At 42.8% G+C, this 230,686-nt stretch carries 185 protein-coding genes and 3 tRNA genes (2 of these 188 only partly in view); 107 read left to right on the top strand and 81 right to left on the bottom strand.

The window, feature by feature from the left end; genetic code table 11:
* The 6 genes from dinB to ACNURT_RS10235 form a co-directional block, all read left to right on the top strand.
* Window positions 1-1,171: the 3' portion of a DNA polymerase IV gene (gene dinB / locus ACNURT_RS10210; RefSeq protein ID WP_419701657.1), read on the top strand. 20 nt of this gene lie to the left of the window's left edge; 1,171 of the gene's 1,191 nt are visible here — the last part of the coding sequence; the start codon falls outside the window, past its left edge; its stop codon occupies window positions 1,169-1,171.
* Window positions 1,161-4,106 carry a DNA polymerase III subunit alpha gene (locus ACNURT_RS10215; RefSeq protein WP_419701658.1) on the top strand — a complete coding sequence of 982 codons (2,946 nt, stop codon included), beginning with the start codon at window positions 1,161-1,163 and terminating at the stop codon, window positions 4,104-4,106. Before dinB ends, ACNURT_RS10215 begins: the two co-directional genes overlap by 11 nt.
* 967 nt (window positions 4,107-5,073) lie before the next feature.
* On the top strand, window positions 5,074-6,909 hold the full coding sequence (locus ACNURT_RS10220) for a family 16 glycoside hydrolase (protein ID WP_419701659.1): 1,836 nt from the start codon (window positions 5,074-5,076) through the stop codon (window positions 6,907-6,909).
* A gap of 12 nt (window positions 6,910-6,921) precedes the next feature.
* Window positions 6,922-8,886 carry a c-type cytochrome gene (locus tag ACNURT_RS10225; protein ID WP_419701660.1) on the top strand — a complete coding sequence of 655 codons (1,965 nt, stop codon included), beginning with the start codon at window positions 6,922-6,924 and terminating at the stop codon, window positions 8,884-8,886.
* 483 nt (window positions 8,887-9,369) lie between these two features.
* Window positions 9,370-10,221, top strand: a complete 852-nt coding sequence (locus tag ACNURT_RS10230; protein ID WP_419701661.1) for a ThuA domain-containing protein — start codon at window positions 9,370-9,372, stop codon at window positions 10,219-10,221.
* 103 nt (window positions 10,222-10,324) lie between these two features.
* On the top strand, window positions 10,325-11,185 hold the full coding sequence (locus ACNURT_RS10235) for an alpha/beta fold hydrolase (protein WP_419701662.1): 861 nt from the start codon (window positions 10,325-10,327) through the stop codon (window positions 11,183-11,185).
* Window positions 11,186-11,328: 143 nt separating this feature from the next.
* Here ACNURT_RS10235 and ACNURT_RS10240 read toward each other — a convergent pair whose 3' ends face one another.
* The 4 genes from ACNURT_RS10240 to rhaT form a co-directional block, all read right to left on the bottom strand.
* On the bottom strand, window positions 11,329-12,714 hold the full coding sequence (locus ACNURT_RS10240; protein WP_419701663.1) for an FGGY-family carbohydrate kinase: 1,386 nt from the start codon (window positions 12,712-12,714) through the stop codon (window positions 11,329-11,331).
* 1 nt (window position 12,715) lies between these two features.
* Window positions 12,716-13,990 (bottom strand): TIM barrel protein, encoded by a 1,275-nt coding sequence (locus ACNURT_RS10245; RefSeq protein ID WP_419701664.1) that lies wholly within the window; start codon window positions 13,988-13,990, stop codon window positions 12,716-12,718.
* Window positions 13,991-14,165: 175 nt separating this feature from the next.
* Window positions 14,166-16,286, bottom strand: coding sequence for a bifunctional aldolase/short-chain dehydrogenase (locus tag ACNURT_RS10250; protein WP_419701665.1), 2,121 nt, complete (start codon window positions 16,284-16,286; stop codon window positions 14,166-14,168).
* Window positions 16,287-16,379: 93 nt separating this feature from the next.
* Window positions 16,380-17,459, bottom strand: coding sequence for an L-rhamnose/proton symporter RhaT (gene rhaT, locus ACNURT_RS10255; RefSeq protein ID WP_419701666.1), 1,080 nt, complete (start codon window positions 17,457-17,459; stop codon window positions 16,380-16,382).
* A 623-nt stretch (window positions 17,460-18,082) separates the two neighbouring features.
* Between rhaT and ACNURT_RS10260 the strand changes: the two genes are divergently transcribed.
* Window positions 18,083-19,579 (top strand): gluconokinase, encoded by a 1,497-nt coding sequence (locus tag ACNURT_RS10260; RefSeq protein ID WP_419701667.1) that lies wholly within the window; start codon window positions 18,083-18,085, stop codon window positions 19,577-19,579.
* A 9-nt stretch (window positions 19,580-19,588) separates the two neighbouring features.
* On the opposite strand, the gene ACNURT_RS10265 is transcribed toward ACNURT_RS10260, so the two are convergent.
* Both ACNURT_RS10265 and ACNURT_RS10270 read right to left on the bottom strand, forming a co-directional pair.
* Entirely contained in the window at window positions 19,589-20,782 is a 1,194-nt protein-coding gene (locus ACNURT_RS10265; protein ID WP_419701668.1) for a GTP-binding protein, read from the bottom strand.
* A gap of 105 nt (window positions 20,783-20,887) precedes the next feature.
* Complete coding sequence (locus tag ACNURT_RS10270; RefSeq protein WP_419701669.1) at window positions 20,888-21,520, bottom strand: phosphatase PAP2-related protein; 633 nt, start codon at window positions 21,518-21,520, stop codon at window positions 20,888-20,890.
* 141 nt (window positions 21,521-21,661) lie between these two features.
* On the opposite strand from ACNURT_RS10270, the gene ACNURT_RS10275 reads away from it, so the two are divergent.
* The 11 genes from ACNURT_RS10275 (at window position 21,662) to ACNURT_RS10325 (ending at window position 37,577) form a co-directional block, all read left to right on the top strand.
* A complete protein-coding gene (locus tag ACNURT_RS10275; RefSeq protein WP_419701670.1) occupies window positions 21,662-22,078 on the top strand; it encodes a MerC domain-containing protein in 417 nt (138 codons plus the stop codon).
* Window positions 22,079-22,180: 102 nt separating this feature from the next.
* A complete protein-coding gene (locus ACNURT_RS10280; protein WP_370998598.1) occupies window positions 22,181-22,627 on the top strand; it encodes a Fur family transcriptional regulator in 447 nt (148 codons plus the stop codon).
* The gene (locus ACNURT_RS10285; RefSeq protein ID WP_419701671.1) at window positions 22,624-23,457 is read left to right on the top strand and encodes an N-acetylmuramoyl-L-alanine amidase family protein; all 834 of its coding nucleotides are present in this window, start codon (window positions 22,624-22,626) and stop codon (window positions 23,455-23,457) included. Before ACNURT_RS10280 ends, ACNURT_RS10285 begins: the two co-directional genes overlap by 4 nt.
* 461 nt (window positions 23,458-23,918) lie before the next feature.
* Entirely contained in the window at window positions 23,919-26,213 is a 2,295-nt protein-coding gene (locus tag ACNURT_RS10290) for a family 20 glycosylhydrolase (RefSeq protein ID WP_419701672.1), read from the top strand.
* Between the two features lie 241 nt (window positions 26,214-26,454).
* Window positions 26,455-27,894: a serine/threonine protein kinase gene (locus tag ACNURT_RS10295; protein WP_419701673.1), complete on the top strand. Its 1,440-nt coding sequence runs from the start codon at window positions 26,455-26,457 to the stop codon at window positions 27,892-27,894.
* A gap of 113 nt (window positions 27,895-28,007) precedes the next feature.
* Entirely contained in the window at window positions 28,008-28,970 is a 963-nt protein-coding gene (locus tag ACNURT_RS10300; protein WP_419701674.1) for a hypothetical protein, read from the top strand.
* 90 nt (window positions 28,971-29,060) lie between these two features.
* Window positions 29,061-30,503, top strand: coding sequence for a PP2C family protein-serine/threonine phosphatase (locus tag ACNURT_RS10305; RefSeq protein WP_419701675.1), 1,443 nt, complete (start codon window positions 29,061-29,063; stop codon window positions 30,501-30,503).
* A 136-nt stretch (window positions 30,504-30,639) separates the two neighbouring features.
* The gene (locus ACNURT_RS10310; protein ID WP_419701676.1) at window positions 30,640-34,755 is read left to right on the top strand and encodes an FtsW/RodA/SpoVE family cell cycle protein; all 4,116 of its coding nucleotides are present in this window, start codon (window positions 30,640-30,642) and stop codon (window positions 34,753-34,755) included.
* A 174-nt stretch (window positions 34,756-34,929) separates the two neighbouring features.
* The gene (locus tag ACNURT_RS10315) at window positions 34,930-35,724 is read left to right on the top strand and encodes an FHA domain-containing protein (RefSeq protein WP_419701677.1); all 795 of its coding nucleotides are present in this window, start codon (window positions 34,930-34,932) and stop codon (window positions 35,722-35,724) included.
* 292 nt (window positions 35,725-36,016) lie between these two features.
* On the top strand, window positions 36,017-36,952 hold the full coding sequence (locus tag ACNURT_RS10320; protein ID WP_419701678.1) for a ring-cleaving dioxygenase: 936 nt from the start codon (window positions 36,017-36,019) through the stop codon (window positions 36,950-36,952).
* 4 nt (window positions 36,953-36,956) lie between these two features.
* Entirely contained in the window at window positions 36,957-37,577 is a 621-nt protein-coding gene (locus ACNURT_RS10325; RefSeq protein WP_419701679.1) for an alpha/beta hydrolase, read from the top strand.
* Between the two features lie 188 nt (window positions 37,578-37,765).
* Here the strand turns inward: ACNURT_RS10325 and ACNURT_RS10330 are convergent, their stop codons facing one another.
* Entirely contained in the window at window positions 37,766-38,278 is a 513-nt protein-coding gene (locus ACNURT_RS10330) for a hypothetical protein (protein ID WP_419701680.1), read from the bottom strand.
* Window positions 38,279-38,719: 441 nt separating this feature from the next.
* Here ACNURT_RS10330 and ACNURT_RS10335 point away from each other — a divergent pair, with 441 nt between their 5' ends.
* The 7 genes from ACNURT_RS10335 to ACNURT_RS10365 all read left to right on the top strand — a co-directional run bounded on the left by ACNURT_RS10335 (window position 38,720) and on the right by ACNURT_RS10365 (window position 54,982).
* Window positions 38,720-41,980, top strand: a complete 3,261-nt coding sequence (locus ACNURT_RS10335; RefSeq protein ID WP_419701681.1) for a SusC/RagA family TonB-linked outer membrane protein — start codon at window positions 38,720-38,722, stop codon at window positions 41,978-41,980.
* Between the two features lie 94 nt (window positions 41,981-42,074).
* Window positions 42,075-43,571, top strand: coding sequence for a RagB/SusD family nutrient uptake outer membrane protein (locus ACNURT_RS10340; protein WP_419701682.1), 1,497 nt, complete (start codon window positions 42,075-42,077; stop codon window positions 43,569-43,571).
* 217 nt (window positions 43,572-43,788) lie between these two features.
* A complete protein-coding gene (locus ACNURT_RS10345; RefSeq protein WP_419701683.1) occupies window positions 43,789-46,578 on the top strand; it encodes a family 78 glycoside hydrolase catalytic domain in 2,790 nt (929 codons plus the stop codon).
* A gap of 464 nt (window positions 46,579-47,042) precedes the next feature.
* Window positions 47,043-48,194 carry an acyltransferase family protein gene (locus ACNURT_RS10350; protein ID WP_419701684.1) on the top strand — a complete coding sequence of 384 codons (1,152 nt, stop codon included), beginning with the start codon at window positions 47,043-47,045 and terminating at the stop codon, window positions 48,192-48,194.
* A gap of 15 nt (window positions 48,195-48,209) precedes the next feature.
* Window positions 48,210-50,489: a beta-N-acetylhexosaminidase gene (locus ACNURT_RS10355; RefSeq protein WP_419701685.1), complete on the top strand. Its 2,280-nt coding sequence runs from the start codon at window positions 48,210-48,212 to the stop codon at window positions 50,487-50,489.
* A gap of 11 nt (window positions 50,490-50,500) precedes the next feature.
* A complete protein-coding gene (locus ACNURT_RS10360; RefSeq protein ID WP_419701686.1) occupies window positions 50,501-52,810 on the top strand; it encodes a glycoside hydrolase family 3 N-terminal domain-containing protein in 2,310 nt (769 codons plus the stop codon).
* Between the two features lie 3 nt (window positions 52,811-52,813).
* Window positions 52,814-54,982 (top strand): GH92 family glycosyl hydrolase, encoded by a 2,169-nt coding sequence (locus ACNURT_RS10365; protein WP_419701687.1) that lies wholly within the window; start codon window positions 52,814-52,816, stop codon window positions 54,980-54,982.
* Window positions 54,983-55,156: 174 nt separating this feature from the next.
* Here ACNURT_RS10365 and ACNURT_RS10370 read toward each other — a convergent pair whose 3' ends face one another.
* The gene (locus tag ACNURT_RS10370) at window positions 55,157-55,948 is read right to left on the bottom strand and encodes an SDR family oxidoreductase (protein ID WP_419701688.1); all 792 of its coding nucleotides are present in this window, start codon (window positions 55,946-55,948) and stop codon (window positions 55,157-55,159) included.
* A 135-nt stretch (window positions 55,949-56,083) separates the two neighbouring features.
* Here ACNURT_RS10370 and ACNURT_RS10375 point away from each other — a divergent pair, with 135 nt between their 5' ends.
* Complete coding sequence (locus ACNURT_RS10375) at window positions 56,084-56,614, top strand: lipocalin family protein (protein ID WP_419701689.1); 531 nt, start codon at window positions 56,084-56,086, stop codon at window positions 56,612-56,614.
* A 765-nt stretch (window positions 56,615-57,379) separates the two neighbouring features.
* Here the strand turns inward: ACNURT_RS10375 and ACNURT_RS10380 are convergent.
* Together ACNURT_RS10380 and ACNURT_RS10385 are read right to left on the bottom strand one after the other, a co-directional pair.
* Window positions 57,380-58,870, bottom strand: a complete 1,491-nt coding sequence (locus ACNURT_RS10380) for an OmpP1/FadL family transporter (RefSeq protein WP_419701690.1) — start codon at window positions 58,868-58,870, stop codon at window positions 57,380-57,382.
* A gap of 22 nt (window positions 58,871-58,892) precedes the next feature.
* A complete protein-coding gene (locus ACNURT_RS10385) occupies window positions 58,893-59,789 on the bottom strand; it encodes a hypothetical protein (protein WP_419701691.1) in 897 nt (298 codons plus the stop codon).
* Window positions 59,790-59,890: 101 nt separating this feature from the next.
* Between ACNURT_RS10385 and proS the strand changes: the two genes are divergently transcribed.
* The 4 genes from proS to ACNURT_RS10405 all read left to right on the top strand — a co-directional run bounded on the left by proS (window position 59,891) and on the right by ACNURT_RS10405 (window position 66,065).
* Entirely contained in the window at window positions 59,891-61,363 is a 1,473-nt protein-coding gene (gene proS / locus ACNURT_RS10390; protein ID WP_419701692.1) for a proline--tRNA ligase, read from the top strand.
* An 85-nt stretch (window positions 61,364-61,448) separates the two neighbouring features.
* The gene (locus ACNURT_RS10395; RefSeq protein ID WP_419701693.1) at window positions 61,449-62,588 is read left to right on the top strand and encodes a cystathionine gamma-synthase; all 1,140 of its coding nucleotides are present in this window, start codon (window positions 61,449-61,451) and stop codon (window positions 62,586-62,588) included.
* 115 nt (window positions 62,589-62,703) lie between these two features.
* Window positions 62,704-63,555: a TIGR02757 family protein gene (locus ACNURT_RS10400; protein ID WP_419701694.1), complete on the top strand. Its 852-nt coding sequence runs from the start codon at window positions 62,704-62,706 to the stop codon at window positions 63,553-63,555.
* Window positions 63,556-64,067: 512 nt separating this feature from the next.
* Entirely contained in the window at window positions 64,068-66,065 is a 1,998-nt protein-coding gene (locus tag ACNURT_RS10405; protein WP_419701695.1) for a KUP/HAK/KT family potassium transporter, read from the top strand.
* 883 nt (window positions 66,066-66,948) lie between these two features.
* Here the strand turns inward: ACNURT_RS10405 and ACNURT_RS10410 are convergent.
* The gene (locus ACNURT_RS10410) at window positions 66,949-68,007 is read right to left on the bottom strand and encodes a nucleoid-associated protein (protein WP_370998641.1); all 1,059 of its coding nucleotides are present in this window, start codon (window positions 68,005-68,007) and stop codon (window positions 66,949-66,951) included.
* Between the two features lie 541 nt (window positions 68,008-68,548).
* On the opposite strand from ACNURT_RS10410, the gene mnmE reads away from it, so the two are divergent.
* The 8 genes from mnmE (at window position 68,549) to ACNURT_RS10450 (ending at window position 84,114) form a co-directional block, all read left to right on the top strand.
* Window positions 68,549-69,967: a tRNA uridine-5-carboxymethylaminomethyl(34) synthesis GTPase MnmE gene (gene mnmE, locus ACNURT_RS10415; protein ID WP_419701696.1), complete on the top strand. Its 1,419-nt coding sequence runs from the start codon at window positions 68,549-68,551 to the stop codon at window positions 69,965-69,967.
* Between the two features lie 128 nt (window positions 69,968-70,095).
* Complete coding sequence (locus ACNURT_RS10420; protein ID WP_419701697.1) at window positions 70,096-74,280, top strand: hybrid sensor histidine kinase/response regulator transcription factor; 4,185 nt, start codon at window positions 70,096-70,098, stop codon at window positions 74,278-74,280.
* Between the two features lie 642 nt (window positions 74,281-74,922).
* Entirely contained in the window at window positions 74,923-78,144 is a 3,222-nt protein-coding gene (locus ACNURT_RS10425) for a SusC/RagA family TonB-linked outer membrane protein (RefSeq protein WP_419701698.1), read from the top strand.
* A gap of 11 nt (window positions 78,145-78,155) precedes the next feature.
* Window positions 78,156-79,835 (top strand): RagB/SusD family nutrient uptake outer membrane protein, encoded by a 1,680-nt coding sequence (locus tag ACNURT_RS10430; protein WP_419701699.1) that lies wholly within the window; start codon window positions 78,156-78,158, stop codon window positions 79,833-79,835.
* A gap of 149 nt (window positions 79,836-79,984) precedes the next feature.
* Window positions 79,985-80,305, top strand: a complete 321-nt coding sequence (locus ACNURT_RS10435; RefSeq protein ID WP_419701700.1) for a hypothetical protein — start codon at window positions 79,985-79,987, stop codon at window positions 80,303-80,305.
* A 123-nt stretch (window positions 80,306-80,428) separates the two neighbouring features.
* Window positions 80,429-81,925 carry an RICIN domain-containing protein gene (locus tag ACNURT_RS10440; RefSeq protein WP_419701701.1) on the top strand — a complete coding sequence of 499 codons (1,497 nt, stop codon included), beginning with the start codon at window positions 80,429-80,431 and terminating at the stop codon, window positions 81,923-81,925.
* 53 nt (window positions 81,926-81,978) lie between these two features.
* Window positions 81,979-83,511: a glycoside hydrolase gene (locus ACNURT_RS10445; RefSeq protein ID WP_419701702.1), complete on the top strand. Its 1,533-nt coding sequence runs from the start codon at window positions 81,979-81,981 to the stop codon at window positions 83,509-83,511.
* A 198-nt stretch (window positions 83,512-83,709) separates the two neighbouring features.
* Window positions 83,710-84,114: a DoxX family protein gene (locus ACNURT_RS10450; RefSeq protein WP_419701703.1), complete on the top strand. Its 405-nt coding sequence runs from the start codon at window positions 83,710-83,712 to the stop codon at window positions 84,112-84,114.
* 81 nt (window positions 84,115-84,195) lie between these two features.
* On the opposite strand, the gene ACNURT_RS10455 is transcribed toward ACNURT_RS10450, so the two are convergent.
* Window positions 84,196-85,182, bottom strand: coding sequence for a 3-keto-disaccharide hydrolase (locus ACNURT_RS10455; RefSeq protein WP_419701704.1), 987 nt, complete (start codon window positions 85,180-85,182; stop codon window positions 84,196-84,198).
* A gap of 186 nt (window positions 85,183-85,368) precedes the next feature.
* Between ACNURT_RS10455 and ACNURT_RS10460 the strand changes: the two genes are divergently transcribed.
* Window positions 85,369-87,795, top strand: a complete 2,427-nt coding sequence (locus ACNURT_RS10460) for a TonB-dependent receptor domain-containing protein (RefSeq protein WP_419701705.1) — start codon at window positions 85,369-85,371, stop codon at window positions 87,793-87,795.
* Between the two features lie 69 nt (window positions 87,796-87,864).
* Here the strand turns inward: ACNURT_RS10460 and ACNURT_RS10465 are convergent, their stop codons facing one another.
* The 3 genes from ACNURT_RS10465 to ACNURT_RS10475 all read right to left on the bottom strand — a co-directional run bounded on the left by ACNURT_RS10465 (window position 87,865) and on the right by ACNURT_RS10475 (window position 94,089).
* The gene (locus ACNURT_RS10465; protein WP_419701706.1) at window positions 87,865-89,535 is read right to left on the bottom strand and encodes a RagB/SusD family nutrient uptake outer membrane protein; all 1,671 of its coding nucleotides are present in this window, start codon (window positions 89,533-89,535) and stop codon (window positions 87,865-87,867) included.
* A 10-nt stretch (window positions 89,536-89,545) separates the two neighbouring features.
* Window positions 89,546-92,794 (bottom strand): SusC/RagA family TonB-linked outer membrane protein, encoded by a 3,249-nt coding sequence (locus tag ACNURT_RS10470; protein WP_419701707.1) that lies wholly within the window; start codon window positions 92,792-92,794, stop codon window positions 89,546-89,548.
* Window positions 92,795-93,084: 290 nt separating this feature from the next.
* On the bottom strand, window positions 93,085-94,089 hold the full coding sequence (locus ACNURT_RS10475; protein WP_419701708.1) for a FecR family protein: 1,005 nt from the start codon (window positions 94,087-94,089) through the stop codon (window positions 93,085-93,087).
* Between the two features lie 227 nt (window positions 94,090-94,316).
* On the opposite strand from ACNURT_RS10475, the gene ACNURT_RS10480 reads away from it, so the two are divergent.
* Entirely contained in the window at window positions 94,317-94,913 is a 597-nt protein-coding gene (locus ACNURT_RS10480) for an RNA polymerase sigma factor (protein ID WP_370996614.1), read from the top strand.
* A gap of 188 nt (window positions 94,914-95,101) precedes the next feature.
* On the opposite strand, the gene ACNURT_RS10485 is transcribed toward ACNURT_RS10480, so the two are convergent.
* The 17 genes from ACNURT_RS10485 to ACNURT_RS10565 all read right to left on the bottom strand — a co-directional run bounded on the left by ACNURT_RS10485 (window position 95,102) and on the right by ACNURT_RS10565 (window position 110,557).
* Entirely contained in the window at window positions 95,102-95,875 is a 774-nt protein-coding gene (locus ACNURT_RS10485) for an isocitrate lyase/PEP mutase family protein (RefSeq protein ID WP_419701709.1), read from the bottom strand.
* A 131-nt stretch (window positions 95,876-96,006) separates the two neighbouring features.
* Window positions 96,007-96,387, bottom strand: a complete 381-nt coding sequence (locus ACNURT_RS10490; RefSeq protein ID WP_419701710.1) for a YybH family protein — start codon at window positions 96,385-96,387, stop codon at window positions 96,007-96,009.
* A gap of 269 nt (window positions 96,388-96,656) precedes the next feature.
* On the bottom strand, window positions 96,657-97,475 hold the full coding sequence (locus tag ACNURT_RS10495) for a DUF6597 domain-containing transcriptional factor (RefSeq protein WP_419701711.1): 819 nt from the start codon (window positions 97,473-97,475) through the stop codon (window positions 96,657-96,659).
* A 193-nt stretch (window positions 97,476-97,668) separates the two neighbouring features.
* The gene (locus ACNURT_RS10500; RefSeq protein ID WP_370996618.1) at window positions 97,669-97,923 is read right to left on the bottom strand and encodes a hypothetical protein; all 255 of its coding nucleotides are present in this window, start codon (window positions 97,921-97,923) and stop codon (window positions 97,669-97,671) included.
* Between the two features lie 142 nt (window positions 97,924-98,065).
* Window positions 98,066-98,914 carry a lipase family protein gene (locus tag ACNURT_RS10505; RefSeq protein ID WP_419701712.1) on the bottom strand — a complete coding sequence of 283 codons (849 nt, stop codon included), beginning with the start codon at window positions 98,912-98,914 and terminating at the stop codon, window positions 98,066-98,068.
* A gap of 38 nt (window positions 98,915-98,952) precedes the next feature.
* A complete protein-coding gene (locus tag ACNURT_RS10510; RefSeq protein WP_419701713.1) occupies window positions 98,953-99,372 on the bottom strand; it encodes a thiol-disulfide oxidoreductase DCC family protein in 420 nt (139 codons plus the stop codon).
* On the bottom strand, window positions 99,357-100,178 hold the full coding sequence (locus ACNURT_RS10515; RefSeq protein WP_370996621.1) for a hypothetical protein: 822 nt from the start codon (window positions 100,176-100,178) through the stop codon (window positions 99,357-99,359). The genes ACNURT_RS10510 and ACNURT_RS10515 overlap by 16 nt, the downstream gene beginning before the upstream one ends.
* A 6-nt stretch (window positions 100,179-100,184) precedes the next feature.
* Window positions 100,185-100,736 carry a hypothetical protein gene (locus ACNURT_RS10520; RefSeq protein WP_370996622.1) on the bottom strand — a complete coding sequence of 184 codons (552 nt, stop codon included), beginning with the start codon at window positions 100,734-100,736 and terminating at the stop codon, window positions 100,185-100,187.
* Between the two features lie 67 nt (window positions 100,737-100,803).
* Entirely contained in the window at window positions 100,804-101,118 is a 315-nt protein-coding gene (locus ACNURT_RS10525) for a hypothetical protein (RefSeq protein WP_370996623.1), read from the bottom strand.
* A gap of 359 nt (window positions 101,119-101,477) precedes the next feature.
* Window positions 101,478-102,125 (bottom strand): response regulator, encoded by a 648-nt coding sequence (locus ACNURT_RS10530; protein WP_370996624.1) that lies wholly within the window; start codon window positions 102,123-102,125, stop codon window positions 101,478-101,480.
* Window positions 102,126-102,310: 185 nt separating this feature from the next.
* Window positions 102,311-103,108: a sensor histidine kinase gene (locus ACNURT_RS10535; protein ID WP_419701714.1), complete on the bottom strand. Its 798-nt coding sequence runs from the start codon at window positions 103,106-103,108 to the stop codon at window positions 102,311-102,313.
* Window positions 103,089-103,754 (bottom strand): hypothetical protein, encoded by a 666-nt coding sequence (locus ACNURT_RS10540; protein ID WP_419701715.1) that lies wholly within the window; start codon window positions 103,752-103,754, stop codon window positions 103,089-103,091. Before ACNURT_RS10540 ends, ACNURT_RS10535 begins: the two co-directional genes overlap by 20 nt.
* Before the next feature lie 21 nt (window positions 103,755-103,775).
* Window positions 103,776-104,255 carry a hypothetical protein gene (locus tag ACNURT_RS10545; RefSeq protein WP_419701716.1) on the bottom strand — a complete coding sequence of 160 codons (480 nt, stop codon included), beginning with the start codon at window positions 104,253-104,255 and terminating at the stop codon, window positions 103,776-103,778.
* Between the two features lie 146 nt (window positions 104,256-104,401).
* Window positions 104,402-105,004: a phosphatase PAP2 family protein gene (locus tag ACNURT_RS10550; RefSeq protein WP_419701717.1), complete on the bottom strand. Its 603-nt coding sequence runs from the start codon at window positions 105,002-105,004 to the stop codon at window positions 104,402-104,404.
* A 359-nt stretch (window positions 105,005-105,363) separates the two neighbouring features.
* Complete coding sequence (locus ACNURT_RS10555) at window positions 105,364-107,766, bottom strand: ABC transporter permease (RefSeq protein ID WP_419701718.1); 2,403 nt, start codon at window positions 107,764-107,766, stop codon at window positions 105,364-105,366.
* A gap of 167 nt (window positions 107,767-107,933) precedes the next feature.
* Window positions 107,934-109,265 carry a hypothetical protein gene (locus ACNURT_RS10560; protein ID WP_419701719.1) on the bottom strand — a complete coding sequence of 444 codons (1,332 nt, stop codon included), beginning with the start codon at window positions 109,263-109,265 and terminating at the stop codon, window positions 107,934-107,936.
* Window positions 109,266-109,378: 113 nt separating this feature from the next.
* Entirely contained in the window at window positions 109,379-110,557 is a 1,179-nt protein-coding gene (locus ACNURT_RS10565; RefSeq protein ID WP_419701720.1) for an alpha/beta hydrolase-fold protein, read from the bottom strand.
* A 152-nt stretch (window positions 110,558-110,709) separates the two neighbouring features.
* Between ACNURT_RS10565 and ACNURT_RS10570 the strand changes: the two genes are divergently transcribed.
* From ACNURT_RS10570 to ACNURT_RS10590, 5 genes are all read left to right on the top strand, one after another.
* Complete coding sequence (locus ACNURT_RS10570) at window positions 110,710-111,300, top strand: TetR/AcrR family transcriptional regulator (protein ID WP_419701721.1); 591 nt, start codon at window positions 110,710-110,712, stop codon at window positions 111,298-111,300.
* A 170-nt stretch (window positions 111,301-111,470) separates the two neighbouring features.
* Window positions 111,471-112,283, top strand: a complete 813-nt coding sequence (locus ACNURT_RS10575) for an SDR family NAD(P)-dependent oxidoreductase (RefSeq protein ID WP_419701722.1) — start codon at window positions 111,471-111,473, stop codon at window positions 112,281-112,283.
* A gap of 23 nt (window positions 112,284-112,306) precedes the next feature.
* Window positions 112,307-113,074, top strand: coding sequence for an SDR family oxidoreductase (locus ACNURT_RS10580; protein ID WP_419701723.1), 768 nt, complete (start codon window positions 112,307-112,309; stop codon window positions 113,072-113,074).
* Window positions 113,075-113,095: 21 nt separating this feature from the next.
* A complete protein-coding gene (locus ACNURT_RS10585; RefSeq protein WP_419701724.1) occupies window positions 113,096-114,097 on the top strand; it encodes an NADP-dependent oxidoreductase in 1,002 nt (333 codons plus the stop codon).
* A 473-nt stretch (window positions 114,098-114,570) separates the two neighbouring features.
* Window positions 114,571-115,452: a hypothetical protein gene (locus tag ACNURT_RS10590; RefSeq protein ID WP_419701725.1), complete on the top strand. Its 882-nt coding sequence runs from the start codon at window positions 114,571-114,573 to the stop codon at window positions 115,450-115,452.
* Window positions 115,453-115,932: 480 nt separating this feature from the next.
* Here the strand turns inward: ACNURT_RS10590 and topB are convergent, their stop codons facing one another.
* The 5 genes from topB to ACNURT_RS10615 form a co-directional block, all read right to left on the bottom strand.
* Window positions 115,933-117,801 carry a DNA topoisomerase III gene (gene topB / locus ACNURT_RS10595; protein ID WP_419701726.1) on the bottom strand — a complete coding sequence of 623 codons (1,869 nt, stop codon included), beginning with the start codon at window positions 117,799-117,801 and terminating at the stop codon, window positions 115,933-115,935.
* A 1,026-nt stretch (window positions 117,802-118,827) separates the two neighbouring features.
* A complete protein-coding gene (locus ACNURT_RS10600; RefSeq protein ID WP_370996637.1) occupies window positions 118,828-119,052 on the bottom strand; it encodes a DUF4287 domain-containing protein in 225 nt (74 codons plus the stop codon).
* A 27-nt stretch (window positions 119,053-119,079) separates the two neighbouring features.
* Window positions 119,080-119,952: an alpha/beta fold hydrolase gene (locus ACNURT_RS10605; protein WP_419701727.1), complete on the bottom strand. Its 873-nt coding sequence runs from the start codon at window positions 119,950-119,952 to the stop codon at window positions 119,080-119,082.
* Window positions 119,953-120,115: 163 nt separating this feature from the next.
* Entirely contained in the window at window positions 120,116-120,910 is a 795-nt protein-coding gene (locus ACNURT_RS10610; protein WP_419701728.1) for a DUF5995 family protein, read from the bottom strand.
* 82 nt (window positions 120,911-120,992) lie between these two features.
* A complete protein-coding gene (locus ACNURT_RS10615) occupies window positions 120,993-121,619 on the bottom strand; it encodes a MarR family winged helix-turn-helix transcriptional regulator (protein WP_419701729.1) in 627 nt (208 codons plus the stop codon).
* 181 nt (window positions 121,620-121,800) lie between these two features.
* Here ACNURT_RS10615 and ACNURT_RS10620 point away from each other — a divergent pair, with 181 nt between their 5' ends.
* Window positions 121,801-122,277 (top strand): hypothetical protein, encoded by a 477-nt coding sequence (locus ACNURT_RS10620; RefSeq protein WP_419701730.1) that lies wholly within the window; start codon window positions 121,801-121,803, stop codon window positions 122,275-122,277.
* A 27-nt stretch (window positions 122,278-122,304) separates the two neighbouring features.
* Window positions 122,305-122,964, top strand: coding sequence for an NAD(P)-dependent oxidoreductase (locus ACNURT_RS10625; protein WP_419701731.1), 660 nt, complete (start codon window positions 122,305-122,307; stop codon window positions 122,962-122,964).
* Between the two features lie 10 nt (window positions 122,965-122,974).
* Here ACNURT_RS10625 and ACNURT_RS10630 read toward each other — a convergent pair whose 3' ends face one another.
* Window positions 122,975-123,883 (bottom strand): ribose-phosphate diphosphokinase, encoded by a 909-nt coding sequence (locus ACNURT_RS10630; RefSeq protein ID WP_419701732.1) that lies wholly within the window; start codon window positions 123,881-123,883, stop codon window positions 122,975-122,977.
* A gap of 7 nt (window positions 123,884-123,890) precedes the next feature.
* Window positions 123,891-125,303, bottom strand: a complete 1,413-nt coding sequence (locus ACNURT_RS10635; RefSeq protein WP_419701733.1) for a nicotinate phosphoribosyltransferase — start codon at window positions 125,301-125,303, stop codon at window positions 123,891-123,893.
* 403 nt (window positions 125,304-125,706) lie between these two features.
* Here ACNURT_RS10635 and ACNURT_RS10640 point away from each other — a divergent pair, with 403 nt between their 5' ends.
* The 9 genes from ACNURT_RS10640 (at window position 125,707) to ACNURT_RS10680 (ending at window position 139,372) form a co-directional block, all read left to right on the top strand.
* Window positions 125,707-126,354, top strand: a complete 648-nt coding sequence (locus ACNURT_RS10640) for a hypothetical protein (protein WP_419701734.1) — start codon at window positions 125,707-125,709, stop codon at window positions 126,352-126,354.
* Window positions 126,354-127,070 carry a DUF3307 domain-containing protein gene (locus ACNURT_RS10645; RefSeq protein ID WP_419701735.1) on the top strand — a complete coding sequence of 239 codons (717 nt, stop codon included), beginning with the start codon at window positions 126,354-126,356 and terminating at the stop codon, window positions 127,068-127,070. Before ACNURT_RS10640 ends, ACNURT_RS10645 begins: the two co-directional genes overlap by 1 nt.
* A 191-nt stretch (window positions 127,071-127,261) precedes the next feature.
* Complete coding sequence (locus tag ACNURT_RS10650) at window positions 127,262-127,861, top strand: RNA polymerase sigma factor (RefSeq protein ID WP_370996647.1); 600 nt, start codon at window positions 127,262-127,264, stop codon at window positions 127,859-127,861.
* A gap of 69 nt (window positions 127,862-127,930) precedes the next feature.
* On the top strand, window positions 127,931-129,124 hold the full coding sequence (locus tag ACNURT_RS10655; protein ID WP_419701736.1) for a FecR family protein: 1,194 nt from the start codon (window positions 127,931-127,933) through the stop codon (window positions 129,122-129,124).
* Window positions 129,125-129,321: 197 nt separating this feature from the next.
* Window positions 129,322-132,660 carry a TonB-dependent receptor gene (locus ACNURT_RS10660; RefSeq protein WP_419701737.1) on the top strand — a complete coding sequence of 1,113 codons (3,339 nt, stop codon included), beginning with the start codon at window positions 129,322-129,324 and terminating at the stop codon, window positions 132,658-132,660.
* Window positions 132,661-132,688: 28 nt separating this feature from the next.
* A complete protein-coding gene (locus tag ACNURT_RS10665) occupies window positions 132,689-134,278 on the top strand; it encodes a RagB/SusD family nutrient uptake outer membrane protein (RefSeq protein WP_419701738.1) in 1,590 nt (529 codons plus the stop codon).
* Window positions 134,279-134,415: 137 nt separating this feature from the next.
* Window positions 134,416-135,948 carry a glycoside hydrolase family 28 protein gene (locus tag ACNURT_RS10670; RefSeq protein ID WP_419701739.1) on the top strand — a complete coding sequence of 511 codons (1,533 nt, stop codon included), beginning with the start codon at window positions 134,416-134,418 and terminating at the stop codon, window positions 135,946-135,948.
* 42 nt (window positions 135,949-135,990) lie between these two features.
* Window positions 135,991-138,207 (top strand): alpha-N-acetylglucosaminidase, encoded by a 2,217-nt coding sequence (locus ACNURT_RS10675; protein WP_419701740.1) that lies wholly within the window; start codon window positions 135,991-135,993, stop codon window positions 138,205-138,207.
* Between the two features lies 1 nt (window position 138,208).
* On the top strand, window positions 138,209-139,372 hold the full coding sequence (locus tag ACNURT_RS10680) for an acyltransferase family protein (protein ID WP_419701741.1): 1,164 nt from the start codon (window positions 138,209-138,211) through the stop codon (window positions 139,370-139,372).
* Window positions 139,373-139,495: 123 nt separating this feature from the next.
* On the opposite strand, the gene ACNURT_RS10685 is transcribed toward ACNURT_RS10680, so the two are convergent.
* The 9 genes from ACNURT_RS10685 to ACNURT_RS10725 form a co-directional block, all read right to left on the bottom strand.
* On the bottom strand, window positions 139,496-140,509 hold the full coding sequence (locus tag ACNURT_RS10685; RefSeq protein ID WP_419701742.1) for a zinc-binding alcohol dehydrogenase family protein: 1,014 nt from the start codon (window positions 140,507-140,509) through the stop codon (window positions 139,496-139,498).
* An 11-nt stretch (window positions 140,510-140,520) separates the two neighbouring features.
* Complete coding sequence (locus tag ACNURT_RS10690) at window positions 140,521-140,856, bottom strand: L-rhamnose mutarotase (RefSeq protein WP_419701743.1); 336 nt, start codon at window positions 140,854-140,856, stop codon at window positions 140,521-140,523.
* A 13-nt stretch (window positions 140,857-140,869) separates the two neighbouring features.
* Window positions 140,870-141,886, bottom strand: a complete 1,017-nt coding sequence (locus tag ACNURT_RS10695) for an aldo/keto reductase (RefSeq protein WP_419701744.1) — start codon at window positions 141,884-141,886, stop codon at window positions 140,870-140,872.
* A 15-nt stretch (window positions 141,887-141,901) separates the two neighbouring features.
* Complete coding sequence (gene fucP, locus ACNURT_RS10700; RefSeq protein ID WP_370996657.1) at window positions 141,902-143,170, bottom strand: L-fucose:H+ symporter permease; 1,269 nt, start codon at window positions 143,168-143,170, stop codon at window positions 141,902-141,904.
* Between the two features lie 39 nt (window positions 143,171-143,209).
* Window positions 143,210-145,162, bottom strand: coding sequence for a glycoside hydrolase family 97 protein (locus tag ACNURT_RS10705; protein WP_419701745.1), 1,953 nt, complete (start codon window positions 145,160-145,162; stop codon window positions 143,210-143,212).
* An 8-nt stretch (window positions 145,163-145,170) separates the two neighbouring features.
* On the bottom strand, window positions 145,171-146,817 hold the full coding sequence (locus ACNURT_RS10710; RefSeq protein ID WP_419701746.1) for an alpha-L-fucosidase: 1,647 nt from the start codon (window positions 146,815-146,817) through the stop codon (window positions 145,171-145,173).
* A 495-nt stretch (window positions 146,818-147,312) separates the two neighbouring features.
* Complete coding sequence (locus ACNURT_RS10715; RefSeq protein WP_419701747.1) at window positions 147,313-149,280, bottom strand: alpha-L-arabinofuranosidase C-terminal domain-containing protein; 1,968 nt, start codon at window positions 149,278-149,280, stop codon at window positions 147,313-147,315.
* A 7-nt stretch (window positions 149,281-149,287) separates the two neighbouring features.
* A complete protein-coding gene (locus ACNURT_RS10720) occupies window positions 149,288-150,460 on the bottom strand; it encodes an aldose epimerase family protein (RefSeq protein ID WP_419701748.1) in 1,173 nt (390 codons plus the stop codon).
* 211 nt (window positions 150,461-150,671) lie between these two features.
* Window positions 150,672-152,372 carry a sodium:solute symporter family transporter gene (locus tag ACNURT_RS10725; protein WP_370996662.1) on the bottom strand — a complete coding sequence of 567 codons (1,701 nt, stop codon included), beginning with the start codon at window positions 152,370-152,372 and terminating at the stop codon, window positions 150,672-150,674.
* A 417-nt stretch (window positions 152,373-152,789) separates the two neighbouring features.
* On the opposite strand from ACNURT_RS10725, the gene ACNURT_RS10730 reads away from it, so the two are divergent.
* Window positions 152,790-154,229, top strand: a complete 1,440-nt coding sequence (locus ACNURT_RS10730) for a PAS domain-containing sensor histidine kinase (RefSeq protein WP_419701749.1) — start codon at window positions 152,790-152,792, stop codon at window positions 154,227-154,229.
* Window positions 154,230-154,338: 109 nt separating this feature from the next.
* Here the strand turns inward: ACNURT_RS10730 and ACNURT_RS10735 are convergent, their stop codons facing one another.
* From ACNURT_RS10735 to ACNURT_RS10750, 4 genes are all read right to left on the bottom strand, one after another.
* Window positions 154,339-154,707 carry a response regulator gene (locus ACNURT_RS10735; RefSeq protein ID WP_419701750.1) on the bottom strand — a complete coding sequence of 123 codons (369 nt, stop codon included), beginning with the start codon at window positions 154,705-154,707 and terminating at the stop codon, window positions 154,339-154,341.
* Between the two features lie 40 nt (window positions 154,708-154,747).
* Window positions 154,748-156,718 carry a PAS domain S-box protein gene (locus ACNURT_RS10740; protein ID WP_419701751.1) on the bottom strand — a complete coding sequence of 657 codons (1,971 nt, stop codon included), beginning with the start codon at window positions 156,716-156,718 and terminating at the stop codon, window positions 154,748-154,750.
* 423 nt (window positions 156,719-157,141) lie between these two features.
* A tRNA-Lys gene (locus ACNURT_RS10745) sits at window positions 157,142-157,214 on the bottom strand.
* A gap of 133 nt (window positions 157,215-157,347) precedes the next feature.
* Window positions 157,348-158,364 carry a WD40/YVTN/BNR-like repeat-containing protein gene (locus ACNURT_RS10750; RefSeq protein WP_419701752.1) on the bottom strand — a complete coding sequence of 339 codons (1,017 nt, stop codon included), beginning with the start codon at window positions 158,362-158,364 and terminating at the stop codon, window positions 157,348-157,350.
* 180 nt (window positions 158,365-158,544) lie between these two features.
* On the opposite strand from ACNURT_RS10750, the gene ACNURT_RS10755 reads away from it, so the two are divergent.
* Both ACNURT_RS10755 and ACNURT_RS10760 read left to right on the top strand, forming a co-directional pair.
* A tRNA-Leu gene (locus ACNURT_RS10755) sits at window positions 158,545-158,628 on the top strand.
* A 60-nt stretch (window positions 158,629-158,688) separates the two neighbouring features.
* Window positions 158,689-158,772: transfer RNA gene (locus ACNURT_RS10760), tRNA-Leu, on the top strand.
* 24 nt (window positions 158,773-158,796) lie between these two features.
* Here ACNURT_RS10760 and ACNURT_RS10765 read toward each other — a convergent pair.
* From ACNURT_RS10765 to ACNURT_RS10780, 4 genes are all read right to left on the bottom strand, one after another.
* The gene (locus ACNURT_RS10765) at window positions 158,797-159,252 is read right to left on the bottom strand and encodes a hypothetical protein (RefSeq protein WP_419701753.1); all 456 of its coding nucleotides are present in this window, start codon (window positions 159,250-159,252) and stop codon (window positions 158,797-158,799) included.
* Window positions 159,249-159,884 (bottom strand): hypothetical protein, encoded by a 636-nt coding sequence (locus ACNURT_RS10770; RefSeq protein WP_419701754.1) that lies wholly within the window; start codon window positions 159,882-159,884, stop codon window positions 159,249-159,251. Before ACNURT_RS10770 ends, ACNURT_RS10765 begins: the two co-directional genes overlap by 4 nt.
* A gap of 111 nt (window positions 159,885-159,995) precedes the next feature.
* Window positions 159,996-161,252, bottom strand: a complete 1,257-nt coding sequence (locus ACNURT_RS10775) for a PBSX family phage terminase large subunit (protein WP_419701755.1) — start codon at window positions 161,250-161,252, stop codon at window positions 159,996-159,998.
* Window positions 161,253-161,560: 308 nt separating this feature from the next.
* Window positions 161,561-162,025 carry a terminase small subunit gene (locus tag ACNURT_RS10780; RefSeq protein ID WP_419701756.1) on the bottom strand — a complete coding sequence of 155 codons (465 nt, stop codon included), beginning with the start codon at window positions 162,023-162,025 and terminating at the stop codon, window positions 161,561-161,563.
* 440 nt (window positions 162,026-162,465) lie between these two features.
* On the opposite strand from ACNURT_RS10780, the gene ACNURT_RS10785 reads away from it, so the two are divergent.
* The 3 genes from ACNURT_RS10785 to ACNURT_RS10795 all read left to right on the top strand — a co-directional run bounded on the left by ACNURT_RS10785 (window position 162,466) and on the right by ACNURT_RS10795 (window position 164,943).
* Complete coding sequence (locus ACNURT_RS10785; RefSeq protein ID WP_419701757.1) at window positions 162,466-163,719, top strand: hypothetical protein; 1,254 nt, start codon at window positions 162,466-162,468, stop codon at window positions 163,717-163,719.
* Between the two features lie 166 nt (window positions 163,720-163,885).
* Window positions 163,886-164,482: a hypothetical protein gene (locus ACNURT_RS10790; protein ID WP_419701758.1), complete on the top strand. Its 597-nt coding sequence runs from the start codon at window positions 163,886-163,888 to the stop codon at window positions 164,480-164,482.
* 161 nt (window positions 164,483-164,643) lie between these two features.
* The gene (locus ACNURT_RS10795; RefSeq protein WP_370998219.1) at window positions 164,644-164,943 is read left to right on the top strand and encodes an RNA recognition motif domain-containing protein; all 300 of its coding nucleotides are present in this window, start codon (window positions 164,644-164,646) and stop codon (window positions 164,941-164,943) included.
* Between the two features lie 89 nt (window positions 164,944-165,032).
* Here ACNURT_RS10795 and ACNURT_RS10800 read toward each other — a convergent pair whose 3' ends face one another.
* Window positions 165,033-165,386, bottom strand: a complete 354-nt coding sequence (locus ACNURT_RS10800) for a hypothetical protein (protein WP_419701759.1) — start codon at window positions 165,384-165,386, stop codon at window positions 165,033-165,035.
* Between the two features lie 739 nt (window positions 165,387-166,125).
* Between ACNURT_RS10800 and ACNURT_RS10805 the strand changes: the two genes are divergently transcribed.
* Window positions 166,126-166,431: a hypothetical protein gene (locus ACNURT_RS10805; RefSeq protein ID WP_419701760.1), complete on the top strand. Its 306-nt coding sequence runs from the start codon at window positions 166,126-166,128 to the stop codon at window positions 166,429-166,431.
* A 55-nt stretch (window positions 166,432-166,486) separates the two neighbouring features.
* On the opposite strand, the gene ACNURT_RS10810 is transcribed toward ACNURT_RS10805, so the two are convergent.
* Window positions 166,487-167,188, bottom strand: coding sequence for a S24 family peptidase (locus ACNURT_RS10810; protein WP_419701761.1), 702 nt, complete (start codon window positions 167,186-167,188; stop codon window positions 166,487-166,489).
* Window positions 167,189-167,387: 199 nt separating this feature from the next.
* Here ACNURT_RS10810 and ACNURT_RS10815 point away from each other — a divergent pair, with 199 nt between their 5' ends.
* Both ACNURT_RS10815 and ACNURT_RS10820 read left to right on the top strand, forming a co-directional pair.
* Window positions 167,388-167,570, top strand: coding sequence for a hypothetical protein (locus ACNURT_RS10815; protein WP_419701762.1), 183 nt, complete (start codon window positions 167,388-167,390; stop codon window positions 167,568-167,570).
* 51 nt (window positions 167,571-167,621) lie between these two features.
* Entirely contained in the window at window positions 167,622-168,035 is a 414-nt protein-coding gene (locus tag ACNURT_RS10820) for a hypothetical protein (protein ID WP_419701763.1), read from the top strand.
* A 146-nt stretch (window positions 168,036-168,181) separates the two neighbouring features.
* Here the strand turns inward: ACNURT_RS10820 and ACNURT_RS10825 are convergent, their stop codons facing one another.
* Window positions 168,182-168,520, bottom strand: coding sequence for a hypothetical protein (locus tag ACNURT_RS10825; protein ID WP_419701764.1), 339 nt, complete (start codon window positions 168,518-168,520; stop codon window positions 168,182-168,184).
* 172 nt (window positions 168,521-168,692) lie between these two features.
* Here ACNURT_RS10825 and ACNURT_RS10830 point away from each other — a divergent pair, with 172 nt between their 5' ends.
* Together ACNURT_RS10830 and ACNURT_RS10835 are read left to right on the top strand one after the other, a co-directional pair.
* The gene (locus tag ACNURT_RS10830) at window positions 168,693-169,001 is read left to right on the top strand and encodes a hypothetical protein (RefSeq protein WP_419701765.1); all 309 of its coding nucleotides are present in this window, start codon (window positions 168,693-168,695) and stop codon (window positions 168,999-169,001) included.
* Window positions 169,002-169,097: 96 nt separating this feature from the next.
* Window positions 169,098-169,457, top strand: a complete 360-nt coding sequence (locus ACNURT_RS10835; protein ID WP_370998212.1) for a hypothetical protein — start codon at window positions 169,098-169,100, stop codon at window positions 169,455-169,457.
* 74 nt (window positions 169,458-169,531) lie between these two features.
* Here ACNURT_RS10835 and ACNURT_RS10840 read toward each other — a convergent pair whose 3' ends face one another.
* Entirely contained in the window at window positions 169,532-171,763 is a 2,232-nt protein-coding gene (locus tag ACNURT_RS10840; protein WP_419701766.1) for a tetratricopeptide repeat protein, read from the bottom strand.
* A gap of 635 nt (window positions 171,764-172,398) precedes the next feature.
* Between ACNURT_RS10840 and ACNURT_RS10845 the strand changes: the two genes are divergently transcribed.
* Both ACNURT_RS10845 and ACNURT_RS10850 read left to right on the top strand, forming a co-directional pair.
* Entirely contained in the window at window positions 172,399-172,593 is a 195-nt protein-coding gene (locus tag ACNURT_RS10845; RefSeq protein WP_419702126.1) for a YciI family protein, read from the top strand.
* A gap of 765 nt (window positions 172,594-173,358) precedes the next feature.
* Window positions 173,359-174,048, top strand: coding sequence for a hypothetical protein (locus ACNURT_RS10850; protein ID WP_370998206.1), 690 nt, complete (start codon window positions 173,359-173,361; stop codon window positions 174,046-174,048).
* A gap of 8 nt (window positions 174,049-174,056) precedes the next feature.
* On the opposite strand, the gene ACNURT_RS10855 is transcribed toward ACNURT_RS10850, so the two are convergent.
* The gene (locus tag ACNURT_RS10855; RefSeq protein WP_370998205.1) at window positions 174,057-174,884 is read right to left on the bottom strand and encodes an alpha/beta fold hydrolase; all 828 of its coding nucleotides are present in this window, start codon (window positions 174,882-174,884) and stop codon (window positions 174,057-174,059) included.
* 229 nt (window positions 174,885-175,113) lie between these two features.
* Between ACNURT_RS10855 and ACNURT_RS10860 the strand changes: the two genes are divergently transcribed.
* Window positions 175,114-175,932 (top strand): N-acetylmuramoyl-L-alanine amidase family protein, encoded by an 819-nt coding sequence (locus tag ACNURT_RS10860; RefSeq protein ID WP_419701767.1) that lies wholly within the window; start codon window positions 175,114-175,116, stop codon window positions 175,930-175,932.
* Between the two features lie 78 nt (window positions 175,933-176,010).
* On the opposite strand, the gene ACNURT_RS10865 is transcribed toward ACNURT_RS10860, so the two are convergent.
* Window positions 176,011-176,463: a hypothetical protein gene (locus ACNURT_RS10865; RefSeq protein ID WP_419701768.1), complete on the bottom strand. Its 453-nt coding sequence runs from the start codon at window positions 176,461-176,463 to the stop codon at window positions 176,011-176,013.
* 250 nt (window positions 176,464-176,713) lie between these two features.
* On the opposite strand from ACNURT_RS10865, the gene ACNURT_RS10870 reads away from it, so the two are divergent.
* Complete coding sequence (locus tag ACNURT_RS10870) at window positions 176,714-176,935, top strand: hypothetical protein (RefSeq protein ID WP_419701769.1); 222 nt, start codon at window positions 176,714-176,716, stop codon at window positions 176,933-176,935.
* 174 nt (window positions 176,936-177,109) lie between these two features.
* On the top strand, window positions 177,110-177,685 hold the full coding sequence (locus ACNURT_RS10875; RefSeq protein WP_370998201.1) for a YceI family protein: 576 nt from the start codon (window positions 177,110-177,112) through the stop codon (window positions 177,683-177,685).
* 257 nt (window positions 177,686-177,942) lie between these two features.
* Here ACNURT_RS10875 and ACNURT_RS10880 read toward each other — a convergent pair whose 3' ends face one another.
* The gene (locus ACNURT_RS10880) at window positions 177,943-178,344 is read right to left on the bottom strand and encodes a hypothetical protein (RefSeq protein ID WP_370998200.1); all 402 of its coding nucleotides are present in this window, start codon (window positions 178,342-178,344) and stop codon (window positions 177,943-177,945) included.
* Between the two features lie 405 nt (window positions 178,345-178,749).
* On the opposite strand from ACNURT_RS10880, the gene ACNURT_RS10885 reads away from it, so the two are divergent.
* On the top strand, window positions 178,750-180,000 hold the full coding sequence (locus tag ACNURT_RS10885) for a DUF2130 domain-containing protein (protein WP_419701770.1): 1,251 nt from the start codon (window positions 178,750-178,752) through the stop codon (window positions 179,998-180,000).
* Window positions 180,001-180,014: 14 nt separating this feature from the next.
* Here the strand turns inward: ACNURT_RS10885 and ACNURT_RS10890 are convergent, their stop codons facing one another.
* Window positions 180,015-180,224, bottom strand: a complete 210-nt coding sequence (locus ACNURT_RS10890) for a hypothetical protein (RefSeq protein WP_419701771.1) — start codon at window positions 180,222-180,224, stop codon at window positions 180,015-180,017.
* A gap of 182 nt (window positions 180,225-180,406) precedes the next feature.
* Between ACNURT_RS10890 and ACNURT_RS10895 the strand changes: the two genes are divergently transcribed.
* A complete protein-coding gene (locus ACNURT_RS10895) occupies window positions 180,407-181,414 on the top strand; it encodes an ABC transporter ATP-binding protein (protein ID WP_419701772.1) in 1,008 nt (335 codons plus the stop codon).
* 90 nt (window positions 181,415-181,504) lie between these two features.
* Here the strand turns inward: ACNURT_RS10895 and ACNURT_RS10900 are convergent, their stop codons facing one another.
* The 4 genes from ACNURT_RS10900 to ACNURT_RS10915 form a co-directional block, all read right to left on the bottom strand.
* Window positions 181,505-182,458, bottom strand: coding sequence for an EamA family transporter (locus tag ACNURT_RS10900; RefSeq protein WP_419701773.1), 954 nt, complete (start codon window positions 182,456-182,458; stop codon window positions 181,505-181,507).
* Between the two features lie 8 nt (window positions 182,459-182,466).
* Window positions 182,467-182,946: an Lrp/AsnC family transcriptional regulator gene (locus ACNURT_RS10905; protein ID WP_370998194.1), complete on the bottom strand. Its 480-nt coding sequence runs from the start codon at window positions 182,944-182,946 to the stop codon at window positions 182,467-182,469.
* A 428-nt stretch (window positions 182,947-183,374) separates the two neighbouring features.
* On the bottom strand, window positions 183,375-183,665 hold the full coding sequence (locus ACNURT_RS10910; protein ID WP_370998193.1) for a hypothetical protein: 291 nt from the start codon (window positions 183,663-183,665) through the stop codon (window positions 183,375-183,377).
* A 271-nt stretch (window positions 183,666-183,936) separates the two neighbouring features.
* Entirely contained in the window at window positions 183,937-185,166 is a 1,230-nt protein-coding gene (locus ACNURT_RS10915; RefSeq protein ID WP_419701774.1) for a metallophosphoesterase, read from the bottom strand.
* A gap of 252 nt (window positions 185,167-185,418) precedes the next feature.
* Here ACNURT_RS10915 and ACNURT_RS10920 point away from each other — a divergent pair, with 252 nt between their 5' ends.
* Window positions 185,419-186,276 (top strand): glycoside hydrolase family 16 protein, encoded by an 858-nt coding sequence (locus tag ACNURT_RS10920; RefSeq protein WP_419701775.1) that lies wholly within the window; start codon window positions 185,419-185,421, stop codon window positions 186,274-186,276.
* Window positions 186,277-186,479: 203 nt separating this feature from the next.
* Window positions 186,480-186,677 carry a hypothetical protein gene (locus tag ACNURT_RS10925; RefSeq protein ID WP_090466280.1) on the top strand — a complete coding sequence of 66 codons (198 nt, stop codon included), beginning with the start codon at window positions 186,480-186,482 and terminating at the stop codon, window positions 186,675-186,677.
* Window positions 186,678-186,757: 80 nt separating this feature from the next.
* Here the strand turns inward: ACNURT_RS10925 and ACNURT_RS10930 are convergent, their stop codons facing one another.
* Entirely contained in the window at window positions 186,758-187,432 is a 675-nt protein-coding gene (locus ACNURT_RS10930; protein ID WP_419701776.1) for a Pr6Pr family membrane protein, read from the bottom strand.
* Between the two features lie 14 nt (window positions 187,433-187,446).
* A complete protein-coding gene (locus tag ACNURT_RS10935) occupies window positions 187,447-187,920 on the bottom strand; it encodes a hypothetical protein (protein WP_419701777.1) in 474 nt (157 codons plus the stop codon).
* Between the two features lie 315 nt (window positions 187,921-188,235).
* Between ACNURT_RS10935 and ACNURT_RS10940 the strand changes: the two genes are divergently transcribed.
* Both ACNURT_RS10940 and ACNURT_RS10945 read left to right on the top strand, forming a co-directional pair.
* Window positions 188,236-188,466: a hypothetical protein gene (locus tag ACNURT_RS10940; protein WP_419701778.1), complete on the top strand. Its 231-nt coding sequence runs from the start codon at window positions 188,236-188,238 to the stop codon at window positions 188,464-188,466.
* 72 nt (window positions 188,467-188,538) lie between these two features.
* Complete coding sequence (locus tag ACNURT_RS10945; protein WP_370998187.1) at window positions 188,539-189,036, top strand: VOC family protein; 498 nt, start codon at window positions 188,539-188,541, stop codon at window positions 189,034-189,036.
* Window positions 189,037-189,140: 104 nt separating this feature from the next.
* Here ACNURT_RS10945 and ACNURT_RS10950 read toward each other — a convergent pair whose 3' ends face one another.
* From ACNURT_RS10950 to ACNURT_RS10960, 3 genes are all read right to left on the bottom strand, one after another.
* Complete coding sequence (locus ACNURT_RS10950) at window positions 189,141-189,356, bottom strand: hypothetical protein (protein WP_419701779.1); 216 nt, start codon at window positions 189,354-189,356, stop codon at window positions 189,141-189,143.
* Window positions 189,357-189,487: 131 nt separating this feature from the next.
* Window positions 189,488-189,898 (bottom strand): hypothetical protein, encoded by a 411-nt coding sequence (locus ACNURT_RS10955; protein WP_419701780.1) that lies wholly within the window; start codon window positions 189,896-189,898, stop codon window positions 189,488-189,490.
* Between the two features lie 49 nt (window positions 189,899-189,947).
* Window positions 189,948-190,520: an RNA polymerase sigma factor gene (locus ACNURT_RS10960; RefSeq protein ID WP_419701781.1), complete on the bottom strand. Its 573-nt coding sequence runs from the start codon at window positions 190,518-190,520 to the stop codon at window positions 189,948-189,950.
* Window positions 190,521-191,015: 495 nt separating this feature from the next.
* Between ACNURT_RS10960 and ACNURT_RS10965 the strand changes: the two genes are divergently transcribed.
* Window positions 191,016-192,188 (top strand): aminotransferase class V-fold PLP-dependent enzyme, encoded by a 1,173-nt coding sequence (locus ACNURT_RS10965; RefSeq protein WP_419701782.1) that lies wholly within the window; start codon window positions 191,016-191,018, stop codon window positions 192,186-192,188.
* A 582-nt stretch (window positions 192,189-192,770) separates the two neighbouring features.
* On the opposite strand, the gene ACNURT_RS10970 is transcribed toward ACNURT_RS10965, so the two are convergent.
* A complete protein-coding gene (locus tag ACNURT_RS10970; protein WP_419701783.1) occupies window positions 192,771-193,088 on the bottom strand; it encodes a hypothetical protein in 318 nt (105 codons plus the stop codon).
* 267 nt (window positions 193,089-193,355) lie between these two features.
* Here ACNURT_RS10970 and ACNURT_RS10975 point away from each other — a divergent pair, with 267 nt between their 5' ends.
* The gene (locus ACNURT_RS10975) at window positions 193,356-196,193 is read left to right on the top strand and encodes a TolB family protein (protein WP_419701784.1); all 2,838 of its coding nucleotides are present in this window, start codon (window positions 193,356-193,358) and stop codon (window positions 196,191-196,193) included.
* Between the two features lie 233 nt (window positions 196,194-196,426).
* Here ACNURT_RS10975 and ACNURT_RS10980 read toward each other — a convergent pair whose 3' ends face one another.
* The 4 genes from ACNURT_RS10980 to ACNURT_RS10995 form a co-directional block, all read right to left on the bottom strand.
* Window positions 196,427-197,197, bottom strand: a complete 771-nt coding sequence (locus tag ACNURT_RS10980; RefSeq protein WP_419701785.1) for a hypothetical protein — start codon at window positions 197,195-197,197, stop codon at window positions 196,427-196,429.
* 328 nt (window positions 197,198-197,525) lie between these two features.
* Window positions 197,526-198,278 carry a copper homeostasis protein CutC gene (locus tag ACNURT_RS10985; protein ID WP_419701786.1) on the bottom strand — a complete coding sequence of 251 codons (753 nt, stop codon included), beginning with the start codon at window positions 198,276-198,278 and terminating at the stop codon, window positions 197,526-197,528.
* A gap of 182 nt (window positions 198,279-198,460) precedes the next feature.
* Window positions 198,461-199,468, bottom strand: coding sequence for a N(4)-(beta-N-acetylglucosaminyl)-L-asparaginase (locus ACNURT_RS10990; protein WP_370998176.1), 1,008 nt, complete (start codon window positions 199,466-199,468; stop codon window positions 198,461-198,463).
* A gap of 136 nt (window positions 199,469-199,604) precedes the next feature.
* Window positions 199,605-200,021, bottom strand: a complete 417-nt coding sequence (locus tag ACNURT_RS10995) for a DUF2007 domain-containing protein (RefSeq protein ID WP_419701787.1) — start codon at window positions 200,019-200,021, stop codon at window positions 199,605-199,607.
* Window positions 200,022-200,176: 155 nt separating this feature from the next.
* On the opposite strand from ACNURT_RS10995, the gene ACNURT_RS11000 reads away from it, so the two are divergent.
* The 4 genes from ACNURT_RS11000 (at window position 200,177) to ACNURT_RS11015 (ending at window position 202,833) form a co-directional block, all read left to right on the top strand.
* Complete coding sequence (locus ACNURT_RS11000) at window positions 200,177-201,124, top strand: helix-turn-helix transcriptional regulator (RefSeq protein WP_370998174.1); 948 nt, start codon at window positions 200,177-200,179, stop codon at window positions 201,122-201,124.
* A 238-nt stretch (window positions 201,125-201,362) separates the two neighbouring features.
* On the top strand, window positions 201,363-201,824 hold the full coding sequence (locus ACNURT_RS11005) for an EVE domain-containing protein (RefSeq protein WP_419701788.1): 462 nt from the start codon (window positions 201,363-201,365) through the stop codon (window positions 201,822-201,824).
* Between the two features lie 36 nt (window positions 201,825-201,860).
* Window positions 201,861-202,283, top strand: a complete 423-nt coding sequence (locus tag ACNURT_RS11010; protein WP_419701789.1) for an SRPBCC family protein — start codon at window positions 201,861-201,863, stop codon at window positions 202,281-202,283.
* A gap of 79 nt (window positions 202,284-202,362) precedes the next feature.
* A complete protein-coding gene (locus ACNURT_RS11015) occupies window positions 202,363-202,833 on the top strand; it encodes a GyrI-like domain-containing protein (protein ID WP_419701790.1) in 471 nt (156 codons plus the stop codon).
* A 109-nt stretch (window positions 202,834-202,942) separates the two neighbouring features.
* On the opposite strand, the gene ACNURT_RS11020 is transcribed toward ACNURT_RS11015, so the two are convergent.
* A complete protein-coding gene (locus tag ACNURT_RS11020) occupies window positions 202,943-204,277 on the bottom strand; it encodes a dihydroorotase (protein ID WP_419701791.1) in 1,335 nt (444 codons plus the stop codon).
* 189 nt (window positions 204,278-204,466) lie between these two features.
* On the opposite strand from ACNURT_RS11020, the gene ACNURT_RS11025 reads away from it, so the two are divergent.
* The 9 genes from ACNURT_RS11025 to ACNURT_RS11065 all read left to right on the top strand — a co-directional run bounded on the left by ACNURT_RS11025 (window position 204,467) and on the right by ACNURT_RS11065 (window position 216,202).
* Entirely contained in the window at window positions 204,467-206,014 is a 1,548-nt protein-coding gene (locus ACNURT_RS11025; RefSeq protein WP_419701792.1) for a pentapeptide repeat-containing protein, read from the top strand.
* A 97-nt stretch (window positions 206,015-206,111) separates the two neighbouring features.
* Entirely contained in the window at window positions 206,112-207,458 is a 1,347-nt protein-coding gene (locus ACNURT_RS11030) for a DEAD/DEAH box helicase (protein ID WP_419701793.1), read from the top strand.
* A gap of 112 nt (window positions 207,459-207,570) precedes the next feature.
* The gene (locus ACNURT_RS11035) at window positions 207,571-207,837 is read left to right on the top strand and encodes a hypothetical protein (RefSeq protein ID WP_419701794.1); all 267 of its coding nucleotides are present in this window, start codon (window positions 207,571-207,573) and stop codon (window positions 207,835-207,837) included.
* Between the two features lie 342 nt (window positions 207,838-208,179).
* Window positions 208,180-208,509 carry a gliding motility protein GldC gene (gene gldC, locus ACNURT_RS11040; RefSeq protein ID WP_370998167.1) on the top strand — a complete coding sequence of 110 codons (330 nt, stop codon included), beginning with the start codon at window positions 208,180-208,182 and terminating at the stop codon, window positions 208,507-208,509.
* 159 nt (window positions 208,510-208,668) lie between these two features.
* Window positions 208,669-209,115: a hypothetical protein gene (locus ACNURT_RS11045; RefSeq protein ID WP_419701795.1), complete on the top strand. Its 447-nt coding sequence runs from the start codon at window positions 208,669-208,671 to the stop codon at window positions 209,113-209,115.
* Between the two features lie 282 nt (window positions 209,116-209,397).
* A complete protein-coding gene (locus tag ACNURT_RS11050) occupies window positions 209,398-212,847 on the top strand; it encodes a response regulator (protein ID WP_419701796.1) in 3,450 nt (1,149 codons plus the stop codon).
* 1 nt (window position 212,848) lies between these two features.
* Window positions 212,849-213,673: a CheR family methyltransferase gene (locus tag ACNURT_RS11055; RefSeq protein ID WP_419701797.1), complete on the top strand. Its 825-nt coding sequence runs from the start codon at window positions 212,849-212,851 to the stop codon at window positions 213,671-213,673.
* On the top strand, window positions 213,663-214,253 hold the full coding sequence (locus ACNURT_RS11060) for a chemotaxis protein CheB (protein ID WP_419701798.1): 591 nt from the start codon (window positions 213,663-213,665) through the stop codon (window positions 214,251-214,253). Before ACNURT_RS11055 ends, ACNURT_RS11060 begins: the two co-directional genes overlap by 11 nt.
* A 20-nt stretch (window positions 214,254-214,273) precedes the next feature.
* Window positions 214,274-216,202 (top strand): response regulator, encoded by a 1,929-nt coding sequence (locus ACNURT_RS11065; RefSeq protein WP_419701799.1) that lies wholly within the window; start codon window positions 214,274-214,276, stop codon window positions 216,200-216,202.
* Between the two features lie 3 nt (window positions 216,203-216,205).
* Here the strand turns inward: ACNURT_RS11065 and ACNURT_RS11070 are convergent, their stop codons facing one another.
* Window positions 216,206-216,691 carry a methylated-DNA--[protein]-cysteine S-methyltransferase gene (locus ACNURT_RS11070; RefSeq protein ID WP_370998161.1) on the bottom strand — a complete coding sequence of 162 codons (486 nt, stop codon included), beginning with the start codon at window positions 216,689-216,691 and terminating at the stop codon, window positions 216,206-216,208.
* Between the two features lie 364 nt (window positions 216,692-217,055).
* Here ACNURT_RS11070 and ACNURT_RS11075 point away from each other — a divergent pair, with 364 nt between their 5' ends.
* The 8 genes from ACNURT_RS11075 (at window position 217,056) to ACNURT_RS11110 (ending at window position 226,715) form a co-directional block, all read left to right on the top strand.
* Window positions 217,056-217,739 (top strand): heme exporter protein CcmB, encoded by a 684-nt coding sequence (locus ACNURT_RS11075; protein WP_172336915.1) that lies wholly within the window; start codon window positions 217,056-217,058, stop codon window positions 217,737-217,739.
* Window positions 217,740-218,097: 358 nt separating this feature from the next.
* On the top strand, window positions 218,098-219,288 hold the full coding sequence (locus tag ACNURT_RS11080; RefSeq protein WP_419701800.1) for a carboxypeptidase-like regulatory domain-containing protein: 1,191 nt from the start codon (window positions 218,098-218,100) through the stop codon (window positions 219,286-219,288).
* Between the two features lie 156 nt (window positions 219,289-219,444).
* Complete coding sequence (ccsA, locus tag ACNURT_RS11085; RefSeq protein WP_370998159.1) at window positions 219,445-220,116, top strand: cytochrome c biogenesis protein CcsA; 672 nt, start codon at window positions 219,445-219,447, stop codon at window positions 220,114-220,116.
* Window positions 220,117-220,118: 2 nt separating this feature from the next.
* Window positions 220,119-220,328: a CcmD family protein gene (locus ACNURT_RS11090; protein ID WP_370998158.1), complete on the top strand. Its 210-nt coding sequence runs from the start codon at window positions 220,119-220,121 to the stop codon at window positions 220,326-220,328.
* 152 nt (window positions 220,329-220,480) lie between these two features.
* A complete protein-coding gene (locus tag ACNURT_RS11095; protein WP_419701801.1) occupies window positions 220,481-221,917 on the top strand; it encodes a Glu/Leu/Phe/Val family dehydrogenase in 1,437 nt (478 codons plus the stop codon).
* 646 nt (window positions 221,918-222,563) lie between these two features.
* A complete protein-coding gene (locus tag ACNURT_RS11100; RefSeq protein ID WP_370998152.1) occupies window positions 222,564-222,974 on the top strand; it encodes a cytochrome c maturation protein CcmE in 411 nt (136 codons plus the stop codon).
* 85 nt (window positions 222,975-223,059) lie between these two features.
* Window positions 223,060-225,528, top strand: a complete 2,469-nt coding sequence (gene ccsA, locus ACNURT_RS11105) for a cytochrome c biogenesis protein CcsA (RefSeq protein ID WP_419701802.1) — start codon at window positions 223,060-223,062, stop codon at window positions 225,526-225,528.
* A 461-nt stretch (window positions 225,529-225,989) separates the two neighbouring features.
* Complete coding sequence (locus ACNURT_RS11110; RefSeq protein ID WP_419701803.1) at window positions 225,990-226,715, top strand: phytanoyl-CoA dioxygenase family protein; 726 nt, start codon at window positions 225,990-225,992, stop codon at window positions 226,713-226,715.
* Window positions 226,716-226,735: 20 nt separating this feature from the next.
* Here the strand turns inward: ACNURT_RS11110 and ACNURT_RS11115 are convergent, their stop codons facing one another.
* A complete protein-coding gene (locus ACNURT_RS11115; protein WP_419701804.1) occupies window positions 226,736-227,659 on the bottom strand; it encodes an alpha/beta fold hydrolase in 924 nt (307 codons plus the stop codon).
* A gap of 89 nt (window positions 227,660-227,748) precedes the next feature.
* Here ACNURT_RS11115 and ACNURT_RS11120 point away from each other — a divergent pair, with 89 nt between their 5' ends.
* The 6 genes from ACNURT_RS11120 to ACNURT_RS11145 form a co-directional block, all read left to right on the top strand.
* Window positions 227,749-228,531, top strand: a complete 783-nt coding sequence (locus ACNURT_RS11120) for a Rossmann-like and DUF2520 domain-containing protein (protein ID WP_419701805.1) — start codon at window positions 227,749-227,751, stop codon at window positions 228,529-228,531.
* 19 nt (window positions 228,532-228,550) lie between these two features.
* A complete protein-coding gene (locus ACNURT_RS11125; protein ID WP_370998142.1) occupies window positions 228,551-228,883 on the top strand; it encodes a 2Fe-2S iron-sulfur cluster-binding protein in 333 nt (110 codons plus the stop codon).
* Window positions 228,884-228,985: 102 nt separating this feature from the next.
* On the top strand, window positions 228,986-229,228 hold the full coding sequence (iscX, locus tag ACNURT_RS11130; RefSeq protein WP_090524422.1) for a Fe-S cluster assembly protein IscX: 243 nt from the start codon (window positions 228,986-228,988) through the stop codon (window positions 229,226-229,228).
* Window positions 229,229-229,347: 119 nt separating this feature from the next.
* Complete coding sequence (locus ACNURT_RS11135) at window positions 229,348-229,869, top strand: KdsC family phosphatase (protein ID WP_370998141.1); 522 nt, start codon at window positions 229,348-229,350, stop codon at window positions 229,867-229,869.
* Window positions 229,870-229,991: 122 nt separating this feature from the next.
* Window positions 229,992-230,570 (top strand): Maf family protein, encoded by a 579-nt coding sequence (locus tag ACNURT_RS11140; RefSeq protein WP_419701806.1) that lies wholly within the window; start codon window positions 229,992-229,994, stop codon window positions 230,568-230,570.
* A gap of 64 nt (window positions 230,571-230,634) precedes the next feature.
* Window positions 230,635-230,686: the 5' end (the start) of a DUF4136 domain-containing protein gene (locus ACNURT_RS11145; RefSeq protein WP_419701807.1), read on the top strand. Its footprint extends 593 nt past the window's final position; only the first 52 of its 645 coding nucleotides appear in the window; its start codon is at window positions 230,635-230,637; its stop codon lies off the right edge, out of view.

Consider the following 230,686-nt stretch of genomic DNA (forward strand, 5'->3'; position numbering starts at 1 on the left):
TCGTTTTATATCACATCTGGATCTGGATACTTTTTTTGTGAGCGTGGCCCGGCTGGATAACAGCAAGCTGATAGGCAGGCCCGTTATTGTTGGCGGTTTGAGCGACAGGGGCATTGTAGCTTCCTGCAGTTATGAAACCCGGGCCTTTGGCGTACATACCGCTATGCCCATGAAAATAGCCCGGCGTCTTTGCCCGGCTGCCGAAATTGTGAACGGCGATTTTGATCGTTATAGCCAGCTTTCCCGCGATGTTACCGAGATCATCCGCGAGCAGGTGCCTTTGTATGAGAAAACCGGTATTGATGAGTTTTATGCCGACCTTACCGGGATGGACCGCTACTTTGGCTGCAGCCTGTTCATGAGCGAGTTGAAACAGCGCATCGCCAAACAGACAGGCTTGCCTATATCCTATGCACTGGCTTCCAACAAACTGATCTCCAAAGTAGCCACTAACGAAAACAAGCCCAATGGTCACAAAGAAGTGCCTTTTGGTACCGAGCGGGCATACCTGGCCCCACTGGTGGTGCAAAAACTGCCGGGCGTGGGTGAAAAAACATCGTCGCTGCTGAGGCAAATGGGGGTAACTACCATTAAAATTTTGAGCGAGATACCACAACCCATGATGCAGAGCCGTTTCGGTAAGCAAGGTGTCGAAATGCATCGCCGATCGCATGGTATCGATGAAAGTCCGGTAATACCGTATTCCGAACAAAAAAGTATCGGCACCGAAGAGATCTTTGAGAATGATACCATCGATATCCAGTTTTTACACCGCGAACTGGTACGGATGACCGAGAAGGTAAGCTTTCAGCTCCGGCAGCAAAAAAAGCTCTGCGGCTGCGTCACCATTAAGCTGCGGTATTCTGATTTTAATACCGAAACCAAACAGGCCGTGATCAGCTATACCTCGTCTGATGACATGCTGCTGCAAACCGCTAAAGAGCTTTTTAAAAAAGTGTATGACCGCCGGCAATTGGTTCGCTTGCTGGGTGTGCGGTTAAGCCACCTGGTGCAGGGGCAATACCAGATCAACCTGTTTAATGATACGGTCGAGAACATCCGGCTTTACCAGGCTATGGATCATATCCGCAAACGTTTTGGCGAGGATGCTGTACACCGTTCCATAGCCCAGCAACTCAATGCCATAGAAAAGGAGCGTTATGTACGTTAATTGCAAAACATGGTTCAGCTACCGGTATGGTACGTATGAAACCAAAGCATTGATAGCGCAGGCAAAGGCAATGGGCATTGGCTCGCTGGCCCTCACCAATATTAACGGCAACCCCGATGCCTGGGACTTTGTACATTATTGCCGCGAAGCCGGTATTAAACCCATTTTAGGCTGCGAAATTCATAACGATAAACGCTTTTGTTACCTGCTGATAGCCCGTAACGATCAGGGATTAATGCAGATCAACCGTTTTGTGTCCCGCTATAAAATGGCCGATCAGCCCTTTCCGGCACGGCCTGTTTTTGATGAGGATGTTTTTATTATTTATGCCCTGGGTACATTACAGCCCCGGGAGTTACAGGATAATGAATTGATAGGCGTACGGCCAAGCGAGGTAAACAAGCTGTTTAGCGTACCCGTAAAAGGTCATCCCGAAAAATTCATCATTCGCCAGCCGGTAACTTTTCAGGATAAAAAAAAATTTAACCTGCACCGGCTTTTAAGGGCCATCGACGGGAATACGCTGCTATCAAAATTATCGCCTGAGGATGTCGCATCGCCAGATGAAATGTTCATGACCGAAGAGGAACTGATGGAGAAATTCAGCCAGTACCCGCCCATCATCAGCCGCACGCGGGAAGTAATAGATGCTTGCGGCACAGCAATGGTCATCGACCCAAAATCGGACAAAAACAAACAAACCTATACCGATTCGTTAGAGGAAGACCGCCTGTTGCTGGAGCATTTGGCTTTAACCGGGATGAAGGAACGCTATCCCGATGACCCGGTGATTGAAGCCAGGGTACAAAAAGAATTAAAAGTAGTTAACGACCTGCGGTTCAACTCTTACTTTTTGATTGTGTGGGATGTAGTGAACTTTGCCCGCGACAGAGGTTTTTACTATGTAGGTCGGGGCAGCGGCGCCAATTCCATCATCGCCTATAATTTAAAAATAACCGATGTCGACCCCATCAAACTGGACCTGTACTTTGAGCGTTTTCTCAATAAATTTCGCACTTCTCCGCCCGATTTTGATATGGATTTTAGCCATAAGGACAGGAACGAGATCATCCGGTATATTTTTAACAAGTATGGCGAAAATCATGTGGCCCTGCTGGGCATGCACGGTACTTTTCAGCGCAGGGCCGCCATCCGCGAATTGGGTAAGGTATTAGGACTACCCAAAGAAGAAATAGACATCCTGGTTAAAAACAAGAATGCCACTTTTAAGGAAGACAGCATACAAAAGGTTATCCTGAAATATGCCAGGCTGATGCAGGATTTCCCAAACCACCTAAGCATACATGCCGGCGGGATGTTGATATCCGAAGAACCTATTCACCAGTATACCGCGCTGGAAATGCCCCCGAAAGGCTTTGCCACCTCGCAGGTAGATATGTTCGGGGCCGAGCGGGTGGGATTGATTAAGCTGGATATCCTGAGTCAGCGGGGATTGGGGCATATTAAGGATACCATACAACTGGTTAAGCAAAACAAAGGCATCGATATAGATATTACCCGGGTTGATGATTTTATGAAAGACCCCCTGGTGGCCGACAGGATTCGCCGGGCCGATACCATCGGCTGCTTTTATATCGAAAGCCCCGCTATGCGCCAACTGCTCATGAAGCTGGAGTGCGATGATTACCTCACCCTGGTGGCGGCAAGTTCCGTCATCAGGCCGGGCGTGGCGCAATCGGGTATGATGAAGGCCTATATTTATAATTATCACAACCAGGACAAGGTACAATACCTGCACCCCAAAATGGAGGAGCTGCTGAAGGAAACCTTTGGGATTATGGTTTATCAGGAGGATGTAATCAAGATAGCGCATCACTTTGGCGGCCTGGATATGGCCGAGGCGGATATCCTGCGCAGGGCCATGTCGGGCAAGTACCGGGGTAACGAGGAAATGATCAGGATCGAGGGCAAATTCTTCAGTAATTGTAAACAAAAAGGTTATCCATCTCATATCAGCAGGGAGGTTTGGCGGCAGATAGCCAGTTTTAGCGGTTATTCGTTCAGCAAGGCACATTCGGCCAGTTTCGCGGTAGAAAGCTACCAGAGTCTTTACCTTAAAACCTATTACCCGATGGAGTTTATGGTAGGGGTGATCAATAATTTTGGCGGCTTTTATCGCACCCCCTTTTATTTTCACGAGCTAAAAAGGGCCGGCGCACGCCTGCATGCACCCTGCGTAAACCAAAGTGATACCTATACCAATATTAAAGGCATCGATGTATATGTGGGCCTGGTACATATTGAAAGACTCACCGCCGGCTTGCTGGAGGCTATTATTACCGAACGGCAGCGCAATGGCCCCTACCTTAGCATGGAAGATTTTATGGAACGCACCCAACCCGGTATGGAGCAGCTGAATATCCTGATCAGGATTGGGGCGCTGCGCTTTACCGGTACCAGCAAACAGGAGTTGCTGTGGCGGGCTAACTTTTTTCAGAAACAGCAGGAAGAACAGCCTGTTACCGCGGCTTTGTTTCATGAACCGGTTGCTGATTTTAAATTACCCGCGCTGAGCAGTCGCCCGCTGCAGGATGCTTTTGACGAGATCGAGATCCTGGGCTTTGCGCTTACAGATACCTTCCCGATGGTTGATGACGATCAGCAGGGGATCACTTATGTAAAAGAGCTGCCCGGTAAACTGGGGAAAACGGTGAAGATATTGGGCCAGCTGGTGGCCATCAAAGAATCAAACACCATTAAACACGAGATCATGAACTTCGGCACCTTCCTTGACCCCCACGGCGACTGGCTCGACACCGTACACTGGCCCGAATCATTAAAACGCTACACTTTCCAGGGCGACGGTTTTTACCGGATGACCGGCAAAGTGGTAGAAGAGTTTGGCGTGTACGCCGTTGAAGTATGGGAGATGCACAAAATAGGCTTCAAACTGGAAATGCTGCAATGGAGGTAGAGAGAGGCAAGAGGTTAGAGTCAAGAGGTAAGAGTCAGGAATCCAGAAAAAGGTAGCCGTCATGGGCTCCTAAATTCTTTCTGTGGGATTACCGTGTATACACAAGTTGCCATGCTCCGTTAGGAGCTACCTGTTTGTAGCAGATCAAATCAAAAAGCAAGATTGCTCCGTAGGTGCAACCCCCAATTAGCTGATAATCGCATTTGCTATTATGAGGTAGCCTCTACGAGGCAAAGGGTATAAATTTTAAGTGCTACAAACAGGTAGCTCCTAACGGAGCATATTATCCTGTCGGTTGTTTTCGAGATGTGTCCACACAGTAATCCCACGGGAGGGAATCGCACGACCCCAGGCTTCTCGCGCTGTTCGAAGTCAGAAAATCAAACAACGAAGGATTTCTCCTTGCAGTCGCTCAGATCCAGCCGAGTGACGTTATTATCCGGCCTCCGGCCGCTGTAGAAATCGATCATTTTGCTCGCGCTGTTCGAAGCCTCTGACTTCGAACTATTATGCCTGTAGTCTTCAGACTACAGGAAAACATTGAATCTGTCAACTGCTGTAGTTTTAAACTACAGACATAGTCGTCCGAAGTCAGAGGCTTCGAACAGCGAAGAATTTCTCTTTGCAGTCGCTCAGCTCCAGCCGGGTGGCGGGTATTACCCGGCCTACGGCCGCTGTACAGTAAGAAATTATCTGCCCATTCAATATTCAGCATTTTAGGGAGCTAAGGAAATTTAGCCTGTGGTCGTGTTATCACCGCACCACTAATACATTTGCTGCTTTTCAATTACCATATAAATTTTATGGTGCGGTGATAACACCGACCATAAGCTAATGTGAAATTAAATTCAGCTTATTTTTTAATTTTTCGCAATCGATTGTTAAAAATAATTACCTTGGCATCACCAGTGTAAGTCGGGTATTATTATTATCCGATAACCAATAAATCATATTATATTAAAAATCGATGGATTGCTTTAATCAATTTCCTAAACTATTTGGGCGGAAAAAGTTTTGGATAGTGTGTTTTTGCCTGTTGGGTTGCCAGCAACTCAGGGCGCAAAACGTGGTATCTCTTCATGACCTTTCTTTTTTCGATAACCCTTCAGCAAACTGGAAAATTGCAGCCGGTGCACAGGCTGACCTTATGCAGGATGAAATTTTAACCGTTAAAGATGGTACCGGAATTTTGGTAAACCTGCCCGGTAAAAAAGGCGCGAAAGACCTGTTTACCAAAACTGTTTATGGTGATGCCGATCTGGAGCTTGATTATATGATGGCCAGAGGATCAAATTCCGGCATCTATTTGCAGGGCCGTTATGAAATTCAGCTTTTGGATAGCTGGGGAACAGTAAACCCCAAATCGGGCGATAACGGTGGTATTTACGAGCGCTGGGATGACAGCAAACCAGATGGGCAGCAGGGTTATGATGGCCATGCGCCAAGGCAAAATGCCAGCCGCGCGCCAGGTTTGTGGCAGCATATAAAAATCTCGTTCCAGGCGCCGCGCTTTGATGGCAAGGGACAAAAGATCTCCAATGCCAAAGTGCTTTACGTTTGGTTAAATGGTGTTTTGATCCAGGACAATGTAGAGTTGAGCGGTCCAACCAGGGGGGCGTTTGATAAGGGAGAGACCGCAACCGGTCCGCTGCGTTTGCAGGGTGATCATGGCGCGGTAGCTTTCCGCAATATCAGCATAATTAGTTATGATAAGCCGCAGCCCACGCTTTCAAACCTGAAATATTGGGTTTACAAAGGTGGGGATATTACTGTGGATGGATATAAAAAGTTAAAGCCCGAGTCGGAAGGGACTTCGCCTGTGTTGTCATCAAATCAAAGTAAACTGAATAATGATTTTTTAATGCGGTATACCGGTAATATCCAGGTTAAGGAAACCGGCGAGTATGCTTTTAACCTAAGTGTGCCGGGTGGAAAAGGTATATTTCGTATCGATGGAACCGACGTTGTGGCATTGACCGGGAACGGGGGCAAGGGCAAAATACAACTGCAGGCCGGCGACCATCCGTTTGAATTATTCTATTCAAAAACCGTTGATTGGGCAAAGCCAGCCCTGGGGCTTACTGTAGCCGGTCCAGGAGTACGCGAGTACCTGCTAAGTGATGCCAACGTAAGTAACAATGACCCGGTTGATCCTATTTTGATCAATGCTGCTTCAAGTCCTATTGTTCGCAGTTTTTCTGATTTGCCGGGAGGTATCAGGGTTACCCATGGCGTAAATGTAGGCAGTACCGGGTTGTTGAATTATACTTATGATCTGGATAAAGGGATGATAGTGGCGATATGGCGTGGCAGCTTTTTGGATGCTACACCGATGTGGCATGACAGGGGCGATGGCTCATCCCGTCCGGCAGGTTCTGTTCAATATTTGGGTAAGCCGGTACCGGCTATCGAAAAGCTCCATGATGCCAATACCGCCTGGGTTTTGGATACCGCAGGCACCGGTTATAAACCTAAAGGCTATGTATTAAATGCCGACGATGTGCCTGCCTTTAAATATATTATTTATGGTGTGCCGGTAAACGATGCGAGTACTTTGATGGATAAAGGGCAGGGTATCCACCGTGAAATAACGCTTGCCAATGCTGTGGATGGCCTGTTTTATCACCTGGCTTCAGGTAATATCGAAACGCTTGGAAACGGATTATACGCTATTGACGACCAATCGTACTATATCCGTATTGATGACGCTGGTGGGGCCAAAGCCCTTGTCCGTGATGCGGGAGGGAAGCAAGAGCTCATCATCCCTATTCAAAAGAAATTAACCTATTCTATCATTCTTTAAGCTGCCTTGATCATGAATAATACTTTAAAACAAATGATAAAAAGGAGCGCGTTTTTATGTACGCTTGTCATTATCGCGCTGTTAAGCGATACCAAAAATACCTTGGCCCAGGCCGAATCGCCTAAAGAGGATGATTTTTTTAAGATCATGAAAGTACCCGCGCCTGAAGGTACCATATTGGAGGTTGGCGGTTTGTGTACCCTGCCTAATGGTACTTTGGCTGTAACTACCCGTCGGGGGGATATTTTTATGGTCGAAAACCCTACCGGCCAGCATCCTTTCTTCCGCAAGTTTGCTTTCGGTTTGCATGAGGTGCTGGGTGCCGCCTGGAAAGATGGCGCTTTATATGTTGTTCAGCGCGGTGAATTGACTAAACTGGTGGATACCAATATGGATGGCAAGGCCGATGTTTTTGAAACCATTTATGCCTGGCCCTTATCTGGCAACTATCATGAATACAGTTTCGGACCTAAAATTGCTCCTGATGGTTCATTTTTTGTAACCCTGAACCTGGGTTTCCCGCCCGATTGGTGGCACCCTAAAAGTTTTGTACCATGGCGTGGCTGGGCCTTAAATATTAAGGAGGATGGTACGGTTACACCTTGGGCGGCCGGATTCCGTTCGCCTTGTGGTATCAGTATGATTGATGGTGAACTTTGGTATGCCGATAACCAGGGCGATTGGGTTGGATCGGGTAGTATTATGCCCATCAAAAAAGGGGCTTTCATGGGGCATCCTTCCAGCCTGGTTTGGACAGGCTTGCCTAACTCACCACTAAAGTTGACGTCTGAGCAGTTCTTCGCTAAAAATAATCCACGAATTGAGTTTGATAAAAACGGACAACCTGTAAAACCGCAGGATATAGTAAATGAAAAGTTCAAAACCGAGTTTGAGGCTAAAAAGGAATTTCCGGAATTACAATTACCTGCGGTTTGGTTACCTCATGGCATCTTAGGGATTTCCAACTCCGAAATTGTGAAGATCCCCGAAGGTGCATTTGGACCATTTTCGGGACAACTGCTGATCTGCGATCAGGGGCAAAGTATGGTCGACCGGATATTTTTGGAAAAAGTTAACGGCGAATACCAGGGCGCGGCCTGGGCTTTCAGAAGCGGTTTTCAGTCGGGCATCGTGAGGCTGGCCTGGCTACCCGACGGTTCATTGGCTGCCGGCGAAACTAACCGTGGCTGGGGATCGGCGGGGGAGGCTACCATGGGCTTGCAGCGTTTGGTATGGAATAACAGAGTTCCGTTTGAAATGCGTGCCATCAGGGCCATGCCCGATGGTTTTGAAATAGAATTTACCAAACCGGTTGATAAAAAGGTAGCGGCCGATATTGCATCCTACTCCATAGAAAGCTTTATCTATAAATATCATGGCGTATATGGAAGTCCGCCGGTGAATACCGAAAAATGCCCGATAGCAGGCGTTAAGGTATCTGAGGATGGCTTAAAGGCAAGACTTATCGTTAATAATTTACGCAGGTACTATATCCATACCATTACGCTTGCTGCCATCCGCGATAAGGAGAGTTATTTTAACCTGGTGCATCCTACCGCATATTACACCTTGAACAATATCCCCGAAGGTCAAAAATTGTCCATGAATGAGGTAAGTACCGTAAACTCGTCTAAAGCAGCGGTTTCGGCAGGTGTGAAAAAAGAAGGGGGCGCTAAAAAAGGCGTGGCAGTAAAATCCGGAACGTTGGTAAACGCTGTTCCTACCTATGCCGAAGTGCAGCCTCTTTTGCTGAAAAATACTTGTCTTTCGTGCCATAATGCTACAAAAAGGCAGGTTGGCCCGGCATACACAGATGTGGCCAAACGGAAATACAGCGTAGCCGAACTGATACAGCTGATCCATAGCCCAAAGCCCGAGCACTGGCCGGATTATTCGACACCAATGCCGCCGATGCCGCAGGTGCCTAAAGAAGAAGCGCGTAAGATAGCCCTGTGGATCAAATCGCTGGCTAAATAAATTAAAGTTTGACTCTGCATTCCGCGTTTAAACTGCGGACTAAAATGCGTATATTTGTATATACCAACAGCCCGGTTTTTCTGATTAAAAAGGATAACCGGGCTGTTTGGTTAAGGGAGAAAATAGCCCGAAAATCGACTGATTTTTTATAGTTATTTGACAGTCAAAAAATTAATACTTTTTAAAGTTTTAAAAACACCCTAAAACCGCGTTGGAATTTGTTAAAAAGTGTTAAAATCGATGTTTTTAAAGTGTTTTTTAATCGTTTTTAGTCCCTTTTTGAGCAGAAAAGTGTTAAAATTTAAGGTTTAAAAAGTTTTTTTGGGAGGATAGTCCCGGCAATTGTTTAGATCTTATATCTTGACTCTAACTTCTTGATTCTCCCTCCCGCCCCTACATCACCTCTCATGCCAGGTTTTTGGGTGCGTGGTTTATAAAAATCGTTTAGTTTTATGGCTCTAACCCAAAACCATATTTTAAACTATGATCAGCCGTACAGGTCTCCGGAAAATTGCAGCACTGGCTATTGCCATTTGCACCCTGTGTTTTAGTTTGTATAGTGCTAAGGCACAAGGTACTAAACCAAAGTTTAAGGTAATAGCCTTTTATACAGGTCGTAACGATAAGGCGCATATCAGCTTTATGCATGAGGCTAACCGGTGGTTTCCGGCCATGGCCAAAAAGTACAATTTCGCCTACGACTCCACCAATAACTGGAGTAATATGAACCCGGAGTTTCTGGCCAAATACCAGGTAGTAATATTTTTAGATACCCGCGCCGATGACCCTGCACAACGGGCTGCTTTTGAGCAATATATGAAAAATGGTGGCGCCTGGATGGGTTTCCACTTCGCGGCCTTCGCGCTCACACCATCAGATTATCCACAAAACTGGGACTGGTACCATAACGAATTTCTGGGATCGGGACAGTATAAAAGTAATACCTGGCACCCTACCTCGGCTATTTTGCGGGTTGAGGATTGTAAACACCCGGTTATCAAAGGTTTGCCGGTTACTTTTAAAGCATCGCCTAATGAGTGGTACCGTTGGGAAAAGGATCTGCGTACCAACCCGGATATTAAAATATTGCTGTCTATTGATTCAACCAGTTTTCCGCTGGGCACGGGGCCAAAACCTTACGAAATATGGCATAGCGGCTACTACCCGGTAGTGTGGACAAACAAAAATTATCGCATGGTTTACTTTAACATGGGGCATAATGCTATTGATTATGATGGCGGTACCAACAAGGAGCAATCACAAACTTTTGATAACGATATTCAAAACAAGCTGATCCTCAATACACTTCTGTGGCTGGGGAATGGTGAAAAGTAAAGATCTTGATTCTTCGTAATGGTGTCATTTTTTTAGGAAGTCATCCTGTAAAGGGTGGCTTTTTGCAGCCGGTTTATACCTTTGGGGATACCAATCTCCATCTATGAAGAAAATAAAAGAGATTTTTACCCAGGTAAAAGAGCTGCAACATAGTGATAACGAGGATATAACCGACCTGCTTTGGCAGCTGATCTGCTATTCACCTAAATTCCCGCTGAGGCTACAGCAGCAACAGTTACTGGACGAAGCTACACCATTTACACTGGAGGTTGATGATCCGCATTTTAGTCATTCCATACTAAAATTTAATGGTTTTATATGGGGTAATGGGAGTCGTAAAGTGCTGATTACCCACGGCTGGAGTTCAAAAGGAGCTGATTTTATTGATCTGATCACCGCGCTCCGAACTATAGACGACTTACAGATCATCGCGTTTGACGCGCCGGGTAATGGCAGCTCGGAAGGGGAGCTCTCCAACCTGCTGTTGTTTGCGGAGGCAGTTAAGGCCGTCATCCGCACTTATGGTGCGCCTGATATTATGATCTGTCACTCATTGGGTGTAATGGCTAATACCGTGGCTATAAAAGAAACCGGTATTAAACCTTCGTTATTAATCAATATAACGCCTATGGTGAATTTAAAGGAAAACTTTATAGCAACCATGAACAGCGCAGACGTGCCAAAAGCTGCTCAGGATAAGTTTTTTGAGCGCTTTAATCAAATATTTGATGTGCCTACTTCTTATTTTAACCTTGCCGATATATACCAGGAAGACATCGCGGTAAAACACTGGCTTTCCTATGACCGGGATGATAAGATGACGCCTTTTTTCTATATGCAGGAGCTTTTAAACAGGCACCCGGTTATTACATCTAAAGAATATCCAAATGCCACGCATGAAAGGATCATTAAGGATCCGAGGTTGATAGAAGATGTTTTGGAGTTGGTGAGGCAGGCGTTATAATAAAACAATATAAAATCAAAGCGTCATTGCGAGGCACGAAGCAATCCCCAATAAGCAGAGCCGCTCTGTATAATATAGAGATTGCTTCGTACCTCGCAATGACGTGGTTTTTTGCTTAGAGGTCTGGTCTCCTGGTTCTCTCCTTAAACTACTTCACTTTGTCCCGAATAATACTTCAACTCAATAAGGTCATGAGGCAGTGGTTTAGTATTCCAGGCTTGATGGATGGCCAGCGCGGTGCCTACAGCGGTAGCCTGTGCCATGGATGCGGCGTATACTTCCAGATGGGGAAAGGCGAAAGCGAGCAGGTGCATAAATACGGCGTTCTTACTGAATCCACCATCTACAAAGATTCGTTGCACTTTACAACCCTCTAACACATACCCTGTTGAAACGGCTTGCTGTTGTACAATGTCTATCATCAATTGATGATAGGCTTCTGTATCTGTTTTAAAATCATGCAGATCGCGCAGTTCAAAAACTGATTTTTGCAGTTCCCGTTCTTTGGGTTTATCCTGTACTGCCTGTTGATTTTGTAACTGGGTTACGATAGCTGGTTCAAAAGTCATTGTCCGGTATTTGATCGCATCCTGGTTAAAATGGGCGGCTATGCGCTTTACCTGCTCCTCGTAATCGTAACCGGAAAATAATCGAGAGGCTTTAACGGGACTGCCTTTGTATTGCAAATAGTTAAGACAATCATGTTTCAGTTCATCTTCGGTAAGCGGTGTTTGGTTAAAAGGGTTAAGGCTGATAGACCAGGTGCCCGTTGATATCAATACAAAAGGCATATTAAAGCTCACCAGGTAGGGGATAAGCGCCGCCGAACTATCATGCAGCCCGATCCCCACACGGTAAGTACTCCCCGGAAATATAGCTGGAAGCACCGTGTCGGCAGGTTTAAGCGGGGCCATTTTGGGTAAAATGCTCTCCTGGTCAACCCAGTGGTGATAGTTGTTCTTGCCGAAATTCCAAAGGGCGGTATGACAGCCGATACTGGTTAAGTCGGTTACCATCTGACCGCTAAGCAGGTAGCTCATGTATTGCGGCAAATGCAGGGCATATTTTATTTTTTTAAATATCTCTGGTTGTTGGTATTTAAGCCTGTATAGCTGTAAGCCTGAGTTCAGGTTGCCTAAAACGGGCGAGGCAGTTTCACGGGCAAACTGGGCTTCATCACCATAGGTTTCATAAAACTGCCTGCCTAATTCGGGTGGATATGACTTAAGGTAATTATACAAAGGCGTAAGCGGGTTGCCACTGTCATCAACATACACAAAACTGGCTCCATAGGTTGAAAAATTGACTGCTTTAAGGTCAAACTCTTTGTGTTTGAATATCTCGCGCAGCGAATCAAATACCGATAACCGCAGGCTGTCCAGGTTTTCGCAGGCGTCGCCATCCTCGTCATGGGTTTCGGTAAAGCGGGCCGTTCTTTCAAAAACTATTTTATAGTTCTCGTCAAAAAGAAACAGCTTTTTATTGGTTTTACCCACATCAAAAACGGCTATAACGGGTATCGGCTCCATATTATAGACCTGTAGATACGGCTAATGCGCCGCGTTCGCTGATCAGTTGTTTGCGTACTGCCTGTTGTCGGTATACTTCCAATGGTTGTAACGCCCCACCTGCTCTTAAGCGCGATTCGGCAAGCAGCGGACGTACATCAGTGCGGTAGGCATGTTGTAGAATTTCCTGGGCAAGTACCACATCATTTTGCTGTTGCGCCTGCTTCAGTGCCTGCTGATCAACCAATAATGCCTGCGTATAGGCTATTTTGATGGCTTCTACCGACTGCAACAGATCTTCAACAGGGTCTTTGATATTGTGCGATGCGTCGATCATCCAGCCAATACCGGTAGCGTGGTTCATACCCCGGGCATCCATACCTTCAACCAGTTCATTAAATATCAGGAACAATTGGTATGGGTTTATGCTGCCCACAGTAAGGTCGTCATCACCATATTTAGAATCATTGAAATGGAAACCTGCCAGTTTGCCTTCCATCAATAAAAGTGATACAATTTGCTCAATATTGGCACCTTGTAAATGGTGACCGAGATCGACCAGTGTTTGCGCCTGATTGCCTAATTTGGATGCCAGGAGGTATGATTGCCCCCAATCTCCGATGGTGGTGGAGTAAAAATTAGGCTCGTAGGGCTTATATTCTATCCAGAGCTTCCAGTCGGCAGGCAGGGCAGCATAAATTTCCTGAAGGCTCTCGAGTGTACGTTCAAAGGCGCCGCGCATATTAAGTTGCCCCGGAAAGTTTGACCCGTCTGACAGCCAAAGTGATAGAGCTTTAGAATTTAGTTCGACACCATAATCGATTACCTCGATATTATGTTCGATAGCCTGCTTGCGCACTGCTTTATCTACATGGTGCAAGGAGCCGTATTTATAGCTATGCTGCTGTGATGGCTGATCCTGGAAGGTGTTGGAATTTACCGCATCAAAATGTAAGCCATGCTGACTGGCCAGTGCTTTAATCGAAGCTGCATTGTCTGGAATATCCCAGGGAATATGCAGGGAAATGGAGTTACTGCTTTTGTTCAGGGCGTGTATCAAGCCTACGTCTTCTACTTTTTCTTCCAGGCTGCGGGGTTCGCCACCACCCGAGAAACGACCAAAGCGTGTACCCCCGGTACCTAATGCCCAACTGGGTATAGCTACCTGGAAATCGCCCAGTTTTTTAAGAACGGTATCCAGCCCCTTTATATCAGCGGCCACAAAATCAAACTTACGCTGGTGCGTGGTTTGTTGTTTGTGGTTGGCTTCATCAATAATACTCTTCTCTAATTGCATGATTATTGGTTTATAATATGTATTACTAAAACCATGTCATTGCGAGGAGGAACGACGAAGCAATCGCGAATTGTGCAGATTTGCCCTGTATAGTTCGCGATTGCCGCGCTTCGCTCGCAATGACATGGCTGGTTTTATCTTTTGTCATTTATCTCCGAATCTTTGCTCGCAAAAATTACCTCACAAAAGCCATCGCCACACCGCCATCCACATTCAATACATTACCGGTTGATTTGCTGAGCAGGCCGCCGGTAAAGGCAAAGCAGGCATCGGCAATATCGGCAGGCAGAATGATCTGGTTGAGCAGGGTACGTTTGGCATAGTAGGCCGGCAGTTCTTCAACAGTAATACCATAAGCTTTAGCACGACCTTCGGCCCATCCGCCGGCCCAAATATTACTGTCGCTGATCACCGCATCCGGATTCACCACATTTACCCGGATCCCGTCTGCACCCAGTTCTGCAGCGTTCAGTCTGCTCAGGTGCAATTGTGCTGCCTTAGCCGAGCCGTAACCCGCGTTGTTAGGCCCGCTTACCAGTGCATTCTTACTTACTATATTGATAACATCGCCACCAATATCTTGTTTTTTCATCACCGCTACAGCGGCCTGGGTAATAAAGAACTGACCTTTTACCAGCACGTCATATAGCAGGTCCCAATCTTGCTCGGTATGATCCGCAATGGATTTGGATATAGATAGGCCCGCGTTGTTCACCACGATATCCACCCCGCCAAAAGCTAAGGCTGCGGTTTCCAAAGCGGCATCTATCTGCCTGGCATTGGTCACATCCAGCACTGCTGTACTGTAGGAGTCTTTGCCGTATTGTTTTCTGAATTCTTCGCCGGCGCTGTCCAGGCGTTCGGTGTTCATATCATTGAGGATCACTACCGCGCCCTCGTCCACAAATTTCCTGGCGATGGCCTTGCCTATACCACCGGCACTGCCCGTGATCAGGGCTATTTTGCCCGATAACGCTTTGGGTTTTGGCATCCGCTGTAGTTTGGCTTCTTCCAGTAACCAGTACTCGATATCAAAAGCTTCCTGACGGGGTAAGGAGGTGTATTCAGAAATAGCTTCGGCGCCTTTCATTACGTTGATGGCGTTGGTATAAAACTCAGCAGCAACACGTGCGGTTTGCTTGTCTTTGGAGAACGAAAACAGACCAACACCCGGATACAGGATGATCACCGGGTTGGTATCCCTGATAGCCGGACTGTTATCGTGCTTGCAGGTATTGTAATAGTCGGTATACATCTGGCGATAAGCTGCAAATGCCGGTGCCAGGCGTTCCTGTAATGCTTTTGCATTGCTTAGATCCTCATTGGGTTGGAGCTCCAATACCAGCGGACTAATTTTAGTACGCAAAAAATGATCGGGACAGCTGGTTCCCAAAGGCGCCAAACGACCAAGATCATTGGAATTAATAAATTCCAGCACCCGGGTATCATCCGTAAAATGACCGATCATATGCCTTTCGCTGGAGCAAAAACCACGCAGGATAGGGGCAATAGCGGCAGCCTGCTTTTTACGACCGGCTTCATCCAGACTTTGGATTTTTTGACCACCAAACACAGGACCATTTTTGCCATAGTTTTCTTCCAGGTATTCGGCACAGCGCTCTATCACCTCCAGCGTATTGATATAGCTTTCATAAGCGGTATCGCCCCAGGTAAACAACCCGTGTGAACCCAACATGATGCCCCGGATACCCGGATTTTCATCCAGGCATTGCTTGAGTTGCAGACCCAATTCAAAACCTGGTTTTTTCCACTCCACCCAGCCGATGGTACCGTTAAACAGCTCCTGGGTTATTTTTTTACCATCCTTAGCTGCTGCTATGGCAATGGCAGCGTCGGGATGCAGGTGGTCGATATGTTTAAATGGTAAAAAACCATGCAGGGGGGTATCAATTGATGGCGCTTTAGAGGCCAGATCGTATATGCAATGGTTAAAAAGCTCTACCATTTCATCCTCATAGGCTACACCCCGGTAAACGTTTTTAAGGCTGCGCAGGCGGTCAACGTACAATGCTGCCAGTCCACTTTTTTTGAGCGTGCCAATATCACCACCCGAGCCTTTGATCCACATAACCTCTACCTCGCTGCCGGTGAGCGGGTCTTTTGACAATACCTTGCACGAGGTATTGCCCCCGCCGTAATTAGTTAGTCGCAGATCGGCTCCTAACAGGTTCGAGCGGTATATTAACAGGGCAACTTCATCCCCTTCCAACCTGGCGGCTTCGGCATCATCCCATAGATAGCTTACGTGTTTGAATGGTGTTGTTCTGACAGACATATATTTTAATTATTGAATTATTGAGTTAGTGATTTAAAGAATTGCTCAGTTTTGAATTAATGATTTGGGTTACTGAATGTTTTAATTATCTGTTTACTTGATCGAATTGCCATAACCAACTACCAGTACCGATAAAATGATAACCGCTATGCCGGTTATTACGGTAGCAAAGGCTCTTTTACTCACGCCCTTCCATTCTTTTAATATCAATCCCCACATATTGGCTATCAGGATAATAAAGGCCATGTGCAGTATCCAGGAGCTGGCGCCATTACCCATTTTGCTTTCGCCCATGCCATAAAAAAAGAACTGCAAAAACCAGGTAGTCCCTGCCAGTGCCGCAAACAGGTAGTTTTTAAGCAATGGTGTTTTTTGATCGGTATAATTGCCAAAAGTTTTGTTGCGGGCATTTAAAACCATGCACCATATAAAGTTGGTGGTTAGGCCGCCCCATAGGATAATAATATAGGTAACGTTGTTCTGGAACAGGAAATTACCCTGTGCCGGATGAGCAGCCTGCCAAAGCTGATTTGCAGTATCGGCCATGCTTTTACCTGCCTCTATGCCAAAATTAAAACAAGCGCTTAATACCCCGGATACAATGGCCACCAGTATACCCAGGCCAAAGCGGTAATCCTTATTTTCCTGGGCTATAGTCCCATTGGCTGATAGTTCTTTTTCCTTCATCATACCGGCTTTGCCGCATATCACAATGCCAGCTACACAAAGCAGAATGCCCAGCAATACCATTTGCCCCCAGTTAGAGTGCAGCATCATGCTAAAAGTATCCTTACCCGCTTTTGGGAAGATATCATAATAAACCGATGGTATCAGGGCGCCAAAAACGGAGCAAAGGCCCAATATAATGGTGCTGCCTAATGATACGCCTAAGTATCGCACACCCAAGCCATAAGTGAGTCCCCCGATGCCCCAGAGCAAGCCCATGAGGTACGTCCATCCGATAACTGAGCCTTCGGTATGGCCGATAATATCTGCAAAACCCGGAATAGTTAACCATGCGGCCAGTGGAGGTACTATGAACCAGGAAAAAATACCGCCCACTATCCAGTAGCTTTCCCAGGCCCAGCCCTTAACTTTTTTATAAGGGATGTAAAAGCTCCCCGAGGCAAAGCCGCCGATAAAATGGAAGAAAACTCCAAAGATTATTTGCATATACGAACAGGTTTATATTGGTAAAGCTAATTTAGGGAATAATTAGGCTGAAACTGTCATGGACTGTCATGGGAACCTCACCCCGGCCTTCTCCAAAGAGTAATAGCCCATGAAAAGGCATAAAGCGGAAATTAAGCATATATCGACTCATCCCGACGTCGCTGCGCTTGTCACCCCTCTCTACGCTTCGCGCATAAAGGGGATTTTTTCTTTCTTTTTCTCAACCCTCTTTGCGGCGAAGCCGCAGAGAGGGTGGTCCAGCGAAGCGTAGACCGGGTGAGTAGGCTATGCCACTTGTTTTTAACCTTGTAAGTTTAAACGCTGCCTTTTCACGGGCTATTACTTTCCAAAGGAGAGAGATTTGTCTATTTGCGTTTGTTTGTAACCTCATGTATAGGGAAGACAAAAAGGAGCGAGAGATGGTGCGATTCCCTTCTCAAGAGTAATAGCCCATGATTAGACATAACAAACGAATAACATCCAAAAAGGGGCTGTCACCCTGAGCTCCGTCGAAGGGTCGAGCGCAGAGGCTTGCCCACCATGCTTCGACGGAGCTCAAATAGGAACGTGTTTGTTTTTTATCCTTTCGTCCATTGTCTTTTTATTCTAATTTAGGACTTGATATGCAATCATACATTTTAGGTATAGATATAGGCACGGGCAGCACCAAAGCGGTGGCTATAGCGTTAACCGGGAAGGCTTTGGGCGTGGTACAAAACCATTACCCTATTAATAGTCCTGAGCCGGGCTACAGTGAGCAGGATCCGCTATTGATATGGCAGGCTTTTGTAAAATGTATGCGGGATATAACCACTAAGATAGGTTATGCACCTATTGCCGTAAGTTTTAGCAGTGCTATGCATAGCATCATCCCGGTTGATGAAATAGGAACGCCGCTATCACCTATGATCACCTGGGCCGACTCGCGGAGTGAGCATATTGCACAGGAACTGAGGGCTTCGGCGCAAGGTCCTGAAATATACCGGATCACCGGTACACCTATACATGCCATGTCGCCGTTGTGTAAGCTGATCTGGTTGCGTACTAATAAACCGGAAGTGTTTATACCAACACGCAAATTTATATCGATCAAGGAGTTTATCTGGCTTAAGCTGTTTGGTAGTTTTGAAGTCGATTACTCCATTGCTTCGGCTACGGGTTTGTTTGATATACTAAAGCTGGATTGGAGTTCGGAAGCCTGTGCGCTTGCAGGTGTTTCAGCCAATAAATTGTCAACTCCCAGGAATACCACTTACCATCGTGATGATCTGAATCCGAACACAGCTGCTCTGTTGAATATAACCTCCAAAACCAGCTTTGTTATTGGTGCGAGCGATGGCTGTTGTGCCAATTTAGGTAGCCATACCACCGGACCGGGCATCGCCGCGCTAACCATCGGTACCAGCGGGGCTGTACGCATTACCAGCCCAAGTCCGGTATACAATTTTGAGGGGATGACCTTTAACTATCTGCTTAACCAGGATACTTTTGTATGCGGCGGTGCGGTAAATAATGGTGGCATAGCCATTAACTGGTTGCTGCAAAACTTTCTGCAAAAAGAAAAACTATCCCCGGCAGATTACGACGAGTTGTTCGCTACGATAGATATCATACCTGCAGCAAGCAATGGATTGATCTTTTTACCCTATTTATATGGCGAACGTGCCCCGCTTTGGGATACCCAGACCAGCGGCGCGTTTTTTAATATCAAACCAACTCATACCCGGGCTCATTTTTTAAGGGCAGCGCTGGAAGGCGTTTGCTTTGCCTTGTATGATGTGTTGAAAACGGTGGAGGATGCCTCGGTGAATATTACCCAGGTGAACATTAGCGGGGGCTTTGTCAGTTCGGCTACCTGGACGCAGGTCCTGGCCGATATTACCGGTAAAAAACTGGTGGTATTACAGCCCGAAGATGCATCGGCAGTGGGCGCTATTTACCTGGCTATGCAGGTGCTGCACCCTGAAAGTTATGATCAGCTTACACACATAGATAATCAAATAGTTATCGAACCGAATGCCCAAAACCACGAGTGGTACAGCAAATTATTTCCGACATTTAAGAAGCTGTACCGTGATCTCATGGATTCTATGCACCGACTGCATGAATTAGATATTTAAAAAGGGGATTTATTGGTTAAATGGATCGGGGAAGACTTTTCCGGCTAAAAGGTCCAGAAATTCAGCATCGGTGATCAGGCAGTTGTTTAGCTCTTGTGTTAGTTTTTCCTTATTTAAATGCTCGCCGATAAAAACCAGTTCATTGTGGCGGTCGCCAAATTCTTTCGACCAGTTTTTTTCAATCAGTTCCCGGTTCTCTACAAAGTCATGAAATTTGATGCGCTTTTGATAAGGCATGCTGGCCCACCAAACGCCGGCGTTCTCCAGGCGTGAAGAACCACCAGCCTGCGAAAAATTCAAGGCATCATCGGGTGCCGAAGCTATCCAGAACAAGCCTTTGGAGCGGATAATATTTTGAGGGAAATCATGATGCAGGTAATGATAAAATCTCTCAGGATGAAACGGTTTTTTTGACCGGAATACGGTGGAGCTGATGCCATACTCCTCGGTTTCGGGTGTATGTTCACTGTTCAATTCTTTGATCCATCCAGCCGACCGCGATGCTTTGTCAAAATCAAACAACCCGGTATTCAATATCTCGGCAGGATCGATTTTGCCAAATTGGGTATGCAATATTTTAGCGCCTGAGTTTAATTTGGAGATCACGGCTTCCAATACCTTTACCTCTTTGGGTGAAACCAGGTCGGTTTTGTTAAGCAGGATCACATCGGCAAATTCAATTTGGTCGGTAAGCAGGTTAACAATGGTACGGCGGTCATTGGGATCATCCACCAGATCGCGGTTTAATAATAACTCAGAGCTGCCAAAATCCTTATAAAAGTTAAAGCAATCTACCACGGTAACCATAGTGTCCAATCGTGAAAAACGACTCAGGTCGATACCTGCTTCTTCATCCGCGAAGTTAAACGTCTGGGCAATAGGGATAGGCTCAGAAATACCCGTACTCTCAATCAGCAAATAATCAAAACGGCCTTCTTTGGCCAGTTTTTCTACCTCAATCATCAGATCCTCGCGCAGGGTACAACAAATGCAGCCATTGCTCATTTCTACCAGTTTTTCTTCGGTACGTGATAACGTTTTTTGATTGGCTACCAATTGCGCATCAATGTTTACCTCGCTCATATCGTTAACTATAACGGCAACTTTCAGGTTCTGCTTGTTATGCAGTATATGATTAAGCAGGGTTGTTTTGCCACTGCCTAAAAAACCGCTGAGCACAGTTACCGGTAATTTCTTTTCCATCGCTTATTATTTGAGACAAATATAATCGATTTTAAATTAAATGCAATTATGTTGCATTTAAAAATTAAAACAAAGAAGGTCTAAAAGGCATATGATCTCTACTAATTACAGGTCAAAAGCCCGGGCAAAACGATAGCAGCAATAAACTATTACAGGAGCGGCTAACACGTCCATAGTGTAATGGATATGTTGTATAAGCAGTAATGCCATTACAATAAGGGCGGCAATAAGCGCGATAGCCTTATCGCGTTTTTTCTCCAGATGAAGGAAAATAAGCACCATGGTTGAAGTATGCCCCGAAAAGAAGAGATCTTTGGTGATGGCAGCATGTCCATAAAAATAACTGGTGAGCGGATCAACTAAAGGAACCAGACCCGGAGGAGGATCAAGCTTTACCAACGTGAGGGATATAAAGCGGGCGATACAAACAAATATCAGCGTCCAGATGTAGGTAGTGCAAATAGCAGGCTTATAAAAAGCCCTTACAGCCATCAGGATACCCATACCCCATATCAGTGCAAAAATAGGTATGGAAACATCGTAGGCTGGCAAATGAGTCAATACCCAGTCATTAAGTATCATGCCATTCCGGCTTTCGATTCCTCTGAAAAAGCCGGGCATAATGTTAATAATGGCTGTTATGAGGATACTGCCAATGAGTAGCTTAACGCGTTTTAAACTGGTATCATAAGCAGTTAGCCAGTTTTGTTTTAATCTATATAGAGCAGTATTGGGCACAGTTTATATCTGGATAATGTGTTCAAAAATAACGTATTGACGTCAATATTAATTAGTTGTTACCAAAAAGTTAAAATAAATATTGTAAAAATATGAAATTAAATTGATGCAATTATGTTGCGTTATGCTTTATATTTGCATATGAATATTCCAAAAAACACGTCCTGGCTTGATCATATCGGAATAACTGCATCAACTTTGTGCGCCATACATTGCGCTATAGTACCGGTGCTGTTTACCAGTTTGCCGCTGTTGGGGTTGGGCTTTTTGGCTAATGTTTGGATAGAATGGGGGATGATTGTGCTGGCATTGGCCATCGGAATATATTCTATAGGTTTGTCTTATATCCGGATACACAAACGCTTGCTGCCTCTATGTTTACTGCTGGCAGGTTTTGCAGTTATTTTGCTGGGACATGCGTTTGTAAGCGGCTGGCCCGAAGTAATCATCGTACCAACCGGCGGATTGCTGATTGCGGCCGCGCATTTTGTAAACTATAAATATACAGGCAGCTGCAGATATTTAATAAAAGAGAATGATCAAATGCCGGTATACTGAATGATAGGCGACAATCTTAAACTTTCACCAATCAGCCAAACCTTATTTTAAACCATTAGTTATTCTTGCTAAATTTGCAGGCTTATATTATAACCTAATTAAATGGCACAAACCCGCAATAATTTTCATTTTGAAGATTTGCTGAACAAGCATCATTTAAAAAAAACTGCGCCAAGGCTCAGGGTTTTATCCATGATGTCATCAAGGAGTGCAGCTACTTCCCAGCCCGATCTGGAGAGCGTAATGAGCGACATTGACCGGGTTACGCTTTATCGCATCCTGAATGCCTTTGAAGAAAAGGGCATTATCCATAAGGTATTTGATTTAAATGGTACAGCCAATTATGCGCTGTGCAGCTCCAATTGCGATGAAGGCCATCATCATGACGAGCATTTGCATTTTAATTGTACCAACTGTAAAAACGTTTATTGCCTTGATGATCTGCATTTGCCGGCAATAACCCTTCCCCCTGGATTTGAACCCACTGGTTTTACCTTGTATGCTACCGGCTTATGTCCAAAGTGCAGTAAAAAAGCGCCTAAAAAATGATCTTTACTAAAAAGCTTTTTTACTTGATTACCGTAAATTGCGGACTATTATTTTTATTCCTTAGTCTTTGTTCATTTACTCCGCAGAGAGATACTATTCCAACTACATCTACTTTTAAGTTTAAGACTATTATTATTGATGCCGGTCATGGTGGTAAAGACCCAGGAGCCCGCGGATCATACTCCAACGAAAAAACGGTGACATTAGCCATTGCTCAAAGGTTAAAGGCCGCTATTGATTCGCAGATCACCAGCGTTAAAACCATTATGACGCGTAATGATGATACCTTTATTCCGCTTAATCAACGATCGGTAATTGCCAATCAGAATCATGGTAACCTGTTTATCTCCATACATTGTAACTCATCACCGGAGGGTAACGCGGCTATCGCGCATAAACGTAAGGGTGTACTGCTGCTGGTTTATGGTTTCCACCGCTTAAAAGAACAGGAAGAAGCCGTGCGCGAAAACTCCTCTATATTTATTGAAAAAGATTACAAGCAAAATTATGAGAGCTATGACGAAAGTGATCCCTCCAACCTCATCATCCTCAATGCCTACATCCAAAAATACCGCAAGCAAAGCATCCTTTTTGGTGATCTGCTCAACACCGAGTTTGTAGATACCAATGGCCGCGAGAGTAACGGCGTAAAGGAACAGGGCGTATTGGTACTGGCCCACAGCGCCATGCCCGCCGTACTCATTGAAACAGGCTTTATCAATAATCCAGAAGAGGAAGATTATCTGAACTCACCCGAAGGACAAAACGAGATCGTTCAGTCAATCATCCGGGCTATCAATAATTATCGAAAAGCTATCGGAGCGCTGTAATTTGAAAATGCTTTAAGTGGAGGAAGCGCGATTCCCCTCTTGAGAGGGGTGGAGGGGTGTGTTCTTTTCTCGCATCATAACACACCCCTGCCATTACACAACCTATCTCACCCCCTCTCAAGAGCTACTGTGTGGACACATCTTTTCAATGCACTATAGTTAAAAAAAGTTGCTCCAGAGGAGCAAAATGTCGGTAGCAATAATAAAAAGTTAACCTCTTTTAGTGCCATAGGTACTACACTAACCGACTTAGGGTCTATTAACGCACTATTATTTGCCCCACGAAGTTAAAAAGTGACGTACCTACGGCACGTAAAAATTTCTTTTGATCCTTCTTCTACCGACATTCAGCCCCTACAGGGCACATTAAAAGATGTGTTCACACAGTAGCTCTCAAGAGGAATTTTAACAGCACATTTTCACCATAAACAGCTATATTCGGCTTTAACAACTCCATGCCGATGATCAATACCTGTACCGTCGTTTTAAAATATATCCGTTATACATTATGCTTTTGTTTATTGATGAATGTGGTACATGCCCAGGTCAAAGAGCAGGGTATTATACCACAGCCTTATAGCATTCAAAAAAACGGTGAGGTATTCCGGTTCTCGCCTGCTGTGGCTATAAATATCCGTGATGGTATCAGTACAGATAATCTGATTTTTTTTAACCAATATTTTCATCAACTGGCGGGATATAACTTATCAGTCAAAAAAACTATTGCTCCTTCCATTCAATTAAGTATAAATTCTAATAAGATTACAGAGCCCGAGGGCTATCAATTATCTATAGCATCTAAACAAATTAATATTATCGGGCATGATCAGGCCGGCGTGTTTTATGGCTTGCAGTCATTGGTTCAACTACTGCATAAATCAAACGGGAAAATAACTGTACAGGGATGTACTATCGAGGATCATCCGCGATTTGCTTACCGGGGGATGCATTTGGATGTAAGCCGTCATTTTTTCAAAGTGAATGCTATAAAAAAGTGGATCGATCTTCTGGCCCTCTACAAGATCAATACTTTTCACTGGCACCTCACTGATGATCAGGGCTGGCGCATCGAGATCAAAAAATATCCGCTGCTGCAAAGCATTTCCGCTTATCGCGATGAAACCATTATTGGTCATAAAAAGGATAGTCCCCACCGCTTTGATGGCAAACGTTATGGCGGTTATTATACGCAGGAGGAAGTAAAAGCTGTAGTGAAATATGCTATGGAAAGGCATATCAGCATTATCCCGGAAATTGAAATGCCGGGTCATGCGCTGGCAGCACTGGCGGCTTATCCAGAACTGGGATGTACCGGCGGTCCTTATAAAACAGCCACTTACTGGGGAATATTTGACGATGTGTATTGTGCCGGCAACGAGCAGACTTTTACCTTTTTGAAAAATGTACTGGATGAAGTGCTGCCGCTTTTCCCCTCCAAATATATCCATATCGGCGGTGACGAATGCCCGAAAACCAAATGGAAAACCTGTCCAAAATGCCAACGACGCATTAAAGATGAGCATTTGAAAGATGAGCACGAGTTGCAGAGTTATTTTATTGGCCGGATGGAAAAATACCTGAACAGCAAAGGGCGGCAGATCATTGGCTGGGACGAGATCCTCGAAGGCGGATTGGCGCCTGGCGCCACCGTTATGAGCTGGACAGGCGAGGAGGGTGGCATTGCCGCAGCCAAGCTGCATCACAACGCTATCATGACACCCGAAAAATACGTTTACCTGGATTATTATCAATCCCTGTATCCCAGCGAACCTTTAGCCGGCGGCGGGTATACACCTTTGAGTAAAGTTTATAATTACGAGCCGATAACCAAAGAATTAAGCGGTGATGAGGCTAAATATATAAAAGGTGTACAAGCCAATGCCTGGAGCGAATACCTGGCCAGCATGGCACAAGCTGAGCATCAGATATTTCCAAGGATTCTGGCTTTGGCCGAAATTGGGTGGACAGACAAGGAGAATAAAAGCTATCCCAACTTTTTGAAACGCCTGCGCTACGAACAGCCGCTGCTTAAACAGCTCAATATCAACCTTGCTGATACTTTTGATGAAATTACCGATAGTGTTATGGAATCGGCAGACCGTCAGATACAACTTGCCCTGAGCAGCACTTTGCCTGGCAGTCAGATCTATTATACCACCGATGGCACTACACCAGGATTAAAAAGTAAGAAGTATGACAAACCGTTCTTGATCAGCACATCGGGTAAAATAAAGGCAGCTGTATTTAGCGGAACAAAGCAATATGGGCGCGTATATGAAAAAGATTTTCATCTCCATAAAGCTATCGGTAAAACGGTAACCCTTACCAATCAGCCTCAAGGTGGATATAATCCCGGCAATACATTTGGCATGGTGAACGGAGTTTTTGGCAGTAAACTGTATAACGACGGGCAATGGTACGGTTTCAATGGTGATGATCTGGAAGCGGTGGTTGATTTGGGGAAAGCTCAGCCGGTATCACAACTGGGCATCAATATTTTAAAATACCATTGGCAAAAAATGTGGGAACCTACGCTGCTCACCTTTGAAATATCGACAGATGGAAAAAACTATACCGAGGTGTACCGTCAAACTACCTTTAACGATAATGGGATCAACGCGGTAAGAGCGAATATAAAAACCACGCAAGCCCGGTACATCCGCGTAAAAGGAACCAACAAAGGCATCATTCCACCCGGCGAATACATTGCCGGGGCAAAGGCATGGTTAATGGTGGATGAAATTGTAGTAAAGTAGGTTGTGCAGATGTGAAAGTAGATGTGCGGATGTGCAAATATGCAGATGTGCAAATGATTTTATTTGACAATCTATTTTTCATCTGCACATCTGCATATTTGCACATTTGCACATCAATAATGCCTTCCATATTTTTTTTCCTAATTTTATACCAAACACTAATGCGTGCGTTATGTTGAAATAATATAATTTTTATTATGAAGTTATTTTACACTGAAAGCACCGCGAGGACAATTACTCCATGAGCAAAGTATTTACAATAACCGAGGGTTTGGAGAATATGGGCGCTTTACGAACGGGCGGCCAGGGCTCAGTTTACAAAGGCAGACGCTACGGCCCCATCATTACCGCGGTAAAGCTGTTACCAACCCCCATCCATACCGAAAGCACCGACGATAAGAATTTTCGTAATTTTCAAAATGAAGTTGAAAAGTTAAAAAAGGTAAACGAAGAACCTAACCCCAACGTAGTTAAGATCCTGAATTCGGGCATTACGGAAAGCGGTTCATTCCCATTTATCGAAATGGAATTTATTGATGGCCCCGATCTGGAGGACCTGCTAAAGCCACCGCACGAACCCATCTTTACCATCAAAGAGATCATCAAACTGGCTGATCAGCTGGCTAATGCGCTTTCTCACTGCCATAAAGTTTCCGTAAAGCATGGCGATATCAAAAGCAATAACGTTAAGTTCAATATCCACACGGGCAATTATGTACTGTTGGATTTTGGTCTTTCGGCTATGTCTGATGATCAGCGCCGTACCAGTATCCGGCACGCGGGAGCTATTGAATTTATGGCGCCTGAGCAAAACGAAGGACTGATGTATTTTCAGACCGATGTGTACAGCTATGGCGTTATTTTGTATGAGCTGATAGCAGGCCAGGTACCATTCCCGCTGCGCGATAATGGTGAAACCGCGCGTAATGCCGTGATGCTGGCCCACATGGAATCTCCGGTGCCCGATGTGATGGAACTGCGCAAAAACAATCTGCCGGAAAGCTGGCCAGATAAGAAGAAAGAACACGAAATGCTGGTACCGGGCTGGCTGCTGCAGATAGTGGCCAAATGCCTTAAAAAAGATCCGGAGGATAGGTTTGCTAATGGTATTGAGCTGCAGGAAACCCTGATGCACAGCAGTATATCGGCAGTGAGTAATAATCAGGTAGATGACAGTTGGAACTCATCGGTATTGCTTAAAGAGAACGAGCGTTTGCAGGGCTTACTTTTATATTACCAGGAAGCCGAAAATAGTAAAATGGTTCAGCCTGTAATCACCGGAGAGGTTGAAAAACCTGTAGACGATGGAAAACAGGTGCGCATGTCGAAACCAATTTTTGTGTTTTTTATGATCATGCTTTGCGGTTTTACTGTGTTTTCGGCAGCGGTATTAAGCAAATATGGCGACAGGATATATCATGGTGTTTATAACCGGCTTTTTAAGTCGAAAAAGCCGGTGGATTCCGCTAAGAACGTTATACTTCCGCAACAAAAAAAGGAACCTGAGAAACAACAGCAGGACACTACCCCAACTAATGATGAGTCGGGTATACCGCCAGAAGTTGATTCGCAAACCGATTCTATACTCAAGGGTATGAAATATAAAAAAACAAATACACAGGAACCCCAGTTTTATCGCGACAGCGCCAAAACCAAGGATACCTCTAATTTGAATTTTTAGCTTTGAATGGATCAAGGATTAAGGGATTAAAGATCAAGGATTATAATTTGGGTTTTAGAGTTTAGTATTTAGAACTTAGAGTTTAGAACTTAGTATTTAGAATTTAATAAAGAATGGAATCAAAATCAACATTCTGGCAAAAAATAGGGCTGCAGGATTGGTTTTTGCCGAACGGGAAACCAGCCAATGCCGAGGCCGCTACTATAAAAGCGCTTACCCCCGATGATGTTTATTTATACATCATCGAAAAATTTAAGGAATCTATAGGTCAGCTTTCATTTGCCGATAGGGTGGTGTTTTACCACGAATTTATCATCAGCTTTAACGAAGAAGACTACCAGGAATTTATCAATAACCGCTCCGGCCTTTTTGGTATCATCGTTAATGAATCGGTAAAGAAGTTTTATGAGGTACTACGTGAATACCAGGAAGTTGGCAAAAAGGTAGAGCCTTCCAGTTCCAAATGGGTATTCCGATTGGTTTCGCACCCAGATTATGCCAAAGGTGATAAAGGTTTTATTGGCAAGCTGTTGCCTGGCAGTGATAAAAAGGAAGAGAACTTACGGGTAACTTTTATCCCCAGGCATACAGGTGTGGCCCAAACGCTGGATATCAGCAACGACATACTCAAAGGCTTTACCTATTACAGTGAGGGCTATTACGAACTGCCTTATGCCTATGATCTGAACCATAAAGAAAAAGAAATTGACCGGCCTGGCGATAAAGTATTAGCCCGCCTGGATACCATTATGCCCGACAAACAGTTTGTGGGACGAAAGGTGGAGTATCTGGTAATGGACGATGATATTGTAGTATCGGGTAATGAAGAAAGCCGTGAGGAACGTGCCATATTTAAAGTACCAAGCGATTGGGTGAATACCCCGCACCTGCGTATACGCCTAAATAAGGCCGATGGTAAATTTTACCTGGCCTCGTTTGGCGAGCTTACACTGATCAACGAACAGGAAGTACTCCGCAGCGATGTAAACGCGCCGCAATGGGTGGATCTGCCTTTCAACTCCAAAATATTACTGAATGGCATTATCGGCATCAACCTATTTAAACCCGAAGCATAATGTCACAAATATTATCATTCGGGCTGTTGGCAATAGGCGTTTTATTATTAATGGCCCATTTTATCGACATCAAAAATTCCAGTAAAAACCATGGCAAATAATTTTTTCGGAATAACAGATATTGGCCGGCAGCGGGATAATAATGAGGATACCTTTATTGCCCAGAGATCCGGTGATGGCAATTTTATTATTGCCTGCGTAATTGATGGCGTAGGGGGTTATGTAGGTGGTGAAGTGGCTGCTGATATAGCACGAGATTGTATCCTGGAGCAGCTCTCCTACATTGCGGGCGATGTGGTGCCGCTGCTGGTAAATACCATAGTTATAGCCAACCAAAAAATATACGACAAAAAGCGAACAGATAAGCAACTGGAAAGCATGGCTTGTGTACTTACGCTGGCCGTGATTGACATTCAGAATAACCAGTTTTATTATGCCCATGTGGGCGATACCCGTCTGTATCTGCTGCGCGATCACACGCTTATTAAGATCTCCAAAGATCATTCGTTCGTGGGCTTTCTGGAAGATTCCGGGCGGTTGACCGAAGAGGCAGCCATGGATCACCCTAAACGTAACGAGATCAACAAGGCACTTGGTTTTAACCCCGAAATATCAAAAGATCCGGATTTTGTGGAGACCGGGCATTCGCCTTTTCTACCCGGCGATACCTTGCTGGTTTGCAGCGATGGTTTAACCGATTTGGTTGATAAAAGCTTGATTACCGGTATCCTGACCAGTGATAGCACTATTGAAGAGAAAGGTAAAAAGCTCATAGATGCCGCCAATAGTAAAGGAGGAAAGGATAATGTTACCGTAGCGCTGGTTCAAAATGATAAAGCTCCGAGGCAGCACAGTGCTACCCGCCCGGCAGCGAAGGTCACAGATGAGATAGTTGACCCACTGGCGCAACCCAAACTGCCCGATGGCCCGGTAACCATACCGGTCAGGAAAAAAAGTAACCGGGGCAGTATGATCATGCTTTTTATATTGCTGGCGCTGGCAGTAGCGGGTTTTTTATGGCAATATTGGCTCAATTATCAACTCAAACAAAAGCCTGTTAAAGTACTTGTTGCACCTGTAAAAGTAAAGAATGCCCAAGAAATTAAACTGCAGGATACTATCAATAAATTAAAAGGAAAAACGCTGGTACTATCCGCTGCTGATTATCCCCAACCCATTATTTTAACTGACAGCCTGCATATTGATGGCGACAGTTTGTACATCAAAGCAAAAGGAAGCATCCTGTTTAAGCGCGACTCCTTATATAACGGCCCCGCGCTCACACTGGCCGCAACCTGTAAATTTATCGTACTGGACAGCGTAGCTTTTGAGGGGTTTAAAACAGCAATCACTACGCATAATGATGCCCTGGTATTAAAGCACGTGGTGTTTAATAATTGTGTTACGCCGGTGCAAACATCCTATAGTTTTCCAGCAAATAAACAGGTTTCGGGCAGGTTGTTTGGCGGAATGTTTCGCATAGACAGTTTGGGAGGAGTTAAGAGTCAAGAACCAGGAATCAAGAAAAAATAATGTGAGATGAAGAATTTTTTTAGTTGTAAAAATATAAACCAAAAATCAAGAAACGTCAGTCAGAAACCTGGATTAAGAATATCGAATAAACTCTTGATTCTTGATTCCTGGTTCTTGACTCTATCTTCTTCGCATAATGGATAAGTCGCCGGGCAGGGGAATGGAGCGGCTATTTTTATTGCTGACGGGCGTTATATTAGTAGCGCTTTTTGGCAAGCTTTATTTTGTACTGCAACAAAAGTTTGTTGATGTAGATAAGCGGCTTCAGGATGGTACCATCGTTAACCTCAATACGCCTAATACCGCCCGTAATGTGGCTGCCTTGCTACATAAAGGTTATTATTTTGATGACCCCAAAGATGTTGACTATATCAAGTCGACCATCGCTTCAAAAGTAAATATTGGTGAGGAGATTGATAATGCAGGCGAGTTGAACAAACGCCGTTACTATGTAAATGCCGATGATGCCTTTGCCAATGGCGGGGAATCATTCAAAAAAAGGGTGCTGGTATCCCGTTCGTTACTGGGTTATACCGGTGATGATTCCATCCGGTTTACACAGGAACGCGTTCATCCGCCGCAATTACCGGCACAAACCGATCTGGGTTTAGGCGAATACAGTATATCCGGAACCATCCATCATAAAGAACAACCCATAGCAGGAGTACTGGTTCGATTAAACATGATACTGCCGCAGGATAGTATCTATAGCGATGAAGAAACCACTTCAAGAGGAGCCACCACGCAAGCATCAGCTGCTTACAAAAAGGCTTATGTGGTCAATACGGATAAAAAGCGCCAGCTACAATCATTAACCGCCTTTGCCCGTACCGATGCTGAAGGGCATTACGCGTTTAAAAACTTGCCCACAGGCAAAGCTTTTGAGGTACTGCCACTGCAGCCGGGTTTTGAATTTGGCCGCTCGCAGGGTGTAGTAGAGTTGAATAAAGATAAAACACTCAATTTCATACAGGCACCGCATACGATAAAACTATTATCCACCCGCGATTTTAATATCCTGAAAAAAGAAGGTGCATTCATCGTTCGTACCCATGAGGAATTTAATGAATGGTACTGGATCATTGTAGGAAGTTTTCTTGCCGGGTTCCTGATCGTACATTTGTTACTCAGCAGTCGTTACCCGCAAGCCGATCAGTTGATATTGCCGCTGGTCATGCTGCTTACAGGTATTTCTATACTCACGCTTTTGAGTTTACAAGACCCTTTACGTGACCGCTTTTTAGCTAAAGATACTTTAATGTATTTAGGTATCGGTGTGGGTGGTATCTGCATTATGCAGTTCTTCAACCTGCGCCGTTTTAATGCCGATTCTACTTTATATAGATTACTGTTTTTTAAAGGCGCCCGCAGCGCGGCCAACGGCTGGCCCTGGGCTTTGGTGGCTATGGCCTTATTATTCGGTACTATTTTATTTGGTACCGGGCCCGAAGGCAGCGGGGTAAAAGTGAACTTATTGGGAGTACAACCCAGCGAGATCGTAAAATACCTGATCATGATATTCCTTGCAGGCTTTTTTGCTGCTAATGAGAAGTTTATCAGTCAGTACGCCAGTTGGGGTAAGCGCTGGTCGTTTTTCTCCTTCGCGCTCATCGCCACAGTGATTACCTTGCTGTTGTTTTTGGTGCTGGGCGATTTAGGTCCGGCAATGGTGATCTGTTTTACCTTTATTATCCTGTTCTCTTTTTCGCGCGGCGATTTTATGCACATGGCCGCTTATGTGATATTGTTTGTACTGGCCACCTGGTTTTTTGATAATGTTTGGATCAGCGCAGCCATTACCTTTGGCGTATGGGGTATTGTAGCATTCCTGAAGCCCCGTCTGCTCAGCGAATCGGCCTTTATGGCTTTGATCGTGATCACCGCGTTTTTAACTATCGATAAAATCCCTGGTTTGGATAAGATCATCCCCGGCCCGGTAGAACGTTTGGTTGAACGTAAAGCCATCTGGCAGGATCCCTGGAACAATGAAGTGTATGGCGGCGACCAGGTAGCTAACGGACTTTGGGCCATGGCCAGCGGTGGCTTAAGCGGTACAGGCGTGGGGCAGGGTTTTGCTAAAACCATCCCCGAGGCGCATACCGATATGATTTTGCCATCCATCGGCGAGGAATTTGGTTGGGCGGGCATGGCAGCCATATTCATCTTGTTTTTGCTTTATCTGCATCGCTCCATCATTATAGGCCGACAAACAGGTACGCCGCTGTTGTTTTATCTCAGCGCGGGTATCGGTGTTTGTAGCTTTGTGCAGTTTATACTCATTGCAGGTGGGTCCATCGGGGCGTTGCCCTTATCCGGCGTATCATTGCCGTTCGAAAGTTATGGTGGTTCGTCATTGGTGATCAATATGGTGGCGGCAGGTTTTCTGTTATCCGTATCTTCTGTAAAAGGGACGCAGGTACAAATGAGTTTTATTACCAAGCAGCAGGACAAAAACCTGGTGCCTGCATTGGCTGCCGCATTGGCCGCTGTAGTATTGCTTACTGTAAATGTATCGCGCTATAGCGCCGATAATAAACATTGGGTGGTAAAACCGGCACTGGTTGCCGATAAAAGTGGTTTGCGGATGTTTAGCTATAATCCGCGTATCGCTATATTGATGAATAAGCTGCAGGCAGGTTCATTGCTCGATCGTAACGGGCTGATCCTGGCTACCAGCAAACCGGAACTCATAGAGAAGCAAAAAGAAAAACTGGCTGCTACCGGCATCATGCATTATGACCTGGATTCGGCTATGCATAAGCGTTTGGAGCGGTATTATCCATTTGAAGAGAACATGTTTTTCTGGACGGGCGACGAAAATACCGGCGTATTTAACGGCAGCACCAACGGCTACTTTGCCGAGTATGAACACGCAGCCGAATTGCGTGGGTTTAAAATGCCGATAACCAGTTATAATGTAAAAGCATCCCGTTATCAGGAGGACCGCTTTTTACCCCGTGGCATGAAAGAGATGACGGTGAGCAAACGTGATTACAGCGCATTAGCGCCATTGCTGTTAGCCGACATTAACGGCCCGGAGATAGCCGCCTTTAAGAATAAAAACCGTGATGTACAATTGACGGTAGATGCCGAATTACAAACCGGTATACAACAAGCCATAGCGGCCGATACATCCTTACAAGACAATCGCGTATCCGTAGTAATTATGGAGGCCAATACTGGCGATGTGCTGACTTCTGCGGTGTATCCATTACCTCCCGTGCATAATTGGGATCAGCTCACCATGCCACAGGCCGATCAGAATAAACTGGCTACCTGGATGACCACTACCGACCTGGGCTTTACCTATGCTTCGCAGCCTGGATCAACAGCAAAGGTGCTCACGGCCATGTCTGCATTTAATAAGCTGGGTATTGGCGCTGCCGATGTGGTGTACCACGTGAGTACCGAAGAACGCATCCGTACCAAAGGCATCGAACCCGATGAAACCGGGATGATCACCATGGCAAGGGCCATTGCAAAATCAAACAACGTGTATTTTATCAAACTGGCCAATCAGCAGCATCTGGAAGAGTACATGGGTAACTTGTATTTAAAAACGGGTATGTTTTTGCATGGTGTAGGCGGCTACTATTATAACAAACCGCCAGAAAATGCCGATCAGGAAGAAAAATGGCGTAACCTGTGGCGTAAAACCGAGTTTAATACCAAACCACGGTACGATCCTAACAATATCCATAAAACCAGGGCAAAAGGTATCTCGGGTATGGCCTGGGGACAAGGTGAACTGATCGCGACCCCGGCTGCTGTAGCCAGACTTATATCCGGCGTAGCTAATGAGGGGATGCTGCATCCTAATCGCTTTGTACTCAAGATCAACGATACGGCAATTGCGGTAAAGCCAGCCTTTAAACTGGCTGAAAAACCGGAATATGCGGCTTTGCTGAAACAATACATGATAGCGCAAAGTGCACCAAAAGTACCTATATTGCATATAGCGGTGGCTGGTAAAAGCGGTACGCCCGAGCGGATTGTAAAAAACAAAAGTGTGAACGATGGCTGGTATGTATTTTTCGCCCCCGAAGCCAAAGGCACCGGGAACATGGTGGTTTGTATTCGCATCGAATCCACCCGTGGCTCGTCAGACGCGGTGCGGCTGGCCGGAAATCACATCATCCCGCTGTTATTGAAAAAGGGTTATATGAAAAGCTTCGATCCCGAAAAAGTGGTAGTTCATGAAAAAGCAGAAGCTCCCGAGGAAATAAATTTTCCTACGGATACCACGCAATAGAGATTTTTGGAACAAGGATTTATAGAGCAAGGATTTTTTTAGAACAAAGAACAAGGATTTTTGGAATAAGGATTTTAGAGTGAGGGAATAGAGATAATATCAAGTTAATTTTGAAATATTGTTTTTAATCCCCAAATCCTTGCTCCAAAAATCCTTGTTCCAAAAATAAAACACATGTCATTTAAATTATTCAGAAATAAGGGCGAGAAGCCAGACTGGGATGTAAAAAGCCTGCGCGATGCCCTTTTGCGCTTTATTAAAGAAGCATTACAAAAGATAGAAGGCGGTGAAGGTGGTCATATTAAGGAATTGCTGCTTTATATAGCTGCCAATCCCGAAGATAAACATCTGTATGAAGGTGCGGTTTATGTACACGATAAAGAAAAGTTTAGGAACGAGGTACAAAAAATAGCAGATGACTACGCGCTTGACTTACCATCCGACTGGACAATGGAGGTAGAATTTGTTGATGAGCTACCACCTGAAGCAAGCCCAATCCCTGACCTGGATGCAGCATTCCTGATGCACACCCGCAGACAAGTATTGCACAATGCCTCATCAGCTGTAGCCTATATCCGGATATTGAATGGGGAAGCCGAGCAGGAGGAGTATATCATAAAAGCTACCGACGATAAAATAAACATTGGCCGCGATAAAAAAGCGGTTACTGACAACGGATCGTTCCGTTTAAATAAATTGGTTTTTCCGGCTGATAGCAAAGATGAAAGTAATAAATTCATCAGCCGCCAACATGCGCATATTGAGTGGAATAAAGACGCAGAGTGCTTTATGATATTTGCTGATGAAGGTGGCGTACCACCACGCAACAAAACCAAGATCCATATTGCTGCCGATGGCAAGATGATCAAGCTGAACTCCACGCAGATCGGTCACCCCATGAGCGAAGGCGACCAGGTGATCCTGGGTGAATCGGCGGTATTTTTGTTTAGTACTAAGGCGGAAGGGTAAAATATGCCCAGGAACGCGGTGTAGACTCACCCGGTCATCACTTCGTTCGACCACCTCTCTTCGGCTTCACCGGAAAGAGGGTAAAGAAAAAAGAAAGAAACCCCCTCTATACGCGAAGCGCAGCGATGTCGGGGTGAGTCCTCTTTTATCTTTATTCCTTGTTCCCCAAAATCCTTACTCTCAAATCCTCCTCACATTTCTTATCCTACATCAAGTGTAAACCGTGTTTTGCGGGGTAACTTTGAATCATCAATTAAAACAATTACTAATATTTGATCACGAAAGGACAACAATGGAAAATACAATAAACGGCATCCACCACATTACTGCTATTGCAGGTAACGCCAAAAAGAACTACGATTTTTATACCCGTGTTTTGGGTTTAAGGCTGGTTAAAAAAACGGTGAATTTTGATGACCCGCAAACCTACCACCTCTATTATGGCGATAAATTGGGTACCCCCGGCACTATCCTTACCTTTTTTCCCTGGGAAGGTATTACCGCCGGCAGAAGAGGCGCACGCCAGGCTACCGAAGTTGGCTACAGCGTACCCGAAGGCAGTTTGGATTTTTGGTTAAAGAGGTTGGAGGCTAATAATGTACTGTATAACAAACCAGCCGAAAAATTTGGCGAGCAATACCTTACCTTATTGGATCCCGACGGCTTAAAGCTGGAACTGATTGTGCCTAAAACAGCTGATAACAGGCTACCCTGGGAAACGACAGAGGTGAAAGCCGAAAATGCTACCCGTGGTTTCCACAACATTACTATTACAACCAATAAAATGGATGCTACCGCTAAAATATTAACCGATGTTTTTGGTTACAAATTGTTGGAGCAGCATGTAAACCGCTTTAGGTTTGTGACCGATGCGGTAGATAACGCCGCCATAGTTGACCTGGTTGAAGTAGCCGGAGAGGTAGCAGGCCATGTAGCAGGTGGCTCCGTACACCACGTAGCGTTTCGGGTTAAAAACGAGGAGATATTGATGCAATACCGCGAAAAGATAGCGGCGCTGGGGTTACACATCACTGATAAGATTGACAGGAACTACTTTTACTCGCTGTATTTCCGCGAACCGGGTGGTGTATTGTTTGAACTGGCTACTGATAATCCAGGTTTTTCTGTCGATGAACCGGTTGATCAATTAGGCAGTGGTTTAAAACTACCTGCACAGTACGAGAATATACGCGAAGATCTGGAAAAATCCTTACCTTCATTAATATAAAATCATGTACACGCATCATAAACAGATAGTTATAGCGGGGACGCCTGCTGATCAGGCTAAAAAAGCCATGATTATGCTGCACGGGCGCGGGGCATCGGCAGTAAGTATCCTTACCTTGAAAGATCACCTGCAACTGGATGGTTATGCCATTGTTGCACCGCAGGCTACCGAGCACAGCTGGTACCCTTATAGCTTTATGGCGCCGGTGAGTAATAATCAACCAGCTTTGGATTCAGCGCTGGAAGTGATCGGTAGTTTGGTGGAGGATATCAAGCAGCAGGGTATAGCCCAGGAGAACATTTATTTCCTTGGTTTTTCGCAGGGGGCATGTTTAACGCTGGAGTATGTAACCCGCAATGCCGGTAGATATGGCGGTGTGATAGCTTTTACAGGAGGATTGATAGGTGAAAAGCTGATGAGTGAAAATTATAAAGGTGATTTTGACCAGACCCCTTTATTAATTACCACTGGCGATCCTGATCCGCATGTACCTGTAAGCCGGGTGAATGAAACCGTGAGCCTGCTCAAAAAGCTTAACGCTAATGTTACCCTGAAAATATATAAGGGCCGCCAGCATACAGTCACCACCGAAGAACTGGCTTTAGCTAATGGTATATTATCATAACTATATCTCCAATAAGTAACATAAAAAGGGCAGCTGAAAAGTGGCCCTTTTTATTTGGGATATTTATTTAACTAAATTTTAAATTTAGTTTTTAACACAATCTATCCGAATGAAATCATCTTACCAGAGCATTAAGGTATCTGCGCATTTACATTGCAAGCATTTTGCTGTTATATCTTTTAAAGTACTTAGCAGATCAGGTTTTCCGTAGTTTCAATTGGTTCATTTTTTTCCATTAAGCAGGCACCCTGCACGGTTGCTCCAATAACTACACCTGCCGATAACAGTACCAGGTTTTTGATGATGTACTGGCCTAACAAAGTAGGGACAAAGATATTGACGGTCCAGGTGTCATGCGGAAAAAAGAATAAAGGCAACATGGTTCCCGCCATTTGAAAATAAAGCAATAATAGCGTAAAGCTAAGCCATCGTTTACAAATGAGTCCTAAGCCTATAGTACACTCCCAACAAGCAAGTACAGGTAAAGCCACAATGGGCTTAACCAAACCAAAGGTTAATTTATAAATAGTTTTCCCCGCAATTACTTCGGCGGCACTTAATCCGTGGAAAAATTTGATGGCCCCAAACCAGATAAAAACAATCCCTAAAGAAACCCGCAATATGTTAAGTCCGTTTTTTACCTTCCATTTAACCATCGTACTCTCTGTGGTTATTGCAAAATTAATGAACCTGCGTATCATAAAAGGAAGTTTAGATAGATATGTATTCAGATGTATACCCCAGATACGGAAAAAACACCCACACAGGTTTTCGATTTCAGGAAATAACCTACACCTGTGTTGTTTATAGATATACGGTTTTAATTGAGTATATCTTTTAGTGAAATCAATCTACATGAGCCTGTTTATTTCGCTAATAAATTTGCTTCCTCTGCAATGTGAATTAAGTTAAACTTAAATTTATTTCAATTTAATACAACCAATTCCCTGATATTTTGTTGGACCTATAACTGTTTGTTATACAGGTTATTTAAAGACTGACCAGTCGAATCGATCTTATTATAAAGTATTTGCCGGTTATCATTTAATATGATAAGCTATCAGAACCGGCATTATATATCACCATAAACCAAACCGAAGTATAAACTATGAACAAACACTAACAAAACCTATAGCGCAGTAATGAAGCGCTTATCCTCAAAAAGCGGAGTAAGCAGCACTCCCGAACAGAAAATCAACCTGCTGAGTTCATTAACCGATACATTAACCAAACACAACCAAGGTATGCAATTAAACTTTACGAGTAGGGTATTACATGCGCCCCGGACATCAGCCTCAAAACTATTTTTAATTTTAAAATTAACAGGTTTATTACTCATGGCCGGCTGTTTACAGCTTAGGGCTAAAAATTTCCCAGAAACTCACGCTGAACCCATAACCATAACAGGCCAGGTAAAGGATGCTCAGGGACAGCCCTTGCCGGGTGTTAATGTAAAAATAAAGGGGACAAACATAGGAGCCACCACCGGCGTCGACGGTAAATTTAGTTTACAGGCCGATGATAACGCGGTACTGGTGTTTACGTTTGTGGGCTTTAAATCTAAAGAAGAGCCGGTAAATAAACGCACCACCATTAACATTGTACTGGACGATGATAAAACCCAGTTGAACGAAGTGGTGGTAGTAGGTTACGGTAACCAGGAGCGAAAAGATGTAACAGGTGCCGTAGGAACGGTTAAAATGTCCAACATCAAGGAGATCAAGGCGGCGAGTGTTGATCTGAAACTGGCCGGGCAATTGGCTGGTGTAACTGTAAACCAGGTAACGGGCACCCCGGGTGGTGGGGTTTCTGTTAACATCCGTGGCGCAGGCTCGGTAGGGGCCGGTGACGATCCGCTGTATGTGATCGACGGTTTTCCGATCTCTCCGGGGTTTGACCAGTATTCCAATCCGCTCAGTACCATTAACCCAGATGATATTGAGAACATAAGCGTTCTAAAAGACGCGGCTTCTACAGCCATATATGGTTCACGTGGTGCAAATGGTGTGATACTGATTACCACCAAAAGAGCTAAAAAGGGTGAATCGACGGTTACCGTGAATACATCTACCGGTATTCAAACCATATTGCCAAAAACCAAGCTTAAAATGATGACGGCTTCTCAATTCGCGCAATGGCGTACGGAGGCTATACAGGATGCCAATAAAGTTAATGGTACTGATAACCCTATACCCGATGAGTACAAGAACCCGGCATCACTGGGTAAAGGTACCGATTGGTTTGATGCTGTTACCCGTGTGGCTCCTATGCAAAATTATGATGTTACCGTTGCTAATGGCACAGATAAAGTAAGGTCATTATTTTCATTGGGTTATTTTGATCAGCAGGGTACGGTACTCAATACAGCTTTTAAGAGATATTCTTTAAAGGGTGTTATAGATGCCGAAGTGGCCAAAAACGTAACTGTTGGCCTGAGTATCGCACCCACTTATAGTCTTCGGAATTTACAGGAAACTGATGGTCATTTCCTTTCGGCCGTATTAAGTCAGGCTTACCTGGAAAGCCCTCTGGTACCCGTAAAACAACCCGACGGCTCTTATACCAATGTGGTAGGTTCGCCCGGTACCTTCCAAAATGCCAACCCGGTAAGCGAGTTAATGAACATCAACAATAACCGCAATGAGTTTCGTGCATTGGCTAATACTTATGCGGAATGGCGGATCATACCTGGTTTAACCTTAAGGTCGACATTTGGGGTTGATTATCAAACCAAATCACAGGATTATTTCCGGCCATCATTCCTCGGGGGATTTAATGCGCCAAACCGTGATGGCACGCAGGTAAAGGCAATAGGTTCTGCTACTTCGGTAAATTCGCTTAACTGGCTTAATGAAAACTCAATTAATTATAAAAAAACATGGGGTAACCATACTTTAACCGTACTGGGCGATTATTCCATTCAACAGGAAACAAGTCACAATCGTTTTACTTTCGGAACAGGTTATCCAGATGATGTTGTCCGATCAATTGGGGCTGCAACCATCGTAACCGCACCGGCAGATAACAATGGTGATGAGCAGTGGCGCCTACTTTCGTTAATAGGCAGGGTAAATTATGCTTATAAGGACAAGTACCTATTAAGCGCCTCCATTCGCCGGGATGGTTCATCGCGGTTTGCCGTGGGCCATCAATGGGGTACGTTCCCTTCGGTATCTGGCGGATGGCGCATCTCTGATGAATCATTTTTTCCAAAAACGTCCTTTATTGATCAGGTAAAATTTACGGCCAGTTATGGTCTTGCCGGGAATAATAATGTTGGTAATTACGAATCTATTCCTGCGGTTGACCAAACCAATTATTCATTTGGCGGTGCACTGGTACCTGGAAAGTCTTTAACCGTTTTGGGAAATCAGCTGCTTGGATGGGAAACCACCAAGCAAACAGATATTGGCTTGGATATTTCGCTCATCAAGGGTCGCATTTATTTAATTGCCGAATATTATAACCGCTATACACAACGCATGTTGCAGGGTATCTCTTTACCTATTGCTTCGGGATATGATTACTCCTTAACCAATGTAGGCAATGTACGTAACCGGGGATGGGAGTTTACTTTAACCACCAAAAATATTGTAGGCAGCGGGTTTAACTGGAGTACGGATATGAATATATCTTTTAACCGCAACAAGGTGCTCGATCTGGGTACAACCCAACAAATATATGATGCTCCTGCCAACGATAACCCAACCAATATTACCAAGGTTGGTTTGCCATTGGGGCAGTTTTATGGTTACATATTCCAGGGTATCTTTCAAAACCAGGCAGAGTTGGACAAATATCCACATTTTGATGGACAAGCTGTAGGCACGATCCGATATAAGGATGTAAATGGTGATGGCGTGATTGATGGTGGCGACCAGGTACCTATTGGTAACCCCTGGCCAAAGTTTACTTTCGGCTTTAACAATCATCTGTCATACAAAAATTTTGATATGAACATTATCTCAGCCGGTTCAGTGGGTGGTCATGTGTTTGACATGTACAAGCAATTTACTACTAATCTGGATGGCGTATTTAATGTAGAGCAATCCGTAATGCAGCGTTGGCGTTCTGCCAGCCAACCGGGAGCCGGGCTTTTGCCAACAACGGTATCCAATACCAATTTAGCTCGCGATTATTACCCATCTTACTGGGTTGAAAGCAACTCTTACCTTATGGTCAAGAACATAGATTTGGGATATAATTTCAAAACCAAGTTCAGCAAAAATTTCAGGGTTTATTTCAGCGCGCAGAATGCTATTCTCATTACCGGTTACAAAGGGGGAAACCCCGAAGTGGGCATCGATGGGCAGGATGGTAACAGGTCGCTTTCACCAAATGTGAATTTTACAGGTTACCCTGTTTCTGCTGTATATACAGTGGGTTGTAATGTAACCTTTTAGTTTTTTGGGAGCAAGCATCTTTAGATCTAAGAACACAAAGACCTTAGCCAACGAACTAATGAACCAATAAGCAAATAAACTAACAACCGAAGACATGAAAAAATACATATATCTTTTTTTGATCCTTACCATAGCCAGTGTAATTGGCTGTAAAAAGGATTATCTCGCCCTTCAGCCTACTGATACCGAGAATAAAGCAAATTTTTATAAAACGCCCGCTCAGTTTGCACAGGCTGTTAATGGCGCTTACGCCCCTTTGCTGGGACTATATACAGGTTCATTCTGGGCCATGGGCGAAATGCGGTCAGACAATACATCATATGAGTTTAACCCTAATGATCGTTCCGGTACCAATAAGGAGGAGATAGACGAATTCAGGGAGCTGAACAATAACGATATGGTTGGCTCCTTTTTTAAAGCCAGCTTTACTGCTATTGGCCGGTGCAATATTATTTTAGCACGCTTACCCGCAGCTAAATTACCCGCCGCCGTAGCCGATACCATTGGCGGCCAGGCCAGTTTTTTGCGAGCCTTTAATTATTTTAATTTGGTACGTATGTTTGGCGATGTACCATTGGTGTTAACCGAAGTGCAATCGGTAAATGAAGCATTTAAAGTAGCTACCAAGGCCCATGTTGCCGATATTTATACACAAATAATTGCCGATGCTAATGATGCCATTGCCAAATTACCGCTCAGTTATTCAGGAGATGGGGATAAAGGCAGGGTAACTAAAGGAACTGCCGAAACTTTGTTGGCCGAAGTATATATGACTCAGAAAAAGTTCGATCTGGCCGTACCTTTACTGCATAACATCATTTCCTCTAACGTTTACCAACTGAATGACAACTATGCTGATAACTTTAACCTTGCCAAAGAAAATGGCCCCGAATCGATATTTGAGATCCAGTACATTGAAGGGCCTAATGGCTTAGGCAGTGATTTTATAGATACGTTTGTGCCCTGGGATGTATATGATGATTCTGTAACCGGTTATGAAATAGCCAATGGCGCCCAAAACGGCTGGAATATACCAACCCAGGACCTGCTGGATGCTTATGAGTCTGGTGATAACAGAAAGGCCGCCTCAATTGATACAACTTTTACATCCGATCAGTATGGTATTACCATGCCTTTTATCAAAAAGTACCAGAGTAAAGGTGCAGTTCAGGGTATCACGGGTAATAATTTCCCAGTGTACCGCTATGCTGATGTTTACCTGATGCTGGCCGAATGCCTCAATGAACAAGGCTTTTCAGGAGGTGGTGATGCCTTTAGATATTTAAACCTGGTGAGGGAACGCGCGGGTTTGCCAGATAAAAGTGCAGGTAATACCAAACCCGAACTAAACGTAGCCAGCCAGGAAGATTTTCGCGCGGCGGTAGCCCATGAAAGGCAAATTGAACTGTGTTTTGAAAATCATCGCTGGTTTGATCTATTGCGCACCGGAAAAGCCGTAGCCGTAATGACAGCCCACGGTGCCAGGGAAAAAGAAATTAAAAAGCCGTATTGGAACGTGAATTCAGCTGCGTATACCAACATTCGCCTATTGTTCCAATATCCTTTGAATCAAGCACAATTGGAGCATTAAAAAAGAGTCAAGATATAGAGTCAAGAATCAGGAAGATAAATTGGAGTCAAAATATTTGATACAAGAATCAAGAAAGCACAAATAACAAGTAGGTTTTTGTCTTGATTCTTGTATCTTGATTCCTGACTCTCATACTTGTAACATCATATTTACTTTTGAGATTAAAAAATATGATATATATACAAACAAAAACCGTTCTTAAGCTATATTTAGTAGCATGAATTACATAGCCCAAACAGGTATGCTTAAAAAGGCATATCTGAGTATCGTAATATTATTTTTTATTTGCCGCCAGGGTTTTGCACAGGTTCAAAATGTGCCTGTTAATTTTAAGGTTGATAATTTGATATGTGAATATAAAGTTAACCCTATAGCAGTCGACGCGGCCAACCCGCGCCTGAGCTGGAAACTGATAACCCAGGATCGTAACATACAGCAAACTTATTATGAGATACGGGTAGGTACAAACGCGGTATCGCTAACCAAAGGTCAAAACCTGATCTGGACTTCGGGTAAGGTCCCGTCAGATGAGTCGGCGCATGTATATTATGGTGGGCCGATGCTTACCTCGCGCGAAAAGTGTTACTGGCAGGTACGGGTATGGAACAATAAAAACCAGGTAAGCCCCTGGAGCATGGTCAACTTTTGGAAGATGGGTTTGCTGAAACAGGAAGACTGGTCGGCCAAATGGATCCAGGATAATTACGTGTCTGATACCACCGGCGGTCCCAGCCCCATGTTCCGCAAAGCATTTAAACTTGATCATAAAATACGCGCGGCCCATTTATATATCACTGCCCATGGCGTATTTGAGGCCCAGATCAATGGCAAAAGGGTAGGGAACGATTACTTCGCACCCGGCTGGACAAGCTATAACAAACGCCTGCAATACCAGGTGTATGATGTTACTTCGCTGCTTAAAAGGGGCGATAACGCCACCGGCGTAACCATTGGCGATGGCTGGTACAGGGGCTATACTTATAATCGTAAAAAGAATGTCTACGGTAAAAAACTGGCCCTGCTATATCAGCTGGAGATAGTTTATACCAATGGCAAACGCGAGGTGATGACCTCAGACAAAAGCTGGAAGGTAGCCTATGGGCCCATCCGCTCGTCTTCATTTTTTGATGGTGAGGTGTATGATGCCCGTAAGGAAAAGAACGGATGGACGGATCCTCTGTATAAGGATGCCACCTGGGATACCGTAAAAACAGACGAAAGCATCAAAAGCAATTTGATCACTACTATTGGTCCAACGGTAAAAAAACATGAGAAGTTTTTACCGCTAAAAGTATTCACCACCCCGGCCGGCGAACGGGTGATCGACTTTGGACAAAACCTGGTAGGTTGGGTACAATTTAAGCTGAAAGCCAAAACAGGCGATACCATCCACCTTTTCCACGCTGAAGTGCTTGATCAGAAAGGTAATTTTTATACCAAAAATCTGCGTACCGCCAAACAAGAGATCACCTACATATTTAAAAGCGATAGCGCAGAAAGCTATGAGCCCCATTTTACCTTTCAGGGCTTCCGTTATATGAAAGTAGTGGGCTATGCCGGGCCGCTTGATTCAACCAACATTGCCGCATACGCGGTATATTCTGATATGGCGCAAACGGGTAAATTCTCTACCTCCAACCCCCTCATTAATCAGCTACAGCATAATATACAGTGGGGGCAAAAAGGTAATTTTGTTGATGTGCCTACCGATTGCCCGCAACGGGATGAGCGTATGGGCTGGACGGGCGATGCGCAGGCTTTTTGCCGTACCGCTACTTTTAATATGGATGTGGCCGGTTTTTTTACCAAGTGGTTAAAAGATCTTTCGGCCGATCAGCATAAAGATGGCGCGGTACCCTATGTGATCCCAAACGTGCTGGATAGTGTTTCATCAGCCGCCTCAGGCTGGAGCGATGTAGCCACCATTGCACCCTGGACTATTTACCTGGCCTATGGCGATAAACAGGTATTGCAACAGCAATATGAAAGCATGAAGGCATGGGTGGGATATATTCAACTCCACAGCCGTAATTATCTTTGGGATACTGGTAACCACTTTGGCGACTGGCTCTTTTATGCCGGAACCAATTACGAGGATGGCGCCGCCCTGACCGATAAAAATTTGATAGCACAGGCATTTTACGCTTACTCTACCCAGTTGCTCATCAATGCGGCCAAAATTTTGCACCGGGGCGATGATGTGCAGAAATACACCCAACTGTTGTACAATATCAAAAAAGCCTTCCAGAGCGAGTACGTGACGCCCAATGGCCGCATGATATCGGGTACGCAAACCTCCTATGTATTAGCCTTGAACTTTGACTTGCTGCCCGAAAATTTACGTGAATCAGCGGCAAAAAGGTTAGTGAACAATATCCAGGATTATGACGAGCATATCACCACCGGCTTTTTGGGTACACCCTATATTTGCCATGTACTGAGCCGTTTTGGGCATACCGATATTGCTTATGACCTGCTGATGAAAGAGTCGTACCCATCGTGGCTGTACCCGGTAAAGCATGGGGCTACCACCATTTGGGAACGTTGGGACGGCATCAAGCCCGATGGCAGTTTTGAAGACCCCGAAATGAACTCCTTCAACCATTACGCTTACGGCGCCATTGGCGATTGGATGTATCGCGTGATAACAGGTATAAATACCGACGAAAACTCGCCGGGCTTTCATAGGATAATTATTTCGCCGCATCCGGGTGGCAAACTGACCAGCGCCCAGGCCGAACTGGAAACTTTGTATGGTAAAGTAAAATCGGCATGGAGTATTGATAATGGTATATTTACATTGGATGTTATTGTGCCGCCCAACACAACCGCCGAGATCGTACTGCCATCAGTAACCGACCAGATTACCGAAAATGGCCTCGATATCAACACTGAAAAGGAAATAACCGGTATCCAGAAAATAAGTAATGATGAGCATTTGAATATTGGCTCGGGTACATACCATTTTGTGTATACGCTAAAAACGTTTGGCAAACACGTTAATTAAGAAGAAGTAAACTGGGTTTATATGGGTCCACTTGGAGTGTCATTAAATAAGGGTTTGTGGTTAAAAAAATGATGAAAAACAGAATTTAAGGCAAGGACTGTGCGATTCTCCTTTGGAGAGTAATAGCCCATGAAAAGGCGGAGTTTAAACTTACAAGGTTAAAAACAAGTCGCATAGCCGACTCACCGGTCGTTGCTTCGCTGGACCACCCTCTCTGCGGCTTTGCCGCAAAGAGGGTAAAGAAAAAAAGAATTAAAAATCCCCTCTATGCGCGAAGCGGAGAGAGGGGTGACAAGCGCAGCGATGTCGGGGTGAGTCGATAGGTGCCTAATTTTCGCCTTATGCCTCTTCATGGACTATTACTCTCTCAAGAGGGAAGTTGCATAACGATAACATTTCAAGAAGATAATAGTTGTCTGTTTTAAACAGATGTTAAGGTTTTTTGATCAACAGAGGATAAAACTATGGCAAACACCATCGTTGGCGATAAAGCCACCAGTATCAGTCGCCCGCGCTTGCTTTCGCTCGATTTTTTTCGGGGATTTACCGTGGCTGCTATGATACTGGTGAATGATCCCGGCGACTGGGGCCATATTTACTGGCCGCTGGAACATTCTAAATGGAACGGCTGCACACCGACCGACCTGGTTTTTCCCTTCTTTTTGTTTATGGTGGGCGTATCCATAGTTTACGCCATGCAGGCCAAAAAACTGGATGCCGCTGGTCATCCCAGGCTGATGTTATCCATCCTTCGCCGTACCCTTATTATTGTATTGCTGGGGATCTGTTTACCGCTTATCGGCGATTTTCAGTTCAGCCATTTGCGTTTCCCCGGTGTATTGCAGCGCATTGGTATTGTTTTTGGTATTACGGCTGTGCTGTACATTAAAACCAATACCCGCACACAGATATCCATTGCCCCGGCTTGCTTAATTGGCTATTACCTGCTCATGGCTTTGGTTCCTGTACCCGGCTTTGGTCATGCCAACCTCAATCCTGAAACTAACCTGGGCGCCTGGATCGACAGGTTGGTGTTTACGCCGAACCACCTCTGGGGTGCATCCAAAACCTGGGATCCGGAAGGTTTGCTGGGCACTATCCCCGCTATCGGCACCTGCCTCATCGGAGTACTTACCGGTACCTGGCTCAAAAGCGACAGGCTGAAAACCGGCAGCCAGATACTCCGACTAACGAATGTAGGAGCTTTGCTGGCTGTAGCCGGATTGATCTGGAATACGTTTTTTCCCATCAATAAATCCTTATGGACAAGCTCCTTTGTATTATTCACCGCCGGATTGGCTATCATCATACTGGCCATATCTTATTGGCTGATCGATGTAAAGGGTTATAAAAAATTGCTGCCACCCTTCCTGGCTTTTGGGCGTAATGCTATAGCGGCTTATGTACTGGCCGATGTTATCCCGGCTGTGATAGCCATTATCCCGGTTACGGATAACGGGCACAAGACCAATATCTGGTCGTACATGTATTTTCATTTGCTCACGCCAAACTTTTCGTCCGAGAATGCCTCGCTCATATCGGCTATCTTTACCGTCATTATCATCTTTATACCGGTTTGGATATTGTATAAGAAAAACATCACGGTAAAAATTTAAACCTCTATTCCTTTTATGATTCGTTTCAGCAAAATATACCTGCTTTTAATAATAACCTGTTTGGGCTTAGGTGTAAAAAAGTCGGTCGCGCAGATGCACATTATTCCGCAGCCACTTCACTTAACCACACAAAAAGGCAATTTTATATTGAACAGTAAAGCCGTTATCGGGGTTGATAAAGAAAGTGCCGCGGTGGGAAAATACTTGCAAGGCTACCTCGCTCAATATTATAAACTGCAATTAACCCTGAAAGTTTATACCCAGATTCCTCCCTCAACAGCAATCAGATTGATCAGCAGCAACCTAAAGGGTACGGATGGCGCTTATGCCCTGAGTATTACCACCGGCAAAATAACCATATCCGGTAAAGGGGCCGGCATATTTTACGGAGTGCAATCACTTATACAATTGTTGCCCGGAGTTGCTGCTAAGCCCCTGCAAATACCTGTTTGTGCCATTAGCGACGAACCCCGCTTTCAATGGCGTGGACTGAGCCTGGATGTATGCCGCCACTTTTTTATGGTGGATGAGGTAAAGAAATACATAGATGTAATGGCGCATTATAAGCTGAATGTATTGCACTGGCATTTAACCGACGATGAGGGCTGGCGCATCCAGATAGATAAATATCCAAAGCTGACCGAAGTTGGTTCGAAAATAGCTTACTACGCCAAAGAAGGGAAGTTCCGGAAGCTGGATAACCTGGTAGATGGAGGTAACGATGGCTTTTATACCAAAGCCGAGATTCGCGACGTGATCAAATATGCACAGGACCGGTTTGTGACCATTTTGCCCGAAATTGAAATGCCTGGCCACAGTGAAGCAGCCATATTCGCCTATCCCGAATTAGGCTGTAAGGATTCTACAGGTGCCAAACACCGGGTACGCATGCTCGACCCGAGCGAGTATACCTTTAAGTTTATGGAAGACGTGCTGACCGAGGTGATCGCCTTATTCCCTAATCAGTACGTACACATTGGTGGGGATGAAGCGGAAATGGCCGACTGGCTCAAAAGCCCAACAGCTGTTGCCCTGATGCGAAAAGAAGGCCTGAAGAACGAAAAGGAAGTACAAAGCTATTTTATTAAACGCATCGAGAAATTCCTGATCTCCAAAAATAAAAAGCTGGTGGGCTGGGATGAGATCTTACAGGGCGGCTTGGCAGAGTCGGCAACAGTGATGAGCTGGCGGGGCGAAGAAGGGGGAATCGAAGCCGCACGCATGCACCATCATGTAGTGATGACACCGTTGCCTTATATGTACTTTGATGCGCCGCAGGCCAATGAGCAATTGGAACCCATAGGCTGGAATCCGCCGGTTACCTGGCAGATGGTGTATAACTACGAACCGCAATCGGGTCAGTTAACACCTGCCGAGGCTGCCTATATTTTAGGTGCGCAAGGCAACATCTGGACAGAAAAAATACCCAATGCCCCGCATCTGGAGTATATGGTTTTTCCACGTGCGCTGGCGGTGGCAGAACTGGCCTGGAGCAGTAAAGAAAATAAGAACATCGACCGTTTTGAATACAAAATGAAACAACAGTATCCTTATTTTAAACGCTGGAACCTCAACGCTCGCCTGCCCGATATTGTAGGTATTGACCATATCACCACCAATGCAGAGCGGTTTAAGCAAACCTTACAATACCCTTTATTGGGTGCGCAGGTACGGTATTCGCTTAACGGCAAAATGCCCGATAGTACAGCCAAAGCAGTAGCGTTTCCCGTGAATATTGACGTTCCACTAAAGGATAGTCTGGAGCTGAAAACCTATACCACCTGGAACCTGAACGCGCAGCACATATTGCAAAGTGCTACCATAAAACATGTAAAAATTAAACCACGGGTAGTTTATACAGCCGAACTGAAACCAGGTTTAGGCTATAAAATTTTCAAAGCCAAGGAAATCAACTATGCCAAACTGGAGGCTGTACCCCCGGTGAGCATGACCGTGATCTCAACTGCCACCCCGGCAATATTACCTGTAACTGATGGAGATTTGACCTGGGTTAAGTTTAACGGTCTGATTAAAATAGATACAGAGGGTGATTACGAATTGACATCGGGATTTGAGGTGAGCCCGACTTTAAATTTGGATAATGGATTGCTTATCAGAGGCGAAAAAAACAGGTATGTAGAACCGCAAAAGGCCTTACTGTATCTTAAAAAAGGCTTTTACGAGTTTAGCGGCTATTACACTGCCACCGAAGCCAATAGCAAACAAACATTGTTTGTGCTAAAGGATGCTGCCGGTAAATTGCTTGATCCGCAGAAATACCTGTTTCATTTATAGATCATATCAATATGATGCGAAAAAAATGGAGTTTAACAATAGCGGCATTTTTGATCATATCCGCCGCCAGTGCCCAGGTTTATAAAGACCCGAAAGCCCCTGTGCCTGCCCGGGTCAAAGATCTGCTGGGCCGCATGACGCTGGAAGAAAAAGTGGGCCAAATGAGCATGAATTCCTTAAAAGGCTCATTGAGCAATCCCATTGCTTATGGCGTGTGCGAAAGTCCCTTTGTTACCATCAATGAAATAGCATCCTTATCCATCAAAGCCAAAAAATACGCCCGCGAAAAAACACGACTGGGCATTCCACCCATACAAATAGGCGAGTGCCTGCACGGGCAGCTGGCTGCAGGGGCTACTATATTTCCGCAGGCCATAGCGCAAGGCAGCAGCTGGAACCCGGCGCTCATTAAACAAATGGGTTCGGTTATTGCCTACGAAGCATCTTCATCAGGCGTTGATCAGGCGTTGTCGCCCTTGTTTGATCTGATCCGTGACCCCCGTTTTGGCCGGGTGGAGGAGTGTTATGCCGAAGACCCTTACCTGGTGAGTCAATTGGGAATGGCCTTTGTAACCGGTATGCAGGGCGATGCTGCACAAAGCCTGATAGGCATCGACAAAGATAAGGTGATGTGTACTGCCAAACATTTTGCTGCCTACAGTATCCCGGTGGCGGGTATTAATTTGGGGCCTGCCTCCATTGGTGAGCGCGAACTCCGGTCGATATTCCTGCCACCATTCCGTGATGTGGTGCAAAAGGCCAACATCTATTCGGTGATGCCATCCTATAACGAAATGGACGGCATACCAGCCCATGCCAACCGGTTTTTATTGGAGCAGGTATTGCGCAGGGAATGGGGCTTTAAGGGTTATGTATTCTCTGATTATGAGGGCTTGAAAATGTTATACGGCTTTCAGCGCACGGCCAAAGACGCGAAAGCTGCCGCCCGCATGGCCCTCAACGCCGGTGTCGACCTGGAAGCGCCCAGTCCGGATGCATATAGTAAACTCATAGATCTGGTAAAAGCAGGTAAGGTAAAGGAATCACAGATAGATACCGCCGTAGCCCGTATCCTTACTGCCAAATTTAAGGCCGGTTTGTTTGAGAAGCCATTAGTAGATACCTTGCAGCTTAAAAAGCGCGTGCATACCCCAGCGCATGTGGCCCTGTCACAGCAAATAGCCGAGGAATCTATCATCCTGCTTAAAAATGACCAGCAATTGTTGCCCCTGAATATCAATAAATTGAAGTCGCTGGCGGTGGTTGGCCCCAACGCCAACCAGGTACAATACGGCGATTATAGTTCCACCCGTGATAACCGATCCGGTACTACCGTATTAGATGGTATTAAACAATTAGCAGGCAATAAAATAAAGATCAATTATGCCAAAGGCGGTACCCTGTCCGGTCGGGATACCAGTGGTTTTGCGGAGGCTGTTACCGCTGCTAAAAACAGCGATGCTGTAGTTGTAGTGTTGGGTACCACCAGTGTAGTATTCTCGGGTGTTGGCTGGAACGGTCACACCCCCGAAAGCGAGCCCAAAGATCCCTTTACCTGCGGCGAAGGTTATGATGTGACCGATATTAATCCTGATGGTGTTCAACGCCAGTTATTGCAGGCCATTTATAAAACCGGTAAGCCCGTGATACTGGTGCTGGTACACGGCCGTCCATGGAGCATCAGTTGGGAAAAAGAACATATCCCGGCCATACTCGAAGCCTGGTATCCTGGCGAAAAGGGCGGCGCGGCGGTGGCCAATATCCTGTTTGGCAAGGTGAACCCGTCGGGCAGGTTAAACGTGTCCATACCGCAATCCACAGGGCATATACCGGTATTTTATAATCATGTGAGTTCGGGCAGGGGATTTTATCATAATCCCGGCTCGCCGGATAAGCCGGGGCAGGACTATGTTTTTTCATCCAGCGATCCGCTCTTTCCTTTTGGTTTTGGCTTGAGTTATACCTCTTTTAAATACAGCAATATGCAGGTATCGGCAAGCTCGCTTGGCAAAGCCGGGCAAGTGCAGGTTGCTGTCGATGTAACCAACAGTGGTAATGTAACAGGTAAAGAAGTGGTGCAAATGTACCTGGGTAATAAAGTTAATTCGGTAACCACCCCGGTAATGGCGCTGAAAGGTTTTGATAAGATAGCCCTGAAACCCGGCGAAACCAAAACGGTAAAATTTACCATAACACCCGAAGACATTGCCATATGGAACATGGATATGAAACGGGTGACCGAACCCGGTACCTTTGATGTGATGATTGCCCGCTCGGCAACGGATGTAGTGTTTAGCAAAACATTGGAATATAAAGAATAAGCCATGCGGAAAAGCCTGTTAATAGGAATGCTTTTTTTATGCGGATGCTTTGTCGCTTATGCGCAGAGTTACAGCAAATACGTCGATCCCTTTATTGGCACTTCCGCTACAGGGCATACTTTTCCAGGTGCTACGGTACCCTTTGGTATGGTGCAGCTTAGCCCGGAAACCGGTAACTTTGGCTGGCATTATTCCTCGGGTTACCGTTATGAGGATAGCACTATAACCGGCTTTGCGCATACCCATTTAAGCGGCACAGGCGGTGTCGACCTGGGCGATGTGCTGTTTTTTCCTTTCCAGGGTAAAGATCCGCAGCAATTTGTGAGCAGGTTTTCGCATCGTAAGGAAAAAGCTTCTCCGGGTTATTACGAGGTGGTGTTGGATGATCATGACATCAAAGTACAGCTCACCGCATCCGCGCATACCGGCTTGCACCGCTATACCTTTAACAAAGCCGGGCAATCGCACCTGCTTATTGATATGCAAAGCGGACTGGTAGAGAATGCAAACGAATTGAAAGAGCACGTATCCGAAGGCAGCATTACTATCAATTCAAAAACGGCTATCAGCGGTTATGCCTTCAGCAGCCAATGGGTAGAGAAAAAGGTTTACTTCACCGCACGGTTCAGCAAGGCTTTTACCGGCTCTCATTTTATCGACGAGGATCATCGCCGCCTGATAGTCGACTTTGATACCAAACACGGCGAAACTATCGAAGCCAAAGTAGCCATATCTGGCGTAAGTATTGATGGCGCCCGCAAAAACCTGGCTGCCGAAACCGCTACCAAAACATTTGACCAGGTTAAAGCGGATGCTGCCAAAATATGGGAAAATTATTTCGGCAGGATGAAGGCCGAAGGAACTACCGCACAAAAGACAGCCTTTTATACCAGCATTTACCACGCCCTGATCCAACCTAACAATATTGCCGATGTGGATGGTCAATACCGTGGCGCCGACGGTGAAGTTCATCAATCTGCAGACAAGGTGTATTACTCCACCCTGTCGTTATGGGATACCTATCGCGCAGCACAGCCATTTTATACGCTGATCTGTCCGGATAAAGATGGGCAGATCATTGAAACCATGCTGCAGCATTTTAACACCACCAAACTGCTGCCCATATGGACTTTATGGGGTAAGGAGAGCTATGCTATGATCGGTAATCATGCAGTACCCACTATAGTGGATGCAGCGTTAAAAGGCATCAAAGGTTTTGACCGGCAACAGGCATTTGCTGCTGTTAAAGCCTCGCTCACCAATAATAAAAACCCCAAGTACAACTGGGATACCTATATGCGTTATGGATACTTACCGTCCGACTCGGTAAAACGCGAGGCTGTTTCCCGCACACTGGAAGCTGCTTATGATGATTGGTGTGCCGCGCAACTCGCCAAATCCCTGCATAAAACAGCCGACTATAACTATTTCAGTAAGCGGTCCAAATACTATGTAAACCTGTTCGATAGATCAACCAATCTGATGTGGGGCCGTTTAGCCAATGGCGATTGGGTACGTCCCTTTGCCAACCTGGATAGCGGGCAGCTGGCCATTGGCGGCGATTATACCGAGGGCAATGCCTGGCAATATGTATGGTCGGTACAGCAGGATATTCCCGGTTTGATTAAACTCATGGGCGGGAAGAAGCCTTTTGCCGCCAAACTCGATTCCTTATTTAGCATGAGCTCTAAAGTGTTTGGCAAAGGTTCTACACTGGATGTTACCGGGTTGATAGGCCAGTATGCACACGGCAACGAACCCAATCATCATGTGGCTTATTTGTATACACTTGCCGGTCAACCCTACAAAACCCAGCGCCTGGTACGCCAAATAGCCGATCAGTTTTATCAGAACAAACCAGATGGCCTATCGGGCAATGATGACTGCGGACAAATGTCGGCCTGGTATATTTTCACAGCCATGGGTTTTTACCCCGTTAATCCAGGCGATGGTCGTTACGTTTTTGGCGCGCCGCAGCTGAGCAAGGTAAGCATTGCCGTAACTGGTAGTAAAAGGTTTGTGATCGAGGCCAAAGGTTTATCTGAGGCCAATAAATATGTGCAAAGTATCAGCCTGAATGGCAAGCCTTATCTGAAAAATTACATCAGCCATAGGGATATTTTAAAAGGCGGACGGTTGGTTTTTGTGATGGGTAATAAGCCGAAGATGTGATTGCCTTTGTAGAGACGCATCACATGCTGCGCTGTTCGAAGTCTCTGACTTCGGACGACTATGTCTGTAGTTTAAAACTACAGACACCTGGCCGGTTCAATGTTTTTCTGTAGTCTGAAGACTACAAGCGTAATAGTTCGAAGTCAGAGACTTCGAACAGCGCGCGCTGAATTATTAGCCAATCTTTACCTTATACCGATACCCTAAAATCGCCTCTACATTCACACTCCTCACAACCTTCCATTCCTTCAATTCATCAAGAAATTCCGGGGCTTCCAACCCCGATCTGATGCTTGCCACCGTATAAAACGCCGAACGGCTTGGGTGATCAGGAGAGCAGCCATTAAACAAATAACCAAATGCCTGCCGGGTAAGGATGGCCATGCTCAAACCAATACAATCATCCAAATGAATAAGGTTAACCGGGGCATTGCCATTGGCGATGTCCTTTTTTCCGGCAAAGAACCTGCTCGGATCACGGTCCGGACCGATCAGCCCCGCGAAGCGGATAATCGTAGTTTTGAAGGTGCTTTCCGCTCTGAACAGGTCTTCTGCTTCCAATAGTATCCGTCCTGCCTCGGTATTAGGTTGCGGATCGCTTAATTCATCAACCTCCGCGTTTACATCGGCATAAACACCTGTGGAACTGATAAAGACCACATTTTTTACACCATGTTTTTTGATGGCTTTGATGATGCCTTGTATCTTGTAAATAAACTCGGGTCCTTCACCGCCCCGGCTTTTGGGCGGGATACAGATAAAAAGCACATCGCAGGTAAAAAACGCATCGTCATACTGCTCGTTACCCTGCAAAAAACTTACCAGGTAGGGATCTATACCATCGGCAGCCAATGCCTCCAGTTTTTGTGGTGATGTGGTGGAGCCTTTTACCGTATGACCGGCAGTGATCAGTGCCTTTGCCAATGCCTGGCCGTACCAGCCGCAACCTAAAATACTGATGTTCATTTTCTGTGGCATTACCTGTTTTTAAGCTTATTTTAATGAATTGGCGCAAAGGTAATTAAATATTTAAGGCAGATAAATGCGCAGAATGTGCATTTATCTGCTAAACTTTTTGCCTGTTATAATCGTTGTTGTTGTATGAAAAAGGAGATTTTAGCAACATCTGTCGTTTTAGGATTAACCGCCCTGGCCCTGCAAGCCAGGTGTAAACCCTTAGAAACTGTTAAATACGTAGAACTAAAAAAATATTTAGGTACCTGGTTTGAGATAGCATCCATTCCACAAATTTTTGAAAAGGGTTGCAGCTGCACATCGGCAACTTACGGGTTAGCCGAGGACGGCTCGCTGATCGTCAAGAACCGCTGTATTAAAGACGGCAGCTTAAAAGTAAAGGAAGGTCGTGCTTTTGTAACCGATCATACCAACGCGAAACTCGATGTTGAATTCTTTTGGCCGTTCAAGGGTAAGTATTGGATCATCGATCTGGCTAAAGATTATAGCTATTCGGTAGTTGGTCACCCTGACCGTAACCATTTATGGATCCTGAGCCGCCGCCCTACACTGGACGAGCAAACTTATAATGAGCTGGTAGTACGTGCCGCTGACAAAGGTTTTGATGTACGCAAGCTGGTAAAAACCGAGCAGATAGCTGATGTATCGGGGATATAAATACAGAGCGAAGAATCAAGTTTATTAGGATAAAGAATATGTCTTCCCCGCTGGCTGTGTCCTCACAGCCAGCTTACAATCGACAACATAAAAAAGCCGCCTGTGAGGACACAGACGGCGGAATAGTATATTTGTAGAGACGCATCACATGCGTCTTTTTTATGAGCGAATAATATTAAAACCGGTAACCCAAAGTCAAAAAGGTATCACATTTGTCTTTTCAGCTTATGGTCGGTGTTATCACTACAAGTGTTCGGAAGAATAAATTGCGACATTACATTTTATAAAGTATCTGAAACAAGCTTGCTCCGTTAGGAGCTACCTGTTTATAGCACCGCATCCCCCTCTTTTATGCCTCGTAGAGGCTACTCTTATACAACTTACCTGCTCATTTAGGGTTGCACCTAGGGAGCAAAAAGATATTTTGTCTTGTATCTCTACAAACAGGGAGCTCCTAACGGAGCATATCGACAATAAAATGCAATAGGTCTATTTACCCTTTAATCTTCCGAACACCTGTGGTGTTATCACCGCACCATTGATAAATATCACTTATTTTTCTTTTTTGAGCCAAAGGTTAAACCTAAGCCAACTATCAGTGTAGGCAACCAACAAAAGAAAGAATATTTCCCCATTTCATTTACAATAGGGTTTAGTGGTGGACCTTGATATGCAAACAGGGAAACTCCAAGAAAAAACATCCCTATTCCTATAACGATCAACACTATGCCGATTATTCTATATGTGGTCATTGCCGATATTTATTTAAAACCGATATCCTAAAGTCAAAAAGGCGTTATCGTTTGTCTTTTTGAAATTAGCTGTCGGGTTGCCGTTGTTGATCAAGTAAGGCGAGAACGATTCGGAGCCGGTAACATGCGCATAGGTAGCATCTACATAATACTGACCAAATCTTAAACCTATACCTCCGCTAACCGTTTTGATATCACTGCTTACATCTGTAGCGCCTGTGTTATTTTTAAACGGACTGCCTTGCTGGCTGTATCCGCCGCGTAAGTAAAACATATTGGTTACACGGGCTTCGGCACCCACATGTAGGTTGATAGCCGATTTGTAATTGGCTTTAATGGCATCAATATCGCTGGAATTATCATAACTATCATTACTGCTGATGTGGGTTGTGGAATAGTCGATATATTCCACATCACCACTGATAAAACCATATTTGCCAATAAAAAAAGCGGCCCCGCCTGTTAATTTAAGCGGTGTACGCATATTGTAGTTTAGTTCATAATTACCTGAATTATAAGGCTGGTTTGGTCTTCCATTAATGGAAGTGGCCAATCCTTCGGTAGTTACATCGTTGATACTGTAAAAGGTAGGAGAGGTGAAGGTGAAACCTAAACGTACGGCTTCAACGGGTTTGTAAATAATCCCCAGCTTAATGTTAGCACCCGAACCCGTGGTTGACTGATTTTGTATGTAGTTAGACCTGAAAGGGGTTGTAACACCATTAACGCCCCCATTGGGTATTATAGATGCGGTGCCATCCTCAATAAACTGACGGGAATAATCATATCTGAGGTCGGTTATAGCCACGCTCACACCCAGGTATAATTTATTGCTGTAATTGGCCCCCATAGCTAAATTAAACTCCGATTGACCGCCTACCCGCGAAATGGTGCCTGTTTGGTTTACGGGGACATTAATGGTACTGCCGAAATCAAAGCCTTGAGGGGTGGCAAACTTATCGATTAAACGATCACTATAGGCCGCTTGCGCGAGTGGGTCATCCGGATGGTTATTGGCCGTACCTGCATAATAATCAGATATGGAGTTGCTTGCATTTTTGCCGTTATAAACTATATTCTCATAAAAGTTATTGGTACGGCTGTAACCCGCGCCATAATTAATGCTGAGCCATCCCTTGCTTTTATCACTCCCTTTTGGGCGGTTAAGTTGCTGATAATACACAATGGATGCATTGCTTAAATTGCCGCTGCTTTTGCTGGCATTATTGGCTTGCCCATAATAGCTTGATTTTACTTTCGATCCATTGAATTCCGGTGTTATGCTGAATTCTGAATGGGTGAAAAAGCCCAAACCCGCTGGGTTGCCGCTGAGAGAGCTCAGATCGCCGCCTATAGCCGTACCCGCATTGCCAATTGCTTTAATACGCGATGTAGAGCCGTTTTGAAAGGTCGAAAAGCGGACTACGTCCTGTGAATATTGCGCAAAACTATTTTTGGTAATAGCTACTATAGCGATTACACTAAGTAAGTATTTTATCTTCATGGGATTTCAGGGATGATAAAGTTTATGGCCTTGATGGTCTGCCGCCTCCGCCACCACCGCCGCCGCCCGAACTTCTGGAACCACTGCCCGACGAATTATTGGAAGGTGCTGAAGATGTACGGTCAACCTGGGGCTGTTGATATTGTGGTCGTTGTTGTGTAACCGGTCGTGAGTTATCCGCATTGGTTTGTTGTGAACCCGGGCGCGACGGACGGCCATCTGTACGGACCGGTCGCGAATAATTGTTGTTGGTGCCCCGGCCACCTGGTATATAGCCTATACCGCCACCGGCAGGTACACGTGAACCATAGCCTGGTCTGCCACCGGTACCCTGGTTACTACCACCGCCGCCGCCAAACGGAATGCCTGGTCCCCGGTTTGGACGAGGCCTGCCAGAGGTAAAGTAATTGCTGCCCCAATATCCTCCGGGATAACCGCCGCCATAGTAGCCGCCACCCCAATATCCACCGCCATATCCGCCCCAGCCATATCCTAAGCCCCGGCCACCGTAGCCATAACCCAATCCCCAGCCGCCATACCCGTAGCCGTAAGGAGAGTAGCCATAGCCCCAGGGGCCATAATTAAAGCCTAAGCTAAAGCCGTTGTTGTAATAAGGGTCGCTGTAGCCATAATACAAATTGTCATAAAAGCTAAAAGGCGAGAAATAATTGAAACGGTTGATGCGCGATGTATAATCATCATAGTAAAAATAATCATCGTCATCATCAACATAAGTCTGACCTTGTGTAGCGTTGGGGTTATAATTGTCGGCCGCGGCGTAAGTAGGCTCGTCGCCGGCCGTTGCTTTTGAAAAGTAAACGTCATCGCTGGTATCTGTATTGGCAAGCTTGGTTGTGGAGCAGGAACTCAACGCCATGGCGCCGATCAGAAAAATTCCTGTAGCAATGTTCCGTTTCATATGCAGGTATGTGAAAAGTTCGAGTTCAAATAACTTTTTAATTTATAAATTTGGCGCAATATACAATATTCGCACAAGTCAAATTATATATTCCAATCAATATGAGTAAAGGTGTTATTAGTAAAGACGAAGATTATTCGCAATGGTTTAATGACCTGGTAATAAAATCCGACATGGCCGAATATTCGCCGGTTAGAGGTTGCATGATCATTAAGCCATACGGATATTCGATATGGGAAAAAATACAAGCCGTACTGGATCAGATGTTTAAAGATACCGGGCATAGTAATGCCTATTTCCCGCTGCTGATACCCAAATCTTTCTTTAGCAAAGAGGCCAGCCACGTGGATGGTTTTGCTAAGGAATGTGCTGTGGTTACTCATTATCGCCTTAAAAACGATGGCGATGGCAATATCATAGTTGATGAAGAAGCAAAACTGGAAGAAGAACTCATTATCCGCCCCACATCCGAAACCATTATCTGGAACACGTATAAGGGCTGGATCCAATCATACCGCGACCTGCCTATTCTGGTAAACCAATGGGCCAACGTAATGCGCTGGGAAATGCGCACCCGCTTGTTTCTGCGTACCAGCGAGTTTTTATGGCAGGAAGGCCATACGGCCCACGCTACATCCGAAGAAGCCGTTGCTGAAACCGAGCAAATGCTGAATGTCTACGCCGATTTTGCCGAAAACTGGATGGCGCTGCCGGTGGTAAAAGGCCGTAAAACAGCCAACGAACGTTTCGCGGGAGCTTTAGATACCTATTGTATTGAGGCCCTGATGCAGGACGGTAAAGCGCTGCAAGCTGGTACCTCGCACTTCCTGGGGCAGAACTTTGCCAAGGCTTTCGATGTGAAATTCACGAATAAAGAGAACGTACAGGATTTTGTTTGGGCAACCTCATGGGGTGTTTCAACCCGTTTGATCGGCGCGCTGATCATGGCTCATAGTGATGACGCCGGACTGGTATTGCCGCCAAAATTGGCCCCTATACAAGTGGTAATTGTGCCTATTTACAAGCACGACGAAGAGCTGGATAATATTGCCGCTTACGTAGCAGGCTTAACCAAGGAGTTGAAAGCAAAAGGGATCTCTGTAAAATTTGATAAACGCGATACCCACCGCCCTGGAGCTAAGTTTGCCGAGTACGAGCTGAAAGGCGTGCCATTGCGCGTAGCCATCGGTAGTCGCGACATGACAAACGGTACCGTGGAACTGGCCCGTAGGGACACTAAAACCAAGGAAACCACTACCCAGGAAGGTTTGGCGCAGAAAATAGAAAGCCTGCTGGAAGAGATCCAGAACAACATCTACAAAAAAGCCTTCGATTTCCGTGCCGAAAACACTACCGAGGTGGATACCTGGGACGAGTTTAAGCGCATGCTGGATGAAGAGCCAGGTTTCCTGAGCGCCCATTGGGATGGTACGCCAGAAACCGAACAAAAGATAAAAGAGGAAACTAAGGCGACAATCCGTTGTATACCTTTGGATAACAAACAGGAAGAAGGCAAATGTATTTTGACAGGAGCCCCTTCGAAACAAAGAGTTCTGTTTGCAAGGGCGTATTAGAGCCAGCCTATAGTTCATGGTTAATAGTTCATAGTCAAAACTATTAAACCATGAACTATGATCCATTAACTATGAACTACCAATTATGAAATTCGCAACTAAAGCTATACACGCAGGGCAGGAGCCCGATCCAACAACCGGCGCTATCATGACGCCGATATACCAAACATCAACCTACTGGCAAAAATCGCCTGGTGATAATAAGGGCTACGAGTACTCGCGCGGTACCAACCCAACCCGCAAGGCGCTGGAAGATTGTTTGGCGGCATTGGAGAATGCCAAATTCGGACTGGCATTTTCAAGCGGCATGGGCGCTACCGACGCGGTAATGAAACTGCTGGCTCCCGGCGACGAAGTGATCACAGGGAACGATCTGTACGGCGGCTCTTACCGCATCTTTACCAAGATCTACGCCAACTATGGCATCAAATTCCATTTCCTGGATCTGTCGAACCCAGAGATCATCCGCGAGTATACCAACGATAAAACCAAGCTCATCTGGATAGAAACGCCTACCAATCCTACCATGCAAATTGTGGATATAGAGGCGATAGGCAAAATAGCCAAAGAGAAAAGTCTGCTTTTTGTGGTAGATAATACCTTTGCTTCGCCATACCTGCAAAACCCTATTGATCTGGGTGCCGATGTGGTGATGCACTCGGTAACCAAATACATCGGCGGTCACTCAGACGTAGTGATGGGCGCCTTGATGCTGAACGATGAGGACTTGTACAAAAGACTGTGGTTCATCTATAACGCCTGCGGCGCTACACCCGGCCCGATGGACAGCTTCCTGGTGCTGCGCGGTATCAAAACCCTGCACCTGCGCATGAAAGCCCATTGTGAGAATGGCAGGCAAATAGCAGAGTTCCTGAAAACGCACCCCAAAGTAGAGAAGATCTACTGGCCGGGCTTTACCGATCATCCAAATCACCAGATCGCTAAAAAGCAAATGCTTGATTTTGGTGGTATGATCAGTATCGTGTTAAAAGGTGCCGATTTGCAGGAGACATTCCGCATAGCGTCATCATTCAAAATATTTTCACTCGCGGAGTCGTTGGGCGGTGTAGAATCGCTGATCAACCACCCCGTAAGCATGACCCACGGATCGATCCCCAAAGCCGAGCGCGAAAAGGCCGGCGTGGTTGACAACCTGCTGCGCCTGAGTGTAGGGGTGGAGGATATTGAGGACTTGCTGGAGGATCTGAAACAAGCACTTTCTTAGTACGCATCTCCACGCGTCATTGCGAGGTACGAAGCAATCTCTAAACTATACAGAGCCTCTCTGCTAATCGGGGATTGCTTCGTGCCTCGCAATGACGCCTTTTTTATAAATTCTGATGATCGAAAACGTAAAAGCCTTCCTCGACACCAAAGTAGCCCAATACAACCAGCCCGGTTTTATTGAGAACGACCCGATATCCATTCCGCATATGTTCAGCCGTAAGCAGGATATCGAGATCATGGGTTTTTGGGCGGCTACTTTATCCTGGGGACAACGCGTTACCATTATCAAAAAATGTAAGGAGCTTATCACGCTTATGGATGGCGTGCCCTATGATTTTATCATGAATCATGAGGAAGTCGACCTTAAAAAGCTGCTCAGTTTTAAACACCGCACCTTTAACGATATTGATACCCTGTATTTCATCGCCTTTTTCAGACACCATTACGAAAGATTTGAATCATTGGAGGACGCGTTTTTGCCTGCAATTATAAAAGAGTTTGTCATCCTGAGCGATAGCGAAGGATCTAATCGCCGACAGATTCTTCGCTCCGCTCAGAATGACAAAAGGGTTGATGCCGAAACAGCGCTGAACCACTTCCGTTCATACTTCTTTTCCCTGCCCGATTTTCCGCACCGTACCAAAAAGCATGTGTCATCGCCATCGCAAAAGTCTACCTGCAAGCGCTTGAATATGTTTTTACGTTGGATGGTGCGCCAGGACAATTGCGGGGTTGATTTTGGTATCTGGAACCGCATAAAACCTACTGATCTCATCTGTCCGCTTGACCTGCATGTGGATAGGGTGGCGCGTAAGCTGCTGCTCATCACCCGCAAACAAACCGACTGGCAAACCGCCGAAGAACTCACCGCCCGCCTGCGCGAATTTGATCCCACAGATCCCGTAAAATACGATTTCGCCCTGTTTGGATTAGGTATCGAAGAGCGTTGGGGCGTGCAGTTTTAGCCGATCTTTTACATCATTTTCAGGCATCTCGAATTAACTTCCGCTCGTCATTGCGAGCGTAGCGTGGCAATCCCTAACTGTACAGAGCCGCTCTGCTAATCGGGGATTGCCACGTCGTTCCTCCGCAATGACGCGTAGAGAAAAGAACTTCCTCTTTCCGCCGGAGGCGAAGAGAGGGAGGTCCAGCGCAGCGATGCCAAAGGTGAGTTGACTCGATTTTAAAGGAAATACCACTATTTCAATAACCCTATCAAAATGATAAAACCTATCAAAATGATAGGTTTTTAAGTCACCATAAAATGATTCTTATTTAGTTATATATCTGTAATATAAAGTTTTATCAAAACAAAACACCTTCCGGCATACATTTTGGCTGTAGCGAATCATCAATCAAATTAATGTATGATGGTACTGTTTTCTGAAGCTGCCGGCCAAAAAATAAAACAAATGGCAAAAATCTCCCGGGCAGCCTTTTTTCCATCATGTCAACCCCTATTTTTTTATTTCATTAAATGAATTCGCACGTTAAGCAACTCTCTTTCGCGGGTCTTATAGTTACCCTTGGTATTATTTTTGGCGATATCGGTACATCGCCCCTGTATGTTTTCCAAACCTTACTGGTAGAGGGCGGCAAGGTGAACACGGCGCTGGTATTAGGCTCCATATCCTGTATCTTCTGGACACTCACCCTGCAAACCACATTTAAATATATCGTGATCACCCTGCAGGCCGATAATAAAGGCGAGGGTGGTATATTTTCCCTGTATGCCCTGGTAAGGCGCTATGGCAAATGGCTGGCTATCCCGGCTATTGTAGGCGCTGGTACTTTACTGGCTGATGGTATTATTACCCCACCCATATCCGTAACATCAGCCATTGAAGGGCTTAACCTGGTACCCGCGTTTTCCAGCGTTATTGTGCCGGGCAACAATCTTATCCTCATCATCGTGATCAGCATTATTATCCTGCTGTTCTTTTTTCAGCAGTTTGGTACCAAGGTGGTGGGTTCGGCGTTTGGGCCTATCATGCTGCTGTGGTTTGTGATGCTTGGCATATTGGGTACCATGCAGGTAATTCATCATCCATCCATATTTAAAGCTTTAAATCCATATTACGGCGCACGTTTGCTGATGGATCACCCCAAAGGTTTCTGGTTGCTGGGCGCGGTATTTTTGTGTACCACGGGCGCCGAAGCGCTATACTCAGATCTGGGTCATTGCGGGCGTAAAAACATACAGGTAAGCTGGATATTTGTAAAAACTACCCTGGTTTTAAACTACCTGGGGCAAGGTGCCTGGGTTTTGGCACAAGCGCCGAGTAAAGATTTTACCGGTGTTAACCCATTCTTCGAGATTGTGCCGCACCAATTTTTGATTCCCAGCGTAGCGCTAGCCACAATGGCGACCATTATTGCCAGTCAGGCCCTCATCAGCGGATCATTCACACTCATCAGCGAAGCGGTGAGCATGAATTTCTGGCCGCGCATCACTATCAAATATCCATCTAACATACGCGGACAGATCTATATCCCCAGCATCAACTGGATCCTTTGCGTTGGTTGTATCCTGGTATCGCTTTACTTTAAAACATCTGCCGCCATGACGGCTGCCTATGGTTTCAGTATCACCATAGCCATGCTCAGTACCACCATTTTAATGTATTACTTTATGCGTTATGTAAAGCATTGGCCGGTATGGATGGTGACTGTGATCTTATGCGTGTTTTTAACGGTGGAATTCTCGTTTTTTGTGGCCAATGCGGTGAAAATTATACACAGGTTGTTTTTTGTAGGCTTTGAAATTGGTTTGATATTTACCATGTACGTTTGGTTTAAGGCCCGCAAGATCAATAACCGCTTCCTCAACTTTATCGATATCAAGGAAAGATTACCACTGCTCAACGCACTGAGCGCCGATACAACGGTAAACAAATATGCCACACATCTTATCTATTTAACCAAGGCCAACAACGGCAAACAGATAGAAGAAAAGATCATGTACTCCATTATGAGCCGCCGCCCTAAACGTGCCGATACCTATTGGTTTGTGCACATTGAACGTACCGACGAACCCTACACCATGGAGTACAGCGTTGACCAGATAGAACCCGGCAAAGTGATCCGTATCGAGTTCCGCTTAGGTTTCCGGATACAGCCAAGGGTAAACGTATTGTTCAGGAATGTGGTAGAGGATATGGTGAAACGCAAGGAAATTGATATCACCAGCCAGTACGAATCATTAAATAAATACAAAATAGCCGCCGATTTCAGATTTGTGATCATGGAGAAATTCCTGTCGTACAATAACCTGTTCAGTACGTCGGAAGCGTTTATCCTCAATAGTTATTTCGCTATCAAGAAACTGGCCCAGTCAGAAGCCAAAGCCTTTGGCCTGGATACCAGCGAAACGCGGATAGAAAAAATTCCACTGGTTGTAAAACCCGTAAGTAACGTTCACCTTAAAAGGGTAGAGGCGGTTAGTTATAGCAATGGTGTTTTGGAAGTGAACTGATAGTAACTGTAAGTTAATAATGATAGGCCTTATCCTGTTTTCAGTACAGGGTAAGGCCTATTTTTAGTTGGCGCTGTTCGAAGTCTCTGACTTCGAACTAATATGCCTGTAGTTTATAACTACAGATAGTTTGTTTAGTAACTCCGTGTAGTCTAAAGACTACGACCATAGTCGTCCGAAGTCGGAGACTTCGGACAGCGGGAGTTCGGCATGACTCCAACTAAAAAAGACTTACGAAGTTTTTAAAACTCGTAAGTCTTATATGATCCCACTGCATAATTTATCTTGCTGTCTGAAGTCTCTGACTTCAGACGATTATGTAGGTAGTCTTTAGACTACCGAAGAGCCTATAGTTGAAAACTACAGGCATAGTAATTCGAAGTCGGAGACTTCGAACAGCGAGGGATCAAAAGCCAGGGCCAGTGCGGTTCCTTCCTCGGGGGCCATTGCGTGGACACATCAAACAATCAACAGGATAATATGCTCCGTTAGGAGCTACCTATTTGTAGCACTTAAAATTTATACCCTTTGCCTCGTAGAGGCTACCCCATAATCACAAATGCGATTATCTGCTAATTAGAGGTTGCACCTACGGAGCAATCTTGTTTTTTGATTTAATCTGCTACAAACAGGTAGCTCCTAACGGAGCATAGCAACTCGTGTACACACGGTAACCCTTGGGAAGGGGAGAAGGGGTTTCTGCGGCTGATGCTTCATCGTTTTTATAACACCGGGTGCATAAACCCCTTCCTGCTATTACGCAAACCAATCGCATCCATCTGCCAGCGAAAGAGTTTCATCGATGAGTATTGCACCACAATCTTGCAAACGAGCGCAAGTAAAAATCACTAATTCATTAAATCAATAATTCACTAATTAAAAACTACGCTTCTTCCTTAAAGTAAACTTTATAGTAGTTCATAGCTCTGCCATCGTCAAAGCCTTTTTCAATGAGCTCTTTGTCGCCGTGAATGTAGATGTGGAAGTTTTTATCCAGCTTGAGTACGCTTTTATAAACACGCGCCTGCTTTTTTACGGCATTATCTGATATTACAAAGTTATCGGCAATGGGGCTGTCGAACTCCTGCTCGTACTGGTTTTTAAAGTTCTTGAACGATTCGATGGCCTCCGGATTGCCGATTACCTCGTTAGAGAATTCGTCCATATTAAATTCATCCTTCTCCTTAAAGTACTTCATGGAGCGGTTTAGCAGATCGATCTTGTCGGCCTTGCTCATTTCAAACTGGTCGTCAAGTTTTTCGGTAACAAAGTTTTTGTAAATACCCAGGGTATTATTGGTTTGGTTAAAGCTGTCGTTACGGATACGGAGTTGCAGAAAATCGTCTTTCCAGTACACTGCAGCATCTTGTCCGCCATTGGTTTTATCAACTACCACCACTTTGTAGCCGTTCTCTTTTTCGATATTAAAAATGAGTACGCCTTTGTCCAGTTTGTTGATGTTGATGGCATCCTGTTCATAATCAACCTGAAAACCGCCTTTATCGGGGTAAACTTTTAAATAAGTCTCCTTATTTTCCGATTTAAAAATGCCAATGGCATCCAGTGGGTTGCCTTCAATTTGTACATCGTTAAAATAAACCACGTACAGTTCGCCGCCTTTAATATTGGGGTGCGTGGTAGTTTTGTATAGGTGTTTGGCTATCTGCTCCGATGCTTCGTGAAACTTTTCCTTGTCCTCAAAAGCCTGTGTGGCAAAGTGATGGATCTCATTGAGCGCCAGGTTGCCGCTGCTGTGCATGAGGTGATATACCTCATTGGCTTTTTCAAAGGGCTTTAAAAAATACTGCATCAGTAGGTTGGGAATAATATCGTCCTTCAGTTCCAGGGGCTGGTTTGACAGAGCATACATCTCTTCCTGCGACTGGTTGCCGACATGATGAACCGAAATAGTATCGAGCGAGGCTTCAAAAAAAGTTACCATAATTGACGCGAAGGTAGGGCTTTTGTGGCGTAGTACATAGTTCATGGTTGATAGATCATAGTGAGAATTACAGGAGATTTATTGACTATCGATCATGGTCAATGGTCTATTGACTTCTTTTCATTTGCCACTGTCCCGGTAATTTCATATCTTTATATCAAGCGAACAGCCCGGCTCTCAAAATGAGAGAGCCGGGCTGTTTTGTTAAGGAAAAAAACAGGACAATAAAAACAGCTGTTTTTATTTAGTTATTTGATAATGAAAAATTTGATACTTTTTAAAGTTTTAAAAACGCATCAGAATCGCGTTGAAATTTGTTAAAAAGTGTTAAAATGAGGGGTTTTGAATAAATTTTGAGCTGTTTTTACCCCGTTTTTGAGCAGAAAAGTGTTAAAATTTGAGGTTTAAAAAGTTTTAACGCCATCCAAAAGTAAAAGCTTGACTGGGCGGTGACCCCTGGCAGTCCGGTGCAATTTATTTGTGCTAAATTTGTGCTTTGGTCCATGGACTCACAATGACTATGGACCATCGACTATTGACCATGGACAATTCACAACTCACAACTCACCACTCGCAACAGGAAACCATAGTAGCCCTGGCCACACCAAACGGGATAGGGGCAATTGCGGTGATCCGCCTTTCGGGCCTGGATGCTATCCATATAGCCAACAGCGTATGGAAAGGCAAGGATTTGACCAAACAGGCCTCGCATACCATCCATTTCGGCCATATTATGGATGGCGACCTGATGCTGGACGAGGTGCTGGCATCGCTGTTTGTGGCACCCAGATCTTATACCCGCGAAAACGTGGTGGAAATAAGCTGCCATGCTTCGGGCTATATCATTGAGAGTATCATTAAGCTGTTTATCAAAAAGGGTGCGAGAAGTGCCAAACCCGGCGAATTTACGCTGAGGGCGTTTCTAAACGGTCAATTGGATCTATCACAGGCTGAGGCTGTAGCCGATCTGATCGCCTCCAACTCCAAAGCTTCACAGCAAGTAGCCTTACAGCAATTGCGGGGTGGATTTAGTAACCAACTGCAAGGTCTGCGTGAACAACTGGTGAACTTTGCTTCACTCATTGAACTGGAACTTGACTTTGCCGAAGAGGATGTAGAATTTGCCAACCGCGATCAGCTTAAACAACTCATCGTGGATATTACCCGCATTATTGGGAGATTGATACAGTCGTTTGAACTGGGAAATGCCATAAAACAAGGCGTTAACACGGTAATAGCCGGCCGGCCCAATGCGGGTAAATCAACCCTCCTTAATGCCCTGCTGAACGAAGAAAGGGCTATTGTGAGCCATATCCCAGGTACAACCCGAGATACGATTGAAGAAGTATTAAATATACAGGGCATCAATTTCAGGTTGATTGATACCGCAGGGATACGCGAGGCTACCGATGCCATTGAGCAGATAGGGGTACAGCGTACTATGGAGAAGATTAGTCAAAGCGCGCTGCTCATCTATGTTTTTGATGTGGAACAGATAACGCTGGAAGAGCTAAAAAGCGATCTGGAGAGCTTGCAGAACCCCGGTATAGCTATATTGCTGGTAGCCAATAAAATGGATCTGTTACAACAAGATAAAAAGCGGGAAAGCATCCATGAGTTTTTCCATGCCTCCGGACTTCCGGATCTGCAGACCATCTTTATCTCGGCCAAAGAAAAACTACATATAGACGACCTGAAAAATAAGATCTATGGCACCGCCATCAAGGATCAGCTCAGCGGTGATGAAACGCTGGTAACCAATATCCGCCACCTGGAGGCGTTGCAAAAAACAGAAGAAGCGCTGATCAGGGTATTAGGCGGTATTGACGGTAGCATCACCTCCGATTTCCTGTCGATGGATATTAAACAAGCTCTGCACTACCTCGGCGAAATAACCGGAACAGTTACTACTGACGATCTGCTGGATAATATATTCAGTAAGTTCTGTATCGGCAAGTAGCTATTATTGGGGTGATTTTAGGAGGATGACAAAAATAAATTGCATATGGTTTTAATAATTATTGTATTTTAAACAATTAATAGTAGCTTTAATTCCCAATTATAATATTTTGTTAACCTGGAATTATTTTGATAGCAAAAAAGTACCCCCTTTGTTTTTTTCTTTTGGTGATCGTTTCCCTGAGCTACGCCCAATCTCCAATAAAGAATAAGATTCTGAACTATTCTTTAAAAAATGGTCTTTCTTTTGGCATTGTAAACAGTATCACCCAGGATAATAAGGGCTTTATGTGGTTTGCTACCAATGATGGACTGAATCGTTTTGACGGAACAACTTTTAAAGTGTTTAAATCACGACAGGGTGACCCGGGAAGTCTGGCCAGTAATTATGTTCAGAAGGTTTTTTGTGATGTGCATGGAAACATCTGGGTGTCGTCACGAAACGGACTCAGCAAGTTGGATACGCGTACCGAGAAATTCATCCACTATAAATTATCCTCAAATCGTGCAGCTAAAAATGATATAAGCAATATAATCCAAAGCCATGATGGTAATTTATGGGTAACATCCTACGGGTTTGGTTTTTCTTACTTTAATATCAAATCGGCAAAGTTTACCAATTATACCCAGGCCAATTTGCCCCAGCTATCCAGTAACCGGGTTATCAGTTTGTTTGAAGATTCTAAAGGATTGTTATGGGTAGGTACACAGGAAACGGGTATCAACGTATTTGAGCATACAAAAGGCACCATAACTAATAAAAAGAACCTGGTATCACCAATCCTAAACCTCCTGACAGCGCGGCTCAATGACATTTTTGAAGATCATTTTCACAACATCTGGATAGCTACAGGGAATGGACTTTTATACTTTAACAGGCAATCAAATAAATTCACTTTACTTCAAACCAGCCAGCCCGGTATTAAAAGTAAAAGATACATTTCGGTTATGGAGGATAGTGATAAGCAATTGCTTGTTGGCCTGCAGGATGGCGGATTGTACAAAGTTGATCTGGGAACAAACGCTGATTATGATACCAAAAACTTTTTACTACAGCCAGTAACCGGCGACGATGGTTATTACCTTACACAACGCTCGGTTCAGGCGCTTTTTATTGATAAAGACAGGAATACCTGGGTGGGTACTTATGGAGATGGTATTTACATGATCAGTAATATCAAGGATAAGTTTTCAAAGATCACCAGGAAACGGATTGAACCCAGTGGCGAAAGCTTGATCAGGTTTTATGGAATGTGCCAGGATCAGGATGGATTTTTATGGTTCGGTACCGACGGCGAGGGCATATTTAAAACGAACCCTAATGGCGGCCTGATTAAACAATATAGGGCCGATGGCAAACCCGGAAGTATTACAGATAACGCCATTTTATATGGTTATAGCGATAAAAGCGGCAATACCTGGTTTGGTACCTATGCCAAAGGACTTTTTCTGTATCATAAAAAAACAGATTCATTTACTAATTATGCTCACAATTCTGTAGATGGTAAAAGTCTGGGCGCTAATGATGTAAGAGTCATCTTTCAGGATAGCCATCAAAATTTATGGGTAGGCACCAATGGCGGCGGCCTAAGCTTGTTTAATGCTGTTGCCAAAACATTTACCAATTATACGCCGGCTAATAGTGGTCTTACTTCTTACGACGTACGCTCCATTGCCGAAGACGAAAATGGGAACTTGTGGATAGGCACTTATGGGGGCGGGCTTGATTTTTATGACTTTAAACAAAATAAATTTAGCCGCTATTTTAAAACAGCTGATGAAAAGAATAATTTGCCGAGTCAGGTAATTTTTTCAATTTACCCGGATAAACAACATCGCTTATGGTTAGGAACGGAAGGTGATGGCCTGATCTCCTACGATCTTAAAAAGCGGCTTTTCAAGAAATTTAACGAAACAAATGGCCTGGCAAACAATACCGTATCGGCCATCAAAGCTTCGGGCAATAGCTCCTTATGGTTAAGCACTAATAAGGGGATATCAAACATTAATATCCTTACAGACAAAATACTGAACTACGACCAGTCTGATGGTTTGCAGGCCGGTCAATTTAATGCCGGCTCGGTCTTGCACGACTCCAGTAACGGGCTCCTGTATTTTGGAGGCACAGAAGGCCTCAATTTTTTTGATCCTGAAAAAGTAACGCAAAGCAATTATCAGCCCAAGGTTATGATAACGGGGCTGCAAATTTTTGGCAAGCAGGTTGAAGTTGGTGCTTTGGATGGAAATAGGACCGTATTACCTGAAGCAATAAGCGAAACCCGGCAGATTACGCTGCAGCCAGATCAGTCTGTATTTTCTATCCAATATGCCTCGTTAAATTATACCTACCCGCAAAAAGGCAGTTTTGCCTATAAACTGGAAGGCCTTGATAAATCATGGAACTATGTTGCTAATCAACGACTGGCGACCTACCGTTATCTTGAACCAGGCGATTATACATTTAAGGTAAAAGCCGCTAACCAGGATGGCGTATGGTTTAAAAATTGTGCTACTATTCAAATAAAAATTTTGCCACCCTGGTATAAAACATGGTGGGCTTATTTGATCTATATCGCCGTAGCAGCACTGGTCATTTATTATTATTTACTATACAAAGCCAATCAAACCAAGCTTAAATATGAGATAAAAGTTGCCCAGTTATCTGCCGAAAAAGATAAAGAGCTTAATGAACGCAAGCTTTCTTTTTTTACTAATATTTCACATGAGTTTCGTACACCTTTAACGCTGATTATTAACCCGGTTAAGGATATGCTGTTTGGTAAGGGCGGGGAGGGTAGTGACCCTGGTAATTTGCATATTGTTTACCGTAACGCACGCCGCCTGTTGAGCCTGGTTGATCAGCTGTTGCTTTTTAGAAAAGCCGAAAGTGATACGGATAAGCTTAAAATAGTACGGCTCAATATAGTGACGCTTTGCCACGAAGTGTTCTTATGTTTTAATCACCAGGCCCGCACCAAACATATCCGGTTTGATTTTTTGAGCGAAAAGGAAGCTATCGAAATATTTGCCGACCGGGAAAAAATAGAGATTGCCCTGTTTAACCTGATATCAAACGCTTTAAAATTTACCCCCGAGCATGGCTTGGTAAGCTGCATTATAACCGATGATGATGCTCAGGTTAATATCGAAATAAAGGATAGCGGCTGTGGTATAGCCGAAGGCGTCGGCGATCAATTGTTCAATAAATTTTACCAGTTACAAAATACAACACCATTGGCCGGTGGCTTTGGTATAGGGCTTTACCTGGTTAAGGTATTTATTGAAAGTCATAAAGGTAGCATCAGCTATACAAGCCAGCCGAGGCAGGGTACCTTGTTCCATGTTTTGTTATTAAAAGGAAGAGCGCATTTTGGCGAACAGTTTGTTTTTGAGGATGTAGCCGAAACCTCCGTGTTTTTAGACGAACTGATAGAGAATAAAGGCGAATTGGTCAAAAATGAAACCACAACTATCGCTAAAAGTCAGGAAGCTTTAAGTTCAGATACCAAAACGATGCTGCTTATAGATGACAATGAGCAGATCCGCGTTTACCTTAAACAGATATTTGCTGGTGAATTTGAGATTTTTGAGGCCGATAATGGCACCGCTGGACTTGAGCTTGCTTACCAGCTGGTGCCGGATATAGTGGTAAGTGATGTCATGATGCAGGGGCTGAGTGGCATTGAGCTATGCAGCCGTATCAAGGAAGATCCGTTGTTAAATCATATACCGGTGATATTGCTAACCGCCAGTTCATCGCCCGAAATTAAGCTCAAAGGCATTGAAGGGGGAGCCGACGATTATATCAGCAAACCTTTTGAAAAGGAAATATTGATAGCCCGTGTTAACGGCATCCTGAAAAGCAGGAACAATCTGCAAAAGTATTTCTATAACGAGATCACGCTCAATAAATCAAACGATTTAAAGATCTCCCCCGAGTATAAGGAGTTTCTGGAAAAGTGTCTCAAAATTGTAGAGCATCATTTAACCGATCCTGAGTTTAGTATAAAAACACTGGCTTCGGAGATCGGGATGAGCCATTCCAATTTATATAAGCGTATCAAATCCATTTCGGGCCAATCGGCCAACGGATTTATCCGTTTTATCAGGCTGAGAAAGGCTGCAGAGATCCTGTTAACTACCGATAGCACAGTATATGAAACTGCCTCTATGGTTGGTATAAACGATCTTAAATATTTCAGAGAGCAGTTCAATAAACTTTTCGGTATCAACCCTTCAGATTACGTAAAAAAATATCGCAAATCCTTTCACAATAACTATAATGTTAATCGTGATATGGTTAAGGAAAATTGATGATATTATTTTCCTCCCTGGGTTAAAAAAGCTGTCATGCTGAACCTCGTTTAAATATAGTATACAGGTCTCTGCGCCCAACTCTTCGACGGAGCTCAGGTGACAGGCCTTTTTTGCGACATTATTTGTTCGTTCGCAACCCCACAGTGCCCGCTTTCAATAAGGCCCTGGGTGGGTTACATATATAAATGTTAACCATAAAAAGTGTAAACCATGTAAACCCACCTTTTAATGGAACAGCTCACCTGTTTAAGGGATTATGTTTAGAAGAGGATTAGCCACAAATTTCTTAAATGCCCTTTTTTCCTGGGAGGGTTTGGGTGGGGTATCCGTTTTGAAAACTTTACTAAGTATAAAGACCATATGAGTTTACCCCCCTAAGCAAAGAGGCTTAAAAAGGCGTTCTATAGCCTTTTTTTATGATTCTATCCCGTTTTAAATCCGAATTTGCCCCTCACTTGCTTTTGCAATTTAGCCTCATTTTAGCCTTACCAATAACCAAGGTATAAACCAACCTTTTGTATCTGGCACTTATCTGACACGGATAGTCGGGAAGGCAATTAACCGCTTTAACCGTTTGTCTGTAATTGTGTCGTTTACGAAACAAGGTTTAAACCAAATTAAACCCCAATTCAAAAATATATGAAATTAATTTTACATGTAAAAGATTCCCCTCATTGGAATAAAGCACCCCGGTTTTTCCTATTAATGGCAGGTATGGCAATTACCTGCTTAATCATCTGCCAGGTACCTTCAGTGGCTTTTGCCAGCGGTAGTAAAATGGTCAACGTGCAGGATGAAAAAATAAGCGGTAAAGTTACCGATGAAAAAGGTGAAACATTGCCCGGTGTTAGTGTTACATTAAAAGGAACTACTACAGGTGTTTTAACAGACGTTAATGGTAAGTTCTCGCTTAATGTACCTAATGCGTCATCAGGCACGCTGGTATTCACTTACATTGGTTATGTATCACAGGAAGTGGCATTACACGGGCAGACAAGTATCAATGTGCAATTACAGCCCGAATCAAAATCATTGAATGAGGTAGTGGTTGTGGGTTATGGTACGCAGAAAAAAGCTACCCTCACTGGTTCTATCTCGGTAGTAAAGGGTGGTGATTTAGCTAAAAGCCCTCAGCCTAACGTTTCAAGTTCATTCGCAGGCCGGGTGTCTGGTGTTATCGCCAGCAACGGATCTGGTGAACCGGGTTACGATGGCTCAAATATTTCAATCAGGGGACTGGCAACAACTGGTAGTAATTCGGTACTGGTGGTGGTTGATGGTATCCCGGGTCAGATCGGTGGCCTGGAACGTCTTGATCCCAATGATATTGAGAGCGTTTCGGTATTAAAAGATGCATCCGCGGCTGTTTATGGTAACCGCGCGGCAAACGGTGTTATTTTAGTAACTACCAAACATGGTAAAACAGGTAAGGCTGCTATTTCTTATAACTTTAATGAAGGCTTCAGCTCGCCAACACGTTTGCCTAAATTGGCCGATGCGCCAACCTACGCGCAAATATTAAATGATATCAGTTACTATGATAATCCGACGGGTGGCTTCAACCAGGCTTACAGCGCCGATCAGATCCAGAAATTCAGGGACGGTTCTGACCCGATTAATTATCCGAACACCAACTGGGAAAAACTAATCTTAAAGAATTACGCGTTGCAGAACCAACAGAACGTAACAGTTGCAGGCGGTTCGGAGGATGTTAAATATTACACTTCAGTTGGTATTACCTCTCAGGATGGTCTTTTTAAAAATGGTGCTACAAAATACAATCAGTATAACTTCCGGTCGAATATTGATGCTATTGTTGCTAAAGGGTTTAAAGTAGGACTTTCGTTACAGGGCCGGGAGGAAGACCGGAAATTCCCAACCACTTCGGCCGCAAATAATTTTCGTGGTATTTACAGAGGATATCCAACTACTGCCGCTTTTTATCCAAACGGTTTGCCTACTGTCGGGTTCGATAATACCAACCCTGCTATTACGCCAACAAGTGCCGGGGGGATCAACAATAATCCCACGCAAACTTTTAACGGTATACTCCGGGCGAGTTATGATATCCCGGGCATAAGCGGCCTTTCGCTTGATGGTTTCTTTTCGGCAGATAAAACTAGCGTATTTTCCAAAACATTTAATACGCCTTACACCGTTTATTCCTATAACAGTACTACCAATATTTATACGCCGAGCACTCAGGGAGGCATAAGCGGACGTCCTTATTTGAATGAATCGCAACTTAACCAGTCGCTCATTACATCTAATATTAAACTGAACTTTGTAAGGCAGTTAGGTAAACATAATATCAATGCTTTTGTAGCTTATGAACAAAGCAAAAATACCTATAATTACTTCTGGGCCCAGCGAAACAATTTTCCGACAGTTACTACGCCAGAGCTTTCACAGGGAGGCAGCGCCCCCAGCGATGCTACCAATGGCGGCAGCAGCAGCGATAACAATGGCAACTACAATTATAACCGCCGAAGCGTGATCAGCAGGCTTGCTTATAATTATGATGAAAAGTATTTATTAGAGGCCCAGTTTCGTGCAGATGGCTCATCTCTTTTTGCTCCCGGCCATCAGTGGGGGTATTTCCCTTCCATATCTGCGGGTTACCGCATATCCAAAGAGAACTGGTTTCAGAGCAAATTTAAATTTATTGACGACCTGAAGATCAGGGCTTCTTACGGTGTCCTGGGAGATGATATTATCGCTCCTTACCAGTACTTTGATAATTACACTTTTAATAATGCTGTGGTCCTGGATAATGGTAACGGTGCTTCACCTCAGGCAGGTATCGATCAAATTAAGCTTGCAAACCCCAATATTACCTGGGAAACGGCCAAAAAGACGGATATTGGTATTAATGCCGTATTCTTAAAGAACTTTACATTAGAAGCCATTTATTTCCGCCAGGTGCGGTCAAATATCCTGGCGTACCGTAACGGCTCTCTCCCCGGTACTTCCGGAATAGTGAACCCAATTGATGGTAGTCCGTTGGTACCTGCAGAAAATATTGGCAAGGTTAACAGTGGCGGTTTCGAAGCAACATTGGGTTATAACCATCCCGGTACATTCTCCTGGGGTGTATCAGGCAATTTTACCTATGCCAAAAGCAAGATCATTTATATTGACGAGGCTGTTCCCGCTGATTTATCCTACCAGCGTCAAACAGGTGGGCCTTTAAATACCTATTTGTTATATCAGTCTACCGGTATTTTCCGGAACCAGGCGCAATTGGATAATACACCACATGTGCCTGGTGCACTGGTTGGGGACCTTATCTACGCTGATGTTAATCATGACGGACAAATAACCGCAGCCGACCAGGAACGCTCAAAATATGGCAATATTCCGCAAATTACATATGGGTTAAGCCTTAATGCCGGATACAAAAACTTCGACTTGTCGGTTTTATTTGCCGGCCAGGCCGAGGTAAGCCAGTATGTATTGCCCGAGGCTGGAGTTATCGGTAATTTTTACAGTTCATGGGCAAATAATGCCACGAGCCCAAGCAATCCAAATGGTTCATATCCAAGAGTATCAGACAGGGCATCAAGCGCGGTAAGCGGTGGGTTATATAACAGTACCTTCTGGCTTAACGATGCTTCATTTTTGAGATTGAAAAATGTTCAGCTGGGTTATTCGCTATCGTCGCAAACGTTATCAAAGCTTCATATCAAGGGAGTTAGGGTTTTTGTAAGTGGCTTTAACCTGTTAACGTTTACCAAAGTGAAGGATTACGATCCTGAGGGAACCGACGGTAGTGGTAAATTCGGCAATGTTCAGTATGGCAGTGGTCAGTTCTATCCGCAACAAAAAATAATTAATCTGGGCGCAAACATTAAATTTTAATACGCTACATTATGAAAACTATAAAATATATAATAGGTTGCCTGGTACTTTGCGTTATATTCATGACATCCTGTAAAAAGGATTTCCTGTCCACACCACCTACCGACAAAATAAGCAACGCCTCTATTTTATCCGATACAGCCCTTTTTGAAGCTTATGTTATCAACAGATATATCGGTGTTAAATTACAAGATAAAGAAGATGATAACACCGGTTTTGGCAGAGGGTTTCAATGGGCATTATGGAGCTCATTGACAGATGAATCTATATACAACAACAATGATAACACCTGGGTGATCCAGCAAGGGCAGTTAGCCCCTAACAATCTCGGCGATGCGGGAACTCTTTGGGCGCGCAGTTATCGTAGTATCCGTGAGTGTAATTATGCTTTAAGTGTAATAAACGGCTTGCCATTAAGCGCCGGGCATAAAAACAAATTAATTGGGGAACTTGAATTTATCAGGGCGTTCAGGTACCAGGATCTTATTCGTAACTATGGCCCTGTAGTGTTAATTGGCGATAAGGTAACCGAGCTAACCGATAATCTGCAGGACCCAAGCCTTTTCAATCGTGCTTCTATTACGGAATCAATTACTTATGCCAGTTCTCAGTTGGATGATGCTGCCTCAAAGCTCCCGCTGGATAACGGCTCATCATGGGCACTGGGCCGGGCAACAAAGGGTGCCGCGCTGGCATTAAAATCAAGATTATTGCTATATGCTGCCAGCCCATTGTATAACGCAGGGACCTGGCCGGCAGCTGCCGCAGCTGCCAAGGCAGTTATGGATCTGGGTAAATACAGTTTATTCCAGGGTGGTTATGGTCAGTTATTCTTAACACCCAATAGTAACGAAATTATATTTGAAAGGTTATTTTACCCGGTTACAGCTGCCCACCTCCCTATAGAGCTGGATAACGGGCCTAACAGCTATGGCGGTTATGGTGGTAATGTACCCCTGCAAAATATGGTGGATGCTTATCCAATGAGTAATGGTAAACCCATTACCGATCCCGCATCGGGCTACGATTCACAAAACCCATACGTTAACCGTGATCCCCGGTTTTATGCAACTATTCTTTATAATGGGGCGCCATACAGAGACAATGTTGTCCAGGTATTTTTGCCTGGTGGTAAAGACAGTAACCAGGGACCTAATCCTCAAAACGCGAGTAAAACAGGTTATTATCTGAGAAAATTTGCGAATGATGCTTATTCCATCACCAATTCAAGTGAAGCGGGTGCACAGCCATGGATCTATTTCAGGTATGCAGAAATTCTGCTTAACTATGCCGAAGCACAAAATGAAGCCGTAGGGCCGGATGCGAGTGTTTACCAGGCCATTAACACGATAAGGCAACGTTCATCTGTCAACATGCCTGCCCTGTCGGGCTTGTCGCAAGATGATATGCGTACCGCCATTAGAAATGAAAGAAGGATTGAGCTTGCTTTTGAAGAACACCGCTTTTACGATGTGCGCAGATGGAAAATTGCTGAACAAACTGAAAATGTTCCGGCTTACGGTGTTGCAGTAAGTGTAAATGCTGCCAATCCTTCCGGCTACAGTTATGCACAAAAAATAGCGCTAACAGGCCGGGCTTTTCATTCGCAACACTATTGGCTGCCAATACCTTTAGCCGAGATACAGGCATCAAACGGACAGTTAAAGCAAAATCCGGGCTATACAAATTAGCAATCCCAATACCATATTAATAGAGGGGGCTCCTCCCTGTGGAGCCTCATTTTAAACCGCATTTTAAACCAATTAAAAACCATACAATTATGAAAACAAAAATGTTCGTTCTCTTTCTGTGTTTTTCTTCGTTTTTCTTTTCTCAGTCTATGACAATTGAAAAGCATGCCGCTGGCCGTCCATTCACTATTGGTGTCAATTACTATAATACAACGTCCTATACTTGTACTATAGAGTTGAGCGGCCCTACCACCCATACCATTACTGTTGCGCCTGGGACTTCTGGCAGTTATGGCCCTATAACTCCAGGCCAATATACCGTAGGTATTTACACTACCGGTCCGGGTACTTACAATTATCATTTAGATGGTGGCGGCAGCACGCCAACATTCATCAACAATGCTAATGGCCACGGGGCTGTCTACACAATAAACGCGCAGAACAACCTTACAGTAGGTATTACTAATTAATAGTAAGCCTTGTGCTTTCGTTGGTTATTTACAACGAAACACGACTGTTGATTGTAATGCTATAAGGGGAAGGAACATGTTTGCTTCCCCTTTTTTTTAACCAATTCTAACCTATACCAAATTATGAAAAACCTAAGCATTTTATTATTAGCGGGATGTTGTTTGATGGCAGGGTGTAAAAAGGATGTTATCGCAACCAAGCAATCAGGAGCCCCCGATGAAGTAAAAACAAAAAGTATCAAAGTGGACTCTACACCGGCAAGTGCACTCAAAGGCGTTAACTGGGCCGCCGATGGTGACAATTTCAGCGATAGTATACTGGTGTTGAGTGGTTTAAACTCCACTGATAGCTATACCACTGTATCAGCCAAGGCTGATGCCGTATTAAGTGGCATCCAAACCAATACAGGGGCAAATACTGTTCGCTTGCCCGTAAATTACTCCACCGTTTCACAAGCCTGGTGGAACTCTTATACCGGCGTTATTGATAAGGCGCTAAGCAAAGGAATGAATGTGATACTGGGTTACTGGGAAGGCAAATCATCCGAAGATGGCAAGATTGATAACACCACAGAGTTTTGGTCTATGTGGCAAACTATTGTTACCAAATATGGCAGCAACTCACATGTATACTTCGAGATATTTAACGAACCGCATGGCTATTCTCTGTCTGACTGGACTACCATTTGCGCACAATGGTTAAGTAATTATCCGTCGGTACCACAAGGGCAAATACTTATCGATGGGACATCATATGCACAGGATCTCACAGGTGTAGGTGCCGACAGCCGCTTTACTAACTGCCTCTTATCTATCCACGATTACACCTTTTTTAGCAGCGGGGGGCTTACAACAGCGGCACAATGGGAAAATAGGGTGAAAGGCAATATTGGGAGCTATGCAAATCGTGCTGTATTTACGGAGTTTGGCAATACCATGAACAGCGGCATAAATTATACCGGCGCCATTGGCGGTAGTGCAGATATAGCTTACATACAAGGGTTAACTAACGTGATGAGAGCATTAGGTTTGGGCGCTGTTTACTGGCCAGGAATACGAACCGGAGATGGTTATGCAATACAACAATTGAGTGGCAACTCCGCCAGTCCAACCGTTACTACCACCAATGCATCAGGTCTAAGCCGGTTAAAATACGCGTGGGGTGTTGGTGCCGGTGGTACCGATACTTTTTATAGCGGAGCCTACTATAGGCTCCTGAACCTCAACAGCGGACAGGCACTTGATGTTAACGGCGGTTCAACGGCAAATGGCGCCGGCATTATACAATGGCCACAAAATGGCGGTAACAATCAGCAATGGCAAATTGCTGATAACGGCGGTGGATATTACAAAATAACTAACCGCAACAGCGGTCAGGCACTCGACGTGAATATGAGTTCAACAGCTAATGGCGCCGGTATTATACAATGGCCCTGGAATGGTGGTAATAACCAACAATGGCAGCTTACCGCAACCAGCGATGGTATATACAAAGCCATCAACCGTAATAGTGGTTTAGCGCTTGATGTTAATGGTGCGTCAACCGCTAATGGCGCGGGCATTATCCAATGGTCATGGGGCGGGGGTAACAACCAGCAATGGCAAATCGTACAACAATAAATTACAATAAAGCAGGACCGTCCGGTCCTGCTTTATTGTTGATCTGAACAATAATGATACTGATATCTACAACAAAAAAGATTTTCCTGGCAGGTATTGCCTTAGCGTTTAATATCTCTTTAGCCATTGGTCAAAGTAAGGAAGCGACTATCGATATTGATTTTTCGAAAACATACCAAACCATCAGCAATTTTGGCGCGTCTGATGCATGGTCATGCCAGTTTGTGGGCAACTGGCCCGATGATAAGCGAAACAAAATTGCCGATCTGCTTTTTAGCGCTGATACTTATACCGATGGTTCGCCCAAAGGAATAGGTTTATCATTATGGCGGTTTAATATAGGGGCTGGCAGCGCTCAACAAGCAGACCAAAGTGGTATTAAAGACGAATGGCGCCGTGCCGAATCATTTTTAAACACAGATGGTACTTACAATTGGCAAAATCAGGCCGGGCAGGTTTGGTTTTTAAAAGCGGCAAAAAAACGTGGCGTAAAACAGTTTTTAGGTTTTACTAATAGTCCGCCGGTGCAGTTTACTATAAACAAAAAGGCATACGCCAGCGGTGGTAAAGTAAATATCGCGGCCGATAAATATGACGCCTTTGCCACATACCTGGCAAAAGTTGTAAAAGGCGTGGAGCAGGTGAGCAAAGTTAAATGTGATTATATAAGTCCTATCAACGAACCACAATGGGATTGGAGTGATGACGGGCAGGAGGGATGCCCTTATAATAATACGGAAATTGCAGGTGTAATAAGATCCATTAGTAAGGAGTTTGTGGCTAAAAAGGTCGGTTCAAAAATTCTCGTAGGCGAAGCCGGGAGTATCAATTACTTATTTACCCCGGGTGATAAGCCGGGAAAGGGTAATCAAATAAATGATTTTTTTAAACCCGGATCAGCAAATTATATTGGCGATTTGCCAGAGGTAAGTAAAGTTATAGCGGCGCATAGTTATTTTACCACCTCGCCCATGACGGCAGCTGTAAAAGCACGTGTGGCACTGGCTAATAATGTAGCGGCCATTAAAGACCTTAACTACTGGCAATCCGAGTATTGCATTTTGGGCGATAACGCGGGAGAGATGGATGGTAACAAACGCGACCTCGGCATAGATGCGGCCCTGTATTTAGCTTCGGTGATCCATACCGATCTTACCGTAGCAAATGCTTCGGCATGGCAATGGTGGACAGCCATTTCGGCCTATGATTATAAGGATGGCCTTATTTACATTGATAAAAACAAAACCGACGGCAACTTTTATACCAGCAAAATGCTTTGGGCCATGGGTAACTATAGCAGGTTCATTCGGCAAGGTGCGGTAAGAGTTAACACAACAGTTTCATCCACCGCGAGTAAACCTCTGCTTGTTTCGGCTTTTAAAGATGGAAAAAATACAGTCCTGGTCATCATCAATCCTAATACCAACAATGTGGTTGCCAGGTTCAATACTGGTAAAGCTAAAGTTCAGTTTGCCAATTCTTATTTAACCTCGCAAACGAACGAACTTAAGGCGGGGAAAATAGATGGTTCAAAAATAACTATCCCGTCGCGTTCAGTTATTACGCTTACGGGGTTTATCAAATAAGCTACTTAGTCTACTTCTATAAACAACAAAACCATGTACCTGCTATTGGTACAGGGTTTTGTTGTTAGTTAAATAACTATTTAATAATCGAAATGTCTTTTTCGTTGTGCGTTTTGTCCGGTTCACTTTAAACCTGCTCTGTTATTCAGTATGTAAAGCCCATTTTTGAAGCAACAAAAGAATTAAAAACAACAAATCATGACACCAAAAACAACAAAAACAATCTATTGGACAGGAACCGCGCTTACCTCTTTATGGTTTGGTGCAAGCGGATTTTGCGAAATTACCGTAAACAAATTTGTTTGGGATATAACTTTGAAATTGGGTTACCCGCCGCATTTTATTTATGTGCTGGGTGTTGCCAAGCTATTGGGCATAGCGGTTCTTTTAATGCCCGGTAAACTACTCCGCTTAAAAGAGTGGGTGTTCGCGGGTGTTTACTTTGATATCATCTTCGCCTTTGCCTCTAAGGTAAGTGTGCTGGGGCTGGCAAGTACCGTTGATGCCATTATCGCGTTTATTATGGTAACGGTAACTTATACCATGTTCCGGAAGGTATATCCTGCCACATACTTTAAACCGGCTAACTACGCCATGAATTAATAAAGGTGCTCAATGCAAATGTTACTTTTAAACAAAAATGCCTGAGTTGGTGCTCAGGCATTTTTTTTGTTGTTAAATACTTTATTTAGCAGGTGTGATCACAATGTTTCTATAATCGATAGGTCCGTGGTCTCCCTGAATCAAAATAGGTCCAGGTTCGCCTTCTTTACTGTTGAAAGCCCCGCCTGTAATTCCAGGTATCTCCTGTCGGCATATCACCATAGTGCCATTGGCTACTATAGTAACCAAACGGCCTACCAGTGTAATATCGTATGATTGCCACTGTCCTGCATCCTTCGCCATCATTTTGTTGGGAGGCAGAAAGCCATAAATAGCGCTAAACTGGTTATTGATGGGTTCCGGTTCACCGCTTTTAACATCCATGATCTGCACTTCGTATCTGCCTCTCAGGTAAATCCCGCTGTTGCTTCCTTTTTGATATCTGAATTCAATATGTAATTTAAAATCGGTAAAAGTTTTATCGGTGATCAGGTTAGCCCCAGAATGCAGGCTCCTCAAAATACCCGACTCTACAGTCCACTGATTTTTGCCATCAGCATGCCAGCCTTTAGTATCTTTTCCGTTGAATAATTTAACAGGGGTGCCCCAAACAGGATCTTTGGCTCTTATCAGTGATGGTGCCCGTACCCCGGTGAAATGATAGGTTACCCCATCAGTATATACCATGGTGCCCACTAATTCTTCACCTTTAAGCTCAAACTCAAAGTCCATATTCCGGTTGCCCTCTTCCCATTGGGGAGGAATAGAAAAGCTGTATTTACCATCATGTGGTTTAATTTCCGAAATAGGCCTTGCGCTTCCAAAAGCATACGTAAAACGACCAATGAGGATATGGGTGCCCGATTTTTGTACCTCCAACCATGACGGCAGGCTTTTTCCTGCCTTGTCTATCGTGATGTCCCATCGCCCGATAACTGCCGGATCAGCAGCTTTTTCAAAGGAAAGTGCCGACACCCTGATTACTGAAAAAAGAAGCAATGACAAAATAATTTGTACCCGGATAAAACGGGAAATGCCCTTGTAGCTTATAACTGGTGAGTTTTTCATAATCCTAAATTACGAACTAACCATCAATACTTGTTTAATTTATTAAAAATATCAATCGCTATAGATCGGTGAATCAAATGTGCATCTCCCTCAAAATGAATGAAAAATCTTGTTTAGAACGGGTTTAAACAATGTTGTTTGAGAGCAATTTAAACGATACTTTTGCGACATATCAAAACACCAACTATGATAAAAAAAATTACTTATTGCTTACTTCTGTTCCTGCTACCTTCCATCCCCTTATTAGCACAAACAGCAACCATCGCCGGCTCTGTAAAAACAGCCGACGGAAAACCCGCCGGTCTGGTGAGTATTGCCATCAAAGGCACTAACAAGGCCACTTTAACCGATGAAAACGGGCATTACCAGCTTAAACGGGTAACACCCGGACCGCACACGCTGGTAGCGTCTTTTATCGGACTCGAAAAAAGGGAACAAACCATGGAGACACGGTCAGGTGAATCTCTGGTTGTTAACTTTATACTTAAAGAAAATTCTACCCAATTACAAGAGGTTGTAATCTCGACAAAAAAATCAAATAAGGTAAACTCAATTGTAGCAAAAATGCCCTTGAAAAACCTGGAGAACCCACAGGTTTATAATTCAGTTTCGTCAGAAATTATCAAACAACAAGGAATTACAGCATATGATGATGCGCTGCGTAACATACCCGGAGTTACAAAAACATGGTCATCAACCGGCAGGGGCGGAGATGGGGGTACTTATTTCGCGATACGCGGTTTTGAAGCCCAGCCATTACTTGTTAACGGGTTACCTGGTTTAGCCACCGGCACTGTTGACCTGGCCGATGTGGAAGAAATACAGGTGCTCAAAGGCCCATCTGGTACTTTGTTTGGTGGGGCTTACCTAAGTTATGGCGGTATGATCAATACCATCACTAAGAAACCCTATTTTAAAACAGGCGGAGAGATAACCTATAACGTAGGAAGTTTTGGCTTAAACCGGGTTACGGCTGATGTAAATACGCCCCTAAGCAAAACCGAAAAAGTAGCATTGCGGGTAAACGCCGCATACACCGATCAGAACAGCTTTCAGAACGCAGGCTTTCAGAAATCTTTTTTTATAGCGCCTGCTTTAACTTATGAGGTGAATGATAAGCTTTCGTTTCACATCTTAACAGAGATAATGCAGGAAGAAAGAGCGGTGGCTCCATTGTTCTATCCATCGGACAGATATAATCCCCTGCCCTTTAAAACTGTGAAGGATCTGAACCTGAATTACAATGAATCATTCATAAGCAATGATCTGACCATGAAGAACCCCCGGTTTAATTTACAGGCGCAAATGCTGTATAAAATATCCAGTCAATGGACATCACAAACGGTACTTTCGCGCTCAACGGTAAAATCGAACGGTTACTATAGTTATATTTATGAGGATGGAGTCCCAACTGATCAGTATTTTGGGCAAACGATTCACAGAGACCAGCAAACAACCAGTACAACCGATGTGCAGCAAAATTTTAACGGCGATTTCAAGATTGGGAATATGCGAAACCGTTTATTGATCGGCTTAGATTATTTTAGCCGTAATGCCATTAATAACGGGACTGGGTATGCTGTTATAAGGCACGTAACTCCACAAAGCGGTGAAGTTGCATACCCGGTTCCGGGAACTCACGATACTATACCGCCGGTATACTTGTCTCAAGCTTTAGTTGATAATGTTTTGGCAACTAAAAGAGGGAATAGAAATAACGTTACCAATAGCGCCTATAGCGCCTATATTTCTGATGTAATTAACTTTACGCCGGCCCTGGCTGCTATGGCGAGTTTAAGGGTTGATCATTATGTATCCAATAGCGCTGGCGGAGATAAGACTACTAACTATAACCAAACATTCTTTTCGCCAAAATTTGGATTGGTTTACCAGCCGGTTATGGACAAGGTTTCGATATTCACCAACTATATGAACGCTTTTATTAATGTAGATCCGCGTTCTGTTTATAATAAAGACGGGAATATCCCTGGCATAGAATCATTTAAGCCAGAGCATGCTAACCAATGGGAAGCTGGTGTGAAAACTAATTTGCTTTCAGATAAGTTAAATATTACCGCGTCATACTACAATATCAGGGTCTCTGATAGGGTATACATCAACCCGGATAATCAGAATGCTTACCTGCAGGGCGGTACGGTAAGAAGTACAGGTTTTGAGTTAGATATGAACGCCAACCCGGCACCCGGTTTAAACCTTCTGGCTGGTTACAGCCATAATTCCATCAAAATATTAAAAGGCGATGCTGATGATTTTTATAACGAACCGGGAAGAACCCCTGGTGGACAGGGTGCACCAGACCTGGCAAATTTATGGGCAACCTACAAGTTTACCAGTGGCAATTTAAAGAATTTTGGTTTTGGGCTTGGCGGTAATTATGCGAGTAAACAAAAATCAATAGATAATAGTGTAACGGGTACACTTTACCTGCCTGGCTATGTATTGATTAACTCCAGCCTGTTTTATGTAGCTGATAATTACAGGATCACGTTTAACCTCAATAACCTAACTAATAAACAGTATTATATAGGCTATTGGTCAATAAGCCCGCAAGCGCAAAGAAGTTTTGCTTTGAGCTTTGCTTATAAGTATTAAAGAAAAACTAAGTACTAAAAAAAGCGCGACCTGTTATGGCCGCGCTTTTTTTATTTTATGGGTGATCAATTAATAACCGGGGTTTTGTGTCAGAGCTGAATTAAGCGCCCTTTGTTGTTGTGGTATAGGGAACAATTCTTTATTTGCATTGCTGGGCTGATGATCCCACCAGCTGGCACTGCTAAACTTACCAAAACGGATCAGGTCATCCCGGCGGAAACCTTCAAAAATAAACTCCCGGCCTCTTTCGGCCAGTAGTTCGTTCAGGGTCAAGGTTGCAGGTGTATAAGCAACAGCTGCCCAGTCGGCATCGCTATAAGCCCTTTTTTTACAATCATTAATGAGCTGTACCGCCTCGGCTGTGGCTGTGCCGCCATTTTTACGCATAATGGCTTCGGCTTTGGCAAAATATATCCAGGTTAGCCGGTAAATGTTCCAGTCGGTATTATTATAGTTAGGATCAGGCGCTATGCCGCCAAAACCAGCCACCTGGTTACCCAGCTTATATTTGTTAAAACGTACACCGCTGTTTTCCTCGCCTTCGCTCATGGTAGAAGGCAGAGCATTAGGGTCAGTACCGTTTTGCGCGGCAACTTTGTTTTTGCGGATATTATCAACAAATACTAATTGCTGCCCATCATATTCGTTACCGCCTGTGGCTATTACCGGTTGATGATTGTCAAATCGGATCATGGGGCCTTGTAGTAACCAGCCTGTTTTCCGAAGGTCCTTATCATCAAATGTGGTATATACACCTGGTATCAAAACCACCCCATCGTTACCGTTGCGGCTGCCACCGTAGATAAACTGTTGCTGGAAATGATAGAACTCACCTGTCCATGAAGGTTGAAAGTTTGCTTTCTGAAACTCATAGCTAATGGAGAATATCACCTCTTTTGACAGATCGTTAGTAGGTTTAAACTGATCATTGATATTCGGATCAAGCGCCATGGCCCCGTTCTGTCCACCGGCTTCGCCATTGATCAATTTGTTGGCTGCAGCTATACAATCATCCCACCTGGGAGTACCCGACCATTTTTCGGCATTGAGGTATAACTCCACCAGCATAGCATACCCGCCAGCCTGTGTCATCCTGCCAAGCATATCACGAGAGAGTTTAGGGGCTTTATCAACATTATCTTTGATCTCTTTTTCTATAAAGGCAAAAACATCTTTACGCGCCACAGTAGGGGGCTTTGCAGGTATCCCTACCTGTGTTACAATAGGTATGTTGCCAAACAGGTCCATCAGTTTTAAGTAATGGAAGGCCCGCAACAGTTTCAACTCAGCAATATAAGCGTCCTTTTCTGTTTGGGTGATCCCCATACGGTTCAAATCAAGCTTATTGATGTTTTCGATAGGGTCATTACATAAACCCATGCCCCAATACATGAGTGACCAGGCATTGTTGATGCCGCCTTCATCATTGGTCCAGGTATGATAATGCAGCCTTTTCCATTTGCCGCCATCTTCGCCGTGGCGGCCTTTGGTAGGCCAGGCCAGCTGATCGGCCGAAAGTTCGCTTGGTCGCCACCAGCCATCCTGCCCGGATGGTGTAACCCAGGCGTTGGCATGTGTATACGGGCGCAAAACAGCCGAAAGAACTTCGTTCTTATTATTGTAAAAATTGTTTGTGAGCAGAGTGTCATAAGCTTTTTCGTCAAGCTTGGTACAAGCATTCCCACATATCAATACAGTTATTAACAAGCTGTATTTTATCAGATGATTTAATTTTTTCATGTTATACAGATTAGAAACCAACATTTAATCCAAGTAAAAAAGTGCGGGTGCTTGGGTACGGACCGCGGCCGTCGATACCTGGGCCTAAGCCTGTATCGGCAACAAAATCAGGGTCGTTACCGGTGTATTTGGTCATAGTGGCCAGATTTTGCCCGGATACATAAACCCTCAGATTACGTATATAATTGGTTTTTAACTTAAAAGTATAACCAAACGTTACCTCATCAAGCTTTACAAATGATCCACTTTCCAGGTAGTAATCAGAGTACATATAGGTATCGTTGATCTGCGAATATTTGGTAAAGGCAGTTCTTAACAGGTTGGTTTTACTTACTTTGTTACCATATGATATGGCAGTAGTATTCAGGATATCATAATCAAACTTGCCACGTAAAAATACCCGCAGGTCAAAACCTTTGTAATTAAAAGTGTTGGTCCATGACGCGTAATATTTAGGTATTGCGTTACCAATAGGTGCATAATCGGTAACATTACGATCAAAAGAGTTATTAATCTGGTCGTTATGTACTTTTGATCCGTCGCGTTTGTAAAACAACCATTTACCATCAGCATCAAAGCCCGCGAAACGTTTACCCCAGAATTCGCCCAGCTTACCACCTTCATAAGTACGGATAGCATCACCAAGGGCGCCGAAGCCCCCAATACCCCCAAAGGTTTTATATTCCTGTTTGTAAATGGAATTGGAATAGGAATCCAGCGTATTTTTGGTAGTGCTGGCGGCTAAGTCCATATTCCATTTAAAGTTTCTGTTTTTGATGGCGGCAAAACTTAATGATAACTCAATACCTTTTGCTGATATGGTACCCACATTAGCATAGATGCTGGAGCGGATGAACGGCGGCTGCGGTGTAACATAGGTATCCAGAAGATCCTGGGTTTTACGATTATACACATCAATAGCGCCTGTTATGCGATTGTTGAAAATGGTAAAATCAGCACCTATGTTCAGCTCTTTCTTCTTCTCATAGCGAAGATCGGGGTTAGGGTTACGGTCGGGACCGTATGTTTGACGGTATTCGCCATCCGGGAAACGGTAGATACCACCTGTACCAAGTGTAACCAGCGAGGCGTAATTACTAAAGCCCGAATTACCTGTAATACCGTAGCCTACTCTTAATTTAAGGTAATTAATGAAGTTTACATTCTTCATGAAATCCTCGCGGGTAACTGCCCAGCCCGCTGAAGCCGCCGGAAAGTAGCCCCATTTATGGTTGGCCCCAAACCTGGATGAACCTTCCTTGCGCAATATAAACTGGGCCAGGTATTTGTCATCAAAAGAGTAATTCACCCTGCCAAAAAAAGCGATCAGTTTATTATCGTTCTTATAGCTGCCCATGCCTGCTTTACCGGCAGACAACTGATTACCGGCGCCAAGGTTGTTTTCTTCAAAAATATCGTTCACAAAGCCATAGTTATTAGCGCTAAATCCTTCGTAAACATTGTAGCGGTAGCTATAACCGAATATGGCGGTAACGGTATGCTTTTGTGCAAACGTACGGTTATACTGGATGGTTGGCTCAACGGCAAAATTCTGACTTAAAGCAGTTGATCTTTCCGCGTAACCTCCGTTTTTATAAACATCGTTTTCAATGGAAAACTCGCTTTTCAGATCGCGGTAAATGCCATCAATGTAACTGTCGCGCTGTACCGAGCCAAAAATTGACGCTTTTAGGCCCTCAATAATTTGCAGATCCATCTTGGCATCGGCCGCTGTAGTTTGCTGTTTACGTTTATTGGTTTCCTGCATTAAGCGGGCAAGCTGGTTGGTACTGGTGTTTTCAAAATAAAAGCTGCCATCGGGGTTGTAGTTAGATAGTGTAGGGTTTTTGCTGAGCTGATCTTCCCAACCGCCGCCGCCTAATAAATTGGCATTGTTAAAGTTGGTAACCAGGTTTATTTGCGTGGTTAAACGATCTTTTAAGCCTTTTTGATTAACGTTTAGACGAAGGGTATACTCACGACGGTCGTTTTGCTTGGCAAAGCCCTCCAGGTTACGATAATTGATACTGGCACGGTAGCTGGTTTTGTCGGTTCCGCCCATTAATGAAAAGTTATGGTTTTGCGACAGGTTGTCTTTATGCACCAAGTCGTTAAAAAAGTCGGAAGTATGACCATAGTCAGTAGCATCCAACTGGCCCGATTTGATCTTATCCCTGAACTCGGCCGCGGTTAAAAAGTCGGGCCGTTTAGAGAGGTACTCTCTTCGGAAATAGTTTGAATAAGCGTACTGCGGCGGCCCGGCCTTACCTTTTTTAGTAGTTACTAAAATTACGCCGGCGTTGGCGCTGGTACCGTAAATGGCTGCGCCCGATCCATCTTTCAAAACGTCAATAGATTCTATATCATCCTGTTGCAAAAGATCAAGGTTGCCGCCAGGTATCCCGTCAATTACGATCAGCGGACCCGAATCGCCGGTTACCGTTACTACCCCCCGCAGCTGTATGGCAACACCTGAGTTAGGGTTTGAGCCACCTGTACGGGTGATCTGTAAGCCTGCAACCTTACCCTGTATCAGGTCGAGCGCATTGCGTGAGCCGCTTTGTCTGAAATCGGCACTATCGGCATGGCCGGTGGCCGATGTGATCTCACCTTTCTTTTGCGAGCCATAACCAACTACTACTATCTCATTTAGATTATTGGCCGCAGGTTGTAACGATATGTTGAGCTGGCGGTTTTTATTGACTTGGACTTCCGAGGTTTGATAGCCAATGTACGATACGATCAATATACCATTATCGGGCACTAAAATGCTGTAAGAGCCACTGACATCGGTTACTACACCTAAATTACTGCCTTTTACACGGATAGATACGCCAATCAATGGTTCGCCGGTGGTTTTATCGGTCACTTTTCCTCTTACCGTAATATCATCGGCCACTACCGGAGCCTTAGCTCCTGGTAGTTTGTTGACCGGTGCCGGTTTAGGTACCAATAAGATATAGTTATTCCATTGTTTGTACATCAGGCAGGTACGGCTAAGTAATAGCAAAAGCGTTTCTTCTACCGTACGCGTGGCTTTGGGTAGTATGATGTGCTTATAGTCCTTCATTTCGCTGCGCTTAAAGGCAAACCGAAAATCCGTTTGTTTTTCAATTTGCTTTACCGCATACTCCAGGTTGTTATTGTTAACACCCAGGCTAATGTTAACATCTCTGATGGTTTGTCCTTTTATTTCGCCGGCCAGCAGTGTGCTGCAGCAAAAAGTCAAAACGGTTAAGGTTACGGTGGTATACCTCATGACACTTAAGAGAATTGAAATTGATAAAGAATCCCTTTGGGGAGGAGAAAAAAATTTTAACAGTAAAAATTTCATAATTTTACTTTGATTTAAGCGGTTCACAAACTTGTTTAAACTCAATCAGATAAGCAGAGATATCAGCTCTGCTATCAACTAAAAGCCGTTGTGGTTGGCGCCACAGCGGTTTTTTTAAATAAAGATGTGCCATCGATGGAAGATGACTTGATGGGAGTTAGGTTTTTTTCATGCTTTTCTGCTATTTAGGTTAATGGGTATTATTTAATTATTGATCATTGTTGCTTTTGGATAATAAAATTTTTGCCCCGTTGCTTATAGCTAAAATGCGCTATTTCACTTAGTACATTGAGTACCTGGCCAATATGTTCGTGCTTTAAGAATGAGGCACTGAACCTGCGCGACCGGATCTGCGGATCGGTCAGTGTTATTTTAATGTCATACCATCTTTCCAGGGTTTCTGCTGCGTCTGCCATCTTCATATTGTCAAAAATGAGATCGCCATACATCCATCTTAATTTGGCAAGCGTTACCGGGTATCTTTTTGATAGCTTGCTGATGCTGTTATAACTCAAGCCCTGCTCGGCTGTGAGTATGCCCAATTGCTGATCTATAAGCCCAACGCTTACTTTACCACGGGCCACCGTTACATCAAATTCATTTGATCCATAAGCTTTAATGTTAAACGCGGTCCCCAGTACTTGTGTGGCCACTTTACCTGTATGAATAATAAAGGGCCTTGAAGCGTCATGAGCTACATCAAAATAGGCTTCGCCTTGCAGGTACAGTTCTCTTTTTGTCCCGGTAAATTTTTCCGGAAACTTTAACTTACTGCCTGAGTTGATCCAAACAACGGTACCATCAGTCAGTTGCATCTGTATCTTTTGACCAAAGGGCACTATTTTTTCTTCGTAAGCGATCTCTGGTTGCGGGGCGGGTGTTTTTAAATACTGATAGGCGATAAAACCCATCCCTAAAAAAAGCAATAAACCGGCAGCAACAGAGATAAACCGCCTGAACGGGAAAACAGATTTAGAGCCCGCAGTTTCGCTGCCGCCAAATCTTGGGTCAGTTATTATTTTTTGATAGAGCAGCTCGTTTTGCAGATGGTCAAATGGATAACTATTTGCATCCAATTCCCATTGCTCTTTCATTAAACGGGAAAGCTCCTCATCGGCCGAAGCCTGAGAAATATAATGCATCAGCCGCTCCAGGTCACTTTTAGTGATGGTGTTATTGAGGTATTGTTTAAGCAGATTATTAATGCTTTCCGTGTTCATGGTATTGGCTAATGTCTGAGAGTAATATATGGTGTAATACAACCTGAATTTGTTTTAGGGCTAGTGCAGTTTCAAAAAAATATTTTTTTATTTATGGTGGCTATACCTAAATTCATAGCGTAAAGGAAAAACGTTTTACATTAGGTAAAAAAGGCATTTTTATTATATATTGTTTATTGCTAATATTTTTTAGATTTGATTTATCGTTGACCCATCAACCCGATTTTGTGAAGCTATTAGAGACCCCTGCCGCGAACTATGTAAGCCGTCTGAAGAACTCAGATCAGGCAGCTTTTCGCGAATTGTATGATATCTATGGTAAACGGCTTTATAATTTTACTTACCGGTTTTTAAAGAATAAGGAACAGAGTGAAGAGATGGTACAGGAGTCGTTTTTAAATCTTTGGATCAATCGCGAAAAACTAAAAGAAGAATACCCGATAGGACCCTATCTGTTCACCATTGGCAGGCGGTTAACGCTTAATTCCATGAAAAAAACAGCTGCTTCCAAAGAAGGGCTGGAACGTTTGTGGGCATCCATAACCGAGTTACATAATGAAGCTGAGGAACAGATCATTTTAAACAGTTTACAGGAATTTGCGGCATCGGCATTAAATAATCTGCCTCCGCAGCAGCAATTGGTTTTCAGGATGAGCAGGGAAGAGGGACTTTCCTATGAACAGATTGCAGAACGCCTGCAGCTATCCCGGAATACGGTAAAAAACCACCTGGTTGCCGCCCTTAAAAATCTGAAAGGGCAGTTTGCACAATCGGATGTGGGTTATTTTATGCTCTTGTGCCTGTCGATATATTATATGAATTAGGCGTCAATAACAGCGCGTTTAGACGCTAAATGAGCGGATAAGTCGAGTTTATATAGATTTGCTATATTTTTTTTATTGTATGCAAACCATGTAAACCCAATTTTATCAAGTATGGTTTAATTACTGAATTTGGTGATCTTCGTAAGCATGCCGAAGATCACCTGACAGTATGATAAGGATGTTGTAATTTAAAAAAGACTATCAAAGCTGCCTTCTTCAATCATTTGATCAATTGTGGTTCCCATTTTTTGATATATCGCTTTGTTTAAAAAAGGTCCTATGCTGATTCTTTTTATACCAGCATCTTGTAACTCCTTAAATTTGGGTAAGCCGGGCACGCACATTACATTGATAGGAAGTTTTGAGCTTTGGGTAAGCTTTTGCATATCGGGTATCTGGCTTACGCAAGGGAAGAATAAGCCATGTACGCCCGTATTTTGATATAGGTTTATCCGGGTAAGCGCGTCTTCCAAAGCATTGGGTAAACCCAACAGAAATGAATCGGAGCGCACATTGATAAATATCTTTATACTTTCTGCATCTAAGAGTTGACATATACGCCTGAGTTTTTCTGCAAAGATCCCGGCGTTTTCAATACTTCTTTGTCCATTAGCTACAACTGAATCCTCTATGTTGATACCTGATACACCCAGATTGTATAACCGGATAATGTTACCGGCTATCTGTTCATGTGTATCACCATAACCGCCTTCAAGATCGATAGAAAACGGTATGGATACCGAAGCGGCTATACGTTTAACTACAAACAGGTAGTCCTCCAGATTCATATCCTGTCCGTCCTCATAACCCAAGGTTTCCGCTACCGAAAGGCTGGATGTGGCTATAGCTTTAAAACTTTTCTGCTCGAATACTTTGGCGCTTTGCACATTCCAGGCATTGCCTATTAATAATGGTTCTGCTTGCTGGTGTAAGGCAAAAAACTCTTCAAATTTATTGTTCATGATCTTATTTATTATTGTTGATACAAAACTAGGGTAGTTAGCTATCCGGAAATTGTACAAAACGGAAGTGTTAGCTTATTAAAACAGAAGGGCCGGCAGATTTGCCGGCCCTTTCTGTTGTTTTCCTGGTATTAGGCGACAAGATTTGTTTCTGCGCCAAAAGCGTGGTCGAACAAAACTTTCCAGCTGCCATCAGCCTGTTGTTTCATTACCTCAATTCCTTTGGCGCTTATTTTAACCTCGCCATTATCCGTAATGCTCCATTCAGACCGGCCCAAAGCCATATCACCGGTTTGAATGCAGTAAACGGTTTTAATATCCATTTTACCCTTGATGGATAATATGCCTTTGATGGCTTCTTCAAAGTTTTCTTTTCCGGAAACAGGTTTACCGGGTTCCGGAACAATAATGCCGGTAACATCATACATGCTCAATACGGTGTTTACATCTCCGGTGTTAAAGGCGTTTGCTAATGTGGCGTGTACCTCTTCTGGTGTTTTTGCTGATTTCATTTTCGTTGATTTTATTTGTTGGTACAAAATTATACCGCCTGGATCTCGGAAAATTGTACAAATCGGCAGTGATTGATTGATTTTTTAGAATAATACTTGAAGAGGCAGCTATCCAAAAAGGGGGCTCAGGGTGACAGCCCACGTCATCGGATAGAATGTTACTCAAGGAAAGTTGAGGAGGAGGTTTACACACTTGTTTACTTTCACACCCATATCAATAGCTTTCTCCTGTTGGGTGGGAAGCTCGACTGTCAAATAGCAAAGGAATATTAATTACCAGCCAGTACCTGGTTAATGGGAGATGCCTGAGCAGTAAAAGAATTGGGTGTTATCCCGGTAAATGACTTAAACTCCCTGATAAAGTGCGATTGGTCAAAATAACCAGATTCATAGGCAATGTTGGTTAGGTTTTGCCCGTTGGTATTTACCAGGTTCAGGCTGTGCTGAAAGCGGTTTATTTTACAAAACAATTTGGGAGGGAGCCCGGTATATTGCGAAAACAACATATTGAGATAGCGTGTCGATATATTGTTACGAACCGAGATAGCTTCTACTTTTTCGTTGCCTGAGTTGTTACTATACAGGCTATGCACAATCTGGCCAATGAAGTTGATCTTGCGGTGGTTCTTTTCAAACAATACCAACCTGCTCCATAAATATTCTTCAATCAGGGCTATTCTTTTATCCAGGTCATTGGTATCCAACAGACGGGCATACAGGGTTTTTAACGATGCGCCCATCAGGTCGCTGGCATCAACAACCTCGTTGTTAAATTCGGCCACGCTTTCATTAAAAAAATATGCTGCCGAATGTGGGTAGAACCGTACGCCCATCATCGTATTTTCGCCTATTGATTTGATGGATAGCGGTTTGGTGATCTGTCCCCAAAGTTCAATAGGAGGGGTGGTATAAAAAGCGCCATCCTTTTTAGCCTGCCAATGGCCTTGCCCCAGGTTAAAAATTATTTCCGTATTACCGCTGGGGAATACAATGTCATCATAGTTTACAGCCGAGCCCGACTCGTAAAAATACAAGCATTTGATATAGGGCTTAAGCCGCTCACCCGGTGCAAATTCTTTAAATATCATCTATTGTTCTATTAAAACATATCCCCAAGGATAATTTATCTGTTTCAAACAATCTATTTATAAAGTTAAGGAAAATAACTGTTTGACTGTTAAATGCATGTCTTATTACATTCAGTTAACTTAAAATAGACAGCACAAATAAATAAAGAATAAAGCTTTCGGAATTGTACAAAACGGAAGTGTTTTAGATTTTTTATGCCGGGGTATCGGCTAATTCTACCTTCTGGCCAAAATCCTCACGGGTTAGTTTCCCTTTGCGTAATTGATTGATGTATTTGAGCACGCTCACACGGTCGAGCTCATTTTGATACAATGTGCGGTCTTCATCGGTTTTGGGACTGTCCTGCAACCTCATCCGGATAGAGGCACGGGATAGCTCTTCCTCTAACTGATCAAGCGGACAGGTATAAAAATGCTGAAACATTTTTTTAGGAAAAGAGATGCGCATCTTTTTGTTTTAATAATAGCATTATACTGCAAACTCATGTTTAAGCCATCATGAATTATGTGTTAATAACAAAGCCCATAAATGTTTCCAATTACGGGCCTTTGCTTTTCACGGGTAGGTATATATATGTTAGATTAAGGGCTTAGGTTGTTGCGCAGGTGCCCAAAATACTGGCCGGTGCGCCTAACAGATACAGATAGGTGGTTAGATAATGGTAACATCCAATGGATTGTTTTATGTTTGGATCAAGCAGGGAATTAAGCTCGAAACCCACAGGTACTGCACTATATCCCAGCCACAACAAAATTTTAGGCACCACATCGGGTTCGTTATATATGCGGTAGCTTTCAGAAATAATAGTATTGTAATAATTAACAAAGTCTTGATTCCCGGTACATGGTGAAGCGTAGGTATAAATAACAACCGACCGTTTGCTATTAGCGGCTGCCATGTGTAAGCCATATAAGGTTGCCAGGCTTGCACCCAAACTATGCCCGGCTACGGTTACCTGGGTATAATTATCCAGGTTAAATACACTTCTCAAACCCGGAACCACGGTTTCGCTCAAGGCAATGGCCTTGTCTGATGATGAAGCGCCGGGCACCAGAACCTGCAAGCTGTTATACAGATCTAAAAATCCTGCCACAACATTACCTGAGTTAGGCGCGAACGGGCATGGCACAGGATAAGCATGCAGGTTGTCCCACCATTCCATCCAGCCTACGGTCCCGCGGATAGCAATAACGATGCTGGAAGGATTTGATAGATCTATAGCTGCAAATCCGAAATAAACCGGTTTTAAGATCGGCCCGAAGAAATTGCTCATCTGGATGTTGAATAGCAAACGGTAACCGCTTGGAAACTCCGGGTACTGATCTTGTGTCGGGCTCAGTACATCGGGTAACACATTGTAAACGTCGTAAGCTGCTTTTACAAAATACCCATAATCCAGTGCGGATGGGGGCATAACACCAAATTTTTGATTTTTCATGGTTAAAAGTGTTTTGATAGGTTTTTTAGATGGTGGTTTTAGTTTAAAAATTTGTTTTTGACTTGTATCGATGGTATCATGCAGGTTTCTGATTGGCCGAACAATACATACCGTTTATTGGCAAAAGCGGTGTAGACCCTGTTCCTGATAAAAGGCGGTACCAGGTGGGCTAAATAAGCCATTGGCAGCCAGATAGTAGACAGATTTTTTATGATATGAATTACCGCGGCCGAATGAGTGTATACTACATCGCCATGGATAACCACCACGCTGTTCAGCGTTTTAAAATCTGTCTGAAACCTGGCTGCCATGCGTGTAGCTGTACGGCTTTGCAGCGGGGCAAATGCAAACTTATTTGCCTTATCATGGGCTATTACATAATTGATGTAACTATTGCAGAAATTGCATACACCATCAAACAGGATAATATCTTTGCTGTGGTCTAAAACAGGTGCCATGGCATTTGATGGTTGATGAAATAAAGCGCAGGATAGGTAGCCATAAACGCCCAGAAAAAGGAATTCAGGCCCATGATAAGGGCGGTAAAAAAATGAAATGTAAAACCCCAGATCAGGAAGACCATGGCATAAGGCCAGGGTAAAAATAAGCACAATGGGAACAGGGTTTCCATGATCATCACATTCCAGCACAGGAAACCATTGGCTGCAGGATATTTTTGAAGAAATAGGGTAGCCTTTCTTGATCCGTATGTTTTTGTAGAAAATACATCTTTAATAGCAGTAGCCCCGCGCCACTCAGACGATACCAGTTTTGCAATACCTGCTACGGTATATGACAGACAAGCTTGCAGGCCAATAAACCACAGTCCGATCTCGGTTAGCCTGGGGCTGGATAAGCCCGGCAGATTACATATCACCAGGGTGATGATAATGAGCATGGTCATCTGATCAGATCCGTCGCTGCCGTAATAGGTAACCAGCGAACTGGTTAGCAGGCTCAAACCTAATAAGCTTAACAATACCCAGCCCAGGGTTGATTGCATTGGGAAAAACAATAGCGAAATGAGAAGGCAGCAACGGATAAGAAATAAGGTGGCCAGTCCGCGCTCATTAAATAATTTAGATAGCGGTTTTAATAATGGTTTTTGATCGTGTTTGTTCCACCTGAGCTGCATCACGTTCCAGGATAACAGGCCGTTGGATGAAAAAACCTCGATCTTTTTGATATACTCCATGGCCGATATAAAAACGCCGACGCTCAGGATAAGGAGTATAAGCTGTGTGGTATTGTTAAATGATATCATGGCTGTTTATATTTGATGAAAGGTGGATAGTAATACTAATGAAGGATCGGTTTCTTTTCGATAACCTGATGTTTCGGCCAGCATAAATTGGCGGTAAACATCTTCTGATTGTTTTTTGCGTTGGCTAACCGCATGCAGTACAATAATGTATGGCATCGAGAACATGAGCAGGTTGAGGCTTAATTCCTCCTTGCGGTAAGCAGGTATCATAGTTACCAGGCTCTGCACTACATCTGATAATATCTTTTTGTCGCGCTTTTCGGGGTTCCATAACCACGACCAGAAGGTGCGCTCCTCAGTAATATCCATCTCCTGCCATTCGCTGTAATCGTCTTCGGTTATTTTATCGCGGTACAAAAGGTGATAATCTCTTTTACCGGGATGAGGCGCAAAAAATGTCCACAATGGGATAAGGCCAAACACATCAACCTTATGTTTAAAAAAGTTTGATAAAGTGTTATTTCTAAACTGGCAAATGATGGTTATCAAAAACCAAAAGGCCAGGAAAACTGTTACTATGATCTCATAAACAACAGTCGCATCTAATTTTGCCATCATAATTTTAATTTTTTGGTTATTAAAGCAAGGAGAGCATTGGCCGATGCTCTCCCTGATAGGTTTTTAATTAATTGAATTTTTTACGAAGCTCGATCAGCTGCTCCAGCGACACGCCTTCTTTTGCATGTGTGCGAAGTGCTTTGCTGGTTTCGTCATGGGCTTCTTTGCCTAAAAGAGCGGCGGCAGCTACTTCAGTAACATCAGCAACAACCGGGGTTGCTTTAATAGCTACTTTAGTAACCGCAATAGCTGTTTTAGCTATAGCAGCGATAAATAAAGCCGAACCAACTTCTGCTTCTACAGTTTTGTTATCGCCTTTTAATTCAGCGATCAGCGCGTCTAATGCAGCTAATTCTGCATGGGTTAAACTTAACTTTGCCATTTTCTTGTTTTTTTAAATTAGATGTAAATAAATTTGATTTATGTGCCTTGTTTGAAGCTTCATTGCACAACATAAAGTACGGGAGAGCCGATACGTTTTGCCACAGTATAAATACTTAATCGTGATATGGGGTATTTTCACGCAGTATCAGGAATTGTACGCAATGACTTGTTTTGCAGGTAGTTGCAAAATTTGAATTTATGAGCTTATTTTAAATGAGAATAGGCCTTAAATACTATAGAATTACTGGGATAACAAGCAGATAATGTGACAAAAAGAGCAGATAAATTAAAGCGGCTAAAGGGACATAGCCACCTAAATGTATTTTACGATGAAAATTATGGAATAATAAGAGGTGTTTATATCACTCCGTTTTTAACCGCGAACATTACCAAACCGGCGGTGTTACGTACGCCAACCTTTTCAATAATGCGCTGCCTGATGCCCTCAACAGAACGGGGACTTAAAAACAACTCGGAGCCTATTTCGGAGGCGGTTTTTTCGTTACATATCATTTTCAAAACATCCAGCTCCCGTTCAGAAAATTCAACGTCCTGATTAAATGATGGTTTAACATTGCCCTTAATAACCAGCTTTTTGAGCAGGGCTTTATTTACAATATCATTAAAGTAATAGCCATCCTCATGAACCGAGTAAATGGCCTTGCGGATCTCTTTGGGATCGGCATTTTTAAGCAGATAGCCATTAGCTCCATTCTCCATTAAGTGTATAATGAATTTAGCTTCATCATACATGGTCACTATCAATATTTTAATGTTATCATATTTTTTGCGGATGTTTTTGGTAGCTTCCATTCCATCCATAATGGGCATTTTCAGGTCCATTAAAATAACATCAGGTTGTATGAGTTCAATCTGCTGCAATAATTCCTCGCCATTATCTGCTTCAAGCACCACCTCCAGGTTTTTATCCCGGTTAAGCCCTACTTTTAGCCCATCTCTGAATATGGCATAATCATCGGCTATGGCTACTTTTATTTTTTGCATTTATTATTTTAGGTTGAAACCATAAAAATAATTAAAGTTTCATGAAAAAAATAATAAATATTCCCAAAAGCTATATATGCTATGTATATACTATAGTTTAGGCTATTTAATTAAAAAATGAATAGCATGAATGCTTTTTTATACGGTGATTAAAAAAAAATACTAATTATCGTAAAGTTTATTTCCTAATTAATCGGTACAGAGATATCGATGGCGTATCCGCCGGCATGGTGCGAAAATTTAAGATCGGCTTTGAGTAAAATTATCCGGTTTTGTATGTTCTTTAAACCCAGACCGTCTTTTTTAAACCTCAGTTCCTCAAAATGGGGCTGGGTAAGACCCTTACCATTATGCGTAATGGTTATCATTAATGTTTTATTCAAATAAATAGACCGTACAAATATTTTTGTAGCCTTGGCATGTTTGGTTATATTATGAATAAACTCCTGCACAATACGATAAATACTGATGTCGTTTTGCCCTACCTGGGTAGGGTAGCTGTTATCCAATGTTACGCTGATCTCGATGATAGATTCGTGCGATATTTTGCTGCAAAAGTGGCTGATGGCCTCATTTAAGCCAAACTCCTGTAATATACTGGAGTGCAGGCTGTGCGATAAGCCCCTGATTTTGTTGATCCCCTCATCAAGCAGATCTTTGCCTTTTTGATAGAGGCTTTGATTACTTTCATCGGGTTCTTCTATCCTGACACTGTTAAAATGCAGGCTTGATGCGCCCAGTATTGCACCAACCTCATCATGCAGCTCTTCGGCAATGCGGTGGCGTTCAATTTCCTCGCTCCGTACTGCGGCTTCTATCAGCTGGTTTTTCTGTGCGTTTTGCATGGCTTGCAGCTCATTTTGATACTGCAGCTTTTTGCGTTGCGTAAATATAAAAATTAGTAAAAGGCTTATAAAAAGCATTAACATGGCGGCAATCCCAACTACCAGTAACAAACGAATATCATTGCTTCCTTGATTCATAAAAACCCTTGGCTATAAACAAGTTAAATATAATGTAAGAGATGTTGTGCGCATTCCACAAAGTAATTGCAAAATGTTGCATACGTATAGTTAACTCATTGTATAAAAGAAATATAAAGAAATTAATGGTAACATAAATACCCAAACCGGTTACTATCCAAAAGTCGGAGTTAAAAATGTTAACACCTACATGGTCGTTTATTTTAAATAAATAATATTGTAGTGTGTAAAACAACAGCAGAATGGCCTCAACTGATAATAAGCGGCTGCTCAACTTCCAGTAATCAAAAAAATTTTCGTAGAAGGTGAAATTGATGATCACAAAGACCAAAAAGCAAACCGGGATAACTTTTTTTACGGTTGTTAAAAATGCTTGATTCAGTTTTATAAAAAACAAGCAGAATAAAAAAAAACGTATGATCGAATGCAGATTGTACAGATAGTTATTGGAGTTGTACTCAGCAGGTAAAATAGTCCGGATCTTCCAGGTCAGATCTATAGCCAGGTTAATAAAAAGCGCTATCCAAACGTAAAAAACAACCGGCTTAAGTACAGCCGGCTGTTTCTTCAATAGTAATAAGGATATAGGTATTAATAACGCCCAAACTTCTGACCAATCAATAACGAGCTGAAATACTTTAAACATTCGGGAATATGGTCAGATGGTTTAATTAATGGTTGCTGGTGGTGATGGGTTAGTATTGATCGGGGCAGTGGGATCCGGCTGGTGTACATCACCCGTGCCGGTCCTTTTGTAGCGATCAACATTGTAATAAACGTGGCGGCTATCATTGGTATCTGGCTTAAATACCAGATAGTCAGGCTTGTCTCCATCAGGATCAGGGGTGTTGATGAGCAATAACATATCAGCAAGTGATATCACATTATTGCTCATGATTAGCGGACCGGCCAAATCCAGTGCGCTATAGTCATAAATTGCTAAAGTATCGTAATAGCTGCTGTATTGGTTAGCCGGTGATATGTGTGCGTATGATATCAATTGCAATGGTGTGCTTTCGTCGGTAGTGTTGGCAAAAAAGTATGAAAATACAAAACAGTCGATGCCAGGCGAGTTGTTGATTAAAGTCTGGATAGCGCTGATCTCGTATTTTAACCAGTAAAATTTTAGGGTTTGGATGTCTTCCATGGTAGTGTTTAGTTTTATATAGCAAATGTATAGGATGGCAATGGAGTAGCTAAGCGTATAAGTACCTGAAATTTTTATACCGTATTTCTACGCAGCTTGCCATACGGTTGTTTTCTTTATGGGTAAAACAATTTATAAACCAGCGGCTATTTTTTTAATGACTGCAATATAAAAGTTGATCCCACACCCAGCGCAGCACCTGCGGCAACGTCGGTAGGGTAGTGTACACCCAGGTACATGCGCGAATAACTTACCGAGCCTGCCCACAAAAACGCAGGCGCTATCACATACCATTTAGGATATGCCCTGGATAAGGCGGTAGCGGTAGCAAAACTGCTGGAAGTATGACCCGATGGGAAAGAGGTACTACCAGCCCGGTAAACCGGCACAATATTAATATTTTGTATAAATGGGCGCGGGCGCTTAACTATATGTTTGATCAAAAATGTAAGCCCGCTTGATAGCAGCGTACTGCTGGCCACGTATAAGGAATTTTGCCGCATTTGTTTGTCATTACTGATCACGCCTGCTGCCAGCAAACCTACCGGAACACCAATATCGCCATATAAATGTGTACGCGACAGAAACATAAACACGCCTGTTTGTTCTGGTGTGCGGTGATTTTGCAGATCGATCATGATACGATCGTCCAGTTGCTGAAGGCCCGATTGTGCCCGTGAGGGGATGCTAAATAACAGGATGAATAATAAAAGAAGGCAAAAAAAATACGTTTTTAGGACCGGCGTCATAGGTATTGCAGGTTTAGTATAACAGTAAATATATAAGATGCTTATTTCAAATGTAGGTGCTTTAAGCCATTATTAAGCCTTGGTTTGTTGTTAAAATAACTTAAAACTTAATATTGAGATAATACGGGTAAAATGGGTATAAGATACCTTTGAAACACTGTTTAAAAACGAAAGTCCCCAAAGCGCTCGCCGCCGGGGACTTTCAACCTAAACCTTATCACAATAAGTAAGCAGGATGCTTACCTTATAGATGGCGCAAGTATATAAAAAAATTTTATAGTACAATAGGCCATAATTATCTTTTTAATAAAAAAATTACTAACTATAACGGTTTAGTAGGGTCGAAAGTCCCTGAATTTTTATTCATTCTTCAAACTATTTACCGGATTGGCTAACGCGGCTTTTATGGCTGTATACCCTACAGTTAACCAGGCGATACATACTGATGCCAGAATAGTAGCGGCGAAAAACCATATACCGATCATGATGTGGTAAGTATATGCCTGCAGCCATTGGTGCATAAAGTACCAGGCAAGGGGTGCAGCAATTAAAAATGCAATGATCACCAGGAGGGTAAACTCTTTGGATAACAGGATCACGATATCCCTTACCGGGGCGCCAAGTACCTTGCGGATACCTATTTCTTTTTTACGCTGGATAGCCATAAACGATATCAACCCGTACAATCCCAGGCAGGAAATGAAAATAGCAATACCCGAAAATATAGTATAAAGCTGTGAAAGCTGATTTTCCTGTTTGTAAAAATTAGCAATGGTTTGATCCATAAATTTGTACTCGAGCGTAAACTCCGGAAAGTTCTTGTTCCATAAACTTTCCATTGCAGCGGTGATCGATTTTGTTTTGCTCAGATCAATCCGCAGGTTGGCCAGTCCATACCCGTTTTTAAGGCTGCTCATCACTATCGGATCAATAGGGTCGCGGAGCGAGTTAGCATGAAAATCCTTCACTACACCCACTATTGGTAAAGTTTTTCCATTTACGTTGATAGGCATGCCAATAGCATCCTTGGGATTCTGGATACCTAATTTTCTGACTACGGTTTCATTTACCACAAACTCGCGCATGGTATCCGCTGCGAAGTATATCCGGCCCGCAACAAGTTGTAAATTATACACGCCGAAGAAACCGGGATCGGCCATTTTCATGTTCACAATTAAATCCGGATTAACACCTTTATGGCCTTCTTTATTGAGGTCGGTAGCCCAGCCGCCTCCGTCAGATACCGGCGAAAACATGCTGAATCCAACTTTTTCAACACCGGGTATCCTGGCTAACTGATCGCGAAGATAATCGACCTTGGTGCGGCTGAGACTATCGCCTGGGAAGCTCGCATAAATAACAGCATCTTTTCTGAAGCCCATGTTTGCCGTGCGGAAATAATCCATTTGCGAAGCCACCACCAACGTACCAATGATGAGGGTTTGCGCAATCGCAAACTGAAAAACAACCAGCCCCCGCCTGAACATAACGCCCTGTTTTTGATCGGCACCCGAGGCGCCTTTTAAAACACTTGCCGGTTTAAAGCCCGAAAGCACCAGCGCCGGATAAAAGCCGGAAAGAAATGACACCAATAATAAAGCCCCAAACAGGAATACGACCAGGTGAGGACTATATAAGGTTGATGCGCTAAGATTGATTTCGAGCAGATTATTAACAGCAGGGATAGTGACAACAGCAATAATGAGCGAAATGAGCATGGCCAGTAGGCTGGTGATACAAGTTTCGCCTAAAAATTGTGATATCAATTGCGTACGGCTGCCGCCCAAAACTTTTCTTACGCCCACTTCGCGTGCACGGTTAACAGCTTGGGCCACGGTAAGGTTTATAAAGTTTACGCAGGCTACAATAAGCAGGAATAAGCCAATAAGGCTGAGCGCCAGTATCAGGTCCTTGCTAAAAGTGCGGCCGGTAAAATTTCCATACCGTTCATCATAATGCAGCTCATTCAGCGCCTGGGGCGAAAGATTGTAGCCCATGTTTATGGGTTTGATATGCCTATCGGTAAAACCACTAAGCGCCCGGCTAAGCTGGTTTACAGTGTGGTTTTTAGCAAGTTCCACAAAGCAATAATTACCATCATTAATACCTCCCCAGTTTTTATTGTCGGCTTTAAACAAGGTAATATAGGATAATACGCCTTTAATAGGGAAATCGGTATTGGCAGGCGGATTCTCGAGAACGCCTGTCACTTTTACAAATTCGCCGTCCATTTTCAGGGTTTTGCCTATAATTCCCTGCCAGTTGCCAAAGTACTTTAAAGCGCTGGCCTTGGTAAGGAGTATTGTATTGGGTTCTGCAAGCGCCGTTTTTATATCACCTTCGGCTAAGGGGAAATCAAATATTTGGAAAAACTGGGGCTCAGCGAAAAAGAACCCGCTTGCTTCTTTGAATTTTTTCAGTGCAGATCCATCCCTGGGTGTTACAATCACCTGCAGACCGCCGGTGTTAACAATGGCGGCTGCGTTAGCAACCTCCGGTAACTCTGTACGTATAGTTGAGGTTACCGGTACAGGTACACCTGTGCGGTACTCGGGGTTAACAGAAGCTCTTCCTGTCCGCACTACCCGGTAGATCCTGTCTTTTTTAGTATGAAAACTGTCGAAACTCTGTTCGTACTGAACCACCAGGAATATTAATAAAAAAGCGGCAAAGCCAACGGTAAGGCCTGCAATGTTGATGATCGCGTTGCTTTTATGTCTGGCAAGGTTCCGGAGGGCTGTTTTAATGTAGTTTTTTAGCATAGCTTAATGAATTAAGATAGCACCATAGTATTGTCGGTTTTTGATAGCCAAATAAATACCATGTTTTTAAATAATTGATAATGTGGATATTGTGATTTTGATACCTGACAAAAACGTTCGCTTCTGATACAGTGAACGTCCGGTTTTAAGATGATGGTTTGGGGGTTTTAATTGATACTGACCTTGGGTATCAATGGTTTGCCATCATACTTTTCTAATAAAAACAGAACCTCATCTGTATAAATATTGTAATGCGGCGGATTAGGCGTGTTTTTCAACTGGTTGTTAAAATGTATTCTGTACTTATCTGTTAATGTCGCGTCGGTGCCATAATGTTTTAAAAAAAACGTGTTACTTAATGATAAGGCATCGGAATAAGCAATGCCTAAAAAGCCGAACAACGTAAAAATGAAAGCATACCAGTATTTGACATGTACCGATTTAAGCAAGGTGCCGAAGTAATAAAATACGGAGTAAATTAGTAAGGGTACCAACGGGGTTAAGAAACGCGCGTCATAAAAAGGCCAAATAAAAATCATCAGCAAGTAAATTGTAAATACCCAAAATGCCGGGGTATTCACCAATTGCCGCTTTATAACTACTTTGTAAAGAATAAAACACATGAGCAAGCCTGTCGCTATCAATAAATAGTTACTCATAGCAGGGTTAATCACCGTTGATAGCTTACTGTACGGTATGTTGATCATGATTTCGCCAAGCTCTTTAAAATGTATGGCTAAGCGTTCAAATATTGATGCCGGATGATGCACCATCATCCCCAGGTTTAGCTGATTGATATAAGCTACTCTTTTTTCAATCAGCGGAAGTTGAGATACAAAAGCCGCGAAGGCGATGATAAAGCAGCCCAGCCATACCAACAGTAATTTTTTTCGCCCGAATAGTCTGTTCTTGCTTAAATAAACCCAATACAATAATATCCCTATAACCAATGCTATGCCTGCCGTGCGTACATATAAACTAACCAGGGTTGCCGCCAAAGCGGGAACGATATAGAACCAGTGCTTTTTGAAAAAACTTGTCCACAGATAAATGCTGGTTAAAAAGAGGAGTGTAAAAAGTTCATCGGCTATAGGTAGTGTAAATTGTTTTACATTGATGGCCGAGATCATGATTAGCGCGATAAAAACCAGGCTGTTTTCTATTTTTAAAAGTATTGCCAGAAGGTATGAAGCAAGCAATATCGATACTATATTGATAAAAGTAATAGATAAGGGACTTAATAGATGAAGCCTGTTGAGTGCCAATAAAAACCAGGGATAGCCATGCGGAAAAAAATCATGTGCAGCGTCGCTGTTTTGATTGAGGTTGCCGATAAGATATTCCATGATTTTGAGGTACCGGATGCCATCGGTATTTAACCTTAAGGGAGTAAAAAGATTGGGCAAAAGCAAAAGGATAACTATAGTAAAAAAGGTAATACTTACCAGGCTTTTATTTTTGAACAGGCCATTAACGGTAATTGGTTTAGTTGCTCCCATTTTTGATTATTAAATAACCTGCATTTGCTTTAAACAAATAAAATCAAAATTATGGGTAATACCTTTGCCATTTCATGAACTATTACTGAAAGTCTTCCATAGTTAAAAACGTTTTATTTACTTTCCAACTGCTTTAAAATCTCTTTCCCACCAGTGTTGCCGGGGTTTAGCTCAATTGATCTTTTATAGTTTTTGATGGCTAATGCTTTGTTCCCGTTTTTCATATAGGCTTCGCCCAAACTATCATAAGCATTTGATGAGGTAGGGTGTCTTTGTACGTTTTCTTTAAATATCCCGATAGCCTCCTCCATATTTTTTAAATTCAATTGCTGATAACCGCAATTGTTCAAAAGATTTTCGCTTGGGCTAATCGTATATCCAAACTCATCGGATAGATTGCCGAAGTGAGTGTTTATATCCGTAATTGACATTTTAACCTGACTGTAATAGTCAATAAACCAATGGCTATAAATAAATCGCAAGCCGTCATAAACGCTTTTATAGGTAACGGAGAAATGATTCTCTTCCGGGTATTGTTCAAATTTCCAGGTAAAGAGCGGGTTTGCCCTGCTCTTTAAAACCAGTGTTAGCGAGTCGACCTTTTGCGTGTTCTCATTTCCTATCGAAATAAAGTTTTTCCCTCTCAATTGTGGATGGTTTTGCAGGAACGGTGCAAAGTCAGTCAGGATTTTTGTATAGTCGCCGTAAATTGCCGGGCTCATCATAATATTGGCCTGAAACAAATCGGGAGCAGTTTCCTTGGCATAAAGCGCGAATAAGCCGCCCAACGAGTGTGACAAAAGAACGCGATACGGTTCAACACGGTAATTTTTGTCGACATAGGGTACCAGTTCATTTTTAATAAACTGTAAGAATTTAGCACCGCCGCCTGTTTTTCCCATTCTTGTGGTATCCACTTTTCCATCAAAAATGAGGGAGTGGATAGGCGTAAAATCACGGGTGCGGTCTACATTTAAAATAGCCACCACAATCATTTGCGGCATCCTGTTCCGGTCGTAATCCGATAAATATTCAACTGCCTCCGAAACATATTTAAAATGACTGTCACCATCCAATAGATACAGTACCGGGTAAGTAGTGGAGGTAGTGTTATAATCGACTGGCAGATGTATCCAGATGGTTCGTTTTTCTCCTAATGCTTTAGAGGTTAATACCAGGGTTTTATCGTTATTCACCGTAACACTGTCGGTTTGACCGAACACGGTTTTGCTGCCGGTTAGCAGCAAAAGCAGTATAACAGCAATGCGGATGGGTTTATAATCGTGCATCATAAGGCTTGCTTTATCTACATTATTTTTAAACAAATAAAATCAAAATTACGGGTAAATTAAATATCATCTCCGGGTCATAAACAATAGAAAGACTATATTTTTTCTATAAAATAAACTTTTTAGTATATTTTTGTATCGTTAATTTAAAGAACATGCTTACTAAAGCCGAACGAACAAAACAATTTATCCTGGAAACAGCAGCCCCTATTTTTAATCAGAAAGGGTTATCCGGCGCCAACATAGACGACGTACTTGCCGCCGCTAAACTGACTAAAGGATGTCTGTACGGACATTTTGAAAACAGGGAGGATTTGGCCTTGCAGGTTGTTGATTTCATGTTGAACACTAACGGTGAAAAAATGCTGCTCACCATTAGCAAGGGTAAAACCGCAAAGGCCAAGGTGTTCGCTTTTCTCGATTTTTATAAAGATCCTTTAAATACTTACCTTAAAGGCGGATGCCCCATATTTAATATCGCAGTAGAGTCGGATGATAACTTTCCGGCCATTAAAGAAAAGATTGCGGGAGTCATTCGTCAGGGCCAGGAATTATTTGTCAATATTTTAAATCAAGGAATTCAGAGCGGTGAGTTTTCTGATCAACTGGATCCGGCTGTTTATGCATTTAAAGCCGTTGCCGCTGTTGAAGGGGCGGTTGTGATGTGCAGAGCAATGAATACAGCAAAGCCAATGGCGGCTTTGCTCAAAAGCCTTAAAGCGGAATTGGAAAGCTACTCAATATAATTTTTTTAATATAAAATATACTAAAAAGTCTATTATATATTAAATGGAAATAAAACTAAATCATTGTTTTTTATAAAAGTAAAGTAAAATATACAGCAATAGGATTATAGTAAAATATACTAAAAAGTATAAAATAGAACCAAATAGAATTAATAAAAGAAATTAAAATCATGCAATTAAAAAGAAAAACGGTATTAGTCACAGGTGCCTCATCGGGTATCGGACTGCTTGTTGCCGGCAAGCTCCACGAAAACGGCTACCAGGTAATCGGCACAAGCCGCAATCCGGAAAAACACCAGGCAAAATTACCATTTAAGGTACTGCCATTGGATCTGAATGATGACCATTCCATAGCATCGTTTGGCAAACTGCTGTTCAGTGAGATCAATACTTTAGATGTGCTGATCAACAATGCGGGTTCCTTAGTAAACGGACTTGCCGAGGAAACCCCTATTGCATTAGGCAAGCAGCAATTTGAAACCAACTTTTGGGGAACCATCAAATTAACTAACGAATTACTGCCTTATTTCAGAAAACAGAAACATGGGAAAATAATCACATTGGGTTCCCTGCTGGGTTTAGTGGGCCTTCCTTATGTATCCTATTACGCGGCTTCCAAACATGCGCTCGAAGGTTATTTTAAGTCGCTTCGGTTTGAATTGAACCAGTTTAACATCAAGGTGGTTATGGTTGAGCCGATGAGTTTTAAAACCAGTATCGGCGAAAGCGGAACCGTAGCGACAGGAACCATCACAGATTATGACCAGTTCAGGCAAAAGGTCACCGCGTATACCAAAACTACATTTGACCAGGCACCCGAACCTACTCCGGTTATCACAGCTTTACTGCAAACAGTGAAGGAAAAAAATCCAAAGTTTAGTTACCCTGTCGGAAAAGGATCATCGATCATACTCTTGCTCCAACATTTCGCATATAAGATTTTCGAGAAATCCATTCTGAAATCAGTTTATGCTTCAAAATAGAATTAACATCAAGAAATAAAACAATGCAATTAAAAGGAAAAACGGTATTGATCACAGGTGGTGCATCAGGTATCGGGCTGGAATCAGCAAAACAATTTTTAACCAATGGCGCCAATGTGATCATCACCGGCAGAAACCAGGGAAAATTAGATGAAGCAAAGAAACTATATCCGGCAATTACAGCCATTAAAAGTGATGTATCAGATGCAGATGACGCGCAAAAGCTTTTCAACCAGGTACAGCAACTGGGCGGTATAGATATTTTATACAATAACGCAGGAGTGCTGACTGATCCGATTAACCTCGGAACGGCAAACGGTCGGCATTTTGATGACGCGGCGTACGAAATGAACGTCAACTACCTGGGTGTGATCCGGCTTAACAACCTGTTTATCGAAATGCTGAAATCAAGAAAAGAAAGCGCGATCATCAACACCACTTCGTTACTCAGTTACGTTCCGTCGTTGCTGGAAGCTACTTACGCGGCATCCAAAGTAGCGTTGCAGTTTTACACCAAAGCGCTTAGAAAGCACCTGCAAATTTTGAACAGCAGCGTAAAGGTTTTTGAACTTTTACCTCCGCTTGTTGCCACAGAAATGACAACTGAGATGAACGGCAAAAAAATGACCACGGCAGATATGGTGAAAGCGTTTATTGCCGGCCTTCAAAAAGATCAGCTTACTATCCGTATAGGTGATACCAAAACAGCTTATATCCTCAACCGGATTTTTCCGAAATTGATTTTTAATTTGGCTAACCCTAAGAAAAGTTACCAGATAATAGCCTCTTAAAAAACACTATAACCATAAAAAATGAAAGCATTTATTATAGATAAATATAAAAGTAAGGATGGCGGTAAGATAGGGCAAATACCCGTTCCCGAATTAAAAGCAGATGAAGTATTGGTGGAAGTACATGCTGCCGGTATCAACCTGCTGGATTCCAAAATCAGAAACGGAGAGTTCAAACTTATTTTGCCGTATAAAACACCATTTGTTCTGGGGCATGACGTAGCCGGTGTAGTAACTAAGGTTGGGGCACGGGTGCAACAATTTAAAGTTGGAGACGAGGTTTATGCGCGACCGGCAGATCATCGGATCGGAACATTTGCGGATTTTATTGCTGTTAAGGAAACCGATGTAGCGCTTAAGCCAAAAAAGTTATGTATGGAAGAAGCTGCATCCATCCCGCTGGTAGGCCTTACCGCCTGGCAGGCATTGATTGAAAAAGGACAGCTTAAGAAGGGACAGAAAGTATTTATCCAGGCCGGTTCTGGCGGTGTTGGCACATTTGCCATTCAGTTAGCAAAGCATTTGGGTGCTATAGTGGCTACAACTACAAGCGCAGCTAACGCCGAATTAGTAAAAAGCCTGGGTGCCGACGTGGTTATCGATTACAAAAAAGATGACTTTGAGAAAGTTCTGCATGGCTATGACCTGGTTCTGAATAGCCAGGACGGAAAAACGCTCGAAAAATCGTTGCGCGTGTTAAAACCAGGTGGAAAACTCATCTCAATCTCGGGCCCGCCCGATCCGGATTTTGCAGCAGAAATAGGAGCCCCCTGGTACATTAAATTAATTCTGCGCTTGCTGAGCTCGGGAGTAAGGAAGAAAGCAAAACAGCTTAAAGTGGGCTTTTCCTTTTTATTTATGAAAGCAAACGGGCAGCAGTTAAAGGAAATTACAGACCTTATAAATTCTGGTACTATAATACCGGTTATGGATAAAGTTTTTCCGTTTGAATCGATCAAAGAAGCAATGGCTTATGTTGAAAGCGGCAGGGCTAAAGGAAAGGTTGTTGTAAAAATGAAGTAAGATGGCCTTACCTCGTTCAGGATGACAACGATGGACGTTTGGACAATTTTTAAAGCCAGGGTGTGCGCGATTTCTTCCGTCGGGAAGGGGCAATGTCTTTAAATTAAGAGATCCGAATGCGCCGTAGGTGCATAATGTCGGTAGAAAATTCATTTTTCAACATTTTAGCGTGCCATCGGTACGCAACTCGCCAAATACCGTACCGATGGCACGGTATTTTTACATGCTATTTTCTACCGACATTTGCCCCCCTGTTGTCAATCCTTAACTTAATGACATTGCGGGAAGGGGAGGACGGGGTTTCATCCCCAGACAATTCAGTCGCTTGTATAAACCCCTCCCTGCTACCTCACTGACAACCGCACCCCTCCCGTGGAGAGTGAACTTTTAGTATCCGGAAGGACAAAGAATTTTAAAATATAAGAACGTTTTGTTCTTTTTTAATTATTAAATTTAAGCATAATCTCCCAACCGTGACCTTCACAAACAGAATTGCTGCCGTCTTATTAGTATTAATTTTTTATGCGGGTAATAATACTGCTTACGCACAACTTTGGCGCTATTTGAATGATAGCCCGGGGGCAGAAAAGGCCGCGGATATGGCGTTGAAAAAAGAAGCCTTTTCGGTAATCACCAAAAGGATAATAGCCTATGGGGATACATTTTCATATGATGTTATGACCTACGCTATTCGATCATTTGATGGCCGCCCCGCTAAAATTAGTTTATGGGAGAAACCATTTAGTGATCGTATATTTCATATCGATCTTCCTGATGACAACTTGATTATCCCGGATTTTTATTGTTTGACGAGGGTTCGTCATCTGAGTAATGATATTTTAGAGATTGTGTATAGCCCGCGTGGCGGTTCTGACCAAGGATTTGATAATGTATTATTGCTCGGGGTTAATAAAGGTAAATTCAGTGTGGTAATGGAAATATTATCCATTAACGAATATGATGGACCTGGAGAGTATGGCTTATATAACCTGCATTTAAAGCTATCCGGCAAAAATGTGAATGATTATCAGCTGGCTTTACATGTCAGAGATCTGCTCAAGTCTGATAACCCCAAAAAAAGTTTCGACAGAAGTGGCAATTACATGCTAAAGTTTGATAAAAGCCTGCACATTTTTTATAATGAGATGAGATCGATGAATGCGGTTGTTGAACTGTATGATACTAAAACCAGTAAAACTAAACTCAGGCAAATAAAGGGAAGCTATCCGGTAATAAAGCTTGGTGAGTATGAGTACATTTTTTTAAATGGTTTATGGTATGAAGTCACTAAAGATCACGCTACCGGAAAATACTTTTTTAGTCCTAACAGCATAAGGCCGGGTCATAAAAAGTAAAAAAAATCACTACAGCCATCGCTCGGCTGGAGCCCACAGGTGTTGGGAAGACCCTAAAAAAGCAGCGAGTTGTGCGGTTCTCCTCCCGAGAGTAATAGCCCATCAAATGACAGGAGGGGTAGCCCGCTACGGGCACACCAAATTTTTACAATTATTTTCTACAAACATGTAGTCCCTACGGGACATAGAGCAACAATTTAAGCTGTAAATGTGGCTGTATTTCATGTCCCGTAGGGACTACATATTTGTAGAAATAGAACCAAAAGGTTTTTTGCCTCATTAGGGGCTACACCACTTGAATTAGTATAGATGCTGTCTTTTCATGGGCTATTCCCCTTGAGAGGGGGGATTTTGATAAAAAATCAAAAAGGCCTGTCACCCTGAGCCTGTCGAAGGGCGCGTGCAGAGGCCTGCCCACCATGCTTCGACGCAGCTCAGCATGTCACCCTTTTTAGATTCAAAATGATGAAGGTAATTTCCCTACGCACTCTCCTTTGGAGCGGGCTGGGCTACTGCTGCCTCCTTACGTTGAGCCATCAGGCTTTTGCCGGCTTGCAGTAGTTCCTGGGTAATGTTGCGGGTATAGGTTTTGATCTCCTGCTGAAAATCATCAACCGAAGCACCCGAGCGGATCTCTTCGAGGCGTTTTTCCCAGTTGCCGGTCAGTTCAGCCTGTGCTATTTTTTGGTCTTTTACTACATTATATACGCTTAGCCCGGTAGCGGTTGGTACCAGGTTCTTTTTTTCGCGGATGATATAATCCCGTTTAATCAACGTTTCAATGATGGATGCACGGGTGGCCGGTGTACCCAGTCCGCTATCCTTCATGGCGTAGCGCAGCTCTTCATCTTCAATTTCCTTGCCCGCGGTTTCCAGCGCTTTTAACAGCGAAGCTTCGTTGTATAGCGGTTTTGGCTTGGTTTGTTTTTCGAGCAGGGCTTTTTCGGGGACAGGCAGGCGCTCGTCTTGCAGAACTTTAGGCAGACTCGCGTTTTCTTCATCCTTCTTTTCCTCGTCGGGGTCGTTTAACACCGAACGCCAGCCCGCCGAACTGATCACCGTTCCGCTGGCCGTAAATAACGAACCCGATTGTACAGTGATCTTGGTGATCTCCTTAATACATTCCTGGTGAAAAGCTTCCAGCATGCGCGCGGCTACCAGGTCGTAAATAGCCTGCAGATCGCCCGAAAGCTGATATGGTTTTTCGCCGGTAGGTAGTATGGCGTGGTGATCCGTTACTTTTTTGGCGTTCACACTGCGCTTATTGAGTTTTATGGTAGCCAAAAAAGCGGCTTGTTTGCCAAATTCGCGGTGCTCGTTAAATTTCTCAATTAATCCAGGCACCGTAGCAAATACATCGTCGCCAATATAGCGGCTGCCGGTACGCGGATAGGTAACCAGTTTGCCTTCATACAGCGTTTGCAGCAGGCCAAGGGTTTGGTCGGCCGTAAAGCCTTTGCGCTTATTAGCTTCCTGCTGCAAGCTGCTCAAATCATGCAGCAGCGGAGGTGGCTCCTTGCGGGGTTTGGCTTCTACACTCAGGATATGCGCACCGTTAGGAAAGCCCGAAGGCACATCCTCTACCTTATCTACTATGGCTTGTGCCTCTTCGGTGGTTTTAAAGCTTTCGGTGGAGATAGCCCGGAAAACCTGGCCATCCTTATCTACCTGAATGCTCACCTGGTAGTACAGCTGCGGCACAAAGTTCTTGTTTTCGAGGTAGCGCGAACAGATCATGGCCAGAGTAGGGGTTTGCACCCTGCCCAGCGAAAGCACCGACCGGGTTCCTGCCGAAATGCTGAGGGCCTGTGTGGCATTCATGCCCACCAGCCAATCCGACTGGGAGCGGCAATGCGCCGAATTGAAAAGCGTATCATAATCGGTGCCCGGTTTCAGGTTGCGGAAACCTTCTTTGATCGCCTCATCCGTTTGCGACGAGATCCAGAGTCTTTTAAAGGGCTTTTTGCATTTGAGGTAATAATAAATATAGCGGAAGATGAGCTCACCCTCGCGCCCGGCATCCGTAGCTACAATGATCTCGGTAGCTTCGTCAAACAGCGCCTTAATGGTATCCAGTTGTTTTTTTACCGAGGGATCATCCACCATACCATCCTTGGTTTTTACCTTGCGGATGCTGAGTTTGAACTTGGGCGGCAGCATAGGCAGGTTTTGAACGCTCCAGCCATAAAAGCCATACTCCTGCGGAGGTGCCAATTGTAAAAGGTGACCGAAGGCCCAGGTAAACGTATAGCCTTTGCCTTCCATATAACCATCCTTTTTGGTGGTAGTGCCAAATACTTTGGCAATTTCGCGGGCTACGGATGGTTTTTCGGCAATTATAACTTTCATGTACAGGATGGTACTCAAAATTAATTTGAGGGGCGAAAGTTAGATAAACCGGGCGGTTGCTACAATGAATGTGGAAAAAAGGGGGAGGAAGGGTCGACTCACCCGGTCATCGCTTCGCTCGACCACCCTCTCTTCGCCTTCGGCGGAAAGAGGGAATTTTTTAAAAAAAAACGTCATTGCGAGGCACGAAGCAATCTCTATGCTGTACAGAGTCACTTTGCATGGCGTATACCCGCTCTTGGCCGCGGGAAGGCCGGTTACTTTGTAGCCACAAAGTAATCAAAAGGCTTGTCAGCAGAAATGCTTCTTGCCACACATGGCCTTTGCCCCGCAAATCAGACAGAACCACGGGCTGCAATTATTTGCCCTGCTTCGCAACCACAATTCCACCTCTTCTGCAAAACTTGCAATGCCCTTACAGCTGCACAGCCCATCATTGTTCTGCCTGCTTTCGCCCGAAGCTGTTCTGCTGACGGGGAAAAGAATATCAAATCACGTCAATTGCAAGGAGGAACGACGTGGCAATCCCCTACTTACAGAGCGGACCTGCCTATCGGGGATTATTAATCTTTTGATTGTTTTCTGTCGGTATTAATGAGCTCCGGTCGGTTGTCTTCGTACCTCAATGACGTGTGGAGAGAAGAGTCAGGCAGAAACCCCTTGTTATTCTCCTCAACTTTCGGTATCTTTATATACATTCACAGCCCGGTTTTTTCTCCTCAAAAAAGAGAAAACCGGGCTGTTTGGTTAAGGGAAAAATAACCCAAAAAACCAACTGTTTTGTCTGCAGTTATTTGATAATCGGTAAATTAAAACTTTTTAAAGTTTTAAAAACCACTCAAAATCGCGTCGAAATTTGTTAAAAAGTGTTAAAATCGATGGTTTTGAATAAATTTTGACCCGTTTTTACCCCGTTTTTCGTCCGAAAAGTGTTAAAATTTAAGGTTTAAAAAGTTTTACGATAAAAAAATGCCCGCGAAAAATCGCGGGCATAGGGTGATAAGATTGGAATATAATGATAGCCATTTATTGGCTGCTTTCGTTCTTGATGCCTTTGAGTAAAGCGTAAATAGCCATAGCATGGCCGTGACCGAGCTCAAAATCGGTTTTAAGCCAGTTTACAATATCTCCGGCTTTTGCGGTGAGTTCGCCGTTTTGGGTATAACCCTTTTCTTCAGCCAGTTTTCTGAAATCGGCTGCGTCTTTACCGGTTTTGGCTTTGATGGTGGTAAGGTATGCTTGGAATGACATGCTTTTATAATTTTATAATGCTGATTACTAATTGATTGGGCTTGCCAGGAAATCCTCCACAATCAGGCTGAAACTTTCAACTTTCCTGCTGCTGGCATTCGGGAAAAAGGCCTCGCCAAAATATTCGCCATGGGCGCCAGGCAGTATAGCCAGTTGACCGTGGGGCAATAAACGGGACATTTCGGCAGCATGTTCCGGAGGAGTCAGGTCATGATCACCAATCACTACCAGGGCGGGAGCTTGTATAGAAGCGATCTGTTCTTTGGTCCAACCTTTAAATACGCTCATGCGCTGAACGTCTTTATTAAACATGTTCGTAAGCCCTGCCTGTGTACCTATTTTTAGATACTCGTCTTTGTAAATCTGCGGCATATCGCTGTATTTGGGATTTTTGAAACCCTCCCAGAAACCTACGGGTACAGCATCGCGGCTATAAAATGCCGATGCTATGATAAGCCTGTCGACCAGTTTGGGATGCCTCAGGGCTATTTCGAGGGTAGTTTGGCCGCCGTTGCTAAAACCCAGTACGTCGGTTTTAGTGATGTTAAGCTGGCGTAACAGTTCGGCTACATCATCTGCATCCTGGATAAAAGTTTCAGGAGCATCACGGTCGCTGGTATGGCCGTGGGCTTGTAGTTCAACGGCAATTATCTGGTGCGTTTTAGATAGGATAGGTATGATAAGGCCGAAAGAAGTGCTAAGGGTTGAGCCGCCGCCATGGATCAATACCAGGGGTTTGCCAGTACCATGTACCTCATAGTACATTTTTATACCGTTTACGTTGGCATATTTGCCTTGTTCTGTTGTTTGGGCTTGGGCCTGTGTCGCGCTGCCGGCTGTCATCATAGCCATAATCATTAATGGGATGTGGGTGAACTTATTATTGATAGCGTTTTTCATGGTTGTAAATTTTATATTCAAATGTACAGCCGTCAGCTAAATTGCCAAATGGCCGTATCCGACAATTAAAGGGGCGCTTTGCGACAAAGCAGTGTACTAATCTGAATAATACTATAATTGGATAAATCAAATTGCAGAATTGCTGCAATGAAAACAAGATGGTTTACACGGCAGGAGCTGTTGCAACAGGATTGATGGTGATTTTTTCCTTTTGGTAGTCATGCAACTCCCTGATGATCTTTGAAGGGCTTTTCCATTCAAAAACATGAATAAGCCAAAGGGTAATACGCATCAGGCCGGTGGCATGGGCAAGTCCGCCGGCCAGTTGGGCAATGGTTTTATCACGGGTGCTGATGCAATTGGTATAGGCAGAATCTTGCTTGGTCAATAGGTCTTCTGCAAAACACCATGCGCCATCGCGGGCATTGCCAATACTAAACTGGATGATAATAGAGTAATTGGAAGAGTGCAGTCCCAGTAGGGAAAGCAGCGGCGATATCCGGTTGATCTCACTGATCACTTCATAAGTTAATGCCGAAATGATGGTGTTAATGGCATCAAAGTCTTTTTGTACGCCATCCATATTTCCATTGGATACTTCAACTGCAGCAATACCCAGATCGAGATTGATATGAGCATTCATCCCTAATAGTAATTGTTGTAATACCAATGGTGATGATCTTTCGGCGGTTTCAAAGGCGACGCGCCAGGAGTCGCTCAGGGCTTGCTTGTTTTTCCAGGCGGTTAATGCATCCAGGTACCGGTTGGCAAAAATAACATCGAACTTTTCCATCCGGGGGCCATTTTCAAACTGGCCTTTAACAATACCATCGCGAACGGAGGCGGTAACTTTATAATACAGGGCAGCAAAATACCCTATACGGTTGTTGGTGGCAATGCTTTCGGTAATAATGGTTTGCAGGGCATCAATGACCTCATTAATAGTGGTGGCGGGCATAGGTGTTCAGGTTTAAGTGGTGCTGCCCTAAAGTTAAATAAAATAATAATACGGATTAAACCACTATGCCGCACCGTGAATATCAGGAGGTCATCTCCCTAAAGATTTCATCAAATGACTTGTTTTTTTGTTTCTGGAACATGCCGTTAAAACGATCGTTAACCGGGGTAAGCAATTGGATGCACATTTGTTTATCTTCATCAGGTAAGCCGTATGACATCATTTTGGCCACTTTCTGTACCTTGTCTTTGGCTATCATCAATGCTTCCCTGCCTTTGGAGGTTACCTGTAGCCTTTTTACACGTTTATCTTCAGTATCGGCATATTCGCTTACCAATCCTCTTTTTTTGAGCCGGTTAAGCATATTGGTACCACTTGAGAGCTCGATAATGTTGTTATAAATGGCTTCGGATTTGATGGGGTTTACTTCGTTGAAAATAGTGACCAGCAAGCCAAATTCTTCTATCTGGTCAAACCCCGTGCCCTCCAGGGCCTTGTTGGAGTAAGTGATATGGTATTTGGCAATCCGTCGTAACAGGATCATCAGGCGGCCATTGATGTCCGGTATCAGTTTTTCCTGCTGATCGGTTTTTTGAGGTGTTTTTGAAATCAGGGATAGTTGATATCTGAAAAAATTATCCAACGTAGCATCGGGGTTTTGCTCCTCGTAGGCACCCCATAGCTTAACCAGTTCTACCGTTTTGTTCAATGTAATTACTTCCTTTTGGTAGCAAATTTACATAAAAATGGCATAATATATGACCTTTATTATAACCAAAAGGTATATATTTGATTATATAATATAACCATATGGTTATGTTATGATTGACATTCTATTTAACTGATCGCATTTGTTTGTTAACTGAATTATTAAAGCTTAACTCATTTTTATGAACTTACAAACCCTTCTTCAAACTTTGCTTGTTCTGCATCTTTCCGGGCTGGTGATCATGGCCGGTACTACCGTTGTTGATTATACCGTATTTAAAACCTTTTGGAAATACATTGACCGCGGCGAACCAAATCCCGCCGGGCTAATGGAAGCCACCTCAAACTCGGCGCGGCTTATTGGTATAGGGGCGGCTTTGCTTGTACTAACCGGTATAGGGATGATGGCTATAACTCGTGGTGTTTTTGGCGAGCAACTTTGGTTCAGGATAAAATTTGGCCTGGTGGTTGTTTTGATACTCAACGGAATATTGAGTGGCAGACGGCAGGGTACCAAACTCAGAAATGTTGTGGCCAATTCAGGAGCCATACTGCTTGCCGAGGCTTTTGTTTTGCGGGGACGGCTCAATCGCTTTTTTCTGCTGCAGTTATGCCTTTTTTTGCTCATCGTGTTCCTGAGCGTATTTAAATTCAACTGATCATTAAAACAACAACCCATAATCCGAATGGAAAATCAATCCTATAAATTATTGATCATAGGGGCTAATGGCGGCATTGGCAGGCAGTGTGTTGAGCTTGCCCTGGATGCCGGACATAGGGTTACAGCCCTGGTTCGCAATCCGGCTAATCTGCCATTAATGCACCAAAACCTGGAGGTAGTTCAGGGTGATTTGCTGATACCCAGCACATTTGAAAAATACTTAGCCGGCAACGATGCTATTATATCGGCGATTGGCGTTAAGGGTGGTATGTTTGGCGATAAACCGACTACTTTGTACTCGGATGGCAATGCGAACCTTTTACGGGCCATGGAAAATGCAGGGGTTAAACGGTGCTTCTTTATATCGGCCTCGGCTATTGAAATAAGTCCGGTGATACCTTTTTTTGTCAGATTGATAGCAAAATATGTTATCCAGAAGCTTTTAAAATACATGTACGCCGATTTGCGCAAGATGGAGCTCATCATCAAACAAAGCGATGCCCGGTGGACGATTATCAGGCCGCCTCAACTCACCGATCAGCCAGTAACCGGGCATTACCGTATAGCCATTAATGATTGGCTGAAGGATTGTCTCAAAATATCCCGCGCAGATGTAGCACATTTTATCATCCACAATGTCAATAACCCGGCTGTTATCAAAACCACAGTTGAAATAGGTTATTAATAGTTTTTGCTTAGCCGATGTTTTGACTGATGAGCCCGGCCAAACTCCGTATCTCGGTAAAATCATCCGCTATATATTGGGTATTGACATGCGAGTCGGTGCAGATGAGCTTTCTGATCAATCCGGAGTTCTTTAATTTATTAATGCCATCGTTTACAAAAAGTCCGTGTGTGGTGATCACATAGATATCGCCAGCACCGGCATTTTTATAGGTTTGCGCGGCGTTAATAATACTACCTCCAGAGCGGATCATATCGTCGTAAATAATTACTGTTTTGCCGGCTACATCGGCGTTAATGGCGCTTACTTCGGTATGATCGCCTTTAAGACGGCGTTTGAGAATAAAGGCCGCGTTTACGCCCATGTCATTAGCGAGCGATTCTACCCATTTGGCCCTGCCTGCATCAGTGCTGGCCATTACAAAATTATTGCCCCCGTATTCACGGGCGGCGGCTATAACGATGTCTTTGCAATAAACATGCACGGGGTATAGGCCGTGTTCAAAATAGTATTGTATGCCTTCGGAGTGAAGGTCGAACAGTAAAACCTTGTTGCCGCGATTGGAACGGGGAATACAGGATAAAAGTCTTGCCCTTGTTTTGGCCGTCACAATTTCACCGCTTAACACAGCGCGTTCCATAGTGGAGTAGCCAAAATAAGGTATAACCAACGTGAGTGAGTTAGCACCATAGCTCACCAGCGATGAAGCCAGATCATACAATTCCAATGTGGCCTGGTCGGAAACAGTACCGCCGAGCAGTACCACATCACGATCTTCTACATTACAGATAATGCGCTGATAGCGTTCGCCATCCGTAAAATGGCTTACTTCCAGTTCGCCTTTTTCAAACAGGCCGGAGGCTAATACTCTTTCGGCCAGGTACTCATAGTCGGTTATATTAAATAGTAACTTTTTCATGTTGATATTATTTGGCGTTTGCCTTTACCTGTTCAAAACTGATAGTATTTACCAGCTCTCCATTCTCAAACACGGTTTGTAAATAATCGCTTAATTCGCGATGCTCTTGTTCTTTGACAGTTTTAAAGATGCCGTTTATTTTTACCAGTTTCAAACGACCGCCTTTGCTTTTTTTGAAACTTTCGGTAATGTGGCCTTGGGCATCCATTTCGGTTGGGCTTTTTTCAACGGCCACTTCTTTGCCATTGATCACGGCGCTGCTGCATTTAAGCGCAAATTTTTGAGTATCGCGATCAACTTTTTGGAGTAAAGCTCCTCCCATGCCCAGTACCAGGTTTTCGGCGCTGATGCCGTTTTCTTTTAGTTTTTTGTAGATGTTTTTGATCTCGGTATAATTAACACCATCGCCCTGTATCACCCTTAGTTGTGGCGGTAACACTTTGTATCCTTTGGCGTTAATGGTGTACCCAAATTTGCTGAAAAGGATCTCAAATATCTCCAGTAGGGTCCTGATGGGGTCGCCGCTGTCCGGGCGGATAACCAATGTACCCTCGCGGTTCAGGATCTCGTCCCGTAGTTCGGTGCCCCAATACTCTTCGCATGCCCTGAAGATATTGTAGCTGTCAGACACGCAGGCAATGGTGCCGGTAGGGAAGCTTTTTAATACGTGCCTGAAAACTTCCAGCTCGCCCTCTTTGCCCAGCAGGGTGCAAATGCTGTGCTCTGTTGCCGGAATACTTAGGCCATAAACTTTCTGAGCATCGTAATAATTAATAGCCATGCTGCTGCCGGCCAGGTTATCGCTGCCGCTGAAGTTAATAAGGTGAGCGGCTCCGCCCAGTTTGGCGCTTTCCACGCTGCTTACACCACGGAAACCAAAATCGTTCAGTACAAAATCAATCCCAGCCTCAGCACCGTCAGTAGCGGTTTCCCGGTAGTATTTGGTGATAACCTTCCTGATCTGGTTACTGAGGGTAGCCACGGTACATGGGTACCATACTTGCATCAGCAGGGTTTCTAAAAAGTTGGTAAGCCAGTAACACTCCGGATCGGTGTTTTCAATGGTCATCAGCACGTTGCCTGTGGGCACAGCGGTACCTTCGGCAACCGCCTTTATTTTAATGGGCAAATGGCCGTTATATTTATCCAGGATATATTGGAATTTTGCACGGTTAAATACATCATCCCTGCCAAATACCTGTTGCAAAAAGCCTTCGGCTTCGTTAATGTCTTGTTGTGTAAATGCTTGTCCTTGAATGTATTCCTTTAAAAAGTATTGTAACCCAAAAAATATGGTTTCGTCAAACCAGCCGCCACGGCTTTCCAGGTAGCTGTATATTTGAGTAGTGCCGGGATAGTAAAATTTATGGTGGGCGTATTTATATGCGTCAGCCAACAGAATCAGATTTTCGCGTTTCATGGCTTTATTTTTTTAGGTATTTATTAATGATAAATCAAATAACTCATGGTGTTCATCGCTGATGAAACCGTCGGTTAACATCTGTGGCAGATCTGATAATTTAAACCAGTTAAGATCGATAATATCATCTTTTGCTGCCGGAGAGCCGGCTGTCCAAATACAACCGCGTCAACGGCTACTTTAATGTTTTGAGAGGTTGACATGCTACAAAGTTATTAATATGCACACAGCAATCAAGTTCGGTTGTTGATGGTTGTTATGTAATTGATTTCTTTTGAAAAAAGGTTATAATTAATGTTAATAACTAAAAAAGGTTATATAGTACAAATATAACTTAATATGGTTATTTTATTTTGATATAAATAAAATTAGTTATAATTTAGCATGTGTAAATGCGGATGTTATGAAAATATATGGAGTTGTTACGGGGGATATTAAAAATTTTACCAGGCTATCAGATCAAAAGCGTGGTAAGTTAGTAAGCGATACTGAACACTTATTAAGATCGATGGTCCGGCAACCTATGGATGCTGCCATATTTAGAGGTGATAGCTATCAGTTTATAACCGATAACATAAGTGATATTTTAAATAAATGTATACGGTTGATATGCTGGTTTAAAATGAATTCTGATAAACATAGTGTTACCCGTTTGGGTACCCGGCTTTCAATCGGAATTGGTGAAATAGCGTATCTTGGTAAAAATGTTTTAGATTCAGATGGAGAAGCGTTCCATTTTTCGGGAAGAAATTTTGATAAAATGGATAAAGAGGAGATCATCAGGCTCACTATCTTTGATGAGGCTAAAACTAATACCTACCAGGTAATACTGATGTATATTAATATGATTATAAAAGGATGGACGATAAATCAGGCAGAAACCATTTATCAGCTATTAAGTATAGAGGATAGTACGCAGGAAAAAATAGCAAAGGAGCTGAAAATGAGTCAGCCGGCTGTAGCCAAAAGCTTAAGAGCCGCAAAGTGGAAAGAGGTTGAAAAAGGTATTAGTTATATAAACGCGGATCTGAATAAACAATATTTTGCATAATGGAATTGGGTATTTTATTAAGGTTATTAATGGCGCATCTGCTGGGTGATTTTCTGCTACAGCCCCTGAGTTGGGTAAAGGCTAAGGAAAGAAAAAAGGAGAAAGCACCTCAAATGTATTACCACGTATTAGTGGTAACCGTATTAACCTACGTGTTTTTGTGGGACTGGGATAAATGGTATTTCCCGATGATTGTACTAGTGAGTCATTTGGCAATAGATATCTGGAAAAGCCATCGTCCCAATAACTTCCTCTATTTTTTGTTTGATCAGTTATTACATCTTACTGTTATTTTCCTGATTTGGGTAGTGGTTTATTTTGACTGCCATTGGATAACAGCATGGGCGGTTAAATACTTAAACTCTCCTCATTTCTGGACATTGATATTGTCTTATTATTTGGTAATTGGTCCCTTAGGGATAGCTATTGGCAAAGCAACAGAAAAGTGGCAAAAAGAGGCGGCCATGGATACCGGGGGCTTAAGTAAAGCCGGCATGTGGATTGGACGATGCGAACGTGTTTTGATATTAACATTTATTATCAGCAATCAATATACAGCTTTAGGTTTTTTAATGGCAGCTAAATCCATACTCCGCTTTGGCGATAAGGATGATCGGGAGCAAAAGAAAACGGAATATATTTTGGTAGGTACTTTAATCAGTTTTTCATCAGCCGCAATTGTTGGGGTAATAGCGAACTGCATTTTAAAAACCTAATCAGGATAGTTGAGTAAAGCACATTTATAAATCTTAGTTATTTGCACAAATATACGCATATTGAACATTTGGGTAACTCCCCAGATCATTTCAAGAACACTGCTTAATTATATCTGTAGAATTTTGTGTTGAATTAGCTTAACCAGAGCGAATTTTACATAAATTTAAAACGGAATTAACAGAAGCAAAAGTTGGCCATAAAACCCCTACCCAATGAAAGTGAGTTGATAAAACAGGTAGCCTGTGGCAACGAGCGTGCTTTTACAAAACTTTTTGATGCTTATTACAGGCAGCTGGGTGATTATGTGGTAAGACTAACAGAATCTGTAGAATTGGCCGAAGAAATTGTACAAGATGTTTTTATAAAGATCTGGACTAAAAGAGAATGTCTGACCGAAATAGATAATTTTAGTTATTACCTGTTCATTATCAGTAGGAACCAGACCTATAATTTTCTTCGGAAAAAAGCAAGTGAACGGGTGCGTCAATTAGCTTGGGAAAAACAATTTGAGGAGGAGATCTATGAATTAGATCAGGTAAGTATAGAGGAGGCTTGTCGTATCCAGATTGACAAAGCCGTGAGTAAATTACCTCCGCAGCAGCAAAAGGTTTATCTCCTGAGCCGAAACGAAAGGTTAAAATATGAAGAGATAGCTGCGGTTTTAAATATCTCTGCCGAAACCGTAAAAAAACATATGAAATTGGCGTTGCGTTCTATCAAAAACAGCATCAGCCTGGAAAATAATAATGTGATCATCCTGATCTTATTGACCCCGTTGTTATTTAAATAAAAAATATTTTTTCGGGCATTACCCCTTTTTTATTGCTTTTGGGTCTTTAGGGTTATAAGACTGAAAAGCATGTCTGAGAGATTAACCTATTTATTTCGTCGATATTTTGATAAAACAGCAACCGGGCAGGAACGGGATGAGCTTATGCGTCTCATTAACGATCCCGATTCTGAGGCGATAGTTACTTCGCTGATGGAGGAAATGTATTTATCTGGTAACCAGACAACGCATGATCCATTTGCCGAAGGAACACGCGAAAAAATATTGGGTGCCGTTTTAAGTGAAAATTTAGCAGATAATTTTAGCGATAACGTGGTGCCAATAACCCCGAAGAGGTTTTTATGGATGAGATATGCTGCTGCCATTGCTCTGTTTTTAGGTGTATCCCTTGGTTTATATGTGTATATTGATCATAATTTTCAGGAAAAGCTTACTGCAACCAAATCCCGGAATGATGTAAAGCCTGGTGGAAATAAAGCCATCCTGACGCTTTCAAACGGAGCGAAGATCGTATTGAATGATGCAAAGGACGGAACGCTGGCACAGCAAGGGAATGCCTCTGTTGTAAAGCTGGCTAACGGTGAACTGGCCTATAAACAAGCCGGCTCTACTAACGAAGCACCTGTTTACAACACGATGTCGACGCCGCGCGGCGGGCAATATAGGCTGCAGTTGCCTGATGGTACTCTGGTGATGCTTAATGCAGAATCATCTATTACTTACCCTATAGCATTTACAGGTAATGAACGTGTCGTTACGATATCAGGCGAAGTTTATTTTGAAGTTACCAAGAATAAAAAAATGCCTTTCCGTGTACATTTCAGTGATCAAACGGTTGAGGTATTAGGTACCCATTTCAATATTTGCGCTTATAAAGATCAGCCTGCCTTTAAAACAACGCTTATAAAAGGCTCGGTAAAAATTTCAAAAGCTGGCGAAAATCAATTATTAGTACCAGGTCAACAAGCCATTTATGAGCCCGACAGCCATAAGTTTAACGTGAAAACGGTGGATACAGATGATATTCTAGCCTGGAAAAATGGTTTGTTCCTGTTTGACAATACCGAGATCGATAATGTAATGCTTCAATTAGCCAGGTGGTACAACATAGAGGTAATTTACAAAGGACCTAAGCCAACCCTGAATTTTACGGGAGAGATCAGAAAAGATAGTAATTTATCCAGGGTATTTAAGATCCTGGAATCAACCGGCGGCGCAAAGTTTGCGATTAACGGAAACATGGTAACGGTTGAAAAAAAATAAATACAGAAGAATATTAGCCAATTAATTAAAAACCAATAAACTCCTATAAAATGAGAAAACGAAAGACATAACCTCCCCAAAAAGGGTTTCCCAAAGCAAAGCCCCCCCGGATTCCGGCCAGGGAGGCTAAATGATTGGATCAACCCAAATTACAATTGTAACCCATTGATTTAAACTTAACCCAAACATTCAAATGTATGAAACTACTTCTACATTCTAAAGCTCCTATGCCTTATGGCGAGGGGTTTAAAAACACAAACCTACGCGGTAGCTATTTTAAACAGGTATTACGGATAATGAAACTAACGGGCGTCCTTTTATTTGTACTGACCATGCACCTGAGCGCATCAACCATGGCGCAAAAAGTTAACCTTTCTAAGGAAAACGGTGACCTGAGATCGGTTTTAAAAGAGTTGCGAAAGCAAACAGGGTACTTGTTTATGTATAATAATCAGGTTATCAAAAAAGCCCGGCCTGTGTCTATACACGTAACTAATACGGAGCTTAGCGAAGTGCTGATAAAAATATTTAAAGATCAGCCATTAACCTATGAGCTTGATGACAATACCATCATCATCAAAGAGCCAACCCAGCCATCGGGTAATGATCAAAATGAAAAGCGGGTACCCATCCGCATTACCGGTAAGGTAGTCGATAAAATGGGCGTATCCATCCCTGGGGTAACCGTACAGGTCAAAGGGACTTCCATAGTTACTTCAACTTCAGCCGATGGAACATTTACCATCAATGCCGAAAAAGGAAGTGTTATTCAATTTCGCTTTATTGGTTTTGAAATGAAGGAGGTGGTGATCGAAAATCAAACAACACTTGCCGTTACATTAAATGAGGATCAAAAAGGGTTGAATGAAGTAGTGGTAGTTGGTTATGGTACCAGCACTAAAAGGCAGCTAACCAGCGCCATCTCTACCGTTAAGGCTGAGCAATTTAATGCCGGTGTGGTATCAACACCAGCCGATCTGTTAGAGGGTAAAGTAGCCGGGTTAAACATTACCAATGATGGTAACCCTAACGGAGCTGCAACAGTTACCCTCCGTGGCCCCTCAACCGTACGCCCCGAAGGTTCATCAGCATTTTATGTAATTGATGGTGTGCCTGATGCCGATTTTAAATTAGTTGCACCAACAGATATTGCCTCAATTGATGTGTTGAAGGATGCCTCAGCCGCTGCTATTTATGGTACCAGGGCCACTAATGGGGTAATTATTGTTACCACCAAAAAAGCCAAGCCAGGGCAGTTAAGGATGTCATATGACGCTTATGCATCAATGGATAAGATATCCAACTCGTTTAAAGTAGCCAGCGCCGATCAGTTAAGGGCTTATGTTAAAGCCAATGGACAAAGCTTTACACCGGCTAATGATAATGGCGGTAATACCGACTGGCAAAAAGCGGTGGAACGCAGCAGCGGTTTTTCTCAGAATCATAATCTTTCATTCGGCGGCGGTACAGATAAAACAGTTTATGGCGGAAGTTTAAATTACCTGGATAACCAGGGTATTGTGAAAACCAGTAATTTAAAGCGTGTTATCGGCAGGCTTAACGTATCCCAAAAAACATTGAATGATAAATTGAAACTCGACTTTTCTGTCAGTAATTCAGTAACTAATTCAGGTTTGCTGGTGAACGATATTCCGTTATATACAGCAAATGGTCAAAGTCCGGGCTTGTTTAAATCAATAGTGCAATATTTGCCAACCCGTACCATTTATAATGCTGATGGTACATTGTATAATGATCCCACTTTAAAATTGGGTTATAACCCGGTAGGCCTGATCACCAATGATACCTATCAACAAAAAATCAATCTTTTATTGGCTAATACCAAGGCCGAGCTGCAATTGCCATTTGGGTTATTGTATAATTTAAACTTAGCCTATCAGAGCAGGACCACCAATAATAACACCTATTATGATTCGGCTTCGGAATTGGCGCCAAACCTGGGTGGAAAAGCTACACGCTCAACCTATGAGGATACTAAAAAGGTATTCGAAAACTATTTATCCTATGCCCATAACTGGGGCGATAAGCATGATTTTAAGGCTTTGTTTGGTTACTCGTATGATGAAACTACGGTAGGCAATGGCTTTCAGTCAGTAGCTCAGGGCTTTCCGTCTGATGCAACCAGTTATTATAATTTGGGTTTAGGTAGCCAGACAGGTCTCAACTCAGATCTTGGAAACACAACTTTATCATTTAATACCTTACGTTTAATATCGTTTTATTCGCGCTTAAACTACAGTTATTTAGGCAAATATATTTTACAGGCCTCTATACGCCGCGATGGTTCAAACGCGTTCGGTACCAATAACCGCTGGGGTTATTTTCCCGCAGTTTCGGCAGCATGGCGGGTTATTGATGAATCATTTATGAAATCACAAACTTTGTTTGATGATCTGAAAGTTCGTATCGGTTATGGGCAAACAGGTAATGCATTAGGATTCAACCCATATACACCGCAAACCTTATACGGCACAACTGGCTACTTTTATTATAACGGGGTTTATACCAGCGCCGTTGGTATAACTCAAAATCCCAACCCAGATTTAAAGTGGGAAAACACAGCTACCTTAAACGGTGGTATTGATTTCTCCTTATTTAAAGGGCGATTGAGTGGATCAGTTGATGTTTACAATAAAAAAACAACCAACATGATCTTTAATATTCCTGTTGCGCTGATCAATAACTTTGTGGGTACCACTACCGCCAACGTAGGCAGTATGAGCAATAAAGGAGTTGAGGTATCTTTAAACGGAACCCCTGTAAAATCAAAGGATTTTACCTGGAGCAGTTATGGAAATATAGCCTTTAATAAAAACAAGATCACCTCGATGGGTGCCAACCTTTCAAAAATTTATGTAGGCGATCCGGAAGGGCCAGGACAAAGTGGTATTAAAACATCTATTATTGAATCAGGATACCCGCTTGGCGAGTTTTATACGCTGAAATATATTGGCCGTACTAATGGCGTATCAACCTATCTGGGTGCCAATGGCCAACCTACAACTACGCCAACAAGTGCCGATCAAACTTATGCCGGCAATGCGCAGCCAACCTATACATTTGGCTGGGGTAACGATTTTACTTATAAAAAATTCACTCTGAATTTCTTTTTCCGGGGTCAGGGCGGTAATAAAATCATGAATGCATCACTGGCAAGCTTTAATCAGCCTACACAAGCCTCGGCACATGGCGTACCTGTGCTAACATTGAGCGAACCGGCTAATGATGTAAATGCGAATTTATACTCAACCCGTTACCTTGAAAGCGGCACTTTTGTGCGGTTAAGTAACGCAACCTTGTCATACAAAACCAAGATCCAGGGTAACTACATACATGGGTTACGTTTTTATGTTACCGGTACCAACCTGTTTATCATAACAAAGTATAAGGGTGTTGACCCAGAGTTGAACCTGAGCCTGAATAATCAGGCCAGCGGCCAGTTTATAGGAGTAGATAGTAATAACTTTTATCCTAAAACACGGAGCTTCCTGGCTGGTGTACAAGTAGATTTATAATACCTAAAACTTAATTGACATGAACCACATGAATAATATATATAAGAAACTCAGCATCGTAGCTTTGCTTGCTGGAGCAGCAGTTTACCTGTCGAGCTGTACAAAATTGGATGTCGCAGCGAAGTCTGCACTTACACCAAGCAATTTCCCAACAACAGCTGCACAATTTGTGGCAGCAACAGGTCCTATTTATACTTCATTCCGCACCTCACCTGGCCGCGAGTACTGGCTGTTACAAAATCTTAGTACAGACGAAAGCGTATTGGTAGCCCGCGGCGGTAACTGGTTAGACGGCGGCACATACTCCACTGTAAATTTACATACCGTAACACCGGATAACGGCATGATAGAATCATGCTGGTCATGGGGGTACACAACCATCAGTAACTGTAATAAGGTATTGTCGTTATTTACTTCAGCACCCGAAAGTGCAGCCAAACAACAAACCATTGCCGAAGTAAAAACCATGCGGGCCATGTCATACTTTTATATGATGGATTTGTTTGGTAATGTGCCTATATCTAAAACTTTTGGCGATACCACCAATTTAGGCACACAACCAAGGGCACAGGTTTTTGCTTTTATTGAAAGTGAGTTACTGGCGCAAATCCCAAATTTGAGTGCAACCGTAGGTGTCTCCACTTATGGCAGGCCTACAAAATATTTGGCGTACGCCATTTTGGCTAAAATGTATCTGAATGCAGAATACTACATCGGAACGCCAAGATACCAGGATGCGGTTACCATGTGCGATAACATTATACAGGGAGGTCAATATAGTTTAGATAGTGATTATTTAGGCATGTTTAAACCAAGTAACGGCCCGGCGGTAAAAGATTTTATTTTTGCCATACCCTATGACGCTTTACTGGCACAAGGCATGTATTACGCAAGGTGGACAATTAACCCCAATTTAGCTGCTAAGTATAAATTGCCGTACACTCCCGATGGGCCTGTATATACCTATAAACAATATTACGCCTTGTTCAACGATGCTAATGACATCCGCAAAAAACAATATCTTGTAGGCAAACAGTACAATAACGACGGAACACCTATTAACATTACCACAACTAATATAGGTCTTGATGCCAGTTACAGCGGCCCTAACCCTACTGGAGTTGTTGTACATCAATTGGAATTTACCCCGGACATTGTATGGAAAAACAACGCGACTTTTGATATTGGCAATGATGAGCTTGCTAATGAAGAAGGCTACAGAAATAATAAATTTTATCCGGATAGCCTGAGTACCACCCGTAACCAAAGCAACGATGTGCCTATGTTTAGGTATGCCGATGTTTTATTGGAAAAAGCCGAAGCCATATTAAGGGGAGCACCTGCTACCAACGGCCAAACTGCATTATCATTGGTTAACCAGGTGCGTACACGCGCCAAAGCTACCGGCCTTGCTTCTGTAGCATTGCAGGATATATTGGACGAACGGGGAAGAGAGTTGGCTATGGAGTGTTGGAGAAGAAACGACATGATCAGGTTTGGGCAATTTGAAAAACCATGGGGTATAAAAACTGATGCTAATCCCAATAAACGCATTTTCCCTATTCCAAGGCCAGAAATGCAGTTGAACCCTAAATTAACCCAAAATCCGGGTTATTGATAGTTCTTATTTAAATCCCCGGCCATTTATGACCGGGGATTTATTTCTATCTTTCTTCAATAAAACCGATTATCATAATTTTGATCATAAGCAGATAGATGAAAACCAAACAATGGTTTTAAATCATTTAAAATAGTATGAGATCAACCCTATTATTTATATTTTCAGTAGTCCTTATTAACACAGCATTTGCACAGCAAAAGGTATATAATATCAAGACCCTTGGAGCCATAGCTGATGGTAAAACCGATAATACCCGCATTATCCAAAAGGCCATTGACGAGGCCTTTGAAGCAGGGGGGGGCACAGTTTGGTTTCCGGCTGGTAAATTTGTGACCAGCGTAATTCATTTACGATCAAATGTGGAATTACACCTCACCTCAGGCTCTGAGTTATGTGCATCTATAAAGCGTATTACCTATGGTTCTGGAAAAGCATCCCCGTTGATCAGGGCGGAAGGACAGCAAAATATTTCCATCACCGGAAAGGGTACTATCAATGGGCAGGGTGAAGCTTTGTTAAAAGATATTTACCGGATGCTAAACGATGGGACGCTAAAAGATACGGAATGGAAAACCTATAACGACTGGCACCAATTACGCCCCGAAGAAGATAACAGGCCTAAGCTTATTGTTTTTGAGAAATGCGATCAGGTTAAGCTTAAAAATATTACCATTAAAAATGGGTTATGCTGGATACAGGATTACAGAAACTGTACCAACATGGTTATTGACAGCATCAAAGTGACCAGCAATACATTTTTAAACAATGACGGGATAGATCTGGTCGACTGTAAAAATGTGAAGCTGACCAATAGCTTTTTTAATGTGGCCGATGATGGTATCTGCCTTAAATCATCTGATCCGCAAGGTGCCTGCGAAAATATATATGTCGCTAACTGCCGGGTGCGTTCAAGCGCCAGTGCCTTTAAAATGGGAACGGCTTCCCATGGCGGGTTTAAAAAAATAACAGTTCGTAATATTTATGTGTACGATACTTATCGTTCAGCTATCGCCATTGAATCGGTAGATGGCGCCGTGATAAGCGACATTGATATTAGGGATGTGGTTGCAAAAAATACCGGAAATGCCATCTTTATCCGCTTAGGGAAACGAAATAAAAAGAGCTCGCCGGGATCAATTAATAACGTTTACATCGGTAATGTTAAATGTGAGGTACCAGCCGGCAAACCAGATGCGGGTTATCACATGGAGGGGCCACCCGAACAGTTTGCTCATAATGTTTTCCCATCATCTATTACAGGTATACCGGGTTTTGCACCCAATAACATTACGCTTGAAAATATCGCTATCAATTATCATGGTATCGCCAAAAAACAGGTTGCTTATTTTAACACAGATTCTTTAACCAAAGTCCCTGAAAAAATAGCTAACTATCCTGAGTTCTCCATGTTTGGCGAATTACCTGCCTCCGGATTTTACGTAAGGCATGCTGCTGGTATAAAAATGAAAAATATTAGTATCACTTATGCAGGCAAGGACTTTCGCACGCCCTTTATTTTTGATGATGTAGATAAGCTGACTCTTGAAAAGGTAAACGCAAGTCACAACGATGTGTTACCCATCATGATCCTGAACGGTGTCAAAGATCCCTTATTGCAAGATATACAACTAAAGGGAAATGATAAGAAATTTATTAAAATACAATAACTTAATGAATTGGGAGCAAAGAGTTATTAAAAGAACTAAAAAATGATGACAGGTAATAAAGGCCGCCTCAAATATTTATTGATCTGCCTTATTTGTAGTGTTTTTACCAATGCCCGTGCGCAATTAAACTTGCCGGCTTCATATGCGCTCATCAAAAGAGTAATACCAGATTATGCGCAGAAATTTAAAGTCCAGGCACTACAAAGCAATACGGCAAAAGATGTTTTTGAGGTTGATGGTGCCAATGAGATGATCATTTTGCGGGGAAACAACGGCATCGCGGTGGCTTCGGCATTGTATTATTATTTAACACAGTACGCGCATTGCCAAATAACCTGGAATGGCACGAATTTGAATTTGCCCGCTAAATTACCTATACCAACTAAAAAGGTTAGGAAAGATACACCTTATGATTACCGCTACTATTTAAACTATTGTACTTATAGCTATAGCATGAGCTGGTGGGACTGGAAACGCTGGGAAAAGGAGATTGATTGGATGGCCTTGCATGGTATTAATATACCACTGGCAATTACGGGGCAGGAATATGTATGGAACAAGGTATACACCAATATGGGATTTAGTAAAACCGATATGCAGGACTTTTTTACCGGTCCGGCTTACTTTGGATGGTTTTATATGGGTAACATGGATAAATGGGACGGCCCTTTACCCGAGAGCTGGATAAATAACCATAAAGATCTGCAATTAAAAATACTAAAAAGAGAAAGAGAATTGGGTTTAAAACCCGTACTGCCAGCCTTTACAGGACATGTTCCTGCTTCGTTTAAAACACATTTTCCAAAGGCTAAACTTAAGCAAACCAATTGGAAAAACGGTTTTGCCGATACTTATATACTGGATTCTGAAGACCCTTTGTTTGCGGAGATCGGCAGGAAATTTATTCAGGAACAAACCAGGATCTACGGAACAGATCACCTGTATTCGGCCGATACCTTTAATGAAAACGAGCCGCCGTCAAATGATCCGCAATTTTTGGCTGAATTGAGCGCCCGTGTATATGATGGTATGAAGGGCGCTGATCCAAAAGCGATTTGGGTTATGCAGGGCTGGTTGTTTTACAGCGACCGCGAGTTTTGGCACGATCAGCAAATCAAAGCTTTATTAAATGCTGTGCCTAATGAACACATGATCGTTTTAGATCTGAATACAGATTTTGAACCCATCTGGAAACGCACCAACGCGTTTTACGGAAAGCCCTGGATTTGGAATATGCTGCATAATTACGGTGGCAATATCAGTTTATTTGGCAGGATGGATGCTGTGGCAAAAGAACCCGCCGCCGCTCTTCATGACCCCGCTTCAGGCCGGATGGTGGGTATTGGCTTAACTATGGAGGCTATTGAACAAACGCCCGTTTTGTATGAACTGATGACGCAAAATACCTGGCAAAAAGAGCCTATTGACCTGGATAAGTGGTTGCCCGAGTATCTACTGAACCGATATGGGGTAAAAAATACAGCTGCATTGGAGGCCTGGCAAACACTGCGGAGTACTGTCTTCAACGGAAAAGACATTCGTGATGGTGCCGAATCGATCATTACCGGCAGACCTACGCTTGATTCTGCAGCTGTGTGGACACGCACCAGACTGAACTATAAACGTAAAGACTTTTTACCCGCGTGGGATAAAATGATAGAAGCCATTCCGGCTTGCCAGAAAAGCGAAGGGTTCAACTATGACCTGGTTGACGTTTCACGTCAGGCCCTGGCCAATTATGCCAGGCCGCTGCAGTTAAAATGGCTGAAAGCATATCAAGATAAGGACCGCCAGGCATTTGATCAATACACCTCCGAATACCTGGAGCTTATTGCGGATATGGATAAGTTGCTGGCTACCCGGAAAGATTTTTTACTGGGTCCCTGGATATCAGATGCCCGTAACTGGGGAGATAACGAAGAAGAAAAAAACCTGTATGAGCGTAATGCCCGTAATCTGATCACTCTTTGGGGCGACCAAAACAGTCCGCTGCACGAATACTCCTGCCGGCAATGGAGCGGTTTATTGAATGATTTTTATAAAGTACGCTGGCAGCAGTTTTTTGACCTGCTGGGCGAATCGTTGAAGGCTGATAAGATGCCTGATCTTAAAGCTTTTGATAAATCGATAAGCGCATGGGAATGGCAATGGGTTAATACCCGCAAAAACTACCCAGTATCGCCTTCGGGAAACAGTGTGACGGTTGCCAAACAGTTGTATATAAAATACAGGAAAGCAATGGGAGAAGATTTAAAATAAGATGGAAACAAACGCCACCTCAAATTCTGTAAAGCCTGCCCGACTGCTATCGCTTGATGCCCTGCGTGGTTTTGATATGTTCTGGATCATGAGCGGAGAAGGGGTTATCCACGCGCTGGCTAAAGCCACAGGCTGGCCTTTATTTTTATGGATGTCGGGCCAGCTACACCATACCAACTGGAATGGTATCACATTTTATGACATGATCTTCCCGCTGTTTTTATTTATTGCCGGGGTTTCCGTGCCTTATTCCATGAGTAATAAGGTAGGTAAATATGGGGTTGCCTATCCTAATTTATTGCCCGCTAACGCAAAAAAGGAAATCTACAGATCAATGGTTAGGAGAACGCTGATCCTGATCTTTTTAGGTATGGTGGTTAATGGGCTGTTTAAATTTAATGGTTATGAAAATACCCGTTTTGCGAGTGTGTTGGGACGTATTGGCCTGGCCTGGTTTTTTGCAGGCCTCATCTATCTGAATTTTGGTTTACGGGGACAGGTGTGGTGGTTGGGTATATTATTGCTGGGTTATTGGGCTGCTATGGAGCTGATCCCGGTTCCGGGTTATGGAGCCGGCGTTTTAACAATGAACGGCAGTCTTGAATCGTATATAGATCGTCTATTGCTTCCTGGCAGGTTACATGACAAAGTACATGACCCCGAAGGGATATTATCCACTATCCCGGCAATTGGTACGGCTATGCTGGGCATATTTACCGGTCAGTTTTTGAAATACGAATCAGCAAAATGGCCGATGTGGAAAAAGGGGCTGGGGCTTTTTATCGGAGGTCTGGTATTAATATCCCTGGGATTGTTATGGAACATGGCTTTCCCGATCAACAAACGTTTATGGACAAGCTCTTTTGTTTTGTTTGTTGGTGGGTGGAGTTTAATATTTCTTTCGGTTTTTTACTTAGTTATTGATGTTGCGGGTTACCGTAAATGGGCATTTCCATTTGTACTTATTGGTGTAAATTCTATTGTTATATATTTAGCAGCCGAGGGGATGGTTGACTTTCAACATACCGCTAATTTCTTATTTGGAGGGCTTATTGCTCACCTGGCCCAGAATTGGCAAACCTTCTGGGCTGCGGTTTCGATAGTTATTGTACAACTCACCTTTCTGTATATTTTATACCGGAATAAAATTTTTCTAAAGATCTGAATCGTTAATTAAAATTGGATACCGCAGCTTACTTATGAAGTTTAATATTTCAGGCAAAAGGAAAGCGGTTTTTTCTTTCCTTTTGGTTATCATTAGTTGCCTTTCCTTGTTTACCATAAGCCGCTATACTTCGATCATTGCTTTTATTACACCATTTGCCGGGTCGAGCCAGTTTTTGAACTCGCCTGTGACTCTGTCAAATTGTACACGGTGGGTAATGTAATTAGCCGGTTGCACCAAGCCTTTTTTCATGGAGGCAATAACATGCTCAAAATCTTTACGGGTAGCATTGCGGCTGCTCATTAATGTAGCCTCACGCTTATGAAACTCGGGGTGGCTAACATTAATGTCACCCTTCTGCAAACCGACAAGTACATATCTTGCTCCATGGGCCATATAGTTAAAGCCATTATTAATTGCTTTCAAGCTGCCTGTGGCATCTATCACTACTGTAGGCATGTCTCCTTTTGTTATTGAGGCCAATCGTTCCAGCACATCTTCGGTCAATACGTTAATAATGTGGTCAACCTTCAGTCTGTCCCTGCAAAATTCAAGTCTTTTTGTGTTGAGATCCATTGCAATTACTTTGGCCCCTGCAATGCGGGCAAACTCCATTATTCCAAGGCCTATGGGGCCTGCCCCTATAACCAATACATATTCACCGGGTTTTACATCCGCCCGCCTGATTCCATGCGCACCTATCGCCAGGGGTTCTACCAAAGCCAGTTCATCATAGCTTAAGCCATCACCATGTACCAGCGAATAGATTGGTACATTCAGGTATTCGGTCATTCCTCCATCCACATGAACGCCACAAACATTAATTTTAGCACAGCAGTTAGGCTTTCCAGATCTGCAGGCAATACAAACACCACAATTAAAGTAGGGAATGAATGTAACGATCTCTCCCTTTTTAAAACCTGGCGCACCATTCGGCTCCACCAACTCCCCTGAAAGTTCATGTCCCAGGATGCGTGGATAATTAAAATAGGGCTGTGTACCTTCAAAGGCATGCAGGTCCGTACCGCATACACCTATTCTCCTGATCCTGATTTGGGCATGTCCCTCTTTTATATCAGGTCTTTCTTTTTCTTTAAAAACCAATCTGCCTGGTTCTTCACAAATAATGGTTTGCATATGATTGATGGTTAAAGCTGAAAAATCTGATCCATGATTACCCATTTTTCCCCTTCTTTTGCCCAGGGTAGGGGCTGTTGAAATATCCACATTAACTGTTCCCATTCTTGCACTCTTGGATTAAGTGCATCCATCGCTGCTTTTTTTTGGGGCTCATAATGATCGCTGGTTTCCATGATCATAAACAAGCGGTTGCCTGTACGGTAGATCTGCATATCCCAGATTTCGGCCTCCACTATACTTTTGCGTATTTCAGGCCAGCTGTTTTCTGCTTTGTGCCAACGCTCATATTCTGCTATCAGGTGTGGATCATCCTTTAAGTCAAGGGCCAAACAGTATCTTTTCATAGTATATTAAATTTTATAAATAAGCGGCAGCATATGCTGTTTCAATTAAGCCGTATTTTTTCATGTCTTTCCAGAACTCGGCCGGGATTTTTAAAGAGGTCAACGCCACATTTTGCGCCACTCTTTTTGCATTGGTGGTACTCAAGGCAATGCTTTTAACACCTGGAGCGTTTAGCCCGAATGCAACACAGGCATCTGCGGGTTGTAATTTATGTTGGTTACACAGCTGATAAAATAATTCCCGCCAATGATATAGGCCTTTGTCCCTTATCGGGTCAGTTAACCGATAATTATAATAAGCTGATCCCGTTAAAAAACCGCCATTAAAGACAGCGGAATTGATGATCAGGGTTCCCTGTTTTTCAAGCTCCTGCATAAATTCCACTAATTCCCGTGGATGGCTGTGAATCGTCAAGCTGTTGGCTATCATTACCCAATCCAGCGTTACGTCATCAGTTATTTTTTTGATGATCCGCCAATCTTTCGAACCCACACCAATACCCTTTACTTTACCATGCCTCTTTAATTCATTCAGCGCGCAGTAAGCATCCAATATATCCCGGTACCGTCTCGTCCGGTCCTGCTCGTCCTTCGCTGCCGCAAGATACTCGTCGGGGTCATGCACAGATACCAGTTCTGCCCGATAAGCGCCCAGCAACTCATTTCCCTGTTCATAACATTCCAGGATACCTTCGTAACTTATCCGCTGAACGGCATCATATTTTAGATCGCGCCATACTCCGGGTTCGAAAGTTGGCTCAGCTGTTGTTAATTCAGTACGCAGCCAACCCAGCTTATTGCTGATCAGCACATCTGAAGGGGGGACGTTCAGTTGTGTTAAGGAGCTTCCCAGCGATTCCAGGGCGAGTCCGGCGCCATATTTACCGGCTGAATCAAATACAACTGGTTTAGGGGAACACCTGATGCTTTCTGCAACAATAGCCCGCTTTGCCTCATCAGAAAGTGCTACGTATAAATTTCCTAAACTACTGGTTCCGAAAATTATTTGTGGTAAACTGACTTCTTTCATGTGAATGAATTATTGTTAAAGGATAGCGGAAACCGGTAAACTTTCCGGCTCTACTTTTACACGGTAGCCTTTTAATCCAAAAAATGCCACTACTACAAAACAAAGCAATGGTACTACATATCCGTATTGGATATTACCTGTCGCATCGCTGATGTAGCCAAACGCCCTCGGTAAAACGGCACCACCAACAATAGACATAATGATCAGACTGCTGCCGAATTCCGTATCACCCTTTAATTCTTTTATACCCAGTGCGAAAATAGTTGGGAACATGATGGACATAAAAAAGCAGATGCCGATGATGGTATAAATAGTTATCATGCCGTGGCCCCAAATAGCGACTGTACAAAGTAAAATATTGATACCTGCGTAGATGGCCAGTAAATGGGTAGAACTGTAATAACGCATCAGGAAAGTGCCGATGAATCTGCCGATCAGGAATGCCAGGCCGCACAAACCTACATAGTCGGCTGCCTTTACTTCCGATAAACCGGCTGCCTTTGTAGCATACAGGATAAACAGGCTGAAAACACAAACCTGCGCCCCCACATAAAAAAATTGCGCGGCAACTCCCCAGGCCAAATGACGGTGCTTCAGGGCGTGGAAAATGTTTTTACTGGCTGCATGCCCCTCATGCCGTTGGATCCGGGGCAGGCGGGTAAAGGCAAACAGGATGGCAATGATGACAAGTATGCTACCCAGTACAAAGTAGGGTGCTTTCACGGAAGAGGCCTCGGCCGCCAGCGCCAGTTTGCGACCCTGCTCTGTCATTAAGCTTAGTTGTGATGGGGTATAACCTTTTGTAAGTATAATACGCCCCCCAATTATAGGCGCCAGCGTTGTAGCCAACCCGTTAAACGATTGCGCAAAGTTAAGCCTTTGAGTAGAGGTTGCCGGGTCGCCTAACGAAGAAGCATATGGATTGGCGGCTGTTTCTAAAATGGTTAATCCGCAGGCAATGATAAACAAGGCTACCAGGAAAAACGTGTACTGCTGGGTATTGGCTGCTGGTATAAACAAGTAGGAGCCAAATGCAAAAATAAGCAGGCCGGTTATAATGCCTGTTTTATAGCCGTATTTTTTCATAATAAAGCCCGCTGGCAAAGCCATCAAAAAATAAGCTATAAACACCGCCGAATCCACCAGTGTAGCCTGAACGGTTGTAAGTGTAAATGATTTCTTGAGGTGCGGTATCAATATGGGATCCAGATTATGAGCAAAGCCCCACAAAAAGAACAAACTGGTAATTAATATAAATGCGAAAAGATCTTTATTTTTTGTCATAGCCGGATATTGTATTTTTATATTTTCTCTCGCAGATGCTTAATTAGTGGCAGAAATCTTCGCTACCCATCCGCCTGCGTTATCCAAATGGATATTGATCACTGAAGTCGCCGAAACTGCTCTTTTAGATCTGGTTAAACTTTGTGGAGACGATAACACATCGGTCCAGGACGACAGGGTATATTTACCTGGTGATAAAAAATCCGTTTTCAATTGCAATGTCCTTTCAGCGTCGTTGGTCATCGCGCCAACATACCAGTCCTTCCCACATCTTTTAGCAATAATGATGTATTCGCCGGGGTATCCACCCAACACCCTGGTGTCATCCCAAACGGTAGGCATATTGTTTAAAAAATCAGCGCCTGGCTTACCTAAAATATGCTCAGGCGCATCACAGTAAACCGTAAAAGGACTTTCATAAATCACAAATTTTGCCAATTCCGCACAGCGGCTGTTCATGACCTGGGTAGGGCTGCCTTGTCTGAACTCAGATTTCTTCATATTTAAAAATCCACCAGGAGTGTAATCCATCGGTCCGGCCAGCATACGGGTGAATGGCAGAGTGGTATTGTGCCCGGCAGTTATCCGGGTTGAAAATTTGGAATATTCTTCGCCTAAAACCCCTTCCCGTGTAATCATATTAGGATAGGTACGCATAATACCGTCCGGTTTAAAAGCCCCATGAAAATCAACCATCAAATGGTACTTTGCGGCGGTTTTAATAATACGGCGGTACCAGTTTACCATTTGCTGATCGTCCCGGTCCATAAAATCAATTTTAATCCCTGCAATTCCCCATTGCTCATATATTGGAAAAGCTTTTTCAAAATTATCATTCCGGTTTACATCCGAACTGTATAACCAAAGCCAGCATTTAACCTTTTTGGATTTAGCGTATGCTAATATCTCCGGCATATTCAATTGTGGTGCTGGTTTAGTTATGTCAGCCTCCGGTTTGTTGAACGGTCCGTACCATTGCCAGTCGATGAGCATATAGGGCCAGCGTTGTGCCGATGCCAGGTCTATGTATTTTTTGATCGTTGGCATATCCATCTTCACCTCCCCACTCCACCAGTTATCCCAGGCGCTCATGCCTGGTTTAATCCAACTGGCATTTTTTAATGCACATGGTGGATTCAGATTTTGTATTAACTCCGATTCAATTAATTTACCCGGAGAATTGGCCAGCATGACCACCCGCCAGGGTGTAAGCAGATCATTTGTAAACCGAGCCTTAACCCCGCTCTCATTTTCGCCGGGCAAGGGCGATAGCTTGGTAACCAGGCCGACTTTACCAGTCGCACCGGTATCCGTTTTTAACGACCCTATGTAAAATCCGGGATAATTATCAATATTTGCTTCTGTAATAGCTGCATAATGATGCTGATCCAACTCTACCAGTAGGGGTAAACCGGCAATCGTTTTTTCCGTGATGTGGTTCAGTGTCCGCGGCCAGAACTCCGTCTCTTGAGAAGAAGTATAACTGCCGTAATCGGCCACCCAGCTCTTTGCAAGTGCCGGTAAATTAAAGCTCGTAAGTTCCCTGATAATCTGCCTGTCGCCAATTTTATCCGCTCCGAATAATTGATAGCGAAAAGCGACGCCATCATCATAAGCCCTGAAAAATATATTCATTCGGCGCATTTGTCCGAATTTTTCCACCAGCGACAACACTAATTCGTTATAACGATCGGTGATAGTCCCGTGCTTTGATTTCACTACCGGTACCCAGACTTGGCTAATGGAATGCTCTACATGATCGGTTACGGTCATATCGGTGCCAATAGCCGGCTCATTTTTAAATTCAAAACCAAGAGATGAAGGATGTATGATTGTTAAACCATTATTGGAAACAGTGTACTGCAGTTTCGTGCTATTACTTATTTCCACAATAGTTTTTTTATCCGGCGATGCCAGCTTAAAAGTTTGCGCGAACGAGGTAACTGCCAATGAAACAATAATGATCAGGACATAATAAAATTTCAGATTCATGATATGGTTTAAATAGCTCCCTCAATTTTTAAAACGAATGCATCTTTACCAGGGGCCTGTTCCGGCAATTTTACTTTCAAACCTTCGGCCGTTTGCTGATAACTCAGTTTATCATTGCCAAGCAGGCTTACTTGGCTTACTTTACCAATCTGATCATTTGTTGCTAACTTTTTAATCAGGGCTTCCTTCTCCGCCGGCCAGCCGAGCATAGTGGCGTAAAGCGTTTTGCCTTTTGTGGTAAACCGGATATCTTCGGCTCCAAATGGCTTACCCTTGCCTTCGTTAAAACCCTGCGCATTGATAGGCGCGGCTGATTCTATGGCCGGACCTTCACCAAATACTTTCCAGGGGCGGGTGCCGTAAATTGCCTCACCGTTCACCTGCATCCAAGCCCCAATGTTTTCAACTACGGCGCGTTCTTCACTGTCAATAGTGCCATCACCACGTACCGGGATATTCAACAACAGGTTGCCATTTTTACTTACGATATCAACCAGGGTATGCACGACTGTTCTGGCGCTTTTGTAGCCTTTACCATCAAATATACGGCGATTATAATGCCAGTCGCCAATACAGGTATCCGTTTGCCATGGTAAAGGTTCTATTTGATTGCTTTGCCCGCGTTCAATATCCCATATCATACATTTGCGCTGTTGTTGATCCAATATTTTACCAAACAGTGCCGCTTGCAGCTTACCATGTTTTTTAATACTGGTATTGTACATATGTGCTGCTATTTTTAAACCGGCATCACTTACAGGCCAAAGAGGTAATGCGGTATCGTCAAAATAAATCAGTTCGGGGCCGTACTTATCTATCAGCTCTATAGTGCGGTTCAAAAACTTATCACAATAAGCTTTATTGGGCACACTGGCACCATTGCCCCAGGCCCATTGAGCGCCTATGCTATCGTCGTTAAGACTATTTTTACTTAATTCGTGATTTTGCGCATATAATTCCTGTGGATCATAGCCATTCCACCATTTGCCCGCGCCATCAGCTTTAGTAAGTTTGCCATCATAGGGGATGCCTGCATAGGGACCGGTTTTATCTGCGCGTTGGGCAACCTCATACCAGGTCCAGGGGTGCGATGCGTGTACTGTTACGCCAAAAGGCAGACCGTGTTGTTTGGCAGCTTTTGCCCAACCGCCAATCAGGTCTTTTTTGGGGCCCAGTTTGGTAGAGTTCCAGCTTTGATATTTGCTGTCATAAAGATCGAAGTTATCATGATGATTGGCCAGGGCCATAAAATATTTAGCACCGGCACGTTTATATAAGCCCAACAATTCATTGGGATCCCAGTTCTCCGCTTTCCATTCATTAATCACGTCCTTGAATCCGAATTTTGAAGGATGTCCATACTTTTGAACGTGATATTTATAATGGTCGCTGCCTTCCTGGTACATACCGCGGGCATACCAGTCACCGTGTTCTGGCTGACATTGTGGCCCCCAGTGTGCCCACATACCAAATTTGGCATCACGAAACCAGTCCGGCACCTGATATTGACTCAATGAATCCCATGTCGGCCTAAATGGACCGGAAGCAATATCCGCGTTGGAATCGAGCGTTAGCAAACTGTTTCCATAAAGTTTCGACAGGTATAAGGAGGATAATCCCGTGGCCAAACCTTTGATGAGTGTTCTTCTTTTCATAATTGGGTTTTGTGATTCGTAATAAATAGCTATGCCGACCTGTTATCCGAAATTTTATTAAGGTTCGATAAGTCTCTTTAGCTCTAATTGGTTGATCCGCAATTGATGCATTCCCATCAATAGTTGATAAATCAAATTTCTTTGAAATAATATCTAAATAATTGACTTAATAGGACTTTTTTTTATACAAAACCGACTTTTTGTTTATATTGAAGCGACGAGGACAATAAAGCCGGACCCGGTTATAGGAGGGTACGCCTCCAAACGAATATTTAATTAACCTGTCTTATACATTGTGCATTATGATCAAACGAGCGCTAAAGCATACATTTTCATTAGTGAATGTGGATCATGTAAATCTTATAAAAAAAACAACTTGATCTGGTTAATTTCAAAATCAACCTAAATGATCAAATCAGCTTAATCAATTCATTGGGAGTTTATACGATTTTGTCCGGATGAACTCCCAATGATTGAAAAAATCTGATTCAACTGTTATTTATTTTTCAGCCTTATGATCTTAAATGAATAGGGTTCAACCGCCAGTTTCAGGGTATTACCTGAAATAGAAATAGTACCTTGAACAGGGCTAACCGCGGTTGGTGCTGTTAATGAGTTTTCCGCATCTTTGTTATCAGCTTTCAGCGTAATTACGGAAGCCTGCTTTTGGTAGCCTTTTGAACCGGTAATTTTAAAGCTTACATTTTGTGCCGAGGTGCCTGTGTTTACAAATTTGATCACGAGTTCGTTGGTGTTCTTATCTAAACAGGCGGTTGCATAGCTGTCATTTTGCCCGGCTACGGCTTCGTTATTTAGAGTAAGCGGTACTACATCTGTCCCTTTATTGAGCGAGAATAATTGTTGCACATAATAATTTGGCGTGGCATAGCTTTTCAGGTTATCAAACCAGATGAGGTTTGGTGTCCATTGCCAACCCTCTACATGGGCAAACAAGGGAGCATAGGATGCCATGTTCACTACATCGGCATTCCGTTCCAAACCAGTCATGAAGGCTGCTTCAGAAAGCGCACATTCCCAATTATTCTTATTTTGCGGGTTTACCGTAGCTGCGCTTTGCGCAGCGTATTCGCCCGCGAAGATCTTAGGACCCTTACGGTCATAGTGATCATAGCGGCGGGCATTATCCCTAAACCATTTTGGAGGGGCGTAATAATGCTCGTCCAGAATATCTGCCCCTAAACTCCGGAATGTTGTATTTAACAGGTCAAACTCCTTGCCTTCAGGCGCCGGCCCCAAAGCCGATATGATCTTTACATCAGGGTATTTGCTTTTGATGGCTTTAGTGAAAATTTTCCAGCGGTCGATATATTGAAGTCCCCACTGCTCGTTACCTACACCTATCATTTTTAAATTAAACGGTGCCGGGTGACCAAGATCCGTACGCAGTTTACCCCATTTGGTGCCCGCATCGCCATTGGCAAACTCGATCAGGTCAAGCGCGTCCTGCACATATGGATCAAGTTTATCCAGGGGTACCAATTCGCCGGTATTAAATTCACAGGCCATACCGCAATTTAATATCGGCAATGGTGAGGCACCGATATCTTCGGCGGTCATGAAATACTCCATAAAGCCCAAACCAAACGTCTGATAATAATCAGGTGTCGGGCGATGTTTAAATTCGGTATTCCAGCGGTTAATAATATTCTCGCGGTGATCAACCGCGCCTATGGTTTTTTTCCATTGATAGCGGTTATTGAGGTCGCGGCCTTCCACAATACAGCCACCAGGGAAACGTAAAAAACCGGGCTTAAGATCGGCCAGTTTTTGGACCAGGTCGGCCCGTAAGCCACCCGGCCGGTTTTTCCAGGTATGCTCGGGGAACAGGGAGATCATATCCAGATCAATAATACCTTTACCGCTCATCCAAACATATAATTGCCCTTTTTGCGCTGTAGCGCTTGATTTAAATTTTATGCTGTAACGGTTCCATTCTTTATCCGTGGGTGTCAGTTCGGCTTTACCTATAATGGCGTCATTATCGCCGTGTAACTCAATGTTCAGTTTTACGTTGGCATCACCTTCCTGCTTAGCTATTACCGAAAAACTGTATTCCTCACCTTCCTTAATCCCCATTCCGCGAAAGCCCTCGTTCGAAAAACCATAGAAACCGGCATCCGTGGTAATATAGCTTTTTATGAAATGTGCATTCTCCGGTCGCTCAATAGCACGGTTAATTACTTCCGTACGACCATCGCCGCCATCTTTTTTTTGTTCTTTCCAGGCCATTAAAGGCATGTTGAACTCGAACGATCGGTTTTTTACCAGTTCGGCATATACACCGCCGTCGGCAGCAAGGTTAATATCCTCAAAAAATATCCCATACATGGTCGGCTGGATATGCGCCTTCACCTGATCGGCCGCTATAGTATATTGTGTTTGCGCATGTACTGTACTAAAAGTACCGGCGGCGCACAGCATTAAAAAAGCCTTTTTTAGCATAGCTTATTTATTTGGAGAATTTGTAAATGGTAACCGTATGGTAGGTTTGCCCTGGCTTTAGCACAGTTGAAGCAAATGACGGCTGATTGGGTGCATCCGGAAAATGTTGGGTTTCCAAACAAAATGCGGAACGGTATGGATATGCTTTGCCGCCTTTACCATCTTTGGTTTGGCCTGTTAAGAAATTGCCTGAGTAAAATTGCAAACCTGGCTCATCCGTGAATACTTCCATAGTAATACCTGTTTTGGTGCTTTTAACGATAGCAACCGGTGCAGTGAGCGTATGCTTATTTAACACAAAATTATGGTCGTAGCCCTTGCCGTTTTTCAATTGCTCATCGGCAGTGCCGATATCTTTCCCAATAGTTTTTGGTGCGGTAAAATCAAACGGGGTACCTTTAACCGGCTGCAGCTTGCCTGTCGGAATAAGTGTAGTATCAACCGGCAAAAACGCGTCGGCATTTATTTGTATGCTGTTGTCGGTAATAGTGGGGCTGCCCGCACCGTTCAGGTTAAAGTATGCGTGGTTAGTTAAGTTAACGATCGTAGTTTTATCGGTAGTGGCTTTGTATTCTATTTTAAGTGAGTTATCATCACCCAAAGTATAAACTACCGTTGCTGTTAAATTACCGGGATAACCGCCTTCACCATCTTTTGATACATAAGTAAGTTCCAGTTGCGAAGCGCTTAGTTGCTTAGCCGAAAAGACTTTACCATAAAAGCCATTAAAGCCGCCGTGCAGCGTATTTACACCATCATTAATATCCAATTGATAGGCTTTACCGTCAAGCATAAACTTACCTTTAGCTATACGGTTACCGTAACGGCCGATGATTGCTCCGAAATAAGGCTCTTTTGGTTTTTGGTAACTTTTAAGGGAATCGTAACCTAAAATAACATCGGTGGCTTTACCGTCTTTATCAGGTACCAGCAAGCTTACCAGTCTGCCGCCGTAATTAGTAATAGCTACGGTAGCACCGCCGGTATTTTTCAGGGTGAAGAGTTTTACTTTTTGTCCCTGTACATCGGCTTCAAAATTAGCCGAATCGGGTATCGATTGAGTAGTTACCGAGGTCGAATCTTTCGTGGTTGAATCAGTTGTTTTTGGATTACCGTTGCAAGCCGCAAAAAGCGCTGCCGAACAGCTTAACATCATTAATAAATTCTTGTTATTTTTCATAATTTAAGGTGGTTAGCTTGCCTTTTTAAAGCATTGCTGTTTAACTATTATAATTTCCAGACAAATAATTGGTTTAGCTGATGGTTAGGAATCAGCGAGACCAATGTATAAAAATTAATTTATAATTGTTAAAAAAACACTTAAAATTTTTGAATAAAAAAGCCCGCCTCGCGCGGGACTTTCTTATTCAAAAATCAAATATTTCAACTATTTACCAAAACTTAGCATAAAGCATGGTAAGGAGTATCAGTGTAACCACGATCAGAGCCATGGTTGATTTTTCAACCTTGAACATGCTGCTCGGGATTTCAAATGCTTTAGCATTAACTTTCGGGCCAGCTAAGCTGATGGCTACCATTACAATAATGGTGAACATGAACGATAAGCCCATACAGATCAGGAACGGAATTTCATAACCACCCTTGCCATTAGGGAAAGCCGAGTAAAGGAATGTTTCGTGCCCGAATAGGGCAGGGGCATAATTATTAAACAATACCGACATCAGGAAGCCTGTTAAAATACCGGCGATAGCTGCCGCACCTGTTGTACGTTTCCAAAAGAAACCTAAAATAAAAATGGCAAAGATGCCCGGACTGATAAAGCCGGTATATTTTTGGATAAAAGTAAAGCCACCCTCGCCGCCGATGCCTAAAAGATCTTTCCAGGTTAGCATGATGGAGAATATAAGGGCGGCTAAGATGGTAAGCCTGCCCACAACAACCATGTTCTTTTCGCTGGCTTCTTTGCGGATATGCTTTTTGTAGATATCAAGTGTAAAAATGGTTGAGATGCTGTTGGCTTTACCGGCAAGTGAAGCGACAATAGCCGCCGTTAAAGCCGCTACCGAAAGCCCTTTTAAGCCTGTTGGCAAAAAGCCCAGTATAGCCGAGTAGGCATTATCCGAATTAAAATGACCACCCGATGCCATTTCCTGTTGCAATGCACCGTTCTTGTATAATACGTAAGCGGCAATACCCGGTAAAACCACAATAACCGGCATGGCCAGTTTCATTAAACCAGCAAAAAGGATCCCGGTACGGGCGGTTTTTAAGTTAGCGCCTAAAGCTCTTTGAGTAATGTACTGATTACAGCCCCAGTAGTTCAGATTCACGATCCACTGGCCTGCAAAATACATGGCAATACCGGGAAGCGCCAGGTATTTGTTGATCTCTTCCTGCGGCGCACCCGGCTTTGGTTTAGCCATCATCATTTTGAAGTGATCTGGCGCGTCACTCATCATTTTATTCAAACCCGCCATGGCGTCTTTGCCCAGGCCAAAATGGTCACTCACCAAAGTAAGCGCTATATAGGTGGTAGCCAAACCGCCAATAACCAGTACCAATACCTGTATCACATCGGTAAAGCCGATCACTTTCATACCACCCAGCGTAATAAACAGGGCAAAAATGGATAACGCGATGATGATCTCATGCAGGTATCCGCCGCCCATTAAATTGTTAATAGCTAAAGCACCAAGATAAAGTATGGAAGTAAGGTTAACCAATACATACAACAGCAGCCAGAAAATGGCCATAATAAAGCTCACAGTTTCGTTGTATCGCGTGTGCAAAAATTGCGGCATCGTGAAAATCTTATTTTTCAGGTACACCGGTATAAACCAAACAGCCACAATAATGAGCGCAATAGCTGCTACCCATTCATAAGCCGCAACGGCCAAACCTACGGCAAAACCCTGCCCGCTGGTGCCTATGAATTGTTCTGCCGATATGTTAGACGCAATCAGTGAGGCGCCAATGGCCCACCAGGTGAGTGAACCCTCGGCCAGAAAAAAGTCGTGACTGTCTGATACGCCTTTGACTTTTTTACGGCTGTATACCCAGTACCCATAACTCGTAACAATAATAAAATAGATTACGAAGATCACGTAATCGATAGTGGAAAATTTGTTCATTATTTGGTTTAATTAGTTTGATTGGCTTGTGGCTTAGTTAGCCTGATTAATTAGGTAAAAGAATACGTTTTTTAAGTGTGTTTTTTACAATTATAATTTAAGCTAAAACTATATTTTTTATTTTTAAAACGCAATGGCCATTTTGTGTTTTTTATTCCACCGAAATTCATCACCTCTTACGGTAGGTTAGGATCAGCTCTCCTCTCCTGTAAATACGAGGTAACCCCTCATCTTTTATTTTCCGGTGACCGTGTGGTATAAATTATTCTCTTCTGTTTATAGTTTAATCTATAAAAATCTTCTTATCAAATTGTGATCTTCTCACTGATTAGTAAGAAATAAGAGATAGTGTTGTCGGTTGTTTTCAAACACTTAGGTCCTAAACGTGTTTATTACAAGTTGATAAATCGTTTGTCTATGCAACAGAAAACTGATCCCCAGGACTTCGAAAAGAGATTTTTGGAATGCGACGATAAATTTAATACCATATTTAAGCTTACCAGTGCAGCCAGCAAGATAATTGCCCCTGACCTGACCATCTTAAAGGTCAATGACGCGCTGACGGAATTAATGGGGTACAGCGCAAGTGAAATTGAAGGAACCAAGATCCTGGAGCATGCCTGCGACGCGTATCGCCAGCATTGGCATGAACTGCAAATGGAACTATGGTCGAACAAGCTGCCTTTTTTTAAGCTTCAGGCCTGTCTTCATAAAAAAGACAAATCCCTGGTATGGGTAAACGTAACCACTATCCTTTTTAAGGACCAGGGTGAAACTTATGGGTTCACGGTTCTGGATGATATTACCGGACTGAAAGATTTCGAAGAAAGTCAGAAACGGTTGAATATGGCTTTGAAGTATTCAAGAATGGCAGTTTGGCAAATGTCAATAAAAAATAATGCGGTTCACCGTTCCGAAGGGCATGATGAGCTATTTGGCTATGACAAGTTGCAGCCAAAATGGACAATCGAAAGTTATCTGCCACTGATATGGGAAGAAGACCGCCCTAAGTTTTTGTCGGCAATCCAATCATTACCCGACCATAAATCGGTGGATCTTCAATTACGGCTTATAACAAAGGATGGATCGCTTAAATGGGTAAATTTTCAGGGCAAAATAGAAGATGATCCTTCTGGTAATGCCGACAAAGTATTGGGAACAATAGCAGATATCACAAGAGATAAGCTGGCCGAGAGGCACAAAGACGATTTTATAAGTATTGCCAGCCATGAGCTCAAGACGCCGATTACCAGCTTGAAAACATCCCTTCAGCTTTTGGCCAAGATGCAAGAGGGTTTACCGGATAGGTTAAAAGCACTGGTTGCCCAGTCCAATCGAAGTGTGGATAAAATTGTTGTCTTGGTTGATGATCTGTTAAATGCCAGTAAGACGTATCAGGATCAACTTGACTTGAAAAAGACGACATTTAATCTGCACACGGTTGTCGAAGAATCCAGTGGGCATTTGCGTTTGGAGGGTTCACACGATGTGGATATTAGCGGCCCTTCAGACTTAATGGTTACTGCTGATGCCGAACGCATTGAAAGAGTGATTATTAATTTCCTGAGCAATGCCATTAAATATGCTCCGAACGCCAGAAAAGTTAATATCAATATCGAAGAGACGGGGACAGCAGCAAAAGTGTCGGTTACAGATTATGGACCGGGTATACCGGAAGATAAGCTTTCTCTTCTGTTTAACCGCCATTATCAGGCGGGTAAGTTGGATACCCAATATAGCGGGCTCGGCCTTGGGCTATTTATCAGTTCTGAGATTATCAAGAAGCATGGCGGAGCAATAGGGGTGGATAGCAAAGTCGGTTCCGGGAGTACCTTTTGGTTTACCATCCCGCTTTAGATATCTGATATCCATTTTTGTACGGGATGAAGGTTATGGGATTTCGCCAGCGGACCAGAAGCATCTTTTTGAAAAATTTTACTGTAGACTTTATATCCATGGTTCAGGGTTACGAAGCCATCATATACTCATCAACCTTCGCCTTGAATTGATTGATATCAAAAGGCTTGCTAATAAATCCATCGCTATGGGTATTTTTCAGGATTTCCTTCTTGCTTCGGTGTGCTGACATTAGCAGCACCGGAATATGTGCGGTAGCCGCATTCTCTTTCAGTTGTCGGCAGATTTCGACTCCATCGCCGTCCGGCAGCATAATATCGAGAACAATTAAGGCCGGTAATTCCAGGGAAAGACCTTTTTTAAGCGTGTTTACATCTGGAAACAGTTGTACCTGGTACAGGTCATCCTTTAAGATATAATCAATGAGCAATCTGATGTCCTCATCGTCTTCAACAACAAACACTTTTTTTGTGGACATAAAATATCAGTTATACATAATATACGTGTATAAGGCCGTTTTAGTTTGTAAAAGCTGGTAAAGCAAATGTAAATGTCGCTCCATGGCCCTGGGTGCTTTCCACCCAAATCCTGCCGCCATGCCGGTCGATAATGTCTTTGGATATATAAAGTCCCAGGCCGAGCCCGGAGGTGTTTCGCTCGTGTTCTTTAACGCGGTAAAACTGGCTAAAGATCTGCTGCTGGTTTTCAATCGAAATACCCGGGCCCTGGTCTTTCACAGAGATATGAATCTCACTTCCGATCCTGATAGCAGTGATGGTTATCTCGTTTGCTTCCGGGGCGTACTTAACAGCATTACCCAGTAAATTGGTGAGCACCTGTTCCAGCCGCATTTTATCGCCCGACACCAAAAGTTCTCCGTCTGCCGACATTTTTAAATGATAGGCGGTATGAGCCTGCTCAAACGTATCAGCGACCTCGTTCAAAAGATTCGAAAGATCAAAAGGTTCAAAGTTCAATTGTAGTTTGCCTGCCTGAATTTTAGATATATCAAACAGGTCATTGACCAACTCGTTGAGTTTGGCCAACTGGTTCAGCGCCTTTTCTGCGAAAATTTTAGCAGTGCCATCCGGAACCGCTCTTTGTAATACCTGCAAAAAACCGCTCATTGAAGTCAGTGGCGTTTTAAGCTCATGGGAGGCCAGGGCGATAAATTCATCTTTTTTATCGCTCAGATTCTTTACTTCCTCAAAGAGCCTGGAATTATCTATGGCAACGGCAGCCTGTGATGCTACAGTAACAACCAGATCCTCATGCTCTTTTTTAAAAATGCCAGCCTCTTGATGACCAAAAAAAAGGCCACCGATGACCACGCCCGAATGAGTAATAACCGGAACCGCCAGATAACTTACAACCTGCAAATACTCTTCGGGCATACCAAAATATGGTGAATTTTTTCCATAACGCGGATCTTTAGTAATGTCATCAATCCGCACAACGCCCTCACCGCTAAAAGTCTGCTGGAAAACAGCTGTGTTGCGAGGTATGGGAAAGTTCTCAAAAGTCGCCTTCGACGCACCGGAAATGGTATAAAGCCAAGAGGATTCGCCAGCCTGATCTACCTGGTTATAAATGAAGGCTCCGAAGTCCGCGCCGATAAGCCTCGTGGTAGCATCGGTCACTTTTTGTAAGATGTGTTGTAGATCAAGGTCCTCGTTAATACTCTTACTAATCGAATTAAGAATTTCCATACGCTCCATGCTTTTAGCGATGGACCGTTCCGCTTCTTTCTGCGCTGTAATATTCCGGGCTATTTTGGAAGCCCCAATAATTTCGCCGGTTTTATTGAGGATGGGAGACACAGTTAGTGATATATGCAACTGTTGTCCCCCTTTGGTTCTGCGGATAGTCTGAAAATGATCTACTTTTTTTCCGGCACGAATGTTTTCGATAATAACGTCTTCTTCATCCAAACGATCCGGCGGTATTAGTAATGAAATATGTTGACCGATAGCCTCCTGCTCCGTATAGCCAAACATATTTTCTGCGCCGATATTCCAGCTGGTGATGATACCCTGTAGGCTTTTACCGACGATGGCATCGTCAGAACTAGCGACAATGGCTGCCAGTCTGGCCTGCTTCTCTTCGGCAGCATTTTCTTCGATGATACTGCGGGCAATTTGTGACGACCCTATAACTTGTCCTTCCGGGTCTCTGATTGGCGAAATGGTTATAGATACAGGTATTTCGAGACCCGCCATGGTTCTGCGAATCGTTTTGAATTGCCCGATCCGCTTCCCCGCTATAATATCACGCATGATGTCGCTTTTTTCCTGTTGCCGGTTCTCTGGGATCAGGAGGTAAACAGATTCATCGATTATTTCCTCATGGCTATAGCCGAATAGTTGTTCAGCTGCCGGATTCCAATGGGTAATCCGCATATCAAGGTCATGGCAAAATATCGCGTCGTCAATGCCTTCAAATATGGATTGCAGGGTTAATAGTTCTTGTGAATGCTGAAGTCTGGTCATTAGTATTCGGGCGGCCAGAAAACGGCATTATCTGTTCAGTGGCTCTCATTGTTTAATTTAATGTATTAATAACCGCAAAAACGCGGAAAGGTTTTAAGTCTGCTTTAAAAGCCAGAAGCCATCATCGTATTTATAACCTATGATCAAAGACCATCAAAAGGATATTAAAGAATTTGAAGATGTCAGGTCAATGATGTTTTACCATGATACAAGACGTCAAATACAAATTCCGTGATCTAATCTTGGAAGAAAGTGTAGGTCACTGAATTAGATTGAACTAACTTGCACTAAAGGTTTTAAAAAAGAGGGGGATCGATTTTGAAAAAAGTTGGTTTTTGACCTAAAAATCGCGTTTAAACAAAAAAGAGCCTCTTTTTCAAGAAGCTCTTTTTTCAAAACGTTCGACCTGTTGGGTGGTCTTTGTGATCCCGCTGGGACTCGAACCCAGGACCCCAACATTAAAAGTGTTATGCTCTACCAGCTGAGCTACGGAATCTTTCTTTCAACTTTTTCGATTGTGTTACCGTTTCCGTTTAAAGTGGTGCAAATATAGAAGTATTTGATATATGGCGCAAGTCTTTTTTTGAATTAATTTGTAAGTATTTTTTAAGGCATTCATTGCCAATAAGCTATAATTTAAAAATCGCGATTTTGCCTCCATTTCCAGCCAATAAAATCATTTTTCCATGCCTGGCTTTAATGCAAACATTAAAACTGACGCTGTCTATCTGCCTCCAGGTGCGGCCGCCATCCATCGTTATATTACTTCCGGAAGTTCCTGTGGAAAGAAATATGTTGTCTTTAATGTATTCTACACATGACTGAAAACCTAAAGTCCCTTGGGTTGGGCTGTTGAAAATAGGCGGATGAACTGTGAAAATAGTGGCAACAGAATCTGTTCTTTTATCGTTTTCATAATCGCCGCCAACTATTATGATCTTGTTTTTTCCGATGGCTAAAGAGAATGCCCCCTGGCTGACTTTGGAATGAATAAGGGGGAGATTGGTATAATTATATTCAGGTTTGCTATCCATGCGGGTAATTATTCTGCTGCTTTTACCTCCGGATACAATAAATAATTTCCTGTTATATATTCTGAAACAGGTACCGCTGGCCGCAAAGGCTGCTTCGTTTGGTAGGGCAGTAGGAGGATTGGATACATTAGTCCATGTTTCGCCGCCATCTTTAGTTTCCATTAATAAAAACTTGTTTTGAATAGGATCACCAAGGATATACCCATGCTGCTTGTCGGCAAAATCCATGGCATCAAAAAAATAGGTAGTATCGGTTTTTCGATATTTTTCCTGCCAGGTTTTACCACCATCAATGGTTTTTAACACTAATGATGGTGTACCAGAGCTCATAACCACTGCTTCTTTGTTCGAAAATGCTTCAATATCCCTGAATTCAGATTTTTCATAACCTTTTATCTGTTGCCAATCCCAGGTTTTTCCTCCATCGTTGGTAATCGCAATGTATCCTTTACTACCACTGATCCACGCTGTTTTATCATTTACAACAGATAGCCCCCGAATACTTGTAGGTTTATCTTGTTGTAATAGTATCACGCTTTGCGATCTTGCGATTGGCGATAGAAATAGAAGTGGAAATAAAATGCTGGTAATGAGGTAGTATTTTGTTTTCATTGAATTGGATAAAGAATACAGTTTTATCCGAAATTAATTTAAAAGAGTGCAAATGACAATATTTATCAATTTTTATATTATTTAGATTGCAATTTGATTGAAACGATTATATTTGCACGCTTGTTAATTAATCGATACCAAAAATCACTTTATGGTGAGCTTGAAGTATCAAAACGATAAGCCCGGATGGCGAAATTGGTAAACGTTGCGGTCTCAGAAGCCGTTGAGAATTGTCTCTTGAGAGTTCGAGTCTCTCTTCGGGCACGCCTGATTTGATTGAGTAGCCTTAAGTAATTATTTAAGGCTACTATCTTTTAGTAAAGAGCCCAGGTGGCGAAATTGGTAGACGCACCATCTTGAGGGGGTGGCATTCGTAAGGATGTGGCGGTTCGAATCCGCTCCTGGGCACACCTCAAAACATTAATCGTATTTTTATTCCTCAACTGTTTTGAACTTATGTTCATAATACCATTGTGATAAAAGTACGCCATCACTCCAGCTTAACTTTCCATCCGCTGCAACTTGTGCCATGAGTATAGAAAGCTGGTGAAGAATTCCCGGTTTAATGTTTTTGTCCATAGTTTGTATAACTGCGATTGCAGCTTTTACGATGAGATCGGGCTGGGTTAGGCTTAAAGAACTTTCTACCAGTTTCAATTCGGTTAAAAGAACAGGTAAAGATGCCCGCAGTTTATCTTTGATCACATCATCAATATTTCCTGGTATAATGAAAGTCAAGATATCTACAGTAGGGGAGTCGACAAAGTTTTTAATATTTTCCGTTATCGTAATCCCAATCTGCAGTGCTGCCTTTATTTCTGAGGGAAGTCCACCAAAAAGGACTTCGATCTGATTCCAGATCTTTTTTAAAAATGTGTTTAAGCTCATGGTTTTTTATTTTCTTTAAGTTTGTTTACATCTTGTTGTAATATGGCGATGGGCAGTGCCTCCGTTACCCGCATCTTTTTAATCTCGTTACAAAATTCCTCAGCCAGGTATTCGTTGTATTTTTGCCCGGTAGCCCGGCAAAAAAAATAGTGGGCCAGTACCTGACAACAGGCACTTAATGAGGGATTAAAACGCTCCTGCCAGTCCTCCTCGCCATGCTGTTTAATGTGGTTATTGATCTCTTCGGCTATAATGTCCCTGGCTGCCATAAATGCCCCGGCCGGCTCAACTGAAAGGTCACGGCTTACTTTTACACTTTTCTGCACCTGCTTTTCCTGGGCATCATGTAAAATAAAAACAACCTCTTTAGGTATTACCTCGCTATTGTACAAGTGTTTGATCTGGTGTGAAAGGGCTAATACCGTTTCTGTAAATACCTGGAAATCGACAATATTCTTTACGTTATATAATTCATCAACGGCAATACCCGAAAGTATACTGATGGCTTCTATATCATTCAGATCCGGCTTTTGCTGCATGGCCATTATTTGCCCAAGTGTTATCTCGTTTAATTCCGTGGGGATTTTTACCGATAGTTTACCGGTGGTAGTTTTAAGTGTTTTTTGGATCATGGTTTGTTTGGGAGTAAGGATTTTGGGAGCAAGGAGTAAGGACTTTTGGGTGTTCGATTTTATTCTGTGTATTCTTAAATTCTGTGAATTCTGATTCAGACATCATGTATTTCAATGAATACCAATCATCTGTTCAAAAATCCCGACAGCTGAATGAAGTCTGGGGGCAAAGGGTAAACGTGATTTTAGTTTACCTTCACTGCTGATCTTCAGCTTGTTTAAGGCTACGTAACGTAACGGATCTATCAGGTGGTTCCATTTATCTACCGGTTCGTTAATGGTTTTGCCTGATTGGTCTACACGCCATTTATAACGATTAAGTTCATTGCGCAGATTAACGCTATTACGGGTTACATTTATTCTGTAACGTTTGAGTATGTCGATAGAGTTTTTAATGCTATCCGCACCCTTTTTGGCGCCTGTAACATACCAGCCCATGCGTTTGAGGTCTTCTATTGATTTTGGTTCCGCGCTATCGGCAATGATCTCCGTTCTCTTGCTTACACCGCATGTTTTAAGCTTGTCGGCTATATCGGTATTGGTTAAACCGGTTTCATAGAACAATTCATCAACCCAGAGCTCGCCATTTTGCCGGTACACCAGCAAACAGCCGGTTTGATCATTAGTGAACCCAAAATCGAGACCTGCAGCTATCAGGCGGGCATCTTGGGGTATCTGGCTGCATAAATACCAGTTATTAAATATAAGGCCGGTTATTTTACCGGTAATGCCTCGGGCGTATACTTTCCATAGTTCAATATCATCTTTCTTCAACGACTCAATCTTATCACGCACGGATTGATCCAGATAGGGGTTATGCCGGTGATCTGAAATGATCAACTGTACATCTGGTTGTCCTATTAGTTTTTCGTGTACCCAAAAGCTGGTATTAGGATTATAATCAATAAAGATACGTTGTTTGGTGCGCAGCGCCAGCTCCTGATAGATATTCCAGGTTATGCCATTGGCTTCATTAACAAATAGATAATCGCGTTTTCCAGACTTGGCATCCTGGGCATTATCGTAGCTTTTAAACTCGATAATTGAGCCATTATTAAACTCAAACACCCTGTCGGTTTTATTAAAACTTTTGACCACGCTTTGTAAAGCTACCGACTCCTGGTAGATGTTTAAAGCATCGCGCAAGGCCCCGGCTTTAAGATTGGGTATATCCTGGGCCACTACGGTTATCACTAACTTAGCGGTTTGGCAAGCCAGGCAGAATAAAACCTGTTCAATGGCGTAGGTTTTGCCCGAACTGGTGCCACCTTGGTTCACGATCACCTGTGCATTGGAGAAATAGTTTTGCCCAAAAAGGACCGATCCTCCCAAACCGTTAAATGGGGGCGCATTAATATCATTCAGCATGATGTATTTAAGTTAAGAATTTGGTATGGAAACCCTTTGCCTGAGTGGTAATGAGATTTATGTTTAAAGTGCCATTTGGCATAAATGAATTCAAATATACTAAGAAAATTAGTTAAATCAAAATATATTTGATTTTGGAGCAAGGATTTTTAGAACAAGGAGTAAAGACATTTGATATATGGATTGGGATTTCGAATTAAGGATAAAGAATGGAATGCTTCAATACTTTCTTTAGTATCCTGCTCTTCATTTTGCTTTATTCTTACTTTTCCTGTCCTTGCTCTTTGCTCCAAAAATCCTTGCTCTACTCAAAGCATTACTTCCTTTTCGCTACCAGCGGGTAAGGGGCCTGTATTTAAGATCTCCACTTTGAGGGTATTACCGGTTTTTGAAACTGGTTTTTGTACCTCCGGTTTGTCATTCCATCCCAGTGTTTTAAGCGCGAATATAACTCCGGTTGGTGTTTGATATAAACGCGATTCATAGGCAGCTTCTAACCGCAGGCGTCCGCGTTTTAATACACGGGCATGCTTGCCGCTATCCTCATAAGCTTCAAACTCCTGCTTGCTGCTAAAGCCCAGGAACAACGCCATACCCGCTATGGTGGCGGCTTCCGGTTCGCGGTTCAACACTTTTTGTGCTTTTGTAGTAGTATTTTTCCCGCAGACTGTTTTTTGTTCGATAGGGGATGATCCTTCAATGTGATTAAAGTACTGATCAATACGGTTGGCTAATACTGCCGCTGATTTTGAATAATAGGCATGAATTTTCATAGATTAATGTTTGAATTGTTGAACAAAGGATTTTGAAATAAAGAGCAAGGATTTTTAGAGCAAAGATTTTGAAACAAAGAGCTAAGATTCCCGAATCGTGCAAATATGTTTGTTATTTAGTCTTTGCTCATTCCTTCAAAAATCTTCGATCCCAAAAAATATGAAACTAATGACGATTGGAATAATCACTAACAAATATCGGAAATAAAAATATAAAATGCTAATTTTTTTGGTAATTTATCGCAATGGTTTGATTGGCAGGTTGTTAATTTTTGAAAGTGGTTTATCTACTCCATGTTTTGCAAAACACAAAACTTCAGTACAAAATTTAGCTATAAACTTGTTTGATGCCCGTCAAATTAGTTTATAAAAACAACCTTTTGGCTTATTATTTTTATTATTGCACCCGATAACCATTTATATACCCGGGTACTATCATAATGCGCATACAAAAAATACCTGTTCTTATTTTTACTTTGGCAGTTTTCTTTTTCGGTAACGAAAAAGTATGTGCGCAGGATAAGCGGTATATTCCCCTGGGGCATCCCAAATATAAAGATACCTTAATAGTTGTTCACCCTGACACCACTTTTGAAAAGGATATTTTTGACGTTATCAAATCCATATTTGATAAAAACTATAAGGATAGCAAGGCCGATTCAGTGACTACCAAACCGGTGTTCTCCATTGTACCGGCCATAGGGTATACCTTACAAACAAATCTGGCTGGTACCTTATCTGGTAATGTAGTTTTCCGCACGGCTCCCAATACCCGCATCTCTACCATTACCATCAATCCTGCCTATACTCAAAAAAAACAGATACTGATACCCCTGTTATCCAGTATCTGGACAAAGAACAATAAGTACAATTTCGTTGGCGATTTCAGATTTTATAAATATCCGCAAAGTACCTATGGTTTAGGAACCAATTCTGATCTGGCTAATGAAAATCCACTTGATTACTCCTTTTTTAGGTTTTCAGAAACAGTGCTGAAACAAATTTCAGGCAATTTTTATGCAGGCCTGGGGTATATTTTCGATAACCGATGGAATATGTCTGAGCGGGGACAAATCAATGGCGGTGTTTCCGATTATGAACGATACGGACCCATTGCCCGTTCCATTTCCACAGGCATAACTTTTAACGCGCTGTTTGATAGTCGCGATAACTCCATCAACGCCTCACGCGGCTTTTACGCTTCTTTGCAATATCGCGATAATTATTCCTTTTTAGGCAGTACCAACCCATGGCGTTCGCTCATTATCGATGTACGGAGATACTATAAATTTCCGCAGGGATCTGATAACGTGTTGGCTTTCTGGTCATACGATTGGCTGGTCCTGAATGGCCGCCCGGCTTATCTTGATCTTCCCGCCACCGGTTACGACGCCGGCAACACAACCGGCCGTGGATATATCCAGGGAAGGTTCAGAGGAGCGCAAATGATTTATCTGGAGAGTGAGTATCGTTTTAAGATTACGCGCAATGGGTTATTAGGCGGTGTGGCCTTCGTCAATGCGCAATCTTTCTCAGCTACTCCAGGCTCAGGATTACAAAGTATACAGCCCGGCTTTGGCCCTGGTTTACGGATCAAACTCAATAAAGTGTCCAAAACGAACATTGCTATTGATTATGGTTTCGGCCGGGAAGGTTCCAAGGGCTTGTTCATTAATGTGGGCGAGGTATTTTAGAGATATTATTTGTAATTGTCTTTTTTATAGACGCACAAATACCATATTTTTTATGAGGTTAATAATAATGGTGATTAATTGTAAAAAAATGTTAAATTTTTGCTTAAGGCTATCAAACTGATGAAATTTAAACTATTTATTATTAATTTTAAGCATCTATTAGCCTATGAACAGTATTCGGTTTACTAAATGGTTATTTTCTATACTTTTGCTCATCTCGGTGACTGTTTCGTCATGCCAGAAAGATGAGAATGTAAAGAGTATGGATGCCAATAAGTCAATCGCAGCTGCCGATAGCGCATCCACCATGAGTGTAACCAACGGCCCTGGTAACTTTTTGGCCGGTAAAGGAACATTAAAGATCACTATTGAAGATTCTACTTATACGTTTGATGCCGCCACAGACTCTGTTGCTTTTATTAGTGTGCACAGCGGTGATAGCAAATATTTCGGTATTACAGCTATCAACAAAGCTCATACTATGAGTTTTGGCATCAGCTCCGTTGGCTTTGCAGAAGCCAATACAATCAGCAAAGTAGCAGGGAGTCAGTTTCTTTTCAAACTGGATGAAAAAAATCCCGTATTGCAGTATACCTTAACCAAGTACGGTGGCAAGGATGATTCCGGAAAAATTAGTATTGAAAGGTATAATAACGATAATCTTATAGCAAAAGGATCTTTCTTTACCTTTTTAGCCAAGGATGACAAGGTTAATTCGCCTTTTTACAGGGTTGAAGGCAGTTTTGAACTTCAGTTTAAATAATTTAACTCTCCGTAATTTACAGCCCGATTTTTCCATAATCCTTAAATAATTTTTGTTGCGTAATTTAAAGGTAAAAAAGACTAACATATCTCCTATGCTTTATATTTCTGACCAAAATATGCCCTATTTTTAGTACCTTTACAGAAATTTTAAGGAGATTAATGAAAGTATTTATAGCAGGGCTTCCTTTAGAAGTAGATGAGGCCGAATTAACAGCAGTTTTTGGTGATTTTGGGCCGGTTAAATCGCTCAGGATCATTAAGGATCGCGAAACAAAAGAGAGTAGGGGTTTTGGCTTTGTAGAAATGGTTAACGATAATGAGGCGAAAGAGGCTATAAGATGCATGAATGGTGCAAGTTATTATGGTCGCCGGATTACGGTTAACATTGCGGAAGACAAAGGTCCAGGCTTTAACGCCGGGGGCAATAGCACGGGTAAAGGCAGCTTTAAACGTAATTAAGTAACAAGCTAAAAGATATTCTTTTTTGATATAAGCCGGATTTTCCGGCTTTTTTTATGCGTCGTGATTTTATTGTACGGGCTTCGAAACTAATAGGCCTGAACCATAGATGAACTATTGATATTAAGTGTGTCCAATAAATAATCAAGCCTTAAGTTTAATTCGTTAAGCGGTATTTCGCCACTTTCAAGTGCGGTGGTAAGTAAATCTAATTCTGCGGTAATATTGGGGGGAGCTGTGTTCAGGTCAACAGTAGTGTTATTTAACTGTTGCCGATTCTCTAAAACGTTAATTTTAAATTCAGCAGCGGTAAGCAGGTAGATTTGTTGTACATCATTAGTATACAGGTGATTAGTTATCTTACTTTCCTGTTGGTTATTGAATACAACTAAAACTATAGCAGCAATAATAGCGGCAATTACAAACATCATTACAGGTTCCATCTTCGTCAGTTTTATAATTTAGGTGACCGGAGCAGGGGCTCTCAGTAGTTTATTAAAATAAATATATGAGTATTATATGTTACTTATTACCGCGATGTTGATAAATCGAACAAATGTTGAAAAGTATTTAATTTTTGCCTCCTGATTAATAAAAAAGAAGCGGGTTGTGTTTTTTATAGGGCTTACAAGTCGAATAAACTTGTTTTCTGAGTGAGAAATACCAGGTTTATGTAGCATAAGAAATTTAAAGTCGTTTTTATAACAGTAAAACCTTAACCCAGTTCTGCTAAAGTCCAGGTCAGCCTCATGGGGTGCCATACCCGCAATTTGCCTCTCCACTTGGGCTATCTAAAGAAGATATAAATTGGGCTGAGTTTTGTTTATTTGTAATGTTTGCGTTGCTTGGTTTTTAGCTGCACAATAATAACCCATATCATAAACAGTAATATTGTGTAAAATGCAATATTCTGTAGTTTACTGCCAACGCTAAATGAGCAATCAATGAAATGTAGGGCTTTAGCGAGCATGTCAATTGTGATAGTTTAAACTAATGGGTTCTTATGGTTTGTTTTACAGCTACTTATAGTTCAAAAATAACAATTTTGTATTTTAATGTACAGAGTTTTATAGCGGGCTCAACATAATACAATAAATCCCTAACAGTTGAATGCATGATAGTTTTCTCTTTGTTTATATATTTACTATCAAACGGCGAATAATCTTTTAAAATATATAGCATATGACCCTTGTTGAATTTTTAAAATGGCTTAAACGAGAGTCGGAGAATGTTGAGCAATTAACCAAACGTAATTATTACACCCATTTAGAAGTGTTATTTAAAACAATTGCGTATGATGGTGCGCGTTTGGATAAGAAGCATAACCTTATGATCACTACGTACCTGCAATATATCGCTAATACTAAACGCGATGAATTTAGGAATGATCTGTCTAAAACTGATTTAGGAGAGATTCTTGAAAGTATAAAAGCTGATATGGATTGCATGATCTTTCGGATTGAGCAGGGAAACAAGCCGCTTGCTTAATTGCATTACATAAAATACCATAAGCCCTTGTGGGCCGGGCTTATGGTATCAAATATTAATGATTGTGCTTTTTATGAATGTCTTTTACAAGACACAGTTTTTTAATATCTGCTATTTTAATGATAAAAGGGCCGTATTTGAGCCGGTTTCCTATCATTTCTGTGGTATTATCAGAATGCGCAACTACTTCTTCCGGATTATCGCCGGCCAGCAGCCTTTTATACATACGATATTCGCCCCATTCAATGTAGTATACCTCGCCTGGGAGTATCTTTTTGTCATGTATTACTTTTAGGGCTACCCAGCAACCATTTTCAAGATAAGGATACATCGAGTGGCCCCAAACCGGCAGCGCAAAGTCGCAATCCTCAATTCCTGGAAAATTCATCCGGCCAACCGGCATGGAATCATTGATGTCATTATAAACCTCAACCCCCGAGGCGGTAGCCGAGATCTCATACATGGGAATACCTTCTTCTGTTTTTTTCTCTGTGTTTTTTTCTTGAACAAGACCTGTTTTTGCACCTGTAATAAATTCGCTATAGGTTTCTTTAAAAATTCTGAGTTTTTCTGGATCTATATTCTGCCTGCTCTTTATTATTTCGGTAATGGAGCTGGGTGAATTAAAGCCAAGGGTTTCGGATAACTGAGCGTTTCCCATAAATGCTTTTCCTTTAAGCTGATTATAAAGTATAATAAACTCCAAGGTTTCCGGGCGAATAGTTTTGATCTTGCTGACTTTTGGGGTATCGTCCATGTTGATAACTTTTTAAAGATTATTCTTTAATTTAATAAAGATTATTCTGTATGTTTGTTGTGTTGATTTTACTAAAGTACTACATTTTTTTTCAATTGCAAATATATTTAATACAGAAATTAAAGAATGTATGTTACAGAAAACTGTAATAATAAAAATCAACTCAAAGAATGCTCAAAACGTAAATAAATTTTTAAACATGTATATAGCCTATTCCGCCTTTCAAAAGCAAGGTGACCACAATCAGCAAAATGCCAATCCTATTTCCAACCATGAACAGTTAATACGATACCGCGCTTATATAGAAACCTGTTCAAAGTATAGTAAAGAAATAGCTGCTATACAGAAATACCTACCAGGGTGGATCCCAACTTTCAGATAATACGCCATCTAACAAAAAACACACTTATTCAATAAATTAAAAAACAATACTATGATAAAAATTGCGCAAAAACTAAAAGACCAACTATGGTGGCTTATCATTTCTGTAGATTATGATTATAGCCGGATTGCCATAGCAGATCACGATCTGAATGATGAAACTCTTACGCTTTGGCTGGAGGACAAACAGGATTATAAAAACTCGCTCGATGAATGCCTGCAGGTTGATATTAAGGCACGCGAGTTTGCCAAAATTATAAAAGGCGAGGGGTTGAACAGTTATGAGGGTAGTAAAATGCACCCAACTAAAAACTTTGTTTACAAAGCACGCATTGAAATAAATGCCCCATTGAAATGGTACCAAAACGATGCTGCCACTATTGAACAGCAGTGGGCTCGCGAGTCGGTTTTAAAAACTATACTAACCCAGCTGGTTGAAACAGAGGCCGCCAAGATCTATGATTAAAGTTTTTTTGTATTTTATTATGCCAAATGGAATTTTATTCATATTTAATAAAGGCGTCGAAAGTAGCTATTATGGCTGCCTTTGGCGCTTTTAACTTTAACAAGATGTGTGAATTGTATTTAACAGATGTTGTAAAGAGTAATCTGTTATTTAACCCTGACCTGCTGTTTTTCGGCTTGTTCCGCTTCTACCAATTCATCAACCTCGCTTAGCGCCTCGGCGGGTTGGCTGGCATAATTCAGTTTGCGGAAACGCCATTGAGCGAAAGCAGGCTCCTGAAAACGATTGATCAGCTTAAAGAATTTTGGAAAATTGTGAACCTCCTCCAATAATACGCCTGTTACTATGCCATTATTATCTAATATTTCGCGAATGGTATATTCTTTATCTTTGGTTATCCAGATCTCAAAATCCCTTCTTATTTCTTCGCTTTTTTCAGGATCGATCCTGTCATTTATGCAAATTACCTTATCTCCTGGTTTCATGATCGTATACGTTGTTTGAGCTGTGTTATATTTTATTCGCAACTATTATACACTACAAAGTACCGCTTTTTAAATCGGAAAATAAAAACATGCTCATAATTATTCCGAGTAATAGTAACCCATTCATTAAAAATGTCGTATTAATACGTGATATATCAATGTAGGGGGTGAAATGAATTTCTTTTATCTTTTTCTGGTCATCGGTTCGGTAGTGGTTTATCTGATTTTAAGATTTGATAAACTGCAGCGCCGGAAACAAAGAATGCTTTTAAAGCAAGCCAACAATGTGCAGCCGCTATTGCTGATGCAGAGTTTGCAACAAAAACTTAGCAGGCTAAATAAAGCAATGGTTCATAATTCAACCCAAAGCAAAATAGGTAATCAATTTAAGGAAATATCTGCCGACTATAACCGCGGCCAAATCAATATGCAGGTATATTGTAATCAGCTTAATGAATTACTGCAAAGAATAGGGGAGTGATAATTGACACCTCTGTTGCGTATAAATAGGTACTGATGGCAAAAAAGTAAATAAATATTTGCCAAATAAACAAATTGTTTATTATTGCAGTTGCATATGTCTGACGAAGCAATAATAAAACGGTTAAAAGTAATTGTGAAGGAGCACGGAGGGCAGCTGGGGCTTGCGGGTGCTATTGGGGTTGATCAGGGTTTTATCAGTAAAGTGATCAATCAAAAACAGGATATCAGTTATTATTTGATCCGTAAGCTTTGCTTTCAATTGAAATACTCACCAGAGTGGCTTATTTTAGGAACCGGTGAAAAGAAAATTGATAAACCAGAATCGGCCAAACTGATCACCGAGATCCAGATGATGCGGACGGAAGTAGATATTTTACATGCCCGTATGCGTGCCTATGAAATGGAGATCAAAGAATTGCGTGATCAATTACATCTGGATAAAAAAGCAGGATAATTTAACATTTTAAAAAATTTGAAATAAAAAGGCCATCTTGTTCCAGGATGGCTTTTCTGTGTTTTCTTAAATTTTTATCGACAATAACGGCTGGCTATTACCGCGGCCTTTTTTAAACCCAGTTCAACAGCTTTGTTGAAATTGGCACAGGCATCTGGTTTTTGATTAAGCGCGATTTTGGTAAGTCCCATTTGCAAATAGGCCCCTGCATATTTGGCATTTAGGGTGATGGCCGTAATGCAATCAGCAAGGGCGCCCTGTGCATCATTAAGGTTCAGTTTCAGCTCGGCCAAATCGGTGTAAACATAAGCGCCATCGCCAAATTTTAAGGCGTTATCAAAGTCATCAGTCGAGCCCTGTTCATCACCTAATTTGCTTTTGGCTATGCTGCTATGTGCATAAGCTTTGGCATTCCTGTTATTAATATAGGTAGCGTTATGAAAATCGTCGGCAGCCCCTGCATAGTCTTTCATGGCTAATTTAACATCACCCCTGAATAGGAACGTTTCGTCGTTTGAATAAATAGCTACCGCTTTATCCAGATCGGCCAGGGCGGCCTTATAGTTTTTTAACCTGGCCTGGATATGCCCGCGGTTTTGATATACCACTGCTGATGAATCAGAAGTCGAATCAATTTTTATGGCGGTGCTAAAGTCGGCCAATGCACCGGTATTATCCTGGAAGTCGGCACGGTTAAGGCCACGTTTTAACAGAATGGCAATGTTTTTAGGGTTTTTAACAATACCGGCATCATAATCGGCCATGGCGCCTTGTATATCACCGGCGGCGGCCTTTGCTTCGCCCCTGAAAAGATAAAAGTTGGAGTTTGCCGGGTTTAAGCTAATAGCTGTTGTGAAAAGTGATACACCTTTTGTGGTGTATTTAAAAAAATCGGTTACTCTGCCCAGGCGCATATAAACATCCTGGCGCTGCGGTGAAAGGGTTAAAAGTTTTTCAAAGTCCTTTACCGCTCCGGCCGGGTCATTTGTTTTGTCCTTTTCGATACCACGGTTTAAATAGGCGTAAGTATAATTAGGGTTTACCTGTATGGCTGTAGTATAATCGTGAATAGCGGCTTGCCTGTTGCCCAGGTTACGGTAAGCATCGCCGCGCACTAAATAGGCCTCGTCGCTTTTATTATTGATATTGATGGCCTGAGTAAGGTCGGCTATTACACCAGCTGTATCTTTTAAAGCCATTTTTGCCTTGCTGCGACTTATATAAGCCTTTAAACTTTTGGGGTTTAATATAATCGCACTGTCTGCATCCGATTTGGCTCCCTCACCATCATTGAGTTCAAGTTTAACAGCCGAACGATTTTGGTAAGCATCAGGATTTTTAGGGTCAAGCGCTATGGAATGATTCAGATCATTTATAGCACTTTTATAATCTTTCAAATTGCTTTTTACCAATCCGCGGTATAAATACACATCGGCCCTATTGGGGTACTGGCTAATAGCTTTGTTAAAATAATCAAGTGCCCCTTTACTATCGCCCATGTTATTTTCGGCATTAGCCAGGTAGAAGAACAAATTTTTAAGATTAGGGTTTAGGGCAGCAGCTTTTTTATAATCATCAACCGCGCCTTTATAATCACCCAGATTTCCTTTGGTATTTGCCCGGTAAAAATACGCTTCGGCATTTTGAGGGTTAAAAGTTAACGCTGTGGTATAGTCGGTTACAGCTCCGTTATAATCGTTAATGCTTGCTTTTGTATCGGCCCGGTATCGGTATAAGTCGCCTTTTTGAGGGTTTAACTTTATAGCTGAGTTATAATCGTCAATGGCGCCGGTAAAATCCCCCTTATTATTTTTAGCCAGGCCCCTGTATTCATATAACTCAGCATTATTTGGACTAAGTTTTAAGGCAAAGGAGAAATCCGCAATGGCTCCCGTATAATCCTGAATGTTTGATTTTGCACTGCCGCGGTATTGGTACATTTTGGCATTCTGGGGCTCAAGGGCAATAGCTTTGTTAAAATCATCAATGGCATTGTGGTAAACGCCAATACTGCTTTCAGCGTTAGCTTTATAATAATATGCCGTGGCAAAATTTAACTTGAGACTTATAGTTTTGGCGTAGTCGGCAATTGCAGCTTCATAATTTTTAAGGTTGCCATAAGCGTTTGCCCGATAAAAATAAGCATCGCTGTTATTTTCGCTGAGCTGTATGGCTTTGGTAAATTCCTGAATGGCGGCATTGTAATCTTTTGAATTAGCCCGGGCATTTCCATTTTGTATATAAGTACTTGCTGTTTGGGCAAACGTGCTTAAAGGAAGCAGGATAAAAAGTAAGAATTTTTTCATTTATGAATACTGGGTGATATTTTCAGCAACCAATAGAGGTATAACAAAGGCCATACCGAAAATAAAAGCACTCTAATTTTCGCAAAATGATAGTTTTATGGAACCAGGGAGTAAAATTCGGGGCATAAAAACCCCATAATCTATTTTTTAGCAATATAATCCGGGTAGATATTAACCTTATAAGTACCGAGTATTCAGTTTTAGGAATATGATGCCTCGTTTGTTTTATCGGTATGGTTTTGATCTCGTCTTTTATTATAAAAAATAATCGCGCTGCAAATCAGGATGCAAAAAATGGAGAATGTTTCAATAATAAAATGGATCAGGGGGATGTGACTTGAGCCATTGGAGATTAAAATACCCGCATCTGGCAGAAGTATTCCGAATAGTGGAAAACAAAAGAACATTCTTAATATTATTAATTTTTCCATAATTATTAACATTTAGTATGATAATGCTAAAGTAGGCATTATTTTGTTACTATTTGAATAAAAAACAAACTAATTCGTACTACAATTTAGAGGAAGAAATGTTTTTGTTTTTTTAAATAAATTTTTCATTGATCTGTAAGTGCATAGCTGGTCAATGAGATATTTTTTGAAGAGAAAGAAATTATCAATGAACAGCATACTTGTATTAGGGAGCGCATTAGCTATTACGAAAACCTTAAAAATATGGGCAAGGTGTTGCTAAGCGGTAACTTTTGGAATCAGGCTCTTAATTTTATTATAGTATACGTATCTTCAGATACGGAGCTGGAGCAAATTATAGATAACGATCCGGCGGTGCGTAATAATTTGTTTGAATTAGTAAGAGCCATGCCTTTTTAATCTGATTTGCAGTATCATTTTCTTTATAATACTTCTTAATTAAGAAATTTATATTCAAAATAATGTGTGTTATTACTCAATAACAATAAACATCAGGTGTTTAGATAAGTTTTATGCGTAAATATTTAAAATATTTCGAAAGAATTTATTAAAATTAACCTTGTTGAAATATTATTTTACTTTTTAAGAAAAATAACTTGCATTGTATTCCTAAAAGGTGTAAATTAGGGATATCAAATTATTAGTTATGGAGGAAATAGCGATTTTTAGAATATTCTCGAGTTTCCCGCTGCTGGGACTCTTAATTCCAGATCTTTCATCACTGTTTATTTTTCCATTGAGGCAGATCTCTGTTACACATTTATATGTTGAAGGCTTTTTATCATTAACCGTTATCATTTGTACTATTGGCATTTGGTACCACCAAAAGCAAGGACGGAGTAATAATATGCAGGTTACAACGGGCAGCTAAATGCTGTTTGGGCCGAAGCGGCTTTAAACAGGTGTTGAAATTATGATATAAACCAATTATAAGCCTATCTTATTTATTTAATACCCCTATGCCCGGTATATTTAAGCCGGGCTTTAATTTTTATTGCCATGGTTAAGTGAGCTAATATTTGCATTTATAGTAATGAATTAAGGTTTTTTCATATTTTTACTGTAATGAACCTTAATCAACTTAACCCTTGCACCTTCGGCGTTATGCACCTTAGCACATATTGGTTTAAAGCCCCTCGCTGTTTAAAAACGGTTTTAATTTTAATGTTTACATGCTTTGTTGGTACGGTTATGGGCCAACACAGGTCGCATGAGGCGCTAACCTGGGGTGGAGGTGGCAGCGGAGGTGGCGGCAATTTTGAATCGGGATATGCGGTTACATTTGGTGTCGGTATTGACGCCCCGCAGAATTATTTTAAAGATATTTACAAGCCGGCCGCCGCATTCAATTTAGGAATTGCCCGTTTTATAGATAAGCTCACTATAAGCCTTAATGTAGGTTATCATAATTATCAGCCCAAGGACGCTTTTAACCCGGATAAAATAACGATAGATATTGGAAATGGTGTAGATGATGGTACCCAGGATCAAACTCCAATTACTCTTTTTACAAGCTACAGGGTGTTTTCTGGTTATGCAAGCATTGTTTACAATATTAATGTAGCAGATGGGGCAAGGCTTTATGGCGGAGCTAACCTGGGTGGTTATTATACAGATTATTCCTACCTGGTTTTTGATCCTAATAGTGATCAGGGTGGCACCGTAGTTACGCCCGGGCGCAAAAACTTTTATATGGCTCCGCGCTTAGGGTTGATCTTCGTGCTTAGTGATCACATCGGCGTAAGCATAGAATCAACTTATAACTTTTATGCGCCACTAAAAAAATCAAACAATAGCGGAGGAACATTTTATACCTCAGTAACCGGTTTGGCGGCTGTTACCTACAAATTTTAATCAAAGGGTTACCGTTTTTTAAACGGAGTTGAAAAAAATTCATCAACCTTTGCGTTGAATTCGTCCTTGTGCTCAATCAGTGTGCCGTGGCCCGAATTGGGCACTATCCATAAATAAGCGTTAGGGATGTTTTGTGCAATAAGCACCGTATGTTGCGTAGGGATTAGGTCATGGTCGCCGCCGATGATCAATGATGGGCATTTGATGGCTTTTAAGGCCGAAAGCTTGATATTAGGCTGAAACCAATCGAGCAGAAATATCTTCCAGTCGTTTTTTTCTTTTGCTGTTTTAAATTCGGTATTCTTTTTGGCTTCGTATTCTTTTTGTTCCTGTTTCCAGTAAGAGGGTATAAGCCCTGTTGAATCAGGCCATAAATTGGCGCCAGTGGATGCCAGCTTAATCACTTTACCTGGATGGCGTATAGCGAGTTCCAGCGCGTTGATGCCTCCATCGCTCCAACCAATAACGTATGCCGAATCGATATGCATAGCGTCAAGTAAACCAGCAAAATCATCAGCCATCATTTCAAAACTCAAAGAATCGCGATCATCTCTTGATTTACCATGTGCCCGGCTGTCAACAGCAATAACTTTATACTTCTTCGCAAAGTAGGGGATAGTATTAGCAAAATTGCCCATACTGCCTCCGTTGCCATGTATCAAAAGTAATGGTTTGCCGGCGCCATAAACTTCGGTGTACAGCTTTATGCCCCTTACATTGTAGTATTTACCCACAGTCGAATTGTTGCCGTAGGGCGTTTTTATTTGAGCATTACCTACGGAAACTATCCATAACAAGACTGCTATTAATACATACAATGATTTTTGAATTTTCATGGGATTAATTATAAAGATATAACCGTCAAATAAATTACGAGCCGGGACATAAATGTATGATTACTTTAATATATTATTAACTGAAAATGTAAAAAACTGTGCTAACACGTTAAGTAATATTACCTTTGCCATATTAACTTGAAATACTTTTAAACTATACGCGTAAAACAATATCCTACTAAATGAAATTAGATAGAAATGTTTTACCACCTATACCAATATATTTTCCATGCCTGCCATTTACCTAAAAAGTAATTATATAGTTTTTCTTCTTTTTTTTATACCTGGCTTGCTTAGCATTAGCACCTCTTTTGCGCAGCAGGATGTTATCGGCAGGAGCACTTTTAAGTTTAAAACTGTAATTGTTGATGCCGGACATGGTGGTAAGGATCCCGGAGCGCATGGCGCTTACTCTAAAGAAAAAAGCGTAGCCCTTAGTATTGCCAAGAAATTACGCGATCTTATTAACGATGAAATGAGCGGGGTTAAGGTAATTATGACCCGCAGCACCGATGTTTTTGTAGAGCTGCATAAACGCGCGGATATAGCTAATGATAACCACGGCAACCTGTTTATATCTATTCATTGTAATTCATCGCCTCAAAGACATAGTACAGAACGGGGAACATTGTTGCTGGTTTATGGTTTTCACCGGAGCCAGGAACAACGTGAAGCCCTGCGCGAGAATGCCTCTATTTACATTGAGAAGGATTATAAGGATAAGTATAACGGTTACGGGAGCGACGCGGTTGTAAACACCATTGTACTGAATGCTTTTCAGCAAAAATATCGTAAACAGAGTATTCAATTTGGCGATCTGGTTGATCGTGAGTTTAAAAAAACAGATGGCCGGCGCAGTCATGGGGTAAAGGAGCAAGGGGTATTGGTATTGGCGCAAAGCGGCATGCCCGCGGTATTAGTTGAAACCGGTTTTATTAATAATGCGGCCGATGAGGAATATCTTAACTCAAATGAAGGCCAAAATGCCATAGCCCGATCCATTTTAAGAGCGCTAAAAAAATATCGCGATAACCTGGAAGGGAGATAAGCTGAGGAATTTTTAGTAGCAAAAAAACCGGCACAATTCAATTGGCCGGTTTTTTTGTTGAATAAGTTTAAAAACGGTTTATGGCTGTTTTACGTACTTCATTGCGGTGCCATCGGTAACCGTAAGGGTATCCTGAGCAACGCTTATTTTGTAAGGTAGTTTATTAAAGATAACCTGGTTTACCGGAGTTCCTGAGCCATTGGCATCCAGTGAATTCTGTTTTTGATTCAAGATAAGGAATATCTGTGAACCATTGGTATTGTAGGTTGCTCTGTACAAAGTGCTGGTTGGTGTACTTGCCGGCGTAGCCGAAACATTAGTTTGGAAAGTGGAGAAATCACCTTCATAAAAAGTGATAATCTGTGTGCTATCTCCTAAGGGGAGGCGATGTATTACCCTTTTCCATACCCCTGTCAGTTTGGTGTCTTCACCTTGAAGATCGGGTTTTTTGGTGCAGGATTGAATGGCAATAATAAAACCTAATGAAATAACCAGCATTATTGCTTTTGTATAATAATTCTTAATGTTCATAGTAACTTTTTAAGTTTACAAATTAGTTTTTTTAGGGTGTTTTTTGAGTTAATAATGCAAACTTAACATTGTTGTGCCAAAAAAGTTTTTATGAGAATAACTTTTATTACGTTTTTTTTAGTACCCAAGTAATTGTAAGATTGTGACCGCTGTTTAGTTGGAGCGCATGCCCGATTATAATTGATTCGCGCTATTTTTGGGTCGATTTTTTGAAAAGTGTTAACTTAGCAAAAGCCATAAATAAATCACTATGGAACCTTTTATAGTTACCATCAATAATGTAGATTACCAGGTCAGCCTTCATTCGGCATTTCCCCGGTTATTTGATGTTTATAATAAGAACATTAATTATACTATAGGAAAAACAGATGCCGGTAATTGGGTATATATAAAGCATGAACCATCGTCGGCTGTTATCCCCCTGGAGCAAATTGGGATGGTTATTGATGAGCATTTACCCGAAGAGCAGTAGGTTTCTCTTTTAAATTCCTCATTGCCGATATGTATTGACATAAAGTCCACTAAAATGGTAGAGATTTGTCATGAAACTTTAATAAAAAGATGTTTAAACATTTATTTTAAAAAAGATCAATTCAAATATATACTTTTGGTGCATAAACAAAAGAAATTTAAAAAAATTAACACAATGAAAAAAATCTTTATCCTTTTGGCCTCAGCGTTTTTATATACGGCTGCATCGGCACAAACTACCTGGAATGCCGACAAAAATCACTCGAACGTTAAGTTTACTGTAACTCACTTATTGGTAAATGACGTTGATGGAACTTTTAAAAATGTTGATGCAACTATAATTGCAGCAAAACCTGATTTTAGCGATGCTAAAGTTTCTTTTACTGTTCAAACAGCTTCTTTAAGTACCGATAACGATAATCGTGACAAACACCTTTCAAGTGCCGATTTTTTTGACGTTGCCAATAAACCAACCATTACTTTCACCAGCACAGGTATCACTAAAACATCTGATAAGCATTATGCGCTTAAGGGTAATCTTACTTTAGTAGGTGTTACTAAACCGGTAACCTTTGATTTATGGTACCGTGGTACTATTACCAACCCAATGAGCAAAGCTGATGATGCAGGTTTCCAGTTAACCGGTGTTATCAAACGTTCTGATTTTAATTTTGGCAGTAAATTTGGCGCTGCTATGTTAAGCGACGAAGTAACTATTAAAGCTAACGGCGAATTTGCTAAAGCTAAATAACTTTTAGGATTTTAGAGTAAGGATTTTGGAACAAGGAGCAAAGACTGACTTACGGAGGTGTTTTGTATTGTTTCAAGGATAGATTAAGGACTTTTGGAGCAATGAGCCAGACATTTTATATTGTTTAGCATTGTTCAAAAGTCCTTATTCTTTTACTCCAAATATCTTTGTTCCAAGAAAGAGTCCTTATTCTTTACTCCAAATATTTTTTCCAAGAAAGAATCCGTGCTCTTTACTTCCAATATATTTGGTCCCAACTACATATCCTCGTCGGCCAACAGTTGTTTCAGGGTATCAAACCAAAGCTGGTTTTTGGTGCCGAAAAAGCTATTATCAATCATGAGGTATATGGTATTGTGCCCATCGGCAACTTTGTAACGAAGCCGTAGTGGCTGCCAAAACGTGCCGTTGTTTTTAATAAGCGAACGTTTGTACACATCATCAAAGCCCAGGTAAACCTGTTCCAGCTGATTTAAGGGGATATCTAAATAGTTGTACCCATCAATAACCAGGGTACCGGTAGTCAATATAATTTCGCCTTCGCGATGGTGTGGGGGCGGAGTGAGCGCAAAAAGCCCTCCAGCCGCGTCAATTAATGTGCATGCTGCAATTTCATGATCATAGCTCCACATTGCCTTACCTATTTGTAAAATTTGCATTGCTTAAATTTCGACATTATAATTGATAACTGCAACCATGGCATTTTATGTATAAGTTACTCAAAATTTCAGCCAAAAATTGCCTGGTGTTGACAACTCACCCCGACATCGCTGCGCTCGTCACCCCTCTCTCCGCTTCGGGCATAGAGGGTTTTTTACTTCGTTTTTCTCCACCCTCTTTCCGCCAAAAGGCGAAGAAAGGGTGGGTCCAGCGAAACGTAGACCGGGTGAGTTGGCTCTGCATCGTGATATTTCTCAACAAAGCCTGTTCTGTCTACCCATGGGCTATTACTTAAAAAAGACTTTCGGAAACCTAACCAAGAATCCTTACTCTTTGTTCCAAAATCCTTGTTCCAAAAATCATTATCTTTGATCTGAAGAACTATTTTTCGCAGTATTTATTATATGGCTACAGAAGTTAAGTGCCCCAGTTGTGGTTTTGGTTTCCCAATAGAGGAAGTGATGGCAGAGGAGTATAAGAAAGAGCTTCGGCTTAAAATGCAGGACTATACCCGCCAAAAAGAAGAGGAGTACCGTAAAAAAGATGAGGAATTTTTAACCAAAGAACGCCTGCAAAAGGAGGCCTTTGAACAACGGCTTGCCGACGAAAAAAAGCAGTTACAATTGGCTATGGAGCAAAACCTGCGTAAATCCATCAGCCAGGATTATGAGAACCAGATGACGATGCTCAAAACATCGGCACAGGAAACCGAAGACAAGTTAAAACTATCGCGGCAAAAAGAATTGGAGTTTTTGCAGCGCGAAAAGCAATTGCAGCAAAAGGAAGAAGAAATGGAACTGGCCATGCAACGCAAATTGCAGGAGCAGCGTAATGAGCTGAGCGAGCAAATTCGTAAGCAGGAAAGCGAACGCCACAGTATAAAGGATACCGAATACCAGCTCAAAGTAAAAGAGCTTGAAAAACAACTTGATGATCAGAAAAAGCTGGCCGAAGAGATGAAACGCAAAGCCGAGCAGGGCTCGATGCAGTTGCAGGGCGAAGCGCAGGAACTGATACTGGAAGAGTTGCTGCGGAATTATTTTCCGTTTGATTTGATCAGTGAGGTAGGGAAGGGCGTTAGGGGAGCCGATTGTATTCAAACTGTGCGTAACCAGTTTGGACAGGAGTGCGGGAAGATCATTTATGAAAGTAAACGTACCGCCACTTTCGGTGCCGATTGGATAGAGAAGTTAAAAAAAGATATGCGCAGTGTAGGCGTGGATGTTGCCGTTATTGTAACCCAGTGTTATCCTAAAGGAATGGATTGCTTTGGCGAAAAAGATGGTGTTTGGATCTGCAGCTTTGATGAAGTAAAAGCGGTATCCTACATCCTGCGGGATGGAGTGATCAAACTATCCAACCAAGCCCGTTCGCAGGACAATAAAGGTGATAAAATGCACTTGCTGTATGACTATTTAACCAGCAGCGAATTTTCTGAACAATGGAAAGCTATCCGGGAAGGCTATATGAGCATGCGCCTGTCCATACAAAAAGAGCGTGATGCCATGGAAAAGATGTGGAAATCGCGCGAGAAACAACTGGATAAGGTATTGCTTAATGCCGCGCATATCAAGGGTAGTGTAGAAGGCATAGCCGGCAGCGATTCCATACAACTAAGTTTAACAGATGATGAGGACGCGTTGTTGTTGGAGTAATATCCGTATTGCTGCTACTTTTTTGAGATGGCAACAATAACAATACCTCCAACCAGCAATATGCCACCCAAATAAGGTGGCCAGTTTACAGTTTTCTGCTTGTCGGCCGATACCTGTACCGGGCCAGCATCAATGATCTTTTCTTTTTTGGTATAGGTAAAGCCCGTCCAGATAAGCATAATGATACCCACAACAATAAGTACTATCCCAATGGTCTTATTCATGGCTTATAATTAAATGGTTATATCATAACAATAAAGTATATCGTGATTTGTTTGCTATTTGATTAAAATATACCCATATCAGCGTTTTTTGATCGTAAACTTTTTATAGATTAGATACCTGGTTTGTATTGATATATGTTTCTGTATAACAGTTAATTAATAAATTAAAATACCCCTGAAAAATGAACAATGAGCTAATACTGGAAACCATATCGGTTACCAAAAATTTTTTTGGCGATAAATCTTCCGGTGTTAATAATATAACCATATTTATACCCAAGGGTAAAATTACCGCTATAGTTGGCGAAAGTGGCAGCGGTAAAACTACATTGCTCAATTTGTTATATGGTCATTTACAGCCAGATCATGGTGAAGTGTTTTTTAAGGAAGAGCAGGTTTTGAGCCGGGAACATGGATTACAGCATGCCCATAAGGTAATGCGCCTGGTTACTCAAAACGGAAGCGATATGGATGCGCAATTGTCTGTTTGGGATACGGTAAGCGCCGGGCTCCATGAAGAAGATAAAAGCCTTACTATACAAAAAGTAACCGAGGCCTTGAATATGCTGCATATTTATCAACTAAAGGAACAACCTTTTGGTAAATTAAGCGGCGGCGAAAAACAGCGGGTAACTATTGCCAAGGCCCTCATCAGTCGCCCGGAAGTATTATTGCTGGATGAGCCTTTTAACCAGGTTGATGCTACCTACCGGGAAGGTTTGCAGCATGATATCCGTTATATTGTACAGGCATGGGGAGTTACCGTGGTTTTAGTATCCCATGATCCCGCCGAGATCCTGTCGATGGCTGATGAACTGATTGTGCTGAAAGAAGGGGAGATTGTAGAGAATGGTAGCCCCGAGCAATTATATCATTCGCCCAAACTCTTGTATACTTCTCTGATATTAGCCAGCTGTAGTCAGCTTACCCCCACCCAGGCCAAAGTTTGCGGTATCAAAAGCAGGCGTGGCGTGGTGGTTATATACGCCGAACATATTAAGATCGGTGCTTTGGGTAACAAATGGCTGGTGAAGCAGGTGCTGTTCAAAGGTTTTTATGAGGAGCTGATCATTGAACGTGAGGGGGTTATTCTCCGGGTAATGAATTATGACAGGGGGAAATATCTCAAGGGCACTAAGATCAGCATCAAAATCAATAAATATTTTGAGTTTGGAAAATGGGAGAATTAAGATAGAATCAAGAAGTTAGAGTCAAGAATTAAGATTTGCTTGCCAAAAAATGAGTTTTTCTTGGCTCTTGATTCTTGACTCTTAGCACAATTATGCCAGTTCCAATTTTGACTGCTTCTCTTTGCGGTATTTGCTTAGGTTGATGAGGAGCACGCTACCCAGGATGATCACCAGTCCGCTTACTTGTAAAAGGGTAATGTTTTCGTGCGCAAACAGTACCCCGAGTATAACCGCTATAACCGGGTTTACATAAGCATATGTACTTACCTGTGTTGCCGGGCGAACCTGCAAAAGCCAAACATAAGCGCTAAACGCGGCTATAGAGCCAAAAATTACCAGGTAAAGTAAAGCGAGCCAACTATGGGTTGGAATATTTTGCCATTGCAGGTTCTGCACCTCGTGATTAAAAAAGCTCGACGGTAAAAATATAAGACCGGCAGCCAGCATCTGCCAGGCTGTGTTTACTGAGGCTGACCCCTGTGTATTGTTATATTTTGAATATAAGGATCCGGATGCCCATGACATGGCAGCTATGAGCAGCAACAACATTCCCGGCAGTTTGGAAAGTCCCGATGAAGAATTGAACAAGCCTTGAATTTGTTCGCTAAACAGTAATACAACACCGGCAAAGCCTATGATCAAACCAACAATGGTAGATGTGCTTTTGAAATTTACGCGCCAGTTTTGTTTGTCAAACAACACAAACCATATGGGGGCCGATGATACCATAATGGCTACCATAGCGCTGGGGAGCGTTTGCTCAACCCAAATCACGGCGCCGTTACCTATTACCAGTAACAAAAAACCGGTAACAGCGGCATGGATGATATTGCGTTTAATAAAGATCTGTTCGCCTTTAATTTTACACCAGGTCAATAACAAAATACCTGCCGTAAGAAAACGAAGCGCGCCCAACAGCATCGGTGGAAACCCATCGACAGCCATTTTTATAAAAAAGTACGTTGACCCCCAAACAACATAAACTGTTGCAAAGGCGATGATAACCATTAATGGTGATGCGGATTTTTGAGGTGTTAAGGCCATGATGATATTTATTTTTCGGGTATAACTAATTGTTGTTCTTCTTTAACCGTTTCCAACACTATGGTGGTGCGGGTGCTGATGATGTTGGGTATCTTGCTAAACTGGTTACGCATAATGCTCATCAATGAAGCAGAATCGTAAGTGCGTACTTTTACCAGGTAGCAATCGTCCCCAGCTACATGATGTACTTCCTGTACTTCGGGTATTTTGGCAAGTTCCAGCGTTGCGCCGCTGTAACCTGGTCCGTCAGCTGCCTTCATAAATACAAAGGCCAGCAGTTTTTGCTGTAAAGCAGCAGGATTGATGCGGGTGGTATATTGCTGGATCACGTTTTTTTGCTCCAACTTTTTTACACGTTCCAGCACACCTGATGGCGCCATGCCTAACTCGCGAGCCATATCGGCATTTGATATTCGGGCATTTTCCTGCATCAGGCGTAAAATGTGCAGGTCGGTTTTATCTAAAATTATTTCTGTTTCGCTAATCATTCTGTAATGTTATATAATTTTTGAATTAAATTCAATATAGCAAATAAAAAATGAATTTAATTCGACAAAAGTGTATATTTAGTGTTTAAACGTATAAATGACTAAAAAATATGCGCGTTCTTTGAAATACGAGATTACCTTGGTATAAAAGTGGCTTGCTAAAAGTTTAGCGCATAAGAATTTAAACGGAGCTAAAAAGTTCCCATATCTGGCTTTTTATTTTGAATATTGATTTAACAGCTTATTTATTTATTCAAAATTATGCCCTGAGGTGCAGCCGTTAAACCCGAAACTTGCTGTATGCTGTCGCGATAATTTAGCTGATGAAGGAGGGGAGATATGGTCTTGAATTGAGCGTACCCTATAAAAAACAAACACCCGTCATGGTTTGATGACAGGTGCAAGTACGATAAGGTTAAGGTATTTTACTATTTCGTAGCCAGCAGTTTTAATAACTTGTCGGGTTTTGTTTCATCAAAAGCTGTTTTTACATACTTGTAGCCGCTTTTAGTGGTTGCAGTAAGTAGTTTAGCTTTATTCCCTTCTTCGTCTAAAACATAGGCTGTACCATTGTCATTGATCCAGTCAAAAAGCACATCTCTTGTAGTAATTCCGCGATTTTGTGTGTAGTCATCAATCCACACTAAAGAGTTGATAGCCAGGTAAGGATTATCATACTCACCCATCGTGCTGTTTACTCCGGTTATTTGTAAGGGCATCGTTAAATATTATCAGGGTTTGAATGTTTTAAAACTCTGAAATAAATGTCAATCGAACAATCCGTGAAAACACCGTATTTTTGCTTGTTTAAACACGGTGTTTTCACGGGTTGTTTTAGTGGATTATGATTCCCGGATAATGTGTTCTATTTTACTGATTTAAATTTTTTTACGGGATTTTATCATTTTTTAGCTGTGTTTTGGTAATATCTGCTAAAAATAGGTGCCATCCCGTATATGTTGAAACTTGTCGAAAATCAGTAAACATCAGTTATGCTTTTTTGCGTAGTTCGATAACGGTAATTTCTGGCCAGATGCCTAAACGGCCCGAAAATGCAAGGAAACCGAAGCCCCGGTTCACATATAAATAACGATTTTTTTCGTTCGCCAAACCCGCCCAGTCAAGGTAACGGTATTTTACGGGGCTCCACCGGAAGCCTGGGATCTCGACACCAAATTGAGCACCGTGGGTATGGCCCGAAAGTGTGAGGTGGATATTGGTTTCGTTATACCTAACTTGTTCTTCCCAATGTGTTGGGTCATGGGATAATAAGATCTTAAAGGCATCTTTTGGTACACCTTGTAATGCTTTATTCAAATTACCGATCTGAATAAAGCCGCGCCCCCAGTTTTGTATCCCGATAAGTGATATTTTTTGACCACCTTTTTCAATGGTCACATTTTCGTCAAGTAACAGACGATAACCTAACGTTTGGTGGTGTTGCTTTAACTTATCCAGATTGGCAGCTTTTGCATGTTCACTATCCCAATGTATATAGTCGCCATAATCATGATTTCCCAATATCGAGAATTGTCCGTAAGGCGCTTTGATCTGGCTGAAACGATCAATATAGGGTTCAATTTCAAAGGCGGCATTATTAACAAGGTCTCCGGTAAATACAAACAGATCGCTTTTTTGAGCTTTAGCCATATCAATTCCGCGCTGCATAGCCTCAGTATTATCAAAACTGCCTGAGTGGATGTCTGATAGCTGGGTTATTGTAAATCCATTAAAAGCATCGGGCAGATCATCAAAATAAAGGGTGACGCGGTGCAGTTTATAATCGTATTTACCCTTAAACATGGCGTAAAACATGGAGGTAAATGGAATAGCCGCGACTAATACCGCTATTTCGCTGATAAACTTACGGCGGGCAGGAAATACAGGGTCGTTACCAGAACGGGAGGTGAGATTGAATAAACCAACAATGAAGCGCCCCAGATCGCCCAGTGATAAAATAATAACAAATACAAGCTTGGTCAGGAAAAACGTAATGAACAAACTTAGTATCCATTCATGAAAGGGACGCATACCATTGGCAGTAGTAAAACTGCCAAAACCGATCAGGAACAAAGCAACTAGCCCAACAGAAATAAAAAGGTAGCCAAACAGCATAGTGTTTCGCCACAGCTGCGATTGCCAGTCGGAGGTTAATGTTTTAAGTCCCGAAAAAATATACCAGTCGAACAATAAACTGATGGCCGAAATAATAAGAAACACTTTTAAAAAACCACTGCCATGCATATAAATAGATATTAACCTGCAATTTAAAAAAAGAATCGTTATTGGAATCAAGAGACAAGAATCAAGATATAAAAAACGTGTCATTGCGAACGTAGTGTGGCAATCCCCAACTTACAGGGTGGCTCTGCTTATAGGGATTGCTTCGTCGTTCCTCGCAATTGACGCTTTTTTTGTTTTTAGCCAGAGTTTGACTCCTGATTCTTATCTTGGCCTCAATTAAACGTAACAATGAAATTATATTATTTATTGTCCGCAGGCCTGTTAATGGCCTTGCATACTAACGCCCAGCAGTCCAAAATTGATACCATATTTTTTGAGGATTTTAACGAACAAAACCTCGACAGGAGTAAATGGAATGTAGAAGTTACAGGCCATACCGTGAACGACGAGCAGCAGGCCTATGTTGATTCAGCGGCTACTATATACATGGCAAAAGGTAAAGATGCTGAAGGTGCTGTAAACGGTGCTTTGGTACTTAAAGCCATATATCAACCCGGCTTTACCAGCAAAGAGCAAAAAAAGTACGATTTTATATCTGGCCGGATAAATACACAACGTAAAATGGAGTTTACCTATGGCACTGCTTCGGCACGCATGAAAATGACCGCTGGTGCCGGGTTATGGCCGGCATTTTGGGCTTTGGGTAACGGTAAATGGCCCGATTGCGGTGAAATAGACATGATGGAAACCATAGGCGATTCAAGTTGGGTGAGCCACGCCCTGCACGGCCCTAATTATTTTGGCGATACGCCGCTGGCCTATCGCAACCATTTTGAAAGAGGTATTGATGTTACGCAATGGCACGTTTATTCGGTTGACTGGAGCCCGGCCAACCTGATATTTAAAGTTGACGGTAAAGTAACTTATACAGTCACAAAACCTATGGTAGAAAAATATGGCCGCTGGGCTTTCGATAATAAAAAGTTCATCATCCTTAATTTTGCGCTGGGTGGGGGATACCCGGCGGGTTATAATAAGGTTGCTAAACCATATTTTGGAATTTCAGAAAGTACCGTTAATAAGATAAAGGCTGGCGAAGCTAAGGTATTTGTTGATTGGGTGCTGGTTACCAGAGTTAAAGCGTAATTTGTTGTTAAAATTTGTTAAAGAAACGTAACAAAGCCATGGCAGACATACTACATGCCTTGGATAGTGCGTTTTGTTTATAAAATGCAAAAAATGTAAAATTGTCATCAAATTATGGCTCTAATTTTACTTTTTTTAAACATTGCCTAAATAGCAATTGCATATTTTTGAATATTGATCATTAACATCAAACATCTACTATTATGGCCATATTAACAATTCAGATCCCCGACAACGAAGTACATACTTTATCAAGTATAGTTGAACAAGTAGCAGGCAGCGTAATAAAAATAAACGCCGACGAAGACATACACACCAATGAGTGTTTACAAAAAGAAGATTTTTTTATCCAGAATAAACTGGCTAAATCGGTACACAAAAATTATCTGTGGAACGATTAAGCGTCGATTATTGAATATGATTTTAACTGTTAATACACCATAAAAACAGGAGCCCGGCCCAACAGCCGGGTTTTTGTTTTTTATGATGGGGGGCCTGTTCTTGTTTTAAATATCCGGTTTACAGCAACAAGCAAAAGGCCGAGTACTAAAAATACGATCAGCAAGATCAAAGAATTGATGAGTACTTGGCTGTATCCCAGTTTATCTACATTAATAAAGGGATAAGGGTAATAGTTGATGATGGCTCCCCGGATAACGGTGTATATCAGGTAAAGGAACGGAAACCAAAGCCAGTTTAAGGATTGTGTCCATTTTAATTTTTCCTGCCGCGCAAAGATCAGCCAGTAAATAACAAATAATAAGGGGTTTACCGAATGCAGTAAATCATCAGCTAATTTAAACAGACCGGTTGGATGCCATAAGTTACGCAGTATGATATTATAAACAAGACCAACTACTATAATGTATAGGCAGATTCCCCCGAGTACATATTCTCTTGAAAAAAATCTGTAAAGAGCGTTTGATGGTTTTAATAATAAAGTCCATAAACAAACGCCAACCATCAGATTGCTTTGAATGGTGAAAAAGCTCAGTATTTGTATAATAGCATTTAACAGGCTATTATTTACTTTCATATAAGCCGGTATCGAGATACTTACCTGCAATATCAAAGCAAACCATACTACCAACCCGGTTGCTGCAGCATAAATAGTTGCAGCTTTACTGGGTTTGTATGGAGATAGGCTGTGTTCCATGTTTAGCTATCAGCTTACTTATTGTAATGCTGCTTGTTGTTCACGTTAGTTAACATAACCTGTAATGACTGATCGTTGTTTTTAATGCTTTCAATAATGCCTGCGTTGTTTCTTACAAAATCCACTAAAATATCGGAGGCTTCGTTTGTATTTAAACGTTTGCTGGTTCTGATATTCTTTATCAAAGCCTCTGGTGTACGTATTAGCCCCCATGGAAGTCCCCACCAGCCTAATAGCGCGGTTTTTAAAGTGGCCGCCTGATTTGTCTTTTTTAAACAGGCAGGGCAGCCTATGGAAAATGCTTTTTTGTAATGTATGAATATAATAATACTAATAACTGTACCACTTAAAGCTGCATTAAGCTGTTGAGATGTATCACCGCAGGTGGGGCATGACTGGCTGCGTATAAGGGAGATGTAGCTGTGGAGCTGGGTATCGTCTATATTATTTAGCTGCACATCTATACCTCGTGTAATCCCTTCATCCAATCCACGACTTTTTATTTCGGCTTATAGCAGTTCAAGGGCTTCTGGTCGTAAGCTTGCTGCATCGGTAACTGCCAGTCGGGTGAGTTTATCATCGGGCAGGTTTTTATAGGTAAGACTTAATTGCTCTAAGGTTGGTTGCATAAAGTTTAAATAGTTTTAAATATAATAAAAGAAACCGATGCTCAAACATATTTCAATAAAGAGTAATTGCAATACTTAATAAATGAATAAAATGCTTACCACTAAAATCCACTTTTATGCTGTAATTTAGAGTATACGGGTAACCACATCAGGATGTTATCCGTACTAAATGTTATGAATGGCTATTTGACCATACCTAAATCTATTTACTGCAAACTTTGCAAAACTTGTGGTGCGCGCCCGGTTATCAAAGCGGGTGAGGCAGGTTTGTATGTGGTTAGATGCCCCAATGACGACAGACATTATCAAACCCGCTCCGGATTGATAGATATAGATGACTGGAACCGCAACAATTCTGTATATTATGTGCCTGGTCGCGATTTTAATCCGCAGGTATCCTGTTAAGTAACAATTCACTGACTTTATCCGTCCACTTCGTTTAAACCTATATCTTTAGGCTTTAAAACCAACAATCAAATGAACACTTTTTTGAATTTAAGTTCGCATAAGGCCGACAGGCTAAAATGGGGTATACTTTTGCTGGCATTTATTTTACCAGGTTTTTGCCAGGCCCAAACTGCAACAGATGCTGCGCCGGTAGTTGACCACATTGCTATTTGCGTTCGTGATCTCAAAAAAAGTACTGCCTTTTATACCGAAGTGATGCATCTGCAAAAAGTACCCAATCCATTTGCCGATACCTTGCACCAGTGGTACAGCCTGGGCAATCATGTAAAACTGCATGCGATACAAGGTAACTGCAGCTATAAGCATGATATTACCGAGCACCTTTGCTTTGCCGTAGGTTCTGTTAAGGAATTTGCCAAAAGGCTGGATGAGTTACATATCCCTTATGGTAACTGGAAGGGTGATAGTAAGGAACCAACGTTAAGACCCGATGGCGTTTTGCAGCTTTATTTTCAGGACCCCGATGGATACTGGATCGAGATCAACAGCCCGGCGAAGGGGAAATAGGAGGGAACAAGGAGTAAGGATTTATGGAACATAGATGATAAGGACAAAATCTCAGCTTATTCTATAAATCTTTGATCCTTACTCCACAGATCCTTGCTCAAAAATCAATACTCCAATTCCCGGCATTGGATGCCCGCCTTTTGTAAAAGACTTTCAATCTGGCGTGGGCATACGCCTTCGGCTTCAATACGCAATATATTATCACAGTCTTCCAGGTCAAAGTTCCACTGCATAATGGCCGGAACTTTGGTAAGCAGGGTAGTAACCCTGTTTACCTGTCGCCGTTCTTTAACGCTTGTTGAAAATATCAGCACATCCATTTTAATTATTGAATTATTGATTTAGTGAATTGGTGAATAGTGAGTGGTCAGTGGCGAATAGAGAATAGATGTAAATAGTTTTCTATTCTATTAATTTGGGATCACTCAAACTCACAACTGACCACTCACTACTATTCTCCGCTCGCTTTAGCTTCCCCTTCAGTTTTAAAATCGTTCCAGTCGCGGTCAAACTTTCCAAAGCCCTGGCCACGGTCGTTCCAATTACACATACGGTCGCGCATTTTGGCTTTGAATTTTTCCTGTTGCTCTGGGCTCATGTTTTTAAATCGCTCGGCCATACGGGCACGCATAAATCCACCGCCACCCCAGCCGGGGCGTCCGCCTCCTTTACCAAAGCCAAATAATAGCTTGCATAAAATAAATATGCCCATGGCCTGCCAAAAGGTAATGGTGCCCAGGTGTAAGATATCGGGCAATAAATTGTTCCACAACTGCATCACTACAAAGCTGATGAGCGACAGGAAGGCGGCAACTGCCAGCGGAATAAATATAAAACGCCCTCTATAAAATACTTTTCTCATTTTCTTATTCTTTAATTTTTTTGTGCGACCGGCTTTGTGCAGGTCATCTTTAATATTCTGTTATTTCTTTATACAATTGCTCCAAGCGTTTACGCAAATGCAGCACCGCGTACCGTTTGCGCGATACCAGGGTTTGCATTTTTTCGCCCGTGATATCGGCAATTTCCTGGAAGGACATATTCTCCAGTTCGTGCCATACAAATACGTCCTTTTGCTCGTTGGGTAGTTCGTCCAACGCAATAAATAGCTGGTCCCAAAACAGGTTGCGCAGGTATTCCGTTTCGGGGGTGCTGGTCTCGGTGAATAAAATAGCCTTAAAATCGGCTGTTTCGTCCTCCTCGTCCTCGCCGGTAAGCATATCATCCAGCAGGGTTTCCGTCTTTTTTTTATGCTTGTCGGTTATTTTATTGCGGGCAACCCGGTAAAGCCAGGCGCTGGTTTGTTCAATAGGTTCTGAATTGATCACCGAACTAAACTGATACCAGACATCCTGCAGAATGTCTTCGGCATCGGCATCGTTCTTTACCCTACGGCGAATAAAACCCAACAGGCTTTTACCATACGCTTTAATAGTATGTATAATGTGGCTGTTCTTGTCGTCGGGCATTATGGCGGTGATCAATTTTTTTTCTCCTTTAAAGATAAAGACGATTGACCTTTAAAAACATTTTAAATTATTTTAAAGAAAATGAAAGAGGGCTGCCGGAAAACTTTTTAAACCTTGAATTTTAACAAATTACTGCTCAAAAACGGGGTAAAATGGGCTCGAAATCAATTGAAAAACCCTCATTTTAACACTTTTTAACAAATTTTAACGCGATTTTGGGCCGTGTTTGAAACTTTAAAAAGTATTAAATTGCTGGCTGTCAAATAACTGCATACCAAATGGTCGGTTTTTGACCTTGTTTTGATCTTAACAAAACAGCCCGGTTTCCTTTGTGTCGGGAAACCGGGCTGTGGTATATACAAATATAACGAAAGTTCAGGAGGATGACAAGGCTTTTCTCTTGGCGTGGTATTGTTTCATAGTTCGATAATACCCATTGCTAAATATGATGAACAAAAACTTAAATGTCACAATCTGGTTTGTATTATTTGGGATTTAAATCAATCTACCATGGATTTGCAGATAATACGTGATCAAACAGCAGGATGCGAAGAAGCAATACATTTTAATAATGCCGGTGCTGCGCTCATGCCTAAACCGGTTGCCAGCGCCATCAGGGATTACATTACGGCGGAGGAACTACATGGCGGGTATGAAACCGCAGATCGTAAGAGGGAAGAGCTTGATCTTTTTTATCAATATGGCGCCCGGCTGCTCAATTGCCAAAGCCGCAATATAGCATTTACCACCAATGCCACCGAAAGTTACAACAAGGCCCTTTCCGCCATTCCGTTTAAAACCGGCGATGTTATTTTAATTACAGCAAATGATTATCCCTCTAATTACATAGCGTTTATCTCCCTCCAAAAAAGGTTTGATATTAAATTAGTGCGCGTTGAAAATACCGAAACCGGCGAAATTGATCTGGGCGACCTGGAGGAGAAGATCCGTAAATATTCCCCCCGGTTACTTTCTGTCACGCATATACCCACAAGTTCAGGATTAGTGCAACCTGTAGCCGAAATTGGGTTGATCACCCGGAAATATAATACGCTTTATTTATTGGATGCCTGTCAGTCGCTCGGGCAATTGAAAGTAGACGCCTCGTTAATTGGGGCCGATTTTATTAGCGGAACCTTCAGGAAATTTCTGCGAGGGCCAAGGGGCGCGGGTATTTTATATGTATCTGATAAAGCATTGGAGGCCGGCTTTGAACCTTTATTTATTGATTTGCATGGAGCCACCTGGGTTGAGGAAAATAAATACATCCCGAGAAATGATGCGAGGCGTTTTGAAGATTGGGAAAAAGGCTACGCGCTGATGATGGGCAGTAATGCGGCATTAAAGTATCTGCATGAAATTGGTATTGATCAAATTGAATCAAGAAATGAAATACTGATGAACAAGTTACGATCAGACCTTTCAAGAATTAATTTTGTTAAGCTGCAGGACAGAGGACAAAAACAATGCTGTATACTGACTTTTAGCTGCGATAACCGTTCGGAAAGTGAAACTAAAAAGTACTTTTCTGAAAATAATATTCACATATACACTACCCCTAAAGCAAATGCAATTATCGATTTTATGGAAAAAAAATTGGATTGGGTAGTTCGGGTTTCGCCTCATTATTATAATACCGAAAACGAAATTGAAAGGTTCATTCAGGTAGTTGAAAATTTATAATACGGAAATTTCAACGTTATGGATGACAAAACTTCTCTCCATGCGAAGAACCTCGGGTCCTTTTTAGGAGAACCTCAGGAGACGGAATTATTATTTTATAAGGTCGAACATAAAGTAACTCGGAGTAATGGCGGCTAATTTACCACCAGTTTCATCTGAAAGCGTACCATGTACAAAACCGTAACACATTGTTCCAGAGCCAGTGGTAGTCATTGAATTTATCACGGTCTGAGATACGTCGAAAACGGGACCTCCACTATATCCTCCGACACTAGGGTTTTCTAAAAGGAGAAACTCACACATCGTTTTAGAATCGGCCCTTTGCATGGTAATAAACCCACTTGATGCATATGTGCGATATGTTAGAGGAGAAAAACGCCTATCAACCCCTATACCCAAAGGAAAGCCGATTACGGTTAGTTGAACATCTCTCGACACTGCTTTTAAAGAATCTTTACTGATATAGTTAGTAGGTAAAAACTTCCCCTGGAGGAGTCCACTATTAGCTATAGATCTCTTAGGGGAGAGTTTCAATACAGCTAAATCGGCTCGCTTGTGGAACTGCCATATTGGTTTACGTCCCTATATCAAGTCGAGTAAATAAATTTTCTTTGGTATATCATTACTGCCTCCCATAATTATGTAAGAAGAAAAGTCCATAGATTTAGCCACATGAGCTGCTGTAACTATATATGCGTCCTGTTCGTTAAGGACAAACAGGCCTGTGCCAGATATGCTGGTATTTATTACGGCTCCTTTGCTATTTATTATAGTTGTGTCTTTGCGAAGATCCATTACGCATCTTACCAATGTATCTCTGCTTATTATCCCACCAGAAATTTGTGCTTCAATATTGGTATATACCAAAAAGGTTAGGCAATAGCTTAAAATAAATTTCATGTCTGTGATGGGATTAGATTAATGCTAAATATAAAGAATTAAATAGGATGAGTAGGAGATTCATAGTAGCAAAGTAGAAGGGAAGAGATGAAGTGGCTGGCCTATGGTTAGTGTCCTCCCCCTCTTTCCGCCGAAGGCGAAGAACCTCACCTAAATTCTCTCCAAAGGAGAGGACTTTACGCAGCATGTTTAGCTCCCTCTCCTTTGGAGAGGGCTGGGGTGAGGCTGTTGTTTAAATTACAAATTGTGCTTACTTTGAGCACTCCTATGAAAAATTACCCCGCCGTTAAAAAAGCCTTACCAATATTACTGCTGCCTGCACTATTATTTACCGCTACCATTGCCCGCTCTCAGGAGTTTGGGGGCAATCCACCTTCGATAAAATGGAAGCAGGTAAATACGCCGGCGGCACGTATCATTTTTCCGATAGGGATGGATTCGGCAGGGCTGAGGGTGGCGAATATCATACAGCAAATGAACGGGCTTATTAAGCCTACCATTGGTCTTAAACAAAAACAGGTAAGTATTGTGCTGCAAAACCAAACCACCATTGCCAATGGCTATGTGGGCCTGGCGCCTTTCCGCAGTGAGTTTTTTTTAACGCCCGAGCAAAACAGTTTTGACATTGGCAGCCTGCCCTGGCCGCAGCAGCTGGCCATTCACGAGTTTAGGCACGTGCAGCAGTATAATAATTTTAATGTTGGTGTTTCGCACGTGCTGCATTTCCTTTTTGGCGAAGGCGGACAGGCCCTGGGTAACGACCTATCTGTACCCAACTGGTTTTTTGAGGGCGATGCCGTATTTAACGAAACTCACGTAAGCGGGCAGGGCCGCGGGCGGCTTCCCTGGTTTTTTAACGGCTACAGGGCCCTGTGGGCGGCTGATCGCGATTATAGCTTTATGAAGCTGCGCAATGGATCATACGTTGATTTTACGCCCGATCATTACCCACTGGGCTATATGCTGGTTTCCTACGGGCGCGAAAAGTATGGCGATAACCTCTGGAAAAATGTAACACATGATGCCGCGGCTTTTAAGGGCGGCTTTTATCCTTTTCAGCGGGCCATCAATAAATACACCGGTACCGATTTTAAAACATTTACTAATAACGGGCTCGATCATTTCAAAGAGCAGTTTAAGGATGATGAAAAGCTACCCGCGGCTAAAACCAAACACTTTGATGCCGACCGTGAGTATCCTGTCTATATAAACGATAGTACGCTTATTTATATGAAAAGCTCGTATGATCATATCCCCGCTTTTGTGATCCGCACTGGCAACCGAGAACGGAAGATCAGCACCCGCTCATCATCGTTGGATAATTACTTTAATTACCATGACGGTAAGGTGGTTTATGCCACTTATCGTCCAGATGCGCGCTGGGGTTACCGCAATTACAGCGAGCTGATGATACTGGATATAGCCAGCGGCAAGGAGCACCGTATCACCCAAAAAACAAAATATTTTTCGCCCGCCTTTAGCGCCGATGGTAAACGTATCGTGGTGGCGCAGGTAGCTACTTCAGGGGCAAGTGAGCTGCATCTGTTAAATACTGATGGCCAACTGATCAAAATATTACCTAATCCGCAGAAACTCTTTTACACCTACCCGCAATTTTATGGCGACGACCAACTGGTAGCAGCAGTACGTAACCCCGAAGGTAAAATGACGCTGGCGCTGATCGATATCGCCACGGGTAGTACTAAATACCTGGTCCCATTTAGCTATCGTCCCATTGGTTTCACTACCGTTAAAAATGACGACGTATACTTTACCCAGACCGAGGACGTGAACGACCGCCTGTTTGTGCTGAAACTGAAGGATAACCAGTGCTTTGAATTACTGCCCACTGGTCATGATACGGGTATAGGTTATTACCAACCCGCTGTGGCCGATCATAAACTGGCTTGGGTTGGTTTTACCGCTTTTGGCTACCAGATTAACGAGGTGAACAAGAAAGATCTGAAATGGATAGATGCCGGTCCGCAGTATGTACGACATTTGCCAAACATGGGTATCAGCGCGCTTGGCCGAGACTCATCTGCGGATATGCTAACCGAGGTGGTAGATAAACCTTTGCCGGTTGTACCATATTCCAAGGGACATGGTTTATTTAATTTCCATAGCATTATCCCCAACATCAGCGACCCAAACTATTCCTTTGCCATTACCGGCGAAAACGTGCTGAATACATTTCAGTCGCAGATCTCTTTTGATTATAACCGTAACGAGGGTTACAAGCAGTTTGGCTTTGAGGCGATCTATGGCGCTTTGTACCCCTATATATCTGCCGGGGTTGATTATACGCTTGACCGCCGCCAGTTTTACAAAGGCAACTACGTGTACTGGAACGAAACATCCATACATGGCGGGCTCGAAGTACCACTTAACTTCAGCGCGGGCAAACATTCTACCTGGCTTACCTTTGGCAGCGATCTGTACTATAACCAAACGCGTTTTCAGCAGGGAAATGCAGTAAGATTTAAAGACAGGGACTACGCCTATCTCAACAATTATATATCTTTTAGCAACCAGGGCTTGGTGGCTAAACAGAATATATATCCCATGCTGGCTCAAAGCATCAGCCTAAATTATAAGGCCGGTGTATCTGGCGGGGCGGCTACGCAATTGCTGGCGCAGGGTTCGTTCTATTTCCCGGGACTGGCTACCAATCATAGCCTGGTGATCAATGTGGCCCATCAGCAAAAAGGAAAAAATAACGTGATCGGTTTCTCGAACGATTTCCCCTTTAGCAAGGGCTATACCGCCGAAAGCCTGGACGATATGAACAAGGTGGGCCTCAACTATCATTTCCCCTTTGCTTATCCCGATGCTGGTTTTGGCAACATCATATACCTGCTTCGCTTAAGAGGGCAACTGTTTTTTGATTATACCCGGGCCACTTCCGACAACTTTTTTACCAACGGAGCCAGCTTTAAACAAAACTTCCGGTCGACGGGGGCAGCCGTGTTTTTTGATACCAAGTTCTTTAATCAGAACAGCATCTCGTTCGGTATCAGGTACAGTAGGTTGTTAGATGAGGACTTTTTTGGGGGCACTGGCCGGAATAGGATAGAGTTGGTATTGCCGGTGACGTTTTTTTAGGGAGTGATTTATTGATTGTGTTTTTTATCCCAACGTGTCATTGTACGAAGCGATTTCCGATTTACAGGTCTGCCAGCGCTGTTCGAAGTCTCTGACTTCGAACCACTATGCCTGCAGTCTGAAGACTACCAGCATAATCGTCTGAAGTCAGAGACTTCAGACAGCGAGAGCCGCTCTGTATAGCATAGAAGATTGCTTCGTGCCTCGCAATGACTTGAGTTATTAAACTCGCCTTACTTAATATCATTCACTACGCTAAGAAAACATCCACGGCATTCCAAAAGGGCCGATTTTCGATTGTTTAAATAAGTCAATATCTTCTTGTCCTTATCTGTTATTTTGGTTCCTGCTTTTTTTAGCATCCTGAAGCCAAGCACACCATAAGCCTGTCTTTCGCAAGAAATACTTACCAACATTGACCGAAGTTCGTTTATCCGTTTTTGTTTTACTAACTGCTCAATGTTTTTATATTCATTTGTTTTGTCAGCAGCCTCTCCACAAAAAAGAGCATACACCTCGGCAGTATTTAATTCATTTTTTAAATCATCAATGGTTTTTGTCGACCCATAAAATGCATTTCTTAATTTAAGATATTTTATAGCCTGTAGCGTATCAATTTTAGGATGATTTGTACGTTTGTTATATTTATTCTCCTCATCGCTCAGAAATGGAGCATAACCATATAAAATCGAAGCAAAGCAAAGGGTATCATGCTGACTGAGTAAGCTTAAATGATAGGAATATTGCCCGTTAAGGGTAATGTTTATGCGTTGTTGGGTATAGCCAAAATCAACATCCCGGTCAAATTCTATTTTTATGCTGCTGTTGCCGGGTTCGCGGGTTTTTACAATGCTGTCAATCCTGGTATAAAACTGTTTGTAGGATGTTTCTTTATTGGCGACAGCTTCGAACTTGCGATAGAAAGACGTATAAATGTTAGACTGGCTAAAGGCTTCGGAAAAAGCCATTAGCATCAGCAGGATAAATATTAATCTTTTATACATGGTCATTAACTATGTTGCCCTCTCGTCAAGTGACGCTATGCTCAGGCCACGGTTCTATGAATCAAATATATCGAATTTTTACATCAGCCGGAGGCGGGTATTGCCGGTTACGTTTTTTTAATGAGTGAATTAGTGATTGGGGGGTGCTGAGAAAAAAGCCGGGGCCCGCGCGATTCCTTCCTTGGGGAAAGGGAGGAAGGGTTTTCATCAGCTGGCTAAACCCCTCCCTGCCTTTACGCTTGTGCCAGCCGCGCCCCTCCCGTGGGGAGGGAACTAAAAAGAACAGCGCAGCTATAGTAGTTTTATCTTATATTCTTGATTCTATTCCTCAGCTATTAGCCAATTCTACCAGCTTCCTTACCCGGTCAACACTGGTGAGGTCGATGCTGTATTCATCACCGGGTTCGTTGCTCATGAGGATGTGGTCGTTTTTGTATTGCATTTTGCTTTGTACGTTGATGCGGGCCGATGAATGTACTTCGGTTACGCCGGTAAAATGTACCAGGTCGGCAACGTTGGCTTCGCTTACGCCGCTGCCCGGCATAATGCTGATGCGGCCCGCGGCTTTTTGCACCAGGTGATTGATCACGGTAGCGCCTTCCATGGCGGTGCTTTTGCCGCCCGAGGTTAGGATGCGCTCGCAGCCCATTTCGATGATCTCTTCCAGCGCTTTGTCCTGATCGGCACACATATCAAACGCACGGTGAAAGGTAACACCCAGTCCCCATTGGCGGGCCAGGCGTGCCATTTCCAGGCAGCGTTCGGTATCAATGGAACCATCGGGGTTCAGCATACCTATCACCACTCCATCACAACCAGCATCGATACAATACCTGATATCGGCCATCATGATCTTGTACTCCAGATCGGAATACAGAAAGTCGCCACCACGCGGACGGATCAATACATATAATTTAATGTGCAGTAAGCTGCGGGCCATTAGTATTTGCCCATGCGAGGGAGTAGTACCACCTTCTTTTAAATTTTCGCACAATTCCACCCGTACGGCCCCACCTTCCTGGGCTGCCAGTGCCGATGTTACCGAATTGGCGCAAACTTCAAGATTAACGGGTTTAATCATAGTTGGTTAAGATTATCGTTAGTCGTTAGTTTATAGGTTTATGGTTTTTTGAGTTCATAGATCATGGTTCATAGATCATAGTTCATAGAGTACTCCTGACCGGCTTAAATTTACTATAATCCATGAACTACGGATAAATTTTCCTACCATGAACCATCAACTATGAACCATGATCTATCAAATTAATAAAAGCTTTTGCCCTTAATGAGCAGATCCTGCTGCTGCGCGTTGCAAACCGCAAAGGAAAAGCCGCTTTGTATGGCGTAAGCGCCGTATTCGCCTTTTTTGTTGATGGCTAAAAAGCCTACCTGGATCTGTTTGGCGGTTTCAGGTTTCTTTTTGATGATACGACGAACAGCTTCCTTGCAGGCGTCCTCGGGCGAATAACCCTGGCGCATCAGTTCAACCACCAAAAAGCTGCCCACATTGCGGATCACCTCTTCGCCCACACCAGTTGATGTGGCGCCGCCTACTTCATTATCCACATATAAACCGGCGCCAATGATAGGACTATCACCCACACGGCCATGCAGTTTAAAGGCCATGCCACTGGTGGTGCAACCGCCGGATATATTGCCTTTGGCATCAATAGCCAGCATGCCGATGGTATCGTGGTTATATTTATTTCCTGGCTTCTGACCGTTTTCAATATTCATTACCGGGGCATATTTGGCTGTTTTAAGCCATTCTTTCCAAAGCTTTTCAGACTCTGGTGTCAACAGTTTTTCTTTTTTCATGCCCTGTTCAACCGCAAACTGGGTGGCGCCTTCGCCTACAAGCATCACATGCGGGGTTTTTTCCATCACCAGTCGGGCTACCGAAATAGGGTGGGCTATGTTTTCCATAGCAGCTACCGAGCCGCAGTTGCCGTTCTCATCCATAATGCAGGAATCGAGCGTAACATGACCATCACGGTCCGGCAGGCCTGTACGACCAACGGTATGACTGCTGATATCTTCTGCTTCGGGTATGCGTGCACCAGCTTCAATGGCATCCAGCGCGCGGCCACCGGTTGAGAGTACCTTCCATGCGCCTTTATTGGCAATGATGCCAAAATCCCAGGTGGATATGACGATGGGCAAAGTGGTGTCGGTGGTTGACGAAATAGCTTTGGCTACAGCAGAGTTGGATAATGCGGCAAGCGAAGCGCCCGCGGCTGATATTTTGATGAACTTACGGCGGTTATACATGCTGCTAATATATAAAAAACAGCCATAAGTTAGCCTCACCTAAATCCTCTCCAAAGGAGAGGACTTTGCTTTACATGTTATTTATTTCAATTTGTTTTTTTACTCCCTCTCCTTTGGAGAGGGTTGGGGTGAGGCTTCATTCAAAATCCTGCGAACAGTTAAAACAATGCCAGGCTTTGGTATTGTAAAACGGGAAAACAGCCGAAAGAAAAGTCGAGAACTTACCCGGATCTGCCGGACCGATATTGGTAGAGGCGCAAAAAGGACAGATGATCGCATTATTGGTTTCCTCATCAATTTCTATATGGTCCTGCTCGTGCAGGTCGCCCTCGGTGGCCAGTATTTCGCGGCTGCGCTCCAGGTCGCGTTCAAATATTTTGAGTTTAACACCTCCAACAGCCTGGTTGTATAGCGGGTTTGCACCAATGGTATTTTCGTCGGCAATAAAGCAGGGTATGCCATTATCTTCCAGCTTGGTGCGCATAATATGTGCCAGCATTACATCATAATAGGTCTCGAGGGTTATGATCTTATCTTCAATAGGGTTGGCCATTTGTAATTTGGGATTTCGGATGTTCGATTTGGGATTTGTTTTTATTTTGGATTTTGAATGTTCGATTAAGTATGAATTTTCTAAATCCGAAATCGAACATCTGAAATCCGAAATAATTCATCAAAGGTAGCTTGTTTTTTGCTTAATTTGAAGTTATGAACCGCATCGACCGTATTTCGGCAATTTTGATACAGCTCCAATCGCGCAGGGTAGTAAAAGCTTCTGACATTGCCGAGCGTTTTAATATCAGCTTGCGTACGGTTTACCGCGATGTAAAAACGCTGGAAGAAGCAGGCATCCCTCTCATGGGCGAGGCCGGTGTAGGGTATTCGATTATGGACGGTTACCGTTTGCCCCCTGTAATGTTTACCCGCGAGGAAGCCACCGCCTTTTTAACCGCCGAAAAGTTTGTGGAAAAAATGACGGATACCAGTACCATGAAACATCATCAGTCGGCCATGTATAAGGTGCGTGCCATCCTTAAGACTGCCGAAAAGGATATCCTGGAAAATCTGGACGGCAGTATTGAGGTGTTGAAAAACAGGTATCATAAGCCGGCAGCCAATACCGACCACATCCAGACCATACTGGACAGTATCGCCCAAAAAAAACTGTTAACACTCGACTACTTTGCCGCGCACAGCCAGGAGGCCACCAAAAGGGATGTAGAGCCGGTTGGTATTTTTTTTGCGGATGGTTACTGGCATTTAATAGCCTTTTGCCGTTTACGTAACGATTACCGCGACTTTAGGATAGATAGGATGCGCAAGGCAGTAATAGCCGATGCTTCTTACAATCACAGCAAACATCCTACCCTTAAAGCTTATATTGAACAAACCGCCAAAGAAAAGCAGCTGGAAACGGTGCTGATCCGGGTGGATAAAGAGATAGCCCGCCATTTGGATTACCAGAAATATTATAGCGGTTTTGTATCCGACAAAGTGGTGGGCAATAAGATCGAGATGACCTTTTTAACCCGGTCCATAGAAGGTTTTGCCCGCTGGTTTATGATGTACGGTGATTGTGCCGAAATTGTGAAACCCCAGGAACTCATCGATCAGGTTAAAACCATAGCCGCGGCCATCGTTCAAAAAAATAATTAAACGTTACTTCTTCCTGCTGACATAAGGTTGTCATTCCCCCGTATTTACTTTGCTTAACCATTACAAACAAATGCGTTAAAGTCTTTAGTCAAAAGCCTTAAGTTCTGAGTTAAAAAGAACAAATCAGGCTGATGACTTCATGACTTAGTACACATGCTTTAATGGTCGTGTTTTTGTGACTTTTTACAAGAAGCATAAAATCACTAACTCACTAAATCAATAATTCACTAATTGAGATATGAAGTACTGGATAACTGTAGCATCAAAAGATCATATAGCCCGTGGCATAGCCGGCGGCTTTATGCAGGCCAATCATGGTAAACAGGCCGCCTTAAAAAAGGTGCATGTTGGTGATTGGGTACTCTTTTATTCGCCAAAACAAAGTATGAACGGAACTGAACCTTGCAAGGCCTTTACAGCCATTGGGCAGGCCGTTGGCGAGGAGATCTATCAGCATAAAATGACTGAGGATTTTATACCCTGGCGCCGCAACATCCAATTTTACGAAAGTACCGAAGCGCCTATCATTCCCCTGGTTGATGAGCTCGACTTTATTATCAACAAAAAATCATGGGGTTACCCTTTCCGTTTTGGCTTCCAGGAAATAGGCGAAAAAGACTTTGAACTGATCAAAAAACAAATGATAACAGGGGATGCTTGTCCTAAGTTCCCTTCAAAGGAGAGAACTTTAAGCGCATAGTTTTGAAACCTCTATAAACCATCAATAAACTGCATTATGAAAAATCTAACATTAACCACCGAATTAAAATTTAAAGCGCCTGCAGCTAAAGTTTGGCAAGGTCTAACTGATCCCGAAATGGTAAAGGCCTACTTTTTTGGTACCAAATTGGAATCGAGCTGGAGGGTAGGGGAGCCCATTGTTTTCAGCGGCGAATGGGATGGCAAAGCTTACCGCGATCATGGTACCATACTGGAGATCGACCCCGGCAGATATGTGAAATATAATTACTGGAGCAGCATGAGTGGCACTGAAGATAAGCCCGAAAACTATGCCAACATTACCTACAGTTTGAGCGAAAGTAATGGTGTAACTACGCTCACCATTACACAGGATAATATCAAAGATGAGGCTGCCAAAGAACATTCAGAACAAAACTGGCACGGCGTTTTTGACAGATTGAGAAAAATGATCGAGTAATTATTGTATTAAATAAATAATTTATATAAGTGTTATAAAAAATTGATATAAAATTAATTATATATCAATATAACAAATTGTGATAACTTCAATTATGGATAAGATAGATGTAATAGGGTTCTTTTTGTTAGGGATCTCCACACGTACCACCAACCAAAATGGGCAAGCGGCTAAAGATATCGGCGACCTATGGTGCCGCTTTATGGACGATAACATTTTACCGCAGATCGAAAACAGGGTAAGCGATGAAGTGCATTGCATTTACACCGATTATGAAACAGACCATACGGGACCGTATACCGCTGTGTTGGGCTGCAAAGTGAATTCGCTGGATAACATTCCGGAGGGTTTGGTTAGTTTGGCAATAGCGCCCGGCACTTATGTGAAATTTACGGCCAAAAGCTGGCTGCCTGACCGGGTGGCCGAAACCTGGCAATACATCTGGAACAGTAATCTTAACCGCAAATACACCGCCGATTTTGACGTATATGGCTGCAGTGGCTGCAACCCGGAAGATGCCCGGGTAGAGATCTATGTAGCGGTGGAGTAGGTTACCGATACTTAACCCATCATGTCATTGCAATGACATGGGTTATATGACGTGCTTTTGAGGTTATTCCCTCTCCAGAAAATTCTGTATTTTAAAAGTATGAATTTTATTAATGATTAAAATCCAAACGTTTGCCGGCTTTACCTTCAGTTAAACTTCCGTTAGCATAGGCTACATTACCCGATACCAAAGTATAGGCGATTTTTGAGCGGAAGGTGGTTCCTTCAAAAGGGCTCCAACCGCAGTGGTATAAGATATTGCTTTTGTTCACGTTCCAGGGTTTATTCAAATTCACCAGCACCAGGTCGGCCCAGTAGCCTTCGCGAATGTAGCCGCGCTTGTCTATCCGGAAAAGGGTGGCTACGTTATGTGCCATTTTTTCGACTATCTGTTCAAGCGTTATTTTGCCATGGTGATACAGCTCCAGCATGGCGGGCAGTGCGTGCTGAACCAATGGTCCGCCGGATGGTGCCTGCAGGTAAGGCTGCTCTTTTTCTTCCAGTGTATGCGGAGCATGATCGGTAGCGATCACATCGATGCGGCCATCCAGCACAGCCTGTAAAACAGCTTCGCGGTCCTGTGCGGTTTTTACGGCCGGATTCCACTTGATAAAATTGCCTTTGGTTTCGTAATCAGCATCGCTAAACCATAGGTGGTGTATGCATGCCTCGGCAGTAACGCGCTTGTCTTTCAATGGAACCTTATTGGTAAAAAGATGCGTTTCCAGCGCGGTAGATATGTGCAGGATATGCAGCCTGGTATTATGCTTTTTGGCCAGTTCCACTGCTAAGGACGATGACAGGTAGCAGGCCTCGGCGCTCCTGATCTTGGGGTGCAGCTTCACTGGCAGGTTTTCGCCCAGCAGTTGTTTGTAATGGTTCAGGTTGCTTTTGATGGTGGCCTCGTCCTCACAATGCACGGCTATCAGCATAGGCGATTGCGCAAACAAGTTATCCAGTGTACGCGGATTATCCACCAGCATATTCCCGGTTGATGAGCCCATGAATACTTTTACACCGCAAACGTTGGCTGCATCTGTACGCAGCACTTCTTCCAGGTTATCGTTTGATGCACCCATGAAAAAAGAATAGTTTGCCAGTGAGTTGCGTGAGGCTATCTCATATTTATCTTCCAGTAATTGTTGCGTTAAAGTGTTAGGCACAGTATTGGGCATTTCCATAAACGAGGTGATACCCCCGGCCACAGCGGCGCGCGATTCGGAATGGATATTGGCCTTGTGCGTTAAGCCTGGCTCGCGAAAGTGCACCTGGTCGTCAATACAGCCGGGCAGCAGGTGCAGGCCTTCGGCGTTGATCACCTCATCGGCAGGGGTATCAATATTTGAATCTATCCGTTCAATAAAACCATCTTTTACCAGGATATCAGTTACATATTGCCGGCCTTCGTTTACTACAGTTGCTGATTTGATGAGGATTGTTGACATAAAGCAAAGATAGTTGTTTGAGTTTTAAAGTCTGAAAATGTTGTAAATGACAGAACGGTGGCAATAGTGCTGCAATTTTTTTGGTAAGTCTGATTATAAATGATCGTGTGTTTTTTTGTATTAAATTATTCATTTATAATTGCTTATGATACTATTTTTATTTAGATTTATTGCACCTAAATCATTGTCATGTTTGCTAATTTTTCTATTGAAAAAACCTTCAATTCAATCGGTTTTAGTCATTTCAAGTACATCCTATTGTTTTTGTTTTTTATAGGAAATTCAGTTTCTGCAAAACAGCTCACATCTAAAACTGATACAATCTTTATAAAAAAATCGACAACACCATTTGATAGTTTGCATTTAGTTAATAGACAGATCGCTATTATAAATGATAAACCCTATGACGAACTTAACAAGAGTAAAAGCTATAACGGAGCGATTTTTAGAAAAGGGGTAATATTTTCTAATTCTAAATTTAAGAATGGAATACCATGTCAATCTTCACAGCCTATATATTTAGCGAAATCCCTATTTGTAAAACCAGTTAATTTAGACAGCTCAAAGTTTTTAAATATAGCCGACTTTAATATGTCGGATTTTGCAGATACAATAAGTTTTGTTGGTGCAAGGTTTGATTCAACAGCAATATTTTCAAATTGCATTTTTAGGGGATTTGCGAATTTTACGCGAGTTAATTTTTCTAAAATGCTTTTTTTTAACTTCTTGAATTTAAAGGAAAAAGCAACGTTTAGTTTCTACCAGTCTGAATTGCCTGACCTATTGGATTTATCCCGTAATCCATTAATAACCAATAAAATTGACCTTACCACATGTAATTTCGATCATAATAAACAATATGAATACTCCAGTCGTAAATGGCATTACATTAATCTTTACGCATCAGACATTTCCAAAATAAAGATTGACTATGTACATTTTCGCTTATGCTTTTATAAAAATTTTTATTTGCCCGATAAAAAACTTGTTTTTGATAAAAATCATAAAGATGTTTTAATTATTGAGAAGGATACTATTGCGAATAAAAGCATCTTGTATCACAACTCATATTTTAAAGCTTATATCAAAAAGGTTTTTCCTCAAAGTGACCTTTTTTCTGATGAATCATTTTTAGGTACTATTTTTTCTTTTCTCAAATTTAAAGGTAATCCGGTTATTGATGAATTTGTTAATGAATGCTATCGTCGACGTAGATTTCCTCAATCATTATCTGATGAAGAAATTTATTCGATTTATGAAAAAGAATTGAAAGTTTTTGATACTGAAGGGCAAAGAACGAGTTATAGAAACATGGATATAGAGTACAAAAATCTTAATAATGACTTCAAAATAATTACACATGTATGGAATTGTTATGGATATCATAAAGAATGGGTTATTTATTGGATGCTCCTTTTTCTTTTAGTTTTTACAATAATTACTTTTTTTAAATTAAAAACCCTCATCTCCGCTTTCGATATGCCCGTTTTGTTTTTAGAAAAGAAACGGAAAAAGGAGGCGCCCGTAATAATTGTTACGGAGGAAACAGTTAATAGTTTGAATTTGGCTGATAAGCTATTATATGCCTTTGTTTTCACAGCTTCCATCTTTTTCCCTTTTAAATTTGAGTTTAGCAGCTTGAAGTGGAATACTTGGTGGGTAATCTATTTATTTATCATTTATCTTTCCGGCATTTTTTGTATTGGCTATTTGGCCGCATTTATTCTTCAAAAATGATATTTATGATTAAATAAACAATCAGGCATATTTGATTGATGCCAAAGGCTTTTTGAACGGCTTCTTATATCTTTCCTCAAAAGCTTATCTTTGCGGCATGGCTGTAACTTTTGAAGAATTTAATTTTAACCGGCAAATATTGAACGCGATAGCTGATGCCGGTTATACCGAAGCTACGCCCATACAGCAAAAGGCCATCCCCCCGATACTGAACGGGCAGGATGTGATGGGTATTGCGCAAACCGGCACCGGTAAAACGGCGGCCTATGTGTTGCCCATCCTCATGAAACTCAAATATGCCCAGGGCGAAAATCCGAGGGCGCTGATCATTTCGCCAACGCGCGAACTGGCTATGCAGATTGAGGAGAACGTAAAAACATTTGCCGCGAATACCGATTTGCGTGTTGTAGTACTTTACGGCGGATTGGGTCCTAAAACGCAAATAGAGCAGATCAATAAAGGGGTCGACATTATTGTAGCCACCCCCGGCCGCTTTATGGATGTTTACCTGGCCGGGCACATCGTAACCAAAACCCTACAGGTGCTGGTATTGGATGAAGCCGATAAAATGATGGACATGGGCTTTATGCCCCAGATAAACCGCATACTGGAAGTGGTGCCGGTGAAAAGACAAAACCTGCTTTTTTCGGCTACCATGAGCGATAAGATCCACGAACTGTCCAATAACTTCCTGGAGTATCCAACCATAATTGAGGTAACACCGCAGGCTACCCCGGCGCAAACGGTAAACCAGCATTTATACCATGTGCCCAATAACAAAACCAAGATCAACCTGCTCAAAAAGCTGCTTGACCTGGAAGGTGACATCACCAAGCTCATCATATTCTGCAAAACCCGTATCGCTGCCGAAGACGTGTACAAGTTTTTACTACGCAAATACGGCGAAAATGGTGTTCGGGTGCTGCATGCCAACAAAGGGCAAAATACCCGTATCAACTCCATTAATTCATTTAAGAACGATGAGGTGAAGATCCTGGTGGCGACCGACGTGGCATCGCGCGGTATTGATGTGAGTGATGTAAGCCATGTGATCAACTTTGATGTACCGGTGGTAATTGAAGATTATGTGCACCGCATCGGACGTACAGGCAGGGCTTTGCAATCGGGTGAGGCTATTACCTTTTGCGGTCCGGCAGAGGAGTATTATTTAAAAAAGATCGAAAAACTCATCAAACAAAGCATTCCCGTATCGGCCATACCCGATGATGTGTTTTTGGAGGAAACCGGTTACGATGAAAGGCAGGAGCAGAACAAGGAGATCGACATGCAGAAACGCAGGGAAGATCCCGACTTTAAAGGGGCCTTTCACGAAAAGAAAACGCTTAACCAGCGCAAAAAGTTCGATGCCACCAGGGATAAGGCCCGTTACGGCAAAGTAGGTAAAAAAAATCCGAATAGTAAATCATCCAGAAAAAAACGATAATTTAAATGTGCAGATATGCAGATTTCAGATGTGCAGATGAAGCCATTAAAAGATTTTTCACCGACTAATAAAAAAATCACTAATTCAATAAATCACTAATTCACTAATTAAATTGAAGCTTCGCATCACCCCTTTAAATTTCGCTACTACTTTTTTTATTGTGGCGGCGGTTTATATCTGGATCTACGGCGCCCACATCGCGGGAAGGCCGCTGGAAACCTGGAGCACCACCATTGGCTGGATATTTTTACTGTTTGCGGCGGTGGTGTTTTTTCTGGACCTGATATTCCGTAACTTTTTTGCCGAGCTAAAAAAACTATGGATAATAGAACTGTGTTTTATAGCCCTGGTAACCGTTATATTTTTATTGGTTAAATAATTAAAGTCGCAGAATTAGACTCACCCGGTCTGCGCTGCGCTGGACCACCCTCTCTTTGCCTGCGGCGGAAAGAGGATAAAGAAAGAAAAAAGAAGCCCCTCTATGCGCGAAGCGGAGTGAGGGGTGACAAGCGCAGCGATGTCGGGGTGAGTCGATAAGAGGTTTTGGGGAGGCCAAAATAATTACAAACCCATTATATGCCCTTTGTTTAAAAATTAAGATACTTGCGACCTCAAATAATTACTTATAAAAACATTAATCAATACCCCCTATGTGATTTTTTTTACAGAGGAGGATAAAATCACTAATTCACTAACTTAATAATTCACTAATTATTTTCGGATGAAAACTGCTGAAATAAAGCTGACCATCAGCCTTGATGATAACAATGTACCGGAAAGCATCCTGTGGGAATCGACAGATTCGCAAAACAAAGAGGCCCTGCCTGTAAAGTCAATGATGCTGGCCCTGTGGGATCAAAGCTATAAAAATACCCTGCGTATTGACCTGTGGACAAAGGATATGCCCGTTGATGAGATGAAACGCTTTTTTTATGAAACCCTTCAAACCATGGGCGACAGTTTTTTACGCGCCACCGGCGAAAAAAACATCGTAGAAGACCTGCGCGACTATTGCGCCCACTTTGCCGATAAAATGGAAATAAAACAATAATTTAGTGAGTGGTGAATTGGTGAGTAGTGAGTGGTGAATAGTGAGAGAAAAGTGTAAAATGCTATCTCCACTAAAGTTGATAACCATTCACCAATACTAATTTCACTACTACTATTATACAATTGCTATTCACCACTCACCAATTCACTACTCACCAACATGCGTATCAGTTCTATTTTATCGTTTCTGGGTTTTGTGCTGCTTTTTGCGGGTACCTATTGCCCTTTGCTGCGGCCGCTTGGCTTGTTTAACTGGAATGTTTATCAGCTTAATCAACCGTATGGTTTGGTGCTGGCGTTGGTAGCTGTGGTTGGCGTTGCCGCGTCGTTTTTAAACCAGCCAAAAATTATAAAGGCAGCTTCCTGGATGGCCCTGGCTTTGGTGATACTTCTGTTACTGGCTTCTATATTCAAAGTGCAAACCGCCTTTAGTTTTATCCCTTTTAAAAAACTCGATGCCTACTTAACCCGGCATGTGCGGTTTAAATGGGGCTGGTATGTGCTGTTCTCGGGAGTAATATTGGCCATAGCAGGCGCGTTAAGCAGCAAACCTAAAACGTACATTAAACCAGCTCCGGTTGCCAAAGATGCGGGGGAATTAGAATAAGAAATTAGAGTCAGGAATCGTAATAAATTAGAATCAAGAACCAAGAGTCAAGAATTAAGAAAAGCAATAATCTTGGTTCCGCGGTTTTGATTTAAGTTAGGGAAGACGTATTTAAGCAACCGGCGTTTTTAGTCTTGACTCTTGATTCTTAACTCTTGGTTCTACTATCAAGGCTCTTGATTCTGAATCCCCTCAATTAACTATTCCTTAAATGTTTATTGTCCTTTTAAATAGTAAAAAGGTTTTTTTTAAACATATTTGTAATATAAACAAAAGGTCTGCATGTTAAAGTTTTCTTTCCGCCAGCAGGTTTTAGCCGGCTTTGTAGTATCCATTATTCTGGTTTTAGTAGTTGGGGTGTTATCATACAACAGCATCCATCAGTTTGAGGAGGATAATAAATGGGTTGACCACACCCAGAAAGTTATCCGCACATCAACAAATTTGTTGCAGTTGATGATAGATGCCGAAACCGGTATGCGTGGCTACAGCGCCACAGGGAATAAAAAATTCCTCGAGCCATATAATGACGCGTTGCCCAGGGTCGACGGCGATCTGCAGGAATTAAAGAGAATGGTTACAGATAACCCTACCCAGGTTAAGCGGGTCGATTCCTTAGTGTCATCAGTATCTGAACAGCTTCGTATTTTAAAAGAAAATATTGAAGTACGTGAAAGCAAGGGACTTGATTACATGGTGCAAAACCAGATGTTTACCAATGGGAAAGCGAGCATGGATGAGATACGCCAGCTCAATACCCACATTATTGATGCGGAAAATAGTTTATTGGCTGCACGTAAACTCAGTTCAGAAACGGCTTCCACTACCGCTATCCGGGTTATTGTGGGTGGTTCATTTATATTCCTGGTCATTATCCTGATACTATTCTTTTACATACAACGCACTTTTGATCGGCAGAAAAAAATAGAGGCCGAAATTAAGGTGACCAATACCGAACTGGGTAAAGTATTGGCCGAAAACGAAGCCAAAAACTGGCTGCTTACCGGCACCGGGCAGCTGAACGAAAAAATGCAGGGCCAGCAAAGCGAAAAGGAACTATCCGGAAATATACTCACCGAAGTTTGTACTTATACCAAGGCCTCCGCGGGCACGCTATATCTGTATAACGAAACACATCATCGCCTGGAGTTATACGCTTCGTACGCTTTTCACAATCCTGAGTTTATTAAGAAAAATATTCAGTTAGCCGAAGGATGGCTTGGGCAGGTAGCTGCGGATCAAAAAGCCGCGGTTGTTAAAGGCAAGCTGAATGAAAAGTTCGACCTCGAATCGTCGCTGATCAAAGAAACTTTAACCGAAAACTTTATTGTCCCTTTCTTTTTTGATAAAAAATTAAAAGGTGTACTGGAAGTAGCTTACGCCGGCGAGCTAACACCCAACAATAACGATTACATAGTGGCAGTAGCTAATGATATTGGTATTGCAGTGAACACCGCTCAGGCCCGTACCATTATGCATGACCTGTTTGAAGAAACCCAGCAACAGGCTGAAGAGCTGGAAGCACAACAGGAAGAAATGCGCGTTACCAACGAAGAGTTGGTGAACAAAACAGAAATGTTGCAGGCATCGGAAGAGGAGTTGCGCGTACAGCAGGAAGAGTTACGCACCATTAACGCCGAACTGGAAGAAAAGGCCAGCCTGCTGGAAGAAAAGAACGAAGCTATTGAACAGGCCCGCGCCGCCATCAATCTTAAGGTTGATGAACTGGAAGTAACGGGTAAGTATAAATCGGAGTTTTTGGCCAATATGAGCCATGAGCTTCGCACACCGCTGAATAGCATCCTGGTATTGGCCCGGATATTAAAAGATAACAAGCCGGCCAATCTTTCCGAAGATCAGGTAAAATATGCCAGCGTAATATTTAACGCTGGTAACGATCTGCTTACGCTGATCAACGATATCCTGGATCTGTCGAAAATTGAGTCAGGCAAACTGGATATGCAAAATGAGGATATTAAAGTATCCGATATTTTGAACGATATGGAAATGCTGTTTGCCGAGGTGGCAAGCAACAAAAAGATCAACTACAGCACCCACCTTGCCAAAAGCTTGCCGAAAACCATATTTACCGATAAGGTACGTGTAGAACAGGTGATCAAAAACCTGCTTTCCAACGCGTTTAAATTTACCCCTGAAAACGGCTCCATAACTATTACCGCAAAGCCGGGTGCAAAAGAAGGTACGGTAAGCTTTGCCATTAAAGATTCGGGTATTGGTATTCCTGTCGAAAAGCAGCGTATCATATTTGAGGCATTTCAACAGGCCGACGGCTCAACCAGTCGCAAGTATGGCGGTACAGGTTTAGGCCTCTCTATAAGTCGCGAACTGGCCATGCTGCTTGGCGGCAGCATCAGTTTGAGCAGCGAACAGGGGGTAGGCAGCGAATTTGTGCTCACCATACCATTGAAGGCTATACAGGCGGCACCACATGAAGAAGAGATATTACCAACGGCGCAAACCTTTAAAACCGAGAGCCCAGTTTTAGCTCAAGTAGCCAAAACAGCTATTGACAGCGGCCGCGAACCATTGGTAGTGATTGTGGAAGATGATAAGAACTTTGCCCACATACTGCAGGATTATGCCCGCGATCATGGCTATAAATCGGTGATGGTTCATGAGGGAACTGCAGCTGTTGAAACCGTGAAAGAACACATGCCCGATGCTGTGATATTGGATATTATGCTGCCAGGCAAAGATGGCTGGCATATATTGAAGGAACTGAAGAACAACGAGTCAACCATGCACATACCCGTGCATTTGATGTCGGCGGGTGATGCCGCCGCAAACCGGGTACGGCGTGAAGGTGCTATCAGCTTCCTGAAAAAGCCAATCAGTACCGAAACACTGGATAAGCTTTTTGCCGATATCATGCTGCAGAGTGGCACCAAATTCAAACAGATATTATTGGTTGAAGATCATAAGGCCCAAAGCCAGGCTTTGAAAGATATGATGCAGGGCCAGGGTATTACGGTTGACCAGGCATTTGATGGCGAATCGGCCTTCAGGATGCTGCATGAAAACGAATACCAATGCGTGATCCTGGATCTCAACCTGCCTGATATTTCCGGGCTCGACCTGCTGGACAAGATCAAGGAGGTGGATCGTTTCGCATCACTCCCGGTAATTGTGAACACGGCCATGGAGCTCGACAAGGCATCCGTTAACCGTTTGATGCAGTATGCCAACGCCATGGTGGTAAAAACCAACAAATCGGCTGATAGGCTGATTGACGAAGTAAACCTGTTTCTGAATAAGATCAGCGAATCAAACAGCGCCCAGTATGATCAGCAGCCTGCGTTTACTAAAGTAAAACTACCTTCGAAAGGTAAAAGCGCCCTGAAAGGGAAAAAGGTGCTTATTGTGGACGATGATATGCGCAATATTTTCGCGTTGAGCAGCGCCCTGCAAAGTTATGACCTGGTAGTGGAGATAGCCAATGATGGCGAAGAAGCCATTGCCAAATTGGAGGAAGTACCTGACATTAACATTGTATTGATGGACATCATGATGCCTAAGATGGATGGGTATGAAGCCACCAGGTATATACGCAAGCAAAACAAATGGGCCAAGCTGCCTGTAATAGCTTTAACCGCAAAAGCAATGAAAGACGACCGGGAAAAGTGTATAGCTGCCGGCGCTAATGATTATATTACCAAACCGGTTGATATGGATAGGCTTATTTCATTGATGCAGTTGTGGTTGGAGAGTTGATATGAGTGATATTGCTATAACATCAACCCAGATAACCGAATTGATTGACCTGGTGAAAAGGGTGCACGGATTTGATTTTTCGGGTTATACCAAAGCCTCGTTAAAAAGGCGGGTGGTGAGGATTATGCAATTGAAAAAGATGGAATTTTATGATCTGAAACACACTCTGGTTAATGATCAGCATTTTTTTCAGTATTTCTTAGAAGAAATTACGGTGAACGTTACCGAAATGTTTCGTGATCCGTCGTTTTATAAAGCGCTTAATTTGCAGGTAATGCCCTATCTGTCAACCTACCAGCATGCCAAAATATGGTGTGCGGGCTGTTCTACAGGCGAAGAGGTTTATTCCCTGGCCATATTACTGCGCGAGGCAGGGCTCAGCAAAAAATCATTCATTTACGGTACCGATATCAATACCGAAGTATTGAGGGAAGCCCGTAAAGGGATATATAGTTTGCGTAATATAAAAAGTTATGCAGAAAATTATCAGTTTACGGGATTAACAGGCTCTATATCAGATAATTTTACTATTTTGTATGATGCGGCGTCGGTGCATAATGAGCTGAAACAGAATACCCTGTTTTCGGTACATAATTTAGTATCTGACGATGTTTTTAACGAGTTTCAGTTGATCAGCTGTCGCAATGTGTTTATTTATTTTGAAACAGAGCTGCAGGAACGGATACTGGAATTGTTTTATAAAAGTTTATGTCCCTTAGGTTATTTATGCTTAGGCAGTAAAGAAACCATACGGTCTGAAGCTTTTAAGCGAAAGTTCAAGGTGATCAATCAAAAGGAAAATATTTATCAAAAAATTGGGACCTGATAAAAATTTACTCGAACGCTGGCGCACCACCGAGTTATTATTGCTGGGTGGTTCTGCCGGGTCGTTTAAACTTTTGTTCCAGATGGTAAAACTGCTTCCGGCCGATCTTGGTAAAACGGTGATCATTGTTATCCACCGTAAGCGGAACTTTTTTAGCGAAATAGCGAAACTTTTTGCCGAGAACAGCCGTATGTCACTCCGAGAAATTGAAGATAAAGACGTTCTTGAAAAAAATACGATCTACATAGCACCGGCTAATTACCACACCCTCATAGAAAAAGGCAGGTATTTTAGTTTAGATGTATCGGAGGCGGTTTGGTATTCCAAGCCATCCATTGATGTAACTTTTGAAAGCGCTGCTGAGGTTTATAAAGATCGTTGCATGGCTATTTTATTATCGGGTGCCAATCAGGATGGCGCCGAAGGGATGCTAAAATTAAAAAACAGCGGGGCCGTTACCATAGCCCAGCATCCGGAGGATGCTGAAATGAATGAAATGCCGGCATCGGCCATAAACAATGGGGCAGCCGGATATATATTACGTACAGATGAGATATTTAAACTTTTGCATACACAGTAATTCACTTACATTAGCACTAAATGAGTCCCGTTAATATTCTTATTGTTGATGACAGAGAAGAAAATATTGTTGCGCTTGAAGCATTATTAAAGCGTGATGATATTCGCATATTCTCTACAACATCGCCAAATGAGGCCCTGAAAATTGCCTGGGACACGCATATTGCTATTGCCCTTATTGATGTGCAGATGCCTGAGATGGATGGCTTTGAGCTGGTTGAAATGCTCAAATCAAATCCGCGTACACGGGATATCATGGTGATATTTGTGACCGCTATATCTAAAGAGGCCAAATATGCTGTAAAAGGTTTGGGTACCGGTGCTATTGATTATTTATATAAACCGCTTGATCCTTATATTACATCGGCCAAGGTTGATTCATTTGTGCACCTGGCACGCAGCCAGGCCGAGATCAGGTTAAAGAACGAAGAATTACAAAACTTTGCCATTGTTGTAAAAAACTCTGCCGATATTATTTGTTCGGTTGATGCGCAAAACCTCCGCATCAATAATATTAACCCTGCGGTTGAAACTATTATGGGTTTTAAATCGGCCGAGTTACTGGGTAAAAGTATTATTGATCTGTCGGTTGAAAATCAAAAAACGTTGTTTCGTAAAAAACTGGGAGAGATCATCAAAGACAACCTCAATTTTGCCGTTTTTGAGTTGCAGTTTGAAACCTTTGATAAGCGGGTAATATGGGTAGAATGCCGTGCATCTTATCACAATAAAACCATCTTTTTAAACATTAGTGATATTTCTCCGCAAAAAAGTTACCAGGAACAGCTGATCAAGTCAAAAGAAAATGCGGAGTACAGCAAAAAGGTAAAAGAAACCTTCTTGGCCAATATGAGCCACGAATTGCGTACGCCGGTTAACGGTATTATTGGCATAACCGACCTGCTGCTTCGTACCGAACTAAACGAGCAGCAAAAGAACATGCTTAATTTGCTGGAAACGTCCTCCAAATCGTTGTTAGGCGTTATCAATGATGTGCTGGATATATCTAAGATAGAAGCCGGCAAGTTTAATATTGTACGTACCCCCAATAATATACGTGAGCTTATCCAGGCAGCGTTTGACCTGCTTAAATTCAGGGCCGATGAAAGCAATATCGAATTTATACTGGAGATAGAAAACAATGTGCCGTCGGATCTCATGGTTGATTCCCTACGCCTGAACCAGATCTTGATGAACCTGCTGAGCAATGCTATTAAATTTACCGAAAGGGGTTATGTTAAGCTAAAAGTATCGGTATTGCAAAAACATAACGATAAGGTTAAACTAAAATACAGCGTTGAAGATTCTGGCATCGGGATCCCGGCCGACAGGCTCAGCAAAATTTTTGAATCATTTGAACAGGCCGAAGAAGACACCGTAAGCAAATATGGCGGTACAGGGCTTGGACTAACCATAGTAAAAAAACTGGCCGAGTTAAAAGGCGGGGAACTTACCTTGAGCAGTCAGATAGGTAAAGGGAGTACTTTTAATTTTATAAACTGGCATACTATAGCAGCAAAACCCGTTGAAAAAATGAACAGTAAACCCGATAAGGTATTGAACCCTTTTAACAATGTTACTGTTTTGGTGGCCGAGGATAATATGGTGAACCAGTTCATGCTATCGAAAATGCTCAAAGACTGGAATGTGGAAGTTGAAATGGTGGATAACGGCCGTAAGCTGATCGAAAAACTGAAAACCAAAAAATACGACCTTATTTTAATGGATACGCACATGCCCGAAATGAACGGCTATGAAGCGGCCCGCACCATACGGGTTGATTTTGAAGAACCCAAAAGGAGCATCCCTATTATATCACTTTCCGCATCTTCATTTGGGCACGAGCAGGAACAGGCCATAACCTCTGGTATGAATGATGTATTGGCAAAACCTTTTCAGCCGTATCAACTACATGAAAAAATGAGTCAACTGTTAAAGGAGGTGGTATAATCGCTAAAAATCAAGCTTGGTTTGGCCAATGCCCATCACTTTGGCTTCGTGTTCCAGCAACCATTTCTTGCGCCACAACCCGCCTGCATAACCGGTTAGGCTGCCATCAGAACCAATAACCCGGTGGCAGGGCACCACAATCCACAGGTCATTTTTGCCATTTGCCGATGCTATGGCCCTTATGGCCAGCGGACTATTCATCCGGTTTGATTGCTGGGCATAGGTAATGGTGCTTCCGTATTTTATTTGCAATAACTCGTCCCATACCTGTTGCTGAAAAGGTGTACCCGCTTGTTTCAAGGGCAGATCAAATTCCTTACGCTCGCCTTTAAAATATTCATCTAACTGATCGATGGCCATTTGCAGCAATGGGGTAGGTGCCGGTGTAATTTCATACTCCTCATCCCTTGCTGATATGGAAGCGATAAAACCATCCTCTTCAATAATACGGGTGATGCCAAGTGGGGTATTACAATAAGCAACAGGCATGAGTTTTATTTTTTACAGGTTGATAATGGATTGCCGATTTTTCAAATTTAATGCAATTGATACAATTGGTCAAATGTACGCGTCAGGACGATCTCATAAAAATCGCGTCATTGCGGGGCACGAAGCAAGAGCCTCACCCAACCCTCTCCAAAGGACAGGGCTTTAAAGTGCTTTTTTTGAAGTCTCCCCCTTTGGGGGAGATTTAGAGGGGGCTCCTGCTTCGTACCATCGCAATGACGCGAGTGAGTTACCCCTCTTTCCGCCGCAGGCGAGGAGAGGTGACCAAGCAACAATGGTCAATGCAAGGAAAGCAATGCACCAATAAACCAATGAACAAATGAACCAAATAATTACCTTTGACGCCATGAAACTCGTTAACGAAACCTGGCACCTGCTTAAAAAGGAAATTTTGCTCGAATGGCGATCAAAATATGCTTTTAATGGTGTTTTGTTATACGTGGTGTCAACCGTTTTTATTTGCTACATTTCCTTTAACCTCACACCGGGTTTTAGCGGCAGTAACGGTTACAAAGTGGTATGGAACGTACTGTTCTGGATCATTATGCTGTTTGCTTCGGTTAATGCTATAGCCAAAAGCTTTATGCAGGAGAGCAAGAGCCGCTTGCTTTATTATTATTCCATTGCCAGTCCGCAGGCTATTATCCTGTCAAAAACCATCTACAATGTTTTGCTGATGGCCCTGTTAAGTATACTGGCTTTGCTGGTGTACATGGTGTTTTTTACCAACACCCTTGGCGATCCGCTTTTTTACTTTTTAACCGTGTTGCTGGGCAGCCTGAGTTTCTCAACGGTGTTCACCATGATATCGGCCATTGCCTCCAAGGCGGGTAATAACGGTACGCTGATGGCTATCCTGAGCTTTCCGGTTATTATACCGGTGATCCTGGTGCTTATTCGCCTCAGTAAAAACGCGATGGATGGGATAGACAGAAGCCTGAGCCTGGGTAACATAGGCGTTTTGTGCGCCATTAATGCCATCGTGATTACCACCGCGCTTTTACTTTTTCCTTTCCTTTGGAGGGATTGATAATATTATAGAATCAAGAGATAAGAGTCAGGAATCAAGAGAAAATAGAGCAAACAGGAGAGTGTATTATATTTTCCCGTTTAAAAAGAACTAAAAACCATGTCATTGCGAGGAGGCACGACGAAGCAATCTCATCATGTTCAATTCAAGTAAGCATGATGCGGAAGTACAATGAGGAGATTGCCACGCTGCGCTCCAATGACATGTTTTTCAAGTATTGGAACAGATGTGAGAGTTGTTATCAAACCAACTTCCATTGTAACTTTCTTGTCTCAATAAATAAATGCAGGCAATTTCATCAAGCGTTCATAAAAAATGTGTTTTTTAGTACCTTGGAAAAAAATTGTATCCCTCATTAATGCGGCCTTATTGGATCATTCTTCTTTTTATAGTTTGCCCATTTGTAGTAATAGCTCAAAATACTACTATTACCGGTACTATTGTTAATGCCAACGGCAAAAATCCGGTAGCCCGGGCCAGCGTGTTTTTAAGCAATGCCACTTATGGTACGGTTACAGCCGATGATGGTTCATTTACCCTCGGAGGTGTTAAACCCGGTCAGTATGAACTGGTGGTGACTACCGTTGGCTATGAGGATTATTCCCAAACGATACAGGTGAGCGGCGCACCCCTAAAACTCAATATCGAACTTACCCAAAAAGTATTGATGCTGCGCGAAGTAGTGATCAGCAGCGCGGCCGACTGGAAAAAGAATTACGAACAATTCAGGCGTGAGTTTATTGGTACTACCGAAAACTCCAAACTTTGCCGGGTGGTTAATCCGCATATTCTCAATCTCATTTATCATCGAAACAAACAACAGCTGGAAGCCTCTGGCGATGAGTTCCTGGTGGTGGAAAACCATGCGTTGGGATATCGTACCAAATTCCTGCTCAAAAATTTTGTAAGTGATGCTATTGAACATACCATACAATATGCCGGCAAGGCCTTGTTTGAAGAACTGCCCGGTTCGGCAGAGCAAAAAAAGGCATGGAAGTTAAAACGCGAGCAGGCGTATTATGGCTCTGCACAGCATTTTTACCGGTCGTTATATAAAGACCGGCTGAAGGAAGAAGGCTTTGAGGCGCATGATTTTACACGCATGCTGAACCGCGAACGCCCGGACGAAGCCCTGATCCTGCAAAAGATCAAAAGGTACCGGGATGTTACGCCCAACCGCGATTCGCTGGTGAACTGGTACAGGATCAGTAACCTTACCAAATGGAACCGGGAAAACCTGAGCCGCATCCCTTATCAATCATTCGAAATATTGCGCAAAACACCCGAAAAAGGCATATATGCTGTTGTTTTTCCGCATCTTTTATACGTAGTATACACCAAAAAAGAAGAAACTACGGAGTTTAAGGATGTTTATCGTCCGCTGGATATGGGTAACTATGAAACCAGCATTGTAACACTTTACGGTAACTATATTTTGTTTGATATGAACGGCATCGTAATATCAAACCCAAGTCCGCTTTATGAAGGTACCTGGTCCAAAGCCAAGCTTGCCGATCTGCTGCCGGTAGATTATGAACCGGGGGACTGACGGGGCTCACTCGTTCATTGGTGTCATTTGTTCATTGGTAAACGTGGCATAATCAAATGACAATAACTGGTCATAAATAAACTATAAAAGACCAATGAACTAATGAACAAGTAAACCAATGAACCAATAATTCACTACATTTGCCCATCAATCAATATGAAATTTATTTATCAATCCTGGTGGAAGGTTTTAACGGTGATCGTAATTATTTACACACTGATAGCCGGTTTACTGCTTGGGGTACCCAAGCTGCCTATAGTTCACGAAACAATTAGAAATACCTATTTCCATGTGCCTATGTGGATGGCCATGTTTACGGTTTTTACTATTTCGGTTTATTACAGTATCAAATACTTAAATACGGGCAAAGAGCAGTATGACCTTATTGCGGTAGAATGTGCCAATACCGGTCTTTTCTTTTTTGTGCTGGGGCTGATAACCGGTATGCTTTGGGCCAAATATACCTGGGGTGAATTTTGGAGCAACGATCCAAAACAGAACAGCGCCGCCATAGCCTTCTTGTTGTACTGCGCTTATTCGGTATTGCGTAACTCTATCGACGAAGAGCAGAAACGGGCCAAAATATCGGCCATATATAACATTTTTGCTTTCCCGGTAATGATTGTACTGATTATGGTGCTACCCCGGATGACTGATTCATTGCACCCAGGTAATGGTGGTAACCCCGCTTTTGGTAAGCTCGATTTGGATAACCGCATGCGCATGGTATTATATCCTGCCTTTATTGCCTGGAGCTTTATGGGCATCTGGATAGCCTCGGTACGTTACCGTATCCGTTTAATTGAATATAAAAAGAACGAAAATTAATAATGAAGAAGCTTATAGTTTTAGTACTGTTGATGTTAAGTTTTGCGCGTGTTTTTGCACAACAAAACGCGGCGGTTGAAATGGATAATGTATTACGTAGCTCGGGCAAAATATACGTTGTGGTGGCTACTATAGTGATAATTTTTGCCGGATTAGCCTTTTACTTGTTCTCTATCGATCGTCGATTAAAAAAAATCGAAAAAGAAAAATAGTTCAAAAAATTTGCCTATCTTGTTTAAACATGGTTTTTGTACGGTTGTTATAAGGTGTATCTGAAACACTAACAATAAAATATTTGCGATATTGATAAAAAATGTACCAAATTTGTGCACTTTTTTAAGAGTTTAATATTTATATAACAATTATGGCTACGAATATTTTAGTTGCTGATCAGGATACCCACTTCTTTGGCGACGTATGTAAAAACTTCGATTACGCAGCGCAGTTTACTAAACACGATGCTGGTTTATTAGACCAGATCAAATCATGTAACAGTGTTTACCGCTTCCGTTTCCCTATCCGCAGGGGCAATGGTTTTGAGGTGATCGACGCTTGGAGGGTTGAACACTCACACCACCAATCGCCAACCAAAGGCGGTATCCGCTATAGCGAAATGGTGAACGAGGATGAGGTAATGGCATTGGCCGCTTTAATGACCTACAAATGCGCCATTGTGAACGTTCCGTTTGGCGGCGCCAAGGGCGGTATCAAAATAAATCCCAAAAACTACACCGTAAGCGAGCTGGAAAACATCACCCGCCGTTATACTGTTGAATTGATCAAGAAAAACTTTATTGGCCCCAGCATTGATGTACCTGCTCCGGATTATGGATCGGGCGAGCGCGAAATGAGCTGGATTGCTGATACCTATGCTACCATGAACCCAGGTCAGTTGGATGCCATGGGTGCCGTTACCGGTAAACCTATCGCGTTACATGGTATCGCTGGTCGTCGTGAAGCTACCGGTCGTGGCGTGGCTATTGCCATCCGCGAGTGCGTAAGCGTTGGCGAGGATATGCAGAAATTGGGCTTGCTGCCAGGTTTAGCAGGTAAAAGAGTAATTGTACAGGGTTTAGGTAATGTGGGCTACTATTCGGCTAAATTTTTGGGTGAATTTGGTGCCATTATTGTTGGTTTGTGCGAGTTTGAAGGCGCTATCTATAACGAAGATGGGCTTGATGTGGAAGCTGTTTTTCAACACCGCAAAGCAACCGGTTCTATTTTAGGCTATGCCGGTGCCCTGCGCGAATTTGCCAATACCATGGAAGGCCTGGAGCAACCATGCGATATCCTGGTGCCAGCTGCTTTGGAAAACCAGATCACTGAATATAACATCCGTAATATACAGGCAAAAATTATTGCCGAAGGTGCAAACGGTCCAACGTCACCGGAAGCCGAGGCTATATTTTATGCCAATGGCGGTTTGATCATCCCGGATATGTATGCTAATGCCGGCGGTGTAACCGTATCTTACTTTGAATGGTTAAAAAACCTGAGCCATGTGGCTTTTGGCCGTATGAACCGCAGGTTTGAAGAAAACTCCAACCTTAACCTGGTCAACATGGTAGAGGGCATCACCGGTACATCATTAACACCAATGCAGCGTTCAACCATCATCAAAGGCGCGTCTGAATTGGAATTGGTAAATTCCGGACTGGAAGATACTATGATCCGCTCATACCATGAGATCAGAGAGATCTACAAAAACAACCCTAAGATCGAAACCCTACGTAATGCAGCCATGGTAGGCGCTATCAACAAAATAGCCGTATCATACCAAAACCTTGGTGTTTGGCCATAAATAAATTACTTTGTGATAAGACAGAGCTTGAAGCGGCGGGTTGAAAAACCTGCCGCTTTTGTTTTTATACCTCCACTATGTCATTGCGAGGAACGACGAAACAATCGCGAACTATACCGATCTATCTTTTATATTTTCTTTTACTGGTTTTTAAGCTTTGGCTTTCCCTTACCAATGGTTTAATTAATTTCTGAGTCGCGGAAACAGATTTTGGAGAAGCACTATCACACTCCTCCTTATACGCCTCCGGTACCCATTCCAATCTTAGTCTGCATTCGTTACTCATAGTTATTTGCTTTACGTAAATATACCAAAAGTATCCTAAACCGTCATTGCGAGGTACGAAGCAATCTCTATGCTATACAGGGCATCTCTGTAAATCGGGGATTGCTTCGTGCCTCGCAATGACGCGTGGAGATAGAGATTCCAAATCCCCTCTTTCCGCCGAAGGCGAAGAGAGGGTGACCAAGCGTAGCGATGGTCGGGTGAGTCGACTGTGCAATAAATCTTGATTCCCGGCTCTTAATTCTTGCCTCTAATCTCCCTGTTAAGAATAATTCTAAATAACACATATGGCTTGTAAAAAACTTTATTAGCGCTATGTTTTGTATTTTTGCATTCTATTTTATAATATATAAGCCTCAGAATGAAGAAAAGTGCAATTTTTGGTCTTGTAGTTATAGCTATCGCTATAGCGGTTATCATTAGTGTTTACTCCAACTCCAGTACCTATGGTTCTTTTAGCGATGCTACAAAAACTACCAGCGAGCTGCATATTGTAGGACACCTGAATACAGCAAAAAAGTTGTATTATGATGCCACTAAGGATGCCAATTACTTTTCGTTTTATATGAAAGATAATAAAGGCGAAGAACGCAAAGTAGTATTTACCGGCACCAAACCCGAAGACTTTGAGCGGAGCGAGCAGTTGGTATTAACAGGCACCATGGTTGGTCAGGAGTTTCATGCCTCCAAGATCCTGATGAAATGCCCTTCCAAATACACTCAGGACAAGTTAGAAATTACAGAAGCAAAGGCCACGCAGGCCAGTATATAATAAAGTTAAAAGTCAAAATTCAAAAGTCAAAAAAAGCATAAATGCCTGACTTTTAACTTTTGACTTTTGAATTTTGACTTAAAATATGGATACAGTTTTTAAAGGCGAACACCTTTTACCCGGCCAGATAGGTCAGTTTTTTATCGTTCTTTCTTTTGGCGCGGCTCTTTTATCGTTCATCAGCTATTATTTTGCCACTACCGAAGATGCAGGCAAAAATGATAGCTCCTGGCAGCGCATGGGCCGCATCGGCTTTTATATCAATTCCATCTCTATACTGGGCATGGGCACATGCCTGTTCTATGTTATTTATAACCACTATTTCGAGTATCATTATGCCTGGGCCTATACCTCGCGCTCGCTACCAGTTTACTACATAGTATCTGGTTTCTGGAACGGACAGGAGGGGGGCTTCCTGCTGTGGACTTTCTGGCAGGCCGTTTTAGGTAATATCCTCATCCGCAGGGCCAAATCATGGGAGCGCCCGGTAATGACGGTGGTAGCCTTTTCGCAGGTGGTTTTAGCCACTATGGTACTGGGTGTCGAAATCCTGGGTACCCGCATTGGCAGCTCGCCATTCCTGCTGTTACGCAAAGCGCTCGAAGCGCCTATCTTCCAAAACCCCGACTATCTTTCATTTATAAAAGACGGCCAGGGCATGAACCCATCCCTGCAAAACTATTGGATGATCATTCACCCGCCAACACTGTTCCTGGGTTTTGCGTCAATAGTAGTGCCTTTTGCTTATGCGGTAGCCGGTCTTTGGCAAAAACGTTATAAAGAGTGGGTTGCACCTGCTATACCATACGCTCTGTTTGCCGGTATGATACTGGGTACAGGTGTTATCATGGGCTCGTTCTGGGCATACGAGTCGTTGAATTTTGATGGCTTCTGGGCCTGGGATCCGGTAGAGAATGCCTCTATCTTCCCATGGATCACCATGGTGGCTGCTTTGCACGTACTCATCGTATTTAAAAATACGGGTCACTCTTACTTTACCGCTACTTTTTTGGTATTGATCAGCTTTGTGCTGGTATGGTATTCTTCATTTCTGTCGCGCAGCGGTATTTTGGGCGATACTTCTGTACACTCCTTTACCGATAACGGCATGTTCTGGCAGCTGGTTATTGGCGTATTAATATTTCTGGTACCGTCCATTGTATTATTGGTGGTCCGGAGAAAACAAATGCCGATCACCAAAAAAGACGAAGACACCTACTCGCGCGAGTTCTGGATGTTTGTAGGCTCGGTATTTTTGGGCCTGTCATGCTTTCACTTGCTGGTGGTAACTTCTGTACCGGTATGGAACGCTATGTTCGGTACTAAAATAGCGCCGCCATCTGATGTAATTAAGCATTACAATGTTATCCAGTCGTCATTTGCTTTTGTAGTGACGATATTGACCGGTTTTACCCAGTTTTTAAAATATAAGAAAACCGATGTTACCCGCTTTTTTATTACTACAGGTTTATACCTGCTCTTTGGCGCTTTAATAACCGCGTTGGTAGTGTATGCCACCGGCGTTTACAAACTGAACGCGGTGTTTATACTGGTGATGTGGGGTTCGGTATATTCGGTGGTAGCAAACGCGAAAATACTGGCAGATGCCTTTAAAGGTCAGTTTAAACTGGCCGGATCGGCAGTGGCGCATATTGGTTTTGGCTTACTGCTGATAGGCGCGCTGATAGCAGCAGGTACCAGGAGCATTATCTCTATTAACAATACCGGCGAAGGTTTTTCTCCGGAGTTTGCCAAGGAGCAAAATCCGCGCGAAAATATATTGGTTTATCTGAATCAGCCTCAAAAAATGGGTGATTATACGGTTACATACATTGGCGATTCTATATCAACTCCTAATATCTTTTTTAAAGTTGATTATAAAAAAATGGATGCCAGCGGTAAGGTAACCAACGAATTTGTATTGAAACCCAAAGCGTTGATCAATAAAGGACAGATGTCGGCCTCGCCGGATACAAGGCATTATCTGTTTCATGATATGTACACGCATATTACCATGTTTTATCCGGTACCATCTGCCTTAAAAGGCGAAGCAGAGCAAAATGGTGCAGACGGTCATGATGAAGCTAATGACGATAAAAATTACGATGCCCCGGTAAGTCACGAAGTAGCCCCGGGAGATACTATCAGGTATCGCGATGGCTATATCTTATTAAAAGGATTGAATAAAGAAGCTAAAGTGCAAAGTATTCCACTTACTGATAGCGATGTGGCTATTGGTGCCAACCTGGAAATTGTAACGAATGGCAAAAAATATGAGGCGGTACCGGTATACATGATCAAAAACGGTAACGTGTTTGATTTTGCCCGCAAGGTAGATGATGCCGGTTTGAAACTGCGTTTCAGCAAGGTGATACCAGAGAATAAAAAGGTGGAGATCATGGTGTATCAACAACCCGAAAGCAAAAAGAAATTTATTGTGATGAAAGCTATCCAGTTCCCATACATTAATTTCTTCTGGTCGGGCACTATCATTATGGTGATCGGTTTCTTTATGTCGATACTCCGCAGGAAAAAGGAATTGAAGGTGGTTTAAAAGCCTCACTCAAGCCTCTCCAAAGAGTAATAGCTCATGAAGAGGTGGAGTTTAAACTTACAAGGTTAAAACAAGCCGCAGAGCAGACTCACCCGGTCTACGCTTCGCTGGACCACCCTCTCTGCGGCTTTGCCGCAAAGAGGGTAAAGAAAAAAAGAATTAAAAATCCCCTCTATTCGCGAAGCGGAGAGAGGGGTGACGAGCGCAGCGACGTCGGGGTGAGTCGATAGATAGATGCTTAATTTTCGCTTTATGCCTTTTCATGGGCTATTACTCTCCAAAGGAGAAGGCTTTTAAAAATATAATCTTTAAAGAGCCGGGGCACCGCGCAAGAAAAGGCTGTCATGCTTAGCTCCATCGAAGCATGGTGGGTAGGCTTTTACGCATTCCCTTCGACGGAAGGTGACGGCCCTCTCTTTTGAGCATAGAAATACAAAAACTTCGTAAGTTTACCCGCAAGCATGGATACTTATTTAGCCGCGCACTGTCAAAATATCCTTAACAATGGTTTTGCCATTGTCGATGCCGTTTATTCACCAGCAGAAGTAGAAGCCATCCTTAACGTCATCAAAGCTGTCGATCCATCGAACCCGGCTTTTCGTAAAACGGAGGATCTGTTTGCCATCAGGCAATTTTTAAAGGAGGTGCCTCCTACTGTTCCTTTGATTTTTAACGACAATTTAAAAACGTTGATCAATAACTTGTTTGGTGAAGGGTATTTTGCCGTTAAATCTATCTACTTCGACAAGCCCGAACTTTCCAATTGGTTTGTGGCCTGGCATCAGGACTTCACCATTGTGGTTAACCAGAAAAGGGATATCCCAGGTTATGGTCCGTGGACGGTTAAACATAATCAATTTGGCGTACAGCCGCCGCTGGATATATTACGGGATAATTTTACCATCCGTATCCACCTGGATGACGCCGGTGCGGATAATGGCGCGCTCAAGATAATTCCCGGATCACACCTGAAAGCTGTTTATCGTCCTGAAACCATTAACTGGCAGGTTGAAACAGAAACGCTTTGCCCTGTTGCTGCAGGCGGAGTAATGATCATGCGCCCATTGCTGCTGCATGCCTCTAACCGAACCACCAACAACCAAAAAAGAAGGGTAGTGCATATTGAGTTTAGTCGTGCTAAATTGCCTGATGGGATTGATTGGGCGGAGAAGATGAACATTCCATAGTGATAAACCCAACCCCAATTTTACTCCTGTTTTAAAAAGGCTAATATTTTACTGTTCACGGTATCGGGTTTTTCTACTGATGGCAGGTGGGCGGCTCTGGCAACCGGAAAAAAGTCAACCTTGAGCACACTACGGATCGAGTCGCTGTAACGGAAGGGTGAGGTGCCATCTTTTTCGCCCCAGATAAGCAGCACGGGTTTATTGGCTTTATTGAGACATATATTGCTTTCCCGGCTGTGCTGTTCATAATCATACATAGTTGATACCAACGCATGCCTGAAACCTTTATATTCCATCTGCGGCAGATAGCGTTTTACCCATGCTGAGTGCTCTTTCGGATACAGGAAATCATTCAGTTGGTCCTTTGCCCGTTTATTGGAATTCACAGCCTCGTTATACATGGTAAAATGGCGGGGAGCGCTGGGCTTAAGGCTTTCATAAGCCGGATCTATCAATATCACTTTATTGATCATGTCTGGGTGCTGGCAGGCAAAATTAGTTATCATTTCGCCGCCAAATGATATACCGGCCAGGTTTACATGGCCTTGTAGTTTCAGGGCGGTTATCAGATCCAATAATTGGGTGTTGTACAGGTTCTTATCATAGATGGTGTAAGGTCTGTCAGAATAACCCCGGCCATACATGTCATAACGCAGTACCCTGTAGCCATTTTTTACCAGGAACTCATACGTACCATCCCAGATATAGTATGGAACGCTAAAGCCGTGCACCAATATCACTACTTCGCCATTTTCTGGCCCTTCGAGCTGATAGTGGGTAATACCCTTGCTTAATTTTATAAATTTGCCATTGATATTTTTGCGGTCGGCGGCGGTTAAAACCTTTTTTTCTTTGTTGTTATATTCATAAAAACCATATAATATCAGGGCAGAGGCCCCCACCAGGAAAATGACGATGATGATACTTACTTTAAGTATTTTCATAGGGCAACGGATAGATAGAGATGATGATCGCTAAAATACAGAAATATTTAAATTACAACTGTTTACAGAATATTAAATTGTAAAATAGTATGCGTATAACTTTAATCGGATCGGGCAATGTGGCCACACACCTGGCTGCTGCTTTAAAAAACGCGGGCCATCGTATAGTGCAGGTTTATAGCCGCGATGTTCAACATGCCGCATTACTGGCCTACCATGTTGGCGCCGAGGCCATTGATAACCTGGCAGCCATAAATCCGGATACCGACCTGTTTATCATTTCTGTAAAGGACGATGCCATTATAGAAATGGTAAAAGCGCTGGCCGGGTATCAAAAACTCATTGTACATACATCCGGTTCAACCAATTTAAATGATGTGCTGGCTTTTACGGATAATGCGGGGGTATTATATCCGCTGCAAACCTTTAGCAAAACTAAAGAAGTTGATTTTTGGGCTGTGCCTTTATGTATTGAAGCAGCTAATGACCATATCAAATCCAATCTGAAACAACTGGCCGCTACGATCAGTAATAATGTATATGATGTAAACTCCGCCGATCGTAAAATATTGCACCTGGCTGCGGTATTTGCCTGTAATTTCCCTAATTATTTGTATTCAGTAGCACAACAGTTGCTGTCGGCACATCAAATGAACTTTGATATGCTGAAACCCCTGATACTGGAAACCGCTCAAAAAGTGCAGGCGCAGCTACCCGCAAGCGTGCAAACCGGACCCGCTGTACGCAATGATGTTGTTACCATGGATGCTCACCTGCAAATGCTTAATGGTCAGCCCTATTGGCAGGAGATCTATGCTTTATTAAGTCAGGGTATTATCAAAAACAATAATGGTGGGCACGGGGACAAGTAATTTTGTTACTTTTGCCTAAATGAACGTTTTTAAAATAAAGATAAATTTCGAGGAAAAAGGGCATGAACCCGTTGAACTGCCTATAGCCGAAGGAGAATCTGTATTGGATGTTTGCCTGGAAAACGGCATAGAGCTGCAGCATAATTGCGGCGGCGTTTGCGGATGCAGTACCTGCCACGTTTACGTAAATAAAGGAATGGATAATATCCAGGAGATATCTGATAAAGAGGAAGATTTTATTGACAGGGCCGTAAATCCGCGTATTAACTCGCGCCTGGGTTGCCAGTGTGTAATAGTTGATGGTGATATTGAAGTAACCCTGCCAGATCAGTCACAATTCCTGGGGCACTAAATAGAGGGTTTTACGTTTGACGTTGTACGTTTTACGTAAAGTTAATAAACATAGAATATAAAAGAACGTATAACGTACCACGTAAAACGTACAACAAAGAAAATGAGCGACAATAAATTTGCCTTACCTATTCACTGGAATGATTACGAAGACATCGCTATTGAACTTTATGAAAAGTTTGGCGATGATTTTGATGAATCAAAAATATACCGCATCCGTTTTACCGAATTGCTGGAATGGGTTTTATCATTACCCAATTTTGCAGGCACAAGAGCCGAATCAAATGAAGGACACCTGGAGCAGATCCAATCGGCCTGGGTTTACGAATGGCGCGATAATCAATAAGGGACAATAGTAAGTAATGAATGGTGAGTGGTAAGTTGTCAGGGTTTAGTAGCCTTCTATGTATTACTCACCATTCACTGTTCTCCACTCACTAATTCGCTAATTCAATAATTACCTCGTTGGAATCATTTCTACAAAAATTAAAAGATATTACCACGTTTATTTTTGATGTGGACGGTGTGCTTACCGATGGTTCTGTTTTTGTGACCGACAACGGAGAGCAAAGCCGGGCTTTTAACATCAAAGACGGGTATGCCCTGCAGCTGGCCGTTAAATGCGGATACAATGTATGCGCCATATCTGGCAGCCGGTCAAAAAGCGCTATATACCGCCTAAACAGCCTGGGTATTCAGGATGTTTATATGGGTACGCATACCAAATCACAGCGTTTTAAAATATATCTGGAAGAAAAAGCCATCATCGCTACCAATGTTTTGTATATGGGTGATGATATTCCTGATCTGGAAGCCATGAAAATGGCAGGTTTACCCGTTTGCCCTGCTGATGCGGTTGAAGAAATAAAAGCCGTAAGCGCCTATGTATCGCCTTATGCGGGAGGTAAAGGCTGTGCCCGTGATATTATTGAAAAAGTGCTTAAGGTACAGGATAAGTGGATGAGTGAACAGGCTTATAGCTGGTAGATTATTTAGTTCATGGATCATAGGTCATGGTTCATGGTAACTTAAGTGACCAAGGTATAAATTATAGGCTTTTTACTATGAACCATGATCTATGAACTATCAACTATAAAAAAACATCTACTATGAACTCAACGTCTATCCCCAAAATCATTCTGGCATCAAAATCACCGCGCAGGCAGGATCTGCTCCGATTGATGGATATGGAGTTTGAGGTTGTTTTAAAAGATGTTGACGAATCATATCCCGAAGGTTTAACACCACAGGAGGTGGCGGTTTATATCGCCCGTAAAAAAGCCGAAGCCTTTGATGGTACCGTAACTGATGAAGTGGTCCTTACCGCCGATACCATTGTTTGTATAGATGGCCTTATATTGGGCAAACCTGAAACTCCGCAACATGCGGTAGAGATGCTGCAGTTGCTATCGGGCAAGGTGCACCAGGTTATTACCGGAGTTTGCTTGCTGTATAAGGGTCGTTATAATAACTTTTTTGATGTATCCGAAGTGTTTTTTCGCAAACTAAGCAACCAGGAGATTGAAAGTTATGTAACTGAGTATAACCCGCTTGATAAAGCTGGCTCATACGGTATCCAGGAACGTATTGGTTTAATAGGTATTGAGCGCATTAATGGCTCTTATACCAACGTAGTGGGCCTGCCTACAGAAAAGTTATACGCTCAGCTTTTTAATTTAAATAAATAAATATTTAAATTAAACCTTTGTTTGTTCAAGAGTCTAATGAATAAATATAAGGGAGTGAATTAAAATGAGAAAAACTATCTATACAGGGCTGGTATTATTGCTGGTTTCGGCCCTGT

The sequence above is a fragment of the Mucilaginibacter sp. NFX135 genome (assembly GCF_048565145.1).
Taxonomy (GTDB): domain Bacteria; phylum Bacteroidota; class Bacteroidia; order Sphingobacteriales; family Sphingobacteriaceae; genus Mucilaginibacter.

What these genes read in the sequence shown, in the direction of transcription:
- fucP (WP_370996657.1), bottom strand. Translation starts at nt 143,170, where the DNA reads ATGACAAAAAATAAAGATCTTTTCGCATTTATATTAATTACCAGTTTG.
- ACNURT_RS11080 (WP_419701800.1), top strand. Translation starts at nt 218,098, where the DNA reads ATGCGGCCTTATTGGATCATTCTTCTTTTTATAGTTTGCCCATTTGTA.
- ACNURT_RS10575 (WP_419701722.1), top strand. Translation starts at nt 111,471, where the DNA reads ATGCAATTAAAAAGAAAAACGGTATTAGTCACAGGTGCCTCATCGGGT.
- ACNURT_RS10770 (WP_419701754.1), bottom strand. Translation starts at nt 159,884, where the DNA reads ATGATCCAAAAAACACTTAAAACTACCACCGGTAAACTATCGGTAAAA.
- ACNURT_RS10795 (WP_370998219.1), top strand. Translation starts at nt 164,644, where the DNA reads ATGAAAGTATTTATAGCAGGGCTTCCTTTAGAAGTAGATGAGGCCGAA.
- ACNURT_RS10410 (WP_370998641.1), bottom strand. Translation starts at nt 68,007, where the DNA reads ATGGTAACTTTTTTTGAAGCCTCGCTCGATACTATTTCGGTTCATCAT.
- ACNURT_RS10275 (WP_419701670.1), top strand. Translation starts at nt 21,662, where the DNA reads ATGAATATTCCAAAAAACACGTCCTGGCTTGATCATATCGGAATAACT.
- ACNURT_RS10335 (WP_419701681.1), top strand. Translation starts at nt 38,720, where the DNA reads ATGAAGCGCTTATCCTCAAAAAGCGGAGTAAGCAGCACTCCCGAACAG.
- ACNURT_RS10510 (WP_419701713.1), bottom strand. Translation starts at nt 99,372, where the DNA reads ATGGCACCTGTTTTAGACCACAGCAAAGATATTATCCTGTTTGATGGT.
- proS (WP_419701692.1), top strand. Translation starts at nt 59,891, where the DNA reads ATGAGTAAAGGTGTTATTAGTAAAGACGAAGATTATTCGCAATGGTTT.
- ACNURT_RS11090 (WP_370998158.1), top strand. Translation starts at nt 220,119, where the DNA reads ATGAAGAAGCTTATAGTTTTAGTACTGTTGATGTTAAGTTTTGCGCGT.
- ACNURT_RS10995 (WP_419701787.1), bottom strand. Translation starts at nt 200,021, where the DNA reads ATGGCCAACCCTATTGAAGATAAGATCATAACCCTCGAGACCTATTAT.
- ACNURT_RS11115 (WP_419701804.1), bottom strand. Translation starts at nt 227,659, where the DNA reads ATGAAAATACTTAAAGTAAGTATCATCATCGTCATTTTCCTGGTGGGG.
- ACNURT_RS10560 (WP_419701719.1), bottom strand. Translation starts at nt 109,265, where the DNA reads ATGGGAGCAACTAAACCAATTACCGTTAATGGCCTGTTCAAAAATAAA.
- ACNURT_RS10680 (WP_419701741.1), top strand. Translation starts at nt 138,209, where the DNA reads ATGGAAACAAACGCCACCTCAAATTCTGTAAAGCCTGCCCGACTGCTA.
- ACNURT_RS10325 (WP_419701679.1), top strand. Translation starts at nt 36,957, where the DNA reads ATGTACACGCATCATAAACAGATAGTTATAGCGGGGACGCCTGCTGAT.
- ACNURT_RS10525 (WP_370996623.1), bottom strand. Translation starts at nt 101,118, where the DNA reads ATGGCAAAGTTAAGTTTAACCCATGCAGAATTAGCTGCATTAGACGCG.
- ACNURT_RS10860 (WP_419701767.1), top strand. Translation starts at nt 175,114, where the DNA reads ATGCCTGCCATTTACCTAAAAAGTAATTATATAGTTTTTCTTCTTTTT.
- ACNURT_RS10850 (WP_370998206.1), top strand. Translation starts at nt 173,359, where the DNA reads ATGTTTACATGCTTTGTTGGTACGGTTATGGGCCAACACAGGTCGCAT.
- ACNURT_RS10430 (WP_419701699.1), top strand. Translation starts at nt 78,156, where the DNA reads ATGAAAACTATAAAATATATAATAGGTTGCCTGGTACTTTGCGTTATA.
- ACNURT_RS10800 (WP_419701759.1), bottom strand. Translation starts at nt 165,386, where the DNA reads ATGGAACCTGTAATGATGTTTGTAATTGCCGCTATTATTGCTGCTATA.
- ACNURT_RS11055 (WP_419701797.1), top strand. Translation starts at nt 212,849, where the DNA reads ATGAGTGATATTGCTATAACATCAACCCAGATAACCGAATTGATTGAC.
- ACNURT_RS10360 (WP_419701686.1), top strand. Translation starts at nt 50,501, where the DNA reads ATGATGCGAAAAAAATGGAGTTTAACAATAGCGGCATTTTTGATCATA.
- ACNURT_RS10460 (WP_419701705.1), top strand. Translation starts at nt 85,369, where the DNA reads ATGATAAAAAAAATTACTTATTGCTTACTTCTGTTCCTGCTACCTTCC.
- ACNURT_RS10455 (WP_419701704.1), bottom strand. Translation starts at nt 85,182, where the DNA reads ATGAAAAACTCACCAGTTATAAGCTACAAGGGCATTTCCCGTTTTATC.
- ACNURT_RS10285 (WP_419701671.1), top strand. Translation starts at nt 22,624, where the DNA reads ATGATCTTTACTAAAAAGCTTTTTTACTTGATTACCGTAAATTGCGGA.
- ACNURT_RS10585 (WP_419701724.1), top strand. Translation starts at nt 113,096, where the DNA reads ATGAAAGCATTTATTATAGATAAATATAAAAGTAAGGATGGCGGTAAG.
- topB (WP_419701726.1), bottom strand. Translation starts at nt 117,801, where the DNA reads ATGAAAGTTATAATTGCCGAAAAACCATCCGTAGCCCGCGAAATTGCC.
- ACNURT_RS10485 (WP_419701709.1), bottom strand. Translation starts at nt 95,875, where the DNA reads ATGAACAATAAATTTGAAGAGTTTTTTGCCTTACACCAGCAAGCAGAA.
- ACNURT_RS10545 (WP_419701716.1), bottom strand. Translation starts at nt 104,255, where the DNA reads ATGGAAGACATCCAAACCCTAAAATTTTACTGGTTAAAATACGAGATC.
- ACNURT_RS10895 (WP_419701772.1), top strand. Translation starts at nt 180,407, where the DNA reads ATGAACAATGAGCTAATACTGGAAACCATATCGGTTACCAAAAATTTT.
- ccsA (WP_419701802.1), top strand. Translation starts at nt 223,060, where the DNA reads ATGGATACAGTTTTTAAAGGCGAACACCTTTTACCCGGCCAGATAGGT.
- ACNURT_RS10730 (WP_419701749.1), top strand. Translation starts at nt 152,790, where the DNA reads ATGCAACAGAAAACTGATCCCCAGGACTTCGAAAAGAGATTTTTGGAA.
- ACNURT_RS10350 (WP_419701684.1), top strand. Translation starts at nt 47,043, where the DNA reads ATGGCAAACACCATCGTTGGCGATAAAGCCACCAGTATCAGTCGCCCG.
- ACNURT_RS10365 (WP_419701687.1), top strand. Translation starts at nt 52,814, where the DNA reads ATGCGGAAAAGCCTGTTAATAGGAATGCTTTTTTTATGCGGATGCTTT.
- ACNURT_RS10840 (WP_419701766.1), bottom strand. Translation starts at nt 171,763, where the DNA reads ATGAAAAAATTCTTACTTTTTATCCTGCTTCCTTTAAGCACGTTTGCC.
- ACNURT_RS10985 (WP_419701786.1), bottom strand. Translation starts at nt 198,278, where the DNA reads ATGATTAAACCCGTTAATCTTGAAGTTTGCGCCAATTCGGTAACATCG.
- ACNURT_RS10240 (WP_419701663.1), bottom strand. Translation starts at nt 12,714, where the DNA reads ATGGAGCCGATACCCGTTATAGCCGTTTTTGATGTGGGTAAAACCAAT.
- ACNURT_RS10580 (WP_419701723.1), top strand. Translation starts at nt 112,307, where the DNA reads ATGCAATTAAAAGGAAAAACGGTATTGATCACAGGTGGTGCATCAGGT.
- ACNURT_RS10870 (WP_419701769.1), top strand. Translation starts at nt 176,714, where the DNA reads ATGGAACCTTTTATAGTTACCATCAATAATGTAGATTACCAGGTCAGC.
- ACNURT_RS10385 (WP_419701691.1), bottom strand. Translation starts at nt 59,789, where the DNA reads ATGAAACGGAACATTGCTACAGGAATTTTTCTGATCGGCGCCATGGCG.
- ACNURT_RS10570 (WP_419701721.1), top strand. Translation starts at nt 110,710, where the DNA reads ATGCTTACTAAAGCCGAACGAACAAAACAATTTATCCTGGAAACAGCA.
- ACNURT_RS10950 (WP_419701779.1), bottom strand. Translation starts at nt 189,356, where the DNA reads ATGGATGTGCTGATATTTTCAACAAGCGTTAAAGAACGGCGACAGGTA.
- ACNURT_RS10375 (WP_419701689.1), top strand. Translation starts at nt 56,084, where the DNA reads ATGAAAAAGGAGATTTTAGCAACATCTGTCGTTTTAGGATTAACCGCC.
- ACNURT_RS10635 (WP_419701733.1), bottom strand. Translation starts at nt 125,303, where the DNA reads ATGAAACGCGAAAATCTGATTCTGTTGGCTGACGCATATAAATACGCC.
- ACNURT_RS11065 (WP_419701799.1), top strand. Translation starts at nt 214,274, where the DNA reads ATGAGTCCCGTTAATATTCTTATTGTTGATGACAGAGAAGAAAATATT.
- gldC (WP_370998167.1), top strand. Translation starts at nt 208,180, where the DNA reads ATGAAAACTGCTGAAATAAAGCTGACCATCAGCCTTGATGATAACAAT.
- ACNURT_RS10290 (WP_419701672.1), top strand. Translation starts at nt 23,919, where the DNA reads ATGATCAATACCTGTACCGTCGTTTTAAAATATATCCGTTATACATTA.
- ACNURT_RS10695 (WP_419701744.1), bottom strand. Translation starts at nt 141,886, where the DNA reads ATGAAAGAAGTCAGTTTACCACAAATAATTTTCGGAACCAGTAGTTTA.
- ACNURT_RS10765 (WP_419701753.1), bottom strand. Translation starts at nt 159,252, where the DNA reads ATGAGCTTAAACACATTTTTAAAAAAGATCTGGAATCAGATCGAAGTC.
- ACNURT_RS11120 (WP_419701805.1), top strand. Translation starts at nt 227,749, where the DNA reads ATGCGTATAACTTTAATCGGATCGGGCAATGTGGCCACACACCTGGCT.
- ACNURT_RS10400 (WP_419701694.1), top strand. Translation starts at nt 62,704, where the DNA reads ATGATCGAAAACGTAAAAGCCTTCCTCGACACCAAAGTAGCCCAATAC.
- ACNURT_RS10230 (WP_419701661.1), top strand. Translation starts at nt 9,370, where the DNA reads ATGATCAGCCGTACAGGTCTCCGGAAAATTGCAGCACTGGCTATTGCC.
- ACNURT_RS10305 (WP_419701675.1), top strand. Translation starts at nt 29,061, where the DNA reads ATGGCAAATAATTTTTTCGGAATAACAGATATTGGCCGGCAGCGGGAT.
- ACNURT_RS10990 (WP_370998176.1), bottom strand. Translation starts at nt 199,468, where the DNA reads ATGTATAACCGCCGTAAGTTCATCAAAATATCAGCCGCGGGCGCTTCG.
- ACNURT_RS10980 (WP_419701785.1), bottom strand. Translation starts at nt 197,197, where the DNA reads ATGTATAAAAGATTAATATTTATCCTGCTGATGCTAATGGCTTTTTCC.
- ACNURT_RS10885 (WP_419701770.1), top strand. Translation starts at nt 178,750, where the DNA reads ATGGCTACAGAAGTTAAGTGCCCCAGTTGTGGTTTTGGTTTCCCAATA.
- ACNURT_RS10295 (WP_419701673.1), top strand. Translation starts at nt 26,455, where the DNA reads ATGAGCAAAGTATTTACAATAACCGAGGGTTTGGAGAATATGGGCGCT.
- ACNURT_RS11095 (WP_419701801.1), top strand. Translation starts at nt 220,481, where the DNA reads ATGGCTACGAATATTTTAGTTGCTGATCAGGATACCCACTTCTTTGGC.
- ACNURT_RS10660 (WP_419701737.1), top strand. Translation starts at nt 129,322, where the DNA reads ATGAAACTACTTCTACATTCTAAAGCTCCTATGCCTTATGGCGAGGGG.
- ACNURT_RS10220 (WP_419701659.1), top strand. Translation starts at nt 5,074, where the DNA reads ATGGATTGCTTTAATCAATTTCCTAAACTATTTGGGCGGAAAAAGTTT.
- ACNURT_RS11100 (WP_370998152.1), top strand. Translation starts at nt 222,564, where the DNA reads ATGAAGAAAAGTGCAATTTTTGGTCTTGTAGTTATAGCTATCGCTATA.
- ACNURT_RS10470 (WP_419701707.1), bottom strand. Translation starts at nt 92,794, where the DNA reads ATGAGGTATACCACCGTAACCTTAACCGTTTTGACTTTTTGCTGCAGC.
- ACNURT_RS10665 (WP_419701738.1), top strand. Translation starts at nt 132,689, where the DNA reads ATGAATAATATATATAAGAAACTCAGCATCGTAGCTTTGCTTGCTGGA.
- ACNURT_RS10945 (WP_370998187.1), top strand. Translation starts at nt 188,539, where the DNA reads ATGAACACTTTTTTGAATTTAAGTTCGCATAAGGCCGACAGGCTAAAA.
- ACNURT_RS10605 (WP_419701727.1), bottom strand. Translation starts at nt 119,952, where the DNA reads ATGAAAAACGCTATCAATAATAAGTTCACCCACATCCCATTAATGATT.
- ACNURT_RS10785 (WP_419701757.1), top strand. Translation starts at nt 162,466, where the DNA reads ATGCGCATACAAAAAATACCTGTTCTTATTTTTACTTTGGCAGTTTTC.
- ACNURT_RS10880 (WP_370998200.1), bottom strand. Translation starts at nt 178,344, where the DNA reads ATGCAAATTTTACAAATAGGTAAGGCAATGTGGAGCTATGATCATGAA.
- ACNURT_RS10310 (WP_419701676.1), top strand. Translation starts at nt 30,640, where the DNA reads ATGGATAAGTCGCCGGGCAGGGGAATGGAGCGGCTATTTTTATTGCTG.
- ACNURT_RS11045 (WP_419701795.1), top strand. Translation starts at nt 208,669, where the DNA reads ATGCGTATCAGTTCTATTTTATCGTTTCTGGGTTTTGTGCTGCTTTTT.
- ACNURT_RS10690 (WP_419701743.1), bottom strand. Translation starts at nt 140,856, where the DNA reads ATGAAAAGATACTGTTTGGCCCTTGACTTAAAGGATGATCCACACCTG.
- ACNURT_RS10655 (WP_419701736.1), top strand. Translation starts at nt 127,931, where the DNA reads ATGTCTGAGAGATTAACCTATTTATTTCGTCGATATTTTGATAAAACA.
- ACNURT_RS10670 (WP_419701739.1), top strand. Translation starts at nt 134,416, where the DNA reads ATGAGATCAACCCTATTATTTATATTTTCAGTAGTCCTTATTAACACA.
- ACNURT_RS10435 (WP_419701700.1), top strand. Translation starts at nt 79,985, where the DNA reads ATGACAATTGAAAAGCATGCCGCTGGCCGTCCATTCACTATTGGTGTC.
- ACNURT_RS10215 (WP_419701658.1), top strand. Translation starts at nt 1,161, where the DNA reads ATGTACGTTAATTGCAAAACATGGTTCAGCTACCGGTATGGTACGTAT.
- ACNURT_RS10475 (WP_419701708.1), bottom strand. Translation starts at nt 94,089, where the DNA reads ATGAACACGGAAAGCATTAATAATCTGCTTAAACAATACCTCAATAAC.
- ACNURT_RS11050 (WP_419701796.1), top strand. Translation starts at nt 209,398, where the DNA reads ATGTTAAAGTTTTCTTTCCGCCAGCAGGTTTTAGCCGGCTTTGTAGTA.
- ACNURT_RS10515 (WP_370996621.1), bottom strand. Translation starts at nt 100,178, where the DNA reads ATGATATCATTTAACAATACCACACAGCTTATACTCCTTATCCTGAGC.
- ACNURT_RS10245 (WP_419701664.1), bottom strand. Translation starts at nt 13,990, where the DNA reads ATGCAATTAGAGAAGAGTATTATTGATGAAGCCAACCACAAACAACAA.
- ACNURT_RS10260 (WP_419701667.1), top strand. Translation starts at nt 18,083, where the DNA reads ATGCAATCATACATTTTAGGTATAGATATAGGCACGGGCAGCACCAAA.
- mnmE (WP_419701696.1), top strand. Translation starts at nt 68,549, where the DNA reads ATGGACAATTCACAACTCACAACTCACCACTCGCAACAGGAAACCATA.
- ACNURT_RS10610 (WP_419701728.1), bottom strand. Translation starts at nt 120,910, where the DNA reads ATGCCCGCCACCACTATTAATGAGGTCATTGATGCCCTGCAAACCATT.
- ACNURT_RS10535 (WP_419701714.1), bottom strand. Translation starts at nt 103,108, where the DNA reads ATGAATCAAGGAAGCAATGATATTCGTTTGTTACTGGTAGTTGGGATT.
- ACNURT_RS10710 (WP_419701746.1), bottom strand. Translation starts at nt 146,817, where the DNA reads ATGAAAAGAAGAACACTCATCAAAGGTTTGGCCACGGGATTATCCTCC.
- ACNURT_RS10975 (WP_419701784.1), top strand. Translation starts at nt 193,356, where the DNA reads ATGAAAAATTACCCCGCCGTTAAAAAAGCCTTACCAATATTACTGCTG.
- ACNURT_RS10875 (WP_370998201.1), top strand. Translation starts at nt 177,110, where the DNA reads ATGAAAAAAATCTTTATCCTTTTGGCCTCAGCGTTTTTATATACGGCT.
- ACNURT_RS10805 (WP_419701760.1), top strand. Translation starts at nt 166,126, where the DNA reads ATGACCCTTGTTGAATTTTTAAAATGGCTTAAACGAGAGTCGGAGAAT.
- ACNURT_RS10380 (WP_419701690.1), bottom strand. Translation starts at nt 58,870, where the DNA reads ATGAAGATAAAATACTTACTTAGTGTAATCGCTATAGTAGCTATTACC.
- ACNURT_RS10620 (WP_419701730.1), top strand. Translation starts at nt 121,801, where the DNA reads ATGAACTTACAAACCCTTCTTCAAACTTTGCTTGTTCTGCATCTTTCC.
- ACNURT_RS11005 (WP_419701788.1), top strand. Translation starts at nt 201,363, where the DNA reads ATGAAGTACTGGATAACTGTAGCATCAAAAGATCATATAGCCCGTGGC.
- ACNURT_RS10720 (WP_419701748.1), bottom strand. Translation starts at nt 150,460, where the DNA reads ATGAAAAATAACAAGAATTTATTAATGATGTTAAGCTGTTCGGCAGCG.
- ACNURT_RS10500 (WP_370996618.1), bottom strand. Translation starts at nt 97,923, where the DNA reads ATGCGCATCTCTTTTCCTAAAAAAATGTTTCAGCATTTTTATACCTGT.
- ACNURT_RS10930 (WP_419701776.1), bottom strand. Translation starts at nt 187,432, where the DNA reads ATGGAACACAGCCTATCTCCATACAAACCCAGTAAAGCTGCAACTATT.
- ACNURT_RS10790 (WP_419701758.1), top strand. Translation starts at nt 163,886, where the DNA reads ATGAACAGTATTCGGTTTACTAAATGGTTATTTTCTATACTTTTGCTC.
- ACNURT_RS10900 (WP_419701773.1), bottom strand. Translation starts at nt 182,458, where the DNA reads ATGGCCTTAACACCTCAAAAATCCGCATCACCATTAATGGTTATCATC.
- ACNURT_RS10540 (WP_419701715.1), bottom strand. Translation starts at nt 103,754, where the DNA reads ATGTTTAAAGTATTTCAGCTCGTTATTGATTGGTCAGAAGTTTGGGCG.
- ACNURT_RS10490 (WP_419701710.1), bottom strand. Translation starts at nt 96,387, where the DNA reads ATGAAATCAGCAAAAACACCAGAAGAGGTACACGCCACATTAGCAAAC.
- ACNURT_RS10855 (WP_370998205.1), bottom strand. Translation starts at nt 174,884, where the DNA reads ATGAAAATTCAAAAATCATTGTATGTATTAATAGCAGTCTTGTTATGG.
- ACNURT_RS11000 (WP_370998174.1), top strand. Translation starts at nt 200,177, where the DNA reads ATGAACCGCATCGACCGTATTTCGGCAATTTTGATACAGCTCCAATCG.
- ACNURT_RS10910 (WP_370998193.1), bottom strand. Translation starts at nt 183,665, where the DNA reads ATGCCCTTACAAATAACCGGAGTAAACAGCACGATGGGTGAGTATGAT.
- ACNURT_RS11020 (WP_419701791.1), bottom strand. Translation starts at nt 204,277, where the DNA reads ATGTCAACAATCCTCATCAAATCAGCAACTGTAGTAAACGAAGGCCGG.
- ACNURT_RS10825 (WP_419701764.1), bottom strand. Translation starts at nt 168,520, where the DNA reads ATGAAACCAGGAGATAAGGTAATTTGCATAAATGACAGGATCGATCCT.
- ACNURT_RS10565 (WP_419701720.1), bottom strand. Translation starts at nt 110,557, where the DNA reads ATGATGCACGATTATAAACCCATCCGCATTGCTGTTATACTGCTTTTG.
- ccsA (WP_370998159.1), top strand. Translation starts at nt 219,445, where the DNA reads ATGAAATTTATTTATCAATCCTGGTGGAAGGTTTTAACGGTGATCGTA.
- ACNURT_RS10810 (WP_419701761.1), bottom strand. Translation starts at nt 167,188, where the DNA reads ATGGACGATACCCCAAAAGTCAGCAAGATCAAAACTATTCGCCCGGAA.
- ACNURT_RS10300 (WP_419701674.1), top strand. Translation starts at nt 28,008, where the DNA reads ATGGAATCAAAATCAACATTCTGGCAAAAAATAGGGCTGCAGGATTGG.
- ACNURT_RS10965 (WP_419701782.1), top strand. Translation starts at nt 191,016, where the DNA reads ATGGATTTGCAGATAATACGTGATCAAACAGCAGGATGCGAAGAAGCA.
- ACNURT_RS10280 (WP_370998598.1), top strand. Translation starts at nt 22,181, where the DNA reads ATGGCACAAACCCGCAATAATTTTCATTTTGAAGATTTGCTGAACAAG.
- ACNURT_RS10780 (WP_419701756.1), bottom strand. Translation starts at nt 162,025, where the DNA reads ATGAAAATTCATGCCTATTATTCAAAATCAGCGGCAGTATTAGCCAAC.
- ACNURT_RS10440 (WP_419701701.1), top strand. Translation starts at nt 80,429, where the DNA reads ATGAAAAACCTAAGCATTTTATTATTAGCGGGATGTTGTTTGATGGCA.
- ACNURT_RS10495 (WP_419701711.1), bottom strand. Translation starts at nt 97,475, where the DNA reads ATGATATTTAAAGAATTTGCACCGGGTGAGCGGCTTAAGCCCTATATC.
- ACNURT_RS10330 (WP_419701680.1), bottom strand. Translation starts at nt 38,278, where the DNA reads ATGATACGCAGGTTCATTAATTTTGCAATAACCACAGAGAGTACGATG.
- ACNURT_RS10450 (WP_419701703.1), top strand. Translation starts at nt 83,710, where the DNA reads ATGACACCAAAAACAACAAAAACAATCTATTGGACAGGAACCGCGCTT.
- ACNURT_RS10505 (WP_419701712.1), bottom strand. Translation starts at nt 98,914, where the DNA reads ATGAAAAATCAAAAATTTGGTGTTATGCCCCCATCCGCACTGGATTAT.
- ACNURT_RS10830 (WP_419701765.1), top strand. Translation starts at nt 168,693, where the DNA reads ATGAATTTCTTTTATCTTTTTCTGGTCATCGGTTCGGTAGTGGTTTAT.
- ACNURT_RS10820 (WP_419701763.1), top strand. Translation starts at nt 167,622, where the DNA reads ATGATAAAAATTGCGCAAAAACTAAAAGACCAACTATGGTGGCTTATC.
- iscX (WP_090524422.1), top strand. Translation starts at nt 228,986, where the DNA reads ATGAGCGACAATAAATTTGCCTTACCTATTCACTGGAATGATTACGAA.
- ACNURT_RS10445 (WP_419701702.1), top strand. Translation starts at nt 81,979, where the DNA reads ATGATACTGATATCTACAACAAAAAAGATTTTCCTGGCAGGTATTGCC.
- ACNURT_RS10225 (WP_419701660.1), top strand. Translation starts at nt 6,922, where the DNA reads ATGAATAATACTTTAAAACAAATGATAAAAAGGAGCGCGTTTTTATGT.
- ACNURT_RS10530 (WP_370996624.1), bottom strand. Translation starts at nt 102,125, where the DNA reads ATGCAAAAAATAAAAGTAGCCATAGCCGATGATTATGCCATATTCAGA.
- ACNURT_RS10890 (WP_419701771.1), bottom strand. Translation starts at nt 180,224, where the DNA reads ATGAATAAGACCATTGGGATAGTACTTATTGTTGTGGGTATCATTATG.
- ACNURT_RS10955 (WP_419701780.1), bottom strand. Translation starts at nt 189,898, where the DNA reads ATGAGAAAAGTATTTTATAGAGGGCGTTTTATATTTATTCCGCTGGCA.
- ACNURT_RS10675 (WP_419701740.1), top strand. Translation starts at nt 135,991, where the DNA reads ATGATGACAGGTAATAAAGGCCGCCTCAAATATTTATTGATCTGCCTT.
- ACNURT_RS10750 (WP_419701752.1), bottom strand. Translation starts at nt 158,364, where the DNA reads ATGAAAACAAAATACTACCTCATTACCAGCATTTTATTTCCACTTCTA.
- ACNURT_RS10715 (WP_419701747.1), bottom strand. Translation starts at nt 149,280, where the DNA reads ATGCTAAAAAAGGCTTTTTTAATGCTGTGCGCCGCCGGTACTTTTAGT.
- ACNURT_RS11025 (WP_419701792.1), top strand. Translation starts at nt 204,467, where the DNA reads ATGTTTGCTAATTTTTCTATTGAAAAAACCTTCAATTCAATCGGTTTT.
- ACNURT_RS11140 (WP_419701806.1), top strand. Translation starts at nt 229,992, where the DNA reads ATGAACTCAACGTCTATCCCCAAAATCATTCTGGCATCAAAATCACCG.
- ACNURT_RS10940 (WP_419701778.1), top strand. Translation starts at nt 188,236, where the DNA reads ATGAATGGCTATTTGACCATACCTAAATCTATTTACTGCAAACTTTGC.
- ACNURT_RS10815 (WP_419701762.1), top strand. Translation starts at nt 167,388, where the DNA reads ATGTATATAGCCTATTCCGCCTTTCAAAAGCAAGGTGACCACAATCAG.
- ACNURT_RS10355 (WP_419701685.1), top strand. Translation starts at nt 48,210, where the DNA reads ATGATTCGTTTCAGCAAAATATACCTGCTTTTAATAATAACCTGTTTG.
- ACNURT_RS10600 (WP_370996637.1), bottom strand. Translation starts at nt 119,052, where the DNA reads ATGTCATTCCAAGCATACCTTACCACCATCAAAGCCAAAACCGGTAAA.
- ACNURT_RS10520 (WP_370996622.1), bottom strand. Translation starts at nt 100,736, where the DNA reads ATGATGGCAAAATTAGATGCGACTGTTGTTTATGAGATCATAGTAACA.
- ACNURT_RS10625 (WP_419701731.1), top strand. Translation starts at nt 122,305, where the DNA reads ATGGAAAATCAATCCTATAAATTATTGATCATAGGGGCTAATGGCGGC.
- ACNURT_RS10630 (WP_419701732.1), bottom strand. Translation starts at nt 123,883, where the DNA reads ATGAAAAAGTTACTATTTAATATAACCGACTATGAGTACCTGGCCGAA.
- ACNURT_RS11010 (WP_419701789.1), top strand. Translation starts at nt 201,861, where the DNA reads ATGAAAAATCTAACATTAACCACCGAATTAAAATTTAAAGCGCCTGCA.
- ACNURT_RS10835 (WP_370998212.1), top strand. Translation starts at nt 169,098, where the DNA reads ATGTCTGACGAAGCAATAATAAAACGGTTAAAAGTAATTGTGAAGGAG.
- ACNURT_RS10735 (WP_419701750.1), bottom strand. Translation starts at nt 154,707, where the DNA reads ATGTCCACAAAAAAAGTGTTTGTTGTTGAAGACGATGAGGACATCAGA.
- ACNURT_RS11110 (WP_419701803.1), top strand. Translation starts at nt 225,990, where the DNA reads ATGGATACTTATTTAGCCGCGCACTGTCAAAATATCCTTAACAATGGT.
- ACNURT_RS11030 (WP_419701793.1), top strand. Translation starts at nt 206,112, where the DNA reads ATGGCTGTAACTTTTGAAGAATTTAATTTTAACCGGCAAATATTGAAC.
- ACNURT_RS10405 (WP_419701695.1), top strand. Translation starts at nt 64,068, where the DNA reads ATGAATTCGCACGTTAAGCAACTCTCTTTCGCGGGTCTTATAGTTACC.
- ACNURT_RS10925 (WP_090466280.1), top strand. Translation starts at nt 186,480, where the DNA reads ATGGCCATATTAACAATTCAGATCCCCGACAACGAAGTACATACTTTA.
- ACNURT_RS10235 (WP_419701662.1), top strand. Translation starts at nt 10,325, where the DNA reads ATGAAGAAAATAAAAGAGATTTTTACCCAGGTAAAAGAGCTGCAACAT.
- ACNURT_RS10425 (WP_419701698.1), top strand. Translation starts at nt 74,923, where the DNA reads ATGAAATTAATTTTACATGTAAAAGATTCCCCTCATTGGAATAAAGCA.
- ACNURT_RS10320 (WP_419701678.1), top strand. Translation starts at nt 36,017, where the DNA reads ATGGAAAATACAATAAACGGCATCCACCACATTACTGCTATTGCAGGT.
- ACNURT_RS10395 (WP_419701693.1), top strand. Translation starts at nt 61,449, where the DNA reads ATGAAATTCGCAACTAAAGCTATACACGCAGGGCAGGAGCCCGATCCA.
- ACNURT_RS10340 (WP_419701682.1), top strand. Translation starts at nt 42,075, where the DNA reads ATGAAAAAATACATATATCTTTTTTTGATCCTTACCATAGCCAGTGTA.
- ACNURT_RS11070 (WP_370998161.1), bottom strand. Translation starts at nt 216,691, where the DNA reads ATGCCTGTTGCTTATTGTAATACCCCACTTGGCATCACCCGTATTATT.
- ACNURT_RS10905 (WP_370998194.1), bottom strand. Translation starts at nt 182,946, where the DNA reads ATGATTAGCGAAACAGAAATAATTTTAGATAAAACCGACCTGCACATT.
- ACNURT_RS10685 (WP_419701742.1), bottom strand. Translation starts at nt 140,509, where the DNA reads ATGCAAACCATTATTTGTGAAGAACCAGGCAGATTGGTTTTTAAAGAA.
- ACNURT_RS10555 (WP_419701718.1), bottom strand. Translation starts at nt 107,766, where the DNA reads ATGCTAAAAAACTACATTAAAACAGCCCTCCGGAACCTTGCCAGACAT.
- ACNURT_RS10265 (WP_419701668.1), bottom strand. Translation starts at nt 20,782, where the DNA reads ATGGAAAAGAAATTACCGGTAACTGTGCTCAGCGGTTTTTTAGGCAGT.
- rhaT (WP_419701666.1), bottom strand. Translation starts at nt 17,459, where the DNA reads ATGCAAATAATCTTTGGAGTTTTCTTCCATTTTATCGGCGGCTTTGCC.
- ACNURT_RS10865 (WP_419701768.1), bottom strand. Translation starts at nt 176,463, where the DNA reads ATGAACATTAAGAATTATTATACAAAAGCAATAATGCTGGTTATTTCA.
- ACNURT_RS10775 (WP_419701755.1), bottom strand. Translation starts at nt 161,252, where the DNA reads ATGCTGAATGATATTAATGCGCCCCCATTTAACGGTTTGGGAGGATCG.
- ACNURT_RS10740 (WP_419701751.1), bottom strand. Translation starts at nt 156,718, where the DNA reads ATGACCAGACTTCAGCATTCACAAGAACTATTAACCCTGCAATCCATA.
- ACNURT_RS11075 (WP_172336915.1), top strand. Translation starts at nt 217,056, where the DNA reads ATGAAACTCGTTAACGAAACCTGGCACCTGCTTAAAAAGGAAATTTTG.
- ACNURT_RS10920 (WP_419701775.1), top strand. Translation starts at nt 185,419, where the DNA reads ATGAAATTATATTATTTATTGTCCGCAGGCCTGTTAATGGCCTTGCAT.
- ACNURT_RS10970 (WP_419701783.1), bottom strand. Translation starts at nt 193,088, where the DNA reads ATGAAATTTATTTTAAGCTATTGCCTAACCTTTTTGGTATATACCAAT.
- ACNURT_RS10645 (WP_419701735.1), top strand. Translation starts at nt 126,354, where the DNA reads ATGGAATTGGGTATTTTATTAAGGTTATTAATGGCGCATCTGCTGGGT.
- ACNURT_RS10250 (WP_419701665.1), bottom strand. Translation starts at nt 16,286, where the DNA reads ATGTCTGTCAGAACAACACCATTCAAACACGTAAGCTATCTATGGGAT.
- ACNURT_RS10640 (WP_419701734.1), top strand. Translation starts at nt 125,707, where the DNA reads ATGAAAATATATGGAGTTGTTACGGGGGATATTAAAAATTTTACCAGG.
- ACNURT_RS10345 (WP_419701683.1), top strand. Translation starts at nt 43,789, where the DNA reads ATGAATTACATAGCCCAAACAGGTATGCTTAAAAAGGCATATCTGAGT.
- ACNURT_RS11125 (WP_370998142.1), top strand. Translation starts at nt 228,551, where the DNA reads ATGAACGTTTTTAAAATAAAGATAAATTTCGAGGAAAAAGGGCATGAA.
- ACNURT_RS10550 (WP_419701717.1), bottom strand. Translation starts at nt 105,004, where the DNA reads ATGACGCCGGTCCTAAAAACGTATTTTTTTTGCCTTCTTTTATTATTC.
- ACNURT_RS10315 (WP_419701677.1), top strand. Translation starts at nt 34,930, where the DNA reads ATGTCATTTAAATTATTCAGAAATAAGGGCGAGAAGCCAGACTGGGAT.
- ACNURT_RS10370 (WP_419701688.1), bottom strand. Translation starts at nt 55,948, where the DNA reads ATGAACATCAGTATTTTAGGTTGCGGCTGGTACGGCCAGGCATTGGCA.
- ACNURT_RS10725 (WP_370996662.1), bottom strand. Translation starts at nt 152,372, where the DNA reads ATGAACAAATTTTCCACTATCGATTACGTGATCTTCGTAATCTATTTT.
- ACNURT_RS10465 (WP_419701706.1), bottom strand. Translation starts at nt 89,535, where the DNA reads ATGAAAAAATTAAATCATCTGATAAAATACAGCTTGTTAATAACTGTA.
- ACNURT_RS10705 (WP_419701745.1), bottom strand. Translation starts at nt 145,162, where the DNA reads ATGAATCTGAAATTTTATTATGTCCTGATCATTATTGTTTCATTGGCA.